Source organism: Paenibacillus sp. sgz302114, assembly GCF_056120345.1.
Window position 1 is genome coordinate 1 of record NZ_JBVYOI010000001.1, and the last position, 230,686, is coordinate 230,686.

The following is a 230,686-nucleotide window of genomic DNA, read 5'->3' on the forward strand; positions in this document are numbered from 1 at the left end:
AAATACAGTCCCTGCGGTATCCTTTACGTTCTCTGAGACATTTTGGGAATTTCGTTTGTTGTTTGGTTAGACATTTTTTTCACCTCCTAAACATCTTTAAGTTGTGTAAAAAAAATATGTTATTCAGATAAATTAGACGAAGTTAATTAAGGGTTTTGTTTTTATTAATTCTTCACACCCTAAGTGATTCAATTTTTTTGAAAAAGTTTTGCCTTCATTTCACAGGTACAATAGTTAAAAACAAGAAGGCAACCGACCAGAAGCGAGGTTGCCTTTGTTCAGCTAACGGGCACCTTAGTTTAAAACAACAAGCCTGGCTTGTTGTTGAAGTAGTGGGCAGGAGTTTAAACATATTTAAATTCGAATTACATGACAATGAGCATGGAGGAACTTCGCCTGCGTTGAAACGGTGCGTCGTGGCCTCTCCATGCTCGTTTTTTTGTTAAGTGTTGCTCGAAAACTCCGGCTTCAGGGTATCTATCCTTCCCCACATCTGCCGACGTAGTACAATTCCAACGAAACCGATTATCCCAACCGCGAGTCCGACGATTAAGAAAGTGCGGCTTGCTCCCAATAGACCAATCATCGCGCCGCCGCTGAGCGGAGCGATGACGAAGATGACGCTGCTTAAGGATTCAAATATGCCACTGACGCGGCCTACGGCTTCGGGCGGCGTTTCTTTCTGCAGAATATAGTTCATGCCGGAGGAGGTAAAGCCGGTACCGATCCCTCCAATGAAAAATACCAGCAGCATGAGCCCAAGTGGGCTTTCTTGCTGGAAAGTACCGGCTGTCGCGAACATCAGGCCGATCAACGCCACGCCTCCTCCGAGCAGCCTTCCGTACGCCGTAATCTCTTGGTACCGGCGAAGCCAAGTTACACTGGCGAGTCCGCCAGCACCGATTGCGGTCACGAGCCAGCCCATCAAATCGGGTTGTTCCGGCGCAATCTCGCGGAAGAGAACGGCGAATTGGGCATCAATCATTTGGATACCGGCCAGCCCGATCAAACTGAAGAGAAGACTCATGCGCAAGATGCGGCTGTGCCAGAGAAAGCGCCATCCTTCTCGCCATTCGCCCCGCAGCCCCCTCTTCTCCTCGGTTGCGGCGGCCGGTACGCGCCCATCGACGGCGGGGACTAGAAGGAGCAAGAAGGCGGATATGACGAAGCAGCCCGCGTTGACCGCCATGCTGACGGAGGGGGAGAATGCAGATGCCGCGGAGGCGCCAAGCAGGGGGCCGAGTATTTTGGACAATTGGAAGACGGCTCCGTTAAGGGAGGTTGCCTGCAAGAGCTGATCCGGTGCAACAATGGCTCGAGTCATCGATTGTTGTGCAGGAAAGTGAAAGACGCGAGCGGTCGATCGAATTGCGATCAAGCCGAGAAGAACACCCGCGTTAGGAGCGAAGATAAGCATGACGGTTAATCCCGAGCGCAGGAGATCGGTAACGATCATCAGGTTCCGTTTGTTCCAGCGATCAGCCAAAATTCCTGCCAGCTGGCTGAATGCAATTCCGGGCACGGCAAAACATAGAGGCAGCAGAGCGATCGTCATCGCGTCTGCCTTCCAAATGAAGCCGAGAAGAATCGTAACTGCCATAAAGTCAAAATAGTCGCCGAAAGCCGAGATGCCGTAAGCGGCGAACATTTTTGTGAACGAGCGGTTTTTTCTTAACATCGGAAAGACAACCCCCTGAATAAAATCGTTATGATTCAATCGTATCAGGGGATTGTCAGAGAATGATCAGAGATGAATTCTAAACAACGCCTCTGTACGAGGCAGCAGCCATTCAAAACGGTAACGCACAGCAAGCTGGTCCCACTGTCGTTGATATGCCAGCCGATAAGTTTCGTCGCACTCGTGGATGGAGAGAAATCGCAGCATTGTATTTAAGCTAGATAGCAGATGGGGGAAGAACTCCGTATGGCGAAGCGTCTCCACCCCTTCATCCAGAGCAAGCCTCGCGGCGGGAATGTCTCCTTGCCGGTATAGGAGCATAGCCAGTGCCACAAGATAAGCTCCCCGCTCGCGTTTGATCGGATGATGTATCAGGAGCTTATCGCATTCGCGGAGCTTGGCGTCTGCAGTCTCGAGGTTACCCGTCCATATCGCCAGATACGTCTCCTTAAGCAGGAAGACCGCCTTGAAGCTAGGGGAGTTGAGCGCTTCAATCTCCTGCCGGATCGCTTCGAGATCGTTTCGTGCATTAACCGGCTTGCCGGCTTCCGTATAGAGGAGAATGAGGCTTAGCTGCAAGTCATGCCGCCATTCCAGTGTGTTGATGTTGTCTTTGCCAAGAAGCTTTACGATGTAAGGGAGTGTAGCTGCAGGCTCCGGTTGAATGATGGAGTGGATATATACGGCATAAGTCAACTTCTGCCAGAGGGAAATGCTGTCAGTTGTTAGGAGCCATTCGAAATCGCCGCGAATAAAACGCAGATAGGCGTCATTATAAGGGTCTCCGGGCAAGCTTAGAACCTCACGGTTCTCTGCCAGCAGCTGCATGGCCGCTCCCATGCCAAGGCCGTGATACCTGGAGAATAAACGCTTTACGTCCACCGCGAACTGTTCGTCGAAGCTTAGAGGATTAACTTTCGATTCGGGAGTGCAGCGCATGAGCTTGTAGCCCTGGCCGCGGACGGTCTCAACGCGGAGCAGGTGGTTCCAGCAGGCCAATTTTCTCCGAACACGGTAGATGTGGTCATCTACGGTCCGGTCGGTCGGTGCTTCCATTGGCCATACGGCATCAAGCAAGGCCTCCCGGGTGAACAAGCGTCCAGCATGCTCGTAGAGAAATCGGAAGAGCGCGAACTCCTTGGGCAGGAGATGCACGTGTTCTCCCGCATATGCGACTTGATAAGTATCCGAATTGAATTGAATCATGTGAGACTCCCTGCCCTTTCACCGTACGCTTGCCAATACTTCTTTTCTTGATGATGGCATGGAGGGTCTGAGAAAGCAAGCGAATGTCTTCCAGCTTTTGCAAATGGTATGTTGCGACAGCAGCTAGTCCAGAGAGGTAACTCAGGTGTCCAAAGAAAAATAAAGTATTGAATCGGAATAAAGTGTTGGAATCGAAAAATAAAGTTGTAGACTGATGAAACAAAGTTTAAAAACTGGCGCCGCTTCATTGAGCTAAGGGACAATCGCAGACGATGAGTACACTCATTTTGTTGAATGGGATGACTGTATTTTAATCAGCAGTTTTGCTCATGACCATCCGATGAGATTGGATAAGACAAGCTATTTTGACAGGACTGACTGTGAAGTGTCAATAAATCACTTACACTTGGAAAATCTCTCGATTGCACTTGATATCATTTACGAATGGAAAAAATTATTTCAGAGTAACTATCCAGAGAAATCATTTATCATTGTAGTGAGTTGTGACGTTAATGGTAAGGAAGCTGTAATTCGCAACAGCCTGCAGAAGACTGCCGTTTCTCAACTAAAGGGCAGGAGAGTTACATGTGAAACGAGAACAAAGATTGGTGAAGAATAATGCAATTTGCATACGATCTACGATCAATCGGCTGGGCAAACGTATTACTCGAAATAAACGACCAAAAACTCTACATTGACCCAAGTTATGGAGGCGATCGCAAAATGGAGTCGAGCTGCGTCTTCTGTGAAATTGTCGACAGAAAACTTCCGGCAAAAGTAGAATATGAGGATGACCAAGTTATCGTATTTCACTGTAAAGACCCTTCTGCCCCTGTTCATTTGTTGGCTGTTCCGAAAAAGCACATTCCAACCTTGATGAACGTAGAAGAAGCGGAATTACCTGTCATCTCTCATATTCATAAGATTGCACAGCAAATGTACCGTCAGTTTAATCTCGAAGGAATGAGTATGAATAATAACTGCGGGGAAAAAAGCGGGCAGGATGTGTTTCACATCCATTACCATATCAAGGGATGGCAATAGTGGAAATCAAATAGCACAAAAACAGGCTGCCAAGATTGGCGGTCTGTTCCGTTAACGGGAGGTATATAGAACAGACTTTAAATTAAAATAAAAAGATCAATTAACAACAACAAAGTAATAATAAACGATACTAATTTATTGTAAAACAATAAAAAATATGTTAGAATCATTTCATAATTAGTTTAGCGAGGTGCTCTTTATGAAACGAGGAACAACACTCTTTTTGAAGATGGCTGATATTCTTATGGGGATCCCAGTTCTTGCATTCTGCATATTTTTGGTGCCAAGGATCGGGACTTTTGCTGGGGAATCGTATCCAGATATTGCATATATGAAATCACTCGTATTAATCGATATGTACGCGGCAGCGATACCTTTTTACTTCGCTTTGTATCAAGCTTTTAAGGTTTTAAACTACATTGATAAGAACCAAGCATTCTCGGAATTATCCGTAAAGGCTTTAAAAAATATAAAATACTGTGCCGTCACAATCAGTATCGTGTACCTGTTAGGCATGCCGCTTTACTACCTCATGGCGCAGAAAGTTGACCCTCCAAGCTTCATGCCAATGGGATCGGTCATTATTTTCGCCTCTATGGTAATCGCCGTATTCGCTGCTGTTCTCCAAAGACTTTTACAAGAAGCTATTCTTATAAAATCAGAATCTGATTTGACGATCTGAGGTGAATATCATGGCGATTATTATCAATATTGATGTGATGCTGGCAAAGAAGAAAATGAGCGTAACCGAGCTTTCGGAGAGGGTTGGAATTACGATGGCGAATCTCTCTATTCTGAAGAATGGGAAAGCAAAAGCGGTTCGTTTTTCAACTTTAGAAGCGATATGTAAGACGCTGGATTGTCAGCCTGGTGATATTTTGGAGTATAAAAGCAACGAAGAAACTCAATAAAAAAGACAACAAACAAGCCATGCACCCGTAAGGGCACATGGCTTGTTTGTTAATTAGCCAGAAGTCGTCGCGAGCTTCTTCGCATTCTCCCGGAGTTCCTCGACCAGCTGCGGCCACCATTCCTTGTGCTCTGACCATGCCTCCGTCTTTTTTGCCGCCTCCGACCATACTTTCATGGCTTGATCCGCAATTTCCGTCGTCGCCGTCAAGCTGCCGTAATCCGGTACGAGCCACTTGCGACCGATCTGGGCATGCAATACCTCGTCTGCCCAATCATAATCCTGGATCAGCTTGGCGATGGGGTTGCCCGTATCCTTGGCGATTTCCCATTCCTTCTGCTTGCCGGTCTGTTTCGGCATGAGGCTTTGCTCGATCCGCCACAGAATAAGATGTGCCTCTGTAGGGCTGAGATCCGTGTTCAGAATCATGGACGCTCCCATCGGAATCGGATATTTATAGAACGGAACGCCGCCGTAATAGAGGCCAATTTCTCCGAGCATCGCATGCCGTGTTTCATCCCACAGCTGTCGGCTTAGATCGGTATAGTACTCCCAAGGTTTGCCTTCGATTTTGTATAAAATAGGCCCCATCCATTCTGGCACGTCCATTTCCCGGAGCCGTTTGTAGACGAGAGAATACGCGCGCTCTTCCGGAGAGCAGCTGTCGTCCCAGAAATACGCATCAATTTGCGCGGATGTATTGTAAGGGTCAATAAACCGTTCATCTCTTCTCGGCGCAGGGTCCATCTCGTACTTCTGCCCGTCGGAGCGCGGCGTCAGCGCACACGCTACTAGCGTGTCATCGCCGAACATGCCCCCGGCTTCATTAAGGAATGTTTGGAGATGCTGCTCCCACTGCTCTGCATGACGCTCCTTCTCAGGAGAATCGACCAGTGCGGCCAGCGCCTGCTCACCCCATGCCAGCATTTCCTCTTGATCCTGCAGCATTCCTCGCAGCAGACGGTAGGTAGGATGCTCTGCAATCCGGTTCATCTCATCAAGATAACGGTTAATCGCCTTGATGATCTCCGCGCGAATGACGCGATAAAATCCGACGAGCAGCTCGATCGTATCATCGCCGCGGATCGCTTCGTCAAGCCAGACGCGAAGCTTCTCATCAGGCACTTGGTCAAGACCGAGAGGCGGCTCGCGCATCTCGGACACTCGTTTGCGGATGGCGGCGCTGTGTTCGGCGTCGAGCCACAGATGATAGCCGAAGGCGCATTTCACTTCCCACTCGGGCACGCGTGCCAGATGGGCGGCCAGCATTTGATTGAGTCCTTTAGAAATATAGTTAAACCGTTTCAGTAGATCGACGCTTCGGTCAACGGTGAATCCGGGCTTGCATGCATCTTCGTACGTACAAATGCCAGCAAGAGGAGGTATTCCTTTATTGTCAATAACCGTTCTCTTCAATGCATGCCACTCCCTTATGGATACAATAATAACTTTATTATAGTAGCCTCTTTGGAGTTATTCTTGGTCTAAACGAGCTTATTTCTTTGTCAAAAACAGTTATAGATACAAAAAAACGCCGGTAACCTTTAACCAGGTAACCAGCGTTTCCGTATTAGCGTTTCGGCATCTTGCTCGTATCCATGTACAGCAGGTTCCAGCGGTGACCGTCCAAGTCGGCAAATCCTGCACCGTACATCCAGCCTTCAATTTCACTAGGCTTGCCAAAGATGCTTCCTCCGGCAAGCTCTACTTTTTGAATAAAGGCATCTACTGCTTCTCTGCTATCAGCGCCGATGGAAAATATGACTTCCGCGCTATTGGAAGTATCTGCGGTTTTTGCACCCGTATATTTCTCAAAGGCCGCATTCGGGAACAGCAGAATCGTGGTTTGACCAATAGCAAGCTTGGCTCTCTCGTTACCAAAGCTCACCGCATCGAGTCCAATCTCATTGAAAAAGGCAGTTGACCTCTCGACATTGTTGACCGGCAGGTTAATCCAAATCTCCTGTGACATCGTGTGCCCTCCTGGAATATATTTTCAATTACTCCTACTATACTCTAGTTTGGGCAGCGGAAGCGAATCTAACTCTAACTTAGACCCGCAGCCCTTTTTGGGGTTTGCAGGAACGGTCAACATGTACAATAATGAACAAGAGATCACTAGTAGAGGATGAGGAAATATGGACTTTACGCCATTGTCCCAGTTTATCGATCGCATCACCTCCTGGCGCATTCCGTGGGCGGAAGTGCTTGTAATGCACCACAATGAGACGGTCTTCCGCTACCGTGCAGGCTATGCCGACCTGGAAGCGAAGACACCAATTGATGAGGACAGAATTATCTATCTCTATTCGCTGACGAAAATACTGACGTGCACGGCCGCGCTTCAGTTGGTAGAAAAGGGAGCGATGCTGCTCGGCGACTCTATCTCTACCTATCTGCCAGAGTTTGCCGAGGTAGTTGTGGGCAAGAAGCAGACGGAGGGTGGCGTTATAACGGAGTTGGCGGATCGTCCGATAACGGTTCGTGATCTGTTCACGATGACGGCCGGCTTCTCCTACGACCTCGCTTCACCTTCTATTCGGGAGGCAATGGAACGCACGAATGGGAGGATGCCGACCCGCGAGTTTGCTAAAGCGCTCGCCAAAGAGCCGCTGCTGTTCGAGCCGGGGACCCGGTGGAACTACAGCCTGTGCCATGACGTACTTGCAGCGCTCGTTGAGGAGGTCAGCGGAAGGCGGTTCAGCACATACGTGCGTGAAGAAATTACTGAGCCGCTAGGTATGCTGGACACTGGCTTCCATCTATCGGAAGCGCAGCTTAGCCGTCTTGCGCCGCAATATGAATTCAATGATGCGCTTGGCAAGGCCGTGCGGATGGACGGCAACTGGTATCGCATCGGCACGGAGTTCGACAGCGGCGGAGCAGGCCTGCTGTCAACCGTAAGCGATTATTCGCTTTTCCTGAACGCGCTGACCAATCGCGGCACAAGCCCGGAGGGCATGCGGATCTTGTCACCTGCCAGCGTCGATCTGATGAGGACAGACCATCTAACCGAGCACACGCGGAGCGACTACAACTGGGAGCATCACGCCGGTTACGGTTATGGGCTTGGTGTAAGAACCCATGTCTCTAAAGCGGGTAGCGGTTCATTGTCCCCGCTAGGCGAATTCGGCTGGAGTGGCGCGGCCGGGAGCTTCGCGATCATCGATCCCGAGTCGCAGTTGACCGTCATGTATGCGCAGCATTTGATAAACAATCAGGAGCCTTACGTACATCCTCGATTAAAAAATATCGTGTACTCCTGCCTGTCATGAGGCAGCCGGACAGAGCTGCCGATTTCGGTGGCTTCTTCGTGCATGGAGTTCGAATCAGGAGCGATTGTTATGAACGATTCCAAGCTCAATGAATACCGGATGCTGAACCAGCACGCCAAAAAAGGGCAAATCTTATTTGTAGGATCTTCGCTAATGGAAGGATTTCCAATCTATGAAATGCAGCTGACGTTGAATCTTGGTCTTGATCTTGTCATCTATAATCGTGGAATTGGCGGTACGACGACCGCGGATCTGCTGCAATCGATGGATGCCTGTATTTTTGATTTGGAGCCAAGCAAGCTCTTTATTAATATCGGCTCGAATGATATCGGAGCCTCTGGGAATGACGGGTACAGCAAGGATACGCTGCTTGCGAATTACACTAACATTTTGGATCAGATTAGAGAGCGATTGCCACAGTGCGAAGTGTTCGTGATGGCCTACTATCCGATCAATGCGGAAGCGGACTTCGGAATTGATGAAATCGATAAGATACCGATGTTTGCCACCCGAACAAACGCCAACATTCTAGAGGCGAACGAAGCGATCGAACGATTAGCCAAGCAGCATGGATTTTCATTCATAAACGTGAACGATGGCTTAACAGATGAGACAGGAAATTTGAAGCCGGAATTCACCGTGGAAGGCATTCATTTATGGCCGAATGCCTATACGGTCATTCTGAATAATTTGAGAAGGTATTTATAAATTCAGACCTAAGTTATATTTCACTTACTCATACTCGAAGGAGACTCCAAATTCATGCCCGAAAAGAACTTCCTATCATCTCTCTTAAACGGCCAGTCGTTTCAACCAACCGGATCGAAGCTGGTCATTGCAGATTGGAAAGCCGAAGGGACGCCGGAGGGCTGTGAACCGATGCCAATTGCGCCGCTGCACCGGCATCTTGTTGATGATGAAGCGTGGTATGTACTCGAGGGACGGCTAGCTTTCCAAATTGATGATGAAATTATCGAAGCTAGCAGCGGACAAGCGGTCATCGTACCGAGCGGCAAGGCGCATACGTATTGGAACCCGGCGCCAGAAGAAGCACGGTACCTGCTTATTATGACGGGTACGATTAGCACGCTTATCGAAGAGATCCATAGGTCGACCGACCGCAGCTGGGATCGCATGAAGGCGTTGTTCAGCGAATGCGAATCGGAGCTGCTGTAAGCTTCGGCTCGAAGCGTCTAACTCGGTTCCTCAGATCCTCACTTATCACCGCACCAGCCTGTACTAAACGAAAGAGCAGCTTGGAGGAGCTGCTCTTTCATCTGTTAGCGGTAGCGCTTCAGCAAGAGGATACCGCTGATGTCGGATGTTTTTTTGCGGTAGACGATTTTGAAGCCGATGTCGTTATCAAGCAAGCAATTTAAGGCGTTAATGAGCAGGCCTCCTGCAAATAGGCTATTCCCGCAAGGATAAGCGCTGCCGATGACGCGGACTTCTGCGAGCAGAACCGGAGATCAGAGGGTTGCGTGACCAAGTAATAAGAACGAGATCAGGCTGTTGAACTGCTTTTGTACGAGCCATTATAGGGTCCCCCTTTCGAGTATGATCCCTATAGTAAATGCTAGATTCATAGAAAAGGTGCAATGCTTGCGAATGCGAAAGGAACGAGGGAACCGTAAATGCCACGAGGAATTGGAATTGACGGCTGCCGATCAGGGTGGGCGGCGGTAATCATAGAGGACTCACCAGCATCAGCCGAACTGCTGCTAGCCTCTAATATAACGGAGCTATGGGCACTGCTGCAGCCCGAACGCTGCGCAGACATGCTCGTCTTCATCGACATGCCGATCGGTCTTCCGGAGGGGGAGCAAGGCAGCAATAACACACATTCGCTGCGCATAAGCGACGCCGGTTGCCGGAAGCTGCTGCCGGTGAAGCGCAAGAGCAGCGTGTTTAACACGCCGACCAGGCAGGCGACGTATTCGGAGACGCCATCGGAGACGAATTTTGCAATCGTGCAGAAGAAGCTGTCCAATCAATCGGAGAACATTATCCCGAAGATAAGAGAAGTGGATCTGTTCATGAAGGCGAATCTCCCATATGGAATTCAGCATCTCATGGAGGAATCGCACCCCGAGCTGAATTTTCAGCGGTTCAATGGGAATATAGAACTCGGGCATAACAAGAAGGCAAAGGAAGGGATTGCCGAACGCGCCTTTATTTTGCAAAACGCCGGCATTCCCGCAGCAGTAATAGAGTCCATGCTCAGCCATGCGAGGTCGAATGCAGTCGCGAAGGACGATATTCTGGACGCAGCCGTGCTTGCGTTAGCGGCTTTCAGCATCAGCTCCGGTATCCGGACCAAACTGAAAGTGTCTCCGAGCGAGCAGTACGATTATGCCGGTGAACTCGAAATGAACATTAGCTACTGTTAAAGGTGGTGGCGAATATATATAAAAGGAGCCCGACGACCAAGCCGTCAGGCTCCTTTTTGCATTATTTCAACGTACTAGCGATACCTTCAATATGCGAGAATGTCGAATTAAGTTCTTCAAGTCCAGCGCTGTGCTGGGCAGTGATGGCGGCGATTTGCTGCATCGCATTATTCAATTCTTCATAAGCTTTCAGAATGATTTCAAGCTGATCTTTGCTCGTCTGTGCAGCTTCCTTGCTCTTATCGGACATTTTACGAATCTCGGTAGCGACGATATTGAAGCCTCTGCCATGCTCCCCCGCACGCGCCGCTTCGATAGCAGCGTTGAGGCCAAGCAGGTTCGATTGGGAAGCGACTTCCTCGACGAACAGGAGTGTCTCTTGAATTTGCTGAATGTCTTTCTTCACGACCTGCGTCGATTCCGATACTCCTTGCAGTCGCTGCGTAATTTCGTGCGAGCCGAGCGAGATCTGGTTCGTCGTATCCGACATCCCGGACAGCAGCTCGATCAGCTTCGTCGATGCATCCCGTAGCGAATACATCTGTACCGCCGATGAAATAACTGCAACGATCCCGATCATTTCTTCGTTCTCATCGAAGATGGGAATGCCGACCGATTTGACCGGTACGGGCAGCTTGCCAGCAGGTGCATCTTCCGTCTGGCGAACCTTCGTGTTCATGACTTTCTCTGGGATAAGTCCTTTGAAAGCGCTAATCGGCATGCCAAGCTGCAAGCCAAGATTAACCGTAGTGCCAGGCAAGCTATGGATGAGCTTCTCCGAATCGAAGATAGCGATGTGGGCATCGTCCGGGTACAAAGCTTGAATGCCCTTGGCTAGCGAAATATATTGTTCGAGAATCGTGTGCATCTGGAAGTCCTCCGAAGGTTGAGTTTTTCGTATTTAATAGTTTAATAGATACAGCATATGTTACTAGAATGCGTATTAACCAGTGACCATAGCACTAAAAACTGACATGCTTCGTCAAATTTATGCAGGTGGAGTTCGCTGTACATTTTTCTATCCCTCTGTCACAAAATCCCCCTCTCATTCGCCTTATTTCATGAAGACCACACACGGAGGGTGATTGAGATGCAGATGGAACACTATGATACAGCCGTAATTGGCGGAGGATTGGCAGGATTGCTTGCAGCGCTTGAATTAGCGAAGATGGGACGCTCGGTTATCGTCATTGAGAAGTCGAGCCGGCTCGGCGGGCGGGCGATGACGAATACAGAGCACGGCATTCAATTGAATATGGGCGGTCATGCGCTGTACAAGACGGGGCGCGCCTTTCAGATTTTGCAGGAGCATGGCATTAGTCTTGAGGGTGGGCCACCTTCGACGAAGACGAATGTCATCTGGAACAAGGAGCTGTATTCGTTATCGCCAGATCCAATTAGTATGCTGACCTCGAAGCTGCTGACCTTGTCTGGTAAAATAAACCTGATGCGTCTTATGCTGAAGCTCAGCAAGCTGGACGCGCAGCGGCTGCCTGCGACAATGAGTGTGCGCGAATGGGCAGAGGCGGAAGTGGCTGACCCGAAGGTGAGACATGTTTTCTACGCGCTGTGCAGAACGGCAACCTATACGCTTGATCCCGATTATCAGCTTGCTGCACCTGCGCTTGCGCAAGTGCAGCGCTCGTTGAAGGGCGGCGTGCTCTACATTAATGGAGGCTGGCAGACCATTATTGAGCAGCTGCGGCAGAAGGCGCGGCAAGCAGGGGCGCACATCGTCAGTGGCAGGTCCATTCGTGAGATACAGCATGCTAATGGCCGCGTGCAGAGGCTGGTTTTTGCAGATGGCGAAGAGCTTGCCGTCTCGAACGTGATAAGCACCGCATCGCCATCGGAGAGCGCGAAGCTCGTGCAAGGCGCAGAAGCGACGGCGCTGCAGCGCTGGAAGACGGAAGCGAGGCCGGTAACGGCGGCATGTATGGACCTTGGCTTACGCAAGCTTCCGACCAAAGGGCGGCATCTTGCGCTGGGCCTTGATCAGCCGGTATTCTTCTCCGAGCATTCAGTAGGTGCGAAACTGAGCGATAACGGCGAAGTCGTCGTTCATTTGATTAAATATAATAGTCCCGGAACGTCTGATCCGAAGGCGGATGAGAAGCTGCTGCAGGGGACGATGACGATGCTCCATCCGGGATGGGAGCAGGAGGTCATTGCCAAGCAGTTTCTGCCCCACATCACCGTCGTGCATGATTACCCGCACCGCGGGAAGATGAATACGGCAGTAGGCCCGGAAGTGCCGGAGATTCACGGGTTGTACGTGGCAGGTGACTGGGTGAGTCATGGCGAGCTGCTGGCGGACGCTTCAGCGGCAAGCGCCAGAAGAGCGGCCGAAGCGATTGTTAGTAACCACGATTAATGGTTGGAGGAGGTGCATCCTATGGAACAGACAGAAGGAGCTGGAGCGGCTGCTAAGGCTTATGCTGCCTATAAACCGTTATTGTTTGCGCTAGCCTACCGCATGCTCGGCAGTGTAATGGATGCGGAAGATATCGTGCAAGAAGCTTTTCTCGCGATGAGTGAGATGAAGGTGGAGGACGTCCGGCATCCGAAAGCGTACTTGTGCAAAATCGTCACGAACCGCTGCATCGACCGCCTCCGATCAGCGAGCAAGCAGCGCGAGGTGTATGTTGGTCCTTGGCTGCCAGAGCCGCTAGTGGAGACCAGTCATTCCGCCGATGATGAGCCGTTCAGCTCTTATATGCAGAAGGAGTCGCTGTCGACCGCCTACTTGCTGCTGCTTCAGCAGCTCTCCTGGGTGGAGCGGGCAGTCTTCCTGCTCCGTGAAGTGCTGCAATATGAATACGAGGAGATCGCAGAGATCGTTGGCAAGACCAGCACGAATTGCCGTCAAATCTTCCGCCGGGCGAAGCTTGCGATCAGCGGAATTCCGGAGCAGGAGCGGGAGCTGGCTGGCGTGAATGTAGAGCCGAAGGAGACGACTCTCGTCGAACAGTTCGTGCAGGCGCTATCCTCCGGCAACATGCCGCAGCTGCTAAGCATTGTGAAGGAAGGAGCCGTTCTCTACTCGGATGGCGGCGGCAAAGTAAGGGCAGCGGTTCGACCGATTGTTGGAGCGGATCGCATTGCGGCATTCTTCTTCGGACTGCAGGAGAAGCAGCTTCCGGAAGGGAACAGCTTTGCTTTTGCTCCTGTGAACGGAGCTACCGGAGTTATTGGCTATGCGTACGGACAGCCTTATTTTGTACTGACGGTCGATATCAGGGAGGCGCAGATCGCTTCGTTGTTCCTGGTGGTCAATCCGGATAAGCTGAAGCACTTGGCATCTATTAATGAGTAATTCGAAATAGATTAGTCAATATTGGAGGTGCTTCCTGCTCAAAAGTTGAATTACCAGTTATATTGACTTACGAGAGGGAGAATTTATTTTTACGGGGGTTAACGAAACCAAATGCAGGGGATCGAACTAAGTAGAAGGTTTTATCATGAAATCGTAGAACCGCTGATGCGCGAGTATGTGGCATCGGACGATTATGCCGCAGCATTGATTGGACCAGGCAGTGAAGTGCTTGGCTTCGATACCGAAATGTCGCAGGATCACGACTGGGGACCGCGTGTATGCTTGTTCCTTGGAGATAGCTTTCCAGCTGAGGCGGTGGATGAGCTGCGTGCGCTGCTTGAGAAGCGTGCGCCTGAGCACTTCTATGGCTTTCCGGTGGATGCTTGCATGACGCGCATTACGACTGTAGAGAGCTTTTTGAATAATAGGCTTGGAATAGATTGGAATGCGGCGATCGCGCTGCTCGACTGGCTCACCTTCCCGTCGCAGACGCTGCTTGAGCTAACAAGCGGTGGAGTGTTTAAGGACGGAGCCGGTCAGTTGGAGGAGCTGCGTGAACGGTTCGCCTATTATCCAGATGACATCTGGCTCTATCTGATCACCTGCACCTGGCAGCGGATCGGGCAGGAGGAGCATCTTATGAACCGGGCCGGCTATGTAGGCGACGAGCTTGGCTCCGCCGTCATGGGCTCCCGCATCGTTCGCGATGTGATGAATCTGTGCTTCCTGATGGAGCGGAAGTATGCGCCGTATCCGAAATGGTTCGGGACTGCGTTTAAGCAGCTGAACTGCGCGGAGCAATTGTCACCTCTCCTGTGGGAAGCGCAGACGGCCATGAACTGGAAAGCTCGGGAAGGCGCATTTAATCGCGTGTACCGCATATTGGCCCGGATGCATAACGATTTGGGGCTGACGGAAACGCCGCTCGGGGAGGAAGCGATGCCTTTCTTCACTCGTCCATTCAACGTCATGAATGGCGGCGACATTGCGGTTTCGCTCAGAGAGCGCATCCAGGACAGCGATATCCGCTGGCTGGCGGAGCACCGTCCAATCGGCAGCATCGACCAGATCACGGACAATACCGATGTCCGTAACATGCCGCAATCGCCTTCAAGCCGGGAGCGATTGAAGGCACTTTATAACCGCGCTGAATAACATAAACCCGCCGTCATGCTGCATGACGGCGGGTTTCAGCGTCTGATTGAAGCTGAGGCTGAAATCCTGATACTGATTCGCCGCTGTACACTGCTGCCGCGCGATGTCCGCTTGCACGACGCTCGTACCCGATGTAGCATCGTAGACGTCTATTTTCACAACATTCGCATTGTTTACGGAGTTGTTGTCAACTTTGAGCCGAAACGATACCTTGCGATTACCGACCAATGACAGTTCTTCATTTGAACAAGATTCTGCATTTGGGCATAGAAGGATATCCCGCATCAGCTGCGAATTACTACATGATTCCGTTAATTAATCAACGCTACTAAGCAAAGGGGTTAATTGAATGCAGAAGCAAATGGATTCGAAGTCTAAAATGAAAGCGTATCCGCAAGACGTTCTGTTCGCTAGAGGAGAGCAGCGTGAGTTCAAGCATGATGCAAGAGAAGCCGCTTTTCTGCTTGGCGGTATCGGTACTGGCAATATTTCGCTCGGGGCACGCGGCGAGCTTAGAGATTTTGAAATTTTTAACCGTCCGGGCAAAGGCAATCAGCTCTACTATAGCTTTTTCGCGATTTGGGCGAAGGCGCATGGAGGCGGCGAGCCAATCGCCAAGGTGTTGGAAGCTGAGCTTCAGCCCCCTTATGGGCTGAACGGCAAAGGGTATCATGCCGGCACGATGGCGGGACTGCCGCGGTTGAAAGCATCGAAGCTGCGCGGAGAATATCCGCTGGCAGAGGTGGAGTTCGAGGATGCGTCGCTGCCTGTTAACGTAAAGTTGGAAGCGTTTACGCCATTTATTCCGCTCCATGCGGACGACTCCGGCATTCCTGCGGCTGTGCTCCGCTACAAGGTGAGCAATCCGTCATCGCTGCCGGTCGATGTGTCCATTGTAGGCAGCTTGTCCAATCCGGTTGGTTGGCAGGGACTTGATCGGTTCGACAATACGCTCGTCGCCGAAGTCGGCGTGAACGAGCTGCGTGAGGAAGGGCAAGTGACAGGCGTTCATTTCACCTCGCCGAAGCTGCCTGCTGATCACCTGCGAAATGGCAGCATGAGCCTCATGACAACGGCGGATGATGTGACTATGAAGCCGACTTGGCAGATCGGCAGCTGGTGGGATGGTGCGCACGAGTTTTGGGATGATTTTGCCGAGGATGGAAGGCTCGAGCAAATTCCGGTTGTCGGGAACGGGCAAGTGGCGATTGCGCCGCAATCACGGCTGCGAGTAGGCTCCATTGGCAGCTATGCGACATTGCTCCCTGGCGAAGAGAAGACGTTCGAGTTCGTGCTGGCGTGGCATTTTCCGAACCGGCCTAAGCATTGGGATGAAGATTATCAGATTCAGCCGGGGGAGATCATCCGCAACCATTATGCGACCAAGTTTGCAGATGCTTGGGACGCTGGACGCTACCTAATTGACGAGCTGGATCGTCTGGAGAAGGGCACGCGCTCGTTCCATCAAGCGCTGTTCAGCAGCACATTGCCTGCATATGTTATCGATGCGCTGTCTGCGAACATGACGGTGCTGCGCAGTCCAACCTGCTTCCGTGTCGAAGGGGGCACTTTCTACGCGTTCGAAGGAAGCCATTCGCAGCATGGCAGCTGCCACGGAACCTGTACACATGTATGGAATTATGCGCAGACAGCGGCATTCGTGTTCCCTGAGCTGGAACGAAGCGCGAGAAATGTTGAGTTTCTCATTGAAACAGACGAGACCGGCAATATGGCATTCCGCACGCAGCAGACGTTCGGCATGGGGCGTCAGAACATGCCGCCAGCCGTCGATGGTCAGATGGGCACGATTGTCCGGCTGTATCGCGAGTGGAAGCTAAGCGGCGATCATGATTTCCTGCACGGCTTATGGGAGAAGGCGGGGCTGGCGCTAGATTTTGCATTCGGCCACTGGGATTCGGACGGAGATGGCGTGCTGGACAGCGAGCAGCATAATACGTACGATATTGAGTTCTTTGGACCGAACTCGCTGGCGAACTCGCTCTTCCTCGCAGCGCTGAAGGCTGGTGCCGAGATGGCAGCGTTCGTAGGTGATACGGAGCGAGCAGAGCGATATACAGCGGCGTTCGAGCGCGGGCAGAAGCGGGTCGACGAGCTGCTCTGGAACGGCGAGTACTACGTGCAGCGCATAGACGATGTGAATTCGCATCTGTATCAGTACGGAATCGGCTGCCTGTCGGACCAAGTGTTCGGCCAGTTCCTCGCTCATGTGGCGGGACTTGGTTATATATTGCCGGAAGCGCACGTGAAAGAAGCGGTCGCTTCGATCTTCCGCTACAACTTCCGCACCGACTTCTATGAACATGCCAATGTGCAGCGCACGTATACGCTTAATGATGAACAGGGGCTGCTGCTCTGCTCGTGGCCGCATGGCGGACGTCCGAAGGTTCCATTCGTTTACGCGGACGAAGTGTGGACGGGCATCGAGTACCATGTTGCCGCTCATCTTATCTACGAGGGCATGATTGAGGAAGGGCTAACGCTTGTCAAAGCGGTCCGCGACCGTCATGATGGCTACCGTCGCAATCCGTGGGCGGAGGAAGAGTGCGGCTACCACTATGCGCGTTCACTTGCGAGCTGGGCTGTGCTGCTATCGCTCAGCGGTTTCACCTACGATATGCGTGAAGGGACAATCAGCTTCGCGCCAGTCATTGAACAGGATGATTTCAGCTGCTTCTGGAGCATCGGCACTGCTTGGGGCACGTACCGCCAGCAGAGAAACGCCGAGACAGGGCAACTGGAGAAGTCGCTCGATGTGCTATACGGGGATGCGGGAAGTGTTCGGTTGAAAGGGTAGAAGCAGCATAGATACGAGGGGATTGAACATAGTGGATTTTCGAGAAGCACTGCTTAACTCATTTGAAGACAGCGAGAACGTTATTCTTTGCAACTCCATTCTTGGCATGTCAGACGCCGATCAAATTGTGTCAGACATGAACAACTTCTGTAGAAGTCGATTGAGCAGCCCGATACGCGCCTGTCTACACATTAGCTTTAGCGTCGGCGCATCGTTTGGCTTTGAGCTAGAGAACGGCAATCAAATCTTTGTCAAAGTGCACAGGCCTACATCAGAGGATACGATAACAGCCATTAGCAAACCGTATCTAAGCGCTGTTTCAGGTGTGCAGAGATCCCTTGCGGAGAGCGGATTTCCTTGTCCTCGCGTACTATTAGAGCCTGCGGAGTTAGGTAATGGAATTGCAACCGTTGATGAATTCGCCGCTCCTGGCGAGCTGCGGGATGCCCATGAACCGGCAATTCGGGAAGCAATCGCCTTTACGTTGGCTCGATTGATTAAGAGCACCGAGCCGTATAAGGATACGGAAGGATTTGCTACAGGGAGATTCTGTGCGAGTGAAACGCTGTATCCGATCCCTCACAATGTCTTATTCAACTTTGAGCGAACAGCAGGTGGCGCCGAATGGATCGATGCAATCGCTGACAGGGCTAAAAGAACCGTCAATCGCATCAACGGCAAAGTTGTGCTCGGCCACCTTGATTGGTCGCTGAAGCATTTTCGTTTCAAGGGTAACGATGTTGCGATGGTTTATGATTGGGATAGCTTAAAGCTGGAGGATGAGCTGAACGTGCTCGGAATTGCGGCAGCTACTTTTATGACCACATGGGATATACCTGTAAAGATTACACCGTCTCAAGAAGAGTCGCATGCGTTCGTAAAGGAGTATGAGCAAGCGCGCGGTTCGAAGTTTACTAGCGAAGAGTGGGCTAAAATATCTTCTGCCTCTACCTATGTCATGGCATATGTTTCGCGCTGCGAGCATGCGCTTGACTCAGAGGGCAATAATTACGAGGGTAGCTTCCGGCAGGCGTTAGCATCGATGCGCGGAGATTATTATTTGGATGTATAGCTGTTTAGGGAAGGGAGCTGCTTACCTTGAGAGGGTGGCAGCTCTTTTCTATTTGTACTATTGTTCTAATGTTTGTACCATGCTGGAATGACGCTGTTGAAATTCTGGTGATCGTCTAGTAGGGTACGAATGCGATCCATCATGGAATCAATGTCCTTCGGCACGACCTTCAGCGTCCATGTGATCGTTCCGAATATCGTCATAGCCGCATAGAGCGCGTATAGGTTCCAGAAATCGCCTTGAACTTGGTTGCCGTCAAAATATCCATCGATTTGCCCGATTGAGAATGGAACGCTGACCTCTCGGCTGAAGTAGGCGACCTTAAAGAAATCATGATACGGGTCGCCCCAATCATACCGATTGAAATCGATAGCCGCCGCGTAAGCGCCGTGATGAATGAGCAGATTAGCCGGATGGAAGTCGTCATGTTGAAACCGATTCGTACGATCTTCAAGCAGCGTCAGATGTTTATCGATAAAAGCAATAACGGCAGCTTGCTCGGGAAGCTTCACTCCGCAGCGGAAATACTCCTCCATCTGGCGGTTGTGCTTCGCAATCCGGCGAGTTGACCACGGTTCCATGTGCCCTGGCGCTTCCACATTGTGCATCAAGCGCAGTTCCCGCCCGGCTGCAACTCCCACTTCGTACTGTTCGTTTTCCGACATGGACGGCAGCTTCTCTAAAGCGTCTTCCCCTTCTACATAACGCAGCACCATGTAACATAACTCAAGCTCTTCGAGTGTGCCAAAGGCAATAGGCTCAGAGGTTCTAACGCCAAACGAATGCACGCGTCCAATCGTTTCAAACTCCAGGCGTTTCTTTTCACTCTCATTAATAGAAGCTGTGCGGAGCACATAGGTCGGATTGTCGCTGTTCTCGTAGATGAGATATTTGCCGTCATAGGAGAACCCTTTATGGATCCGTGAAATAGCCGTCGCTGTGCGTAGCTGCGGGATGAAAGCTTGAACATCGGTGAGTTGCATGGGTAGTTGTGCTCCTTTCGACATAGGCGTGTATTTGTAAGTTCAACGCAGTCGGTGGGAAACCCTTCCATGTGAAGTGGTGAGTGGTATGAGTGGAGGCTTATAGGCGGATTATCGGAAGAATGAGGGGAAGAGGGGGACGTGCTACCCTACATAGGCGGAAAATCGGTGAAATGGTAGAAAGAGGGGTACGTGGTACTCTACATTGGTGGAAATCCGGCGTAATGAGGGAAAGAGAGTACTGTAGGTATCTACATTGGCGGAAAACCAGCGGATCGAGTGAAAGAAGCTGGTTAGTTGGACTACATTGGCGGAAAAGCTGCGGATAAAGAGAAAGAACCTCCCGTACATTCCAATACAAAAAACGGCGAGAGCCACCCCGTAGAGTAGACTCCCACCGCATTTCTAACTTACCCGATTCGAACCTCATCAATTTCCAGCTCGTAGCCTTCCGGCTGCTCATACGCCAGCTCAACTCGAGAAGGCGCAACGACGCGAAGCTTCATGACGTTCGCCGCCGTATCCAGCGACCAAGAGACGTCGATACGGCCGCTGCCTGGCAGAGGAACGCTGCCGCGCGCCCATGTTAGGCCGACCGGCTTCGGCGCAATGGACACCTTCGTCCAGCCCGGGCTTGCGCCGCGTACGCCGAGCACCTCGGCGCCGAGGAAGAACGCCGGTCCTGCGGACCAGGCGTGGCAATGGCTGCGCGTCAGCATCTTCGGATTATGCGTAATGCCGCTCGTCGGATACACTTCCCATACGCTTGTCGCGCCATTGTCGACCATTGCACCATATTGGTGCAGAATATCTGCCGTCATCGTGTCCTGATGCCCAAGCTTCGCGAGCGCTTCGTAATAGAAGAAGGACATGAATGGGCTGCCGATTTGGACAAAATGAGCCGGCGGCTCAACAACATAACGATCCAGCACCTCAGCGCGTTCACCTTCCGCAATGTCGCATAGCATAGCGATTACTTGCGTTTGCATGCTCACCGTTGTGGATGGACGGCCATCAATGTGGATGCAATCCAGATAAGCAGCGCGGTCTGCATCCCACAGCTGCGCATTGATCGCACTGCGAAGCAGTGACGCTTGTTCCATAAACACAATACCGCCAGCCTCATCGCCTGCAGCCGATGCAAGAGCAGCGGCATCGCGGAGCGACTTGACGAGGAACATATTTTGCGGTGAGACGACGCCATCGCCCGGCTGCTCGAAGTTCGCCCAGTCGAGCAGGTTCCAGCCCCGCTTGCAGAACAATCCGCGCTCGTCGATGTGCTTCAAGTAATGCTCCAGCGTAAACCGGACATGCGGCCACATATCCCGCGCGAACTGTTCATTGCCGGTATATTGATAATGCTCCAGGCAAGCGGTGATCCAGAAGAACGTCCAGTTCGGTATGACGCTGCTCCAGCCGCTCGGCACCTGATCGCCATAGAGCGGCGATTGGAATGTAGAGCCGGGTACAAGCCGCAAGCAGCGTTCAACGATATCCGCATCGCCAAAAGCGTAATAGTTGATCAGTGAAGCATTGCGCGCATCGCCGACCCAGTACGTCTGCTCGAAAGCAGGGCAGTCCACGAACGTATCTTCCATACAGAGCCGCGTCGAATCACGGCTAATTCGCCAAATCTCATTCAGCATTGCATTGCTGGATTGGAACACACCAACATTTGCGACAGGGAAATTGCTTTGCAGCAGCTTCACTTCTACCAGCTTCACGGGACGCGAAGCACCGCGCACCGTAATCGCCAAATACCGCAGACCGCGGCGCACGATCGACACGTACGATTGTCTGCCTTCACGGCATGTGTAGCGGAATGTGTTGTCCAGCTCGTACGTATGCTGGCGCCAGCCATCGCGCATGAATTCGAAGCCATAACCGTCGATGACCGTACCTTCAGCCGCATCGACCTCGAAGGCAATATAACCGGACAGCTCCCGGCCAAAATCAATGACGAGCTCAGTGTCCAGCTCCGCATGTACAGGCACGACGCCGGTATTGCCGCTAGCGAGCACGACTTGCTGCAATTGAACGGGCACAGGCTGCGGCTGCTCTACGACATGCCATACGGACTCGCCGTACACATCGGTACGTGTGAACAGCTCCTCCGGTACTTCGCGCACCCATTCCGAGAAATCGCTTAGCAGCTGCTCCGCTGATCCGACCCCCAGCATGCGGTCATACTCGGGTTGCTCCTTGCGTATAGAAGATTCCTCTTGATGGTCGATGTGCTCGGCCCAGTCGAACGCTCCGATCGCGGCGAACGGAACGGAGCTCGAAGCACCTGCTACACCGCTCTTGTCTCCCGCAAGCGGAGAGCGCACCTCGAACGGCACATCCGCGTGGAGTCCGAGGTGATAGCCATGACCGTGCGAGCCACGGCTTAGATCGAACAGTAGAAAATGCTCGCCTGCAGGAAGCTCCGCCGATACGAACTGCTGAGGATTTTCGCCATAATAGTCTGCACGATCAAGCCATTTGCCGTTGATGCCGACCCGAAGTGGAATTCGCCCATTGTCGACGCTGCCGATCGTGAACGTTGCCGCCTCGGACAGTGTCACTACCGTCGCCATAAAACCAATAAATGAAGTCGGATTCGCATGATTGACGCTATCTGGAATGAGCAGCGTGCGAACATCGAACACTCCATTCCAAGCGGCTGGCTTCACGAAGTTCAGCTCTTCCACGCGGGCAGGGTAGACAGGCTCCTCTGTCAGATACGGAATGGAACGAGGCACAAGGCTCGTCCACGGCGCCATGCCGGCATTGCCGATGACGACAGCCGATTCCCATGCAGAATCGTCGAACGCCGCTTCCGTCCATGTATCGTTTACGTTTCTGGCATCATATCGCTCGGCAAAAGCAAGCTGGCACGAAATACGCGACGAACGCGCATCGTAACCGTCATGTACCGTAGTCGTCCAACTCGAGTCCGTTGCAGCGATGATGCGCTCGGTACCGTCCTCCACAGCCTTCGAAGCTACTTGCAGCAGCAAGCCGCCTCTGCCGCGCAAATATTGGAACGTCGCGACGCCATAATGCAAGACAAGCACGGCAATCGTATTGCTGCCTGCTTTCAATAGATGCCCGATCTCATATTCATCATAGGCAAGCTCGAACGGCCAAGACCGAACTGGTCCGCGTCCAACCTGCACTCCATTCACATAAAGCACATAGCGAGAGTCTGCCGTCAGCTTCACAGTTGTATTGCTGCTGCCCTCCGCCTCGTATAGAAAGCTATTGCGGAAACAACGCCACGCATTGCGCGGGCTTTCTTCGCCAGAACCCCAAATCCATGATGCATGCCACATTGATAAGCGGCCTCCTTCAATTGTAGATATATCGTTACCTCCCTCATTGTAATAGAGAATGTCCGCGCTTACAGGGTTTGATTCGGACATTTATAGGGGTCATTTCAGACATGCAAGCATCCAACCTTGCGCCAAAATTTCAGTCAAGTGAAGCATAAGAGCCCGAATCGACTGTATCCCTGCAAAAAGACCGATTTTGCCGCTGAATTGGGACGTAGGCCAAGCAGATCCATTATTTTCGAACGAGAAGGGGAAATAAAGCGCTTACCACAATCAGTCGCTATGATACAATGTCAGCAATTGGATGAGCAGATAGCTGCAATCTTGCTTGAGGAGGACCTATCGCACATGAAGGCAAGTCTCGGAATTCGATGGAACAACCCGTTTAGAAGCGCTCCTGTACCGAAGGAACGCCAGCTCGGCAGAGAGGCGATCATTGCGCTTATCATTCATGGGTGCTTTCAATTCGGCGCTTCGATGTCCAGCCTGTTTCTGAATTTGTATCTATGGCGCCTCACGCAGGATTTGTCGGTTAACGGATTCTACAACATGATCGTTTTCTTATTCACGCCTGTAGCCTTTGCGCTCGGCGGATGGATTACGAAACGGAAGGACCGGATGGTCACCTATCGACTAGGCATCCTGACAATTGCGGTATTTTACCTGCTCGTCATTATTGCACAGGAGAAGGTAGCGGAATGGTACATGCTATTCGCGATCTTCCACGGAATGGCCAGCGGGTTTTATTGGACCGGTTATCTCGTGCTGCAATATGATGTGTCCACGGAGACGAACCGGATACGTTTTCTCGCCATTAATATGATAGTCTTCAACTCTGCGGGGCTTGTAGGGCCGGCTCTGGCGGGGTTTGTAATCCGTATGAATGAGGGACTTCAAGGCTACATCATCACGTTCCTTCTTGCATTCGTCATGTTCGTGCTCGCCTCCATCATAAGTTTTCGAATACCGACTGTTCCGATGCATCATCGCGCATACCATCTGAATTTAATGGGCATCGTCATGCGCAAGAACGCAGTGTGGCTCAAGGGGCTGGCCTCTTTCTTCGTGCTCGGCTTATTTCAAGGCATTATGCTGTTTTTGCCGAATATATTACTCTATCAAACGGTTGGACGAGAGGATTGGGTTGGCTACTTCGGCGTATTCTTCGCCGCGCTGACCGTTGGAACAGGCTACGCCATCTCGCGAAAAGCGAAGAAGGAGCAGGTACGGAAGTATGTGCTGTTCTCGACGACCGGTATTCTGTGCGGGGCGGTGTTCCTGCTCTACGACGTGACGACATGGACGGTGGTCATGTTTATGATTATGTTCTCGATTTGTAACCCGCTAGCGGTCAACACATTGACCTCTTACTATTACAGACTGATCGAAACACTTCCGTTAAAAGGACAGCTGAAGGTAGAGTCGGTCGTCATGCGCGAGGTGTTTCTGAATGCGGGACGGATACTGTCGATCACGCTGCTGCTGTGCTTCTCCAAGAATCTCGACTCCATCTGGCTGCCGGTAGTGCTGACAGGCTCAGCTGCAATGCAATATGTTTTGTTCTGGCTAATACGAGACTAAGATTGGAGGAGATGGATGGATGAGTACGAAGACAGATTGGATTCAAGCCGGCAACGTCGCAGAATTGCGGGAAAAGGGTGCTACCGTCGTTCGAGGCGGCATTGCGGTGTTCTCCCATGAGAATCAAATCTTCGCCGTCGATAACCGCTGTCCGCATCTCGGTTTTCCGCTTCATATGGGCAGCCTGTGCGATGGAATCTTAACCTGCCACTGGCATCACGCGCGGTTCGACGTATGCAGCGGCGGGACGCTTGATCCTTGGGCGGACGATGTGCCGTCTTATGAGGTGAAGATTGAAGACGAGCAAGTCTATGTGAATCCGAGACCGAGATCGGCGAATCATATTGAGAAGTACAAAGAGCGGTTAATGGAAGGGCTGCAGCAAAATATTAGCATCGTCATCGCAAAAGCCGTCGTCGGCCTCGTTGAAGCGAATGTGCCGGATGCAGAAATCGCGCGGATTGGCATCCAGTTCGGCACCGAGAACGGCAATGGGTGGAACTCGGGTCTCACCATACTGACGGCGATGGTCCGGATTATTCCGAAGCTCGATAAGCAAGGACGAATATTGGCGCTCTATCAGGGGCTTGTTCACGTTGCGCGGAACAGTTCTGGCCGAAGCAGCCGCCATCTGCTAGGGGCGCTTCCATCAGCGGACGTATCCTTCGATAGACTGGCTGGTTGGTACCGCAATTGCATCGAAGTGCGGGATACGCAAGGGGCGGAGAAGCTGGTTATAACCGCGATTGAAAAAGGGATGAGTGTGGAGCGGATCGCGGATATGATGCTTATAGCTGCAACGGACCATTTCTATCTCGACGGCGGGCATGTGTTTGATTTCCATAACAAAGCGTTCGAAGCATTGGAGCTTGCTGGGGACGGACAAGAGAAGCGAATATTGACATCCCTTCTGCATATGATGGGCAACCCGACTCGAAGCGAGGAGCAGCACCATTGGCAGGCGCCGATTAACCTGGTCGAGCCGATTCAAGAGGCGGTGCGGCAGCTGGCGGAGCGAGGTGCTGGTGCAGGCGCAGGTGAGAACAAAGGCGAAAACGTGAATGTGAATCAGGATGAGGGTTTCATCCTGGAACAGCTGCTAAGCGAGCAGCCGCTCCAAACGATTGAGCTTGTGAAGAACCTGCTGCTCTCCGGTATGCCGCCGGCGCAGCTGGCCCAGCTCGTGACGCTTGCCGCAGCGGAGCGGGTTGTGCGTTTCCATACGCAGAACGACTTCCGCGATTGGGTCGCGGTGCTGCATACGTTCACGTACGCGCATGCCGTACATGAGCGGCTGCTGCGCTCGGAAGAACCGCTGGTGCAGCGGGCAATCTTCCACGGGGCGATCAGCGTCTATCTCGATCGCTTCTTGAATATTCCGGCGGCGAAGCGTCCGAAGGTGGCGGCTGACAGCGGTGAAACAGCGGCTGTACCGAGTACAGAGGAGCTGCTGCAGCTGCTCGATCAGCGTCAGCAGGTCGATCGCGCGGCGCAATGGACGGCGGATTATTTAGCGCGTGGCGGGGAAGCGGCGGCGCTGCTGAACACGCTAGGCGCTGCGCTTCTTCGAGAGGATGCGGAGTTCCATACGTTTCAAATGTACGAGGCGGCTATAGCGGAATATGAGCGCTGGTCAGTAAGGCAGGATGCTTTTGCGCTTCGCGCGCAGGAGACGATGCTGCTCGCATGTACGCGCTACTTGGCGGCACATGCGCCGACTGCCCGCGAGCTCCCGCATACGGCGCAGATTGCGTGGAGACTGCACCGAGGCGAGCGATTGTTCGAGGAGTAAAAAAGAAGAAGGCGGCTTTTCACTTTTTATAAAGTGGAAGGCCGCCTTTTGCAATCATTCAGCATGAACTTGTTCACCTCGCTCGCATTCTGAACGATCGGGTTTTGTGTCGGTTTTGGCTAGCAGCCATTTGCTTAGATAGCTGGGCAGTTTGAATCTGGCTGCTGGTTGCGAAGCATTAGCTGCTGGCACTGCTTTTTGTACTTGCCGTTTTACTTTTGCCTGGCGGATGTGCTCAACGCTTTGTATATTCCGCTCAAGCTCCTCTTGCCGATACTGCAGCAGTTTTTCCGTTACGTAGGTGCTGTTGTGCTGTAACATGTTCATTTCCCCCTCTGCCATTTATAGCTTTATTATGCGCTCGCTAAAAGGGGATAAAAAGAGTAGAATCTTCATAACAGACTTCCCCTTTTATGGCGATTAGGAGGTAATGCGAGATGCACAGCGGAACGGCAGAACGATATTTGGACTTACATCATCGGTTTGCAGAGGAATCTATTTCAATTGGCACGCCTGTTGAAGTCTCGCTCGAAGAGCTTGCGGAGGTGCTCTATTGCACGACGCGCAACGTGAAGCTTGTGCTGCGCAAGATGGAAGATGAGGGACTTATCCAGTGGCAGCCGGGGCGGGGACGCGGCAATCGGTCAAGGCTTGTTTTTTTGGTAGAGCGGGATGTAATGCTGCTTGATCTGGCGCGGCAAATGGCGCAGCGGGGCGATTATAAGCTCGCTTTCGAGCTCATTCATAAGCATGGGGTTGGCTCACAGGTGAAGGAGCGTTTCACGGAGTGGCTTAATCACCATTTTGGCTATCGTGCGGAAGTAGCCGATGGCAAGAGGCTTGTTGATACGCTGCGGATGCCCGTCCATTATCCTATCGTTACGCTCGATCCGGGCGATGTCTATTTTTCGTTCGATGCGCATATTATCCGGCAAGTATTTGACGGTTTGGTTGAATTGGATCCGGCAACCGGCAGGGTTGTACCAGCGCTCGCGCATGCATGGGAATGTAATAATGATGCGACGGTATGGCAATTTCATCTGCGTAAAGGCGTTCATTTCCATAATGGACATCCGCTGACGGTAGAGGATGTATTGTTTACGCTTGAGCGACTGCGGTTGGATATGGCGCATAGTTGGGTGCTGCGTTCGGTTGTGACAATAGAAGCGGTAGGGCCGCGCACAATCCGAATGGAGCTTGCGAAGCCGAATCGAATTTTTCATCGTTTCATGTGCTCGACGACAGCTTCGATTGTACCGAAAGAAGCGGTGTTAAAGGAGGGAGAGGCGTTCTGGCGCAGCCCGATCGGAACGGGGCCTTTCATGATTACCGAATGGAATGAGGATCGGCTTATGCTTGCGGCCAATCCAAGCTACTACCGTGAGAGAGCGCATTTGGATGGCGTTGAGATTGCTTTTATGCCTCCGGAGCACGGTGTTTCTTCGCGCAAATGCTGGGAGAAGCTGCTCGTGGATCATAACAGTCAAGAGCAGCAACCGGATATGGATTTGGATTCGGTCGAGGTTCTCAGCCAAGGCTGCACGCTTATTACTTGGAACATGGGGCGGCAAGGACCTCAGCAGTCGCCGCTCTTTCGCAAAGCGATCGATCTGCTGATTGACCGGAAGCGGATGATTGAGGAGCTTGGCGAAGAACGGATGTATCCGGCTCACGGATTCCGTCCGGATGAGCATACGCCGTACCGGAGCGTGCGGTATGATCCTGCTGAAGCGGATATGCTGCTGCGCGCATCAGGGTACGATGGAACACCGATAACGTTGTTCGCGGGCAGCAGCTATCGAGAGGATACAGCATGGATTCAGGCTCGCTGTGCTGAGCACGGTATCCCGGTCAACATTCAAATCCAGGATGGCATCGACTATAAAAAGCGTAGAAATGTCAAAGATGCGGATTGCGTGCTGTACAGCATTGTGCTGGATCAGGACGAGGTGTGCGAGGTTGAATCCTATGAGCAGCAAGGCAGCTTCTTGAAAGAGCATCTTCACCCCGAATTCCGTGAATGGTCCAAGCGCCAAATCGACCTCGCGCTCGCCGCTAAGTCGACGGATGAGCGGCGCATCCTTCTCGGGCAGATCGAGGAGCGGCTTCGCGAGGAGACCTATGTATTGTTCCTCATTCACAGGAAGAATAATGCGGCATACCAGCCTGGGCTGAAAGGCATTACGGTGTCGCCGCTCGGCTGGATCGATTTCAAAGACGTTTGGGTGCAAAGTATGGGGCAATCGGCTGTCGGCGGGACGGGGTGAGAGGACATATATGATCTCTCGGCGTCCAAAATGCGCCGAAAGTCGGCTGAGAGAACGTATATGATCTCTCGTCGCACGTTCAGTAACTTGCTTGCCGCAAGAGTTCCGACCTCAGCAGCGTGCTGCAATACTAGCGTAAGTTACTGGACTGAAATCGGAAAAAGCCTCTCTCGGCGCGCGAAAGTGGGGGTTAACCGAAGTGAGAGCGGGAAAAGCCGCTCTCAGTGAGCGAAAAGGTGAGCTAGCGCAGGAGTTACTGGTCTGAAAGCGGAAAAAGCCTCTCTCGAAGCGAGAAAGTATGGGTTAGCTGAGGTGAGAGAGGCAAAAGCCTCTCTCGGCACGGGAAAGTGGGGCTAACCGATTTGAGAGCGGGAAAAGCCGCTCTCATTCTCCTAAATTGCAAGGTGGATCATCCACCGCACCGTCTCAAACCGGCCGAAGCCCCTCCAGCTCAGGCAGCAGCGTCACGCTCTCCTGCTGGTTCGGATCGGTGCGGGCGATAACGGCTGAGCATGGCTCGGTATCGGAGACGTTATAAGTCAAATGCGGGACACCAGCTGGAATGTATAGGAATTGCCCTGCCTCCACCTCGATATACTGCTCGAGCTGCTCCCCGTGCCACATGGCTGCTTTTCCACGGAGTACATAAATTGCTGTCTCGTGTTCTTGATGCAGATGTGCTTTGCTGCGTCCGCCTGGCGGTATGGTCAGCAGATGCATGCAGATTCCCCTCGAGCCTGTGCTCTCTGCCGAGATAGCCTCCATATAATCAAACCCTTGCTTCCCCTGACTCTCACTCGTCGTTCGAATGACTTTGCATCCCGGTCCCGGAACATTGCTCATACAGCACGCCTCCCCGCATAATAACAATACTTCTCCTAGCATATTCCACATTTCTGTGAACTCGACCTTCAACCACCTCACCTGAAAATTCCCTAAAATTCCCCAACGAACACTGGATTTTCACCTTTACAAGAGAATAGAAATAGCAGCCATCCCGTACCTGTGAACGGAGCTGTGGTTGACTTCGATCTCCCAGATCATATCCTCCAGCAGCGAGTGGCGAACAGCGCGCCAGCAAGAAGATTTTCCGGTCTGCCTCATCATTCGAGCAGGTTCTCCGAAAGCAGCAAGCGGACCCGCACAAAGTCGCGATGAATAAGCCAACAGCTGAAGAGGCTGACTTCATGTACACCATACGATCCACTGACGACGTGCAATCCGTCATCCAGCAGATCATTCATTAAGCGTACGACGAGAAGCTTACCCACGAACAAACAACCAAATCCTAGATAGACAACTCTAGCAAAAGCCAGTATGATGAAACGATGAATTGAATATCGGATCCGTAAAGGTGCAGTCTTGCAACAGCAAAGATTGCTTAAAAGGGAAGTTCGGTACTAATCCGACGCGGTCCCGCCACTGTAATTGAGGAGCGACTCTAGTAGAACGCCACTGGTTCGTAAGCTGAACTGGGAAGGTTAGAGAAGCGATGATTCATGAGCCAGGAGACCTGCCTTTGCGTGAGTGTTTACCAATTCTTCGGGAGGTGAGAATTGGAAGCGGAAGCTTGACACATTGCTGTCAGCTTTATTTTGTTTGCGCTGCGTTCGATTAGCGCTTCTTACCCGCCTGCATGTAAAGCCGCCCACTGGGGCGGCTTTTTTGTGTTCTCCGATCGTTTCTGACGTCTCGGGATCCGCGCTATATCAATTCGACTATTATGTTCAGGGAGAGTGAAGGTATGCAGGCATCAATATCCGAGCAGGCAATTCGCAGGAAAGGGAGCAGGAAGCAGCTGCTCGCGCTGCTGCTGGCGCTAGCAATGGTCGCAGCTTGCTTCGTGCAGCCGCTGTCAGCTTTTGCAGAGGATGAACCGTCTCAAACGACTACAACAGATTCACTGCTGCAGGAGGTTGAAGCAGCGATCGAAACAGCGGCTCTGACGATTCAGAGCCGTACAACAATTGACGATTGGCAAGCGGTTGGATTGTCCAAATCCAATAAACCGCTTCCGAGCAGCTACATCCCGGCACTTTACAAGAAGCTGATTGCGGCCAATGGGACGTTCACTCTCGTAACCGATTATGAGCGGACGGTTATTGGACTTACAGCTGCTCATCAGGATGCTGCGAAGTTCGCGGGCTACAATCTGATCGAGGGTATCTATAACAGCTCAAGAATGTTGAATCAGGGGCTGAACGGACCGCTCTACGCGCTCATTGCGCTGGACAGCGGAAGCTACCAAGTGCCAGCGGATGCACTATGGACGCGAGATATGCTCGTCTCAGCAATCATAGCGAAACAGAAGACTGACGGAGGCTTCGCGCTTGGCAATGGCCCCAGCGATCCGGATATAACAGGGATGACGCTCATTGCGCTGGCGCCTTATGCCGAGCAAGAAGCGGTAGCACCGGCTGTTGACGGAGCGGTCAATTGGCTGAATGAGCATCAACAGGCGAATGGCGGCTACTTGTCCTATGGACAGGATGCGAGCGAAAGCGTCTCGCAAGCGATCATCGGACTTACGTCTAACGGTATTGATCCGACTGAGAGCCGGTTTACGAAGAATGGCGTCAATCTGATTCAGAAGCTGCTCTCCTTCCGAAAAACAGACGGCAGCTTCTCGCATACGCCAACAGGCTCGGCGAACGGAATGGCGACAGAACAAGCATTGCAGGCACTCATTGCCTATGATTCTTTTGCAAAAGCCGGGGATCGTCTCTATGACTTCGGCGTTCGGCAGCCGTATGGCTGGCCGTCCGACTGGATTCTTGGCGAGGGAAACTGGTGGGACCGAGAATGGCAGGCGATTGCTGTTATCCGTGCCGGGCATGAAGTACCGTCCACCTACTTGAGCGCAGTTGATAGTTTCTTAGATTTCATGAAGCAATATCCTCAGGATTCACTTGTTACGGACGATGAGCGGATCGTTATGGCATTGTCTGCCTTGCACGTGGATGCAACAGATTACGCGGGTATGAATTTGGTCGAACAGATCTATAACAGCAGCGCCATGGAGGCGCAAGGTCTGAACGGCCCGATATTCGCGCTGCTTGCGCTCGATAGCGGCGAGTACAGCACGCCGTCCGATGCGGCGTGGAATCGGGATAAGCTGCTTGCTGCCATACTCGCTAAGCAACATGCCGACGGCGGCTTCGCTCTGACAGGCGATGTCAGTGACCCGGATATTACAGCGATGGCACTGACGGCGCTTGCTCCATATCGCGGACAGTCGGCTGCCCAGACCGCTGGTCAAAAGGCCGTTAACTGGCTGTCGGCGAACCAGCAGGCGAACGGAGGTTATTTGTCCTCTGGCGTTGATTCAAGCGAAGGGGTCGCGCAAGCCATCATTGCACTTGCTTCGAACGGAATCGACCCGACGAGCGCAGCTTTTACTAAGAATGGCATTACGCTGTTGGACAAGCTGTTTACTTATCTGCAGGCTGATGGTGGTTTCTCGCATGTTATTGATCCGCAAGCGGCTGCAGATTTCATGGCAACTGAGCAAGCATCGCAAGCGCTTAGCGCTTATGAAATGTTCATCCACGGCGAAGGGAAGCTGTATCAGTTCGGCAAGCCGCAGCCCTTCGTTCAAGTTCAGGTTGAAGGGCCGGAAGGATGGATTGCTTCAGGCAGGCTAAGCGGAACGAGTGCTCTTGCTGCTCTAGAGGATCTCATGCAAGTCATTCAATATCCGATCACGGTGACGGACTCTCAGTATGGGAAGTATGTCTCCTCGATCAATGGGATAGATGCTGGCAAATATGGCGGCTACGACGGATGGATGTATGACGTGCTCCGTGATGGGAAGTGGAGCTTCCCTGCTGTCGGCATGGATGATTTTGAACTGCAAAAGTCCGATAAACTCGTCGTCTACTACGGCGGCGATGACACGCAGCTCGTCGATTCCGTGAAGGTCACACCTACTGTGCCAAAAGCGGGCGAAACGTTCCGAGTCACTGTTAAGAAAACCAAGCTCAACTGGAGTGATGGCGGCAGCGAAGCAGTGACTTCAGCAGCGGCTGGAGTTCAAGTGAAGATTGGCAGTGTTCAAGCGGAAACGGACTTGAATGGCGTAGCCGTGTTCAGCAGCGGCATTCATTCCGCAGGTACTTATTCGATGGAAATTACGGGCTACCAAGCGAATAAAGCACCAAGCATCGTTCGTACGGTTCAATCGCTCTCCATTGACGAGCAGCCGGTTGTACAACCGCCGACGGCTAAGTATGTCACCTTGTCGGTAACAGGCGATGATCAGAAAGGGACTATACTCGCGTCTAAACAAGTTGAGCTGCAAACAGGCGATACGGCATATTCGGTGCTCGCGCGCGAGCTGCCGGAAAAGGTGCGTTCAATTGGCTCGGGAGCGACGCTCTATGTGCAAGGAATCGACGGGTTGAGCGAATTCGACCGCGGCTCGGGCAGCGGCTGGATGTACTCGGTTAACGGCACCTTTCCGAATTACAGTGCAGGCTTGTACAAGCTGAAGCAAAGCGACGTTGTGGCTTGGCGTTATACGCTAGACCTCGGTTGTGATTTAGGCCAAAACCCGTGTGACGGTAGTCCGCCGAGCGGAGGAACAGGCGGTACCGGAGGTGCTGGAGGAAACGGCGATAGCGGGGCTGTCAAAGACAATGTCATCGACGTGCCAGGTGGCGAGCAGCAGAGCTATGTCGTCAAATTAACCCATGCACAGCAAGAGACGGATCAGTTCACGCTCAACATTCCGGCGAATCAGCAGAAAGTTGTTCTCGATATCGCAGCGGCGCAAGACGGTCTTCCGCAGGTCACTGCTAACAAGGGCAAGCTTTCACTGGCGATTGAGAAAGGAACGAAGCTGCTCGAAGGCGGCAGCTCGATTGAGCTGTTTACTAGCCTCGATGTGCAGGATGCGAAGCTGAACAGTCAAATTCAGCAGCAGCTCCAAGCAGGCGAGTCGCTTGGTTCAATTGAGCAAGCTTTCATCATGGGGGCTGCAGATCAGTCGCATCGGTTCAGTTCGCCACTGACGCTTACGATAAAAGGTGGAAAAGGGCAGCTCGTCGGCTACATCGAAGGAGATGTGTTCACGCCGATTCATATCTATGATACCAATGAGCAGGGAGCGCAAGCGACGAAAGACGATGAGAAGGTCACGTATGCCTACGTTGTTGGCGATGATTTGATCATCAAGACGAATCATTTTACGTCTTATGTGATGTACTCGACTCGAAACGATGACGGGACAACTGCTCCAGATCTGGTTCTATCCACGCTATTCAAAGACACGGATCAAATCGCAGCATGGGCTTATGAGGCGATTCAAACCTCTGTAACTAAAGGCTTCGTTCAGGGCAGCGGAGATAAGCTTGCGCCGAAGTCTTCCGTCACGAGAGCAGAGTTCACGAAGCTGATGGTGAATGCTCTCGGCTTGAAACCTTCGGAGGCAAAATCGAGCAGCTTCATGGATGTTCCGAAGCAAGCATGGTTCGCGCCCTATGTGAATGCTGCCTATGAGGCGAGCATCATTACCGGGTTTAACGATCAATTTAAGCCAAATGAGACGATTACTCGCGAACAAATGGCGGTTATGATTGCTCGTGCGCTAGGCATCGCGCCTGCTAAGCAGTCAACTGCGCTGAAGGACATCGCTAAGGTGTCGATATGGGCGCAAGCAGATGTGAAGACGATCGCGACGCTGCAACTAATGACGGGAAGCGGGGGCTTCTTTAACCCGAGACAGCCGGTTACGCGAGAAATGTCGTTCGTCGTTGCGATGCGTGCTTTTGATTATAAGAATAAGCACCCGGAAGAGGCAGAAACTGGCAACAAGGTCAAACGTCAGCTTGCTTTAACAGCGGCTTATGTCCAGCAGACGGTAACAGATCCGATTGTTTCGACGCTTGGCGGTGAATGGTCGGTTATTGGGCTTGCTCGTTCAGGCATTCAAGTGCCGCAGGCTTACTATGCGAAGTACTACAGCAATTTGGAGAAGACGCTGCAAGAAAAATCAGGCGTTCTGCACAATGTGAAATATACGGAGTATGATCGTGCCATTCTGGCATTGACGGCAATCGGACGAAGCGTCGATAACGTCGCTGGCTATAACTTGCTCGAGCGGCTTGCCGACTTCGATACGGTTGTGAAGCAGGGCATCAATGGACCTATATTTTCTCTTATCGCTTTGGACAGTAAAGCGTATAGCATTCCCGCAGCAGCAAGCGGGAAGACTCAAACGACGAGAGAGCTGCTCGTCGACTATATTTTGAAGCGCCAACTCGCAGATGGCGGTTGGGCGCTTGGGGAAAACGCCGCAGAAGCGGATGCAGATGTGACCGCGATGGCTCTGCAAAGCTTGGCGCCGTATGTGCAGCCGAATCCGGCTGTGCGGACGGCTGTTGATCAAGCGGTTGCTTGGCTGTCCGGCTACCAGCAGGCAGATGGTGGCTTCATCAGCAATAAAGCGGCGAATTTGGAGAGCAACGCACAGGTGATCGTCGCGCTGACGAGTCTAGCAATCGATCCGGACAAAGATACAAGGTTCATGAAGAATGGGCATTCCGCTCTGGATGCACTGCTCAGCTATGCTGCTCCCAGCGGCGGATTCTATCATGTCAAATCCGGTGGCGTAGGCAATGGCGGCGCAACTCCGGGCGAGGTCGACCCGATGGCGACCGATCAAGCGCTGTACGCGCTCGTTGCATATGACCGATACGCGCATGGTCAATCAAGGTTATACGATATGACGGACGCGAGAATCGCTTCATGAGTATGAGGCAGCGCAAATGGCTCGTAGCGCTCGGCATAATCGCAGTCCTTGCGGCTGCGTTCTATTGGGGAGGAAGCGATCAACCGCTGAAGGGCAGCGAAACGAATTCGGCCGCGTCTGCCGGGGCGCTCTTACAAACACCGGCTGCGGATGCAGGCTCGCCGAAGCTGCAGCCAGCTGTGCAGGCTCCAGCTGCTGATCAATCGGCAGCTGGAGGTGCGCAGAAGCACGATCCGCCGGATAAAGCGGCGGACGCACCGGCGCAGCCATGGGAGCAGAAGCAGCCGACAAAGCCAGCCGCTGTCGCCGATTCGCAGACAAAAGAGGTGGCGAAGGAGGGTTCTTCTTCGACGAGCTCGCCATCGACGGACAAGCTTGAGTCGAGCAAGCCATCGTCAAACAAACCTGCGTCAGACGAGCCCTCGACGTCTTCGCCAGCCGTTGTCTCGAAGCCGCCGGCCAAACCCGTCGATAAGAGCGCGAGTACTGGCCAGAAAGATCCCTATCTCACAGATAAAGTGCCTGCTGGCAAGCCGGCTCCCGTTGAGTGGCAGGACGCCAAGGTGGACAAGAAGCAGCCTCTTACAGTGACATTGTCCGTCAGCTGCAAGACGATACTTGATCAGTTAGACAAGTTCGATTCGGATAAGCTGGAGGTGCTGCCTGAGGACGGCGTTATTTTTGCAGAGCAGAAGGTGTCCTTCTATGAGGGAGAATCGGTATTCGACGTGTTGCTGCGAGAAATGAAGAAACATAAAATCCATATGGAGTTCGAGATGACTCCGCTCTACAACAGCAACTATGTTGAGGGCATCCATAATATTTATGAATTCGATTGCGGCGAGCTCAGCGGCTGGATGTATCGTGTGAACGGATGGTTCCCGAATTATGGCGCGAGTCGGTACAAGCTTAAGGATGGCGATGTCATCGAGTGGCTGTACACCTGTGACCTCGGTAGAGACATAGGCGGCGAACAGACCACGGCAGGAGGGGACCGATGAGTAGAGATGCTTTTGCCTCATGCCATCCGGTTGTAAATGCGGCGTATTTTACTGCTGTGCTTGGCTTCAGCATGATCTTCCTGCATCCCTTGCTCCAGCTGTTCGCGCTTGCCGCTGCTGTGACATACTCGCTATTGTTAAGAGGCGCGAGAGCTGCGAAGTTCAATCTGCTTTATATGCTGCCGCTGCTAATGATAATGGCTGCTGCCAATCCTGTCTTTAATCACGCTGGCGTTACGATACTGTTCTACTTGAAGAACGGTAATCCGATTACGCTCGAATCGGTGTTATACGGCATCGCGTCCGCATTCATGTACATCACGGTTATTATCTGGTTCTCTTGCTTTAATGCGGTTATGACCTCGGACAAGCTTATGTTTCTGCTCGGGAGAGCAGCTCCGGCGCTGTCGCTCGTGCTAGCTATGACGCTTCGCTTCGTGCCGCGGTACCTGCACCAGATTAAAGTTATTTCGCAGGCGCAGCGCAGCATCGGCAGAGACGTGACGCAGGGCAATATGATCCAGCGCGCGCGCAGCGGGCTTCGGATCTTATCCATCATCACGTCGTGGGCGATGGAGTCTGCGATCGATACATGCGATTCGATGAAGTCGCGCGGCTACGGGCTGCCGAACCGAACCAGCTTCACACTCGTGCGGTTTGACCGCAGAGATCGGCTGCTGCTTGCGGTTATGCTGCTGTTAATCGGGCTTGTATTCGCAGGGGCAGCGACGGGAGCAAATTCGGTTCGCTACTTCCCCTCGATACATGCAGGCGCAGTGTCGGCGCTTGGCATTGTGGGTTACATCGCATGCTTCCTGTTGTATATGCTGCCTATTATTCTAGCGATTGTGGAGGATGTCAGATGGAACTCTATCGTATCCAGGATGTAAGCTTCGTTTTCCCGGAGCAGAGCCAAGAAGCGCTGTCGCAGCTCAACCTGTCGGTAAAAAGCGGAGAGTTCATCATTATTGCTGGGAAGTCTGGCTGTGGGAAGAGCACACTGCTTCGCCATCTGAAGACGGCGCTCACACCGCACGGCACAAGAAGCGGTCATATTAGCTATAAAGGCCGGGCAATCGCAGAAGCTGGCGAGCATGAGCAAGCTTCGGAGATCGGCTTCGTGCAGCAAAATCCAGACCATCAAATCGTAACCGACGAAGTGTGGCATGAGCTGGCGTTCGGCTTGGAGAGTCTTGGCTTTGATCAGCAGACGATCCGGCTTCGTGTCGCCGAGATGGCGAGCTTCTTCGGCATCCAGACTTGGTTTCACCGTCCGGTGACAGAGCTGTCAGGCGGGCAGAAGCAGCTGCTTAACCTCGCCTCTGTTATGGCGATGCATCCGTCAGTTCTCATTCTTGATGAGCCAACTTCGCAGCTCGATCCAATTGCGTCAATTGAATTGCTCGACACGATTCGCCGCATCAATCAAGAGCTGGGCGTAACGATCATCATGACGGAGCATCGGTTGGAGGAAGCGCTGCCTGCCGCAGATCGTCTCATAGTTATGGATGCAGGGCGAATAATTGCGGACGACACGCCGCGTGCCGTCGGCAAGCTGCTTCATGCGCTCACGCATCCGATGTTTGCCGCGATGCCTGCTGCAACGCAGATCTATGCAGCTGCGGCTTGTTATTCCAATACAGAAGAGATACCGCCGCTTACTGTAAAAGAAGGACGGCAATGGCTGGATAACTATATCAGCCATGGAGCAGCCGCAGCTGTGAAATCTGACGATGGCGAGGCTAACACGCGATTAGGGAAGCGGTCCGAAGAGTCATTCGCCGTACAATTCAAGGATGTCTGGTTCAAATACGAGAAGAACGGACCGGATATCATCAAGGATTTGTCCTTCTCTGTGAGAAAAGGGCAGTTCTATTGCTTGGTCGGCGGTAACGGTACAGGCAAGTCAACGACGATGTCTATGATCAGCGGCATCCATAAGCCTTATCGGGGCAAAGTGCTGATAGAAGGGCGCTCCATATCCGCGATGAACGCGCGCGAGCTGTTCACGAAACGACTAGGCGTACTCCCCCAGAACCCGCATGCGTTGTTCGTGAAGAAGACGGTCGAGCTAGATCTCTACGAGATGCTGACTGACTCGAAGCTTTCAAAGGAAGAGAAGAAGGAAGCAGTCGACGCAGTAGTCGCGTGGGCGGAGCTTACGGAGCTTCTGTCTAAGCATCCGTATGATTTAAGCGGAGGGGAGCAGCAGCGTGCGGCGCTTGCGAAGGTCATGCTGCTTGAGCCGACGATTCTTATACTGGATGAGCCGACGAAGGGCTTGGATGGATTTTTTAAAGCCAAGCTTGGCATGTTCTTGAAGGAGCTGCAGGCGAGAGGCATTACTATTATAATGGTCTCGCATGATATTGAGTTCTGTGCGCAGTATGGGGAAGTGTGCGCGATGTTCTTCGATGGCGGAGTAATCGCGTCAAGCGAGGCGTTTGCTTTCTTCTCAGGCAACAGCTTCTATACGACGGCGGCGAATCGGATCTCGAGGCAGCACTGGCGGGATGCCATTACGATTGAAAGTGTGGTGCAGCGATGTCTGAGCATCAAGTAATGGAAAGAAGCCAGGAGAGTGAACGTCGTCTTAGCCGGCGGACGTGGATGGCGACATTCCTCATACTAGCTGTGATTCCTGCGACTATGCTCCTTGGCATACTCGTCTTTGATGACCGCAAATATTATTTTATAAGCCTGTTAATCATTCTGTACACGCTAATTCCGTTTGCGATGGTGTTCGAGCGCCGCAAGCCGCAGTCGAGAGAGCTGATCGTTATCGCCGTGCTGGCAGCTATTGCGGTTGCCGGCCGCTCGGCATTCTTCATGCTGCCGCAGTTCAAGCCGGTCGCCGCAATCGTCATCATCGCGGGGGTCACCTTCGGTGCGGAGGCGGGCTTCCTCGTTGGGGCAACAGCAGGGTTCGTCTCGAACTTCATGTTCGGACAAGGACCGTGGACGCCTTGGCAAATGTTCAGCTTCGGCATTATCGGTTTCCTGGCGGGCATCTTGTTCCAGAAAGGCTGGCTGCGACGAAGCAGACTGTCGCTGTGTGTGTTCGGCGGGCTGGTTACGCTCGTTATTTACGGCGGCATTATGAATCTCGCCTCCGTCATGATGTTTATGCCGCAGCTTACGAAGGGAGCGGTGTTTGCTTCGTATGCATCCGGGTTCTGGTTCGACCTTGTACACGCAGCTGCAACGGTATTCTTTCTCTTCGTCCTGTCGCGTCCGATGATCGAGAAGCTGGATCGGGTGAAGCGCAAGTACGGGCTTATCGAGTCGTAGATTCACACTTTGTTCTGGTCCAACAAGGCTAACGAATCGTAAACGACTTCGAGCCTACCTTATCAGCTGCTTTAGCCAACGAGAGATCATATTCGGCACTCTCAGCAGCCGTTTCGCGCATTTCGCATTTCCGACTGCGAGAGATCGGATTTGGAATTCTCAGCACCGTACTCTTCCGAAAGTGGCACTTGGAGCGGCTCGCAAGCACAGTGCTTCAGCGCCCCCTACGGACTTCTCCCAGACACCAAGAAGCCCCTCCAACAGAAGGGGCTTTTTTGTATATTCACCTGCGAATAAGCTAGATAACGCCTTGCGCAATCATCGCATCGGCAACCTTCGTAAAGCCGGCAATATTAGCGCCGATTACGAGGTTCCCCGGATGGCCATACTCCTCAGCCGCTTGCATGCTGCGTACGTAAATATTCGTCATAATCGCATGCAGCTTCGCATCGACTTCTTCAAAGCTCCATGAGCTTCTCATGGAATTTTGCGACATTTCGAGCGCGGATACGGCGACGCCGCCGGCATTGGCTGCTTTAGCAGGTCCGAACAAGACGTTGCCTTTCAAGAACAGTTCGATGGCTTCAAGCGTAGATGGCATGTTCGCGCCTTCTCCGATTGCGATGACGCCATTCTCGACCAGCAGCGCAGCCGATTTCTCGTCGATCTCATTCTGCGTCGCGCAAGGCAGCGCGATGTCGCAAGGCAGTGACCAGATTCCGCTGCAGTCTTCCACGTAAATCGCATTGCGATGCTCTTTCACATACTCGCTGATACGTTTGCGTTCAACTTCCTTCAACCGCTTGACCGTTCTTAGATCAATGCCGTCTTCGTCATAGATATAGCCGTTCGAATCGCTGCATGCGACAACCTTAGCTCCTAATTGCTGCGCCTTCTCAATCGCGTAGATCGAGACGTTGCCGCTGCCTGATACGACGACGGTACGGCCTTCGAAGCTTTGACCTTTCCACTTCAGCATTTCATTCACGAAGTAAACGCAGCCGTAGCCAGTCGCTTCCGTACGTGTGAGGCTACCGCCATAGAGCAGGCCTTTTCCCGTCAAGACGCCAGCTTCATTGCCGCCTCTGATCCGTTTGTACTGGCCGAACATATAGCCGATTTCTCTTCCTCCAACGCCGATATCTCCAGCTGGAACATCGATATCTGGGCCGATATGGCGGTACAATTCCGTCATGAAGCTCTGCGTGAAGCGCATAATTTCCATATCGGATTTGCCTTTCGGGTCAAAATCAGATCCACCCTTGCCTCCGCCGATCGGTTGGCCGGTCAAGGAGTTCTTGAAGATCTGCTCGAAGCCGAGAAACTTAATAATGCTCGCATCTACGGACGGATGGAAGCGAAGACCGCCCTTATATGGTCCGATGGCGCTGTTGAATTGGATGCGGAAGCCGCGGTTCACTTGAACCTTGCCATTGTCATCGACCCAAGGAACCCGGAAAATAACGGCGCGTTCAGGCTCAACAAGCCGCTCCAGGATATTATGTTTGATGTACTTCGGATGCTTTGAGATAACAGGGACTAGGGAGTCCAAAATTTCTTTTACAGCTTGATGGAAGAGGTGTTCATTCGGGTTGCGGCGCAGCACAGTTTCATAGACGGAATCAACGTAAGCCTTTGCTTCTTGGTTGATTTTTTCAGGTGTTGTGGTCAGCATGAATTGAATCTCCCTTCGAGGTTTGTACTTTTTGATTGATTGTTTGCACTTTGTAACCTATCTTAATGGAAATATTGCCATTTATGTTAACAATATAATTTGTCGGTGCGATAAAAAACCTTTATTGTGTTAAAGCGGCAATTTAGTATAGAATTGGAACTGATGTCCGATATCTAACATGACGTGTTATACTGTGAACAAGCTTTCTCATTCATTCAAATACGAGTACTAAGGAGATCAGACGCAATTATGGCAATTAAAGTTGGCATTGTAGGATACGGAAACCTAGGTAAAGGCGTTCAACAAGCAATCGCGCAAAATCCGGATTTTGAACTCGTTGCAATCTTTACACGCAGAGAGCCGGAGCAAATGACTTCTCTTCTAGGCGAAGTGAAGTTTGAGCATATTTCCGCTGCAGACGCTTATATCGGCGTTATTGACGTCATGATTATGTGTGGCGGTTCGGCTACTGATCTTCCGGAGCAAACGCCTGTTATGGCGCGTATGTTCAACACGGTGGACAGCTTCGATACCCATGCGAATATTCCGGCATTTTTCGATGTCGTAGATGCTGCTGCAAAAGAGAATGGCAAGGTGAGCGTTATCTCAACCGGCTGGGATCCGGGTTTGTTCTCCTTGAACCGTCTTCTAGCACAGTCGATCCTTCCTGAAGGAACGGACTACACGTTCTGGGGCAAAGGCGTCAGCCAAGGGCATTCCGACGCGATCCGCCGTGTGCCTGGTGTGAAAGGCGGCGTGCAATATACAATTCCGGTAGCCGACGTTATCGAACGTATTCGTTCTGGCGAGACGCCGGAACTGTCTACTCGTGAGAAGCATCTGCGTGAGTGCTACATCGTTGCAGAAGAGAACGCCAATCGAGAAGAGATTCGCAGCGCCATCGTATCGATGCCGAACTATTTCTCCGATTACGACACTACGGTAAACTTCATTACGGAAGAGCAATTGCGCGAGGAGCATGGTGAAATGCCGCATGGCGGCTTCGTTATCCGAAGCGGAATTACAGGTCAAGGCAAACGCCAAATCATCGAATTCGGCTTGAAGCTGGACAGCAATCCGGAATTTACAGCGAGCGTGCTTGTCGCTTATGCAAGAGCGGTCGTACGTATGAGCCGCGAAGGACTCAAGGGCGCGAAGACGGTATTCGATGTACCATTCTCGTACTTGTCGCCGAAGTCGGCTGAAGAACTGAGACGCGATCTCCTCTAAAATCAAACTCGAAGACCCGTAAGGAGAGCACTTTTAGCAGAGTGTTCCGCCCTACGGGTCTTATTTGATTTTGTCGTTCACGGATCTGCATCGTATGTTATGATGGGTTGAAAAGTAAGCAAGAACGGAATATCGACAGGAAGCAAGGGAGATACGATGAATTCGATCACGATTGGCTTGTTCGCGCATGTGGACGCTGGCAAAACGACGTTCGCCGAACAGCTGCTTTATCATACGAACAGCATCCGGGAGCGGGGCAGAGTCGACCACAAGGACACCTACCTCGACAGTCATGATATCGAGCGTGCGCGAGGGATTACGGTGTTCGCAGATCAAGCGGTAATGACCTATAAAGGGACGACATATTATCTAATCGATACGCCGGGTCACGTCGATTTCTCGCCGGAGATGGAGCGGGCTCTTCAGATTATGGATTACGCGATTCTTGTTGTAAGCGCAGTCGAAGGCGTGCAGGGTCATACGGAGACGGTGTGGCAGCTGCTGCATAAGCACCGCATACCAACGTTCTTCTTCGTGAACAAAATCGACCGGACCGGTGCAGATGTGAACCGGGTGCTCGAGGAGATTCATATGCATTTGACCCCGGATGCGTGTCTCATTACGGATCGCTTGGCGGACGGTTGCCTTGACGAGTCGTTAATCGAGATGATCGCGGAGCGGGATGATCAGCTGCTGGAGACTTTTCTAGCGAGAGGAACGGATGAGCAGGATCATGCCTTCTGGCTGGGGGAGCTGCAAGCGATGATTCGCGGACATCGGCTGTTTCCGTGCGCGAGCGGGTCTGCGCTGCAGGACGTTGGCGTTATGCCTTTTCTCGAGCAGCTGCACGAATTGACTAACTCGGCTTACAACGACACGGAAGCCCCATTCGGTGGACGCGTCTATAAAATTCGCCATGACCAGAGCGGGATGCGGCTGACTTATATCAAAGCATTAAGCGGCACGCTGAAGGTGCGCGATGAGCTATGTTATGGGAGCGGGGACGAGCAGGTTTGTGAGAAAATCACGCGTCTGCTTCTTGTGAATGGGACGAAGACGCAGGCAGTTGACCAGGTTCGCGCAGGCGATTTGTTTGCGGCTATTGGGCTGTCCTCCGCTGATGCGGGGCAAGGCTTGGGCAGCTTAACGGATCGGCTTGTATACGATATGGTGCCGACGCTGACGTCGAAGGTTGATTTTGCGGCTGATAAGCTTAATGTGAAGGATGTGCTGAGGGCATTCCGAATGCTTGGTGCGGAGGATCCGTCGCTGAACGTCATCTGGGAGGAGAGCCTTCAGGAAATTCATATTCACGTCATGGGTCTCATACAGCTTGAAGTGCTGCAGCAGCTCGTGAAAGAGCGGTTCCAGATCGATGTGACCTTCGGCAGTCCGGAAATTTTGTACAAAGAAACGATCGCGGAGGCCATTCGCGGGTACGGACATTTCGAGCCTTTGCGGCATTATGCGGAGGTTCATCTGCTGCTTGAGCCGGCAGAACGGGGAAGCGGCGTCGCATTCGATACCGTGTGCCATCCGAATGTGCTGAGCGTGGGCAATCAGAACCTGATTAAGACGCATCTCTTCGAGCGGGAGCATCACGGCTTGCTGACGGGAATGCCGCTGACTGATGTAAAGGTGACTCTTCTAGTCGGAGCCGCGCACAATGAGCATACGCATGGCGGCGATTTCCGCGAGGCGACCTTCCGCGCGCTGAGGCAGGGGCTGGAGAAGGCAGAGAACGTATTGCTGGAACCCATTTACGAGTACAAAATTAAAGTGGAAATGGATTACCTCGGCAAAGTGCTCTCGGATATCCAGCGGGCCTCCGGGCATTTCGAGCCGCCGCACACGACTACGACTCATGCTGTCATTACGGGTAAAGTTCCGGTAGCAACCTTCATGGACTACAGCACGGAGCTGGCTTCGTATACGCATGGCAGAGGCATTCTTCATCTCGCCTTCGCTGGCTACGACCGATGCCACAACGAGCAGGAAGTCATTGAACGCAAGGCATATCGGAAGGACGCAGATCCGCTCTATACATCGTCTTCGATCTTCTGCGCGAAGGGAGCCGGTTATTCGGTTCCTTGGGAGGAAGCGGAAGCAAAGATGCATTTATTATAGAAATCGACTGGCATAAAGGGGGAATCAACGTGGCAAAAGCATTAGCGAAAGCAGCCGTTCCAATTGGAGCAGCGACCGTATTTCCAATTCTATTCGCAATTAGTATCGTCCATTTGCTCAATGACACGATGCAGTCGACTGTCTCGGCGCTCTTCCCGATTCTAAGGGATTCGATGCATCTCAGCTACAAACAGATCGGGTTCATTGCTTTCGCGATGAACGTTACGGCAGCCGTTATTCAGCCTCTTGTCGGCTCGCTTGCTGACCGTCGCCCGAGGCCGTACATATTGCCGGTTGGGGTTGCTTTTACACTCGTAGGTGTCATCGCGCTCGCGCTAGCTCCTGCGTATGCATATCTCGTTATGGCGGTTATGTTGATCGGAATCGGCTCTGCGATTTTCCATCCGGAATCGTCTCGTGTCGCTTATATGGCTGCAGGTGGCAAAAGAGGGCTGGCGCAGTCGATCTTCCAAGTCGGCGGCAATATCGGCGGTGCGCTTGGACCGATTATGAGTGCCGCGATCTTCGTGCCGCTCGGGCAGATCAGCGTGCTCTGGTTCACGATCGCTGCCATCGCTGCGATGATTATTCAGTTCTATGTCGCGCGCTGGTACAGTGAGAACAAGCTGCAGCCTCGTCCTGCTTCGGCAAAGTCGAAAGCTGCTGCAGGCACGAAGAAAGCGTCGTCGTTATCGCGCAATCAAATCATTGGAGCGATCTCGGTACTCGTGTTTCTCGTGTTTACGAAGCATATTTATATGTCGAGCATCTCGAGCTATTATAGCTTCTACTTAATTGATTATTACGGGGTCAGCGTTCAGCATGCACAGCTGTTTCTGTTCGCTTTCCTCGCGGCATCGGCGGCAGGCACGTTCTTCGGTGGACCGCTGGCAGACCGTTACGGACGCAGGAACATTATTTGGTTCTCGATTCTTGGTACGGCGCCATTCTCCATTATGCTGCCATATGGCGGCTTGGCATGGTCGGCCTTGATGTGCGTCTGCGCGGGGTTCGTCCTATCGTCTGCATTCTCGATTATCGTCGTCTTCGCGCAAGAGCTGCTGCCGGGCAAAGTCGGCCTCGTATCCGGCTTGTTCTTCGGCCTTGCGTTCGGCATCGGCGGTCTCGGCTCAGCGGTTCTTGGCTGGATCGCGGATTCGACGAGCATTGAGCATATGATGAAGCTGACCGCATACTTACCGCTGCTAGGGATATTAGCGATATTGCTGCCGAAGGATGAGCGGGTCCGGGCGGCTTAATGTGGTGGCTGGATGATGGACGCTAACGGACCTCAGAAGGTTTGTATGTTCCGTTAGGTACTGAGGCGTATGAAGAAGGCACCCCAAGAAGGGGTGCCTTCTTTGTTATTCGCCTAGCGATACTTAACGACAGGCCATTTCTCTTTCCTAAGCGCATTCATAAGCTCCGGCCCGACATGCAAGTTCTCCTGCACGAGCTGCTTCGGAGTTAACGCCATCCACTGATTAAGCGACACATCCTCGAAGCGGCTGCTCTTAAACATTTCCAGAAACCAGAGGCTCGTATTGCCGGTGTTCTGAATATAGTGTCCGAATGCAAAAGGAACGTAGCCGACATCGCCGGCGCGGTAATCGAACGTGCGAGCTGTACCTTCGCCGCCGAATACGGTCATCCGGCCCGTGCCCGAAATGTAATATTGCCACTCGTCGTTGTTCGGATGCCAGTGCATCTCCCGCATGCTGCCAGGCTTAATCTCGACGAGCGCTGCGGCAATATTGATCGCTGCCGGGAAGCTCGTGGAATCGACAATGCGCACGGTGCCGCCCGGCGTAACGATCGGCTTCTGGGCCAGCAGCCGGTAGGTGAGCGCATTCGGTACCGTGCCATTCGGATCCGGCACCTGCTGACTCTCGATAGAGCCGGGCATGCTGCCTTGGAAGATGTACACCTGATCATTCGGGATGTGCGAGAAGGCAGTCATTGGCACGCCGAAATTGCAGGACAACACATCCTTCGGCGTATGCGCGAACCAGTCAGAGATGGATAGCGTGTTCAGGTCCGAGAAGCTTCCGTCGTCGAACACGAGCAGAAACTCGCAGCCCCCCTCAAGCCCTTGTATGGAATGTGGAATGCCTGGCGGGAAAAACCACAAGTCGCCAACGCCAATATCAGCTATGTAGTTCCGCCCATTCTGGTCCACCGCGGTTACGCGGGCACTGCCGACCAGCATAATGGCCCACTCTGCCTGTTGGTGCCAGTGCAATTCACGGACGCCGCCTGGCGTGAGCGCCATGTTGACCCCAGCCAATGTGGTTGCAATCGGCAGCTCCCGTACCGTTATCTCACGGGACCATCCGCCGCGATTGAGCTGCATATGCGTATCGGAGAACGAGAATTTAAATTCGGCATCGTACCGGAATCGGTAGGAGGCGGCACGAGCATGTCGGGATTCTCCAGGTCCCGCATGACATCGCGCGGACCAAGATCCCACCAGCCGCTGCCATCACCCCGAATCGGCTGCGGAATGTGCGTATGCCCCGATTGATTGCGCAAGTATTGCAAATATTGCGGATCGTATACCATCAGATGATCCTCTTCCTCTCTTGAAAGAATCATCTTAAATGTATTCGTGAGAAAGGAATGTATGTCTCATCGAACAAGCCCTCCCGCCGATTTGGCAGTTGGGCTTGTAAGAGGTGCGGCTTTGATAAACTGGCGCATGTATATTCATAAAAGTCCGGGGAACCATTAAAGGGACAACTGACAGGTTGTTGTAGAGCGAGAAAGGAGAGGTTCAAATGACAACTAGCCGTGGCCATCAAGGCGCGCATGGAATCGGTCAAGTGGAGAAGCAATTGAATCGTCAAGCTGAGGCTGCAACAGCTATTCAAGGTCAGAACCATACCGATCAAGAAGTTCTGGCGGCAAGTCAGGTGCATTCACTCGAGCTAGCGGCTATTATCGACGTTCACAATGAATAAGAGCGAATCCGCGGATTTTCCGCGGATTTTTACTTTTTATCAAGCTTCTGCCCTGTTTACCATTTGAACGCTAGGATGGAGCAGCTGCTTATCGGAGAAACCATAAGAGTACTTCCGCAATCATCACATCCTATGGAGGTTGACGATTTGAAGAAGAAAACAATCGCAAGTGCTGTTGTGGGGTTATCCTTGTCGACAATGCTCGTTATTCCAGCAATGGCTGATACCGCAATGAACGGTACCGGCAGCGGCGTTAACGGCCAGCCAACCGTGACTAATAACAGTACGTATGGCAGCACGACAACGTATAACAGAGCGAATACTTTCGGTACACCTGGAGCAACTGGCACACCTGATGTTTATGGCATTCCTGGCACCACTAAACAGTATAGCGATATGAACGGCCGAATTGGCTCTTATGGAACGAATGCCTATTATCGATATGGAAATGGGAACATGAACTCTTACTCGTACGGAACGCCGGCACACGGGAATTTGAACCCTTATTCGTATAATCCCGCTGTGAACCGATACAACACTGGCACCACAAATTTAACCCGGGCCAACAGCCTTCGGGCAACCTCTGTAGATACGGACAATAAAGGCACGAATTGGGGCTGGCTTGGCTTGCTTGGTCTGATCGGTTTGGCTGGCATGCGAAGCCGGAGTCGCGATAACGACCGCGAACGAACCTAATCGTTAGCAAGATAATGGTCCTTTGGTGCATGGTAACGTCATTTGAGCAGATGATGTTACTCTTGCCCCAAAGGGCTTTTTTATACAATTCAACCCTCATTCTCCGACAGCTCATCTAGCGTCTTGCTGAAGCTGTCCGCCATATGGGTCAGAAACCAGTCGACCTCCGGCATTTGGAGGCTCTCAAGCTTCTGCTCGATCTGCCCTTTGGCGACGGCGAATTCGCGGTTGCCCGAGGACAGCTCGGACAAGCATTTCATATACGCGTCGAGCAGGTCCGCCGCTTTGACCATCGCGAGCAAGTCCGCCTGCTCGCTGCCTGCCGCTGGCGATCCCATCACAAGCGGCGCATACGCAGCTTGCAGCGGCTCCGGCACCATGCTCAGCAGCCGCTCGGCTGCCAGCGTCTCGATCTCGCGGAAATTCGCGAGCATCTTCGGGTTGTGATGCTTGACCGGCGTCGGAATGTCGCCGGTGAACACCTCGGTGGCGTCGTGGAACAACGACATCGTTACAGCACGATCGGCGTTCAGCGACCGGCCGAACACGGCGTTGCCAATCTCGCAAAGCATATGGGCGAGCAGGCCGACATGATATGAGTGCTCAGCTACATTTTCGCGTGTCGTATTGCGCATGAGGCTCCAGCGTTCGATGTAGCGAAGCCGGTACATATAAGCGATGAAAGGACTGTCCATAATCTGCTCTTGCTCCTTTGCACTTCTAGCAATTGTAGGATGCGATGCCTTCCGAAAGCGGGATGCCCGCCGGGAAAGGATATGGTATGATAGAAACTATAATTGTAATCATTATAAATCGAAAGACGAAAAGCGACTAGAGAGAGGAGCCAATAAGGCGTTATGCAACATTTTGAACAAAGCGTTTATAACCTCATCGTTGAGACATCTACGAATCTACCAGGTGATGTCCGCAAAATCATTCAAGCGGCGCAGGAAGCAGAGGACCGCGCAACACGCGCTGGCCTATCACTGTCGACGATTGCTACCAATATTGAGATGGCGGAATGTAATGTATCGCCAATCTGCCAAGATACAGGGATGCCTACATTCGTCGTTCACACGCCGGTTGGCGCCAACCAAATTATCATGAAGCAGCAGATCCGTGCTGCCATTGCACGTGCGACAAAGGACGGCAAGCTGCGGACGAATTCCGTTGACTCGCTGACAGGCGCTAATACGGGAGATAACCTGGGTCCAGGGACGCCGGTTATTCACTTCGAGCAATGGGAGAAGGAAGAGATTGACGTTCGTCTGATTCTGAAAGGCGGCGGCTGCGAGAACAAGAACATTCAATACAGCCTCCCGATGGAAGTATCGGGGCTTGGCAAAGCAGGCCGTGATCTTGACGGCATCCGCAAATGCATTATGCACGCGATTTACCAAGCGCAAGGCCAAGGCTGCAGCGCAGGCTTTATTGGCGTTGGCATCGGCGGCGACCGCACGACAGGCTATGAGCTTGCGAAGCAGCAGCTGTTCCGTCATACGGACGACACGAATGACATTGCTGAGCTTGCGCAGCTCGAAGAGTATGTGATGGAGAATGCGAATAAGCTCGGCATCGGAACGATGGGCTTTGGCGGACAAGTTACGCTGCTCGGCTGCAAAGTCGGCGTCATGAACCGTTTGCCTGCAAGCTTCTTCGTATCCGTAGCTTATAACTGCTGGGCGTATCGCCGCCAAGGCGTCCTGCTCTCCGCAGATACAGGCGAGATCCAATCGTGGATCTACCCAAGCGGCTCGGACACTCCAATGAAGTCGCAAGCGGCAGACGAAGCGGCTCAGGCAGTAACGGATAACGCTGAACGCCGTGAAGTTGTGCTGAATACACCGCTCACAGAAGAGCAAGTACGCAGCTTGAAGGTTGGCGATATTGTCATCATTAACGGCGAAATTCATACAGGCCGCGATGCGATTCACCATCACCTGATGGATCATGACGCTCCGGTCGACTTGAACGGCGCTGTTATTTATCACTGCGGTCCGGTTATGCTGAAGGACGAGAACGGCTGGAAGGTCAAAGCAGCCGGCCCGACGACAAGCGCTCGCGAGGAGCCTTACCAAGGCGACATCATGAAGAAATTCGGTATTCGCGCGGTCATCGGCAAAGGCGGTATGGGTCCGAAGACGCTTGCTGCACTGCAGGAGCATGGCGGCGTTTATCTGAACGCAATCGGCGGCGCAGCGCAGTACTACGCGGAATGCTTCAAGAACGTCAACAGCGTTGACTTCATGGAATTCGGTATTCCGGAAGCCATGTGGCATTTGCAGACAGAAGGCTTCGCAGCGGTCGTAACGATGGATTCCCATGGCAACAGCTTGCACGCGGACGTTGATAAAGACTCCTTCGCTAAGCTTGCCCAGTTTAAGGAGCCTGTATTTAAATAAAAAAGGGTGTGTAAGTCTTTATGTAAATGAAATTGTGTAGAACATAAGCGGAGCGTGCAATCGTTGTGTAGAAGCGTCAGCGTTCGCCTTTGTACTCAGAATTCAACGTAACAATGATTAGCACGAGCAGCGTTGTTCTCCAGCAATTCAATTTTCTTTAAAGCTTACACAACAAAAAGAGGGATGCGTTATACGCAGCTTCGGACTCGCCTTCAATCGAAGGTTTGAACAATGGATGTTTCTTATTATCCCTGGATGCCTTGTCCTGGGATTCTTTTTTTCTGGGCAGCTGGGACGGTTCGTTCCAGCAGTGCCTTACTGTTTCGCATTCGTGACACTCACGATGGCGATCGGCTGCGGTCTGCAGCAGCTGAAGTCGGTACTGAGGCGTCCTGGCGTCATGCTGTGGACGTTCGCGCTCGCGCATATCGTATCGCCGCTGCTTGCTTATGGGCTTGGCGGGCTGCTCTTTGGCTTCGACTCCCCGTATGTCGTAGGGCTGGTGCTGTTCACCATCATACCGCTTGGCGTATCAACGGTGCTGTGGGTCGGCATGTCCGAAGGCAGTGTGCCACTTATGCTGGCGATGGTCGTCGTTGATTCGGCACTTAGTCCGATCGTCGTGCCGTCGGGCATTCAGCTGTTATTCCATACTTCTGTGGAAGCCAATACGACAGCTATGATGGGCGATCTGCTCCTTATCATCGTTGCGCCAACAATTGTTGGCGTCCTTCTTCATGAATTGTCAAAAGGTCGCATTCAGAAAGCGGTGCAGCCGTATGCCGCGCCGATGTCGAAGCTCTGCTTCACCGCGGTAGTTATGTTGAACGCGGCTGCTATTGCACCGTCGACTGAAGCGCTGCGTGGCGATCTGCTCCGTGTCGTACCGTCGGCACTCGTGCTTGTTGGCATCTGTTATGCGGTTGGCTATTTTGGCACATCGCACTATCGCAATCGCGAAGTACAGGTGACAGTCTCATATGCGACAGGCATGCGCAATATCTCGCTTGGCGTCGTGCTGGCGATGAGCTATTTCAGCCCGCTTGCCGCCGTTCCCGTCGTCTTGTCGATCTTAATTCAACAGCCGCTCGCTACATTACTTCACTATGTTTTGCAAAAACGTAGAAAAGTTACGGAAAACCCTTTATAGCTAAGGGTTTTTCTTTTATCTGCGATCCAATATCCAAGCAACTTCTTGATGATCTCGTTTGATAGAGGTGGTACATTACTACTCGGAACAACCAAGCACGAGTGACGGCTCCAGTTTCACCGCTGGTTCAAATCCTTGTAGAGAAATCCTTGTAGAGAACATTGCTGATAATAGTAAACCAACGAAGTCTATTTCACTTGCCGAGTTCAAGAAAATCATGAAGCCCAACAAGCCTTTCGAAATAGAAATTAAAAACGGTAAACTTGTGGAAATCACTGAAATCATCGGCGGTTAATGAATTTCAAAGAAGCACTCCTAATTGGGGGGGCTTTTTTTGATGCTTATGAAGTCGATCGTTTGCCTACTGTTCTTTTCATCATATCCCAAGTATGATATAGGCTTAGTTAGTGTATGGAACGGTTTTACAAAAACTTAACAATAAGGCGACTGGCGCAGGAAGCTAAGGACAGGTACGATGTTAATTGAACGATTCGGCTTGGAGGTAGGAAGATGAACAGCTTTCGCATGCGGCTCACGCTTATTCTGATCGTTATGATCGGACTGGCAGTATTAGCAGCCGGATTATTCATGGGCAAGACGTACCGGGATAACCATCTCGACGCATTGCAAGATAATATGACGCGCGAGATGAAGATCATCCTGGACCAGATGGAGTGGCGCACAGGTGAACCTGACTCGCTGTACATGTACTACACAGGGAAAGCGCAGCGTCTGAAAACCATTACGGATACGCGCATCACCTTCATTCGAAGCGATGGTGTCGTGCTTGGCGATTCCGACCACGATCCGAAGACGATGGACAATCATCTCACGCGCGAAGAAGTCATTGAAGCGAAGCGGAGCGGCGTTGGATGGACGACCCGCCACAGCGAAACGATTAATGAAAATTTACTGTATGTGGCGATGCTGGTGAATCCGAACAATCCGGAGCATTCCGATATTATACGGATGGCCCTTAGCTTGCAGAAGGTTGACGAGAGCATCAGGCAAGTATGGGCAGCACTCATTGTTGGCCTTGTCATTCTGTTCGTTGCCGCTGCGCTCATCAGCTTCCGTGTCGCGCAAGGCTTGACGCGGCCGCTTGAGCAGATTACGCGCGTATCCAAGCGGATTAAAAATCTTGATTACCGCGCGCGCGTCGAAGTGACTCGGCATGATGAGATCGGCGAACTCGGGCTCGCCATTAATGCGATGGCGGACAGCTTGCAAGAGCAGATGTCGCGCATTCATACGAACGAGAGCCAGCTCGCAAGCGTGCTTGATAACATGATCAACGGTGTTGTGAGCATTAACAGCAGCGGCAAAATTCTGCTGCTCAATCGCCGGGCTGAAGAATTCCTTGGCTTCTCTGCCAAAGAACTGGTCGGACATCACTTCGCTTCCGCAAAACAGCAGTACGAGCTGTCGCAGATTATTGAGGAAGCACTGGAGCGCAGAGAGCATCTGCGGGATGAGATTACATTCTATTTTCCAGAGGAGCGGTTGCTTGACTTGAACCTTGTGCCGATCTTCGACGAGGATGAGGACAACAAGTTCGAAGGCGTGCTTCTCGTTCTGCAGGACGTGACCGCCATTCGCAGACTGGAGCGGATGCGCAGTGAGTTCGTTGCGAATGTTTCCCATGAGCTGAAGACGCCGGTTACAGCGGTCAAAGGGTTCGCGGAGACGCTGATGGGCGGTGCTGTGAACGATCCGGAGACGGCACGTTCCTTCCTCCAAATCATCTATGATGAGAGCGACCGGCTGAACCGATTGATCGGCGACATTCTGGAGCTGTCGAAGATCGAATCACGCCGTGTTCCGCTGCTCTACTCGCCTGTTGAGCTGTCCTCGTTCATGGAGAAGACGATGGAGCTGATGAGCGCGGAAGCGGTGCGCAAAAACATTCGCTTGTCAACGAAGGTGGACCCTGGTGTCTATGTTGAAGTTGATGAGGATCGTTTGCGGCAGATTATCATGAATTTGTTAGCCAACGGTATAAACTATACGTCAGATGGCGGCTCTGTCTCGATTACAGTGGAACCGGTTCTCGGACCTGGGCAGACGCTGGAAGACAATTATGAGCATATTCGCATTCATATTTCGGATACGGGCATGGGCATTCCGAAGAAAGATTTGCCTCGTATCTTTGAGCGATTTTACCGGGTGGATAAGGCAAGGTCGCGCAGCTCAGGCGGTACCGGGCTTGGCTTATCTATCGTCAAGCATCTCGTGGAGCTTCATAAAGGAACGATTACCGTCGAAAGCAAAGTCGGAATCGGCTCAACCTTTACGATTGAACTGCCAGTCATTCAATAAAAGGGATGACGGGTAGTTCTGCAGAAGGGGTTTACCCCTCAATGGAAACAGTGCTATGATAAAATGGAATTGTAGAACGTGAAGCCATAGCCAGGTCATGTTGCGGGCATGGTAGTTTGGGGGTCAACATGACACAGAAAGTGTTGGTCATCGAAGACGAGCCGACATTGGCGAGGTTGTTATCGTACAACCTGTCGCAGGAAGGTTATGATACGACGGTTATTGATCATGGGGCTGAGGGTTTGCAGGTTGCATTGCAACGGTCTTTTGATCTTATTATTCTCGATATTATGCTGCCTGGAATGAATGGATTTGAAATTTTGTCACGGCTGCGCCAAAGCGGCAACCGGACGCCCGTTATCGTGCTAACTGCACGCAATGCCGAAGAGGAAGTTGTACAAGGCCTGAAGCGAGGCGCAGATGATTACATGACGAAGCCGTTCGGCGTTGCTGAGCTGCTGGCGCGCGTAGCGGCTGTACTTCGCAGAACCGGACAGGATGAAGCGCAGCTGACGGAGTCGAATGATAAAGTCATCACTGCAGGCGACTTGTCCATTTACCCGGAGCGCTATGAAGTCATTCTGAATGGCGAGACAGTACCGCTTCGTCCGAAAGAATTCGAGGTGCTGCTCTATCTGGTGCAGCGTCCCGGAGTTGTCGTCACTCGCGATGATCTCATGAATGTCGTCTGGGGGTTTGATTATATCGGCGGACAGCGAACCGTTGACGTCCATGTCAGCTCGCTGCGCAAGAAGCTGGAGCTCGGGCAGCAGTCCGTTGAGATTGAATCTATCCGCGGCGTCGGCTACAAGCTTGTGATGCCAAGAAAGCTCGGATCACCGAAATAAGGTGATCGGGCTTTCTTTTTTTTTTTGTACACCTAATCTGCTGAAAATAATGGTAATATGACCTTAACTACGGTATGGAGGTGCAAGAGAGTGGTCGCTTTCGGTTGGTGCAGAGGAATTGAGGATGCAGAGCTGCTCGGACAATATGGATTCGATTACATCGAGTGTGGGCTGCAGCAGCTGCAGTTAGAGAATGAGGCGTTGTTTCGTGAGACGCTGCCTGCTTATTTGAACAGTCCGCTGCCTGTACGGACGTTCAATCTGTTCTTTCCAGGTGATATGCGTATCGTAGGTGCGGAGCTGGACCCGGATCGGGTACGTCGGTACATCCACCGAGGGGCGGAGGCGATGAATCGAATCGGTGCGAGCATTGCGGTGCTTGGCAGCGGGAGGTCCCGCCACATTCCGGAGGGCTATGAGCGGGCAAGAGCAGAGGATCAGATGTTGAATGTGCTAAGCTGGATCGCCGAGGAATTCGACGGCACCGGCGTGACTCTAGCGATTGAACCGCTTAACAAGAAAGAGACGAATCTCATTAACAGTGTTGCTGAAGGCGTCAGCTTCGCCAAGCAGATCAATCATCCTTCGGTAAGGGTGCTGGCTGATTTCTATCATATGGATGAAGAAAGCGAACCGCTAGAAACGATATCGCTGCACAAAGATTGGCTCGCGCACATCCATATCGCGGATACAGGCAGATTGTCTCCGGGCACAGGGCAATATCCGTACGCGGCGTTCGCACAGCAGTTGAAGGAAGCCGGCTACAACGGCATGATCTCCGCGGAGTGTACGGTCCATAAGCCGGAGGAAGAGCTGCCTGCGAGCCTTGCTTTCATGAAGCAGATGTTCTTGTAATGAGCCGAGCCAGCCAGCTAGTCAGTCAGGAAGCTACGCTCGGTTCCACTCCAGCATGCGCTTCTGGAACTGCTTAGGCGAGCAATCATTATACTTCTTGAACATCTTATAGAAGTGCGCCATATTCGGCATCCCGATACAGTCGCCAACTTCCGAGACGCTAAGATCCTTCGTCAGCAGAATACGCTCCGCCCACTTGATCTTGCGATAGTTCACATATTCAGTGAACGACAGGCCAATCGCCTTCTTGAAGAACTTTACGAAGTAATAGTAGCTCATATTGGCGAGCTTGGACACTTCATCGACTTGAATGCGGCCTTCCAGATGCTCCTCTACATAATCAATGACGCCGCGCAGCCTTGCCCGGTCGAAGTCTACATGATCGGCAAGCACCTTGCGTGAATCGCCTCGAATAAGGATCAGAAGCAGCTTCTTGATCAGCATGCTGACGGCGAGCTCGTAGCCGTTCTGCTTCGACGTCACTTCATGCAGCACGGTACGGACACAATCGGCAGCTTCTGCTCGGGCAGCGTCATTTTCTTGGAAAATGTAATTTGCGCGGCTGAGCGGATTTTTGGTTTCTGAGAAAAATCGCATATATGGCATCGAGCTCTGGTCAATGAATTGCTCCAGGTCGAATTGCAGCACGATATAGTTGAGCGGGCCGGCTAAGCTTCGGTCGCGGTGAAGCTGTCTGGCTCCGATGAGAGCGATGTCGCCACTTTGAAGTTTTACGCACTCATCCTCGATATTGACATCGAGCTCGCCGTTCAATATCAGCAGCAACTCAATCTCGCGATGATAGTGCCAATCTATGAACAAATCGTTGTCACGGCTGGACTGATACACCTTTATAGACAATAGAGGGTTTTCATAAACAACCTTCTCATTATAGAATTCCACGGTTACCACCTTTCCGATAGCAAAATCGCATAAAAGCAAACCTATTTTCGCAACTATACTTTTGATGAAATATTGAACTATACTATTCCTAATGTGTGCCACTCTATCTGTGTGGACATGCATACACAAATTATATCATTTCATGGCTCATGGAGGTAGAAAATTAATGGCAAAGGCACGTATTGGTATTATTGGCTGCGGCGGTATCGCTAACGGCAAACATCTCCCAAGCTTGGCTCAAGTTAAAGAAGCTGAAATCGTAGCTTTCTGCGATATCATCGTAGAGAAAGCTGAGCAAGCGAAAGCGAAATACGGAACTGAAGAAGCAAAAGTATACACAGACTATAAAGAACTTCTGAAAGACGGCTCAATCGACGTTATCCACGTTTGTACGCCAAACGATTCCCACGCGGTCATCTCCATCGACGCTTTGGAAGCTGGCAAGCACGTGCTTTGCGAGAAGCCAATGGCTAAGACAGCAGCTGACGCTCGTCGTATGCTTGAAGTTGCAAAACGCACTGGCAAGAAGCTTAGCATCGGTTACAACAACCGTTACCGCGCTGACAGCCGTTACCTGAAAACGCTTTGCGCTGATGGCGAGCTTGGTGAAATCTACTTCGCGAAAGCACACGCGATTCGTCGCCGTGCCGTTCCAACTTGGGGCGTATTCCTCGACGAAGAGAAACAAGGCGGCGGACCGCTTATCGATATCGGTACTCACGCGCTTGACCTTGTGCTGTGGATGATGGACAACTACAAGCCGAAAGTCGTTCTTGGCCGCGCTTACCACAAGCTGTCGCAAACTGAGAATGCTGCTAACGCTTGGGGCCCTTGGGATCCAGCGAAATTCACTGTTGAAGATTCCGCTTTCGCGATGATCACAATGGAGAACGGTGCAACAGTTATCCTTGAGTCCAGCTGGGCACTGAACACTCTTGAAGTGGACGAAGCTAAAGTATCCCTCAGCGGTACTAAAGCAGGCGCTGACATGAAAGACGGTCTTCGCATCAACGGCGAGAAAAACAGCCGTCTCTATGTTAACAATGTAGAACTGAACAGTGGCGGTGTAGCTTTCTACGAAGGCGCATCCGAAGCTCCAGAGGTGCTTGAAGCATCCATGTGGATCGACGCTGTTCTGAACGATAAAGAAACTTTCGTGAAACCAGAGCAAGCGCTCGTCGTTTCCGAGATTCTTGAAGCGATCTACGAGTCTTCCCGCACTGGTAAGGCTGTATACTTCGAATAGTAGATTTATGTTAAGAAGCCGAGGATGGTTCGCCATCCTCGGCTTCTTTTTGCATTTGTTCATTCAGCCGGGTGCTGTCGACGTTTCATAGAGCTCGGCAAACAAACGACCTTACTTCCTTGAACGGAATAAGGTCGTTTGTTGTTAGGAGAGGGTCGAATTCGACAAAATGAGCTTATATTATACTTCTTTCGCTATATACAACAAATTTTAAAAAAGAATATAATCAAATTGAAGATATTGGAAGCGCTAGCAGACCAATTAAAACCTAATGCTCTTGACAAAGGCAAACTGCTGGAAACAGTAGGACGCAAAGCCGTGGCCTAAGGCATCATACGATGCTAAGGTAGACAAGGCTGCCAGGGTAATGGAATCCATCCATTATTCGGGGTGGATTTTTTTATTGTCTTTTTTCCATGTTCATAATGTCACTGGCTCTGGAGGAACTATGGCCTCTCTTGTACTCGTCATTATCGCGTTCTTTCTCGTGTTTGCCTCCACTTTAATTGTGACGCATCTCTATCAGCGGATGCACACGGAAAACCGAGTTCAGCTATTTTGGCTCACCAGTGCAGCGTTCGTATTCGGCATCGGCGTATGGTCGATGCACTTTGTTGCCCTGCTGGCGTATCGCTTCCCGGTGAAGGTGATATACCATTTTGGTTATGTGTACTTATCCATGGCAGCTATGATTATGATGACTTTCGTGGCCTTATGCCTGTTCCGCTATGCGGCCAATGGCAGGAGGCTGTTCTGGTATATCATCGCAAGCTTCGTGCAAACGGCCGGTGTTGTGGTTATGCATTTCATCGGGATGCGAGCGATAAAGGCTGATGCGAGCCAGCATTACCATTCACCATTCTCATTACTCTCCGTACTCGTACTTGCTGCGATGTTTGTGTTTATTTTCTACCAAATGCGTTATTTTCGTGAAAATTGGCAACGTCAGCTTCTATGTGCACTCCTAATCTCCTCGTCAATCGAATTTCTACACTACTGCAACATGCCCGTCATGCACAACTTCTCAATCACGCCTCACAGCGCAGGGCTAGAACCGACACAGAATCAATTCTTTCTGGCAATTAGCATTAGCACGGTCGTGTTGATTATATTCCTCTATTCTATTGTCGTTCTTCTGATCGATAACCGGCTCAAGCAGAGCGAAGAGCAGCTCCGCCGGATGAATATCACGTACTCGCTTATTCTCGATTCCGTAGCGGAAGGTATCTTTAGGCTTGATGAAGATAGCCATATTATATTCTGGAACGTTGCCGCTGAGCAGCTAACTGGCTATAAGTCGATTGAAGTGCTCGGCACGCCGATCCGCAAACGATTCGCACAAGGCGACACCTCCGAGAGCCAGATTGAGCAGTCGATTCGTAAAGGAGAATATACCTATGTAGCGGAGGAGCTGTTTCTGAAAAAGGATGGAACGGCGTTTCCGGTTGAGTATCATGTTACTCCGATGTACGAGAAGGGACATACGTCGGGAGCCGTCATTAACTTTACGGATATTTCGCAGCGTAAGAAGAATGAACGGTTTATTTTGGAATCTGAGAAGCTGTCACTCGCCGGCCAGCTTGCTGCTGGTATTGCACATGAGATTCGAAATCCGCTAACGGCGATTAAAGGATTTATGAAGCTGTTTCAGAACGGCGTCCATAAGACGGAATACATCTCTATCATTACTTTGGAGATAAATCGGATGGAGGCAATCATTAATGAGCTTCTGCTGCTGGCGAAGCCGCAAGTAAACCGCAACCAGAGCATTAATTTATGTCAGCTTCTGAACGAAGTCTACACGTTGCTCGAATCTCAGGCCATTCTGAGCAACGTTCGCATGGAGTGTAAACTGAGGGACGAGCCCTTATATATTGAATGCGATGGTAGTGAAATTAAGCAAGTGTTCATTAATTTGATTAAAAATGCGATCGAAGCGAGTAATAAAGGTGGGGAGATTGTTATTCGTGCCGAGCAGAGCGGCAATAACACAGTGACCACCATTAGTGATAATGGCTGCGGCATACCGAAGGAATTGCTCGATCAGATCGGCAGACCTTTCTTCTCGACAAAAGTACAAGGTACGGGGCTAGGGCTGATGATTAGCAACAAAATCATAACAAATCACGGCGGAAAGATCAGTATAGAAAGCAGTGAGGGCGAGGGTACAACATTCCAGGTTATTCTTCCGGGAGGGAATGCTAGTGCATAATCACATTCATGGCAGCTACAACTGGTTCTTGGTCTGTTTGTCTTTCATTATCGCGTTGTTTGCTTCGTATACAGCGCTCAATCTGGCAAGGCGCGTGGTGTTATCCGAAGGCTGGAAGCGCAGAGGATGGCTCGCAAGCGGCGCTTTCATTATGGGCGTCGGCATCTGGTCGATGCATTTCATTGCGATGCTGGCGTTCAAGCTGCCTGTCGGTGTGACCTACGAGCTGATTACCGTGCTCGTCTCCATCGGCGTTTCTTTTATCGGTTCGTTAGTTGGCTTCGGCTTTGCCAGCCAGGGTAGGCAGAAACCGGCGATGCTCATCGCAGGCGGCGTCTTCATGGGGCTCGCGATTAGCGGGATGCACTATATCGGCATGTATGCGCTCACTGGTGTTGCGATTACATATAATCCGCTGCTGTTCTCGCTCTCGATCATCATTGCGGTGCTAACGTCGATTACAGCGCTCTTGTTCGCTTTTCGCAACAATACCCGTTATTGGATGAGCGGCTTCATCATGGGCATCGCCATTACCGGAATGCACTACACGGGCATGTCTGCGGCGCATATGTCGATGCCGATGGATATGATGGATATGAGCTCCGATCTCCAAGCGGTTAATTTTCTTGAAATTGCCATTTATGTGGCGTTTGGAACGATTGTCATCTTCGCGGTTAGCTTGATCGGTTCGATGAACGCGGATAAGAAGCTGTCCGAGCAAATGATGCTGAAGGGCTCGATACTGGAGTCGGCGATCGACTGCCTCATTATGTTCGATCATAAGGGGCTGATCTTCGAGTTCAATCCTGCAGCTGAACGGATGTTTGAGGTCGAGCGCGGTAGTGTCATCGGTAAGCCAATCAGCCAGTTTCTGCTGCCGGCGCATAACGAAGTGCATAAGCCTTTGAATCGAATGCTCGCGAATGGCGATAAGTCGGTGCTTGGCGCGCGGATAGAGACGATGCTCTCGCGTTGTGACCGAAGCGAGTTTCCGGTGGAAATTACTGTGACTCGGATTAAGAAGGACAAGCTGCCGGTCTACACGATGTATCTGCGTGATCTGACCGCTCGCAAGATGGTGGAGGAGGCGCTGCGCGAGAGCGAGGAGCGCTACCGTAAGCTGATCGACTTCTCGCCGGAGCCGATTATCGTTCATAAGGACGGGCTTATTACGTTCATTAATGATGCGGGGCTGCAGACGTTAGGCATCGCAGATCAACAGTCGATGATCGGCAAGCCAATGATCGATCTGATTCAAGCCGATTATAAACAGGTCGTGCGTCAGTGGATGGAAGAGATTGAGGCTGGTGTAGCGCGAATGGAATCCATGGAGCTCAAAATGGTTCAGTCGGACGGGAATCCGATAGATGTTGAAGCGAAATCCATTCTGGTGCAGTATGGCGGACAAACGTTGATCCAGACGATTGCCCGGGACGTTACGGACAAGAAGCGTAACGAGAATACGATTAAGAAGCTCGCTTATTACGATATGCTGACGGGGCTGCCGAATCGGAACTGGTTCAATTTGTTTTTCCCGGAGATTCTGCATGAAGCGAAGGAGAATGGGCACTCGGTCGCGGTCATGTTCCTTGATCTGGACCGCTTCAAGCTCATTAATGATACGATGGGGCATTTGATGGGCGATCGGCTGCTGCAGCATTTCTCGAAGCTGCTCACCGCATGTGGAGGCGGCGAGAACCGGCTTGTGTCGCGGCTAAGCGGAGATGAATTCGTTATTATTATGCCAAGCAGCTGCCGCAGTGAAGTGGTGAAGATTGCGGAGACGATCATCGGCCAGGCAGCAGCTCCGATCGATCTGGATGGTCAAACGATCTTCATTACGACAAGCATCGGTATCGCGCAGTATCCAGACGACGGAGAGACGCCCGAAGTGCTGCTGCAGCATGCGGACTCGGCTATGTATGCGGCGAAGGAGAACGGGAAGAATCAGTTCCAGTTCTTCGAATGGAAGATGACTCAAGCGAAGAGCCGCCGCCTGGCGATTGAGCAGGCGCTGCATGCTGCGCTTGAGGAGCGGCAGTTCCATCTTGTGTACCAGCCGATATATAAGGCGAGTTCCAAACAGATGATTGGTCTCGAGGCGCTGGTGCGCTGGGTGCATCCGGCGATGGGCTTAATTGGACCGGATGAGTTTATTCCGATTGCGGAGAACACGGGCCATATTATTCCGCTTGGCGAATGGATCTTGGAGAGGGCCTGCAGCCAGCTTCGGCAGTGGCACCGGGAGGGGATGTTTCATGTGCCCGTTGCGGTCAACTTGTCTGCGGTGCAATTCAATCAAGAATGCATCGTCGAGATGATTCGCCAGACGCTGGAGCAGACGAACCTCGCACCGGAATATCTGATCATTGAAATTACCGAGAGCATGGCAATAAACAACAATTACTCGATTATTGATAAGCTTCAGCGTCTGAAAGCGCTCGGTATCGGCATCTCCATTGATGATTTCGGAACTGGATATTCATCGCTAAGCTACTTGCGGCGCTTCCCGGTCGATACGCTGAAGATCGACAAGTCATTCGTGCAGGACTTGTGCGTATCCAGCAATGATACAGCGATTGTGGAAGCGATCATCGCGCTCGCACAGAGCTTGAAGCTGCATGTGCTTGCCGAAGGCGTCGAAACGGAGCAGCAGCTGCAGATTCTATCGCAGAAGGGTTGTACGGACATGCAGGGCTACTGGCTGTCGCATCCGTTGACGGCGGAGCAGGTTGAGTCCATCTATATGGGGGAGATGAACCGGATCGGCTGAAGTTGGGGCAAGACCGCTGCGAGTTCGGTATCGTTGCTTCGATCGCTGTTGTCCCCGTATTTCTTGATCAACCACCTTAGCGGTGGAAATTCGGGGACAAAGGCGCAAATGATATGCGTAATTTTGACAACACATATTATTTCGCCTAGGCGAACGCTGACGCTTCTCCACAATCGATATCGTCCTCTCCGCTTTTTGCCCTTCGGTTAAAGCAAAGACCCAGACCGCATGCAGTTCAAAGGAGCAGAAAAACGACCATGCGCTTCGCGGTGCATGGTCGTTTTTGTTTGGAACAAGATTGACTGATTACGGCTAACGGTTGTCACAATGCTTATTGGCACAACAGTAACCCTTCTCAAAATCTAACGGTTCCCAGAGAGGTTATTTGGTAATTTCGATGCATTCCTCGCCCGAAAATGTCTAATAACACTCTTTGCAACCTTTAGCATATGCGAGGGAAACGAAAAAGACCTTGCACCCACAGGTGCAAGGTCCCTTCCGTTCGAATAGCGATTCGCTGCCTAAGCTACCACTGCTCCGGCTTACTATAGCCGGTCGAGCTCTGGCCGCCTTCCTGATCAAGCTCGGCGAGCGACTTTACTTCGCCATGCGGCTTCTGGTTCTGCTTGCGGCTTTTCCAGGCGTTCTCACGGCGATTCTTCGAGGATGTCATCGGTAATTCTCCTTTGCTAACAGGTCATAGTCGTATTGCTCGGGACTGCCTGGTTAGCGTGTGCGATTATGCCGATTGTTATGACTTTTTCCGAGGTGTCTTCGCGCCCCACCAGAATAGGAAGCCAAGGGATAAAGCGACCACGAGCAGCGGTGCGACGAAGATCAGAAAATTTTCCATAAAGCATGCCTCCCTGGCGGATTATTTGCCCCGTTTGCCCTGCACGTACTTCGTATCGAAGAGGAAGAGTCGGAGCAGCAGATAAAGCGACGGAATAAGCAACAGCAAGCCGAGGATGAAGACCGACACAAGCGCGATTGCCATCGGCTGGCTAGTGAAATTATCATGAATTGTTAGATATGGGTACAGAATATAGGGTAAGTGGGCTGAGCCGTAACCGAAGAACGCGAAGCCGAACTGCAGAATGACAAAAATAAACGATAAGCCAAGCCGTTTGCGCGTCCATACATGGTAGACAGCGACCAAGAAGCAAGCGAACGAGACAACGAACATCGGTGCGTGCTCGGTCATTCGGTCAAAATGCTCCGCGTTATGGCCGCGGATCGCGAAGAAGACGAGCAGGCTGCTTAGTATCGTCGGGCCGCTCCAAGCAAGCGCATATTTGCGCACGACCTCGAAGGCGCCGCGGTCATTCGCGCGATCCGCATAGTAGCTGAGAAACATCGCGGAGATGTATAGCACGCTGACGAGCGCGAGCAGAACGACGGACCACGAGTACGTGCTCGCGAACAATTTTCGCACGAGGAACGTCACTTTGCCCGAATCGCTAACTTCAATGTAGCCGCCTTCGGAAATCGTCATAACCGTCGAGAGCGCTGCCGGGATGAGCAATCCGCTGGCGCCGTAGAGCAGCATGTAGAACCGGTTATTTTTGTTCACGCCATACGTATTGAACGCATAGTAAGAGCCCCGGATCGCTAGCAGAATGACAGCGATACTGCCCGGTACGAGCAGGGCGGTGCCATAATAGTAGGCGGTGTCCGGGAAGAAGCCGACTATGCCGACGAAGAAGAACACCAGGAAGACGTTCGTTACTTCCCATACCGGCGACAAGTAGCGTTCAATGATGTTGTTGATCAGATGGCGTTTGCCCGTAATGGTGCTGTAATAGCTGAAGAATCCGGCGCCAAAATCAATTGAAGCGATAATTAAATAACCAAACAGGAAGATCCATAATACGGTGATCCCAAGCACTTCATAGCTCATAGCTCGCTGCCTCCTTCGATTCCTTTGGCGGCAATTTCATCCTCGGCACGATTGCTGCGGAACATCCGGATCAGCACCGTTACGGAAGAGAAGGCAAGCACAACGTAGAGCGCTGCGAATACATAGAGCATCGTATCCACATGTTCCGAGACCGTCGCGCCATCTTCGGTCCGCATAATGCCGCGGAGCAGCCAAGGCTGGCGGCCGACCTCCGAGAAGATCCAGCCATGCTCGATGGTCATCATCGCGAGCGGAGCTGCAAGGATAATGCCGCGCAGAAGCCACTTGTTCTCGTAGACCCGTTCGCGCTTCCGCCATAGCAGCACCATGAATGCACCTGCGATGAGGACCATGAGCGAGACGAAGCCCATCTTGAGATCGAACAGATAGTGAATATAAAGCGGCGGCTGTTCGTCAGCCGGAATATCGTTCAGTCCAGTCACTTCCGCATTCGGCACGCCGTGAGCCAGGATGCTGAGGGCAAAAGGGATTTTGAGCCCATACTTGATCTCGTTGTTGTCCGTCAATATACCGCCAAGGACGAGCGGCGCTTGCTTCGTCGTATCGAAATGCCATTCCATCGCAGCGAGCTTCTCCGGCTGATATTTCGCCAGATACTTGCCTGACAAGTCGCCGATAACAGCGCTTGAGATCAAGAAGACGAACGCTGCAACCATCGTCAGCTTGAGCGCTTTCTTATAGTACACATGATTCCGGCCCATCAAGAGCGACCAAGCGGCGATGGCAGCAAGAACGAACGCGCAAGTTAAGTATGCGGTGACGAGAACATGCGATACTTTCGTCGGCATTGCAGGGCTGAGCATAGCGCCGAACGGCGAAATATCGGTGATTTTGCCATCCTTGACGGAAACGCCAGCCGGCGCATTCATGAACGCATTCACGACAGTAATGAAGAAAGCCGAGGCGGAGGAGCCGATGACGACGGGAATGAGCAGCCAGAAGTGCGTAAGCTTGCTCTTGAACCGATCCCACGTGTACAGGTAGATCCCGAGGAAGATCGCTTCAAAGAAGAATGCAAAGGTTTCCATAAACAGCGGCAACGCGATCGATTGACCCGCGACGCGCATGAAGCTTGGCCAGAGCAAGCTGAGCTGAAGCCCAATCGCCGTTCCCGTCACGACGCCGACTGCAACCGTAATGACGAAGCCTCGCGCCCAACGTCTTGCCATCAGCAAGTAATGCTCATCATTGCGCCGAATGCCGATCCACTCTGCAAGTGCGATCATAAGCGGCACCCCAACGCCAATTGTTGCAAAAATAATGTGGAAAGCGAGCGTAAGCCCCGTCAATACGCGGCTGTACATAACTGGATCGTAGCTGCTTAACAGTGCGTGCATGTGCTATCCCTCCCAGGATATTGGTGATGAGCTATTGTGATGTGTGAAAATCTATTCAAATACGTAACGGGACAGCGACAGCAGCATAATAACGGAGACGCAGATACAAAGCAGGATGAGTCTTTTCTCTTGTTTGGCAATGCGTTTGCGGCTTTGACTTTGGTCTATCGGATCGTGCAGGTCTCGATTACTGCTGCTCATTCGCGCATCCCTACCTTCGGTTCAATTGGTTATGCTTTCATTATAATCAATGTTTGTGATTATTTTCACAATAGTTGTGTCGAAGGTTTGAATTGTTTATTTCTGAGTTGTGACAGCTACTTAAATTAATTAAACGAAACCGAAAACGAAAACGAAACGAGCGAGGATATAAAGTAGACAGATCTGCCTTGCCGACTCTAAAATGTTGGAATAGGCGCAATTCCAAAAAGGGAGATATTATGAATAAACGAGAACGAATAGAAACAATCATTTTATATGGAGTTTTCATCTGTTACTTAGTTTTGCTTATTAAAATATTGTTCTTATCGAGAGTTTCGATTATGGAGTTATTCAATAGCCAAAGGACTGGAGTTAGGTCAGTCAATCTCATCCCTTTCTTTAGCATAAGTGAATTCATATCTGGCAGCTCTGCTAATTTGAAGAAATTCGCTTTTGGCAATGTGGCTGGCAATGTCTTTATTTTTATTCCCGTTGGCGTATATTTGGCATTATTCAAGCACAATAAAAGAATCGTATCCAATCTGATCGTTATCGGTATTGCGAGTGGATTTGTTGAAATCATTCAGGGGCTATTAGGCATTGGATCAGCAGATATCGATGATGTCCTTTTAAATGGTTTAGGAGGATGGATTGGCATATTAGCATATAAGTTTTTACTCTTTATACTACGAGATAAGAAGAGAGTGAAAACTGCAATTACAGTACTATCTGTGATCGTAGGATTACCAGTTATCTACTATTATTTATTTATGATCAAAATGAGATTTTAAGCTTGCCATACCGTATCGGCTTTTTTAGCTATATTTTCGATGGCTAAATCCATAAAACTTGCTTTCTCTTCATGCAAGATGTGGATTAGGTATTCCTCTCCTTGTCTATATGCTTTGAATATGGCGTGCTTTGCATCTATCAATATCACGTCATGTCCGCATTCTTTTAGACATTTTTCATAATCATTTAAAGTTGGTATTTGGTTTTCCTCCAAGAAAATAAGGCCTCTTAACGATGATGTTTTGTTGCGATAAATAACTCTAAAGTGAACGATCATTTCTTTTTTCAAGGCAATAATCAGCTCCTATTGTTTTTTAGAACCTCATAGCTCCATCTTATCCCGCAGCCCGCTGCTTTGTTTATCGGGAAACTTCCTGATCTTTCCGGCGGGAACTTCCTTACCCCCCGATAAGAACATCGATATGGAATTCTCCGAATTTCCTTAGACCAAAGATCAGGAAATCAGCCTTGACAAATCAGTAGTTATCCCGATAACAAACAGCTTCCAGCGCCGTTATGATGAAGACAAATAGAACATGAGGAGCTGGTTGGAATGATTATGAATTGGCTTAGAGGGAACCGCTACGCAGCCGTTTTGCTTACCTTGCTTAGGCTTTATGTTGGTTGGGAGTGGATAACGGCCGGCTGGCATAAACTGACGGGAGATAAGGCATTCGATGCAGCAGGCTTCATTCAGGGAGCGATTAACAAGCCTGTAGTCGATATGGGGACCCATGAGAGCATCTATCCCAACTTCGTCTGGTTTCTCTCCCATATTGCGCTGCCGCATGTTGGACTGTTTAACTTCCTTGTGCCGTGGGGTGAATTTCTGATTGGCTTGGGGCTAATTGTCGGCGGATTGACAACAGCGGCTGCATTCTTCGCTCTGATGATGAATTTCATGTTTATGTTCGCAGGAACAGTTTCGATGAATCCTTGGCTCGTGCTGCTTGGCGCCATTATTCTCGTTGCGGGAGCGAACGCGGGACGGTTCGGGGCGGATTTGTATATACTGCCGTTTATCCGGCAAACCGTTAATCGACTCCATCAAGCGAACGGCAAGACGAAGTATAAAAAAATGCCTATGCAATGAAGCGGAGAAAGGGGACGTGAAGCATGTGGAGTCGGAGAAACAGGTGTCAGGTCAGGTCCAATCGTCGGCACTGCTCCAGCTGCTCGAAACTTTTCAATCCGAGCACTTCGCGCTGGCGCAGCAATTCAACCAGTTCTATATAGAGGTATCCAGTGAGGACGGCAACGGCGGCTTCAAGGATGAGGATCGGAGGGAGATGATTCAAGCGCTGCGGGAGCGCGTCCGTGAATTCGTCAAGAAGATGGAGCGGCATGTCGCAAGCGAAGATGAGCAACTGTTCCCATGCTTGGCTTCAAGCTTCACGGAGGAAGAAGCCGTTCCGTCGTTTCGTTTCTCTTCCCTGCTGATGGAGCAATATTTTTGCTCGGCACGATCCTATCTGAAGATGTTTATTGATATGTCGGAAGCTGGATGCGAGCAAATGACCAAGAAAGAGCTGAATCGAACGATATCGTACTTGCGGGAAGGGTTGATTTTGTTAACCGAGTATTTCAAGGTCGAGCAACTGCTCATTCTTCAACAGGCAGTAGATAAGCTGGAGACAAAAGACGATAGCGGCTCAATCGCGAAGAAGGCATGATGAGGCGATGGACGAAGGCTCTGAATAAATAAGGTCGAAATGAATGAGGAGCGCCAGCGAACAGCTGGCGCTCCTTAAGGTCTAGAACGATTTGGGACAAATCAGGACGACTCGTGTGCCCTGACCCAGTACGGAATCAATCGTTAGCTCTCCGCCGACGCTTCTGGCACGTTCCTCCATGCTGAACAAGCCGACTCCCTTCTTGTCATGATTGCGGATAAACCCTTTCCCGGAATCGATAATTTGAACTTCAACTTGGTTATCGGATTCAATGATCAGGACCTCTGCGGCAGAGACATCCGCATATTTGCTAATATTCGTCAACGCTTCCTGAATGACGCGGTAGATGGTCGTTTCGCTCAGGGCGTTCAGACGTTGGCGCAAATTGGATTCGAAATTGACCTGTATGGCAAAATGCTGGATAAAATTCTCGATATACGTACGGATGGCGGGGACGACGCCCAAATCGTCAAGCACTGACGGGCGCAGCTCCCAGGACAGGCTGCGAACCTCCTCCATAATCGAGGAAACGGTACGGCGAAGCCGTTCCAGCTCGGGACTGCCTTTCTCCGCAATGATACGGTCCAACTGAATAAGGAGGGAGAACATGTTCTGGCCTATGCCGTCGTGCAGCTCGCGGGAAATGCGCTTTCGTTCTTCTTCCTGTATGTGTATGACCTGCATCATCAGAAGCTTCAGCTCTTCCTCGATTCGTTTAAGTTCCGTTACTTCGTTGCGAATAGCTAAGTATTGATAGGGCTTTCCAGATTCATTCAAGAAAGGGACGATGGTGGTGTTCACCCAGTAATAGGTGCCGTCCTTTGCTTTGTTTCGAATGTCGCCTCTCCACACTTGACCGGAAGAAATTGTGCTCCAGAGATCGCGGAAGAAAGCTTTGTCATGGTTTCCCGAATTGATGATTCGATGATCCTTTCCCAGCAGCTCCTCGCGGGCATATTTGGAGATCTCGCAAAATTTGTCGTTCACGTAGAGAATGATACCACTCGCATCTGTCACGGCGACGATTGAGGATTCATCCAACGCGAACCGGAGATCGTTCAGCTGTTTGAGCGATTGCTGGAGATGATAGCGGAACGGGGCTTCTTCCAGCTGGGCGCCGATTTGCTCGAGGAGCTCACCCACATTCTGGCCGATTACCGAGGAGAAAAATCTGTTTACTTCTTTATTCAAAGTTCAACAGCCCTTTCTTCATCGCGAATTTGACCAATTCCGGTCTTGTTTTCAAGCTGAGCTTCTCCATCAGATTGCTCTTATGCGATTCTACCGTCTTTACGCTAATGATCAAGTGTTCAGCGATTTCCTTATTGGAGTAGCCTTTGGCAATCCAGCCTAAAATCTCTTTTTCACGATCTGATAAGGAATCGAACGAGTTCGAAGTTTCGCCACGCTTAGCTTTGTCCAAGTATTCGCTCATGAGCCGTTTGGTTGCGGTCGGATAGAGGTAAGCATCCCCTTGAGCGACCGTTTGAATCGCGCAAATCAATTCCTCGTGAGGCGCATTCTTCAAAATATATCCGGATGCGCCGGCATGAATCGCTCGGAACAAGTATTCATCGTCATCATGCATGGTCAGCACAAGGATGGCACATGATGGAAGAAGCTTCTTCAACTCGGCGGTCGCTGTCAGGCCGTCTTTGCCGTAAGGCATGCTTAAATCCATGAGCACGACATCCGGTGCAAGGCTAAGCGCCTTGGCAATGCCTTCATCGCCATCCGCGGCTTCCTCGATGACCTCCATGCTGCCGTTCGCGTTTAATAGCGTCATCAATCCCGATCGAACGATTGCGTGATCGTCTACGATTACTATTTTTATCATGATATTCCTCCTGTTTTTCTCAATGATATGAAGGAATTCTGCCTAACTATTTTCTAAGCTCCTCGCCGTTCATTCGAGCGAGCAGCGAAGCAATCCGCTCCGCGGCAAGCATGACTAAGGCTAAATCGTTCTTGTTATATAGTCGATCGCTTCGTTCCCCAATCAAGAGCGCCCCGTGAGCTTCGCCGTATCTTGTGATGGGCACGGCCAGGGCGGTCTGCAATTGCTCCACGAGCATGATGGTATATTCGAGCTGTAGCCGTTTTCTCTCCGCGGCCAGCATCGTTACATCGACGATGACGGGGCGTCCGAGCTTCATGACCAGACCCGATATGTCGCGGCCGGGTCGAATGAGCAGATCCTTATACCGCTCGCTTTGATTTCCCGAGGCAAAGGCCCATCGGATACGGTTTGGCTCTTCCTCTTTCACGGCCAATCCCAAATAATCGCTCTTCGCGGCCATACGCACCTTATATAATTCAGCTATGATTTGTTCTTGTAAAGGGCCCATTTCGTGTACTCACCTCTCTTCGCAAAAGCTTAGGGCGTGTAATTTGGCTACTATAGTATATCGATTTCTAACGGATTTGTAAGTCAGGGAATCCCCTGAATCTAGGATCGGTTAAGATTTCCTCATCGTAAGGGAAGCAAGTGCGAAGAGCGTTTTTTTCCTGAAGCTTTATTCAGGATTTCATACGCTAATAAACCGTGTTTCTCCCGATAACAAGAAGAGAGCTCCGGCGGTATGATGAGATCAGCAAATGAAGAGGAGCTGGTCGGGATGATGAAGTGGCTAAGAGGAAATCGGTACGCGGCGGTCTTGTTAACCTTGGTTCGGTTCTATGTCGGTTGGGAATGGCTGTCGGCAGGCTGGCATAAGATTAGCGGCAGTAAAGCATTTGATGCGGGAGGCTATATCCGAGGGGCAATCGCGAAGCCGGTCTTGGACAGCCAGTCTCATGAGGCGGTTTATCCTCGCTTTATAGCTTTTCTAGAGCACATTGCATTACCGAATCTCAAATTGTTCAATATCCTCGTCCCATGGGGTGAACTGCTGGTAGGAGCGGGACTGTTGCTCGGCGCGTTAACGGCCACCGCAATGCTCTTCGGCTTGATGATGAACTTTGTTTATCTGTTTGCAGGCACTGTATCGATGAATCCATGGCTCATCTTGCTTGGTTTCTTCATCGTCGCAGCGGGCAGCAATGCAGGCAAATTCGGTCTGGATCATTATATCCTTCCATTGGTTCATAAAGGATTCACTCCTATATTCCGTAGAGCAGCAGGCCATTTTACGAAGAAAGGCCATGTGCAGGTGCCTCATCATAACGATTAATCGTTTGTCTCTTAATCTCCATGCAAAAACCCCCTACGGTCACTGTCAACCATGAGGGGGAGAATACCACGATTGGTATATACTTTCTAATACATCTTATTGTGATCCATAACCCATATGGAACCGTAGATGACCACAATGACGATGATCAACCCGAGAATGAGCGTTACGAGGTTATAACGCGGCCCTTTCTCTTCTCTCAAGTGCATGAAGAATAGCAGCTGCACCGCAAATTGCAAAACCGCCGTGGCCAGCAGTAAGATGATCGTCGCTGTCCTCCCCATCCAATCATCCACGACAGCAAGTATCGGGATAACAGTCAGGATTATGGACAGTAGAAATCCTATAACATATTCCCTCAGTGAGCCATGGTGCTCAGCATGGCCTCCGTGATTTCCGTGTCCTCCGATTGTATGATTTTGCGCCATGTCACATCACCCCCATTAAATAAACGAACGTGAAGACGAAGATCCAGACAGCGTCAAGAAAGTGCCAATACAAGCTTGTAATATGTACTTTTCGCTGTGTGACCGGTGTAATGCCATGACGGGTTAGCTGGATGATCAGCGCGGTGATCCAGCAGATGCCTAGTGAGACATGCAGCCCATGCGTACCAACAAGCGTGAAGAAGCCGGACAGAAACGCACTGGAATGAATCGTATGCCCTTCGTGTACAAGCTTCAGAAACTCAGTCACTTCCATGCCGATAAAGCAGGCACCGAGCAGGATCGTTACAACAAGCCAGCCTAACAGTCCCTTTCGGCTGCCCGCATTCATGGCGAGCACAGCTAGACCGCTTGTGAAGCTGCTCGTCAGAAGGATGAACGTTTCGACGATGACGCCTGGCAATTCGAAGATTTCTTTGGCCCCTGGCCCGCCTGCCGTATTCTCGTGAATGACGAGAAAGGTTGCAAACAGAGTAGCGAACAAGATACAGTCGGTGATCAGGAATATCCAGAAGCCGAATTTTCTAAGCTCCTCCAGATCATGATGACCATCATGGCCGCCCTCGTGCGTCAAACTATGATTGTGAGCGTGCGCCATCAGACAACCCTCCCTGCCTTTGCTTCCGTGCGCTTGATTTCATCTACAGGTATATAGTAATCGGTATCGTAGTTGAACGAATGTGCGAGCATCGTTAGCGCAATGCCGATGAAGCCGGGAATCGCGATCCAGAGCCAGTGAAACACAAGACCGAAGCCGACTGTAAACCAACAGATAGATTGGATAAAAGGAATCGGCGAATTTTTCGGCATATGAATAGGCTCGAGCTTCGGCTTCTCCTTGGGCATTGTCCCTGCGGCGATGCGTTCCTTCTCTTCCCACCAATCGTCTCGGTCTGTAACGAGAGGGGTAGTCGCGAAGTTATAGAGCGGCGCTGGTGATGGAATCGACCATTCCAATGTGCGGGCTCCCCACGGATCGCCAGTCGTGTCCTTCTCCATAAACTTGATGCTATGCGCGATCTGCCACACCTGGAACAAGAAGCCGATGCCCATGAGGAAGCCGCCGATGGTTGACGTGAAGTTGTATGCCCACCAGCCTGTGTCCCAGCCGTATGAATTGAGCCGTCGAGTCATGCCGTCGAGGCCGATAACATACTGCGGCATAAAGCAGACATAGAAGCCGATGTTCCATATCCAGAACGCCCATTTGCCGATCGTTTCATTCAGCTTGAAGCCGAACATCTTAGGCCACCAATAATACAAGCCTGCAAAGTAGCCGAAAGCGACCCCGCCGATAAGTACCTGATGGAAGTGAGCAATTAGGAAATAGCTGTTATGGAACTGGAAATCCGCAGGTGCTACCGAGAGCATCACGCCGGTCATGCCGCCGACGACGAAGCACGGAATGAATCCGATCGTCCATAGCATCGGTGTTTGGAGCGAAATCCGGCCGCGGAACATCGTGAACAGCCAGTTGAATATTTTTACGCCAGTCGGAATCGCAATGATCATCGTTGAGATCGCGAAGAAAATATTGACGTTGGCGCCTGAACCCATCGTGAAGAAGTGATGGAGCCATGTGAAGTACGCCATGAGACTGATGCTCAACATCGCAAACACCATGGATCCGTAGCCAAACAAGCGCTTCTTCGAGAAGGTCGCAACAACCTCCGAGAAAATGCCGAAGGCTGGCAGAACGACGATATACACCTCCGGATGGCCCCACATCCATATCAAGTTGACGTACATCATGGCGTTGCCGCCGCCGTCCATCGTGAAGAAATGCGCTCCCAGAAAACGGTCCAGGAACAGCAGCGCCAGCGTGACCGTCAGGACAGGGAACGCGACTATAATCGCGATGCAGCTGGAGAGTACCGACCACGTAAAGATCGGCACCCTCGACCAGGTCATTCCGGGAGCGCGCATTTTGACAATGGTAACGATAAAGTTAATTCCGGTCATCAACGATCCAATACCGGAAATTTGAACGCCCCAGATGTAGAAGTCTTCGCCTACGCCCGGGCTGCCCGTCATCTCCGAGAGCGGCGGATAAGACAGCCAACCGGCATTCGCCGAGCCGCCGATGACGAATGACATATTGAATAGCATCGCGCCGAAGAAGAACAGCCAGAAGCTAAGCGAGTTCAAGAACGGGAAAGCGACGTCGCGCGCGCCTAGCTGCAGCGGTACCGCGATGTTGAATAAGCCGAACATAAGCGGCATCGCCATGAACAGAATCATGATGACGCCATGCGTAGTGAATACCTCGTTGTAGTGCTCAGGCGATAGAAATTTCATATCGGGAAAAGCGAGCTGCGTTCGCATCAAGAGCGCATCGACGCCGCCGCGGAACATCATTAGCAGCGCAGCGATGATGTACATAATCCCGACGCGTTTATGATCGACAGTCGTCAGCCATTCCCGCCACAGCCAGCCCCATTTGCCAAAATAGCTGAGCACGAAGACGATCGCCGCGGTCGTCAGCGCAATCGCCACATCCGCACCGTAAATCAACGGATCACCCGTGACAAAGAACCACGAGACGAAATCTGTTATTTGGTCAATCACGGAAGCCTCTCCTCTCATTTGCCATGATACATATGCTTGTTGTCCAATTTATGATAGGAATGCCCGGAGCCGAAGCTGCCTACGTCGGGGGAATCCTTCTGTGCGTTATTGCCAGGCGGCAGCTGACCGCCTTCTGATTTTTCGGTTGCTTTTTCTCCACTGAGTGTCTGTGCTTTCTGGGTGTATCCCGGTGGTGCGCCGCGGCTCATGGAGTAGACATGGACAATTCTCTCGAACAAGCCTGACGGGATAGAAGCAAACGTCATCCGGTCAGAAGTCCCGGGCTTTGCAAGATTCTGATACCCATCTTCGGATAGCGCGTTCCCGCTTGCCTTCGTTTCAGACACCCATTTATCGAAATCCGTCTGCGAGGTTGTTTTCGCGGTAAAGCCCATTTTGGCGAAATCACGCCCCGTGAAGTTAGCTCCTGTGCCCATATAATTACCGGTCTCATCGGCTTGCAGATACATCGTAGTCGCCATGCCGGACATCGTGTAGATCATCCCTCCAAGCTGCGGCACCCAGAACGAGTTCATCGGTCCGTCCGAGGTTAGCTCGAACTTAATCGGCGTCTTCTCCGGAATGACCAAATAGTTGACGGTTGCGATGCCTTGCTCCGGATACTGGAACAGCCACTTCCAGTCCAGTGACGTTGCCTGGATCGTAATCGCCTTCTTGTCGGATTTGATCGGTTTTGCCGGATCCACCGCATACGTGTATCGTGCAGTCACAATGGCCAAGATCAAGATGACAATGATCGGGATACTCCACCAGATGATCTCTAGTTTGGTATTGTGTGACCATACCGGCTGGTAAGGCGCTTTGTTGCCCTTCTTGTCGCGGAAGCGCACGATGATCCAGGCTGTAATGATCAGCACCGGAACCAGTATAATTAAGCAAAGCAGCATCGTGATATAAATCAGGTCACGCAGCTGGGAACCGATTGGCCCCTTCGGATCGAAAACAATCATCGACTTGCAGCCCGATGTAAGCATGATGGTGCTTGCTATGACGCCGATTGTGGCGTGCAGCCGCATGATCTTTGAGTTATTCATAAGTTCCTCATCTCCTAAACATCACCTCGGATTAACTTAATTTTCCCCGGAAATCTGTTCTGTATTACAGCGGATTTTGCGGTAGGTCATTTCCATAAAAGAAGGACTGCTCCCATAATGTTGGAAACAGCCCTTATTCAAATTCAATCCATATGGAGTTGTTCATTCGGATTCAGTTTTACGTTTGTGCACGAGGTTGATCGCCGTACCAATTGTATAGATGAACACACTGCCGACCAAAAAGCCGATGCCAGCCATTAATGATCTGTTATTGTCGCTGAAATCATCATAATTGACCAGACACAACGCCACGCCGATTATAAGCGATAACCATGCGGCAATTTTCATGGTTAGGAATAGAGAGTTGCCTTCTCGTTCTGTTTTTTGATCAGCTGCTGATTTTGTCGTCATTGAACGCTTCACTTCCTCATAACAAGTATGTTGTTTATTGCATGTACGTCTTGAATTTATGTATTGAGAAGTAGCCAGTTCCAGAAAATGCAATGGAACATAAAGCAACTATATGGGGATTTCGTTGGTGAATCAGTGACTCATATCGTACAAGCCAGAGCTATGCTCATTCGGCATATCCGGAAGCTGGGGAACCGCATCATGGTTCTCATTTCGCCAAACTGGCTGCCTAACGCTTCTTGCAGTACTTTAGCCGCTGCCGGATCTGGTTGGTCCGGTTCGATGATATTGATTAATTCTTCCTTGTAGTAGTACATGCTGAGCTTCACTCCTCGTAGTTGAACTACTGATACAATCTCCTTTTGTTAGTAATAATATCCAGCTCCATCCTTTCGATCACATAAGTTTGAACTTAATGGATAACCTTATTATTGCCATGAGCAAGGAAGTCAGTCCCCAAAATATGAAGGAGGGATATAGTGTTCTTCTTTAGTAATATGTCAGGTAAAGGATGTTTATATAGCTTGATTATTACTATTATATGTAGTGGCTTGTCCCTAGTGATTAGTAGAATGTTCGGTTTTTCCTTTTTTTTCTTCGTTCCATTTATCTTACTGCCCTTTATGTTTAGAAGAAGATAGCAGTAAATTTGTTATGGAACGGAACAGTTCGATGGAGTAAAGATGTCACATTGAGGACAAACTTGTACGGCAGTATAATCAAACTCAAAGGTGTGATGCTGAATGAGAAAAATGCTCTATACATTTGTGGTTGTAAGTTGCTTTGCTTTGATGTTGGGAATGGGCATTGTGAGTGCAACCGGAAGCACAACAGATGGAAGCGGAACTGGGGTTCGTACAAATAGCACCGATATGGCAAGGAACAATTATAACGCGACATCACTAAATAACAGTGGGAACTACAGAGCCACAGCTTTAGCAGATAACGACAATGACATGGACTGGGGATGGCTAGGTCTTCTTGGATTAATTGGCCTAGCGGGAATGAGAAGCCGCAATCGTGAACGCGATGGATCACGTTAAGAACTGAAGAACTATCGTTCTTAATAGAATATATGACCGCGAAAGGCCGCTCTTAGTTGAGCGGCCAATTTCATTCCATACATAATCCATGTCTTATACAACGCTTCATGTAAACGGGTAGCTGGTAAGTTTATAGAAATAAGATGTTATTTTGAAGAGGACTTTCATCCCCATAATACTGGAGATGAAAGTCCATTTTTTTGCCAACGGATTAGTTGTTGGTATATCCAAGATGGCTTATGACAGGCTGCATAGATTGATACGACGCTTGCTGAGGGTATCCGCTGTACTGCGCATTATTAGCTTGATAGCCGCCAAAATGGGAAATAACCGGCTGCTGAGCGTTGGTTTGCGAGTATGCATGCTGAGATTGCTGAGGCTGTCCGCTATATTGAGTATTGTTAGCTTGATAGCCGCCAAAATGAGAAATAACCGGCTGAGCGTTAGTTTGCGCGTATGCATGCATGTGGGATTGCTGGGGCTGTCCACTGTACTGAGCATTTTGTGCTTGGTAGCCGCCAAAATGAGAAATAACCGGTTGAGTGTTAGTTTGCGCGTATGCATGCATGTGGGATTGCTGGGGCTGTCCGCTGTACTGAGCATTTTGTGCTTGGTAGCCGCCAAAATGAGAAATAACCGGCTGAGAATTATTTTGCGCGAATTGATTAAAATGGGATTGTTGTGGCTGCCCGCTATACTGTGCATTGTGTGCCTGATAACCGCCAAAATGGGAGATGGCCGGCTGTTCCGATCCGCCTAAGCTGCTGGAGGTACTTTGTGAGTAAGCTTGCTGAGGCTGTCCGCCGTACTGCTGAGCCTGATAACCGCCAAAATAGGAAATGACCGGTTGCTGGGAAGCATTTGAATTAGAGTAGCCGTTTGTGAAGGACGATTGAGATGCGTTGTTGTAATTCTGCTGCTCAAATTGATTCATGTTAGTTTGTACCTCCTAAAATTATCTACCTTAGCCAAGGAACTCACCTTAAGGCCTCGATTATTATTAGTAGCGTGGTCGGATTTATTCCGTGAATTGCTGGATAATCTTGGTTCAGCTGTAAACTTCTCATAAACAAAATATGTACATACAAGTTAAGGTGATGCTATACTATTCAGAGCAGACAAGTGAGCAAGGGGACGAGCGGATGAAAGAGAGACAGCTGCCTAAGTATGTACAGCTTAAGAGTGAGATTACGAATTGGATCGAGAAAGGCAAGCTTCAGCCTGACGATCAGATGCCGTCCGAGAATGAGATCGCTGAGCAGTTCGGGATGAGCCGGCAGACGGTGCGGCAGGCGCTCGGCGAGCTGGAGCAGGAAGGCCGATTGTACAGGATGCAAGGGAAGGGGACGTTTGTTGCTAAACCGAAGGACGAGCACTATGCAGAAGCACGGACGGTTGGTTTAGTAACGACTTACATTTCCGATTATATATTCCCGCATATCGTACGCGGAGCTGAAGCGGCTGTGCGGGCCAGAGGCTACAGCTTGCTGCTCTCCAGCACGGACAATGACAAGGTCAGGGAGCGGGAGAGTCTCGCGATGTTGACTAGTCAGCCGCTCAGCGGATTGATCATTGAGCCGACCAAGAGTGCGGAGGGAAATCCGAATCTTGCCTATTTCCTAGCCCTTAACAACCGGCGCATTCCCTATGTAATGATTAACGCCAGATATCCAGAGATCAGCTGCCCAACGCTTGTCATTGACGATGAAGAAGGCGGATTTACGGCGGCGGAGCATTTGCTTCATCTGGGGCATCGTCATATCGCGGGCTTTTTTAAAACAGATGATTTGCAAGGAGTTCTCCGTTTGAAAGGATTTATGCGAGCGCATCAGGAAGAAAGCGCGGAGCTTCATCCTGACCTTGTTGTCTCTTATCGTACAGAGGAGAAGGCCGGGCGGGTTATTGAAATCGCGGAAGAGCTGCTTGGGCGTCCTGAAGGAAAGCGTCCGACGGCGTTCGTCTGTTATAACGATGAGCTTGCTCTTCGGCTGCTTGAGGTGATTAGAAAGGCAGGCTTAACTGTTCCGCAAGATGTATCCATTGTTGGATTCGATGATTCCTGGCTGGCTACGGCAACGGAGGTGAAGCTGACGACACTCACTCATCCGAAGCTGGCGATGGGGGAAGATGCTGCGAACATGCTGTTTGAGCTTATCGAGAGCGGCGGAGCGTCCATTCCAGCTTCCCGAATCTATAAACCAGAGCTGGTCATTAGGGAGTCTACCCAGAGGATATAATGACAAGTTCAACAGTTACGGAAATAGTTCTGGAATATTTGTACGTACAAGTTTATACTTTGAATAAGGAAGAAAGTTAGACGAGAGGATGAACCTTGTGCTGGAACGGTTAAAGCAAGAAGTGCTGGAGGCCAATCTGGATTTGCCGAAGTACAATCTCGTTACATTTACTTGGGGCAATGTTAGCGGTATCGACAGAGAGAGAGGCTTGGTCGTCATAAAGCCAAGCGGAGTGCCTTACGAGAAGCTGAAGCTTAGCGATCTCGTCGTCGTCGATCTGGAGGGGAACAAGGTGGAAGGGGAGCTGAAGCCGTCCTCGGATACGCCGACACATCTTGTCCTCTATAAAGCATTCGCACAGATTGGCGGTATCGTACATACCCACTCGCCATGGGCGACAAGCTGGGCGCAAGCGGGAAGGCCGATTCCGCCGCTCGGTACGACACATGCCGATTATTTCTATGGCGAGGTTCCGGTGACTCGTCCGATGACGCGCGAGGAAATCGAGAACGGCTATGAGCTGGAGACCGGCAACGTCATCGTCGAGACGTTCAAGGATCGTGATCCGTCGCAGGTGCCAAGCGTGCTTGTGAACAGCCATGCGCCGTTCAATTGGGGCAAAGATCCACATGAGGCGGTACATAATGCGGTTGTGCTCGAGGAAGTTGCCAAGATGGCGCTGCACACCTTTGCGCTCAATCCGGGAATCGGTCCGATGGATCAGGCTCTGCTGGACAAACACTTTTTACGGAAGCATGGTGCAGGGGCTTATTACGGTCAGACGAAGTAGGCAGAAGGATGTTCATCATCATACAATCATACGCTGTGGAGGTATTCTAATGAGTCTCGGAGTGAAAGAAGCGATCATTAACGGCAAAACCGTACTCGGCATTGAGTTTGGCTCAACCCGGATTAAAGCGGTGCTAATCGGCAACGATCACGAAACGATAGCATCCGGCAGCCATGATTGGGAGAATAGCTACGTCAATCAGATCTGGACATATAGCTTAGAAGATATTTGGAAGGGCTTACAAGACAGCTATGCCAAAATGGCAAACGATGTGAAGGAGAAATACGGTGTAACGCTGCAGACAATTGGAGCTATCGGGTTCAGCGGCATGATGCATGGCTATATGGCTTTTGACGAAGCCGGCGAACTGCTTACACCGTTCCGTACTTGGCGGAACAATATTACGCAGCAGGCTTCGGAAGTGCTGAGTGAGACGTTTAAGTTCAGTATTCCGCAGCGCTGGAGCATTGCCCATCTCTATCAATCCGTTCTGAATCAGGAGGAGCATGTAGCGGGCATTCATTCCCTGACCACATTGGCAGGATACATCCACTGGAAGCTGACCGGTCAGAAGGTGCTCGGCGTTGGTGAAGCATCCGGTGTGTTCCCGATCGACATTCAGACGAAGAGCTATCATGCAACGATGGTGGAGCAGTTTAACGACTTAGTTGCTTCTGAGAAGCTTCCATGGAAGCTTGAAAATATTCTTCCGACCGTACTCGCAGCTGGTGATGGCGCAGGTGTCCTCACAGTAGAAGGGGCGAAGCTTCTTGATGTAAGCGGCGAGCTGCAAGCAGGCATCCCGCTTTGTCCGCCTGAGGGCGATGCGGGAACTGGAATGGTCGCAACGAATAGCGTTGAACAGCGCACAGGCAATGTGTCTGCTGGCACGTCTGTTTTTGCAATGATCGTGCTTGAGAAAGAATTGTCCAAAGCCTATAGCGAGATTGACCTTGTTACGACACCTTCGGGAAGCCTTGTCGCGATGGCGCATTCCAACAACTGCTCGTCGGACTTGAATGAATGGGTAGGCTTGTTCGGCCAATTTGCGCGAGCGATGGGGATGGACGTTCAGTCAGATAAGCTGTACGGCACCTTGTACAACCTGGCATTAGAAGGGGATGCGGATTGCGGCGGATTACTCGCATACGGCTATCTCTCCGGAGAGCATATGACTCATTTTGAAGAAGGACGCCCTTTATTCGTGCGCTCGTCGGATAGCAACTTCAACTTGGCGAATTTCATGCGTGTTCATTTGTTTACGGCACTAGGCGCGCTCAAGATCGGCATGGATATATTGCTCAAGCAGGAAGATGTGAAGCTGGATGAGATTCTAGGTCACGGTGGCTTGTTCAAAACCGAGGGCGTTGGTCAGAAGATCATGGCGGGTGCACTTAATGTTCCGGTATCCGTTATGGAAACGGCGGGAGAAGGCGGGGCGTGGGGGATTGCTCTACTCGCAGCTTACATGATCGGCAAGTCGGATGGAGAAACGCTGGAAGAGTATTTGAGCAAGCGTGTGTTTGCCGGAAAAGCAGGTGCGACGATTTCGCCTGATCCGAAGGATGTAGCAGGCTTCGAGGCGTTTATGGAGCGTTACACCAAAGGACTTGCGATCGAAAGAGCTGCCGTGGAAAATTTTAAGTAAGGGACATGTATGTACAAGTTGGGTTATGTGAGTGTGAGCACTTATCAATAGATCATTAGAAGCCGAAAGGGGTATGTACGATGTTAAACGTAAAGCCTTATGAGTTTTGGTTTTTGACGGGGAGCCAGCATCTATATGGTGTTGAAACGCTGCAAGAAGTAGAAGCCCACTCGAAAGAAATGGTAGAAGGACTGAATTTGGATGCAGCCCTCTCCTATAAGATTGTGTTCAAGGCGCTTCTAACTACCCCGGAAGATATTCGAGCAACGTTGATTCAGGCGAATAGCGATGAGCATTGTGCGGGCGTCATCACGTGGATGCATACGTTCTCGCCATCGAAAATGTGGATCGGCGGATTGTCGCAGCTGAACAAGCCGCATTTGCATTTCGCGACGCAATATAACCGGGAAATCCCGTGGAGCACGATCGACATGGATTTCATGAACACGAATCAGGCAGCTCATGGCGATCGGGAGCACGGCTTTATTGGCACGCGTATGGGACGTTCCCGTAAAGTGGTGTTCGGACATTGGGAAGATGCATCGGTTCGCGCGCAGATCGGCAGCTGGCAGCGGACATCCGTTGCATTCTGCGAGAGCAAGACGCTTAAAGTCGCTCGTTTCGGCGACAATATGCGGCAGGTTGCTGTAACGGAAGGCGATAAAGTAGAGGCGGAAATTCGTTTTGGCTGGTCGGTCAACACGTATGGCGTTGGCGATCTGGTGCAGCGTGTAAACGAGGTATCGCAAGAAACGGTTGATCAGCTCGTTGCCGAGTACAAGGAGCTGTACACCTTGGTGGCGGATACCGAGGAGAAACAGAATTCGATTGCGTATCAGGCGCGGCTTGAGCTTGGCATGCGGAGCTTCCTGGAAGAGGGCGGCTTCACGGCGTTCACGACTACTTTCGAGGACTTGCATGGCTTGGATCAGCTGCCGGGTCTTGCGGTACAGCGATTGATGGCTGACGGCTACGGGTTTGGCGGTGAAGGTGATTGGAAAACTTCTGCTCTCGTTCGGCTGATGAAAATTATGTCTGATGGCAAAGGCACTTCATTCATGGAAGATTATACGTATCATCTGGAGCCGGGCAATGAACTGGTTCTTGGCGCGCATATGCTGGAGATCTGCCCGACAATTGCTGACGGGAAGCCGCGTGTTGAAGTCCATCCGCTTGGCATCGGCGGCAAGGCAGATCCAGCGCGTATGGTATTCAACGGCCGAAGCGGCGCGGCGATCAACGCAAGCATCGTCGATCTTGGGCATCGTTTCCGCTTGCTGGTTAATAAAGTGAATGCGGTCGAGGTAGCGCAAGAGATGCCGAAGCTGCCTGTAGCGCGTGTACTGTGGCAGGTGCTGCCGAATCTGAAGGACGGCGTCGAGGCGTGGATATTGGCCGGCGGCGCACATCATACCGGATTCTCGTATGAGGTTTCCTTGGAGCAAATGATTGATTTTGCTGAGATGTTCGGCATTGAAGCGGTTGTTATTGACGAGCGAACGGACCGGTTCAGCTTCCCGAATCAGCTCCGTTTGAGCCAGTCGGCTTGGAGAGTGTAGAGGTTTTGTAAGCTTGTTGAGTATAATCGGAAAAATAGGCAGGCTCTACAACAGAGGGGGACTTCGTGTCCCCCTCTGTTTTTTATCGCAGGTAGTTCACCAAAGAAGGGTACCTGGTGCCCTTCTTTGGTTAAACCTACGCGATTTCTTCCGATGAAGGGTACTCAGTACTCCACTTTGGCTCAACTTTCGTTATTTCTTCCAATGAAGGGTACCTGGTACACTTCCTTTGCTCAAACTCCCTGATTTTCTCCAATGCAGACTACTCAGTACCCTTCTTTGGATTAGACGTTAAGAGTTCCTTGCAAGGAGTTGCTAGTTAGTAACTTCATTAGCCAATGAAGTCCAGCAAACCAGCTACATTCGCACAATCCGCCGGATTTCCACCAATGTAGATCACTGGAGTACTCTCTTTCTCTCATCCCGTCGAAATTCCACCAATGTAGATCCCTGTAGTACTCTCTTTTGCCGTATCCCCTCCGATTTTCCGCTCTCTTCACCTCACCTTCGCTCTTTGCATATGAAGGCCAAAGCTTGCCTGCTTCTTCATTTTATCTTCATCCGATCTGAATATGTTCTTGATCTGCTTGCCGTATAATGAGAATGTTTGGATAGACTAATTACGACATCCGTGAAACGGGAGCAGCAGAATGAAAACGATATTGATTGTCGAAGACGAGGCTATATTGCGTGAGATAAGTAAGGATTATTTTTTGAGTGAAGGCTATAAGGTGCTGGAGGCGGCGGACGGGAAGGCTGCGCTGGATCTGTTTCAAGCGCATGAAGTCGATCTGATCGTGCTGGATATTATGCTGCCTGAATTGGACGGGTGGTCGGTATGCCGCCGTATTCGCAAATCCTCTGACGTTCCGATCATCATGCTCACTGCCCGCGTCGATGAGGATGACACTCTGCTTGGGTTTGAGCTGGGAGCGGACGACTATGTGACGAAACCGTATAGCCCGCCTGTTCTGCTCGCAAGGGCGAAGCGTCTGCTTGAAAGCCGCAGCAAGAATGGCAAGCCGGCTAAGCCGGAGGATTCCATAGAAGTGAGTGGCATCAAGGTTCATTATCCGTCGCGGACTGTTGCGATTGACGGGACTATCGTAAACTTCACGCATACCGAATTCGAGATTCTAACTTATTTTATGGAGAATCAAGGGATTGTCATTACGCGCGAACAGCTGATTACCAAGATTTGGGGCTACGAATATGCGGGTGATGACCGTACGGTGAATACGCATATCCGCAACCTGCGCACGAAGCTTGGAGATAGAGCAACCTCAATAGTCACAATCGTGCGGACTGGCTACAAGTTCGAGGCGCAAGCATGAGAAGCTCCATTGTGTTCAAACTGTTCATATTGACGACTGCGTTGTGCATGCTCATCTTAGCAGTCATTTATATCGGCCAAACTTATTTTTTCAAAGACTATTATGCGAATCGCAAAGTGAGCGACTTGCAAGCGAAGATGGAGGAATTCAAGACGGCCTATATGGATGCTAAGGGGAATTCGCTTGCCATCCAATCGCTTGAGCAAGCTTTCTATAGGAATAACAATGTCACGATTACAGGCCTGGATCACGACGGCAATCTTAAGGATGTCAATGACTTCTACCTGGAGATCCGCATGCTCAAGGCTTTGACGAAAGAAGAAGAGAAGGAGCGCACGAAAGTCCCTCTCTATCAGCTCATGAACATGGAGGAGGCCGCCTCGGGACAAGCGTTAATTGCAATTGGTGACCAAATCATGGTTACTGGGGTAAAAAGTAATTCTATACTCACTCCCATTGTGGTGCAGCATCCGTCTGGGGAATTGTTGTATGCCAATGAGTTATTCAAGCGTAAAGTTTCCAAGGGCATTGAGAGAGCTGGTTTTATAGAAAAAAGAAAACCAATCCCCTTAGATCCATCGTCATTGGTGAATTTATTTGGAGCTGTCACGGACATCCGGCTTCCAAATGGCGGTGGGTCATCAGACTTTATCTATTCCAATAAACTCTTCCTGGAACAAATCAATGCCTTTCAAGAGCAGCTGTTATTCGAGGAACGTAAGCTTAAGGATACGCTTGTCATCCAAGATTATGAGCAAAATAACGTGAAATACAAGCTGTTCATCCAGCCCGTTCATTACGATAATGGTACGACCAATTATATCTTCGCCATGGCATCGCTGCAGCCGGTCGACGAAGCTGTGCAGATGGTAAAGGACTATTATGTGTACATCGTTCTGTTCGTTATTTTGCTTGTGCTGATTGCCTCGCTGTACTATTCCTTGCAGATTGCAAGGCCGCTGCTGCGCATCAACCAAACGACGAAGAAAATCGCGAATCTCGATTTCTCGGAGACGATTGCTATTCGTTCCAAGGATGAGATCGGAGATCTGTCGCGCAATATTAACCAGTTATCCGCTACGCTGCATTCTTACATCGGCAAGCTGCAGGAAGATATCGAGAGAGAGAAGCAGCTTGAAACGACGAGGAAAGAGTTTATATCGGGCGTATCCCATGAGTTGAAGACTCCGCTGAGCGTGATGAAGAGCTGCATATCGATCCTCAAGGACGGTGTAGCCGCGCATAAGAAGGACCATTACTTCGAAGCGATGGAGAAAGAAGTCGATAAGATGGACCATCTCATTGTCGACATGCTGGAGCTTGCAAAATACGAATCCGGTACGTACAGGATGAAGATGGATGCGTTCTTCATTGATAAGCTGATCGAGTCCGTCTGTGAGCAGCTGTCGCATGAAATCGCAGCGAAGCAGCTGCGGTTAACGATACAGCTCGTTCCTGCTCTAGTCGTTGCTAATCAACCTCGGATTGAGCAAGTCATCACGAATTTCATGACGAATGCGATCCGCTATACGCCAGACAAGCAAGAAATCGTTGTTTCCACGACAGATGGAATAAATCAAATTGTCGTCTGTATCGAGAACAAAGGTGCTTGGATCGCTGAGGAGCAGCTTGATAAAGTGTGGGATCGCTTCTATCGCGGCGATACGGCGAGGCAACGATCCGATGGCGGAACAGGTCTCGGACTTGCCATCTCCAGGAATATTCTGGAGCTGCATGGAGCAAAGTACGGTGCAGCCAATAAGAAGGATGGCGTTGCTTTCTACTTCAGCTTGAATAAACAAAGTTAATAGGATGCTGCCTCGTAGCCGCATGTCTTGAAGGTGAATTTTGCCTACTCGACATGCGGTTTTTATTCGATTGAAATCTTTATTTCATCTTCATTTCGGCTCCATTTCGTCTTAATTGGCTGTCTATATGATGGTTCTATGAAAACAACGACTAAGTATATAGCAATAGCCATTGTCGGAGTCCTATTGTCAGCAGGCCTATTCCAAATTCAAACCGAAGGAGCAACGAAAGCGAAATCAAGTGTTAACGAGTCAAAGACTACAAAGGCGAGTAATGAGAGAAGCTTGCCTCTGAAAGGCAAAACAATTGTTCTCGATCCTGGACATGGCGGCAAGGATGTCGGTTCCACCGGCGGCAATGGAACGTACGAGAAAGACGTTACGCTGCTTACAGCGCTAAATGTGAGAGAAAAGCTGGTCCGGCAAGGTGCGACTGTTGTAATGACGCGCGATGCCGATTCGACAATTTCGCTGAAAGAAAGAACGGCTGTAGCGCAAACAGATAATGCAGATTTATTCATCAGCATCCACTTCGATGCGTTTCAGACGAGCGATGTGTACGGGATGACGACGTTCTACAATAAGCCGCAGGATCAGAAGGTTGCCCAGAAAATACATGACCAATTATTCAAACAGGATATGAATACGAAGGATCGAGGCGTAAGGTTCGGCGACTATCATGTGATCCGTGAGAACGCGAAGCCGTCTGTTCTGCTGGAGCTTGGATACATTTCGAATAAGAACGAAGAAACGAGAATGCAGACGCAGTCATTTCAGAATCAAGTATCAACGGCAATCGCAGATGGCGTTGTCAACAGCCTTCGTTAACAGGTGGAGGGAGAGGACAAGCCATGCAAGCCATGCAAGCCATGCTTCGTGTAATCATGCGGCGACACGGCGTCGTAGCTATCTGGTTTCTAGCTCCCAGCACGATTGGATTTTTGGTCTTCTACTTAATTCCTTTTGCGATGGGCGTCTGGTACTCCTTTCTGGATCGGCCGAATGACGGTTCATTCGTCGGGCTTGCTAATTATAAGGAGCTGCTGGCAAGTGATTCCTTCCGAAAAGCAGCCCAAAATACGTTCCTGTTCACTTCAGTGAGCGTTCCGATCACGATCGCAATATCGTTATTGCTTGCCTTGCTGCTTAATCAGAACATCTACTTCCGCAATTGGCTAAGAACCGCTTACGTATTGCCGCTTGTCGTACCTGTCGCTTCAGTCGTTCTCATCTGGCAAGTGCTGTTCGACTGGAACGGAGCTGTGAACAGCTGGCTGCACGGATTCGGCCTGTCGCGAATCGATTGGATGAAGTCGGAATGGGCGAGAGGTGTACTATCTGTCGTCTACGCCTGGAAGAACATGGGGTATAACATCATCCTGTTCCTAGCCGGCTTACAGAATATTCCCAAGGACTATTATGAGACGGCAGATCTTGAAGGTGCAGGTGCATTTCATAAGCTAACCCGCATTACGCTCGTTTATTTGACGCCAACGATGTTTTTCGTTGTCCTGATGGGACTCATCAGCTCGTTTCGGATATTTAGGGAAACGTATTTGATCGCGGGCGATTATCCCCATGACAGCATTTATATGCTGCAGCATTATATGAACAATATGTTCTTGTCGCTTGATATTCAGAAGCTTACTTCGGCTGCCGCAGTGATGGTCGTTTGCCTGCTCATGCTAGTGTCTGGAATGTTTGCGCTAGAACGGCGATTTACGAAAGATTTGGATTGAGGGGAGGTGCTTTGTGATTGAGAGCTGCCCTTACGAAAGGGGCGATCACGTTCGTTCTTGCCCTACTTGCGACGCTGATGCTGCTGCCGATTATTATATCCTTCACCAATTCGCTCATGATGGAACAGGAGATCGGATCGAACTATGATTTGATCGGGCAAATGACGAATACGGCAATGGGCGGGAAGGATGCATTCGTCAATTTGAAGCTTATACCTGATTGGGTGTCGTTAGAGCAGTACTACAAAGTGTTAATCGCGACTCCAATCTATTTGAATCTATTCTGGAATTCGGTTTATATGGTTATGCTCATCATCGCGGGGCAAGTCATCGTCGGCGCGCTTGCGGCTTATGCTTTTGCCAAGCTCCGCTTTCGGGGGCGAGACCGGATGTTCTTCGTTTACTTGATCGCCATGTTAATGCCGTTTCAAGTGACGCTCGTGCCGAACTATATCATTGCGGATAAGCTGGGACTGCTTAACAGTGCGAGTGCCATCATTCTTCCTGGTATCTTCGGCGCATTCGGCGTGTTCATGCTAAGGCAATTCATGCTTTCGATTCCGACCGCTTACGTTGAAGCAGCTTATATGGACGGAGCCGGACATTTTCGCATTTTTCATCAAATCATCATTCCGCTTATCAAACCAGGCTTGGCGGCTCTCGTCGTTCTCTTGTTCGTCGATTATTGGAATATGGTGGAGCAGCCGCTTATTTTTCTCGAGGACGACTTCAAACAGCCGCTATCTGTCTATCTTTCTGTCGTCCAGCAAGAGGCAAGAGGCATAGGCTTTGCAGCGTCCGTCTTCTACATGCTTCCGATGGTGCTGTTATTTATATATGCAGAGTCTTATTTTATCGAGGGCGTTCAAATGTCCGGCATCAAAGGGTAGGAGGTTCAAGCAGGTGGAAATGCAGGATATGGAGCACGCAGTCACTGGCAGGAAGAAGAAGCTTCGACTGATTGCTGCTTTGTTTGTTAGTGGATTAGTGCTGCTTACTTTGTTCAGTAACACGCTGCAATCGCTGACTTTAACGAAGGTGTGGACAATGGTCGGGAGGCAGGAAGAACTTGTTCAGAGCTATACCGGAAGCGGTGTACTGGAGCCGGTTACAGAAGCGGCGTTATCGAACAAGGCAGGTTGGACCATTCAAGGTGTCAAAGTCAAAGCGGGAGATGTCGTTCATAAGGGGCAAACGCTTGTCGTTTACGAAAGTCATGAAGCCGAGAATCGATATTTGGATGCAAAAGCTCAGCTGGAGCAGCAGCGATTAGCCATTCAAGGGTTACAAGACCGATATGTTGAAGCCGCATCTAGCGGTGACGATATTCAATTGCGAGGTGCGAAGCGGGATCTTAAGAGTGCGCGTCTGACGATGGAGATGCAGCAGCGCAATCTGGATAGCATGAAAGCCGATATAGTCAGCAATCACGGGCTGAAAGCGCCGTTTGATGGCGTTTTGACGATGGTAGGTGCCGTTGTTGGGATGGCTTCAGGCAGCGCTGGTCCCGATGTTCAAATGACTTCCTCATCTAACGGCTATCGCTTGGCATTGCAGGTGCCAGCTGCAGTTAGCGAGCATTTGACAATCGGACAGAAGCTGGACGTACAGGTTGGTCAAGCGGGCGGCGCGAATTCGCTGGAGGGGATCATTTCGGGAATGGAGAACAAGGAATCCCAAATAAACATCTTCATTAAAGTGAACGATGAAGCCCTCCGTGGAGGCGAACAAGCGCAGCTCGACCTCAGGTTTGATTCAACGAGTAAAGGTGGAGTGCTAATTCCGAGCAGTGCGATTCATAAGGAGGGCACACAAACGTACGTTTACGTCGTCGAGGAGCGTAAAGGTCCACTTGGGAATACAAGCCATGTTCGCAAGACGCCTATCGAAATTGGTGAATCGAATGAGTTCGAAACCGTCGTATTGCAGGGGATTTTTCCAGACGCGCCGATAATCCTGACAAGCAGTGAACCGGGGTTGATGGACGGTGAGCGTGTTCGGGTTATGACTCCTTGATCGTTATCAAAATTGGAAAGTGGGAATGGATATGAATCGAGTTCTAATGGTACTAATGAGCTTTATCGTGATATTTTCGTTATCGGCATGCAAGGGTGGTAACAGCAATAACGGCAATAACAACGCTTCAAAGCCAACATCTTCAACGGAGGCAAAAGAGCAGCCCAACAATACGAGCAATCAATCAAGCTCGGAAGAAAGCAAGAGTGGGGATTCAACTACGGTCCCGGGGCTGGAACCGCTAGATGACAAACCAAAAACGATTGTCGTATCCATTCTTGGTATTACGCCTTTCTACAAGCTTGCAAAAGAAAAATATGAAGCGCTGCATCCGAATACGACGATTCAATTCAAAGAATTTACTTCAGGCGCTATGCTGAGTGCTTCCGAAGTCGAGAAATATATTAAATCGACGACTACCGAGGTGTTATCAGGTAAAGGAGCGGATTTATTCGCGTTTACGACTGTCGAATTACCCATCGATAAGTACGTTAATCACGGTGCGTTCGAGAACGTGTACGATTGGATGAAACGGGATGCCGAATTCAATCAACAGCAGTACCAGATGAACATTATGGATGGCTCGAAGATGAACGGCGGCCTCTACATTATGCCAGTAGAATTCTACTTGGAAGCTTTGTACGGTGATATGGATGGACTTAAGGAAGCGGGCGTTACGATTGACGACAAGAACTGGACGTGGAGCCAATTCACCGAGATCAGTAATCAGTTGGCAGCTAAGCACGGAAGTACCTACTCCATGAGCTTTTTGCCGCCCGAGGCGATGATCAACAATCTCGTGTCGGACAACTATAACCGATTGATTGATGGGGCTAGTGGCAAGGCTTCGTTCGACACGCCATTCTTTACCGGATTATTGGCGGAAGTGAAGAAAATGTACGATGAGAAGGAGCTCAGAGGTGACAACGCCCAATTCAGGAAAAGTCTCATATCCTATTCCTTAATGACTTCCCCGAGCGATTATCTCGTAAGACTTGCGTCTTACTTCAAGAACGGTAAGGTCTATCAGAAGCCGCATCCTTCAGATCAAAAGTCAGGCATTTCTTTCCTCGTGACGAATCAAATCGCTATGAATGCTCATTCGGAGGTCAAGAGGGATGCGTGGGAGTTTATGAAGTTTCTTCTGTCTGAGGAGATGCAAGATTATCCTCATCAAACGGGGTTCTCGATGAATAAAGCGGTGAATGAAAAGGCAATCGAGAATGTAAAGAAGAATGGCGTTGATAAGAACGTAGGTGCTAAAGGCGGAGATGCAGTTGTCACAGTAACAGATGAGAAACTTGATGTTCTCCGGGACATGCTGTCCGTAGCGAGCTTAAGAAATATGGGCTACGAAACGACTGTTCAGAAAATCATTGCAGAAGAAGTTAAAGCGTTCTTCGCTGGGCAGAAATCGGCTGGTGACGTAGCTAAGCTGATACAGAATCGGGTCACGACTTATTTAAATGAATAGATGGTGAGCGGGATAAAGCATATGAATAAGCGCTGAAAGTGTGCTTGAGCATGCGGATGCTGATGCTGAGAGATCATATATGTGCTCTCAGTGCCGAAATGAGGCGAAAAAGGAGCCGAGAGAACACATGTGTTCTCTCGGCTTTAGAGCTTTGGTTAGTTGTTCGGATTCGGCGCGAGAGAGCGGCCGTTCAAGCTCTCGGATGGTGGTTCTCCGCGAAGCACGGCATTTTAAGTTGCGAGAGAGGCTTTTTCCTCTCTCGGTATGGTTTTTCTGTGATTTCAGCGCTGAGAGCGGCTTTTCCCGCTCTCGTTGGCCGTTTCGCCAGCGAAGTATGTTTTTCTCAGCTGGGAGCGAGACGTTTCCCGGATTGCTGGCATGCTTTAACGTTTGCTACGGAGGCTATTTAGCATAAAATCGCACTTTTGAAGTTGTAACGGTTGTCAGTAGCGCTATTTGGCGATTGGGGGGCGAATTGTTGCGATTTGGGCCAAATAAAACCTCGGGCAACCGTTAGATTTCGATCAAGGTGAATATTGTGTTATTAGGCACTATGGCAACCGTTGCGCGACCAAAACACTAGGCGAGCGAGCTAAAAGCCCTCGTGGTGCGAGCAGGCTCAAAAGCTCATGGAAAAATGCTGAGAGATCAAATACGAGCTCTCAGCCCAAAAATCAGCCGATTGAAGCTCTGAGAGTGCAGATTCAACACTCTCAGATAAAGAATCTGCCGATAGCGGCCGCTCAGCAAGGAAAATCGGCAGTTCGTGCCTTCGCGAAGAAAGAGAGAGCCAATAAGCTCTCTCTTTCTTCGCGAATACTTCGTCTCTTACTCATTAAGAAAATCGATAAGTGCTAAACCTAATCGCATTGTGCACGCTAGTCCAAACATCGTTACTCTCTCCGCCCATATACCAATAACCGTAGCCTGCAACGCCTTGCATCTCGCCGAGGTTTATTTTTTGGGATAGTGAACGTCCATCCTCAAGCCACATTCGGTTTGGACCGCCTGAATCATAATATCCGCCGTAATATTGGCTCAGCTGATCGTCCCATAGCAGCATGATGTTCTTCGACAAGACAAGCTGGTTCTGCTGAACGAGGCTAATATCATGTGATTTAGCCGTACCATCGCTATTGGTAGCCCAGCTGCGCGTATACAGCGGCAGAGCGAGAATCACTTTATTCGCAGGAGCTTTTATCAGCAGTGATTCGAGCCCTTTGCGCACCCAAGGCAGCGAAGAGACTGATCCTCCCTCAGGATGACCGCCCCAATGCTCGTCATAGCCCATCAGAACGATATAATCGGATTGCTTAGCCAGAGCAGCATAATCGAACACGTCTGTCCAATCCGTGCCGCTATCAGGCGAGACGTTGACGGACAGCACGGCTGGAATAGCCTTCAATTCATCATGCAGTGCTTTAATAAAAGCAGTGAAGGAATCTCGATCCTCCGGAAGCATGTTCTCAAAATCAATATTCAAACCATCAATGCCGTTGGTCCGCACACGGGTTGCCAGCTGGCTTACGAATGCAAGGCGCTGAGCCTGACTCGATAACATCGTATGAGTGGCGACTTGATCCGAGTGATTGCCGACCATCGCCCACACGGATTTTCCTTGTTGATGGGACCAGGTCAAGAGAGAAGCGTCCATATGATCCTCGATGCTGCCTGCCTTACTTAAATAGAACCAAAGCGGGGATAATTTATTTACTCCCGACTGGGCAACCTGCTGTTCAAATTGCTTGGTCGTTTGACCATATTGCCAGCCTAGCTGAATGCGTGACGGCTGCGAAGCCTGCAATTGCGCTGTCCATCCGCTATGCGTCCATGCTCGGTTCAGCAGCACGGCTGCTTCCTGTCTTGTAATGAGGTCCTGCGGCAAAAAGCGACCTTCATTGCCCGCAATCAGTCCAATTTGAGACAGGCGATAGACGGAGGACTTCGCCCAAGCACTGATCTGATCCTGATCCAGAAACAGCTTATCCGGCATGCTCTGGGAGGGGTCTGTAGACTGCTTCAAGGCTCGCGTCATGATGACGGCAGCTTCCTCGCGAGTCACGGATCGGCCTGGTTCGAACTGTACTGCGGTAGTTCCTTTCGCGATGTTCAATTGTACAGCAGGCTGTATCCACTCGTAGTACCATGCCTTCTTCGGCACATCTGCAAAGGCAGGAAGAGGGCTGGCAACAGGCTTTACACCGAGCAGCCGATCAATCATTGTGATGAATTCCGCTCTTGTAATCGGTTTGAGCGGTGCGAATTGGCGGCTCCCCATTCCGTTCATGATGCGGTTCTTCGTCATGTTTATAATGGCAGCTTGCGCATAATTAGGGCGAATATCGTCATACGGAAGCGCGCTGACAGCTCCCGCAGATGTAGTATGAGGATAAGTCGTTAACGCGATACTAAGCAAGATAATGAAGGGAATGACCGGTAATCGGTTCCATTTGTTAATGTGCAGCATAGCTCAAGAACTCACCTTTCTAAGACTAGCATGTAGGTTCTAAGGTTCTAAGCTTCTAATAGTAATCAAATGTCTCGCGTTAGCCTAGTCTAAATTATTGGTATTGCTCTGATCTGTTACTTTTGATAAGATGATCTGGACTTATTAAACGATTTTAAAAAGTAGATGCATATGGATATAGAGGGGGCTTGACCGTGATGACGAATGAGCTTAAGACGCCAAAAGAAGCAAAAGAACGTTTGATTTACCGGATACGCGCAGGACTCATCATGTTGGGAAGCGCCACGAAAGCAGAGCTTAGTCAGCGGCTTGGAATCAGCTTCCCGACCATTAGCAAGTTCATCGCGCAGATGGAGAAGGACGGAGAAATCCGTTATTCAGGAGACGATGATTCCAGCGGAGGCAGAAGAGCCAGACGGTATTCCTATGATACCGAGTATATGCTTGGGTTAGCGGTCTTCGTCGAGAAGGATGAGACCAAGTATTCGATATTCAACTGTGTTGGAGACATTATCGAACAAGGAACGAATCCAAGCGTGCTGCAGGAGGATATGGAGCTGCTCGCTAGCCTGATTGAAGATTTGATCGAGAAATACCCAAGGCTGCGATCGGTCGCGATCGGTGTGCCCGGCGCTGTAGACAATGGCAGAATCATCTATATCCCGCCGTATAAACAGTATCAGGACTATGACTTGAAAGAAGAATTCGAAGCCAGATTCCAAATCCCGTTCGTCGTCGAGAACGATATGAATGCTTCGGTACTTGGTTATGCATCGAACTTCGAGCTTGAGAATGAATCGCTTGTGTATTTGTATTTCGGTCAATACGGACCGGGTTCTGGAATCATGATTAATGGCGATGTCGTGCGTGGGAGCACGTTCTTCTCCGGTGAGATCTCGCTCGTCCCTCAGTACGATAGCCATAATTTCCTGCAAGCGCTGCAGGGGGATGAGCCGCATCGCCGAATCGTACTTTCCGGGGACAACCAGATTGATGCGGTCGCACGCTTAATCGCCACAATGGGAGCTATCCTCAACCCTCGGGCCGTTATTTTCAACGATGATGAGGTAGATGAAGAGCTGCTGGCGAGAATCGCGGAACGAAGCGTTGCATATATTCCACAGAAGCATTTGCCAACGCTTCTGATGAGCAACTGGAGGCAGGATTACTTGTCGGGCTTGCAGCATTTGGCGCTTAATCTCATGATTACGGAATGTTGCTAAGGAGGGGAGCTTGACGATGGCAACTATTTTTCTCGTTTTGATCTATTTAGCGTTTATTAGCCTTGGCATTCCGGACTCTTTGCTTGGGTCGGCATGGCCTGTCATGCGGCCTGACCTTGGCTCAACATTTGGTTTTGCGGGAGTCTTGTCGATGGTTGTCGCTGGTGGGACGATCGTATCCAGTCTCGCATGCGGGAGCTTGGTTCAGCGTATGGGGACGGGTAGACTTACGCTTGTCAGCTGCTGCCTGACTGCAGGAGCGCTGCTTGGTTACTCCGTAGCACCTTCGCAAATCTGGCTCATCTTGCTGGCCATTCCACTTGGACTTGGCGCTGGCGCGATTGATGCGGCGCTGAATCATTATGTAGCGGAGAATTATAAGGCCCATCACATGTCCTGGCTGCACTGCTTCTGGGGCGTAGGAGCAACGATGGGACCGATTATTATGAGCTATTACATCGCTGAGCATAACTCCTGGAGAAATGGCTATACAGCGGTATCGATCATCCAGTTCTCGCTTGCCATCCTGTTGCTTGTGACGCTCCCGTTATGGAAACGAGTCGCGACGATTAGGGAAGCGGAACGCCTAAGCAGCAAGGGCTCGCAGCTAGGCGGCGACGGTGGTGAGGATTCCTTGGAATCCGCTCACGATCTGCCGGCGGAAGGCAGCTCCAAAGCAGGTGTGCTTCGGATAAAAGGCGTCAAACAGACGTTGATCGCCTTCTTCTTCTATTGTGGCGTTGAAGCTACGGTAGGTTTATGGGGCGCCAGCTATCTTGTCGGTGCGAGGGATATGACCGCCGAGTCAGCTGCTGGCTGGATCTCGATCTATTTTGGCGGAATTACAGTAGGCAGGTTAATTACCGGTTTCATTACGATGAAGATTCACAATCGGTTGCTGATCCGGTGCGGACAGATAGTTGCCATTGCGGGCGGTCTGATGCTGTTTCTTCCGCTGCCGCAGCTTTTCTTGGTGGGGCTCGTTCTAATTGGGCTTGGGCTTGCTCCGATCTACCCCGGCTTGATTCATGAAACGCCGGCGCGTTTCGGACGAGAGAGCGCGGCCAAGCTAATCGGTTACCAGATGGCCACCGCTTATACGGGAATCACGTTGCTCCCTCCGCTATTCGGATTTATTGCTTCACGGACGAGCATCACGGTTTTCCCATTCATAGTAGTTGCATTCCTTGTCATCATGCTGCTGAGCGCTGAGAAAGTGAACAGCTTATTGAAACGAACACCGAACTTATCGACCTCATCTAAATAAAATAAATCGTTTTGAAAAAGCTAAAGGCGGATCTCCCTGCGTGAAGGGGATCCGCCTTTATTTGTTGTTAGCCAAGCTGCACATAGAACGTGGTCTTCTCGCCCTGCGTGCTTTTCGCATAAATTTTGCCCCGATGCTGCTCGACGATGGACTTTGCGATGGCGAGGCCAAGGCCGTAGCCGCCATTCTTGCGGGTGCGCGAGGCGTCGCCGCGGTAGAAACGGTCGAAGATTTTGTCGATTTGATCGGCAGGAATGCCGGGACCGGTGTTGGTCATGGACAGCTGGATATGACCTTGATGTCGTTTGAGTGCAAGCTGAAAGGAGCAGTTCGGGTTTGAATATTTTATCGCGTTATCAAGCAGAATCATAACGACTTGTTTCATCTGTTCACAATTGCCTGTGACGGACAGGTTCGGCTCGATGTCGTATTCCAATTTAAGCTCCTTCTCGAATATGACCGCTTCCATCGTGAGAATGACGCTTTCCACTGCTTCGCTGAAGTCGACATGCTCGATCAAGTAGCGGTCCGCCAATCCATATAGGACTGAACCGACAATCGTTAAGGATAGGGTCAAGCCGACAATGAGCTTTCGCCGTGATTTTCTTTTCTTTGGATTTTTCATCTGTAAGTCACTCCTCATAAGCAATAAGCTTTTGCGATACCTTTACAATAGGCGGCGTAACTTAAATGCAGCTTAAATGAAATTCCAAACCTCAAAAAGCCCGTCCACTAGCATTAGCTGACCGGGATTTTGTATAATGAACAAGAGATGGACAATACTAGCAGATGGCAAACAAGGTCCTTAGTCTCGAAATGGCGTAATTGAAAATAGTTATCAGTTAGAGGCGAAAAAGGCTTGACAAAAAGCCGTCTGAGAATTAATATCAGTTTAGAATTATTTTAAATAAACACTCTCTAGGAGGAACTATCAATGTCTCTAATCGGAAAAGAAGTACTACCATTTAAAGCTCAAGCTTTCCAAGGCGGAAAATTCATCGAAGTAACAGAACAAAACCTTAAAGGCCAATGGAGCGTTGTTTGCTTCTACCCAGCTGACTTCACATTCGTTTGCCCGACTGAGCTTGGCGACCTGCAAGATCAGTATGCAACTTTGAAATCTCTTGGTGTTGAAGTGTACTCCGTATCGACAGATACTCACTTCACGCACAAAGCATGGCACGACAACTCCGACACAATCGGCAAAATCGAATACATTATGATCGGCGATCCTACGCACACAATCTCCCGCAACTTCGACGTATTGATCGAAGAAGCTGGTCTGGCTGACCGTGGTACGTTCATCATCGATCCAGATGGCGTTATCCAAACAGTTGAAATCAGCGCTGGCGGCATCGGCCGTGATGCAAGCACGCTCGTGAACAAAATCAAAGCAGCTCAATACGTTCGTAACAATCCAGGTGAAGTTTGCCCAGCGAAATGGCAAGAAGGCGGCGCTACACTTAAGCCGGGCCTTGACCTCGTAGGTAAAATCTAAGGAGCGATCCTAATGGTGTTAGATCCCGAGATTAAAGCACAATTACAACAGTACCTTGCTTTGATGGAAGGCGACGTGCTTATCAAAGTTCAAACAGGCGATGATCAAGTATCGAAAGATGTTCTTGAGCTGATGGATGAACTGATGAGCATGACTTCCCGCGTCAAGGTCGAGAAAGGTGATCTACCGAGAACGCCAAGCTTTAGTGTGAACCGTCCAGGTGAAGACACAGGCATTGCGTTCGCCGGTATACCGCTCGGCCATGAGTTTACTTCTTTCGTGCTCGCGCTGCTGCAAGTCAGCGGCCGGGCTCCGAAAGTGGAGCAGGAAGTTATCGATCAGATTAAGCGCATCAAAGGTGAATTCCAGTTTGAATCGTTCATCAGCTTAAGCTGCCATAACTGCCCGGATGTCGTGCAGGCGCTGAACTTGATGAGTGTTCTCAATCCAGGGATTTCGCACACGATGATCGACGGCGCTGTATTTAAAGACGAAGCCGAGAGCAGAGACGTGATGGCTGTGCCATCCGTGTACTTGAACGGCGAATTCTTCGGCGGCGGCCGTATGACGATCGAAGAGATCTTGGCGAAGATCGACACGAACCGTGACGATTCGGAGCTGTTCAACAAAGAACCGTACGACGTGCTCGTTGTCGGCGGCGGTCCTGCTGGCGCAAGCGCAGCGATCTATGCAGCCCGTAAAGGGATTCGCACAGGAATCGTCGCTGAGCGCTTCGGCGGTCAGGTGATGGACACTGTAGGCATCGAGAACTTCATTAGCTTGAAGTACACCGAGGGTCCGAAGCTTGCAGCAAGTCTTGAAGAGCATGTGAAGGAATACAACGTTGATGTGATGAAGCTACAGAAGGCGAAACGTCTCGAGAAGAAGGAACTCATCGAGGTTGAGCTTGAGAACGGCGCTGTCCTGCGCAGCAAGACGGTTATCCTGTCCACGGGTGCCCGTTGGCGCAATGTTGGCGTTCCGGGTGAAGCGGAGTTCAAGAACAAGGGCGTAGCCTATTGCCCGCATTGCGACGGCCCATTGTTTATCGGCAAACGCGTAGCGGTCATCGGCGGCGGAAACTCCGGTATCGAGGCGGCAATCGACCTCGCGGGTATCGTTGGCCATGTTACTGTTCTTGAATTTCTTCCGGAGCTTAAGGCGGATGCTGTGCTTCAAGAGCGTCTGTACAGCTTGCCTAACGTAACGGTGCATAAGAACGTTCAGACGAAGGAAATTACGGGTACGGACAAAGTAAACGGAATTACCTACATCGAACGCGATACCGGCGACGAGCAGCATGTCGAGCTCGAAGGCGTATTCGTCCAAATCGGTCTTGTTCCGAACACGGATTGGCTTGGCGAAGACATCGAGCGTACGCGCATGGGAGAGATCGTGGTGAACAGCCACGGCTCATCAAGCGTTCCTGGCGTATTCGCGGCAGGCGACTGCACGAATAGCCCGTTCAAGCAAATTATTATTTCGATGGGATCGGGCGCTACAGCAGCACTTGGCGCATTCGATTATCTAATCCGGAATTAATAGCTGACTTATATCGTTATTTAAGGCCGTCCCAGCACTTTGGTGTGGGGCGGCTTTTTTTTTTTTTTAGGGATGCTCTTATTTCAATTCCACGATCCGATTGAGATCTGTGCCTTCCGTATTTTTGCCTAACAGTCTATTGAATAAGAACTTAGCCATCTTAAATTTATTGCCTGTATCCCAATACTCGGCTGTTTCGGCCTTTACTTTAATGAGAACGAGGTTTGGATCGTCATAGGTAGTCTCTAGCAGCTGTTCATAAGCAGGACTCCAAAATTGTTTAAGCTTCTCAATGCTCTCTACGAGCTCGGCTTCTCCTCGAATGGAGACGAATGCTTTACCCGCATATGCAACATTGACCTGCCGATTGTGAAGCAATTCATGGAATTTACCGGTATCCTTCTTGGTGAGGAACCAGAGGTTTCCGTCAAACTCGACCTCTTGCGTTTTCATAGGGCGTGAAACGAGCCCCTCATCGGAAACGGTTGTCAGCATAGCGGTGCCGATGTCTTTAATCAGATCTCGAACCGTTTCGATATCCTTCGTATTCGAATTGGAATCCATCTATTTGATCTCCTTTTCTTAATTATTAACCGAAGGTTATTATTTCCATGCAGCTAATCCAGTATTCATGCAAGGAACTGCCGCAGACGCCGAAGCGCTTCGGCTGCCGATGTTTCGTTATACTTCGCAGAATAAGGGTCGCCGAATCCATGCTGTCCATCGAGCTTATGTACCTCGACGTTGGGCTTACAACTCAGAGCAACAATTAAATCATCTATTTGGAAGGACGCTTCCTCTTGTGGGAAGAACAGTAGTGCCGGGGAAGCGGGCGACACTTCCATATAGCTTCGGATACGAGATCCATAATATCCGACGATGCCTCCAACAGACGGTTCTTCGCTGCAAGCCCAAGCGATCGTTGCTCCGATGCTGAAGCCGACCAGAATAACGCGGTGGTAGGCTCCCCCAATCTCCGATAACAGCCGTCGAACCGAAGCGGCAGCTCCTGTAAATCCAACCTCCTGCATGAAGTGGGCATAAGCTTCCTCCTCCTCTGAGTAGGCGAATGGCGCTGCCCGATTTAATAGATTCGGGCAGCACACATCAAGACCGAAGCCTGCTAACTCGTTGCAAATGAACGCCATATGGGCGTTGATTCCGTATATTTCATGCAAGACGATAATCGCGGTATCTGAGCCGTTTCGTATATGCAGCATAGCGTGGCCTCCTGTAGCTGAACAATTTTTATCCTCTAAGATAGCAGGATCGGCTAGTCATTGTCCACTTCGTTATGCTAATGTGAAATCGTCGGCAATTTCTTCCATGCCGCGAATCGTCTTGCCAACAGAGGGAGGAATAATGATAATGTCCAAAGCCATTTGGTCCGAACAAGCGCCACAATTCCCATTGCCGTTCTCACACGCAGTGATCGCAGGTGACTTCGTGTATGTAGCTGGGCAGGTTGGTGTATTCCCGGATACCCGTGAAATCGCAGGGAACACCATTGAGGAACAGACGAAACAAACGATTGCGAACATCGAAATAATACTGAAGACAGTGGGGCTAACGCTCGATCACATTGTGAAAATGGATGTCCATTTGAGCAAGTCTGAGGATTTGCCAGCTTACAATAAAACATATGCAGAGCTGTTTAATCAACCCTATCCCGCTCGAACGACTGTTGTGAGCGGAATTGGCGATTATCTGATTGAAGTCGATTGCGTCGCATATGCGCCGCAGACGCGCAGTAGAGGATAAGTTTAAGATTAAGCGGTGGGGCCCTTTTTTGCGCGGAACGGTTGAAGACAGTGGGCCATATACTATTGGAGCTGTAAGAAACGCACGTGCTTTTTTCGTGGGAAAGAGGGAGAACGCTATACATCCTTATTATGGTTACGGGTACCCGCAGCCTGAGCAGAATGCCAATGGGTTTCGCCCCTATTGGCTTACTCCATACCGGGCACCGACAACGCCGGACCCGTCTGACGTCACACGGTTTAAACATTCCGCGAATCAATTCATGGTGCCAACGCTTGAGATGTATCATCTGCTGACACAACTGTCGCAAAGCGCTGATTTAGCGAGGAACATTAAGGAAGCTGCGTCAAAGAGCGAGCATAGCAAGGTTGTAAGCTTGATCCAGTCGGCTGGTGTGAAGACTCCGTTCGGCCTCGCTTATTCGCCGGAAGGGTTGATCATGACGTTCAATCCCGCGGACCAATCTGCTTGTTTTTCCATCCGCATGTCCTTGTGCTGGTGAGTGTTTGGACATAAGAAGAAGCGTGCGAATCTCGCACGCTTCTTTCTATTTACCAGTTCAGCTTGGAGAAATACTAGAAAGTATCGCAGCTGAAGGATTTCCGCGTGACGGTGCCTCCTTATGAAAACGTAGAAAATCTGTATGTATGATATATAAAGCATGCGCGAATAAGAGGATTATTTTTCATAGATTTGAAGCTATATTACATGTCGGTTTATGTATTATACAGGAGCATGCCTCGTTACTATAATGAGAACAACAAAGGGGGAGCAAAATGAATTTGATATCCAACTCGCCGCCATTCCTTAGCCTCAATCCAGCGCATATCCTCTTAGTCGAAGATAATGAAATCATTCAAGAGGTCATGAAGACTATACTTACGGACATGGGGATGGAAGTTGACATTGCGAATCATGGCGAGGAAGCGGTTCATAAGGCTGCTTCCAAGCGGTATGATGCTATATTGATGGACCTGCAAATGCCAATAATGGATGGCTATGAAGCAGCAAGATTCATTCGTGCGAATGAGAGCGGACGGGAAACGCTGATTATAGCAGTAACAGCCGAGGCGATTGAAGAAGTCAAGGAACAGGTGCGGGAGGCAGGCATGAATGCTTGCATGTCCAAGTCGTTCGCTCCAAGAGAGCTATATAACGTGCTTCAGAAGGTAATCCGGCGCTCTGAACAGTAAGAGTTTCGTTCCCAATAAGGGGCTGTTTAACGGAAACGCCAAATGCGTTCTTGAAGCCAACCAACAAAAAAAGCGTGCGGCTGCACGCTTTTTTGCTTTGCTATCAAACCTTATGATTATTCTCCGAAACCTCATCCTTCGTGTCGGAGACGAGCTCCTTAGCGGAGGTTTTGAACTCATGCAGCGTGCGACCGACCGCACGGCCTAGCTCAGGGAGCTTGGAAGGTCCGAATATGATAAGAACGACAACTAGAATCATCATTAGTCCTGGCAAACCAATATTTTGCAGCATGCGGATCATCTCCTTTAGAAATTAGTCTTGGTTATGCTGGCTTGGGTAAGCGGCAACGGCTTCGATCTCGATCAGCCAATCTGGACTTACAAGACCTGCTACGCCGACAGTAGAGCGGGCGGTCTTCGTCGGATTGGTCTTCGTGTTGAAGTACTTGGCATACGCCTTGAACCAGCCGTCATAGTCGAACTTGCCTTCCTTCGCTGCGTCCGGGGCAATGTAGACACGAAGGTAGATGACATCCTTCATGGTGAGCCCTTGCTCCTTCAGCTGCTTCTCAATGTTCTGCAAAATGCTGGTTCCCTGCGCTTCGGTGTCTCCGTAGCGTTCATAGATGGTTTTGCCATCTTTATTAATGACGGAAGGCGTCGTACCGCTCGTCGAGAAAGTAGCTGCACTCGCGGGCAGAGCAACCGCGCTTGCGATTGAAGATGACGGACTGCCATAGAATTCCGGTTCATAAATGGGAGTAAGCGGCAATTTATTCGGCGTGATAGCGGCATACACAGTAGCGGTAGCGGCTAGAGAAGAGATAACGACTGCTCCGATGGTGATTTTAATTTTACGAGATAGTTTCATGTTCATTCTTCTCCCTCCTATTCTTTCATGACGCGCTCGTGGATGTCGGTAACGACCTCACGCGCGGATTCGATTGCGCCTGCCATCCAGGCCGTAATGTAGCTAATATGCTCGCCGGCGAGGTAGACGCGGCGGTCAGGCTTGCAGAGCACCGGATAATTCGTCTTCCGGTCGTCAGCAGAGTACGAAACCCAGCTGCCCATGTTGTATTTGATTGTTTTCCAGTTGACGGAGAAGGACGACTCGAATTCGTTGTAATATTGCGGATGAATTTTGGAGCCTTGAGCAAGGGCGAGCGCTTCGCGATCCTTGAAGGATAGCGCGCCGAGTTTGTCCGCCTTGGAGCCAAAGGCATAGTAGCCGAGCAGCAAGCCTTTCTTGGCAAAATAGTTGGTCGGCGGGTAGTAGATGGACGAGATATCCATATTCGTAAGCGTGTTGCCGCCGAAGATGAGGTCGTCCTCCTCCCAGAACCGGCGCTTGAACTGCAGGCCAATCTTGCCGGCGTTCGCGTAGTTCGTATTGTTGATCGCCTTCGTCATCTCCTGCGACAGGTCGTGCTTGATCGTCTTCAGCACGGACAGCGGAATGGTGCAGATGCAGAAGTCGCCTTCGATCTGCTTCGCTTCCCCGCTCAGCAGATCAGTGTAGGAAACTTGCACCTTATCGTTGACATGCTTGATCTCGGTCACTTCCATGTTGTGCTTAATGCGGTTGCCGAGCCGTTTCTCGAACGCCTTCGGAATCGCGTCGATGCCGCCGACGGGGTGGAACATCATCATTTGCTGGTCGTACTCGTATTCACTGCTGAAGTAGTTCGCGAAGCCGGAGTTAATGATCGCCTTCATGTCGAACGGATCTCGAATGACGCCTGCGTCGAGGCGCGAGCCCGGTTCGTCTTTGTAGCCGCCTCGCGAGGAGCCTTTGTAGAACAAGTCGGCGTCCAGATTGCCTTCGGAACGGAGGTAGGCGACAATCTTCTCCTTCTCCTCTGGCGTAACTGGCAGATCAAGTCCCGGCTGGTTAATCGCCTTTGCCAGCAACTCGCTAATATAGCCTTTCGCATCGGCCTTCGCCGCTCGTTTACGGACAGGTGTGTTCGAGAGCGTGCTTGGCACGTTGTCGTTGTAGTAGTAGGCGCTCTCGTTCAAGTTATTGAACGGCTCCATCTGAATGCCGAATTCACGGCAATATTCCATCGTGACATGGAACTGAGGAATGCGCATACAGCCGGCATTCAAATAATGGCCGTCATCGAAGCGGGCAACCTGCTTCTGCCCGCCGACCTCGGTAACGGTCGTGCCGCGTCGTACCGACCAGTTCCGTCCGCCAGTGCGGGCACGGGCTTCGAGAATCGTGCAATCGTAGCCGGCTTTGCCGAGCTCGTAGGCGGCGGTCAGACCGGCGAGACCAGCGCCGAGAATGACGATCTTCTTGCCGGAACGGCTCGTGCCTTTAAGGTCCCAGCTAGAAGGCGGCGTATATTCCGCGGCCTTCATCGTTTGCGGCGTGAACAGCCCCATCGTGCCCATAACACTGAATAAGGCAGCGGTCCCGCCGACTCTGCCGACTGTCGTCAGAAATTGGCGGCGTGATACTTCATTTGGTGTTTCTTTCGTCTCCATGCTTCTTCAGCTCCTTTGGTGGACCAGGTGTCCGTCTCTGTGGAGAAATGTAACATGGAATTTTTGAACAAATCTAATATTTTGTCAGAAAGTCTAACATCAATAAATTTTATATATGCGATAAATAATGTGAATTGAGTGAAACTGAAATAGCTGAAATCGCGCGCCACTACAACGGTTTTTGACTGGATTTCATTAGAAGAAAGAGGTATAAATTACCATATTAGCTACGGTTCTGGGTGTTCAGTCCCATTGAAAAATCTGTGACATGCTGATATCATTTCGAATCAAGAAGAGTTTGTGTTAGGTTTCATGACATAAAACTCGTCTCTCGACTACGATACGCACGAGGGGAGGCCGTTTAAACGATGCATGCCAAGGTGATGAGCATTGGAACTGTATGCGACTTGACAGGTTTATCGGAAAGGCAAATTCGGTACTACGAGGAGAAGCAATTGGTTTTTCCGGTACGATCGAAAGGCGGCGCGCGTAAGTATTCGTTTGATGATGTAGAGAAAGTGAAAGAGATTCACGGGAAGCTGCGAGATGGATTTCATACCTTCGAGCTTCGCAAGGGCGGATGGGTGTGCTGCGAATGAGCCGAGTGGAAGAGACGATGACGCTCATCTCCCATTTGACGGATTTGCGACGGAGGATTTGGCGAAGCCTTGCGGTGCTGCTGCTGTCGCTTGGCGCTGGGTTGTACCTGTCACCCAAGGTGCTGCATTATTTGAAAAGCGTCCCGCCAGCCGCAGATATGACCTGGAATGTCTTCTCTCCGTGGGACGGCATTCGAATGTACATGACGATTGCGTTTGTATTCGCGCTAGCGATCTCATTGCCTTTCATCCTCTATCAATTATGGGGCTTCGTACGTGTCGGGCTGCATCCCGAAGAACGTGCTGCGGCGTTGCGTTACGTTCCGTACAGCGTGATATGCTTTCTACTAGGCCTCGCGTTCGGATATTTTATCGTATACCCGATGAGCTTTGCCTTTACAACAAAGATTACCAAGAGCTTGCAGCTGGTGGAGACTTACGGGGTTGCGCAATATTTCGGCTTCATGTTCAGTATTATTATTCCGCTTGCCATTGCCTTTGAGCTACCTGTTGTTGTGATGTTTCTGACAAAGATCGGCGTGCTGACTCCTCAGGTGCTTCATAAAATGCGGCGTTATGCGTATCTGGTGCTCGTGATCGTGGCAAGTCTGATCTCCCCGCCAGAGCTGATCTCTCATATGATGGTGTTTATTCCGCTCGTTGTGCTTTACGAGGTGAGCGTATTGCTGTCCCGCATCGTGTATGGACGGAGAAGAGGAGCAGCTATGGTCGAAGCTTCAGGCGCGTAGCAGGCAATAGAGTTACAGAAGAACTGGGCTCCGATTGGAGTTCGGTTCTTTTTGTGTGCGGATAATGAAGATCAAATCCGAGAAACCAACAAAAACCAAATGAAAACAATTAAATGCAATTTCTTTACGTGGAATCGATGCTGGTGTTACATTTTGAATATACACTGAGGATAACATCATCGAGACAGCGTTTATGAAGAAGGGGAACATCAAGTCAGCGGCGAAGGTTGCTCGATGGCGATATCCGCAGCGGATAAGGGAGAGATCATGGATGATAAAAGCAGTTATGCTCGACTGGGCAGGCACGATGGTGGATTATGGTTGTTTTGCGCCACTGCATGTATTTGTGGACGTATTTGCCCGCCGTGGTATTGAAGTTACTGTAGAAGAAGCTCGCGGTCCGATGGGGATGCTGAAGCGCGATCATATTCAAGCTATGTGCCGTATGGAGCGGATTGCTGCGCTTTGGGAAAGCAAGTTCGGCAACATGCCTACGGAGGCTGATATTGATGCGCTCTATGCAGACTTCGAGCCGATGCTGTTCAGCACTCTGGACGAATATGCAACTCCTGTGCCAGGCGCGGTCGACCTCACAGCTAGACTGCGTGAGCAAGGTATTGTCATCGGCTCGACGACGGGCTACACTCGCCCGATGATGGATATTGTGAGTAAGAGCGCAGCGGCTCAAGGCTATGCGCCAGATTCGCTCGTCACGCCGGATGAGGCGGCTGCTGGCCGTCCGTATCCGTGGATGATTTACCGTAATGCAGAGCTGCTAGGCGTTTATCCGATGCACCATATTGTGAAAGCTGGCGATACCATCAGCGATATGCAAGAAGGAGTTCATGCAGGGTGCTGGACGGTTGGCGTGATTCTCGGCAGCAGCGAGCTCGGCATGTCGGAGGCAGAGGTGGAAGCTTGCGAGCCGGGGGAATTAGATAGCCGCAAAAAAGCAGTCGCAGTGCGGCTGACTGCAGCGGGCGCGCATTATATCGCGGAGTCTATAGGTGAGCTGGATCAGATCATCACTCGTATTAATGTGCGATTAGAACAGGGAGAGCGTCCATGATGAACAGCACAGATGCGCTTGGCGACGCAGACCGCGAGCAAGCAGCGCGCACAAACACAAACGCGAATAACTCAAAGCGTCCGTACTTGTTACTTACACCGGGCCCGCTCACAACCTCAGAGACGGTCAAAGAAGCAATGCTTCGCGACTGGTGCACGTGGGATAACGATTACAACGGGCTTGTACAAAGCATCCGCAGCCGGCTCGTTCACTTGGCGACGAATACGCCGGAGCGATACACAGCTGTTCTGATGCAGGGCAGCGGCACCTTCTGCGTGGAGTCGGTGATCGGCACGGTCATCCCGCGTGACGGCAAGCTGCTCGTGCTCACTAATGGCGCTTACGGAAACCGAATTGCCCAGATGGCGAGCGTCTATGGCATCGCGTCCTCGGTACTCGAATTCGGCGAGACCGAGCAGGCTCGAGCGGCCGATGTAGAGCAGCGCCTGCAAGAAGAAGCAGACATTACGCATGTGGCAATCGTTCACTGCGAGACGACGACGGGCATGCTGAACCCGGTCGCGGTTGTCGCTGCTATTGCGAAAGCACATGGCAAGACGATCATTGTCGATGCGATGAGCAGCTTCGGCGGCATCCCGTTCGACGTGCATGAGCTGCAGATTGATTACTTAATCAGCAGCGCCAACAAGTGCATTCAAGGCGTGCCGGGCTTCGGCTTCATCATTGCCCGCACCGAGGCGCTTGCCTGCTGCGCTGGGCAAGCACGTTCGCTTTCGCTCGACCTGTTCGGCCAATGGTCGGCGATGGAGAAGGGGAACGGCAAGTGGCGGTTCACTTCGCCGACGCATGTCGTTCGCGCATTCGATCAAGCTCTGCGCGAGTTGGAGCGAGAAGGCGGCGTCGCTGCACGCCACCAGCGATATACAGCGAACCAGGAGCTGCTCGTAAACGGCATGAGGCAGCTAGGCTTTTGTCCGCTGCTGCAGAGCAAGGTGCAGTCGCCATTCATCACCGCGTTCTACTATCCGCAGAGCGAACGGTTCAGCTTCGAGGAGCTGTACACTCGGCTGAAAGCAGCGGGCTTCGTCATCTACCCGGGCAAGATCAGCGCTGCTGATACGTTCCGCATAGGCAACATCGGTGAGGTGTATCGGGAAGACATCGCGAAGTTGCTGCAAGTTATCGAGGATGAATGCTTTTGGTGAACGGATCATTGAGAGAGGATAAAGCCTCTCTCGAGGATCGAAACCGGCTTACCAGAGATGAGAGAGTGAAAAACCGTTCCCGGACAGCTGGTCATATGCGATGGAGAAGCAGCGATTGAACTGGATGGTTGCGGAGTAACGACTATGTATGACCCCCAAAAAAAGAGCGATCCCCCCTGACCCCAGGTCAGTATAGGTGATCGCTCTTCTCTTTTAGCCTATTTTAGCCCATCTTAGCCGATGATTCCCGTGCTCCGAATATGGATGTGAATATCCGGCTTCACAGTCGTTTCCTTATACGTTTCCTTCCAATTCATCTTCTTCCACAGCCCAGGGTAGCGTACGCTCACCTTTCTTCCGATGCCAAGGGCGTCGCAGTTCGCTTGCAGCATTTTGCGGATGGTTGACGCTGCTTGTGCGTTAGCCGCTGCAGATAACTTCTTTCTTAGCTGCTCCGTGTCGTGTGCTCTTCCGAGCATGCTTGGATCACTTTGAATGGAGCCATACAGATCGAGCTTTACTTTACATTCGACGGCAGAGGTAAGCTTGTTTACACGGACGTCCAGCTTCTGTTTTATTTTGCGTACTTGGAATGTGATGACATTCTGCCCTTCGGGAAAGTTGAGATGGGCAAACTTGCCGAACATACCGCTCATTAGCAGCAGCATCGTCGCATCTTCACCCGTCAACGAGACACCGCTGTAGCGGCTGCCTTGCATGAGTGCGATCCCGTCAACCACTAACGCAGAACCGTTTATTTCGTGGACCACGGGAACGATCAAATCGTCTCCGGGATCATATACGTTGTTCCAAACCGAATAGAGTGTTTGGTCCTTTGCTAATGTTGCGCGCTCGGCTCCGTCGAGAATTTGTTTTATGCCGAAAGCAACAGGGTTATTCTCGATTTTTTTGAAGCCCAAAATCTTAGAAGCCTTTCCTGTACTAATGAGAAGATGCGACATCAAGTAGCCTTTAGGGTTGCGGAAAAAGGGCTCGAGCGGAAGGAGGATGCCTTTCTTCGCCAGCTTGTCGCTAATAATAATGATGTGAGTTTTGCTGAATTCAATAGTACCGGGGAGCATGTTGTCAATTTTCGTGGCAACGATGGAAGCTGAAGGGCCTACCGCTTGCCTGAACTCATCTTTTACATCAAACTGCCCGCCGCCTTTGCTCTCTAGAATGACGGTTCTAACGGAACCTAGCAATTGCCCGTTGTCCGCCGCATCGAAGCTGATTCCGTTTACAATCTTCTTGTTCGTTAACAGCTGGCTGTCCCAGCAGGCGCTTAAGGATAAGCAGATGAACAGCGTGCAGACGATGCTCGCGATCCGGCGGCTCATGTGGATTCAACCTTTACGTTCGTTTTAACGAGAAAAGACGTTAGCCATAGCAGCAGCGGCACCGCAGCAATCATGATCAGATAGCCATATTCCAGCCACTTGCTGAATTCATCCAGGTTCTCCATCGTCGACAAATACCAGCCCCATACAAACGCGCTCACCCCGCTGAATACGACAAGCTTGCGGTAAGCAGACTGCTTTAACGTCAAGCTTTTTCCAGATATAGCAAGATAGGAGACAAGCGTAGCGGTCATCGGAATGATCCAAATCGTCAAGAAGATGAGGTCAATCCGGTCGAAGAGCTGGTACGACAGTCCTTTCAATATAAACAATACCGGCTCATTCACTTGCGTTAATGCGCCAGGGCTTATTCCGATTTGGCAAATAAAGACGAAATACGTGTAGAAAATCGTTACAAACAGATTGCTGAGCGACATCACTGCGATTCCGCCATTATGGTCTTTTTGGACATGTGCTACGAAGTAGAGGCTCACTTCAAATCCGAGCATCGAGAAGAACGTTCGCTCGCTGCCTTCCAGAATCGGTATGAAGCCGGACTGTCCGATGGGCAATACATATGACAGATGCAGTTCATTTGTAAGGGTTAAAAAACTGATAAAAATGAGCACCGCGAACAGCACGGATGCGAATACAAAAAATCTGCCGATGACGCGCAAGTTATCATAAGCCAAATAGAGACTCGTCCCAATAATGAGCGCAAGCAGTATCCATCCCGGAGTGAGTGCGAGCATCCACTCTTGAACGAGCCGCACATACAAGTTGCTGGCATAAGCAATTATCGCTACGAAAAATACATAGTAGATCAGGTTCAGCGCTTTCCCCGCGTAACGTCCTAGTAAGTGCGTAATAATTTGACTCAAGTTGGCGCCGTGAAACTTCTTAAGCAGCCGCCAATAGACGAGCAGCAGAAGCTGAATGACAGCGCCTGCGAGCAGTACGGAGACCCAGGAATCCCCTTGGGCGGAATGTTGAATTTCTGATGGAAGAGATAACAGGCCGATGCCAATCTGAGTTTTGACAATGAGAAAGAACAGCTGGGTGCTCGTAATCGTCGAGTTCGCGTTCAAGGGCGTTTCCACCTTCCGAACAAAGTCTGCTTAACGAGCCCGTACTTTGAATTTCGCGAATTCTTATTCGTCATCCAGAGCGGCAATCTTAAGAATACATCCTTGAAATTCTCTTTCCCCTGAAAGGGGCCGAATGGCGCGAAATAGGGGACGCCTAATGTTTCGAGCTTGCACAGGTGAATAAAGATCAGCATGAGCATGATGGCGATGCCGAAGAAGCCGAACAACGAGGCGGCCAGCATCATTGGAAAGCCTAATATACGCAAGCTGGTGCCGAATTCATTAATTGGCGTGACGAAAGAGGCGATCGCTGTAAGTCCGATAACGACGATCATCGTATGGGACACTAATTTTGCTTCAACGACAGCTGTACCAATGACGAGGCCGCCGACAATGCCGATCGTCTGAGCGATCGGTGAAGGCAGCCGAATGGCCGCCTCCTTGAGCAGCTCCAGAATGGTCTGCATCAAAATCGCTTCTAATATTGGTTGCAGCGGAACATAGGTCAGCGATACTTTGACGGAATAAAGAATGCCGATCGGGAGCACTTCGGAATGATACGAGACCGTCGCGATATAGATCGCCGGTAGGCAGATAGCGAGAATAAAACTGATTAAGCGGATAAACCGGAAGAACGAACCGGTAATCCAGCGGCTGTTGTAATCGTCCGGCGACTGGTAGAACGAGAAGAATGTACTAGGCAGAATGAGCGCGTTTGGCGTGCCGTCTGCTATTAATGTTATTTTGCCTTCGAGCAAATAGGATACCGCCCGGTCCGGCCTTTCCGTCTGCAGTGTTTGCGGAAATGGTGAGAAAGGATGCTCCTCCAGCATTTCGTCCAGGTTGCTCACCGAATTCAAGTACTCAAGTGAGATGGAGCTCAATCGCTTCTCGCATTCTGCCACGAGCTTAGGTTCGGCGAGTTTCTCCATGTAGACCATTGCAACCTTCGTATTGGTCATGCTGCCGAAAGTAAAGTATTTGACCCTTAAGCGCGGACTTCTCAGACGTGTACGAAGCAGGTAAAGGTTCGTATTTAATTCTTCGATGAAGCCGTCATGCGAGCCTTTGATGACTTGCTCGTCCTTGGGCTCTTGAATCGACCTGGCATGGGACTGTACTGCCGGCAGCAGGACTGCCATGGAGTCCATTTCCTTGATGATTACGCAGTAGCCCTCCAGCAGAAATTGACCGATGTGCAGCAGATTGGATGACTTCTTGGCATCGGCTGAATGGAATAGCTGCGAGTCCAAAACACCTTCAGGTGCTGTAACGAGAGGTTCGATTACACTTGTTTGAATAGTCGAAAGCTTCGTGAGCGCTTCAATGTACAAGACGGCATAGGGATGCCCGAATAAGGACAGCTTCTGGATCTTGAGATCCTCGGTATCCGACATATACTGCTGAATTTGTGCGAGCTGCTGATCGAGAGCGGCAGAATTCAGCTCCGCTGCGGGAGACGCATCTTGCTTCGGCTTCTGGCTTCTATGCTTGATCTTGAACACGTTTGCTTCACCGCCGATAGTCAATCATTTCCTTTATTGTAACCAAGCGGTGTCGGAATTATGTTTGGGATCGTGGTATACTAGACCCATATGTTTATTGGATGGAGGCAGCTTGCAATATGAGCAAACGTTACCGGATTACAAGAGAGTATCGAGAGCATGAGAGTGATCGTCAGCCGATTACGCTGGAAACATGCTTGGTTTATTTTGAGACACAGTCTGATTTTACATATGCGCCTGAGTTAAAGGTGTCGGGAGCAGATGGTACGACAATGACCATTCCGGGGGATTTCTTCATGTGGCACTACGAGAACGTGCAGATTCCGTTCCGTCATTATGAGAGAGACATCTACGTGTCGGGCAGCAATGATGCAGTCATCTCGCGGATGATGGAGGTCGCAGGCGATCTCGGGGCAGATATCGAGGAAGGCTAGTGTATGAGGCGAAAGGCTGACGGGGCGAGGATCCGGCAGCCTTTTTTCCATTTTACGGCAGGAAAATGCATGTGAATGGGGAACTAATCTAGAGAATCATTGAGTCACCCACTTGTCATCGTCAGAAAATCAAACTTTACGGTGCAGCCCGTCCCTTGAGGAGATTGAGCAACGACACCCGCGCGGCATTCGTCTTGCAGCTTCATGCCGAAATAGCGAATCTGCTCCCATGCTTCGCCATCGACAGAGTAAGAGAAGGTTATACAATTTGCTTGTCGCACAATTCGCAAGAATGGTTTCTCCACATCCACACGCTCCGAATTGCAATCATCTGATACGCCATCAATGGTCACGACTGACACAATAGCCGGATAGCGCCCGTTGTACTCGAAGCATAGCTTCGCCCAATTGCGGTCATCCGCCATCACCATGAGACAGCCCGAATCGTATTTATGCTTCATCTGAACACTTACTTGCGTTGTGAGCTCGAAGCTGTTGCTGGCTGTTAGCTGCAGGAACGGGGCTGAGCTAACAATATGTTTGCCAGCAGGGTCTTGATAGTAATCGGCATTTGGCGGAGCCTCCACGAGAAGGCCTTCTTGTTCGGTGCAGGTCCAATGGGCTGGCTCGTTAATCCAGCTTAATGCATGCGCGTTCGCGCGGCTGAATACATTCATCGTTCACGCTCTCCTCGTATTCAAGTGTACGTCATAGTAGTAGACATTCTCTTTGCTCGCGGTTACTCCTTCTTTAGTGTGGGAGGGCTTTACGAAAATCAAACCGAAAGGATGTTTGAGGCATGAGACTTGGCGGACCTATCCTGCATGGCGGCAAGCTTGACCCGGAGCAATGGGTTCGGGCACACGCAGAACGGCGGTACTCGGCGGCCTATTTACCGGATTTCGATGATGCCGCGCTCATTCAAGATTATGTGAGAGAAGCAAGTAAGGCCAACCTCTTAATTGCGGAGGTAGGCGCATGGAGCAATCCGCTCAGCTCCGATCCAGAGACAAGGGAGCGGGCGATCCGCTTCTGCAAGAACAAACTGGAGGCTGCGGAGCTGGCAGGAGCGCGCTGCTGCGTCAATATTGCAGGCTCGCGCGGCGAACAGTGGGACGGGCATGACCCCGCGAATTTAACGGATGACACCTTCGCGCTCATCGTTGATACGGTGCGAGCGATCATCGATCATGTGCAGCCAGAGCGGACGTATTACACGCTCGAGATGATGTCATGGATGTACCCCGACTCGGTAGAGAGCTATGTGAGGCTGATTGAAGCGATCGACCGGCGGGCATTCGCCGTTCACCTTGATCCTGTCAACTTGATTGCGAGCCCACAGCTTTATTATGGGAACGGCGCGCTGATCGAGCACTGCTTCACGAAGCTTGGCCCGCATATTCGCAGCTGTCATGCGAAGGACATCACGATGAGCCAGCAGATGACCGTTCATCTCGATGAGGCTAGGCCAGGTCTTGGCAAGCTTGATTACGCGCAGTATGTGCGTCAGTTAGGGAAGCTGCATCCGGATATGCCGCTCATGCTTGAGCACCTGGAGAGCGAAGCCGATTATCAGCTCGCGGCGAGCTATATCCGTAGTGTGGCGGGGGAGGTTGGGGTTCGGATTCAGTGAGCGAACGAATCGTATAGCGCTTATTTAGCCGATTTCGGCTGGTTAAATCGGTTAATGAACGGGGGTCACGTTATTGCCTCGATTTTGCCGCCAGAATGGCTCGAATGCGCGGAATAACGTTACCTGAGTTCGTTAAACTATCAAACCCGCAAAATTTGCTCGAATAACGCCTCCTGAGTTTGTTGAGGGGAGGGGAGGGGAGGGGCTGAGCGGGCTGGGGAGAACTCTGTATAGCGCGCTCTGCCCAACTGCTCTGACCTAAGTAGTAACGATTTTCCACTATAATGATGAGCTTTATCGCACGAAAAACACCTGCAGCAAATAATGCTGCAGGTGTTTTGCTATATTGATCAGAGCACCAGAATACGAGCTGCGTATTCCAAGTGCTCAACAATCCGCCGCTTCGCCTCATCGGCATCTCCGCTAAGAATGAGCTCGAAGATTTCGAGGTGATCGCGGTACGAGTTTTGAATTCGGTTATTGTCTTTGCGCAGCACCTTGAGTGCCAGCTGGAACAGCCGATCCTGCAAATTGTTCATCATTTGTACCATTTCCTCGTTCTCATAGACGAGCGCGAGCCTCCGGTGAAATTCGGAATCTGCGTGCGTGAACGCCAGATAATCATGCTGCGCGGCTGTTTGCTCCTGAATGCGAAGGTTCTCCCTGAACCAAGCGATCTCATTCGGAGACAGCTTGCGGCTCGCCAGCTTATGCACGATATGGCCCTCGATCGCGATGCGAAAGTCGAAGAAATCAGCGACTCGCTGCAGCGACAGCCCAGGCAGGCTAAGCCCTTTGTTCGGCGCGATGTTCAGCAGCCCCTCGGCAGCAAGCTTCTCCAGCGCAGACCTAATCGGCGTACGGCTCATCTGCAGCAGCTCGACGAGATATTTCTCGGTCAGCTGATCGTTGTTGCTGATCGTTCCTTCCATAAGGAGTGCGCGAAGCTGCTCATACGCTTTCTCTTTCAGCGTTACTGGTGCCATAATGATTAACCCCATCTTCTCTAAAATAACCGCTATTCGTAAGGCAGGCGATACTCTCATCCATCCATCGCTGCTCTAGCGCAATCGAGTCTGCGACTGATGCGGTATAAGGTGTCCATAACTCAAGTATTGCGCTTGCCGCGCCTTTCCCGTGCTGAGCGATTCGGTCCATCAAGTAACCGATATTCAGCTTGCCGGCGCCTGCAGGTGTTCCGAGAATGGTATAACCCATCTGATGATCGACCCGCTGAATGTCAAAATCTTTAATATGCAAATTGACGAGATATGGCACGAGACGATCAATAACCGTCTCTGGATTCTCTAATGCACCGAAGGAATTGACCGTATCGAGGCAGCAGCCGACATAAGTCGAGGCGATACTTTCAAATAATTGTACCAGCTGCCTAGTCGTATGCATACCATGATTTTCGATCGCAAGCGTTACGCCTGCGCCTTCATAGGCGGGCAGTACTTCGCGCAGCTGAAGCTCAGCCGCGGGCAGATCTGGTGTCGTAATAATCGTTCGGACGATAGGAGAGCCAAAGGTGCGGGCGATGGCAAGGTAGGCGAGCAGATTACTGGGCTCGGTGCCTCTTGTGCCGACCTCGATTGTTACCTCATAGGCTTCAGCTGTTTGCTTGATATGTGCGAGCTCGGCTTCTGTCTTCGTGTGAAGCGGCAGGTTATCGGCGATTTGCAGCAGCCGAAGGCCGTGGCTATGAGTGAGTTGAATCAATTCCTCTGCCGTGAGCGGCTCGCATGGCATCTCATAACCGGGAACCCCTACTGACCATGTTAATGTAAACGAGCTAAGTCCGAGTTTCATCGTAACTTTCCTCCTTGGCATGGCGCTTTGTGATGCTAGAATAGCAGCATTTTCGTGGAAGAGCAATAAATATATATGAAATGTATACAATTTGTATTGATAGCTTTAACCTGATCCGTTATGCTTTAATTATCATCCGAATATTCGAGAAGGAGCGGGTATCATGAGTGGTCCAACAGAGCAAGCGACAATCGCGCTTATAGGAGCAGGCGGGAAAATGGGCTGCCGAATTACCGATAACTTGAAGACGGCTGACTACCGGCTGCTGCTATGTGAACTATCGGAAACTGGCAAAGCTCGTATTGCTGAGCGAGGACTCGACATAACGCCGAATGAGCAAGCATTAGCGGAAGCGGACTTCGTGATTTTGGCGGTGCCGGACGCCGTCATTGGGCCGCTCTCGGAGCTTATTGTGCCGAAGCTGCGCCCGAATACGACGGTTATCGTGCTAGACCCGGCAGCGGCTTACGCGAATCAAGTGGCGCTGCGTAACGACTGCACCTTCGTCGTTACCCATCCTTGCCATCCTGCCTTATTCGAGGAGCAGGATACGCCGGAGGCGCGCAAAGATATGTTCGGCGGCATAGCGGCGAAGCAGGATATCGTCATAGCGCTGCATCAAGGACGGCAAGACCTCTACGATCAGGCGGAGCAGATCTGTATTCGGATGTTTGCGCCGGTAACAAGCTGTCACCGAATTACAGTAGAGCAGATGGCGCTGCTGGAGCCGGCCGCTGCGGAGGTTGTTGCCGCAGCCGCGGCATGTATTATGAAAGAAGCGATGGACGAGGTCATCCGAATGGGCGTTCCTGAAGCAGCCGCTCGTGCCTTCATGCTCGGGCATATCCAGATTCCGCTTGCGATTGCGTTCAACAACGTCAATCCGTTCTCGGATGCGGCGAAGGTTGCGATTGAATACGGCTACGAGAAGATATTCAAGCCGGATTGGAAGCAAGTATTTACGAAGGAATCGCTCGATGAGGTGCTGCGGCTAATGCTCCATCTAGACGAGAAGCCTGCCGTACAGCTCTAGCGTAAGGGGACCGGATATTTCCGGGGAAATGAAAATAATGAGAAAGCGGCTGGACGGGGAGGAGCATCGCATGATGCTTTTTTCCAGAATCCAGCCGCTTTTTTAGTTTCAAAAAATTGATAAGTTTCACATCTATAAATTAATTTGGTCATATCTGGAATGAAACGCGCAAAGCTGTCAATGGACGGCTTCGCGCGTTCCACCTTGGCTGGCGCTAAGCTCATCAGGCATTGTCCGTCTGCCTGCCCGGTATTGCCTCGGCGATTCTCCGGTCTCGCGCTTGAACAGCTTGCAGAACTGGGCGTCTGTCGAGAAGCCGGAGCGGCCTGAGATATCGAGCACAGAGAGATCTGTCTTCACAAGCAGCTCGCAGCTATTTGCTATCCGTTTCATAAGCACGTATTGCTGTGGCGAAACGCCGAATTCCTCTTTGAATAGATGACGGAATCGGTCATAGCTGTAGCCGAAGTTTTCCGCCATGACACTAAGGTTAAGCTTCTCATGGAAGTGGTTATCAATGTATCGCTGGAAAGTGACCAGCTTCTTCCCTCCGGTGCGCATCGACCACAGCTCATGCTTCTGCCTCGATAATTCCACCGCAAGTCTGCCAATCATATAGTCGAGCATAATCGAGTAATGCGTCTTCTTGCTCGTGTATTCGTCATAGAGCGCTTCAAGCAGCGACAGGATCGTAGAATCCTTGTCCTGGAATATGCCTTCCTGCAGCTCGAGCGAATCTTCTTCGCAGGTGAAGCCGACAAAGATGACGTCAGTATCTTGAATTCGGCGTTCATCGTGCAGCGTTCCCGGACGAATGAGGCAGAAGCTTCCCGCGCCGAAGTGATGCTTCGTATCGCCGATCTCCGTACTCCCATTGCCGTTTATATAGTAGACGATCTCATAACAATGATGAGTATGATGGGAGATATAGGTCTGTTTAGCCCGAAGTGAGCGGTACAGAAATTCGAACTTCAATCGCATGGGTACAATTCCCCTTTGCATAAAAAATGCACTTCGTATAACATTGTAACCAGATCGTTATAAAACGCTTTCTTTTCCAATAATATGCGAAAGGTCCGTTTAAAGCAATGATCGTCTAGTCATGATGATTCCAGTTGACATAGCAACTTTCCGTCGCTTACTATGTACCTATCAGATAGGTAGCAAGGCGAAGGGATGAGGCCGGATTCATGGGGAAAATTCAGAAGATATTGGTGCATGAGCAAGTATCGCAAGAGATTCAAAACTTCATCCAGGAGCATGAACTTTCTGAAGGGGACAAACTGCCATCTGTTGAAGAAATGACGAATATGTTCGGTGTAGGACGTTCGTCGCTGCGCGAGGCGCTTCGCTACTTGGAAGCGATGGACATTATTGAAGTCCATAATGGGAAGGGCATCTTCGTGAAGGATGTGAACACATTCCGCTTCACTGGCAAAGTGAAGATCGAGCGTGAACGTCATTTCCTGCTGAACATTCTTGAGGTGCGCAGAGCGCTGGAGGGACAAGCTGTAGCGCTTGCTTCCGAGCGGATTACAAGCAAGCAGATCAAGGAGGTTGAGGAGTGCCTGGAGGAATACCGCATTCTGAAGGAAGCGAATAAAGATACGTCCAAAGTCGATTTGACGTTCCACCGTCATATTATTAAAGCGGCTAAGAACCCGATATTGGAGACGGTATTGGACTCGATTTCCGGCCTCTATGAGAAGTTCTTCAATGATCCGCTTGGCGACAAGGCGCTGTTTGATGAGACATACCCGTTCCATCGTACGATGTTTGCCGGCATTGCCGCACATGATACAACAGTCGCGATGGAAGAGTTCAATAAGCTGATGGACTGCATCGAGGCGATAATAAAGAGCGCAAAATAATACACATTTTTTCTTGTTGACACTGTAAAGCGCTTTCAACTATAATCAACCTATCAGACAGGATGACTGTGTGATACATGTACGAGATGCAGGGGTTCATTTTTTAGAAAGAGTTGTACAAATATTCAGAATCGAAAGACGAATTACGTTTCATTCCATGATCGGCGCGTAAGCGATTACGCAAAGATCGCCAAAGATTGCCCAGTTCATCGATCAAAATTGAAAGTGGAGGGTTTCTCATGGGGGTAACTAAAAAGTCGAAGTATTTGTATCTCGGTCTCGCGACCACAGTGTTGGCAGGCATGCTTTCTGCGTGCGGAAGCAACAACAGCAATGATTCTTCTAATACTGCAAGTACGAACAATGCAGCACAAACCAACAACGCAGGTGGTAAGCAAGAAGCGGTTAAGCTTCGCATGATTGAGAGCTTGACGAGTCCTGCTCGTACGGATCTTCTGAAACAATCGATTAAACGTTTCGAAGATGCGAACCCTGGTATTACAGTTGAGCTTATCTCGCCGCCATTCGATCAAGCGGACAATAAGATCCGTACAATGCTAAGCACAGGCGAGAACCTTGACGTCCTTGAAGTGCGTGACCAGACAATTAATGAAGATGTTACAAACGGATATGTTGAAAACCTTGAGCCATATGCAGCTAAATGGGCGGATTATGCTACCGTTTCTCAAGCTGCTAAGACAGTAGCTTCGATCGCTGATAAGCCGTATTTTATCGCAAACGGTATGTACGAGCGTCAAATGTTCTACCGCAAAGACTGGTTCGATGCAGCTGGCCTTGCAGCACCGAAAACATGGGAAGACGTTTACACTGCAGGTAAGAAGCTGACTGATCCAAGCAAGAACCATTACGGCTTCTCGTTCCGTGGCGGCGCTGGCGGCTCAGGCTATATCGATGCCATTGCACAAAGCTACAACGGCGCGAATTTGGATGAAGCTGATGGCCGCTTCCTGAAAGACGGCAAAACAACAATGTTCGGTTCGCCTGAAGCGGTGGCAGGATTCGAGCTTTACAAGAAAATCTTCAAAGAAACAGCGCCTGCTGACTCCATCAACTGGGGCTTCGCTGAGCAAGTACAAGCGTTTACTTCCGGCGTAACGGCAATGTTGATGCAAGATCCGGACGTTATCGGCGTTCTGAATGAGAAGATGGAAAAAGGAACTTGGGCTTCTACATTCTTGCCTGTAGGTCCTACTGGTAAAACGTTCTATGGCATTGGTGCGGCTGGTTGGGGCATGACTTCCTTCTCCGAACATAAAGAAGAAGCTTGGAAGCTGATCTCGTTCCTGTCGAGCCCTGCAGAAAACACTGCTTTCTGTAAAGCATTCGGCTTGCTGCCGATCCACTCTTCCGCAGCTGAAGATCCGTTCTTCCAAGAAGGTCCATATGCAACATTGCTTGAAATGAACACGAAGCCGGAAGATTATATTCCGCTTAAACCGAACTACACCTACCAATCCGGAGACTACGGCGATGTTGTCATGAAGAACACGCAAGCTTGGCTCCTTGATCAAGCATCGACTGAAGATACGCTTAAAATCTTGGATAAATACTGGCAAGACCAAAAAGCTAAATTCGCGAAGTAATGCTTTTGGTGATGGGTGGCTCCCGCTGTCCATCACCTTTTTTTAATAAGGAGGGTTAATTAATGGAAACGAAAGTCTCATCTGGTTCGACGGAGAATAAGGGAAAGAAAACCAGATTCTCATCACAACTGTGGTTTATTTGGCTCTGTTTGCTCCCTGTAATTATTCTAGTTCTAACCTTTACTTATTATCCCGTTGTTCGCGGTATAACTCTTGCGTTCCAAGATTACAATTTGATGAATGTGAAGAACGTCAAGTTTATCGGTTTAGATAACTTTAGAACGATATTCCATGATAACCAATTCATTACAGCTTTGAAAAACAGCTTGAAATGGGTGTTTTACTCCTTAGTCGCACAATTTATTCTTGGATTTATTCTTGCTCTCGTATTGAATAAGCCTTTCAAAGGCAGAGGCATCTATCAAGGTCTTGTATTCTATTCCTGGGCGCTTTCCGGCTTTCTTATCGGTTTGATTTTCAAATGGCTTTACAATTCCCAAATCGGTGTCGTAAACGATCTATTGATTCGCTCTGGACTTATTAAGGAACGTATCGGATTCTTGTCCGATCCGCACTGGGCGATGTTCTCCGTAATCAGCGCAAATGTATGGTACGGTATAGCATTTTTCGCAATTATGCTGCTCGCAGCATTGCAATCGATACCTGGCGAACTGTTCGAAGCTGCCGATATCGACGGAGCAGGCTGGCTGCGTAAATTGTTTAACGTTATCATTCCCTATATCATGCCTACGATCATAACGACTACTTTGCTCAGGGTCATTTGGATTTTCAGCGATCCTACACTGATTTACTCGATGACGAACGGTGGACCTGCAGGCATGACACATATCGTCTCCTCATTCATGCTCTCCAAAGTGTTTGGTAACGGCGAATATGGTCTTGGTTCGGCAGTAGGTATCGTTATGATGCTCATGCTGATGCTCTACACGATCTTCTATCTGTTTGCGACAAAATCCGAGAAAGCGGGGGACTTCTAAGATGCAGAAGAAGCTGTTATTAAGTGCTAAAGTCTTATACTTGACGCTTCATGCTGTCATAATGTTGTTTCCACTTTATTGGATCATCATTACTTCCTTGAAGCCGCAGAAACAAATTTTCAGCTTTCCGCTTCATTACTGGCCGGAAACATTGACACTAGCGAACTATAAGAAGCTGTTTGAGTTCTCTAACTTTGGCGTATACATCTTCAACAGCTTGATCGTATCCATCGGCGCGGCGGCTCTCGTTATTCTGATCTCGATCTTAAGCGGCTATGTACTTGCACGGTTTAAGTTCAAAGGTCACAAGCAAATTATGTTCGGGTTCTTCCTGACTCAAATGCTTCCAGGTATTGGAGCACTTATCGTGCTTTATAAAATGATGTCAGGTATGCATTTAACGAATCATTTATCATCACTCGTGCTTATTTATACAGTAGGAAGCATCCCATTCTCAACGATCATGCTTAGAGGGTTCTTCCAGCGCATTCCTTCGAGCTTGGAGGAAGCGGCAATGATTGACGGATGTTCCCGAATTACTGCATTGTTCCGTGTCATTATTCCGGTCATGCTGCCTGGTATTGCTGCAACGTTCATCTTTGCCTTCGTAAACAACTGGAACGAGCTTATTATGGCCGTTATGTTCATTGACAGCGAATCGAGCCAGACGCTACCGGTTGCGATGAACGGGTTCGTTATGAAGTTTGACATCGACTGGGGCGCAATGTCGGCAGGTACCGTTATGTCCGTTATTCCTACAATTATCGTGTTTGCAATCGCGCAGCGCTTTATCGTAGAAGGACTGACGCAAGGTGCAGAAAAAGGTTAACGTAAGGATACATTCGATCGAGGATAGCAAGGAGAGCTACAATTATGACGAAACTAACTTTGGAGCAGATGTACACGGCGATATCGCATGATGAGTTTGATGGCCGCCACCATGGCGCGATTCAAATTCCCGTGTACCAGAACAGTCTGTTCGCTTTCGATACGTATCAGCAGTTTGAGCACGCATTCGAAGAAATGCTAGGCAATCATATCTATTCGCGCGGCAACAACCCGACGGTAGAGTTTCTTGAAGGAAAGCTAGCCATGTTGGAAGGCGCTGAAGCCGCACGCTGCTTCGCTTCGGGGATGGCTGCCATCAGCGCAGCGATCTTCTCATCGGTGAATGCAGGAGATCATATCGTTTGCGTCAGCAATGCATACGGTCCGGCGAAACAAGTGATTGGTCAGTATTTGAAGCGCTTCGGCGTGGAAGCTTCATTCGTTGAGGGCAGCCGTTTCGAAGCCGTTCAAGAAGCGGTTCAGCCAAATACGAAGCTCATTTATTTGGAAAGCCCAAGCTCCCAAATGTTCGAGCTGATCGATTTGAAGCAGTGCGCGAATCTCGCTAAGGCGATCGGAGCGCGTACGATTATCGATAATACGTGGGCGACACCAATCTTTCAGAATCCGCTGGAGTATGGCATCGATCTCGTCGTCCATTCTATTACGAAGTATATTGCGGGTCATAGCGATGCGCTAGGCGGGGTCGTTATGGGCTCAAGCGAGCTGATGAATCCGATCAGCTACGATGAATATATGCTCTTTGGCGGCATAATGACGGCGCACACCGCTTCGTTGGTGCTTCGCGGCTTGCGTACGCTGCCTGTACGTATGGAGCGCTGCCAAGCGAGTGGGCTGAAGGTTGCTAACTGGCTTGAAACAAGCCCCTTCGTGGAGCGTGTGTATCATCCTGGGTTGCCATCACACCCGCAGCATGAGCTGGCGAAGAAGCAGCTTAAAGGATACAGCAGCTTATTCTCCTTCGAGAGCAAACAGCCAATCGAACGGCTTAAAGCGTGGGCATCCAAGCTTAAGCTCTTCAAAATTGCAGTCAGCTGGGGCGGCTACGAGAGCCTTGTGACTGTGGGGCGCAACACCGACGTTAACGGCGAAGTCAGAACGATCGTCCGCATGTATGTTGGACTTGAAAGTCCGGATGATTTGATTCGAGATATGCAGGAAACATGGCAGGAAGTGGCGGCAAGCGCTTCGCTGGATCGTGTTTAACGAACGATAGACTAAAGGCTTTTATTATGGATAATTCGGAAAACTTGTGCGGGTTCAAGCAGCTTAAGCTGCACCCGCGCTCGTTTGTCCGTTTTTTTTATGGGCAGCTATAGACTAAAACTCTGGCAGAGAGTGGCATATATCCCGCTTGGCTGCTTTTTTTATGCGATTTTAGCCCTAGTAGAGGCTTCTAGCAATTTAGTAATTGAAGTATATTCGCGTTTTACATATAATGGCGGTAGGAAGTCGAAATCCCACATAAAGTGGGGAAAAATGGTGAAGGAAGCGGGTCTATTAGCCCGTCGTGCAGCAGCTTATTAAAGGGAGTCGCAGGTGCTATGGATTACATACTGTTTGTTATTGGATCGACTTTTGAGTATATTGGCATGTTTTTGTTTTTGTTTGCATTGTTCAGATTTAGTTTGTATACCCGCCTAAATATAAATGTTGTCATTGTGTCTGTGCTTATGAGTCAAGTTTCCTATTTCACACGTCTTGATCCTGCTGTAGGAGATTTATCTTCTTACATACAATTCTTCTTGTTTGTTGTCGTCCTATGGTTGCTGTTTCAGGTACCGCTTTTTCATTCGATCGTCATGAACTTCGCAGGATTAGCAGCAACATTCGGCGTGAATGGCATTATTATTCTGATTGCTATTTATTTTGCCGACATTTCGCTGGATACGATTCAAAGCACGCAATCGATTTTAACATCCTTTCAATTTGTTACGTTTCTAGCTGAGATCGGGATAGCCCGTGCGATCTATATCATGAATTGGGGTTTCGATTTCGTTCCAACATCCCGCAGGTCTTACGTCAAAATTAAAGGAACGAATGCGATCCTCTTGGCAATCATTTCAACCAGCATCGTCATTGCTACCGCGCTCGCATTTGTGTTCCGGAACGATTACAACGACTATGTGTTCTATGCAAGCTTTGTTTTTCTGTGCACTTTACCTATATTTCTATATTTCTCGCTTCGCAAAGATGTAGAAGATGCGACATAAACGTAAGCCGTCTATCTCTTACTAAAGTGAAAGGAGGTGAACAACGTGAAAAAGTTCGCGTATCGCGGGATTGCTGCAATTATTGTAAGCCTTGCTTCGTTATTCGTGCTCACAGGTTCCTATGCTTTCTTTCACAAGCCAGAAATTCCTGAAGAAATGAGAAAATAAGTCATTGCATATACAACTTATCAATCTATTGATAAGCAAGCTTTAAGAAACTGTACCTCTCAGCGAGGTGCAGTTTTTGCATTTTGACCTGATACAAATGAATTGACGAGCTAATATGTAAGCGATACCATGAGTGGTATAGGTAGTCATCCGTCAACCAGAAACGGCAAAAGACGTGCAATTGCTCCATTTTACCGTAGAAGGGATGCGTATCATGTTGACTCAATCTTCATCGCAAGCACCGCTCACGTCACAAGAACCGCTTCAAACGAGCTTGAAGGCTGTCCGCCGCTCTGCTCCGCCGAGCTGGGCAACGAAGCAGCGGCAGTTAATGGATCTGCTGAATGCGTCAGCCAAGCAGTTTATTGCCCGTTATACGAGGCCTGACGGGACGCTGATCTGGCGAAAAGATTGGCCGGGGATGGATGGCTCAGACGACCCGTACGAAGGGTTTATGAACCTTGCGCTGCTCTATGCGCTTGGCGGTGATGACTCGCTGCACGAATCCTCTCGCCGTGTCTGGGAGGGCATTACGTGGCAGTGGACGGAGTACGGACAAATTCACCGTGAATTCGATGCGTATTACGACTGGATGCACCATGGAGAAGGATATTTGTACTTCTATTTCCTCGGTCTTGCCGGACCGTCAACGCTCAAGGATCGGCAGCGGGCAGTGCGGTTCGCCCGCATGTATACGGGGGATGATCCGGAGGCGCTCAACTACGATGCCGAAAAGAAGCTGATTCGTTCGCCGCTGAATGGCAGCAGAGGTCCTCGGTTCGTAAGCACAGGCGAGGACTGGTCGACGCATCGCGGCATTCTGGACAACTATCTGGCTCCGTTCGAGGATGTGCCGGGCGTTGACTTCGAATCGCGCAAATGCAAGTGGAGCGACGACACGATCTACAGTCATCTGCTAGCGATGATGAATGAGCGGATGAACCGCGGCGACGTGCCGCTGAACTTGAATGCGACAGGCCTAGTCGCCAATGCCTATATGCATACGGCGGACGAGAAGTACAGCCAGTGGGTGCTAGAGTATTTGGCTGCGTGGTGCGAGCGCGCGGAACGTAACGGCGGCATAATTCCTGATAATGTCGGCCTTAACGGGGAGATTGGCGAGTACAATGACGGCAAATGGTGGGGCGGCTATTACGGCTACCGTTGGCCTCACGGCTTCGCAACGATCATCGAACCGATTACGAATGCAGCGATGAATGCCGTGCTGCTTACGGGCGATGTGAATCATCTGAAGCTTGCTCGGCAGCAGCTCGATTTGAACTGGTCCTTGCGCAAGGAAGTGGACGGCGAATGGAAGGTGCCGCAGAAGCATTTCGACGCGGGCTGGACCGATTACCGCGATGCCTCGGCGAAATATCCGATCTATCTTTGGATAGCCTCGATGGCGGAAGAGGATCTGGAGCGTATTCATCGCGTACCGAAGAACTACGATTGGAATGAGATCCATGTCCCGAGTGTCTCAGGCGGCGGCTCCAAGCACTACATCATGAATACGGAGCCGTGGTTCCAATACATTACGGGCGAGCTCCCGGACTATCCGGATCATATTCTGGATGCGAATTTCGAGCTTATCCATAACCAGCTGCAGCGCATGGATTCCGACATGGGCAATCCGGAGCTGTGGTCGGATAATTACAATGATGATGACTTCTCCAGCATCCATATCTGGCAGGAGCTGTGCCCTGTCTATATGGAGAGCCTCGTGCAGCTGACGTTCGGCGCTCCGATGCACATCTCGCACGGCGGCTTCCAGCACGGCCGCTTCCGCTACTTCGACGCTGATCGCAGACGTGTCGGCTTGCCGCAAGATACAGCGGCTCTCGTCGAGCAGCTGGGCGATCAATCAGCCGTGCTTCAGCTAGTGAATACCTCGCCGTTTGTGACGCGTACAATCGTCGTGCAAGGCGGCACGTTCGGCGAGCATCGGATCGACAAGGTGATCGTGCTTGACGAGGAAGTGTCCCGCGAGGTGCAGGTAGGCAGCAAGTGGCTGCAGATCGAGCTGTTCCCAGCTGCAGCGATCCGGCTCGAAGTCGTAATGTCGCGCTATGTAAACAAGCCGACCTATGACAGCCCTTGGTCGCAGCGATCCGGGGATGTTCTGCTTCGCGGCAGGACGGAGTAGGAGTAAGAGTTGTCTCAAACTCCTGAATACCGCCCTCGAGTTCACGATGAAGCAGTGGATAGGAGTGTCTGTACTTGTTCATTGTTATGGTATAATTAGCTATTCGCAATTCGACATAAGCTGGAGGTTACTAACAATGAACGTTACAATTATTCACGCCGAAATGACGCAAGATCCAGAAAAAGGGTACAAAGGCAGCGTGCAATTCGAAGTAGAAGGCCATAAACAGCCGTACGAAATTGTACTGCAATTAACGAGCATCCGCGGTACAACATGGGATTACAGCTTGCACTTCGCGAAGGAATCGGGCTCGGAAGAAGAGATCAATGCGGTGGAAAAGGCAATCGAGGAAGACGATGATTTATTCGACGATTTGATTGATGCCGCTGCCGCTGCTTTGCCAGAAGACGAGGAGGCGTAGCAGATGATTGGATTGAATTTAAGCGGTCGGACGGCACTGGTTACCGGTGCCACGGGCGAGCTTGGAAGAGTGATGGTGCGGACGCTTGCTGCATGCGGTGCAGACGTCGTGATTCAATACAATAGCAACGAAGCGAAGGCGCAGGAGCTGAAGGCAGAGATCGAAGCAACAGGCAGACGAGCGCTGATCGTACAAGCCGATATTACCAATGAACAATCGATCAATGCCATGAGAGATAAGGTTACAGCACAACTGGGCCATGTCGATATCGTTGTGGCAAATGCTGTCATTCAATATAAGTGGACGTCCGTGCTTGAGCAAGCGGCAGAGGATTATGTCAGCCAGTTCGAATCATGCGTGCTGCAGAGCGTCTTCCTTGCGAAGGCGTTCATTCCGGCGATGATCGAGAAAGGCGCGGGCCGGATGATCGGCATCAATACGGAATGCGCGATGCAGAACTTCCCTTCTCAATCGGCCTATGTTGCCGGTAAGCGCGGCATGGACGGCGTATACCGCATTCTCGCCAAAGAAGTCGGCGAGCATCAGATTACGGTGAACCAAATTGCTCCAGGGTGGACTATCTCCGAGCGCGATCGTACGAACGGGACGGAGAAGAGCGAGAGCTACGAGGCAAGTGTCGCTCTGAAACGGCGCGGAACAGACCAGGAAATTGCGAACGCTGTCGCTTTCCTTGCATCCGATCTGTCGAGCTTCATCACAGGAGCATACATACCGGTTTGCGGCGGTAATGTGATGCCGACCATCTAACAGCCATCTTAGCTATTCATTGATACGAGAAGAGGGCCTATCGTTGGAGGCGCTCTTCTTTTTTATCTTTTCGCGGATCAATCCTGCATTAGTGAAATGCCCAGTGAACAGCCTCTTTTTGCTCGTGCATTCGTCAATGCTCACGATTACGCGCGTTTGCTTCATTTGCAAAACAATCTGATTTTGAAGTACGATAACGCATTAGTATGGTACCCTTGCAGCTCTTGTCAGCTGTGGGTGTGGAGGAGCAACTATTGACTATGGATCATGCCTTTGTCATGTCTATGCTGCTTGTCATCGCATCTGGCTTAATCAATGCGATTACCGGCTTCTTCACGAAGCGAAGTATGGATAAAGCGGTCTTCCTTGGCTCGATGATCGGGCTTGCGGGAATTGTACTGCTGCCGCACTTCGTGATGGAAATGCGGGGAGCTAATTTGCCGCCAATTGCATATGTTCTGTTCATACTCTCCATGCTAATTGAGGGGCTAAACGGCTACTTGCTGTCAAAGGCCTACATTTTCGGAGATTTGTCGCAGGTCTATCCGATCATGCGCGGAACAGGGGTGATCTTCACCCCGATCATTGGCGTTCTGTTCCTTGGCGAGTCGCTCGCAGGATGGGGCTGGCTCGGCATCGCAGGCATCATAGCAGGTATCTTTCTTCTAAGTGGCTGGCAGTCTGGCGCCGCGACGAAAAAGGATAAGCAGCTAGCGATGCGTCCGGTTCTCTTCGCCGTATCCGTCGGACTATGCATTACCGGCTATACGGTTGTGGACAAGATGGCGCTGGACTATATCAGTCCGCTGTCACTTCTGGAAGTCGGCAATTTCGGGTTTGTCCTCGTCTTTCTGCCGAAGCTGTTGAAGCGGGAGCTCGTACGACAAGAGTTCGCCCTTAACGGCAAATTTATTGTGCTCGCAGCCGTTTGCGCCCCATCCTCCTATCTGTTGTTTCTCGTTGCTATGCAGATGGCACCTGTTTCGCATCTGGCGCCTGTGCGCGAGATCGGTACAGTGTTTGCCGCCATGCTCGGCGTGTGGCTGCTGAAGGAGAGGCAAGGCTGGAAACGGATTGTTAGTGCCGCGATGATCGTATTGGGCATTAGCCTGATCGGGATTGGCGGATAATAGATCTAGAACAAGGAATGGAGAGAGTGTGAAACGATGAGAATCAAACTGACCGAGCAAGAGCTAGCAACGGGCGTCCTGAGCCCAGAGATGCTGGAAACCGCAGCAGAGCAAGTGCGTGTTAATGGTTACATCCTGTTCGAGAAAGTACTGAGCGATGAGAAGATCAAAGGCATCCGCGATGCGTTCGATCCGATCTTTGACGAGTTTATTGAGAAGCGGGGCTACAACACAGGTACGAATCGTGCCCAGATGTTCCTGCCGTTCATGCAGCCATTCATCGACGAAGAAGTCATTGCGCATCCAATCGTGATGAGCGTCATCGAGAGAGTGCTTGGCAAAGGCTTCAACTGTTCGTACTTCGCATCCGACACACCGATGCCGGGCTCTGACTACCAAGCGGTACACTGCGACATTATGCCGTTGTTCCCGGAATTGACAGTTCCACTGCCGCCGTTTAGCCTTGTTGTGAACATTCCGCTTGTTGATGTTACCGAAGCGAACGGACCGCTTGAAATATGGCCAGGCGGCACGCACTTGAACCCGGACAATGCGAACCACGATACGCTTGACGGCAGTGTAAACCCGAACCTGCACATTGTACGCGCTGCGGAAGGTATGCACTCCGAGAAAGTATTCATGCCAGCAGGCTCGATCGTTATCCGCGATATCCGCATGTGGCACCGCGGCACGCCGAACCTTTCGGATGACCGCCGCACGAACCTTGCGATGATCTTCAACCGTCACTGGTACAACTCCAGCTGTCATACGCAAATTCCGCGTGAAACTTACGATACGCTGTCCAAAAAAGCGCAAGAGGTTGTGCGTAACTTCCGTATCGGCCAGCCGGCTCAGATGCCTTGGGAGCTGTAATTTCAATATCGACTATTTTTAACTTTATTAATTAATTATGTTTCCAAATGTAAGTTCAAATACATGAGTAGAGGTGAATGTTATGCGTTTTTACTTAGTCGGTGCAGGTGTTATTAACCGCACACACGCAGAAGCCATTTATAAGCTGGAAGATCAATCGTCCATCGAGATTAAAGTCGCAGACCCGAATCCGGCTGCGCTTGCAAGTTTCGCAGAGCAATTCCCGCAAACCGTAACGTTTACAGATGCAAAAGAAATGCTGAGCGAAGATCCCCAAGCAGATGACATTGTAATCATCGGCACGCCACCGTTCACTCACTTCCCGTTGTCCAAGATGGCGCTGGAATCGGGCCGTCACACGCTTTGCGAGAAGCCGCTTGTGATGAACCGCGAAGAAGCGGAAGGCTTGCTTGAGATTGCAAAGGCAAACAACCGTATGCTTGGCTGCTGCTCCGTTCGTTTCCTGCAAGTGCCGAAGACAGAGCAAGTGAAGAACATTTTGAATTCCGGCGAGCTTGGCGATGTGTACAAAATCTCGTTCGTATTCCGCGGACAACGCGGTCGTCCGGGCGTGGAGTGGCAGCCGCAGAGCCGTTGGTTCCTGGATAAATCCAAGGCAGCAGGCGGTATCGTTATGGACTGGGGTCCTTACGACTTCACGATTCTGAATGACCTATTGCAACCGGAGAGCATTGAAGTTGCTGCTGCTTGGGTAGCGAAGCCAGAGACGGAAGCTGATCCGACGGATGTTGTGTATGACATCGAAGGCGCTGTCGGCGCAATGCTGAAATTCCAGCAAGCAAACGGCAAATCGGTATGGGTGCAATATGAGCGTGCTTCCTGTACGCATGGCGAGCCGTACTTCACGGTTGAAATCGAAGGTACTCGCGGTGCGGTGAAATGGTCCCCTTACTTCGAAACGGATCAAGTGTTGGTGAAATCCGATAAAAACGGGGAAGTTATAACGAAAGAGGATACTATTGCTTACCCAGGCCCAATCGGATACATGGATCACCCGGTTCACTTCTTTGCGCAGAAGGTAAAAGGCCAGCAATCGCCAGCAATCGTGAACGAGCAAGCGATCTTCAACTTCCTATGCCTGCAATCCATCTATGACAGCGCAAATGACCAGAAGCCAGTTGTGTTGAAGAAGTAGTAACGGTTAAGCGACGAGAGGGAAAGGGGAACAACAAATGATTACAAGCAGAGGGTTTTCCACCGGTCTGTACGGTTACCAGGTTGAATACTGGAGAGACGGCAAAGATCCGTCGATGGAAGAGATATTCCGCACATGTGCGAATGCAGGCATGAACGCTCTTGAAATTGACCCAACTCCCGAGCTGCTCAGCTTGGCGAAGCAATTCGGCCTAGCGGTATCCGGCAGTTATGTTGGCCTACAGCTTCACGAGCCGTTCGAGTCGCTGAACATCGAAGAGACGGTACTGCCAGTGGCGAAGCGTCTGGCTGAAGCGGGCGCTACGGATCTGGTAATCAACGCAGATCCTAAGGGCGGCTGGGATGCGCCAGAACTGAAGACCGAAGAGGAGTTCAAGCAGCAAGGCGTGAACTTGTCTCGCATTGCCGAAGCCGTGCGCGGGCACGGTTTGAAAGTAAGCATGCATAACCACGCATCGGACAAGCATAATGCCGAGGGCGATCTCCGTTCAGTTATCGATTATGCAAGCCAAGAGGTTGGTCTGTGCGTCGATACAGGCTGGGCGCACGTAGCAGGCATGAATCCGGTGGATATGCTGAAGGCTTATCCAGATCGTATCTATGCCTTCCACTTCCGCAACCAATTCGGGCGTGTACCGAGCGAGAATCTGTCTGTCGGTGAAGTCGATATGAAGGAGCTGCTTGCTGTGGCATCCGAAATCAACTATAACGGCTGGCTAACGTTCGAGCTGCTGCATGAAGAAGCGACGAATGCGAAGCAGACGCTGGAGGAAGCAACAGCATCTTCGATCGGATACTTGAACGCATGCATCAAGGAGCTTGGCTAATGGCGGCGGATAACAATCCATTGAAAACACCGTTCCTCTCGGATGCCGAGACAGAAGCTGCAATTGATGCACTGCTTGGCGTTATGACGCTGCAGGAGAAGATCGGCCAGCTGACGCAGCTCGGCACATTCGACGAAGAAACCGATGGCGAGCTGATCGAAGAAGGCATGGTCGGATCCTTGCTGGGCATTCGCGGCGCGGACAATGCTAACTCCATTCAACGTGTTGCGGTGGAAGAATCGCGTCTTGGCATTCCGCTGCTATTCGCCGACGATGTCATTCATGGCTATCGCTCGACGTTCCCGATTCCGCTTGCTGAAGCGAGCAGCTGGAATCCAGAATTGCTGGAGAAGACGGCAGCAATCGCGGCACGCGAAGCGTCGTCCGACGGAATCAACTGGATTCTTGCGCCGATGGTCGACATCGCGCGCGATGCAAGATGGGGCCGGATCGCGGAAGGCGCCGGCGAAGATCCGTACCTCGGATCAGTCGTTGCAGCCGCACGGGTAAGAGGCATTCAGCGCAATGATTGGACGGACCGTCCGCATATTATGGCGTGTCCGAAGCATTTTGCCGCATATGGCCTTGCTGAAGGTGGACGAGACTATAATACAGTCGACATCTCGGAGACGCGGATGCGCGAGACGTACTTCCCGCCGTTCCAAGCAGCGCTTGACGCTGGAGCTGGAACGATTATGGCAGCGTTCAACGAAGTGAACGGCGTTCCGGCTTCTGGAAACCGCTGGCTGCTGAAGGATGTCCTCCAGGGCGAATGGAATTTCCAAGGTTTCGTCGTGAGCGACTGGGAATCGGTCGATGAACTCGTACAGCACGGCTATTCGGCTGACCGGGAGCAAGCAGGCAGTGCAGCTATGAATGCGGGCATGCATATGGATATGCACTCATTGATCTATCATGAGCATCTCGCGAATCTCATCGATAAAGGCGAGGTATCGCTCGAAGTGATTGATGATGCGGTTCGCCGTATTTTGCGAGTGAAATACCGTCTCGGCTTGTTCACGCATCCGTACACGGACAATACGCTCGCAAGCACATATATGCTGAACTCGGATCATCTTGCGACTGCGCGCGAAATGGCTCGCCAATCCATCGTGCTGCTGAAGAACGAAGGTCAGCAGCTGCCAATCGCGCCGTCCGTTCGCAAGCTTGCCGTCATCGGTCCGTTAGCGGAAGATGTGGAAGCGCAGCTTGGGTGCTGGCGCGGACAAGGCAGACCGGAGGATGTCGTCTCTGTTCTGGCAGGCATTCGCACGCTAGCAGAAGCGCGGCAGACCGAAGTGGTCTATGCGGCAGGAAGCGGAGTGAATTCGGCAGACGAAGCAGAGCTTGCAAGAGCGATTCGTCTGGCTGGTGAGAGCGAGCTCGCGATCGTTGTGCTGGGCGAATCTGCCGATATGAGCGGCGAGAACAACAGCCGCGTGTCGCTGGACATTCCGGCACCACAAAATGAGCTTCTTCAAGCGATTCATGGGACAGGCGTGCCGGTTGTGCTCGTGCTCGCGAATGGTCGTCCGCTCACAATCGAATGGGCTGACGCTCATATCCCGGCAATTGTTAACGGCTGGCACCTTGGCGTGCAAGCAGGTCCAGCTATTGCAGACGTACTCTTCGGCGCGGTGAATCCGAGCGGCAAGCTGCCGGTCACTTTCCCAAGACACAGCGGCCAAGTGCCGATTTATTACAATGCGAAGAAGACAGGCCGTCCGCAGATGAAACGTTATGCGGATGCTGACGTGACACCGTTGTATCCGTTCGGTCATGGTCTTAGCTACACGAGCTTCAGTTACGAGGAGCTGCAAGTGGAGCAGGCTGCTGTTAAGCTAGGCGAGTCCGTTACTGTTTCGGCACGGATCGGCAATACCGGCGACCGCGATGGCGTCGAGATCGTCCAGCTGTACATTTGCGATGTTGCAGCAAGCGTAACAAGACCTGTGAAGGAGCTGAAGGGCTTCAACCGTCTGGAGCTGAAAGCCGGAGAAAGCCGTACCGTGACGTTCACTCTTGGCGCGAAGGAGCTTGGTTTCGTTAACGGGAAGCACGAGTTTGTCGTGGAACCGGGTAAATTCATTGTGTGGATCGGCCCAAGCAGTGCAGAAGGCTTGGAAGGATCGTTTGAAATTACGGTGTAAAGAGCTCTCGCCCAGCGCTGCTCCCCCTCTAAGGAACTCAGGAGGCGTTATTCGAGCAAATTTGGCGGGTTTGAAATGCTAAGGAACTCCGTTGGCCTTATTCCGCACATTTGAGCCATTGTGAGGGCAAAATCGGGGTTATAGAGTGCCATCAGTTCCTTAGCAGATTAATCCAGCCGAAAATAGCTGAATAAGCACTATACGATTCCTTAACCGGGCGAGGTCATGATAGCAGCGGAATCGGCTGAGTAAGCGCAATACGATTCGTTAGCCGGAAGCGGGGCTGGTCTCCTTGTTAGACCTTTCGGCTGGAATCATTCATTTTCATCGAAGTGAAACCTATGTCTCTTTTCAATCTGAGGAAAGTCCCTTATTCACAGGGCTTTCCTCATTTTTATTTGAATCGTTTCACCAGTATGTGATTTTCATACGTGCTGTGAACCAAAATTACATAATTTTTCGTCATAATCCGACTTAATTTAACTCTTTTAAAAGCGATTACATTGTGATATTATTGCTGAGGTGAAACGTTTCTACAACGTTCGACATACGTAGAGCGATGAGGAACTGCCATTATTTGTTTACTGGAGCACACTTGACTCGGTTTTGAAAGCGTTTCAGAGCCATTTTTTTGAATCAAGTTGAAACGTTTCAACAACCTGATGAAAGTGAGGGAGCTTAATACATGGTCGCAACGATAAAAGACGTTGCCAGGATAGCTGGAGTCGCCGTTTCGACAGTCTCTTATGCACTCAATAACTCGCCTAAGATCAGTGAAGAAACACGAAAGAAGGTTGTCCGCGCTGCTGAATCGCTCAACTATCGTCCGAGCAATGCAGCGCGAAACTTAAAGAAGCAGAAGAGCGAGACGATCGGGCTATTCTTGTACAGCCTTGGAGGTCCATTTTACAGTCAGTTGATTGAAGGTATTCAAGAGGTCGTCGCCTCCTACAACTACAACTTGATTGTGTGCAGTACATTCGGCGGCGAGAACAGTTCTGCTCACCGATTCCTGAGAGAGAAGTTTGTAGATGGCGCCATCATCATGGGCACGCCTATCTCGGATAGGCTGATTCTTCAAGTAGCAGGCAAAGATTTTCCCATCGTCGTGCTCGATCGGGAGCTCAACTCGGACTATGTTCGAAGCGTTCTCATTGATGATGAGCAAGGCGCATACGATGCGGTTAGCCACCTGATCAAGCTTGGAAGACGCAAGATAGAGTTCCTCAGCGGGCCGTTGTTCACGATTGATAATATCAATCGGTACGAAGGCTACAAGCGGGCGATGGACGAGCATAACCTTCCATACTCGCCTGAGATCCTTATGCAAGGAAACTGCACCGAGACTTCGGGCTATCAAGCGATGAAGCTGATGCTTGCCGGAAGTCAATTGCCGGACGCGGTCTTCGCCGCGAATGACGAGATGGCCATCGGTGCCATAAGAGCTTTGAACGAAGCGAACCTCTCTGTGCCTGAGCAAGTGGCCGTCGTTGGTTTCGATAACATTCATCAAAGTTCTTATGTCAGACCTTCGCTTACGACAGTCGGTCATTCCAGATACGAGCTTGGTGCTATTGCGACACAATGTTTATTCAACTCTTCTCCCAAGGACAACTCCATTGTTCTTCCTACAGAGCTTGTCATCCGGCAATCCTGCGGCGGCCTGGGAGTGGGCTAATCTATAATATGGCATCAACGTGAGGCCAAGAGTAACATCATGGCTCGCGTGCATACTTGAAAGAGGAGGAATCACTAAACTAATGGCTACAATCACCGACAAAACGAATGTCACCGCAAAAAAGAAGAAGCGGAGCATCGAACTGAAAAATGTATCTGTGCTGTATCTCTTTTTGGCCCCTGCAATCATTCTGACGCTCATCTTCGCGTACTTGCCAATGTTCTCGAACTATATCGCATTTCTCGACTATGACTTTAATAAAGGCTGGTTTGGCTTCGGCAGTAAGTTCGTCGGCTTCGACAATTTCGCGAAGTTCCTCACTGACCACAAGTTTTACAAGCTGATCGGTCGTACGCTGCTCTACAGTGTCACGATGATGGTTGCGACGTTCCCGGCCCCGCTAATTCTAGCGCTTCTGCTTAACGAGCTGCGCGGCGATCGGTTCAAGAAGATTGTACAAACGACGTCCTATATTCCTCACTTCGTATCGTGGGTAACGGTTGCTGGTTTGTTCTACATGTTCTTGACGGTTGATGCGACGGGTATTATCAACAACCTTCGCCAATTGATTGACCCTGCCGCTGAGCGTATATCCTACATGCAGGATGCGCACAATTTCCTGCCGGTACTCGTTATTTCTGAAATTTGGAAAGAAACAGGCTGGGGTACGATTCTTTACCTCGCAGCGCTGACGACAATTGACCCGCAGCAATACGAAGCGGCGCAGGTGGACGGCGCAAGCCGCTGGCAACGTCTATGGTACATCACATTGCCGGGCCTTATTCCTACGATGAGCATCCTGCTGATCTTCTCCTTGAGCGGATTGCTCGCAACGAACTTCGACCAAGTGTTCAACTTGCAAAATAAGATGATTCGTCTAGATACCGATACGATCGGCGTTTACACGTACTACCAAGGTTTGGTCAGCGGTCAATATTCGTACTCCGCTGCGGTCGGCCTATTTCAAGGCATCATATCCTTTATTCTTATTATGCTTACGAATGCAACGACGAAGAAACTTAGCAATGTAGGTATTGTCTAAGGAAAGGAGCGACTTACGTGTCAAATGCAACTTTGAAAGCAAATCGCATCAAGCGAACAACAGGTGAACGCACCTTTGATACCGTTAACATATTGATTATGCTCGTATGGGCAGTTACTGCGATCTATCCGTTCTGGTACATCCTAGTCATGTCATTCAATACGGGAGCGGATGCCGCAGCAGGACCGATCTGGTTCTTCCCGCGTGTGTTCACGCTTGAGAATTACGCGTTCGTCTTCCAGTATGAACGTCTGCAAACGGCGTTTGTCGTCACTGCGCTGCGCTGTGTTATCGGCCCGGTGCTGTCGGTTATCGTGACGATGATGGCGGCGTTCGCGCTCTCGAAGCGCTTCCTGCCAGGCCGCAAGACGCTGTTATTCTTCTTCATGATCCCAATGTTTATCGCAGGTACGATTATTTCGAACTATGTTGTTATTTCGAAGCTTCACTTGATTAACAACTTCCTTGTATACGTGCTCCCAGGCGCCTTCGCATTCTTCAGCATGGTCATCATGCGGACGCATATCGAAGAATTGCCTGCTGAGCTGCAAGAATCCGCAATGATAGATGGAGCTGGCTATGGCCGAATTTTCTTCCAAATTATTTTGCCGCTGTCCATGCCGATAATTGCTGCATTCGCTTTCTTCGCAGTCGTAGGCAACTGGCTTGACTACTACACGAACTTGATCTACGTGACCGACCGAGGACTGAGTACGCTGCAGTACGTGCTGTACGAAATCATTAACCGTGCAGAAGCGAACACGTTGATCGATTTTACAAAGACAAGTGGCGCACAAGCACGCCGCCTCATGGCGCAGCAGAACAATTCGGTTCCAACGCCTGAGGTTATCAAGATGACAGTTATGGTTGTCGTGACATTCCCGCTGCTGTTCATCTACCCGTTCTTCCAGAAGTACTTTGTCAAAGGGATGTTGACTGGTGCGGTTAAGGCATAACGCCTTGATCCATCTAAGTTAATAGATATTCATTCAGGGGAGGATTTTATTTATGAAAAAGGTTATGGCACTTATGCTAGCTACCGCTCTTTCCATTTCGCTTGTCGGCTGCGGCAGTTCGAATAACTCGGCTGACAACAATGGCTCATCCGCTGGTGGAAACACTGCTACGAACAATGGTGCGCCTGTTGATCCGGCAAGCTTTAAAGAAATGCATCTTGAAGTTCTAGGCAATCTGCCTACGAGCCCGCGTAAGCCGGTCGAAGACAAGTTGACGCCAATCTGGCGCGACAAGACGAAGGTCATTCCTGACTTCATCGAAATCCCGCCGAACACAGACATTAAGAGCTGGCTGCAAATGCAGATCCTTGCGGACACAGTCCCGGCTGTTATCGCGAACCAGAACGGCATTGCTGATGACGCTGCCAATATGGAAATGCTGAAAAAAGCAGGCATGGCTCGTGAAATTACACTTGATGAAATTAAAAAATATATGCCTTTGACAGCTGCACGCCTTGCTGACCTTGGCGTTACTGTAGACCAATGGTACCAAGCAAGTGTTGACCCTACAGACGGCAAAATGTGGTCGATCCCGTCCATGCCAAGCCCGCTGCTTAAAGAAGAATACCGCAAGACGCCTTACGGCGATGCTAGTCTTGGTAATGGCGGTTATGGAGTGTGGATGCGTGACGACATTCTGAAGAAAGTCTATCCGAATGTGATGAGCGCTGCTGACCTGAAGAAACTTGCAATCGCAAACAAAGGTCAATTGTCGCTTGAGCAAATCGATGATGTACCGATCAAGAACCTGGACGACCTGTACGGTTACCTGGAGAAAGTGAAAGCGCTCAACCTGTCTGAGAACGGTAAGACAATTACACCGGCACACTTGCAATTCGAGAACTCCCGCGGCGCGCTTTACTGGTCCTTGTTCTCGGCTACAGGTCTAAGCATGAGCAATGCTTATCCGCTTGTCATTAATGAATCGCAAAATCTTTACTCGGATTTCGAGCTTACCCCTGAATGGAAAAACTATATTTCCTTCATGAACAAAGGCTTCAAAGACAACTTGTTCGGTAAAGAATTCTACATTCAGAAGAATGAGCAGCGCGATGCAAAAATCATCAATGGTGAATATGCAGTCGTCAACATGTGGGCGCCAGTTGCTGCTAACCGTGATAAAGTAAAAGGCAAGTATGACTGGAGATTCGTTCCGATCTTCGCGAACGATCTGAATACGAACGTACAAGATGCGGCGAACCAATACTTCCCGCTGACAACGAAATGGAATTCCAAAGTGATCAACCCTAAGAAAGTGTCCGAAGATCAAATTCCGCAAATCCTGAACTGGATCGATTGGAACAACTCGCTTGAAGCTGCAGAGCTTCGCGCATGGGGTACACCTGACATGTACACAGGCGATGGCATGAATCGCCGCTATAAGCCGGAATACAAGAAAGTTGAAGAGTACATGCTGCTCGGTAAGGCAGATGAGTCCGGCGATGGCTGGTACTATGGTATCGTTGGTCAAGACAACCAAATGACGAACCCTGAAGTATATGGTCTTGCTCAAGCAGGCGAAATGGGTTATGTCTACAAACCGCAAGTTGTATATCCGTTCAGCGAAGCGAACTACGATCAGAATACGCTTGTAAATGCAGCATGGCAGAAGCACAACCTGAAGAGCATGACGCTTTATGCAGAACTTCCGGTAGACGATGCAACTCGCCAAGCGAAAGCGGAATGGGAAACGATCAACACGGATTTCAATAATAACCTTGTTGCCCCTCATAACGATGAGCTGGACAACCTGATGGTTAAAGCCATCACAGGCCCTGTTGAGAAGTTTGACGCGAACTTCAAAGATTATACAGATGTTCTGTCGAGCAGCGACGTTGCTGACGGCTTGACGAAGATGAAGGATGCTTGGATGAAGTACTACAAGCTGCGTCAAGGTTTCTTGAAGAAGCTTAACTAATACGGACCGAATATTCGGTAGGAACAGGCTCTAGCCTCACGGTTAGAGCCTGCCTGTCAAATTTGCATGGGATATAATGGGGAGGAAGTTTGAGATGACGAAGAAATTGAAGGTTGGCGTGATCGGTGCAGGAGGTATTTTTCAATGGGCGCACTCGGAGCCGCTGAAGAACCATCCTGAGCTGGAAATCGTAGCGATCTGTGATATTGATCTAGAGAAGGCGAAGGCAGCTGCTGAGCAGCACGGCATTCCGCAAGCGTTCAGCGACTACCGCGATGTAATCGCTCTTGCAGATGTTGATATTATTGATATTTGCACACCGAACCTGTTCCACTCCGAAATCGCGGTTGCTGCGCTTGAAGCGGGCAAGCACGTATTCTGCGAGAAACCGGATGCGGTAAGCGTAGAAGAAGCGCTTCGCATGAAGGATGCTATGGAGAAGAGCGGCAAGAAGCTGATGGTTATGCGAAACAACCGTTTCCGTCCGGCATCCCAATATGTGAAACGTTGGATCGACCAAGGCAACCTTGGCGAAGCTTATGCAGGACGCTGCGGCTGGACTCGTCGCCGCGGTATTCCAGGCAAAGGCGGCTGGTTCACGACGAAGGAATTGTCCGGTGGCGGACCGCTTATCGACCTTGGCGTTCACTTCATTGACCTTGCCATGTGGTTCATGGGCAATCCGAAGCCGGTATCGGTTACTGGTGCGACTTACACGAAATTTGCAGATGCTGAGGATATCGCTGGCTCCGAGCATAGCAAATTTGGTTCCAAGTCCGAAGGCGAAGGCACTTTCGACGTAGAAGATTTGGCAATTGGCTTTATTCGTTTCGACAATGGCGCTTCGCTGCAAATCGAATTCAGCTGGGCATCGAACATCGAAGAAGAAGAGAACTTCGTTGAGCTTCGCGGTACGAAAGCTGGCATCAAGTTCAGCAATGGCAAGCTTGGCATCTTCGGCGAGGACCAAGGCATTGTAACGGATACATTCCCGCACACAGGTCAAGATTCCGGCGGCCATGGCGAGCATCTTGCTCACTTTGTCGATGTTGTACAAGGCCGTGCGAACCCAATCAACACGATTGATCAAGGCGTTGACATGATCAAAATTCTATCTGCAATCTATGAGTCCGCTCGTACAGGTTCCGAAGTTAAACTGTAAGAGATGGGTATGACCTTGAACCGGCCCCGTGGGCCGGTTTTTTATATGAGGGAGGCGGCATAATGCGCAAGCTGGTATGTGTTTATGATTTGGAGCCGCAGCACCGGGAGCGAATTGCGGAAGCGGCACTTGGATTTGAGATCGTGTATGCTGATAGGGATCAGGATGAGAGTTCGCTCGCGATTCACCTCGCGGAAGCGGAGGTTGTGGCAGGCTGGAGCGAGCAGGCAGAGGCTCATGCACTAAAGGCTGGAGGCGCGCTGCGCTGGGTGCAGGCTTGGGGCGCTGGTGTTGAGCAGATGCCTTTTGATGCTTTTGCAGCCTGTGAAGTGATGTTGACGAATGCGAGCGGCGTTCATGCGAATGCGATATCGGAGACAGTGCTAGGCATGATGCTCGCTTTTACAAGGAAGCTGCACCTGACGATGCGCAATCAGATGGAGAAGAAGTGGGACTGGATTGGCGGCTTAGGCGAAATCCATGGCAAAACGCTCGGCATTGTCGGTGTTGGCGCGATTGGCGAGGAGCTGGCTAGGCTGGCGCAAGCGTTTCAGATGCGCGTCCTTGGCGTGCGTAATTCTGCGAAAGCCTCGCCGTTCGTAGATGCGATGTTTGGCACTGGTGGTCTGAATCGGTTGCTGCAGGAGAGCGATTACGTCGTCGTGACGCTGCCGATTACGAAGGAGACGCAAGGGCTGTTCGACCGTGCCAGGTTTGCGCAGATGAAGCCAAGTGCGTTCTTCGTGAACATCGGTCGCGGCCAGACGGTCGTCACCGATGATCTTGTTGACGCGCTGGAGCGAGGAGTCATCGCCGGAGCGGGGCTCGACGTGTTCGACCCAGAGCCGTTGCCGGAATCGCATCCGCTGTGGGCGATGGAGAACGTCATCCTGACTCCGCATAACTCCGGCAATTCGATCTATTACACAGACCGAGCTGTCGATATTCTCGTCGACAACCTACGGAGCTACATCGTTAGCGGCGAGCCGCATCGCAATAAGGTAAGCTTGAAGAATCGTTATTAGTGATCCCAAACCCGGCTGCAAGCAGCCGGGTTTTATTGTGGAGATTCGGGGCGGTGGGGTCGCGCTCCGCGCATCGCGTGAGCCCGATGCTCTCTTTGCGTTTAACAAACTTCACGCACTCTCGCACCACGGACACCACGCACTCCGCGCGCTCCATGCATTCAACAAACTTTACGTACTCTCGCACCTCGCACTCCTAACGCGCTCAGCTCACTCTTGCCATCCCGCTAACGAACCGTAAACGCCTTATTGGACCCAATAACACCCTCTAGAAATTGTAACGAACCTAACAATCGTTATTGACCTCTTTTGCTGGCGAAAGGGGCTGTTTTACACGAAATAACGTCGCTGTGATTCGTTAGAATCTGAAAACGCACGTTTTTAGCCGAATAGCGACACTGTGGTTCGTTAGAGCTAGTTCTGCGAGAAAGAATGACTGCAAGTGGCTCTTATTAGCATAGGCGTGCAGTCGGGTAGGCGGGATGCAGTAGGTTAGTGGTATGGCGAGTAGGTGAGCGAGCTGGTGAGTGAGGTGTCCAGCAAAGAGGCAAGTAGGCAGAGTGTATGTGAATCCAAATGGCTTATATTAGCGAAGGTAGGCAGGAGGAATGCGGTAGGCGAGAGGGGTGGTAGGCAAGTAGTAGGTTAGCGAGAAGCGGTTAGGCGAGCGAGTGAGTGAGGTGTCCAACAAGTAGGTAGGTAGCAAGCAGTTGGAGGAATGAGGTGGGCGAGTGGATAGAAGATCCCTTTCGACCCAATTTTCCTCGCTGTATAAGGCAAATATAGCAAATCTATCGAATCGTTTCGAATTCCTTCTTTTTCGCGAAAAATATTTTAGATTATTTTTAACAAAAATGGCCCGATTTCTTTGCTGTAAGCCTTTTCATTTCCAAAAGAGTATGCTAGTATGTGTTTGTGAAACGTTTCTATTAACAAGTTTCGACAATGCTAGAATAGCTAATAAATCAGAGCGAAATTATCAGAATTGAAGCGTTATGCAGTTATGTATACGCTTTATATGGGGTAATTTTACATCTATTGTACTGAAACGTTTCAATTATCGGATAGGAAGTGGATGGTTCTTTATGGCTGCTACGATAAAAGATGTTGCTAAACTCGCCGGCGTTGCCGTATCGACTGTCTCATATGCGATGAATAACTCGCCGAAGATCAGCGAGGAGACGCGGAGCAAAGTGTTTCGGGCAGCGAAGGAATTGAACTTCAGGCCAAGCGGTGCCGCCCGCAACTTGAAGAAAAGGAAGACGCAGACGATCGGATTATTCCTGTACGATCTCGGCGGACCATTTTACAGCCAAGTCATCGAAGGAGTGCAAGAGGTCGTTGCCTCGCACGGATTCAATTTGGTTGTTTGCAGTACATATGGCGGAGAGAGCAGCTCCGCGCACCGATTTATGGTGGAGCAGTTCGTAGATGGAGCAATCATCATGGGCTCATCGATCAGCGACAGCTTGATTCTCCAGGTTGCATCGGAGTCATTCCCGATTGTTGTGCTGGACCGGGAGCTGAAAGGCGAGTATGTGCACAACGTACTTATTACGTATGAGCAGGGCGCCTATGACGCTGTCACCCATCTTATAAAGCTAGGCCGGCGCAATATCGAGTTTCTGAGCGGGCCACTCACTTCTTTCGACAATTCGCTTCGATACAACGGCTATAAGAGAGCGCTTGAAGAGCATGGCTTGCCCGTTCCGAAGAAGATTAGCATGTTCGGTCGATGCCTCGAAGTCGGCGGCTATCAAGCGGCGAAAGTGATGCTGGCCGGCAGTCAGCTGCCTGACGCGATTTTCTCAGCGAATGATGAGATGGCGATCGGTTCGATTCGCGCGATGTCCGAGAATGGCGTTCGGGTACCGGATGACATTGCAGTCGTCGGCTTCGACAACATTAACATCGGGCCGTACGTCAACCCGCCGCTCACTACAATTGGACATTCGAAATACGAAGTCGGCGCTATCGCAACGCAATTAATGTTCAGCGCACAGCGCGAAGGAAACTCGATTCTGCTGCCGACGCAGCTTATCGTCCGCGACTCTTGCGGGTATAAAGAAAGCCTTAACGGTTAACGCTTCGCGAATTCTGTATGGTCTTATTCCATGAAGGGAGGCGATGCTCGGGGAATGTAGTGGTTCTGTTGAAATGTACAAGTCGAGCTATAAGGATTCACGTGTGCGAAATATTTTCAGACTATGATCTGGGGGAGAACTGAGATGAAAAAGTCACTTTTAATGGTTTTGGCTTTGTCGTTTACACTCGCGGGTTGCGGTGGTGGCAACTCGAATTCAAACACAACTAATACAAGCACAGATAATGCTGCAACAAATTCAACTAATACGAATACAAATGCAAGCACCAACGCGAACACGAGCACAGATACAACTACGAACGCGAATACAGCAGACGATACGGCGGCGAATCAGCCTGCTGCAACGGATGAAGTAGTAACGATCAAGTATGCGACATGGGGCGATAAAGCTGAGAACGGCGCTGAGATGAAGCGGATTAAAGCGTTCGAAGCAACTCACCCGAATATTAAAGTTGAAATTGATAAATCGATGGACTGGCCATGGGATGAGAAGCTGGCGGCTGCGGCGGCTGCGGACAAGCTTCCTGACGTAACCTGGCTGTTCAACGTACCGCTTGCAGTAGGCAGCGGCTGGCTTGAAGATTTGACCCCTTACCTTGCACAAGATCCTGATTTTAGCCCGGACAAGATTTACGGCAGTCTGGCAAAAACAGGCGAATATAACGGCAAACAATACGCATTGCCTCACGGCCTCTACTCATGGGCGGTTTACATCAACAAAGATTTGCTCGCGAAAGCGAATATCCCAGAGCCGCAAGCTAACTGGACTTTGTCCGATCTGGAAGATATCTCGAAGAAGCTGACGAACTACAATGAGCACCAATTCGGCATCGACGGCGCAGCGGGCATGGGCGATGTATTGATCCCGAACTTCAATACAGCACTTGGAGCGTCCACATGGGATGGCACGCAGTATAACTACACGGACCCGGCTTGGGCGGAAGCGACAAACTGGGCAATCAACTTTGGCTACAAAGACAAATCTTCGCTGCAGAGCTACAAGAAAGAAGAAAGAGACAAGTGGTACGGCAAAGACATCAGCGGCTTTAACATCGGTAAAGTCGGCATGGTGTTCGACGCAACGTGGAGCCTGACTTGGTATAAGCAGAACCTGAAATTCAACTGGGACATCCTTCCTGTGCCGGGCGTGAACGGTCAAAAAGCAGGCCTTGTTACGGATTATGCCGGTGTTACGAAGAGCTCGAAGCATAAGAAGGAAGCGGTTGAGTTCCTGAAGTGGATGACTTACTCCAAAGACGGTTGGCTCGCTCGTATCAAAGACGAAACTCCGCTTGCGACAATGCCGCTTGTTAACGATCCAGACGTATGGAACGCTTGGCTCAACCAAGATTTCGTAACGCCAGGTATCAAAGAGATCGTGAAGGCAATCCCGACTGGCGTACTCGAAACATTCAAGTATCAACCGGGCTTTGCAGACTTCACGTCCAAAGTAAAAGACAAATACAACGAGAAGTTCCAGAAGGGCGAAGCAAGACCGGAAGACGTTGCTGCCGAGCTCCAAGAGAAATCGATGGAGTACTACAACAACGCAATGAAAAAGATCGACGAGGCTACAAAATAAAGAACGTAATCACAATTTTTCCTCCTCTGCGAAGAGGAGGAAAAATTGTTCTACTGGGGTGAAATCATGAAATTCAAACCATTGTTCGCCATACTGACGCTTCTCTCTCTGCTGATAGCAGCTGTAACGCCTGTATCACTGGAAGGTCGTTCGGTTGCAGCCGCTGCCGAGGGAGCATCGCCTGATAACAAGAAGAACGATAATGACGACGTGCTCGGCAACCTGTTCGGAGATGGCGGCGACAAGAGCAGCAATATTTCGTCAGGTGGAGACACTGCGACAGATGCCGCTAATGATAATGCTGACGACGAGGAAGAGGATACTCCAGTTAAGAAGGTAACGGAAGATTCTTACCGGGATGTCTTGAAAGGTTGGAATGACAAAGGGATCAAGGACGCTCAGTCCGGCGATATCGTCATTCACCCGAACCAATTCACCGCAGTAGGCGGCAAAGCGAATCTGCATTCGGATGCGAAAGGATATGACGAGCCTGTATTTGAATGGAACGACGACGTGCAAGCCATTGAGCTGAAGGTCAACGTACCACAGGACGCTTTGTACCAAATCAAGTTCGATTACTATTCGACATCGGATAAGATCATTTCGATCGAGCGCGCAATAGAAGTGAACGGCATTTATCCTTTTTTTGAAGCTAGACGCTTCGTACTTTCAAAGCTATGGGCTGACGAGAATGCTCAGTTTGATCGAGATGGGCTAGGCAATGATTTGCCTGCAAGCCAGAAGCAAATCAGACAGTGGCAGACGGCCCCGATTACGGACGCAAGTTATTTTAATGCGGAACCGCTGCGGTTTCATCTAAAGCAAGGAATGAACACAATTAAGATTAACAATCTGCGGGAAGCTGCCCTTATCGGCCGCATCGTCATCGCAGCCCCTGAAGTACTGCCGAAGTATGAGCAGTACAAGCAGGAGCACAACTTGCCGAAGGTGGGCAAGACGCTGATTACGGTGGAAGCCGAGCATCCGCAAACGAAGTCTCAGCCATCAATTCGCTCTATTGCTAGCGGCGATGCGACGGTAGTGCCTCATCGAAACGGGAAAGTAACGCTCAATACGCTCGGTGGAGAAACGATTGCAACGAGCGGGAACCCGGATGAGAATGAGCAGGCATGGCAAGTGGGTGGTCAACGCGCGACGTGGAAAGTGAAAGTCGATAAAGCAGGCTCCTACCAATTGGCATTTAAGTATTTGCAAACAGGAAAGACGAGCATGCCTGTTTATCGGTCTTTGATGATAGATGGTCAAGTGCCATTCAAGGAAGTGAATGAATACGCGTTTCCGTATACGGAGGACTGGAGCAACGAGGTGTTGTCGGACAAGTCCGGTAAGCCGTACCAGTTCGAGCTTACGGAGGGCGAGCACGAAATCTCGCTCACAGCCGATGCCGCACCTTATGGACCGGTTGTCGAAGAGATTCGCAAGGTGATGTGGGACATCAATACGCTCGCGCTGGAGATCAAGATGGCGACGGGCAACACGATGGACACGAACCGCGACTGGGATATTACGAAGCAAATGCCGGATCTGGCGACCAATTTGCAAGGATTCGCCGCTACGCTGCGCAAGCAGTATGATGCGTTGAAGAAGCTAGCTGGCGGGAACCCGGACCAAGCGAGCAATTTGCTCGTTGCAGCGGAGACGCTGGACCGGCTCGCAGCTAATCCGGATAAGATTCCATACCAATTTAACCGGCTATCGGAAGGCTCCGGCTCTGTTCTGCAGACCCTTGGCGTCATTAATACGAAGCTGCCGAATCAGCCGCTTCAGCTGGATCGCTTCTATATTTACGAAGACAGCAAGCTGCCAAATGAGAAAGTCGGCTTCTTCAAATCGCTGTGGAACAGCATCGCCGCTTTCTTCAAATCGTTCACAACCGATTACTCGCAAGTGTCGGCTGATGACAAAGGTTCCTTGCAAATTTGGGTGAACCGTTCGCGGCAAAATGTGATGCAGATGCAGCAGCTCGTCAACCAGGAATTTACGAAGAAGACGGGCATCAAGGTTACGCTGTCCATTATGCCGGATGAAGGGAAGCTCGTTCTGGCAAGCGCTGCGGGCAATGCCCCTGATGCTGCGCTTGGCGTCAGCAACTATATCCCGTTCCGTCTAGCGGCGCGCGGAGCGCTGGCGGATATGAACCAATTCCAAGGCTTCGACGAAGTGAAGAAGCGGTTCTCGCAAGGCGCGCTCGTGCCTGTGACATTCAACAACAAGCTGTATGCTTTGCCGGAAACACAGAGCTTCTGGGTGCTGTTCTACCGCAAAGATATTCTCGATGCGTTGAACATTCCAGTACCCGATACGATGGAAGAGGTCAAGCAGATATTGCCGGAGCTGCAGCGCTTCGGGATGAATTTCTACCTCCCGCTCTCGCAAACCGGCGGTTTCAAGCCATACAACAACACCGTTCCGTTCATCTATCAGACGGGCGGCAAGCTCTACACGGACGATGGCATGCATACGGCGATCGACCAAGACGCAGCGCTCGAGGGCTTGAAGGAAATGACCGACATGTTTACGGTCTACAGCGTTCCGCTGCAGGTGCCGAGCTTCTATAACCAGTTCCGCGACGGCAGTCTGCCGATCGGTATCGCGGATGCAACGACTTATATCCAATTGACCGCCGCTGCGCCGGAAATCGCAGGCTGGTGGAAGATCGCGCCATATCCGGGCGTGAAGGGTAAGGATGGCGTCGTGAACCGGACCGCTCCGGGAACAGGCGCAACCGCAATTATGTTCAACAGCAGCAAGAAGAAGGATCAAACTTGGCAGTTCCTGCAATGGTGGACATCCCAAGAGACGCAGGTGCGTTTCGGCAACGATCTTGAAGCCATTTACGGTCCGACTTACAAGTGGAATACCGCCAATGTCGAGGCGTTCAGCCAGCTGTCCTGGCCGAAGGAAGATATTGAAGTTATTCAAGAGCAATGGAAGTGGCTATATGATATTCCGCGTTACTTCGGCGACTACATGGTTGAGCGGGAGATCAGCGACGCGTGGAACAAAGTCGTCTTCAACGGCTTCAATGCAAGGCGGGCTATGGAAGACGCCGTCATTAACGGCAATCGCGAAATTAAGAAGCAGCTGACCGACTTCGGATATTTGAAGAACGGGAAGTTTGTGAAGCCGCTGCAGGTTCCGATCATGCCGAACATGGAAGAAATGGCCAAAGAAGGTGAGCAGAAATGAAACCGGCAACGGTAAAAGCGATCAAAAATGAGCTAAGCGCATATGCGTTTATAAGCCCTTTCCTTATTATCTTTACACTGCTTGTCGTCGTTCCGGTTGTATCGGCAATTTACTTGTCCTTTACCGATTTCAACTCGATTCAGACGCCGAAGTTTATTGGGCTAACCAACTTCGTCAACCTCATCACGCAAGATAACGCGTTTATGATGTACGTGCTCCCGAATACGCTGAAGTTCGCGCTGCTCGTCGGCCCGGGAGGATACTTGCTATCCTTCTGGCTCGCGTGGCTGCTGGCGCAAATTCCGCGCAAGTCGCGTACTGTAATCGCGCTGGCGATCTACTCGCCGTCGCTTACTGCGGCGATAGCGATGGCGGTCGTCTGGCTCGTTATTTTCAGCGGTAACGCATCGGGATATTTGAATCATTTTCTCATGAGCCTTGCCATCATTAATGAGCCGATTCAATGGACGCAGTCACCGCATTATCTCATGCCGATCATGGTCATCGTATCGCTCTGGAACAGTATGGGCGTTGGCTTCCTCGCCATGCTCGCCGGTATTCTGAATATCAACGGCGAGATGTACGAAGCTGGCTACATCGACGGTATTCGCACGCGTCTGCAAGAGGTGTGGTATATCACCATTCCGAGCATGAAGCCGCAGATGCTGTTCGGCGCCGTAATGGCTGTCGTCGGCACCTTCCAAGCCGGTGCGATTGGCGTGCAGCTGTCAGGGGCGAACCCGACACCGCAAAATGCCGGCCAGCTGATGATCAATCACATCGAGGATTACGGCTTCCTGCGTTACGATATGGGATACGCTTCGGCGGTTTCCGTCGTTCTGCTCATTATTGTTTACGGGTTTTCCAAGCTGTGCTGGCGATTGTTCGGCGAGTCCGACTAGGGGCCGGCAGGAGAAACGATGAATTGGGAGAAGGTGACCTGCACGAATGGCTTCATTTCATGGCAATAAAATCAATCCGGATCGCTTCAGCTTCGGACAGTGGAAGTTTTTCGTATTCTTAATATCGCTTTCGGTATTTATGATTTTGCCGATTATATTTATTTTCTCGCAGGCGCTCAAGCCGGTGGACGAGCTATTCCTCTACCCGCCGAAGCTGTTCGTACATCACCCGACTTGGGGGAACTTTGCTCAGCTGTTCAGCGTCAGCAACGTGGCGGCTGTGCCGAAGACAAAGTATCTGTTCAACAGTATTCTTGTGACGGCTGCGGTTGTTTTCTTGTCGATTATGCTCTGTTCCATGACAGGCTTTGCATTATCGAAAAAAGAGTTCAAGCTCAAAAAAGTCGTGTTCGAAGTGAACATTATTGCGCTTATGTTCGTTCCGGCGGCGGTAACGATTCCGCGGTACTTGATCATTGAGAAGCTCGGGCTGACCGACAACTTCTTCGGGCATATTCTGCCGATGCTTTCACTTCCGGTAGGTGTATTCCTGGTCAAGCAGTTCGTCGACCAGATTCCGAATGCGCTCATTGAGGCGGCAAAACTAGACGGTGCCAACGATTACTACGTATTCCGCAAGCTTGTCATTCCGATGATCATGCCGGCGCTCGCGACGGTATCTATACTGGCTTTCCAGCTCGCGTGGAACAACGCGGAGACGTCGACCTTGTTCATGAGCAAGGAGACGCTGAAGACATTCGCTTTCTACATGAGTACGTTAACGACGACGACCGCGATGGAGAATAACATCGCCGGTCAAGGGATGGCTGCTGCGGCAGCGCTTCTGATGTTTATACCGAACTTGCTCATCTTCATCTTCATGCAAAGCAAAGTGATGGATACGATGGCGCATTCCGGATTGAAGTGAGGGGGAGAACGATGTTTAGGTTCAAGCGAATCATCATACTTCTCGCCGCGATTGCGCTGCTCCTTAGCTGCTCCACTGCTTATGCGGACGTTCCGTACAGTACGTTCACAATTGATGACGGCAAAGGCATCATGATGCAGAACGCCTACACGCCTGTAGGCGCAATCGATGGGTACAGCATCTTTGGCGAGAATGAAGCGGCAAGCAATGGGAAGGTCGAGCTTAAAAACCCGCAAGATATTTTTGTGGATAACGAAGACAACGTCTATATCGCGGATACGGATAATGGACGTATTGTGGAGCTGGATTCCTGGGGGAATTTCATCCGCATCATCGGTGACGGCCAGCTGAAGCAGCCGAGAGGCGTATTCGTCACCGAAACGCATGACATCTACGTTGCAGATTACGGCAAGCAAAGCATCGTCGTCTTCGGTCAAGATGGCAAATTAAAGTCGACGATTGGCAAACCCAAATCGAAGCTGTACGGCAAAGATACGCCGTTTAAGCCGCAGAAGGTCATTGTCGATAAACGCGGCAGCATCTACATTATCGGCGAAGGTCTCATTCAAGGTCTTGTCCGGCTCAGTCCGGAAGGCAAGTTTCTTGGCTACTTCGGCGGTAACCGCGCGGGCTTTAACCTGCTCAAGACGCTGCAGCGTATCTTCTATACGAAGCAGCAGCTGAGCAAGATGACACGCGAAATGCCAATCTCGCCGACGAACATTGCGGTCGACGATGAAGGACTCATCTATACAAGCACGACCGGCATTAACGGCGGCGCGATCAAGAAGCTGAACGTTGCCGGCAAAGACTTGCTTGGCGGCACATGGTCGCTCAATCAAATCTCGGATGTTACAGTCGACCGTATGGGCAATATTTACGCGGTTGATTCCGTGGAAGGTCTCATCCTGGAGTACAACCGGGACGGCAAGCTGATGTTCCTCTTCAGCGGCAGCGATACTGGCGCACAGCGTCTTGGCTTGCTGCGATCTCCGACCGGCATCGCGGCTACATCCGACGGCAGGCTGCTTGTATTGAGCGGCGAGCGCGGCAACTTGCAAGTGTTCAAGCCGACGGGGTTCACGGCGCTTGTGCATGAAGCGCTTGGACTTTACTTAGACGGCAAATATGTACAGAGCCGTGAACCGTGGAATGAAGTGCTGCGTCAGAACAGCTTGTTCTCGCTCGCGCATACCGGTATCGGCCTCGCGTATTTCAAGGAAGGCAAGTACGAGGAAGCCTTCGCCGAATTTGAATTCTCGAAGAACAAAGCGGAATACTCCAATGCATATTGGGAGCTGCGCCGCATTTGGATCATGGATCATGCGGTCGATGTCGCGACTGCGTTCGCTGGCTTCATCGTGTTGTATGCAGCGGTGCGTTTCTCCTATCGCCGCTTCAGCTTCGGCGCGCCGGCTGTTCGTGGCTGGACTGCTGTGAAGGAGCAGCGCTTCATTGCTCAGCTGCTTCATCCATTCCGTATGCTGCGGCATCCAATCGAGGGCTATTACGAATTGGAGCATAACGGCAAAGCTTCGGTCGCATCTGCAACCGTGCTGCTTGCCCTCATGTTCGTCGTGCGGTTGATCGGGCTATACACGACAAACTTCCTGTTCGCAACGATGGAGCCGCTGCAGATCAATTTCGTCACAGAACTGCTGAAGCTGACGCTTCCATTGCTCGCTTGGGTCATCTCCAACTACTTGGTCAGCGTTATTAACGATGGCGAAGGCAGCTTCAAGAACATTTACAAAGGGACTGTCTACGCGTTGTCCCCTTATATCATCTTCGCGATTCCGCTGGCCATTCTGTCACGGGGACTGACGCTGATGGAAGGCGTCATTTATAACTACTCGTACGATTTCATCATTGTGTGGTGCGTCATTCTCGTATTCATCATGGTGAAAGAGATACATGGCTACGAAATCAAGGAGACTGTTCGAAACATCGTTCTCACACTAGTCGGCATGGCTGTTATGGCGTTCGTTGCATTCATCCTGTTCGGCTTGTCCAATCAAGTTTGGGAATTTGTTTACTCGTTATTCCAAGAGGTGAATTTGCGTGTCCACTAACAAGAAACCGATTATACTGGTCGCAGCTTGTGCTCTGACGGCGCTGGGAATTTATCAATTCGCTTATGGAGCGACAGTTGAGCCGCAGGCTACTCTTGGTCAGAACAAAATCGTTCTCAATAAGCAAGAAGGCTCGTTCCCTTATCGTTCTAATAATTACACGATGCCTGAACAGGCTGATGGCACGATTGCGAGCCGAACAATACCTTCGAATTTCAAGAAGATTGGCGAAACGGATTCGCTTGAGCTTTATATGTCGGATGCGACGCTAGCCATTATGGTGAAAAACAAAGCAACGGGTTATGTCTGGTCGTCTATGCCGGCCGACTCAGATTTGGCGAATGCGAATCTGAATGACGAGTGGCAAACGGCGATTAAGTCGCCGGTGCTGCTGGAGTACTATACCGCGGATGAAATGCTGAGCAACGGCAGCTATATGTCGCTTGGCGGCAAAGTAGACAAAGTTGAGCCAATCGAGCAAGGGATGCGCGTCGACATTACGCTTGGAGCGATTAAAGCGGGGCTGTCACTCGAGGTCAAGCTGGACGGCGATTCGCTCGTTGTGAATATTCCGCAACAATCGATATGGGAGAAGGGGGCTGAGAAGCTGGCTTCCCTCCAGCCTTATCCGTTCATAGGTGCGGTCCATAAGGCGGATGTTCCAGGATACATCTTCCTCCCGGACCGGAGCGGAGCGCTTATGCGTTTCACGAAATCCCATATGCAGTTCGATCAGCCGTATGTCGGCCGGATTTACAACACGGATTATGCGTCTGACAGCCTTGACACGTTTACGGGAAGAACGTCGGTTCCTGTCTTCGGAATCGTGCATGGCACAGGGCAGAACGGGATGCTCGGCATCGTGGAATCCGGCAAATACAATGCGTGGATCGTTGCTTATCCGAGCGGACTGAGCACAGACTTCTACTGGGTATCGCCGAAGTTTGACGTTCGATACGGTTACTATCAGCCTACGAGTAAATCGATGGGCGGCTATAATACGTTCCAGAAGGATGCGATTGCGACGGATCGCCAGGTTCGCTACAAGTTTCTTGGCGGCAAAGAGGCTGATTACGTCGGAATGGCGAAGACGTTCAGAACGTATTTGCAAGACAATGGCGAGCTGGTCAAACAGAAGACGCTCAAGAGCAAAGCGGATATTCCGCTGCAGCTTCGATTGCTGGGCTCCGAGACGGAAGCAACCGCATTAGGCGCTCAGGCTGTCGCAATGACGACGTTTGAGCAGTCGAAGAAGATTGTCGACCGTTTGGAGAAGAATGGGATTACGAACATGAAGGCGGTCCTCGAGGGCTGGAACAAAGGCGGATTGAATGGCAAGCGCCCTGCGCAATTCCCGGTGGAATCCAAGCTTGGAGGAGCCTCCGGTCTGAAGGATTTGCAGAAGTATTTGAAGGATAAGGGCGTCCCGCTCTACTTGAGCAATAATTACAATGCGGCATTTGAGAATACGGACTTGCTTAATTTCCGTTCGGATGCCGTTCGGACGCTCAGCAACCAAATAAGCGAGTTTCCATTCTTCGGCTTCGGCTCGGACAGTTACTTCGGCGATATTATGGCAAGGAACATAAGCCCAGGCAAAGCGCTTGAGCTAGCCAAGGACGATGCCGCGAAGATGAAGAAGCTGGGTGTAGATGGATTCTCGCTCGAAGGCAGCGGCAATATTCTATTATCGGATTACAACAAGAAGCATCCGCTAACCCGTGAACAATCGTCGAAGAAGATTCGTGAGCTTGCGGAGAACTTCAAACAGAATGTAAGCGAGCTTGCGATTTACCAATCGAACGACTACTTGTGGAAATACGCGGATTCGCTATTCGGCGTAGAGGCAGGATCGTCGCAGTTTATGTACGAAACGGATACCGTTCCATTCCTGCAAACGGTTCTCCACGGATACATCGATTACTACAGCTGGCCGTCTAATTCGAATTCCAGCCCGCGCGAGGATACGCTGCGCATGATCGACTACGGGCAATATCCGTCGTATCTGCTCACGTACGAGCCGTACTGGAAGCTGAGAGACACGCCTTCGGTAGATTTGCTGACGACACAATATACCGATCTGGAGCAGCCAATGGCTGAGCAGTACAAAGCGTTGAATCAAGCGCTGCGGCAAGTGCAGGATACAACGGTTGAAGCGCGTGAAGTGCCGGACTACGGCATCTCGGCGGTTAAATATTCGAACGGCGTGGAGATCGTTGTGAACTACACATCAATTGATTACAACTACAACGGAGTCAACGTCAAGGCGAAGAGCTTCGTCATCATCGGAGGTGAGTAAGTTGAAAATGACCAAAAAGATGAGAGAAGCGCTCACTGGTTACGCGCTGGTGTCGCCTTGGATAATCGGCTTCATCTTATTCATGGCTTATCCGATTTACTACTCGACCTATCTCAGCTTCCATAAGGTTACGATAAGTGCGGATGGCATTGTGACGGAGTACATCAAGGGTGACAACTACAAGTACGCCTTCTTGTCTGATCCGGAATTTGTGGAGAAGCTGCTGCTCTTCATTAAGACGGCGGTTGGCATGATTCCGATCATTATCGTCTTCTCGATGCTTGTCGCACTGCTTATTAATCAACCGATTCGGATGAAGGGCCTCTTCCGCTCCATCTTCTTTCTTCCGGTCGTCATTACGAGCGGCGAAGTTATCAACGAGCTGTTCAGCCAAGGAGCGACAGCAATGCCGCTCGTCGAGAAGTACGGCATCATTGAAATTATTAAAGACAATTTAAGCCCGGCGTGGTCGTCGCCGATCATTAGCCTGATCCAGCAGCTCATTCTTATTCTATGGTTCTCCGGCGTACAGATCCTGATCTTCCTCGCAGGGCTGCAGAAGGTAAACCGTCAAGTGTACGAAGCGGCTTCCATCGACGGTGCTTCGCCGTGGGTCAGCTTCTGGAAAGTGACGCTGCCGGCGATCAAGCCGTTCATCGCGGTCAACATGATTTATACGACGGTGGATCTGTTCACCAACTCGTTCAGCGATGTCATTACGATGATTAAAGACAACATGTTCAATCTGACAACAGGCTTCGGTTATGCAACAGCGCTCGCTTGGATTTACTTCGGCGTCATCTTCGTCTTCCTGCTGCTTATCTTGCTGTTGTTCCGCAACAACGACGACGTTAATGTGAGACCGAGAAGGAGGAGGGCGTAATGGAACCAACCGCTAAGCTGAACAAGGTGAAGCTTCAACAGGCAAGACTGCAGAAGACGGCGCTGCTTGCGATCTACAACCGCATCAAGCGGATTGCGTTCGGCAGACAGGGCAATGACGGCCTCGTATTCAAGCTTTTCGTATACGCGCTGCTTATCAGTGTCGGCTTCGTCTATTTATATCCGATTCTTTATCTCGTATCCCAGAGCTTCAAAAGCTTGAACGATTTGCTCGATCCGACAGTACTATGGATTCCTCAGAAGCTGTACTTCGAGAATTTCGTCCAAGCCTGGCACGTATTGAACTATATGGATACGTTCTGGAACTCGGTGCTCAACTCCGTCGTGCCGGCAATCGGACAGACGGTATCTTGCGCGGTTGTCGGATACGGGCTGGCGAAGTTCCGCTTCCCGGGCAAATCGATCATATTCGGTCTGATGATGATTACGTTCATCGTGCCCTCGCAAGTCGTTATGATTCCGCTCTATCTGATGTTCAACGACTACCATATGCTAGGCTCGTCGTTGCCTTTTATCATTCCGACGATCTTCGGCCAAGGCATCAAAGGGGTGCTGTTCATCCTCATCTACATGCAGTTCTTCCGGACGATTCCGACATCGCTGGAGGAAGCGGCACAGATGGATGGCGCGGGCTTTATCCGTACTTTCTTCACAGTCATTCTGCCGATCTCGACGCCGGCGATCGTCGTCGTGATGCTCTTCTCGACGGTATGGCACTGGAATGAGACGTACCTGACCTCTCTGTACTTGGGAGACAGCATGACGACCCTTCCGCTCATGCTCAAAACGTTCAACGATTCGTTCTCGAAGCTGTATGGCGGAGGAGCGGCGGTTGGCGGCAAGCATCAGAACATTAACGAGTCGATCCGCATGGCAGGTACACTCCTGATCGTGCTGCCGTTATTAGTTCTCTATTTGTTCGCTCAGAAGCGATTCGTAGAGGTCGTGGACAAGACCGGTATTACTGGGGAATAAGGCATTCTGGTTGAAAAAATAAAGCGTGGATATGACCCGCATCGTAAGCTATCCAAGAATCCATGCAGCTGCGCTGGCGTTTTGGAGTTGTCCCCTCTTGGGGGCAATTCCGACTCTGGCATGATGCTTCAAGGGTTCTTTTTTATTTGAAGGAGGCATACAAGTATGACGTTAACGGATGAACAGCTGCTAGACTTAGAGAGCAAGCGAAGCTTTTATTTCTTCTGGGAAGAGGCCAACACGGACAAGGATAGTCCCGGCTATGGACTCATTGTGGACAGGGCTCCGGGCGATTCTGAAATGTGCAGCGTCGCTTCTGTCGGCTTCGGCTTGACAGCGCTCATGATTGGCGTAGAAAGAAGCTGGATTTCGCGCGCCGAAGGCTACGAACGGGCGCTTGGCACGCTGAACACGCTGCTTGAGCATGCGGAGCAGGTGAACGGATTCTTCTATCATTTTCTGAACATGAAGACAGCGCGTCGCCACGATAATTGTGAGGTATCTGTCATCGACACCGCAATTGCGGTATGCGGCGCAATCGCGGCAGGCGAGTATTTCGGCTGCAATGTTCGCGAATATGCGCAGCGGCTCTATGAACGCGTTGACTGGAACTGGTACCGCAACCCGGAGTACAACCAGTTCTACATGGGATATGCACCAGAGCGAGGCTTCTTCGCCCGCTGGGATCTGTATGCCGAACAGTTCATGATGTACTTCCTAGCGGCTGCTTCGCCGACACATCCGGTTGATCCGAGCATGTTCTATGATTTCGGCCGTCAGTATGGCACATTTGGAGACAACCCTCCATTCATCTATACCTGGCTCGGCTCGCTATTCACGTTCCAATTCTCCCATGCCTGGTTCGATCTGCGCGGGAAAGTGGACCGCGACAATGTGGACTGGTGGCATAATTCGGTCATCGCAACGAAAGTGAATCGGGATTACTGCATTGCACATTCGTCGGTGTTCGGAACGTTTGGCCCGGATGCATGGGGCTTGACGGCATGCGACGGTCCGAATGGATATAGCGGCAGATATGGCACTGCGCCTTCGGGGCTGAATAGCAGCAATGACATGCATTTGCCGGATGGCACGGTTCCGCCGGCGGGCGCGGCAGGTTCAATTGTATTTATGCCAAAGGAAGTAATTAGCGCTCTGCGCAATTACTATGAGAACTACCCGCAGTTGTGGGGGCGTTACGGCTTCAAGGACAGCTACAATCTCGATGTGTCTCCGCCGTATTTTGCCGAGGACGTCATTGGGATCGATAAGGGCATAACGCTGCTCATGATCGAGAATTATCGCAGCGGGCTTGTTTGGAATTATTTTATGAGAAATCCATATGTTCAGCGCGGCATGGTGTTATGCGAGATTCAGGACAAGAAGCAATCATAAAACGATAATCGGGGGCCATGTACATGAAATATTCCATTCCATCTTATTCGTTTCACGGTTTGCACAGCGAAGGCAAGATCGATCTGTTTGGCTATTTCGAAACCGTCAAGTACCGGTATCATCTGGATTCGGCAGATATTTGGAACATGATGTTTAAGAGCTTTGACGACGATTACTTACGCAAGCTTCGGGAAGCGCTGGATGAGAGGGAAATGTACGTTGCCAACCTGTGCGTGGATGCTGCAGAAGTGTGGGATGTTGACCCAGAGCAGCGTGAGCAGTTTTACCGGAACGGGCTGGACAACCTTCGTGCCGCAGCCATTCTTGGCGCGCAGACGGTTCGTATCGATATGGGCGGCCGCACGCTGGACATGTCGGAGGAGCAGTTCGAGTACACGGTGAAGCGTTACAAGGAATATTGCGCTTTTGCAGCGGAGCATGGATTCATGGTGGGGCCGGAGAATCACTGGGGCACATCACGGGATCCAGAGAATATAAAGAAGCTGGTGGAAGCGGTCGATCATCCGAATTTCGGTATCCTGCTGCACTTCGAGAATTGGGATTCGGACAAGGAGAACGGCGACCGTCTCTGTGCGAAGTATGCGTTCCATACGCATCTGGCGGCATGGGTCATTCCGAATTGCGAGGAGAAGATTGCGCTATTGGAGGAAGTCGGCTACCAAGGCCATCTTGGCATAGAGCACCACTCGTCGAAGAACGAATATTCGCAAGTGGCATGGCAATACGCGACTGCACGCAACACATATAACCTGATGCAAGCCAAAAAGTTAGGGGTGTAATCGAAGATGGAGACGCGGAAAATCAGAATCGGTATTATCGGTGCGGGAATCATCAGCAAGGAGCATTTGGAGAAATATGGGCAAATCGAAGGCGCGGAAGTCGTTGCCCTCTGTGACACCAATGAAACGCAGCTGAAGAGGATGGCGGAGCAATTCGGCGTACCGCATACCTATACTGATTTTCGCGAGCTGCTGCTGCGTGACGATCTTGACGCCGTTGACGTCTGCGTTCATAACAATCTGCACGCGCCGATAACGATTGCGGCACTGGAAGCGGGCAAGCATGTATATTGCGAGAAGCCGATTGCCGGCTCCTATGCAGACGGGAAGGCGATGCTTGATGCGGCGGAGCGTTACGGAAAAAAGCTGCATGTGCAGCTGGCCTTCATCTATCAGATTGAAACAATGGCTGCGAAAATGTTGATTGAGGAGGGCAAGCTCGGCAAGCTGTATCATGCTCGGTCGACGGGCCATCGCAGACGCGGCCGTCCTTTTGTCGATGGCTATGCAACGAAGGAATTTAACCGCAAAGCTACCGCTTCCGGCGGCGCTTTGTTCGATATGGGCGTCTATCGCATCTCGCAGCTGCTCTACTTGATGGACTTGCCGAAGGTGAAGACGATTACCGGCAAGACGTATCAAGAGGTGGAGATGGATGAGAAGCGCAGAGAAATCAGCGGCTTCGACGTCGAAGAGCTCGGCGTCGGCTTCGTTCGTTTCGAAGGGGGGCTGACGCTGGATATTATCGAGGCGTGGGCGATTCATTTGAACGGCTTCGAAGGCAGCAGCCTCGTTGGGAATGTTGGCGGTGTAAGGCTCCCGGGGCATACAAGCCAGGGCGAGACGCCGTTTAGCTATCATACGCAGATAGCGGACATGGATATGGATGCGACTTTCGATCTCGGCTATGCGAAATATCGCTGGCATCAGCTGCGTGACAATACCGATGCGTACGATTCGTCGCAAAAGCATTGGATCGCGGCGCTTCAAGGCCGCGTCGAGCTGCTGCCGACTGCAGAGATTGCGCTGCAGACGATTCTTGTTAGCGAAGGGATCTATCTCTCTGATCGGTTGGAGCGGGAAGTGACAGCAAAAGAAGTTATTGAAGCTTCTGTGTCGACAGCGATCAAACTATAAATTATAAAACAGCTTGAGCTACAGTCAGGAGAATATAAACGGATGATTGAAATTCGAGATAAGCAAATCATGATTGACGGAAAGGCTACGCTCATTATGTGCGGCGAGGTTCATTACTACCGGCTGCAGCGCAGCGAGTGGCAGGATCGCATTGACAAGCTGAAGGATGCTGGCTGCAACGCGGTTGCTTCCTATGTGCCGTGGTTGTGTCATGAGCCTGTGGAAGGGCAGTTCGATCTAGACGGACATTCGCGGCCGGAGCTAGATCTTGGCGGATTTATTGATCTATGCCGCGATAATGGACTGTATTTCTTCGTTCGTCCGGGTCCGTTCATTATGGCGGAGATGAAGAACGAGGGTATCCCGTTCTGGGTGTACGATAAGCATCCGGAAGTGATTCCGTATGGCTGGGATGGAGCGGCGGCAACGACGCGCACGCTCGATTATTTGGCACCGGGCTTCTTAACAGCTACGCGCAATTGGTATGCTGCGGTGATGGCGGTGGTAGCTCCGCGGTTATATGGCGATGGAGGGAACATTATCGGCGTACAGCTCGATAATGAGATCGGCATGCTCTCGTGGGTCAGCAATTGCCCCGACCTGACGGAGCATGTTGCTGCGGACTTCGCGGAATGGCTCGGCCGCAAGTATGATGACGTTACGCTGAAGCAGCGTTATCCGTTTGAGCTGGGCGATGCTGAGGTGCGACTTGGTGCTTTGCGCTCGCCGCAGGAGAGCTATTCGGCTGAGCTGCTGCATGATCTGGGCTATTATATGCGGGATCGATTCGCTCGCTATGTCGCTGTGCTTCGCGGCTATGCGGAGGAATTCGGCGTTCGCGATGTGCCGTTCTTCGTGAACATTCATGGCACAGGCGGCGGACGCGGATTCACGTATCCGATTGGTATCAGCCAGCTATATGAAGCGTATACGCAGGCACCTGGCTATGTGTCCGGCTCCGATATTTATTTTGGCGACTTGACTGTGGGGAACTTCCAGGATCTTTATTTAATTAACGGCTTCATGGATGCCGTTCATTTGCCGGATCAACCGCTCACATCGCTGGAATTCGAATGCGGCGACGGCAATTACGGCAACAACTTCGGCGGTCGCTACGATGTGTCGGCAGCTGATTTCAAGACTCGGATATGCATTGCGCAGGGCAACCGGATGATCAACTACTACTTGCTGACTGGCGGCATCAATTACCGGATGGATCAGAAGCTTGGCGACGGCAATGACCGAGTCGCTTTTACAGGCGAGCGTCATGGCTTCGCAGCACCGATCAGTCCGGAGGGCGAGCTCAATTATACGTATCCGCGCATGAAGCGCGCAATTCATACGATGATGGCAGTGAAGGATAAGCTTGCGGTCATGCGGGAAGAGCGGGATGCTGTCTCGTTCGCGTTCATACCGGACTATTACATGACCGAATATCGCTACCCGCAGAGCGAGCGGATGGCGGATATTGTTAGGAATATCGAAGCGAATCGGAGCAGCGGCGGCTGGGAGATCATGGCGCGTTCCATGCTGCTTGCCGGCTACAGGTTCAGCTCCGTCGATATCCAGAACAAGACGCTATGGCCGTTGGAAACGCCTGCGTTGGCATTGCCGTGCGCTCGGTATCTGAGCGCGGACATTCAGCGGAAGCTTGCCGACTATGTGACGGCAGGCGGCGGTTTGCTGCTGTACGGCGAGGTGCCTCAATATGACATGGAAGGCAAGCCGTGCACCATCTTGAGCGATGCGCTTGGCATCCGCGTACTTGGGGCAACCCAGAATGGACCCCATTCGTGGCCGTCCATTATGGCATGCGGCTGGGCAGCGGGTCGCCCGGAGGTGCATACGCATTTCGCGCAGCAGCTAGATCCGGGAACGCATGAAGTTATCATGCGTTTGTACGATACCGATGTGGTATGCGGCGTAGACGTTCGTGTAGGCAAAGGGCGCGCAATTGTTGTTGCGGCGGCGTATAACAGCTGCGATGTGCAGCTGTTCCAGACAGCGCTTGAACGATTGGGAGCAACGGCTGGCTTGACGCATGATAATCCGCATCTCGGCGTGTTCACGACAACAACCGTGAACGCTGAAGGCGAGCGATTCCTGCATGTGCTCAACCTGGACGGCTTCGACAAGGAGTTTCACTTGTACGAGCATGGCGAGAAGCTGCTTGGCGGGCAACGATTGCATATCGCGAGCAAAGACGGCGTCATGCTTCCGCTGAATGTGAGCTTCGGAGACGCGAGAATTGCGTATGCAACTGCGGAGATTGCGGAAGTAGCGGCGGATTCGATCCGCTTCCGGCTCACGCAGCGGCAGGACGTCATTGCATTCGTGACGGCGCGAGAGATCGCTGCAAGCGATGATTATTCGGTGGAGGAGCAAGGCGGTGTGAAGCTCGTCCGATCATCTAAGCACGCGAAGGTGGACGACTCTCTAGTCGTCCGATTCACGGCGGCGAAGTAAGAACGAAATAGGAACGAAGAGAAACCGGCCCTTGTGGTCGGTTTCTTTCGTTCTCTACTTTTCATCTGAAGAAGGGTACTCAGTACCCTTCTTGCGTGAACTTTTGGTCAATGTGTATCCCTGGAGTACACTCTTTGCCGCAATCTGCTGATTTTCAGTTTATATTCCGCCAAAGAAAGAAAGACCCCCAAGGATACATTGGTGGGAATCGATGGAGTAAGGCAAAGTAACTGGTCTGCTGGACTACATTGGTGGAATTCATAATAGTCCTTTCAAAACTCTAACGGTTGCCCGAGAGGTAAGTGCGATTTTAGGAGGAATAGCCTTCGTAGCAACCGTTAGCGAATTTGGCAATTCGGTCTCATGAGTCCCACTTTCTGAAATTACTTCTTGTCAAACTCACGCTAGTAGGTGTACAAGTAAGGAGATTGTAAAAAATGGAAGGTGGTTTGCGATGCAATTCCAAGCTCAAGTGGAGCATTTGAGAACGCCTCACAAATGGGGACGCCCGGTGCTGCAGGCTTCCGGAACGCCGGGACAATTCGATTCCTTGGCGGTCGATTGCCCATTCGTCTTCTACCATCACGGTCAATTTCATATGATGTACATCGGATTTGACGGCTCCGGCTATCAGACGGGACTTGCAGTTAGCGATAATCTGCTCGACTGGACGCCGAAGGGCATTATGCTCGAACGTCTCCAGGGCAGCTCGCGCTGGGACCACGTCGGAGCTGCTGGCTCGTGGCTATTGCTTGAGTCAGACCAGCTCTACGAGATTCCGCGACTGAAGAAGCTGAACAACAAGTACTGGATGATCTATCATTCGTACCCGGAAGTCGGCTATGAAGCTGGCGGAGCGGTCATGGGGCTCGCTTGGTGCGAGGATGAGGAACTGCTGCAATGGCATCGGCAAGACGCGCCAATCTTCACTTACGAGAGCGGGGAGCCTTGGGAGCTAGGCGGCCTGTACAAATGCTGCGTGATCGAACATAACCAGCAATACTACATGTTCTACAATGCAAAATGCACCGGTGAGCCGTGGACGGAGGAGACCGGCATTGCAACCTCGACCGATCTGATCCATTGGACGCGCCACACAAGCAACCCGGTAATTGCAGTTAAACAAAGTACTCATTACAGCCAATTTTTCAGCGATCCTTGTGTGAAGTTCGACGATACGCAAGGCAAATGGGTGAACTTCGGATTCGGCTTTGACAGCCACCACGCGCAAGGGGCGCTTGCCGTATCAGACGACGACGATCTGCTGCACTGGTCCATCTACCCAGAACCTTGGATCAGCTATGGCTCGCAAGGCGAACTCGACGAGACTCATGCGCACAAATCCTCCGTCATCTACTGGAGAGATACGCTGTATCACTTCTACTGTGCCTGCAGACCGGCTCAAGAAGGCGACCGCGCCGTTATCCGGTATGGCGAGTATAACCGCGAATTCAGATGCATTACCGTCGCAACGAGCAAGCCACTTTAGAAGAGATACTCCCGAACTCATATACAAAGTGCCAGCGATGGCAATTTATTAATGGTTTGCAAATAACACAAAAGGTCCGGTCACACCCGCCTGACATAGGCAGCGTGATCGGACCTTTTCCATTAGCCGCCGCAAACAACGAAAGCAGCGCCTGCCCATTCATAATCCGGGTCTTCCTTCGTGCCATCCTTGTACGTCGTAATGAGCGCCCATCTTTCTTTGCCGCTCACATTCGGATAAGAAGCGTGGAACGTCAGGTCATGGAAGATGACTGCGTCACCTCGGCGCGCCTCGAAATCGACGATCCTTTCCTCTGCGATATGCTGCATATCAATCCGATTGTCGAAACTGAGATTATCCGCCACTTTACCGTCATGCGATACGCTACCTTGTTGATGGCTGCCAGGAACGAGCCGCAGACAGCCATTGTCCTTGAGCGCATCGTCAAGCGCGATCCAGACAGAGAATTTGTGGCTGCCGTCCCAATAGGGATGATCCTGATGCCATGGAGAGCCGAAGTCGGTCGCTGCATTTTTCAATACAACTTTGTCGCTCAAGAAGATAATATGCTCGCCAATAATTTCTCTCAGCGCCTCGACAAGCTCATGCTTAACCGTCGCCTGTTTGAACAGTGGGCTTCGTAGCGTCATTCCGACGAGCACACCGGAAGGCCCTGCGTCATTGTCTCCCACTATGTTCACGCACTCCGCTTTGAACGCAGCAACTTCATCCTCCGTATACAACTGCCTCATGATGTAATAGCCCTCCTGCTCGAACTGCTCCTGAACCGTACGTTTCACGCTCATCTGGGCTCACTCCTCTACATGGAATGGATAAATGGCAAATAAAAAAAGCAGATCCGTATCGGCTCTGCTTTCTCTAAGATGCTTACATATTAGCTCGCTGCGGCATTGGCTTTGCTCTGCGGAAGAGTCCCACACGATCTGCACGCGACACGAGGCGGTAGAAGATATCTGCAAGCAAGATGCCGCCGATCGCATCGAACAGGACATGCTGCTTCACGAAGAACGTAGATAGAATAATCGTGGTCGACATGCCATAAATCAGGACTTGATTCAAGCGACCACGGAACTTGCTCGTGTACAGAGCCTTCATCACAAGATAACTGGAGAAGCAGTGAATGCTCGGGAAGCAGTTAAACGGCAAATCTCTGCCATAGACGTAGCTGAGCAATCGCGTGACTGGGTCCGTTCCTGATATTGCAGGGCGCGGCACTGTCGTCTGGAACACCATATAGATGCCATAGCAGATCAAGGCGCAGAGCACATACGTAATGAGCGTGCGGCGATAGACCGCGGGTTCTTTAATAAAGAAATAGATAAGACAAAGATAAATATAAAAAATCCATACGGAATACGGCAGCACGAATATTTTGACGAGTGGTATGGCTCGATCGAGATCGGTAACTAAGCTATATACTTGGGTGGTTGGCTTATTGGTCATTGCATACAGCCAGCCCATCACCGGGAAAATAAGCATACTGATTAAAGGCACAAAGCGTTTCATTGGCCCCTCCCTCACCTTATTCATGATGTTCATACTAGCAAGTCATCTAGCAATCTTGTAATAATAAGATATTGTGATAGAGGTTGCAAGTATAAAAAACAGACAAAATGCGAAGAGGGCGTAAAAAATGGCAAAAATTGCGGTTGTTGATGATGAAGCGCATATTAGAGAGCTTGTTAAGCTTTATTTGAACGATGAAGGCTTCGATATTGCTGAGTTTGCAAATGGTGAAGCAGCTTGGAATTATCTCTCCACCCACCAGATTGATATGGTTATTCTCGACATAATGATGCCGCAGATGGATGGCTGGGAGCTGTGCCGCCGGATTCGCGCTTCAAGCGACATGCCCATTCTCATGATTACGGCAAAAGGCGAGTCCGAGGAAAAAATCAAAGGGTTTCAGCTAGGCACCGACGATTATATGACGAAGCCGTTCGATCCGATGGAGCTCGTCGTACGGGTGAAAGCGCTGCTGCGGCGCTTCCGGATTACGGCGTCGCAATCGGTGCCGATTGGCAGGCTCGTGCTTGATCGCGCGAGCTATCAGGTCGTATATAAGCAATCCGGCGCTGCCGTGACGATTCCGCTGAAGGAATTCGAGCTGCTCTACAAACTTGCGAGCCATCCCGGTCAGCTGTATACACGGGCGACGCTCATAGAGCAAATTTGGGGCTACGAATATGAGGGGGATGAGCGGACGGTTGACGTACATATTAAACGGCTTCGAGAACGATTCTCGGAGGAAGAGGCTGCTTTCCGCATCGTAACGCTGCGCGGCCTCGGTTATCGGCTTGAGGTGCTGCATGATTAAGTCGCTATATGTGCGGACGGTTTTTATTTTTATATTAGCCGTCATTGTAAGCTTGTTTCTGTCGTTCATGGTGGCATCAAAGCTGTATAGCAGCCAAGTGCAGGATCTCAGCGATAAGCAGATGATTGCGAGCGGCAAGCAGATTATTACGATTATCGAGAAGCTACCTCCTGGCAGCATTGAAGTGTTCAAGGCTGCCGTCAGGATGCCAGGTTACCGGGTCCAAATCGTCGATGCGAAAGGTACAACGCTTGCTTATGACGACGACGGCGGGAGCAGCAAGAAGATGCCGATTTCGGCCAAACAAGTGCAGCAGGTCATTAGCGGAGGTGTTTATCATGGCACGGTATCTGCTGACGGCAAGCAGCATGGCCCCGTACATTTGCTAACCGGACTGCCGTTTCAGTATCGTGATGCACCTTATGCCCTCTTCATCTCTCCAGAGTTCGACAAGTTGCTGGATTTGTTTCGAAGAGTCATGTTTACGATCTTGTTGAGCGTTCTTGCATTCGGCAGCATAATGATCGTCCTTGCATCCAGTTATATCGTTAAGCCGGTACAACGGTTGACGATAGCCACGAAGCGGATGGCGCAAGGCGACTTCCGAGTGGGGCTGCTGTCTAAGCGCAAGGACGAGATCGGCGTGCTGACAGCAAGCTTCAATGAGATGGCGGGATCGCTGCGGATGATTGATAAGCTGCGCTCGGACTTCGTCAACAACGTCGCTCATGAGTTCCAGTCGCCGCTCACGTCGATAACCGGGTTCACGAAAGCGCTGCGAACGAAGAAGATGGAGGAGGAGCAGCGCCAGCATTACCTCCAGATTATTGAAGAAGAGAGCCAGCGCTTATCCCGGCTCAGCGCCAATCTGCTCCGTCTGTCCGTGCTTGAACATGATAAAAAGCCCGCGCATCCTTCGAATTTCCGGTTGGATGAGCAGATTCGGCGAATCATCATTGCAAGCGAGCCGCAGTGGCATGCAAATGGGCTTACGCCTGATCTGACGCTTGACGATGTGACGATATTTGGAGACGAGGATAGTCTCAATCAGGTGTGGCATAATTTGATTAACAACAGCATCAAATTTGCGAAGAACAGCGTGCTTGCCATATCGCTTGCTGTGCATGACGGTATGGCTGTTGTTACGGTTTGCGACCATGGCAAAGGCATTCCGCAAGAGGAGCTTGCGCATATTTTTACCCCTTTCTACAAGGTCGACAAGTCGCGTGATTATGCGGTAAAAGGAAACGGGCTGGGACTATCCATCGTGAAACGGATCGTTGAGCTCCACGAAGGAACGATTGAAGTGAGCAGCAAACCGAATGTAGAGACCATTTTTACGGTGCGATTGCCGTTGAATAGAGCTTTTGTGAACACGGATTCCTAAGGACAGTCAAAAATTTGTAACGCCCAGTACATATTCAGTTCAAAAATGTACTGTATAGTTGCCGTATAAAAACCATATAGAGGAGAGACATCACACCATGGCGTGGCTTAGTCGATTTAGTTTAAAAAACAGTGTAGCAGTCATCATATTGTGTTTGCTCGTTCTAGGACTTGGCTTCTATTCGGCAACAAAAATTCAGCAGCAGACGTTCCCGGACGTTGATTTCCCGGCGATTGTCATTTCGGCAGTCAGTCCCGGAGCTTCTACGGAGGAGATTGAAACCGAGATTACGAAGCCAGTCGAGGAGAGCCTGCAAGGACTTAAAGGCTATGACTCGCTGACAAGTACAACCTCCGAGAACTCGGCGAGCGTTATTTTGCAATATCCGTTTGGAACGAATATGGAGGATAAAGTAAAGGATGTCGAGACGGCAATCGCTAAGGCCCAGAAGTCCGACAAAGTGAAGCTGACTGTTCAGCGACTCTCCTTCGGCGCAGCTCCAATCTATGAGGCTGCAGTATTCTCGTCCAAGAACGATCCCGAAGCTCTTCAGAAAGAGCTTGAGACTGGGGTCGTACCGAAGCTTGAGAAAGTTGTTGGCGTAAGCTCGGTTACGCTGAAAGGCGCGATCTCGCAAGAGCTGCGCATTGAAGTGGACAAAGAGAAAGCAAGCAAGCTTGGCATTTCGCTCAGCACCATTCAACAAGCGATTCAACAGCTCGACTTTGCATTGCCGCTTGGCTCTGTGACGGAGGACGATACGTCGATTCCGATTCGTCTGGTCGGCAAGCTGTCTAACTTGCAGCAGATTAAAGATCTTGAGTTGTCAGCTGGCGGCGGAGCGGGAGCGGGTGCGGGTGCAGCATTTGGCGGCGGCGCAGGTGCAGGTGCAGGTGCAGGTGCAGGACAAGCTGGTTCTGGCGGCGGCGCAGCAGCGGCGAAAGTGAAGCTGTCGGACATCGCGAATGTAACGACGATCTCGAAGCAAGACGAGATTACACGCTTTGACGGTCAAGAAAGCTTCGTCATTCAAGTCGCGAAGACACAGGATGCGAATACAGCTGATGTATCGGATGACGTTAAAGACGTGCTCGAAACCTACAAATCGAAAGCGAACCTTGATATTCACTTGATCCAGGACCAAGGCGCGGAGATTAAGAAATCAGTTTCATCGCTTATCCATGAAGGACTTTACGGATCGCTCTTTTGTGTCATCATTATATTCCTGTTTTTGCGTAATATACGAGCGACATTAATCTCCATTATTTCATTGCCGATCTCGGTATTCGCAACGATCGCGCTTATGAACCAGATGGGTTACACACTTAACATTATGACGCTTGGCGGTATCGCCGTTTCGATCGGCCGTATCGTGGATGACAGTATCGTCGTAATCGAGAATATTTTCAGATGGCGTCAGGAAAAAGGCCAGGAGATGAACGGCAAAGAGCTTGCCTATAAAGCGACGAAGGAAGTAATCGGCGCTGTCGGCTCCTCAACGATTGCAACGGTTGTTGTATTCTTGCCGTTGGCATTCGTTACAGGCATCATCGGCGAGTTTTTCCGTCCATTCGCCATTTCGGTCGTTATCTCGATCGTTACATCGCTTCTCGTTGCGATGATGTTGATTCCGGTCTTGGGCGCCAAATTCTTCAATCGGATTAAGCCGCACAAGGAAGGCGGCCGCTTCATTAACTTCTACGAGAAAGTGATTCGCGGCGCTCTTCGCCGCAAGGCTTGGGTGCTCTCGCTGTCTGTTGTCATCCTGATCGCTTCATTCGGCACGATTCCGCTGCTTGGCGTAACGTTCCTGGATGCAGGCAGCGTGCCTTCAATCGGTATTGATTTGACGATGCCGTCGCAAAGCACGCTTGATCAGACGAACAAAACCAGTGAGAAAGTGGAAGGCTATCTGAAGGATCTGAATGGCGTCGATAACTATACAGCAAGCATCGGCGGCGCAGACAATCCGTTCGTGAAGATTGGCAATACGTCGAATAAAGCGAAGTTCACGGTGCAATTCAAAGAAGGCACAGTCATGGACAACATGATTGATAACGTTAGTAAAGATTTGCAAGCGATGTTGAAGAAAGATTCGCCAGAAGCGGTTGTGAACGTCACAGAAGGCGAGCAGGCTGGTCCTCCATCAGGTAACGGCGTGGATGTAAGCTTGTACTCCGATGATCTGACGGCACTGTCCAAAGCAGCGGTTCAAGTAGAGAACTTAATGAAAGCTAACAGCGACATGAAGGATATCTCCAACAACTTGAAGGATGTTACTCCGAAATGGGAGATGGCATTGAATAAAGAGGGCAAGGCGCTGAACGTTTCGTCCATGCAGGTCATGGCGGCTGTAAACGAACAGCTTCGCCCGGTCGATGTCGGCACCTTCACGCTGGATAACAAAGCACGCGACATTACGATGTCGTACATGCAGCAAATTACGAACAAAGAACAGCTGGAGAGCATTGTCATTCCTACAATGGGTGGCATGAAGCAGCTGAAAGAAATCGTGGATATTACAGAAGCGAAAGCGCCTGTTGCGATCAACCACGAGGATTTGAAGATGTATGCACAAGTAAAAGGCAACGTGAAGGATGCGAGCAAGACTTCAGCGGTGACCAAGACGATTACAGACGATATTAACAGCCTATCGCTGCCAAGCAACGTTGAAGTGAAAATCGGCGGCGGTCAGGAAATGATCAACAGCGGCTTCCAAAGCATCGGTATTGCGATGGTTGCGGCAATCGGTCTCGTATTCCTAGTTATGAGCATGACATTCGGCGGATTGCTGACTCCACTCATTATCCTGTCTTCGCTGCTCTTCGTACCTGTCGGTTCCCTTGGTGCGCTTCTCATTACAGGCAATGCGCTGTCCATGAGTTCAATGATCGGTATGCTAATGCTTGTCGGTATCGTTGTTACGAATGCAGTCGTTCTTCTGGACCGTGTCGAGAAGAACCGCAAGGATGGCATGCCGGTGCACGAAGCGCTGGTCGAAGCGTCCAAAACACGACTAAGACCGATTCTAATGACAGCCTGCGCAACCATTCTAGCGCTGCTGCCACTAGCGTTCTCGGAATCGTCGACAAGTTTGATCTCTGGCGGACTCGCGATTACTGTAATTGGCGGTTTGACTACATCCACACTGCTTACGCTCATTGTCGTGCCAGTTATTTATGAACTGACAGGCAAGCGCCGCAAAGTGGTGAAGGAAGTTCAATTCTAATTCATTGAAACAACGAGTATAAAGCCGAAAGCAACCGCCGTAATGGCGAGTCGCTTTCAAGTTTATTGTGCATAGAATGGAGTTCAATGCTGCAAACTCTGTAAAGTAGAGAAGGACATTCAAATCTTATTGTTGAAATAGGAAGCGACCGCTGTAATTGCGAGTCGCTTTCTTTATGAGAAGCTTGTCATGTGGAGGGAAAATAATGAGTAAACAAGTTCAGAACTATCAGAATCATCGCAGGTTTCACCCGCCGTTCCATTTTGTGCTCACATTATTGAATGTAGCGTTACTAATCAGTGCGATTTGGGAGCTTGTCCGCACGGTTAATAACGAGGGGCCGCTATTGCCGTCTTTTATGTTTGTCCTGCTTGCACTGATCTCCTTGTTTATCTTCTTGATCATTCGCTCTTATCCGCTCAAAGCACAGGATCGCGCAATTCGCGCGGAAGAAAACTTGCGCCATTACGTACTGACAGGCAAGCTCCTTGATTCGAGTCTCACTCTGAACCAAACGCTTGCGCTGCGCTTTGCTTCTGACGCGGAGTTTCCATCTCTTTGCAAGAGAGCGGCAGCAGAGCAGCTATCAACGGATATGATCAAACGCTCCATAAAGAGCTGGAGAAGCGATAACGATCGAATCTAATCCGGCTGCAGAGTGGAAATTCGTTGTCACTCTTTATTGGATGTACTAGAATGAACCTAATATTCGTAAGTGAGATCATCCCAATTGACATCGAAGGTGGAGTTACGTACAAATGCGTGCAACGATCAAGGATGTCGCCAAGATGGCGGGAGTTGCTGTATCGACAGTCTCGTATGCCATGAATAACTCACCGAAAATTAGTGAGGAGACGCGCCGCAAAGTCATTCGTGTTGCGCAGGAGCTTAATTTCAGACCGAGCGGAGCTGCACGGAATTTAAAGAAACGCAAAACGAACACGATTGGACTGTTCCTGTACGATCTAGGCGGGCCTTTCTACAGCCAAGTCATTGAAGGGATACAAGAGGTCGTCACCTCGCACGGGTTCAATTTGGTCGTCTGCAGCACATTCGGCGGCGAGAACAGCTCTGCGCATAGGTTTATTAAGGAGCAGTTCGTCGACGGTGCTATCATTATGGGCTCGCAAATTAGCGACAGCCTCATTCTACAGTCGGCCTCGGAATCATTCCCGATTGTCGTGCTCGACCGGGAGCTCAAAGGCGACTATGTGCATAATGTACTTATTACATATGAGCAAGGCGCTTACGATGCGGTTTCCCATCTCATCAAACTCGGGCGCCGTAAGATCGAGTTTCTTAGCGGACCTGTCACGTCCTTCGACAACTCTCTTCGTTATAACGGCTACAAGCGGGCGCTTCAGGAGCACGGCTTGGAAGTGCCGAGCCGAATCAGCTTGTTCGGACGCTGCATGGAAGTAGGCGGCTATCAAGCGGTAAAGGTGATGCTGGCTGGCGGGCAGCCGCCGGATGCTCTCTTCGCGGCGAATGATGAGATGGCAATTGGCGCCATTCGCGCCCTTACTGAGGGTGGCGTTCGTGTGCCAGATGACATTGCGGTTGTCGGCTTCGATAATATTATTCTGGGGCCTTATATTAATCCGCCGCTTACGACGGTTGGTCATTCCAAATACGAACTGGGTGCGATTGCGACGCAGCTCATCTTCAGTGCGCAGAAGGAAGGGAATTCGATTCTGCTTCCGACGCAGCTCATTGTCCGGGGATCATGCGGGGGTTAGCGGTCATGCGATAACAAAAAAGCAGCAGTCTCGTACGGTTCAGCACCGCACGCGAGACTGCTGCTTTTTTTCTGTTAACTGTTAATGGGTCTCCATGCTAGCTGCCGCTTCCTTGCCAGCATCCCCACGCAGCGGCTGCTGTGCGAGTCGCGCTGGATGGTTCAGGAACGCATGCACGCTGAACGATATCGCAGATACAGCCGCTGTTATGACGGCGAGCCAGGCGACTGGCGTCAGCTGTCCGATGTCGTACAAGTGGCCCATCAAATACGGGCCAATGACACGGCCGACAGAGCCAATGCCGCCTGCAAGTCCGAGATAGAACGGCGCATGCTTGCCGCCGCGTTCGCTTAGGAAGGCTGGAATCGCTGGAGCAATCAGCATCTCGCCGAGCGTCGTCAGCACCATGCCGACGATCATGCCCGTGAAGCTGTGCATCCAGAGGATAACGACATAGCCGCTCAAGTAGAACAAGCTGCTGGCTGTCAGCTGAGCCGTAATCGTACGTGCGGCGAGCCGCTTGATAAAGTTCGTGACCGACTGGGCGACGAAGATCATAATGCCGTTCAGCGTCCACAGGTAGCCGAACATCTGCTTCGGCAGCCCTTCGCTAATTATGAAGGGAGAGACACCCGTATTCCATATGCTGTTGCCGAGGTTGATGAGCATGCCTCCGAGCGCCATGAACAGATAGAGCCGCACGTCGAGCAGAAGCGACCAGCCGCTGGCGTTCTCGGGGGACAGCTTCTTCAGCTTGACGCCGCCTGCAGATGAGCTGGTAGTACCCACGCGCTGCAGATAGATCAGGAAGAAGAAAGCGAATAGTCCAGAGCTGACGCCGTTCATCGTGAAGCTGAGCGAGTACGAAATATCGGCGAGGAAGCCGCTGAGCGCCGTACCGATTGCGACCCCGATATTGTTCGCGACATAGATGACGTTGAACAGCTCTCCGCGCCGGTCGGCAAACCGGAAGCCGATGAACGCTTGAATCGCTGGCATTGACGATGAATTGAATAGGCCAATGAGACCCATTGCAGCGATAAAGATCGGCCAGGATTCGCTTAACATCGGAAGCAGAAGCAAGCATACTGCATTCAGCGCCAATGCGCCGATAATGAGGCGTTTCACGCCGACCTTGTGGTAGAGCGATCCGCCAAGCAGCTGTCCTGCGATGCCGCCGAGCGATTGGACCAGAATGACGAGCCCTGCATCGGACATGCTTCTGCCGAGCTGGTCGAAGACAAACATCGTCACGAGCGGCCACATCAACGCGCTGCCGATTGCATTAATGAGGCTCGCGAGCAGGAACACTTGAATTTCTTTCGGGTAATGGCTAAAGATGCGCATAGCTAGTGTTCTCCTGTTGCCTTTGTGAAATGTGAGATGCAAGGATCAAAAAGTTAAATATTTAAACATATTGGACTATTATACCTGATATGCGCAAGTCGTGCTTAAGTCGTTTTCTTCCATTGCGACGGTGATACCCCGATATATTTCTTGAACACTGTGGCAAAATGCTGGCTCGTCTTGTAGCCGAGATCCATCGCAACGTCCGTCACATTCGATCTCGGCTCGCGAAGAAGCTCGCAAGCGCGGTTCATGCGCAGCCGGTCAATGTAGTTCGCAGGCGATTGCCCGTGCAGCGCATGGAAGAGCCTGTAGAAATGCGACTCGCTGACGCCGGCAATGTCAGCGAGCTCCTTGTTCGCCCAGCGGCGCTCAGGCTCCGCCTCGATGCGGCCCGTTAACGCGAGCATCGCATCGCGCAGCTCGCTCTGGATCTGGCGTTCCGCGCGCGGGTAAAGAAGCTGCAACACAATATCGGCAAGATGATGGCGCACGCGGAACAAAGGAGCGGGCAGCTCATCTGATAGCAAGCTGCGAAGCGCTTCGAACTGATCCCGCATCCGGCTGTCGACGTTGATGATGCGCGGCAACTGACGCAGGCTTGCCGCAAGCTGCTGGCGCTCATCATCGCTGAATGACAGCCAGCCCGGCTGCTCTGCGGGATCCACGATGATTACCCACCAGATGCTGCACGGCTCGATATAGTTCAGCCGCGCCCGGTGCCACTCACCGGGGCGGGTATGAAAGCATTGTCCAGTAGAGGAAGGGTGAATGTGCTCATCGACTTCCCAGGTCACTTTGCCTTTTTCGACGAAGACGAATTCATAGCATCGTTCGTGGTTATGGTCATAGAGAGGGGAGGCCTCATGAAAGCGGTCATAGCCTAGCGTGACCAGCTCAGGCAGACTGCTGTAAGCTCCTTTCCCTTCGGCATTCCAGTTATACTCCCAACGATCAGCATGGATTTTGCTTTTGGCCATGAAGGACAGCTCTCCATTCGTGTCTATTCGTCTCTTTATGTTTCTAATCCTATTTGATAGATATTCGGAAGTCAACGCTTACACTGCTGGACTACAATGGGATTGAAGCAGTATCCATATGATTTTTTCGGAAGAGGTGTCCACTACATTATGGCAGTCATTTCGTATCAAGTAACCGAAGAAGATAAGAAGCAGTTCAATGAGACAGGCTATTGGATCAGCCCGAAGCTGATCGATGATGATACAATTGAGCGTCTACGTCACGCGCATGAACGTGTATGGAGCAAGAAGTACGACGGTTTCGGACTTCCGATGCACCACTTGCATCTGTCCGACAATCCGCTCGCGATTCGTAAATTCGATAACGGCTGGTGGATTAACGATGAAGTTCGGGAAGTGGTAACCGACCGCAATCTCGGCCATATGGCTGCCGATCTGCTTGACGAAGATGAGATTCGTCTCTGGCATGACCAAGTGATCTATAAGCCGGGCACGAACGGCCAAGAGACATCGGCAGGCAATGTCGGCTGGCATCAGGACTATGGCTATTGGCGCTGCAGCAGCACGCCGAACATGGTGACGGTCTGGATCGCGCTGCAGGATACCGATCTCAATAACGGCGGGATGATGACGATTCTCGGTTCGCATAAATGGGGAGCCGTAGAAGGCAGCGATACCTTCTTCGAGCAGGATATGAGCAAGTTGAAAGCCAAATTCGCAACACGAGATTGGGTAGAGGAGCCGTGCATTCTGAAAGCGGGTCAAGCAAGCTTCCATCACGCGCTCACTTTCCACGGTTCGGGTCCGAACCTTACTAACGAAGCGCGCCTCTCTGTTGTTGCGCATCTAATGCCGGGCCACACGCATTACCGCGAAGGCAGACAACGTCACGATAACTTGCGTTTCCTTGGTGCTCGACCTGAGCCAGGCATGCCTTTCAATAACGATGCTTATTTCCCGAAGCTTTATTCAAGAACGTAATTTACCTTTACTACAATCATATGAAGAGCCGAGGCGCCCTTAACCAGGGTGCTTCGGCTCTTTGTTATTCTGGGGCAAAGAAGAGGGATTGAACCACGAAAGGAAAGATATCTTGTATACATAGGTCGGCCTCTCTCCGGCGGTATATTCCTATTTGCTGATCGCTCGAACGAAGAAGAAAAATTATTATCTATACTTTTTTTCTAAGTTGGGTTAATATTCCGTTCATATTTCCCCGATATTATGATTAGAGCAAAGGAGGCTGCATCATTGAAAAAGCAGAATAACAAAACATTAATTTTGATCGGACTTATGATCGGCGTTATTTTCTCAGAGCTGGATGAGACGGTTGTGTCCACAGCAATGCCGACGATTCTCCGCGACTTAGGCGGTCTTGCCCTATACGGCTGGGTCGGCGGCGTCTACATGCTTGCGATGACGTCTTTCATGGCGGTACTTGGCAAGCTGGCGGATTTGTATGGAAGGAAGAAAATTTACCTCGTCAGCATGGCGCTGTTTATTGGCGGCTCCATCATTAGCGGGCTTGCTCCGTCGATGGAAGTGCTGCTTGTCGGGCGTGGTATACAAGGGATAGGAGCGGGCGGATTGATGCCGCTTGCGATGGTCATCTTCGGAGATACGTTCCCAGTAGAACAGAGGGCGAAGATACAAGGGCTCTTCGGTGCAGTTATGTTCATCCCGCAGCTGCTAGGACCGCTCATTGGCGGCTTCTTCGTAGAGCATATCTCGTGGCACTGGATCTTCCTCGTGAACATTCCGGTCGGCGTCATCGCCGCGATTATTCTATCGCTTGGCTTGCAAGAGACGAAGGTGGAGCGGAAGATCACCATCGACTGGGCAGGAGCGATCTTGCTCGTTGCCGCGCTTATTAGCTTGCTGCTAACACCGGTGCTGCATCAGACAGAAGGCTACGGCTGGACTGACCCGGTTATTATTGCCTTGATGGCAGTCGGCGCTGCTCTGCTTGCCGTGTTCATCTTCGTGGAATCGCGTGCGAAGGAGCCGATTCTGCCGCTGCATTTGTTTAAGAACCGCAATTTCGTCGTGCTCTCGGCACTTATGTTTGTATTCATACTTGGCCTAATGGGCGCTTTCGCATCGTTCCCGTTCTTCGCGCAGAACGTGCTTGGTCTCTCGCCTACAGTTGCCGGCTACTTATCGCTGCCGCTTATGATCGGCGCAATCGGAGCCAGCGTCGTGGCAGGTCGTTTCATGACGAAGGTGCCGTACCGCAATATCTACATCGTGTCGTTCATCCTGCCGATCATTGCGTTTTACCTGCTGACGACAACGAATGCACACACGCCAATCATTACGTTTGTGATGTATTTCATCATTCTCGGTCTTGGCTTCGGAACGATGTTCAGCAACCAGCTTATCGTGCAGGAATCGGTTGAGAAGGAGCATAACGGTATCGCTCAATCGTCGATAACGCTGTTCCAATCCATCGGGATGACGATCGGCTTCAGCGTGTTCGGTTCCGTGCTGGCCGCGCATATTACATCAGGCCTGACGAAACTAGCTGCTAAAGTGCCGGATCAGGCTGCGGCGATCGCAGGCATGGCGACAGGCACGATTCCGAAGAAGACAGATCCATCGCTCGTTGAACAAGTGAAGGATGTTTTCGCAGGCGCTTTCCATAATTTGTACTGGATTGCGTTCGTCTTGGTTGTATTGGCATTCTTCATCTGCTTTGGACTGAAGAAAGAAGTGCTCACAGCGACATCGGCTGAAAAGGCGGATGAGGACGGCGAAGGTTCGGTAAAAGCGGTATGATAGCTGCAATCGATTTGGACGATGAGCGGCAAGTGAGAGAGCTGCTGAATGTGCAGCTTCTCTCCTACAATGTGGAAGCGCGGTTGATTGGGTTCTTCGGTATTCCCGGCCTGCATGATACTGTGGACACTCTGCAAGCTTGCGGGGAGCAGTTCTTCGGCTGCTGGCAGGGAGACACGCTCACAGGAGCGGTATCCTTCAAGGAGGAGAACGGCGTCATCGACATCCACCGGCTTGTCGTGCATCCCGACTTCTTCCGCAGAGGGATCGGCGAACGGCTAGTGAGCCATGTGCTGGATACATTCCAGCATCGCGCCGCGAGGTTCATCGTCGCCACAGGAGCTGCTAACTTGCCGGCGATACGGCTGTATACGAAGCTAGGCTTCGTGGAGCAGCGCGAGGTGGAGGCTGCTCCGGGGTTCTTTATTGCGGAGTTTGAGAAAGTGGTACAATAAGCAAGCTATAGACCAACAAAAGGCAAGCTCACTTGGTGAGCTTGCCTTTAATGTTAATGGCTGCATTTCAATATGCCGAACTTACAGCGAAAGCTTCGAAGGCTGGCTCCCGTTTTTGTACCAGCTCATGATTTCTCCTGAAACAGTCGGCTCAATGCCTCTAATGACATATTCCCTTGCTCTAGAAGGTTCATCAATCTCTATTTCTAGCGTTCGCAAGCCTAATTGACGTTGCAGGCGATTCTCTGTAACAACCAAAGCTTCTATCGCTTTGCGAAGCACGAATATCGTTGTTGTGGTCAAGCCGGCTTTGACGATAACCAACTGATTATTCACAATTCCCCACTTGCTTCTGCTCGTAATAAAAGCTCTATAGAGCATGATAGCCGCAACAAGGAGAACGATGAACCATAGTTCCGGAACGTACATGGAGGCTGCTGCCATTCCAAGCAGCAGATATCCTAACGGATAAAGCATGCTATACATAATTGCGCGCCTCTTCGGATTTTCACCTTTTGGCTCGGCGATTTGAAACTCAGGAAGCAATCGATGAAGGAGGGGACGTAATTCATTTTTTTGTAACGATGGAATTAGAATCTTTGTTTTAAAATCTCCGCCATATCCCACACAATCGATCCAAATCGAGGCGTAACCAAACCAGCGGCTGAGCGGCTGCTCTTTGATCCGAACAGACTGGATTTTCGTAACGAGAATTTGAATGTTTCGTTTCTCGAAAAGTCCATAGCTTATTGCTATCGTATTGTCGTGCCGGCTTACAGTCCAACCGTGGTATCTGACCATAATGAGTGCGACAGAGAGTAACCAGGATAATAGCGCGCAACCGCCAATGACAGTAATCAAATCCAGTAAAAACTGTCCGATGTTGCTGGAAAATAAGTGCAGCAATTAATCGAATGTTCCTTCTATCGTTGAATCCAATTCGTCTGATGCCTGCCACGTGAATTTATTGATATACTGAAGAGCTGTCAAGACGAAAGGGATACCGAGCCAGAACAAATTTGAACTAATGGACAGCATGAAAATGCCTTTTATCGAGATGGTGGTTGTGTTTCCTGTTAGCTCCTCTTCGCGGATTAGGTTTCCTTTTCGATGAATATACGACGTAAACGCCTCATATTTCTTTCTGGAAATAACGAGCCTTGCATCGGCATCCTCATTCGAGTCTGAGGTTTGAATACTTACTTTCATAATGCCCAGCAACCGATACAGCCAGTTTTGGCGCGCATCCAGAGTTGTGATGTTACTAATTGGAATCGATCTCTGTAAGGTGCGATACACGCCGCCCTTTAAGAGAAGTGTGCCGTTAAGCAAAACATAGGTTTCCTTATACCAAGAAATATACGACCAAACGATAACCGTAATCGTCACGATTGCTGCGATCAGGTAAACGAAGTTCGATTGAGAGCCGGTCTTTCCTTTGATTTCGTTAATGATGAAGAGCGAGGTTGGAATAACGAGGTTTCTTGCAAACCGGTATAGCTTGAGAAGAAGCGCAATGGGATGATGACGGTTAATCCGCGTATACATTGGAATCACCTATTTTAGCTTTTTGGATGATGAAGTTCCTTATTTTTTCTGCTCGATCATTAGCTAAACCATAGATGCTGTGTGCTCCTCCAGCTGTAGTGATGACCAATTCAACCAACCCGTAATGCCGCATGATCAGATTCTCTTCGATATCGACATGCTGAATGCGGTTCATAGGAATAAGACTGCTCCTTCTGCCGAGAAAACTCCCTTTTCTGATGAGGATTTCGTCTTCGGTTACCGTATAAGAGTATAGGCGATATTTGCGCTGCGCTCCCACCGTTTGAAACCAAATAAACACGAGGATCAGCACGAGCATGATTAAAGCAACGACAAGGGTGATTTCCCAAAATTTTGGGACGAGCACGGCAACAATGATAATTAGCGCGATGCCTATCAGCTCATAGAACCCACAGCGCAATTGCATTCTCAACTTCCAATATTGAATGAGCATTGGATTTAACTGCTGCTCTTTATCCATTTACAAATTTCTCCTTTTTCTTTTAGTATAGCTGATCGGGGCAACTTTGTAAGTGAAAGGTTGTTCTCTTGCAGCCATTAGAGGTAGAATGAATAACGACATCAGGAGCACTTACGCTAACACCAAGTTAAGCTGTAATGAAAGCGGTCTTATTCGGCCCGTTCATCTCCTTGTCCGCAGAGCACATGCTTTGCTGGCAAGGAGTTTTTTAGTACGCGCTAATACGGAAAGGTTGGGCCACAGTGAAGAAGACTCAACGCAAAACACGCAATATCGACGTCCTGCCCTATCAGCTGAAGCATCGGTTGTTCGCCATGCTGGCATTGTCGGTACTCATCCCTCTGTCGCTAATCGGCGCCATCTCTTATTACGGGATTTACAACGTGCTGCAGAACAAGGTTGAGAAAGGTGTCGTCAAAAGCTTGGAGCAGGAGCGCAAAGGGATGGAGTCGGTGCTGAGCAACCTCGACTACTCCTCACGCCAGCTCGCCTTCGAAGGGAAGGTCGGCAAAGACTTGAAGTCTTACCTCGCGACAAGCGATCCGCTTGACAAGAAGCTGCTCGGCACGGAAATCGAGAATTACATTTCCCTCATCAACTACACCAATCCGCTGCTCGGTTTGACCGCCTATTACTTGCCGGACTCGAAGCCTATCCGCTGCTGCAGCGCTATTTTATTACGGGGATTACGCTTGGCTCGGTGAAGGAGTAAAGTTATACTAGTTCAAGGGTATAACAAATGATGGGGGAGCGTTCGAAATGGCTGTTATTCATATGACTTTCTTTTCAAGCGTACTTGGCATGACGTCGCCGCTGACGGTTATTATGCCGCAAGATGTGCAGCCTGGCGAGAAGCTGCCAGTGCTCTACATGCTGCACGGATTGAGCGACGATGATACAACTTGGCTTCGCCAGACGACGATTGAGTACCAGCTGGCGAGTCGCCGCATGGCTGTTGTGATGCCGAACGTGCACCGCAGCTTCTATTCCGATATGGCGTATGGCCGTAAGTATTGGACGTATGTAAGCGAAGAGCTGCCGAAGATCGTGAAGGCGATGTTCCCGATCTCGGACCGGCGCGAAGATACGTTCGTGGCGGGCTTGTCGATGGGCGGCTACGGCGCCTTCAAGCTGGCGCTTGCGCATCCTGACCGTTATGCGGCGGCTGCAAGCTTCTCCGGAGCGCTCGATATCCGCGCATTGCCTCATTTGTTTGAAGGCAATGAGTTTACGGAGATTTTCGGTGACCTGGAGGGGACGAAGGAGCACAAGGACGATCTGTTCCATATTGCAGAGCGTGCGGTGCAGTCGGGGGCGAAGCTGCCTGCGCTGTATCAGTGCTGCGGGACGGCGGACTTCCTGTACGAGGACAACATTCGCTTCTTGAACTATACGAAGGAGCTCGGCGTTGAGCTGACGTACGAGGAGGAGCCAAACCACCAGCATGAGTGGGGCTATTGGAATATGAAGCTGCCTCGCGTGCTGGATTGGATCGCGGAAGTGACGAAGTAGAGCTGGACCGAAGTGGAACCTGTAGCGGGAACCGAGAGCCAAGGCGAAGAGCCGGTGAAGGAACCGAAGCAGAGGATGCTTCGGTTTTTTTGTTTTTGAGCGGCGCGAAGGGGCTGCCGAAGGAGGTCGTTGATCGCGCACATAGGCGGCTGGCGGATTGGCGGCGCTGAGAGAGCATATACGTGCTCTCAGCATGAAAATCGGCCGCTGATGGTCTGAGAGTGCAGATTTGGTACTCTCAGATAAGAAACCAACTAGTCAGGAAAGCTTCAATGAGTGCGAAAGCAGTGCTTATGTGGTAGCTGGTCTGCTGGACTACATTGGTGTGAAAGCGGCAGGTACATGACAAGTAGCTGGTCTGCTGGAGTACATTGGTGTGAAAGTGGCAGGTACGAGGACAAGTAGCTGATCTGCTGGACTACATTGGTGTGAAAGTGGGGTGTATGAGGACAAGTAGCAGGTCTGCTGGACTACATCGAATAGTAGCAGACAGCTACAACACAAAAATCCCCACCAACACACTTAACGTGTGTGTAGTGGGGACGATCCAAACATCCAGCTAGAATATCAGCTCAACAAGCACGTCTGTACCTGTCGCAGGTCCGCAATCCACTGAGTAGAAGCCAGCCTCCGCTTTCGCTTCCACCTGATGCCCGTTCACATACGCGCGAACGTTTGCAGACGCGGACGCAGACGCGAAACCGAGCGTGCCGCCTTCGTGCAGCGTCACAACGGCGCGGCTAGCGCTCGCATGGACCGACTTTATTGCGGCAGTCGATACGTACTTATCGATTAGCCCGAAGCAGGCGAAGCCATTCTTAAACGGAACAGCGGCGAAGAACTTCGGCTTATGCCGTTCAACCGTGAAGCGGTGCGAGCTAGCGCTTGCATCTGCACTTGCATCAGCACTTGCCTCGGCACTTGACCCAGTACCAACCGCCGCCGAGCCGCCCATGACGAACGCGCTCCGGTCAAAGTGGTCATAAACCACATATGCCGCAGCAGCATCCAATCCCGGCAAATCCGCTAGCCGGAACCCGCCTTCCACGGCATCAGCATCCTGATGGATGTGGAAGGCAGCCAACAAGCCAGCATCGCCCGAGCGGCTCCAGATCTTCAAAGGAACTGCTGTTTCCACAGGATTCACAAACAGCACATCCGCTGTCGGTACGCCTGGCTGATCGGCACGCAGCAGGCGACCGTCCGACATGACGAGCGGCAGCAGAGCATCCGCGTCGGTCTCGCCGACCTTGTCGCTAACATAGACAGGTCCGCCGCTGATTGCGCGCAGCACCGCGTGGTCGATGCTGTCCTCGTGCGTCGTCCACCAAATATCCCAATCGCCCCAGTACAGCGTGCTATGATAGAACGAATTGTACGCGTTCTGCAAGGCGTGCTCGCGGAACCATTCCGGTTTAGCCGGATAGAAGTCGTCGCTATTGCGGGAGATCGCCGAGTTCGTGCGATTCCAAACATTTTCGCCAGCCATGCCCATACAGTTGATTAAGCGTCCGTCAAAATACAAAGAAGCCGAACCTTCAAGCGCTTCATGCAAGCCTGCAGCAGCTTGTCCTAGCGGCAGCTGACCTTTCACGAACTCGATCAGCGAGCTCTGGCTGTCCACCTTCAGCATGTCAATGCCTTGCGCAGAGAGCCAGCTGTGCCACGCTTTCCAGAAGCCGAAACCAAGCTTCGCATCCGTACTTGGCAGCAGACGGCCTGCTTGATCGTACTGCAGCACATCGCGCAGCTGCTGAGCGATTTCGCCTTCAGGATCAATCCCATGCCAATAGCCGGTGAACGCATGCCAGACGCCGACCCACTCCACGCCGTACTGTTCTTTTAACTTCCGCACCGTGCCTGCCAGTCCGCCTGGGAACTTCTCGCGGTCCTCCCGCAGGGAGACGAGCATTTTGTCCCGAACCTGCGACCATCCGTCGTCGATCATGACCCATTTGACCGGGACCTGCTTATCCCGCAATTCGACTGCTTTCGCTTCAATTCCCTGCTCAGTCACATCGTGATAGAACGCATCCCATGTGCACCAGCCCAAATAATTGAACGCATCCGGGTATCGCTTCGATTCCCTTAGCCGCGCACGCTCTCCTCGCGCAATGAACATCAGTTCAGCCGCTCCCCGAACTACGACATAGGGATCGCTGCCTTCGTGAAGCACGAACAACAGCTCACGCCCGCTGCGGAAGCCATGCACGAGCGGAGACACAACGAATTCAAGCCCTTCGCCATTGCCCTGAAGCGCCGTCTTGAACACATTCGTGCATGCCGGGAACAGCTGGGTGAAGCTCGATCCGTCCGCTGCTCGCCACATCAGCGATTGCGTCTTCTCAGGTAAGCCCGCCGTAGCCGCTGCAATATGAGATCTTGTCCACCACCATTTGTAACCGTTGTAATGTGCCAGTACGCCGTCAATTCCCGGAGGCTCGCCAACAAACAGACGAATGCCTGCATCTGGCGCAAGTCCATGCGTAATGCCGAAAATATCCTGCTTCAGCAGGACAGAAATATGGGCAATAACCGACTGCGCGTAGCAAGTCAGCTCAAGCGTGATGGTGCTCGTTTCGTCCTTATCCTGGAAAGGCAGACGATAGATCTCGTAACTACCATGCTCATCCTGACCGATCTCGCCTTGCTCCCAGCCTACTGCTATAAACTCAGGGGTCTCGCCGGTATCATAGGTGACGCCAAGCCGCCACTCTGCGAATAGTTGTTGTGGTTTCATGTTCAATCGTTCTCCTTTGGCAGCCGCTTTCCTTGCTATCATAACGAAAATCCCTCCTGGGGCAGGAGGGAACAAGGTTTGGTTCGGGTATGAAAATTGTTCATTCTCTGATTAATTGCCACTGTGCAAGTGGTTGAAAGCATAATCGATGTCTGCGATTGATGTAGAACCGATGGTTTGCTGCTTAGGATAACGATCCGGTCCTAGCGATTTCAACGTTGCTCCAGATTCATAGTTGACCCCTTGTCTTTGTATATAGTGCGAAGCCCGTCTATTATACCGCGATTGCTCAGATGTTGGAGGTGAAAAATTGGGAATCCCCATAAAAACATGTACGTAATGAATCTGTATTTGTTTTTGTTTGAATTTCTGTATTCAAAAATAAACAAACATGATAAACTGGAATCAACACGCAATTATCAAACTTATTCGGAGGTAAACAGATGGTACAATCGTTGTGGGATCATGCAAAAGCAGCCGAGCTGCAGGAGGGACTTGCGCAGCTCGTCTACCGTTCAAATATTATCGGGACAGATCGCAGCGTTTGCAATTGGGGCGGCGGCAATACTTCGAGCAAAACGACAGTGACCGATTTCCGCGGTCGTGTTGTCGAAGTGATGTACGTGAAGGGCAGCGGCTCAGACCTTGCGACGATGAAAGCAGGTAATTTCACTGGTCTTCGCATGGACGATATTCGCCCGCTGTTCGAGCGCGATGAAATGTCCGATGAGGATATGGTCGGCTACCTCGCTAACTGCATGATCGACAGCAAGCATCCGCGCGCGTCGATCGAGACGCTATTGCATGCTTTTCTCCCGTTCAAGCACGTTGACCATACGCATCCGGATTCCATCATAAGCCTGTGCTGCGCGGATAACGGCAAACAGCTGGCGGAAGAGATTTTCGGCGACCGTTTCGTGTGGGTTCCTTATGTACGTCCCGGCTTTACGCTTTCCAAAATGATCGCGCAAGGCGTTCTGTCGAATCCGAAGGCTGAGCTTGTCCTGATGGAGAAGCACGGCCTGGTTACATGGGGCGAGACAAGCGAAGAGGCTTATGCGCAGACGATCAAGATCATCACGGAAGCGGAAAGCTTCATCGAAGCACGCGTTAATCAAGAGAAGCTGTTCGGCGGCGTGAAGCATGAGGCGCTCCCAGCTGATGCTCGCAGAAGCATCGCAGCAGCTGTTATGCCAACGATCCGCGGTGCGGTAAGCGACGTGAAGAAAATGCTCCTGACATTCGACGATGCGGACGATGTGCTTGCTTTTGTAGGCGGCGCGAATTCTCCTCAGCTATCCCAAGTCGGCGCAGCATGCCCAGATCATCTCGTGCATACGAAGGTCGTTCCGCTCTTCATCGACTGGACGCCGAACGTGGAAGATATCGAAGGCCTTCAAGCGATTTTGAAAGAAAGCATCGAGGCATATAAGAAACAATACCAAGCGTACTTCGAGCGCAACAAGAATGAAGGCGACGTGATGTTCGAAGCGGCGCCGCGCGTTATCTTAATCCCGGGTATCGGCATGATCAATACAGGCAAGAGCTGGTCGAACTCCAAAGTAAGCGGCGCTCTCTACCACCGTGCAATTGCGGTCATGCGCGGCGCAACAGCGCTTGGCGAGTTCGTATCGCTCTCCGAGAACGAATCGTACAACGTCGAGTACTGGCCGCTTGAGCTGTACAAATTATCGCTTGCTCCTGCTGAAGCTGAATTCTCCCGCAAAGTTGCGTTCATCACTGGCGGCGCAGGCGGCATCGGCAGCGAGACGGCACGCAGACTCGTGACTGAAGGCGCGCATGTCGTGTTAGCCGACCTGAATTTGGAAGGTGCGGAGCGCGTCGCTAGCGAAATTATTGAGAAGTACGGTGAAGGCCGCGCAATTGCGGTGAAGATGGACGTAACAAGCGAAGAAGCGGTTATCGGCGCAATGAGCGAAACGGCGCTCGCTTATGGCGGACTTGATATTATCGTGAACAACGCGGGTCTTGCAACGTCGAGTCCGTTCGACCAAACCTCGCTCAAAGAATGGAACCTCAACATGAGCGTGCTTGGCACAGGCTACTTCCTCGTTGCCCGCGAAGCGTTCAAGATGATGAAGCAGCAAGCAATCGGCGGCAACATGGTCTTCATCGGCTCCAAGAACTCGGTCTATGCAGGCAAGAGTGCATCGGCGTACAGTGCAGCGAAAGCGTTGGAAGCTCACTTGGCACGCTGTATTGCCGCAGAGGGCGGAGAGTTCGGTATTCGCGTCAATACGATTCTTCCAGATGCAATCTTGCAAGGCTCGACGATTTGGAATGGCAGCTGGCGTAACGAGCGGGCAGCCGCTTACGGCATTGAGCCGGATCAGCTGGAAGAGTACTACCGTAAACGGACGACGCTGCTTGTTAACATCTACCCGCGCGATATCGCGGAAGGCGTTGCGTTCTTCGCATCGTCCAAAGCGGACAAAACGACGGGCTGCATGCTCACGATTGACGGCGGCGTACCGGCAGCATTTACACGATAAGAGAAGAGGATGGTGCGGAAGATGTTTGAAGCAAGAGGCGAGAAGCATTGGATTATACCAGACGGCTACATTCCGCCGACTAGCGCAGCAGGTGCTTATGAAAGTCATGAGTCGGTATGTGTGCTCAACTGCTCCTCCGAGGAGGCGCAAATTACGTTTACGATCTTCTTCGAGGATCGTGAGCCGCTCGAGAACATTCACGTCACCGTGCCAGGCAGAAGAACGAAGCATATCCGCACGTCCACTCTTGAGGCAGATGGAGCGACGATTCCGCTCGGCGTTCCTTATGCCATTGAGGTGCTAAGCAGCATTCCAATCATTGTCCAGTACAGCCGATTGGATGCTACGCAAGCCGAGAACGCCCTTATGTCAGTCATCGCTCATCCTATAAAATAGTTCAAAGGAGCATGTGTGAGATGGAGCAAAAAATTGTAGCGAATTATGAAGCAGCTAAGGAGCTGTATGCCCGTCACGGCATCGACGTTGACGCAGTGCTTACGAAGCTGGCAGAAGTAAAAATTTCGATGCACTGCTGGCAAGGCGACGACGTTCGCGGTTTCTTGAATAAAGATCAAGCGCTTACCGGAGGCATCTCCGTAACAGGCAACTACCCAGGGGCGGCAAGCACGCCGGAGGAGCTTCGCTCCGATCTTGAGAAAGCGTTCTCCCTTATTCCGGGCAAACATAAGTTGAACCTGCATGCCATCTATGCCGATACGGACGAGAAGGTAGAGCTGGACAAAATCGAGCCGAAGCATTTTCAGAAGTGGGTAGACTGGGCGAAAGCACAGGGCCTCGGTCTTGACTTCAATCCGACTTGCTTCTCGCATGAGAAGTCGAAGGACGGCTTCACGCTGAGCCATCCAGACCCGGCGATTCGCGAGTTCTGGATCGATCACTGCAAGGCGTCCCGCCGCATCGGCGCTTACTTCGGCGAGCAGCTTGGACAAACTTGCGTGACGAACGTTTGGATTCCAGACGGCTTCAAGGATGTACCAGCAGACCGACTTGCACCGCGCAAACGGTTGAAGGATGCACTCGATCAAGTATTCGAGGAAGAACTCAACCCGGCGCATAACCTCGATGCAGTCGAGAGCAAGCTGTTCGGACTTGGCTCCGAAGCTTATGTTGTCGGTTCCCACGAGTTCTATATGGGCTACGGCATGCAGAATAATAAGCTGATCTGTCTCGATGCAGGCCACTTCCATCCAACGGAAGTCATCTCGAATAAGCTTTCCGCGATTTCGCTCTTCACCGACGGCATTCTGCTGCATGTCAGCCGCCCTATGCGCTGGGACAGCGACCATGTCGTGACGATGGATGATGAGCTTATCGACATCGGACGCGAGCTTGTCCGCGGCGATCTGCTTGGCATTACGCACATCGGCCTCGATTTCTTCGATGCCAGCATCAACCGTGTTGCCGCATGGGTCATCGGTACGCGCAACACGATCAAAGCGCTTATGCGCGCAATGCTTGATCCGATTGAAGCGCTGCGCCAAGCGGAGCTTGAAGGCGACTACACAACTCGCCTTGCACTGACAGAAGAGTTCAAGTCGTATCCTTTCGGAGCGGTATGGGATTACTACTGCGCGAAGAATGGCGTTCCGGTACGTGAGGAATGGCTTGCTGAAGTGAAGTCCTATGAGAATGACGTGCTTCTGAAGCGCGGTCAAGTGCAAATAGGAGCGAACTAATACATGCCGAGCATATTAGCGTATGACCTCGGGGCTAGCAGTGGTCGGGCATTGCTAGGCCGACTTAAGAATCGCAAGATTGAAGTCGAAGAACTGCACCGTTTCAACAATGACCCTGTTGGGGTTGGTGATCGGCTGCAATGGGATATATTGCGGCTGTTCCATGAGATTAAGCAGGGACTGCTGAAGGCGAAGCATGCCGGCGAGACGCCGGTAAGTCTCGCAATCGACTCGTGGGCGGTTGACTTCGGCTTGATCGGCAGAAACGGAGAGCTGCTTGGCAATCCGTATCATTATCGGGACCATCATACAGATGGTGTAATGGAACGGACGATGGAGCGGTTGACGGCGAGCAAGATTTTCGGAAGAACGGGCATTCAGTTTCTGCCCTTCAATACGATCTACCAGCTTGCAGCTCTGAAGGAAGCGGACTCTCCGTTTCTACAAGGGGCGGAGCGCTTTCTGATGATTCCGGATTTGCTTCGCTATTTCCTAACCGGCGAGATGCACAATGAGTTCACGAATGCGACGACAACGCAGCTGTATAATCCGCTTGAAGGGCGCTGGGCTACTGAGCTGCTAGCGGATATCGGCATCTCATCATCGTTATTCGGTGATGTGGTCCAGCCGGGAACACGCGTTGGTTCGCTGCGGGCTTCCGTATGCGAGGAGCTCGGCATCGGTTCTGTGCCGGTGCTTGCGACAGCAGAGCATGATACGGGCTCGGCGGTAGCTGCCGTACCGGCGTTGGAGCGGGATTTTGCCTACCTGAGCTGTGGCACTTGGTCCTTGATGGGCACTGAAGTGGTTCGTCCAATCATTAGTGAACTAGCGCAGGAGCTGAATTTCACGAATGAAGGCGGCGTGTACGGTACATACCGGCTGCTCAAGAACATTATGGGGCTCTGGATTCTTCAAGAATGCCGCCGTGCTTGGGAACGGGCAGGTCAATATTACAGCTTCCCTGAGTTGGTGAGCTTGGCGGAGCAGGCTGACGCGTTCAAGTCGCTCATTGATCCGGACGCTCCAATGTTCATCCACCCGGGCGATATGCCTTCGCGTGTTCGCCAGTACTGCGCAGCAAGTGGTCAGCCGGTTCCGGAATCACCGGGCGCAATCGTCCGCTGCATCCTGGAGAGCCTTGCGCTCAAATACCGTTATGTGCTTGAATTAACAGAGCGGTTATCGGGCAAGTCGTTCAGCGGGCTGCACATGGTTGGCGGCGGTATTCAAAACGTGCTGCTATGCCAATGGTCGGCGAATGCGATCGGCAAGCCAGTATGGGCAGGACCAGTTGAAGGCAGTGCGCTAGGCAATCTTGTTGTCCAATGGATTGCACAGGGCGAGCTGTCTGATATTTGGGAGGCGCGCCAGGTCATTCGGGATTCGTTCCCGGTTACGGTGTATGAGCCGAAGGATAAGGCGCGGTGGGAAGAAGCGTACGGGAAGTTCTGCGGACTGGCAGGACTCGCATAGATTATGGATTGAAAGTAGAGGATGACAATGCTGGTTGCAGAGCGCTATGAGAAGATAGTCGGACTTGTCAATGAACGCGGAAGCATACGTGTAACAGAGCTGAGCGAGCTATGCCAGGTGACGGAGGAGACGATTCGCCGTGATTTGGATAAGCTTGAGCAGGCTGGCCGCTTGCGCCGTTCCCACGGGGGAGCGGTCAGTGTGAAGGATCAGCCGCTGCAGCCGGAAATTCCGTTTACGGAGCGGGAAATTACACATGCCGAAGAGAAGCGGCGCATTGCGCAGGAAGCGGTGAAGCTGATCAAGCCGAAGGATCGGATTCTGCTCGATGCGAGCACGACGGCTTGGTATATGGCTTCGAATTTGCCGGATTTTCCGCTGACGGTGTTGACCAACTCCATTAAAGTGGCTACGGAGCTGAGCAATAAGGAGAAGATCGAGGTCATCTCGACCGGCGGTCTGCTCGCGCAGCGTTCGCTGTCCTTCGTTGGCCCGCTCGCGGAGCGTTCGCTTGACCTGTACCATGTCGACAAAGTGTTCTTCTCCTGCAAAGGGGTCCATCTGGACCGCGGCATTAGTGAGTCCAACGAGCTGCAAGCGCGCATCAAGCAGAAAATGATCGGCATGGCCGACAGTGTCATCCTGCTCGCCGACGCCAGCAAATTCGGCATCCAAGCGTTCACGCATGTGGCCGAGCTAAGCGAGATCGGCACGATCATCACCGATCGGCGCATCACGCAGGAAACACTGCAGGCGCTGTCCGAGCGGACATCGATTGAGGTGTTTACGGTTTAAAGTAGAAAGGCAGTTTAAGACGGGTACAGTACACGTCGTGGACTGCTTTTTTTTATCCGAGCTAGGCTATTTTCTTATTGTCAACATGTCTGACAACCTGATAAAATGATAACTATAAAACGAGTTCAAGCGAGGTGCTCTGTGGGCGTGAAAGTGTCATTATTTATTACTTGTCTAAGTGATGCCTTATATCCGCGAGTCGGTGAAGCGATGGTACGGCTATTGGCTAGGTACGGCGTGCAGGTTGAGTTTCCGAAGGTTCAAACCTGCTGCGGGCAGCCGGCTTTCAACAGCGGCTATTGGAAGGAAGCAAGGGAGACGGCGAGTACGATTCTGGAAGCGTTTGAAGATTGCGACTTTGTCATCTCCCCATCGGGTTCTTGCACGGGCATGATTCATCATTATCCAAAGCTGTTTGAACACGATCCGGTTATGCTCGAGAAGGCGATCAAGCTGCAGCAGAAGTCTTACGAATTCACGCAATTCCTTGTGCAGGTGCTCGGGATAACGGACGTTGGCGCTGCGTTCCCGCATAAGGTGACGTACCATCCATCCTGCCACGGCAGCCGTCTGCTTGGCGTGAAGGAGGAACCTCTCCTGTTGATGGAGCAGGTGAAGGGGATGGAGCTAGTGCCGCTTCCTTTTGCCAATGATTGCTGTGGGTTCGGAGGGACGTTCGCGGTGAAAATGTCTGAGATTTCCGGCGCGATGGTAACGGAGAAAGCCGACCATGTTCTGGAGACTGAGGCAGAGGTGTTAGTGGGTCTCGACTTGGCGTGCCTTATGAACATTGCGGGCAACCTGCGTTACCGCGATAAACCTGTGCGGGTTATGCACCTGGCAGAGCTGCTATATGAAGGAGTGAAGGGCGCATGAGCGGAGGTGCGACGGCGAACTTAGGAACGGTGAAGGAACGGGCGGATTTGGCGCTCAACAACGATTTTCTGCGCAAAGCGGTGAAGTTCACGACGGAGCGGCTGCGTTCGGGCAAGGAGAAGGCGGCATCGGATCATGGCAATTGGGACGATTGGCGTGAGCGTGGGCGTCAAATTCGGCTGCATACGATAGCTCATCTCGATTACTATTTGAACTTATTTGTGGAAAATGCTCGGGCCAACGGTGTCCATGTTCATTTTGCAGAGACGGCTGCTGAGGCAGTGGAGATATCGCTCGCTATAGCGAAGCAGGTCGAGGCGCGCACGGTCGTTAAATCGAAGTCGATGGTTACGGAGGAGCTGCATCTCAACCACGCGCTAGATTCCATCGGAGTCGAGGCGATTGAGACTGACCTCGGCGAATATATTATTCAATTGGCGGGTGAGACGCCGTCGCACATTATCATTCCGGCTATTCATAAGAACCGCTATCAAATTGCGGAGCTGCTGTCTGCCGATGCAGGCGAGACGCTCGCGCCGGATACGCAGATTCTTGCCGGGTTCGTTCGTCGCAAGCTGCGCGAGAAGTTCCTGGAAGCGGATATCGGCATGACAGGGTGCAACTTTGCAATTGCGGAGACGGGTTCGATGGTGCTGTTCGAGAACGAAGGCAATGCCCGCATGGTCACGACGGTGCCGAAGACTCAAATTACGTTGATGGGGATGGAGCGGATCATTCCTTCTTTTGAAGATTTGGAGGTTATGGCGACGCTGCTTCCGCGTTCTGCGACAGGGCAGAAGCTGACCGTTTATATGTCCGGGATTAGCGGTCCACGGCGCGAGGTGGATGCAGATGGCCCGGATGAGATGCACATTATTATCGTGGATAACGGGCGCTCGCTGCAGCTTGGCGATCCGGAGTTTCAAGAGCTGCTGAACTGCATTCGTTGCGGTGCATGTTTGAACGCTTGCCCGGTGTACCGTCATATCGGCGGCCATGCATATGGTGGCACGTACAGCGGTCCAATCGGTGCAGTGCTAACGCCTGCATTGAAGAAGAACGTAGCTGAATGGGACGATATCGCCAATGCATCAAGTCTGTGCGGAGCTTGCTATGAGGCGTGTCCGGTGAAGATTCCGCTGCATGAGATGCTCGTTTATCTGCGTCGGCGGAAGCTGGAGGCGGGGCGCGGCGATAAGCTGGAAGCGCTCGGGATGAAAGGATTCGCGGCGGTGATGAAGAACTCGAAGCGTTTTGGCGCGGTGCTGAAGATTGGCAAACTGGGTCAGAAGCTTGTTGTGAGGGACGGCGGTATCCGTACGAAGCTCGGTCCATTGAAGGGCTGGAATTCGTATCGGGTCACTCCGAGCTTGCCAAGCGAGTCGTTCCGGGAGAAGTGGTCGACGATGGAACAGGAGATTCGCCATGGCCTAACGGAGATCGATCCGGAGATGAAGAATCGGATGGAAGCTATCGTTCGTGAGCGTCAGTCTGGCGGCAGCGGTAAAGGAAACGGGGGGCACGGGCATCATGGCTAATAAGGAAGCGCATCAGCAGTGGCTTGCGGAACAGACGGCAAAGTCGAAGGAGAAGCAGGTCAGCTTCATTAACGGGATCTCAAGCAAGCTTGGGCGAGCGAGGTCGGTGGGAGCACCAGCGCATCCTTTTCGCGGGGCGCCTGAATTCTGGCGGGAGTTCGAGTGGCCGATCGATGAACGGGCAGAGAAGTTTATGGAGAACTTCCGCGCGGTCGGCGGGCATTCACTGCGGCTTGGCAGCATGGAGGAAGCGAAGCAGTTCGTAGTGGATAAGGCTGCGGAACTGAGCGCCAAGTATATCATTCGGCAAAATCAACCTGAGCTCGCGGAGATGGACCTCGAGTCAGCGCTTCCAGAAGCGAAAGTGTCGGTGTGGAACACTGATCCAGAGGAGCAATGGAAGGCGCGTGCGGCAGAGGCGGACATCGGTGTCGTCGTTGTCGATTACGCTGCGGCTTACACAGGCTCGATGACCGTGTTATCATCGAAGGATAAAGGCCGTTCGGTCAGCTTGCTGCCGACGGTGCTCATGGCGATTATTCCAATTGAGCGGCTGCGCACACGGCTGGGCGAAGTGCTGGTGGAATTTGACCAGGCTGGGCGCGAGCAGCTGCCAGCTGGCATTCATTTTATATCGGGACCGAGCCGTTCGGCAGATATTGAGAACGATCTGACAATCGGCGTGCACGGGCCAGGCGTCGTGTATGCGATTATTGTGGGGTAAAGGCCAAGCTTTGGGGGGACTGACCTCGGTAGAGCCTATGATTGGCGCACATTCCCCCTTTTCCGCGCGGCAGGGCACGAGAAGGTAACAGAAGGGATATTATACGATGGAAATCACGAAGCTATCGAAACGGAATCATTACGAAGAGATTGCGGAGCAGATCAAGCGGCTCATCGTGGATGGCAAGCTGAAGGTCGGCGACAAGCTGCCCTCGACGAAGGAGATGAGCGAGCAATTCGGAGTCGGGCGTTCGACGATGCGCGAAGCGTTGAGCGCTTTGAAGGCGATGGGCTACATTGAGATTCGCCAGGGCGGAGGCTGCACGGTCATTAACAGCGCGCCTGTGGAAGTGGAGCTGCCTGAGCTTGTATCGCTGCGAATGAATCGCGAAACGCTGCTGGAGCTGCTCGAGGCTAGGCAATCGTTGGAGGTTTCGAATGCTTCAATCGCAGCGGTGAAGGCGTCGGAAGCGGATATTGGCGCGCTGCGGGCCATCGTCACAGAGATGGAAGCGTCAACCGGCGACGATGCGGAAGGGGAGCGGACCGATCTGCTCTTCCATAAGACGCTCGCAGAGGCGACGCGAAATTCGATCATGCTGCGGCTGTTCGAATCCATCGTGAGCCAGCTCGAGCTCGCAATCCGCGAGATTCGCCGCGTTGAGATTTATGCGAATCGCTCCGTGGCTGAGCGGCTATATCGCGAGCATCTCGCCATCTTCGAGGCGATCGAGCAGCGCGACGCCGCCCTCGCCGGCGAGCGGATGAAGGTGCACCTCGAGCATGTGGTGAGCAATCTGCTCAAGGTGTTGTAGGAGGTGGCGAGGTGAGAGGTAGGGGAGGAAGTAGGAGGTATGGCAGGAACACGAATGTTCTCATTTTATTTTTGAGCTCATTTGCAGTAATCCACGCCCCGCGTCAACTCGTGCACCCCACATCACCTCACGCGTTAACTCGTCCACCACACGCGCTACTAGTCAAGGCTGCCCTGGTTCGGCAATTTTGCTGGCGATGAGCAGCCTCTTTTCTATAACTTCGGTCCGAAGCGCTTAATGTTTCTGGCACGGGCACGGACGATTTCGACCTCGCGATTGCGCGGTTCGGCGTTCGTCACAAGGGAGTCGAGCAGCTTTTTGGCGACGGCGGTCACGTCTTCGATGGCTGCTTGGAAAGCAGCTTCGTTCGCCTTCGAAGGCGTATTGAAGCCGGACAGCTTGCGCACGAATTGCAGCGCTGCAGCGTGAACCTCCTCAACCGTAGCAGGCGGGTCGAAATTATACAACGTCTTAATATTGCGGCACATACGGAGTAATCCCCTTTGCAAAATGAATTTGATTTTATCTTACTATATGGGAGGGGGACAAGCCAGATAGGGAGGGATAACAAACTGCGGTTCACATCCTGGTTCTTGCAACCCTGGCACCTCCGCAGTTTCCGCATTTTATACAACCCGGCACCCCTGTAATCCCTTTTCCTCCGCAATCCACGTTCTCCTCTCCCCCACAACTGCCGCAACTGCCCGAACTGCAGCCACAACTGCCCGGTACCTACCTCTTTGCATCTGCTTCAAACTAACTAATACTAGCTCGTTCGCCGAATCTTCGGTTATAATAATCGCAGTATCGCGTTTTACCAACTAACTAATTAGTCCTGAAGCACAGGCTGTTTGTCCGGATCATCCGGGCAGGCAGCCTTATTTTATTTTCTTGGGGTATGAAGATGGATAATGGGTTTGAGCTTGCATATGCGCAGATGATGGAATCCGCTGTGAAAAGCAGCAGTGAAGAACGCAAACGACGACTGACGGAACACGATCTAGCAGAGAAACTTTTCCTCAAGAACGTCTGGTGTCCGGCGGTGGGGAGCTTAGATTTCTTACATCCTGAGTACGAGTTGCAGCATTTGAAAGGCGGGGCACTCTTTGCTGATTTTGCATATTTGCCCCACTGCCATATCGGCTGCTGATCGAAATCGACGGCTTCGGCCCTCACTGGCGTGATGTCAGCAGGTGGCGCTTCGCGGATGACCTCCAACGCCAAAATCATCTTCTCATCGACGGATGGCACCTCCTCCGCTTCGCTTACGACGAAGTTTCAGAAAAGCCTCGTCGTTGTCAGCAGACGCTGCTCATGGCACTCGCCAAATGGGGCGGCATCACAAGGGGCATTGAAACTAATCTGGATGTCTATGAACGTGCAATTCTGCACCTGATGCAGCAGCATTGGGGAGAGATTACACCGACTGCTGCTGCGGAGAAGCTTGGGATTGCAAGAAAGACAGCTGCTCTGAAACTGCAACTACTTAGCTCGAAGAGGATATTGCAAACGAAGAAGTCTGTCACCGGCAGAGCTATGAGGTACTCTCTCGTGTTGAATAATATGTAAATAAAGCTGAAGGGTAGCAGATACCCTACATTAGCGGTAGTGCGTCGAAATTAGTGCAAGAAGGGTAGCAGATACCCCAGATTGGCGGAAATGCAGTGAAAATAGTGAAAGAAGGGTAGTGGATACCCTACATTGGAGGAAATGCTGCGAAATTAGTGAAAGAAGGGTAGCAGATAGCGTACATTGGAGGAAATACGTCGAAAATAGTGAAAGAAGGGTAGCAGATACCCTACTTTAGCTGTAATGCGTCGAAAATAGTTTAAGAAGGGTAGCAAGTACCCTACATTGGAGGAAATACGGCGAAATTAGTGAAAGAAGGGTAGCGGATACCCTACATTGGCGGAAATGCAGTGAAATTAGTGAAAGAAGGGTAGCAGATACCCTACATAGGTGGAGAAAGCGACAAATAGCTAAAGAGCCGCATCAAACCAACTACACTGGAACCCAATTCCCCCCCCAACTTTGAACCCTATCCCCCAAATGGTTTATACTGGAGTGAAACGCACCATTGGCGTCATGGGGGAGCAATATGGCTATTTATCAGAACTTTATTACGATATTGACGATTGTGAATATACCGCTGGCAATTGTGGTCATGTTTATGGAGCGGCGGAATGTTGGGGTCACCTGGGCCTGGCTGATGGTACTCTTGTTTCTGCCGGTGGTGGGGTTCGTCGTGTATCTGGTGTTCGGTCAGAACCTGAGCAAGAAGAAGCTGTACAAGCTGAACAAGCGCACACGCGAGACGATGGCATCGCTCATCGAGAACCAGCGGCGCGAGTTCCGCGACCATCGCGTTGTATTCCATGACGAAGCCGCAGCTAATCACGCGGACCTGATCTACATGAACCTCACCAGTGGCTTCGCGCTGTATACGCAGAACAACAAGGTGGATATCTTCACCGACGGCAACGCGAAATTCGAGTCACTCTTCGACGATATCGAACGCGCGACGAATCACATCCATCTGATGTATTACATCGTGTCGAACGACTCGCTCGGAAACAGGCTGCTAGACGTGCTTACCAGCAAAGTCAAACAAGGCGTCAAAGTGCGCTTCCTCGTCGACGATATCGGAAGCTCGCATCTGCCGCGCCATTTCTTCCGCCGCTTGAAGGACGCGGGAGGTGAAGTCGCTTACTTCTTCCCGTCGAAGATTCCGTATCTTAACATTCGCGTGAATTACCGCAACCATCGGAAGCTAGTGATCATCGACGGTCAAATCGGCTACATCGGCGGCATCAATGTTGGCGACGAGTACCTCGGCCTTAACGAGCGCTACGGGTTCTGGCGCGATTCCCATCTTCGCATTACCGGCTATGCGGTGTCCCAGATGCAGGCGCATTTCATGATGGATTGGAATCTCGCATCCGTGGATCAAATCGGCAGAGATGTGCTCGCGCTGTTCCCGCCCGCAGGAGATACCGGCAAGGCCGGCGTGCAGATCGTCTCCAGCGGACCGAATCAATCGCTCGAACAGATCAAGAACGCCTATATTAAGATGATCAATTCCGCGAAGGAAACGGTCTATATTCAGACGCCTTATTTTATCCCGGATGAAAGCTTGCTGACCGCCTTGAAGATGGCAGTACTGTCTGGCAAAGACGTGCGCATCATGCTTCCGAGCAAGCCCGATCACAAAATGGTCTATCTCGCGTCCTACTCCTATCTCGGCGAGCTGCTCGAAGAAGGGATGAAATGCTACCTTTATGAGAAAGGCTTCCTCCACGCCAAAATGATCGTCGTCGACGGTCAGATCGCCTCCGTCGGCACGGCTAATGTCGACATTCGCAGCTTCAAGCTGAATTTCGAAGTGAATGCGATTCTGTACGATACGGAAACCGCAGGCAAGCTGCAACGTATATTCGAAGATGACATGCAAGTGAGCCGAGAGCTCACCTACGAAGCCTATCAGCAGCGGTCGACGTATCAGCGATTCAAGGAATCCTGCGTACGGCTGCTCTCACCAATACTATAAGTTAAACCAGGCAGGAGTGAACGAATATGATGGACAAACAAATGGTGATGGAATGGGCCAAAATGTTAATGAGCTACAAATTCGCGCTCGATGAGATTAACACGAAGCTAACGATTCTGAACGAAGAGCTTCAATTTGTACATAACTATAATCCGATCGAGCATGTGAAAACACGGATCAAGTCGCCGGAGAGCATTGTGGAGAAACTGCAGCGCAAAGGGGTAGACGTCTCCAAAGAGAATGCGGCTCGCCATATTCGCGATATCGCCGGCGTGCGCGTCATATGCTCTTTCACGACAGACGTATACCGTGTTTACGACATGATCCAAAGACAGAGCGACGTTAAGGTCATCGAGGTGAAGGACTATATCAAGGATCCGAAGCCGAATGGCTATCAGAGCCTTCATATGATTATCGAGATTCCCATCTTCCTCTCCGAAGGAATCGAGCATGTAAGCGTAGAAATCCAGCTTCGTACGATCGCGATGGATTTCTGGGCGAGTCTTGAGCACAAGATCTATTATCAGTTTCATGATGATATGCCAGAATCTATTCGTGAGCAGCTGAAAGAAACTGCGGATATGATTGGCGTGCTTGACCGCCGCATGCTGGGACTGAAGGAAGAAGTGCAGCGATTCACGGAGCAAGTCGATGCTCAGCAAGCATCGTCGCTCGCGATGGGACCTCCATCTCCGTCTCCGTCTCTGCCACCGGCACCGCTACCCGCTCCGAGTCTGAAATAACGCCATAAACGCAGCTATTCTGCAGAGTGATAATTACGAAAGCCGTACCAGTCTAGGCATAGCGAGGATATCAAATCTTCGTTTCCGCGACTGAGGCGGCTTTTTTCATGTTTGTAAAATCACTAATTTTGACATGAAATTTCTTGAAATTACCGCATGTTCAGTATACACTCATTGAATTACAATGAAGCATAGGCGTCTGAAGCACCGGAATTGAAAACGCTTCCAAAATCTGGTCGTTATATCGCATCATTTCAATAATGAGGAAGGGAACGTGAGGCCTTGTTCCAATTCGTAATACGCAGCATGAATGATTTGAAGCTCCGGACGAAGCTCATTCTGTCCTGTATCGTCGTCGTGTTCGTACCGGTCATGATTGTCGGTGTTTTCTTGACTAGCGAGCTGCGGCATATGGCGCTTCAGAACGCACAAGAGCAGACCGTGACGAACGTGGACCGAGTGAAGAAACGTACAAGCGAGGTCATTAACGTCTCAACAGATATTGCGTACCGGATGACATTTGATACGAGGCTCGAAGGACTTGCCAATAATCAATATGAAACCGTTTACGATGTTGTAAAAGCCTATAGAGACTATCCGGATATTAAGGATTACATAAGGCTGTACAAAGAGATTTCCAACATTCGACTCTATGTTCACAATAAGACGCTGCTTAACAACTGGGAGCTTATCCAGCCTACTGGAGCCATTACCCAATCGAGCTGGTACCAGAAGGCGCTGACGAGCAGCGGGTTGATCGGTTGGTATTATATTGAAGATGAGCGGGATAATCACAACTATTTGAGCCTTGTACGCAAAATCGATTTCATTAATCGCCATACGAGTGGCGTGCTCGTCATCAATGTGAACGGCCGAATGCTGGATTCGATTCTCGGTCAAGAATCGTTCGATACGATGCTCGTCGACAATGACAATCATATCGTGTCCGCGAATCGTCCCGGACGAGTCGGGAAGACGCTCGCCGACATTCATTTCGATCCTCAAGTCATTAACAAGCAATTCGGCAGCTACCAAGCGGTTGTGGGTGGACGCTCATCGCAAATTCAGATCGAGCCGCTCTTCCCGACATCAAGCTTGAACGGACTTCGGATTATATCGGTATTCTCGATTGAGAGCATCGTGAAGGATGCGAATCAAATCATTATTCTTGCACTCACCGTTATTTCGATCAGTCTTATCGTAGCCATCGGACTCATCTACGGCTTTGCGACGATGCTGTCCAAGCGTATGTTCCGGCTGAGCAAGTATATCTCGAAGGTTGCCACAGGCAATCTGGACGTCACGCTCGAAATTGACGGCAAGGATGAGATCGGGCAGCTGTCCAGGCAGTTCAATGCGATGGTAGCCAGTATTAATGGACTCATCGTCGAGGTGCAGGATTCGCATGAGCAGAACGCGCAGATTCAGTCGAAGCAGAATGAAATCAAGTTCAAGATGATGGCAAGCCAAATTAACCCGCACTTCCTGTTTAACGCACTGGAGTCGATTCGGATGAAGGCGCATCTGAAGGGAGAAAAGGAGATTTCCAATGTCGTCAGGCTGCTTGGCAAAATGATGCGGAAAAACCTCGAGGCAGGCAATCGAACTGTTATTCTTCGCCAAGAGATCGAGATGGTCCGTTGCTATCTGGACATTCAGAAATTCCGCTACGAAGATCGGCTGCGCTACGAGCTTCTGATTGATGAAGCAGCTGAACAGGTGCCGATTCTGCCGCTCATTATTCAGCCGATTGTCGAGAATGCCGTTATCCACGGGCTTGAGAACCGGGAGGAAGGCGGCATCGTCCGCGTCATCGCGGAGCTGATAGGCGACATGCTTCATGTTGAAGTAATTGATAACGGCGAAGGGATGACGCGGGAGAAGTTGCAAGCGTTGAATCAGACTTTTGACGATCAGGATGACGGTGAAGGGAACCGAATTGGACTACGCAATGTGCATATGCGGTTGAAGCTGTTGTATGGCAATGAATCCGGTCTCGTTATTTGGAGCGAGCCAGGTATTGGAACACGAGTGCAATTTACCATTCCGAAGGGAGAGCATGCTCATGTATAAGGTACTCATTACGGATGACGAACCGATGATTCGCGAAGGACTGCGCACGCTAATTGACTGGGAGGAGCATGGCTTTCAGGTAGCGGATACGGCGGCGAATGGCAAGGAAGCTCTCCAGAAGTATGAGCGATATTCGCCGCACTTAATGATCGTAGACATTCGTATGCCGGGCATGAGCGGCCTCGAAGTCATCGAGAAGTTAAGACAAACCGACCCATCCGTCCACGTACTCATTCTTAGCGGCTATGCCGACTTCGACTATGCGAAGAAAGCAATTGCACTGAGTATTGACGGCTATCTGTTGAAGCCGATCGATGAGGATGAGCTGATCGAGTATTTGCATAAATTAAAGGCTTCCTTGGAGCGGGAGACGGACTTGCGGCAGCGGCAGAACGAACGAGTGGAATGGGATATGGAGCGCGCCATTCAGACGATATTGACGAGCTCGGAGGAACAGCTCCCGCTGCAGGACTATGAGCTGGCGGACGCGGGGCTGCTGTGGGAGGGCTATAACGTTGCGCTTATTAGGCTGCAGCACGAAGGGAAAGAAGCGGAGCCAAGCGATCGGGCTGCGTTTAAGAAGCGGCTCTGCCAATCGTTCGATGAGAAGGGCAGAGGGACGATCTTTATAAGCGGGCTGCACATCGGCTTGCTTGTGAAGGAAAATTTGCAATTCGAGCAGGTTCGTAAATCCGTATACAAAGAAATTGAGGCGCTGGCGGCCGAGCTGCAGCTGGAAGCGATCGTTACCGCAGGCGAGCGGGTGAAGCAGTTCTCAGACATTAATCGATCCTATGAAGGGGCACTGAAGCTTCTAAATCAGCAATTCTTCTATGAGGGTAATCAGCTAATTACGCAGGCGACAGCGCCAATCTGCAAAGTGGATGCAGCTGTCCCTACCCCCGTGGATCAAGAGGTCTGCGCGGAAATCATTGATAAATTATACTTTGCGCTTGATATCGGCAATGAGGCAGCGATTGACCAGCTTGTAACAGGCACAGGCCATCTCTTCATCGCGCGCGGCTGTTCGGAACAGGTCATCAAGTCGTTGTTCGTGCAAATTCTGACAGTCGTATTAGGCAAAATGTCGCAGCATGACGCAGACGTGTACGCAAGAAGCGGTCAGCTCTCGGTTGCGATTATGGAGGTCTATCAGCTCACTCGCTATCCAGCATTAGAGCAGCACGTTATTCAGCTGCTCAGAGGGCTCAGGGCTTCTGCCTCGCAAGGAGACAGCGCCGACAAGCTGATGCGCAAGATGATTGATCTCATTCAGCGCAACTACGATGAGAACTTAAAGCTGGAATCGCTCGCCGAGGTGTTCAACTATAACAGCGCTTATCTTGGGAAGCTGTTCAAGAACACGACGGGCGAATATTTCAACACTTACCTCGACAAGGTGCGGATTGAGAAGGCGAAAGAGTTTCTAGTGCAAGGGATGAAGGTGTATCAAGTGGCGGAGAAGGTCGGCTATGCCAATGTGGACTACTTTCATGCTAAATTCCGCAAATATGTAGGCAGCTCGCCGTCTGGTTTTCGAAAAAAGTAATCATTTCGCTGTAATCGGTCACCGCATAATGTTCAATTTTCACATGATTTTGGTCTGAATTGTGATGGTATTGAAAACGCTTTATTTCCTTTATCATGGGTACATACAGCAAGGAGGTAGTACGAATGAAAGCGGTAACAGCGGAAGCGGGAAAGATAGAACGACCTGCAAAGAAGAAGACTTCGCGGTTCTTTAGCACGATGCTACAGCAGCGGTACTTGTACTTAATGAGCATACCTTTTATCGCATGGGTGTTCGTGTTCAGTTACTTGCCGCTATGGGGCTGGACGATGGCCTTCCAGAAGTTTAAGCCAGCCAAATCGTTCTTCGAGCAAGATTGGGTAGGGTTTGATTATTTCAAAGAATTGTTCCATGATGATTCGTTCTTCCAAGCGCTGCGCAACACGCTTGCGATGAGCGTAATGGGATTGATCGCCGGCTTCACGATTCCGATCATCCTCGCCATTCTTCTTAACGAAGTCAGGCAGCAAATGTTCAAGCGCGTTGTTCAAACGATCTCTTACCTGCCACACTTTGTATCTTGGGTTGTAGCAGCAGGCATCATTTCAAAGATGCTGTCCACCGATAACGGCGTCGTGAACGAGGTGCTCGTCGGATTACATCTGATACACGAACCGATTCAGTTCATGGCGAAGGGTAATCTGTTCTGGTCGATCGTAACGGCATCCGATGTTTGGAAGGAAACCGGCTGGAACACGATCATCTATCTAGCAGCAATCGCAGGCATCGGCCCTGAATTGTACGAGGCGGCCCGCGTCGACGGTGCAAGCCGGCTGCAGCAGGTATGGCACATTACTTTGCCGGGTATCCGCTCCACCATTATCATTCTCATCATTATCTCGATCGGCCACTTGATCAGCATCGGCTTCGAGAAGCAGTTCCTGCTTGGCAACAATCTCGTACGGGATTACTCACAGACTCTTGACTTGTATGCGCTTAACTACGGTTTAGGCATGGGACGATATTCCTTCGGTACGGCGATCAACATATTCAACTCCGTTGTCAGTGTCATCTTGCTCTTCACCGCTAACGGCATATTCAAGAAAATTACGAAAGAAAGCATCATATAGGAGGCGACAAGGTGGCTACGAAGAGACTAACAAGCGGCACGCCTTGGTCGGACCGCGTCTTTGATATCGTTGTGTACGTAACCATTGCGATAGTAACAATCGTTACACTCTATCCGTTCCTGAACGTGCTCGCGATCTCTCTGAACGATTCGACGGATAGTGTAAAAGGCGGCATCACGATCTTCCCAAGACAGTTCACATTGAAAAATTACGATACGATCTTCGCTTTCTCCGGCCTGCTCCAAGGGCTCAAAATATCTGTTCTGCGTACAGTCATTGGTACTGTGCTTGGATTAATCAGCTCCTCGATGCTTGCTTTTACACTAAGCAGAGTGGACTTCCAAGGACGCAAATTCGTCTCGACCTTCCTGGCTCTGACGATGTATGTATCCGGTGGCTTGATTCCGTTCTACATTCTGATCAAGGATCTGCATATGATGGGCACGTTTGCCGTCTATGTTCTTCCAGGCCTTGTCAGCGCGTTCAACGTGTTCATCATCCGCTCTTTCATTGACGGTATCCCGTATGCACTGCAAGAATCAGCCAAGCTCGATGGCGCCAACGATTTCACGATTTACTGGCGTGTCATTCTGCCGCTTACGAAGCCGGCGCTTGCGACGATCGCACTCTTCCTGGCGGTCGGGCAGTGGAACTCCTGGTTCGATACGTTCCTCTATAATGCATCGAATGATAACCTGACGACGCTGCAATATGAGCTGATGAAGGTCATCCAGAGCACGCAGACGAACGTCGATAACTTCCGCGGTCGCAACATGGTCGAGGTAATGGCGTCGATTTCGCCTGAATCGGTTAAGATGGCGGTTACGATTATCGTTACGGTTCCGATTCTCATGGTGTACCCGTTCCTGCAGCGTTACTTCGTCAAAGGGATGACGCTTGGTGCAGTAAAGAGTTAGTGAGCAAGTGAGCAAGAGCTTCAACTATTCTCGGTGTTCGCAGGGCAACCTGTTTATACAATATTCATTCATACATAATTAGGAGGGTTTGCAACATGCAAAGAAAGAAAACAACCGCTTCGGTTCTGATGTCGGTAACACTGCTTGCAGGTCTGCTCGCAGGATGCGGCAGCAACAACAACGATACTTCGAACAGTGAAGCAAACAAAGGCAACAATTCGACAACTGCGAATTCGGGCGATACAAATGCAACGAATGATGCGAATGCAAACAAGGACGCAGCAGCTGCGGAAGATACTTCTCCGATCTCGTTCTCGTTCTTTGCGGAAGACCCGAATCCGAACTGGAATAACATGCAAGACGATGTAAGTAAAGAACTGACGAAGAAGACCGGCGTTACGCTGGACGCAGAATTCGCAGTAGGCGACCCTGCCCAGAAGGTAGCTCTCATGGCAACAAGCGGCGAGTATCCGGACCTGATTTCCGCGAAAGGCGATATCGGCAAGCTTGTTGATGCAGGCGCAGTTATCGACTTGACTGACCTGATTAACAAATATGCACCGAATATTAAGCGCGTGCTTGGCGACAACCTTGCTCGCGGTAAATATACGAATGCGGATCAATCCATCTATGCCATCCCAACTTGGGCAGCAGTAAACGAGCAGCGCTTCGTAGCAGGCGGCGGCTTCGAGCTTCAACACCGTGTCGTGAAGGAAGCAGGTTACCCTGAAGTTCGTACGGTTGAAGATTACGAGAAAGTAATCAAATCGTACCTCGAGAAGCACCCAACGGATGAGAACGGCAACAAAAACATCGGCGTATCGTTGAACGCAGACGACTGGCATATGTACATCTCCGTTACGAACCCTGCGGTATCGACAACAGGCGGCTCCGATGACGGCGAATATTTCGTGAATCAAGACACGAACGAAGCCATCTACCACTTCCGTCGTCCGGAAGAGAAAGAATACTTCCGTTGGTTGAACCATATGAACGATATCGGCCTTCTTGACAAAGAAAGCTTCGTTCAAAAGTATGACCAATACAAATCGAAAGTCGCAACAGGCCGCGTGCTTGGTCTGATCGACCAAGACTGGGATTACAACGATGCACAGCAAGCTCTGAAAACAGCAGGCAAGTTCGATCAAACTTACGGTCACTACCCAGTAACAATGTCCAAAGACATCAAACAAGCCGATTTCTGGCCAACAGGCTTCATGGGCGGCTATGGTATCTCCATCTCCAGCACATGTAAAGATCCGGTTCGCGCGATCAAGTTCTTGGATTACCTTGCTTCCGATGAGTTCCAAGTTCTCAACAACTGGGGTATTGAAGGCAAGCACTACAAGATCGAGAACGGCAAGCGCGTAGTACCTAAAGAAGTTCAAGACCGCATCAACAATGATAACACTGCATTCACGAAAGAATCCGGTATCGGCTTCTACTGGAACATGATGGTTCACTACGGCGACGGCGCGAAGGATGAGTCCGGCAACTACTACACGAAGAACTTCCCTGAGCAGCTCGTAAACGGCTACAGCGATGTAGAGAAAGAAACTTTGGCGGCTTACAAAGCGACAACGTGGAAAGATCTGTTCCCGAAAGAAGATGAGTTCAAAATCAAGGCATACGGCGCAGCATGGAACATCCAAATTCCAGGCGAAGACGAAGTATCTATCCTTGGCACGAAGATGAAAGACATCACATGGAAACGCATCCCGCAAGCGATTTTGGCGAAACCAGCTGACTTCGATAAAATTTGGGATGAGTACATGGCTGAGCTTGATAAAGCAGGCGTGAAGAAAATGGAAGCAGGATACACGAAGTACGTTCAAGATCGTGTAGCACTCTGGACTTCGAAATAATAGAAAAAAGCGGTGCAGAGAAATCTGCATCGCTTTTTTTTTGTTTGGTTATCGCCGCCGCTTCAAGTCTGATAATTAGCTTATCTCATATGATCATCCATCCTTAGCTGTAATCTCGTCATTAATCTTGCTTGCTCCGGTACTCCCGAGGTGTCACGCCCGTATGCTTGCGGAACATCCTGTTGAAGAAGCTGATGTCGCCGAAGCCGACTTCCAGCGCGATTTCGAGCACCTTCTTATCGGTCGTCTGCAACAGATTCGCGGCGTGGCGGACTTGAACCGTATGCTTATAATCGACGAGGCTGAGGCCAGTCGCTTCTTTGAATTTGGCGGTGAACGAGGAGACACTCATACCGCATAGCTGACTGAGCTGCTGAAGCGTGAACGGCTGATAATAGTGAAGCTCCACATAGTTGACGATCGATTCCATCCATGCTTGATCACTGATGGCGGTAGGTTTTTGCGATTTGCGATTCTCCTGATGATAGCGGCTCAGCCAGACAAGGCACTCAATCCAGCGAGTCTTAATCATAAGCTGATAGCCTTCGCGCTGCTGTCGGAATTCATCTTCAATCGTCTGCAGATGGGACTGGATTTGCAGTCTCTGCGCAGGATGGAGCGGATGGTACGGGATGAATGATTGGCTTTTGCGCAGAAAAGGAACGAGATAAAAGAAGCCCACGAAGGACGGCATCTGCTGCAGCACTTCCATCTCCTGCTGAAGGAAAGAGGCATCGAAGAGCACGTTGTACACAATCGTCTCCTTGTCCGGCGAGCAGGTGTAGCTGTGATATACATTCGGCTCCACGACGAAGACATCTCCGGCAGCGAGCTGATACGTATGACCGGACATCTCATGGATGGCGCTCCCTTCGACGACGAACACAAGCTCGACGAACTCATGGGTGTGCGTTGGGATATGCTCCCCTCTTGCAATCGTATACCGATGGATATGGAATGGAAAATCATCCTGCTGAAAAAACATTTCCCCTCTATAAACGGTCATTCACTCAGCATCCTTTATCTATTTTCACATGACAGCCGTTTGCACTCTATTTGATGTTGATTATACGCAGTTCTGCGCTATAATGAAACGCAAACAACGATAAAGGAGCGTCACATGAAGATGGAGCAACAGCAACAGCCACAAGCACGACCGGAAGTTAAAGCTTATTTGGACCGAATTGGCTACTCAGGACCAATCGATGGAAGCGCAGCTGTGCTAGCGAGGCTGCAATATTGCCATCTCCATGCGGTTCCCTATGAGAACTTGGATATTTTGAGAAGTATCCCGTTGTCGCTGAACATCACTAGCCTTTATGACAAAATCGTCACGCGTCAAAGAGGCGGCTACTGCTTCGAGCTGAATGCGCTGTTCGGCTGGCTGCTGCGCGAGCTAGGCTATGATGTTACCGATCTGGTCGCGAGGTTCTGGCGTGATTCCACGGATTCGCCGCCGAAGCGCCGCCATCAGGTGCTGAAGGTTATCGTGGATGGCCAGCCGTATCTGTGCGATGTCGGGGTGGGCGGAATTGTGCCGAGAGAGCCGATTGAGATGACTGCTTATAAGGAGCAAACGCAGGGAGAAGAGATCTACCGGCTGGAGCCGGATGCGGAGTTTGGTTGGTTTCTAACCGAGCTGAAGCGAGACGAGTGGCACCGGATCTATTCGTTTACGGAGGAACCGCAGCTTGCGGGAGATTATGAGTTTGCGACTTTTTGGTGTGAGAACGCGCCGGATTCGATCTTTAGACAGACTCCGATTCTAGCGATCCGGACAAGCGAAGGGCGCGTAACGGTGTTCGGCAACGAGGTGCGTATTTTCAAAGACTCAGAAGTAGAAGTGCTTACGCCGGGGAACGATGCGGAGTTCGACGCAGCGCTGCTGAAGTATTTTGGCATCCAGCGTTAGGCTTTCACTTTCTTCATAGAGAGCAGCAGCTTCAAGCTGATGAGAGCAAGCGCGGCAATCGCACCGTACAGGATGAACGCGGAGCCGTAATGGTGGACGTAGTGCTTAACGGTAAGCCACTGTTCTCCGAGCATGTAGCCGACATAGATGAAGACCGTGCTCCAGATAAACGCTCCCGCGTAGGCATACAGCATGAACGTGCGCAGCTTTAGCCGCGACATCCCTGCCATGTAGGCAGTCAAATGACGGAGCCCTGGAACGAAGAAGCCTGCGAATAGCAGCAAATTGCCGTATTTGTTCATCCAGCCTTGCGCGCGTTCGATCTTGGCGGGGGACATGTGCAGCTTCGGGCCATACTTGAGCAGGAAGGGCAGGCCGAAACGGATGCCGATGCCGTAGCTTGCCGTAATGCCGAATGCAGCTCCAAGAAAAGCGCAGAGCATGACCCATATCATATGCAATGTTCCATTGTTTACGAGAAATCCGGAATAGGTGAGCAATGCTTCATCCGGGACAGGAATTCCAACGATTCCAAGGGCAAGCGCGAGCATAAGTCCTACATAACCATAGCGAAAAATGAGCAGCTCCAAGAGGTGTTCCAATCGAATTCCTACTTTCGTTGAGACGTGATTGTTATATGAAAATGTAGTTGTTTTATATTTCTTCCCACATCAATATGGACTATACTAGGGACGAATCCAATTTCTGAAAAAGGTGGCAATCACATTGACTCGTAAATTGCGTTGGGGCGTTATCGGCTGTGCCAGTATCGCCGTGAATTCCGTTATTCCAGGTACGAAACTTTCTGAAACGGGCGAAGTGAAAGCGATTGCAAGCAGAGATCTTGCAAAAGCTGAAGAAACTGCTGCGAAGCTTGGCATTCCAAAAGCATACGGCAGCTACGAAGAGATATTGGCTGATTCGGAGATCGATGCGATCTATATCCCGCTCCCGAATCACTTACATATGGAATGGTCCATTCGCGCAATGGAAGCTGGCAAGCATGTGCTATGCGAGAAGCCAATCGCGATGAATGCGCAGCAAGCACAGCGTATGGCGGATGCTGCTAAGAAGAATGGCGTGCATCTGGCAGAAGCGTTCATGTATCGCCAACACCCGCGCTATAAGGCGATCGCTGAGATCATCGCATCTGGCGAGATCGGCGAGCTGCGTGGCCTTCATGGCACATTCACGTTCAACAATGCCGGCGATTCGAAGAATGTACGTTACCGCAGAGACTGGGGCGGCGGCTCGATCTATGATGTAGGTTGTTACCCGCTCAGCGCTGCAAGACTCATTCTTGGTTCGGAGCCAGAAGCGGCAACCGTCCATGCGCTGCTCTCGCCTGAGCACGACAACGTCGATATGATGGCGTCAGGCATTGTTGAATTCCCGAACAAGGTCGCACTGACATTCGACTGCGGCATGTGGGCGGCATTCCGGAATTCGCTCGAAATTCTTGGCACAGAAGGACGTATTGAAGTGCCGGAAGCGTTCGTCGGCAACTTCGATTTCATCGTTCATTCGAAGGGCGGCAAGCGCGTGGTCGAGCAGCCTGTCTTCAATCAATATGCGCTCCAAGCCGATACGTTCGCGAGAATCGTATGGGGCGAGCAAGAGGCGGACTTTGCCGGTGACGATGCAGTTGCCAATATGAAGGTTATTGACGCTTGTCTCGAGTCTGCTTATTCGCGTAAGCGTGTAAGCATCTAGTCGAACTAATCTATCTTATACGAGAATATAGAATAGGAGCAACTTATAATGAAACAGATTCAATTGCCAGGCGTGAAGCAAGGGATTTCTCAACTGATCATGGGCTCGGATTATTTCAGCCCAGCTATTATTGAGACTGTAAGCGAGGTCTTGGATAATTATGTAGCAATCGGCGGCAACACGATCGATAGCGCTTATATCTATAGTGGCGGCGAGAGCGAGAAGGCGCTCGGCATTTGGATGGAGCAGCGCCAAAACCGCGAACAGATTAACGTCTGGACAAAAGGAGGCCATCCGAACCAGAATGGCCCGCAAGTGAATAAGAACGCGATTTATAATGAACTTATGACGAGTCTGGAGCGTCTGCGCACGGATTATATTGATCTGTACGCGCTGCACCGCGACGATACGAACGTGCCGGTTGGCGAGATCGTGGACATCTTGAACGAGCATATCGAAGCAGGACGTATCCGCACATTCGGCGGCTCGAACTGGACGACAGCTCGTCTGCAGGAAGCGAATGAATATGCGGCGAAGAACGGTCTGCGCGGCTTCGAATTCAGCAGCCCGAACCTGAGCCTTGCCAAAGCGAAAGAACCATACTGGGCGGATTGCATCAGCGTTGACGATGAAATTCTAGCTTGGCATGAGCAATCGAACCTGCCGCTGCTGTCGTGGTCATCCCAAGCGCGCGGTTTCTTTACTGGCCGCTTCACGCCAGAAGATCGGACAGATGCAGATTTGGTCCGCGTGTTCTATAATGACGATAACTGGGAACGTTATCACCGTGCTGAGAAGCTGGGTAAAGAAAAGGGCGTATCGACCATTCAAATCGCGCTTGCTTACGTTCTGAACCAGTCGTTCCCGACAGGGGCGATCATCGGTGCACGTAACGAAGCGGAGATGAAATCGTGCCTGGAAGCAACAAATCTTGAGTTGTCTGTGGAGGAAATCAAATGGCTGGATCTGCGCAGCAACTAGTCGAGCTATGGCCTGAAGGCGCGCCGCTTGCAGCAGGAGTGACGGATGAAGATCGCCCTGCGCTGACGCCATACTTGGTGGGAGGCGATGGCAGCGGTAGTAGTGGCGCTGTCATCGTCTGCCCGGGCGGCGGCTACGGCATGCGTGCTGATCATGAAGGAGAGCCGATTGCGCTGTGGTTGAACAGCATCGGCATCTCCGCCTTCGTGCTGCGCTACCGCGTCGCGCCGTACCAATACCCGGCAGCGCTGCTGGATGTGCAGCGGGCGATCCGCTATGTGCGCCTGCATGCGGCTGAATGGGGCATCGCCGAGAACAAGATCGGCGTGCTCGGCTTCTCCGCAGGCGGCCATCTTGTGTCGACGGCAGGGACGCACTATGATGCCGGGAAGCCGGAGGCGGTTGATCCGATCGAGCGCATGTCGTGCCGACCGGATCAGCTTATCCTCTGCTACCCGGTCATTACGCTGCAATCGCCGTATACGCATGAAGGCTCGCGGATCAATCTGCTAGGCGAGCAGCCGGACCCGGCGATGATCGTGCAGCTGAGCGGAGAGCTTCAAGTGACGACGGACACGCCGCCGACCTTCCTCTGGCACACGTCGGATGACGGAGCCGTGCCGGTGGAGAATAGCCTGAACTTTGCGCTGGCGCTGCGCCGCGCAGGTGTTCCATTCGACCTGCATGTGTATGAGCAAGGTCAGCATGGCCTCGGACTTGCCGAGAGCGATCCGCATGTTGCGAACTGGACGACGGTTTGTGGGCTATGGCTGAAGCGGTACCAGTATTAATTGCTTGGCGTTACAGTATCCGTGACGTAGCAAAAGGAGAGTAAAACTAACGATGAGCGATAATCAAGCGTTTCAAGGCACGTATCAAGGCGAGCCTGCCGTATGGCTGAAGTTCGGCCGCTACGAAGCAGCGATGCTGCCGGAGGTTGGCGGCAACTTGATCGCATTCCGCGATACATCGAAGGGCTGGCAGCTGCTGCATGAGCCGACGATGGACGAGATGGAATCGTTCAAGGCGCGTCCATTCATTCATGGCATTCCGGTGCTCATTCCACCGAATCGGTTCGAGGACGGCAAGTTCCCATGGAACGGCCGCACGTACCAGTTCCCGGTCAACGAGCCAGCTACGGGCAACCATCTGCATGGCTTTGTACATAGCGAGACGTGGACGGTGGATGATTTCGGCACGACGGCAACCGAAAGCTATGTTGTTGTTTCGCTGAAAGTGGACGAGCAAAGTGCAGTATACACGTATTTGCCGCATAAATTCACGGTTAAACTGCGCTATGCGATCAGTGAAGACGGCTTGCATCAGCATGTGCTGGTCCGCAATGACGGCGATGATGTGATGCCATGCCTATTCGCGTTCCATACGTCCGTGAACGCACCGTTCGTACCGGGCAGCTCGGCGAAGGATTACCGGCTGAAGCTGACGATAGGCGACCGCTGGGAAATGAGTGAGCGTATGCTGCCAACGGGCGAGTATCAGTCGCTGACGGCAAACGAAGAGTTGATGAAGGGCGAAGGCGTCTATCCGTTCTTCGAGTCACTCGACAACCACTATACGGCAGTCGCTCAGAACGGCCGCAACCGGATGGAGCTGACCGATACGCAGCATGGTGCAACGCTTGTGTATGATGTTGGAACATCGTACAAGCAGTGGATGATCTGGAACAACGGCGCGACAGAAGGCTTCTTCTGCCCAGAGCCGCAAGTGAACCTGGTCAATGCGCCATTCAGTGATCTGCCAGCAGATCAGATCGGCTTATTCAGCTTGGCACCAGGCGAGATTTGGGAAGAGACAGGTCGCCTGTACGTGAAATAATTCGATTCCATAAGAGAAGCCCGCATGATGCGGGCTCAAAGCGAGTGCCGAGAACACCAGTCCAACTGGCTTCTCGGCATTTTTTTGTTGGATTTACGAGTCTGAGAGATCCAATATGATCTCTCAGCACCACAGCCCAAGTAACATAGCGGTTTGAGAGAGCTGAGAGAGCGCAACGCGCACTCTCAGCATCAGAATCGGCCGATTAGCGCCAAGTAGCAGCTGAGAGATCAGTTACGATCTCTCAGTGGCGGGAATGCGCAAAAAAGGAGCTGAGAGATCAAATACCATCTCTCAGCAGCAGCGAGTACACATTCGCACTATACGAACGTCCGCCCTGCACCATATAGTCGCGCAGCACGCCTTCATGTTGGAAGCCAAGCTTCTTCATCAGAGTGTTCGAGGCTTCATTCTCTGGGAAGACGACCGCGCCAATGCGGGCGAGTTCAAGTGTGTCGAAGCCGTACGATACCACGCAGCGGATCGCTTCGGATGCATAGCCGCTCCGCCAATGCTCAGGGTGAATCTCATAGCCGATCTCGGCTCTGCGATGGGGGAGCACGAGTGCATTGAACCCGATGGTACAGATTAAACCCGGTTCATCCCTGCGTTCTATGCCCCATCTTATCCCGCGTTTTTTCTCATAGTTCGTCGCGAATAAACCAATCAGCTTCACAGCTTGTTCGATCGATTCGAACGGCTCTTGGCCGTAATATCGAGCTACTTCTCGATTCGAGAAACATGCGAATACACTCTCCATATCAGCTTCTGTAATTTCTCTCAGTCGTAATCGCTCTGTTTCAAGTATCGGAAACATATGCTTCTCCACCTCCAATTTTAGTACAACAGCTGCTGCCCCTTGCGAATCTCCGTCGGTGCCTGGCTGCGCATTTTTTTGAATACACGACCGAAGTATGTCATGTTGGAGAACCCAACGAGCTCGGCTATCTCAGTGACCGGGTAGTTCGTATCGAGCAGCAGCCGCTCGGCTTCCTGCACGCGCAGCAGGTGGATATATTCGATAAGCGTCTTGCCGGTGACCTGCTTGAATACTTTGCAGAAATGCGCTTTGCTGAGGTTCACCATGCGAGCCGCCTCATCGACGCTGATCGGTTCCTGAAACCGATCGCGCAGCGTATGGAGCAATTGCGTGAAGTCATACGTTCTCTGCTTGGGAATGCGAGACATAGCCAGAGCTTGATCCGCGCTCCGCTCGGCATAACGGAAGTAGAGGCCGAAGATACGCAGCAGCTCTGCCTTCACCAGCAGCTCATAGCCAGGCATTTTGCTTTGAAATTCGGCGACGAGCCGAGTGAAGGAGGCGTTCATTTCTTCGATGAATGGATCGGCTTCCAGCATCCAGCTCGGCCACTTCAGCTGCTGCTGCAAGTATGGCACAAAATAATGATGCTCCGTAATATCGAGCCCGCTGCCCCGAACGAGCGCTTCATTGAAGACGATGGAGATCATCTCTGTTCCCTGCTCCACTGCGACGGCGCTGTGCAGCTGCTTCGTATTGACGAAGGCAAGCTCTCCTTTCTGCAATAGCTGGAACGATGCATCAATTTGCACGCGTGCACGGCCTTCCTTCACATAGATCCATTCGATATGATCATGCCAATGCAGATGAATGCTGGAGACGAGAAATACATTGATCGGAAACGTACGATCAGGCATTCGCGTGTTTTCTTTCAACGGACTGACGGTCATCGGTACTCAGGCTCCTCTGCGCATCCATACGATTTTATTGGAAATGGTGAGTATTTCGGTCGTGGTACCGCTTTATTTTACCAAACTATCAGAAGATTGTACGAATAGTTCGCAATTTCGTTTCTAGTCTAGCAGCATGACTTTCTGTACGATTAAGTTAGTTTGCAATTTGCATATACAGGGAGAGAATTAACGATGGCGAAGCATCGAATCGTAGTTGCCGGCTGCGGCGGAATGTCGAATACGTGGATTGACTATGCAATGCAACGAGAAAATGCTGAAATTGTGGGCTTGGTCGATATTTTTGAGGAAAGTGCGAAGACGATGGCAGCGAAAAAAGGGCTTGATGTGCCGACGTTCACCGATCTGGCTACAGCTCTCGAAGCGACTGGCGCGAATCTTGTCTTCGATGTAACGATTCCAGCGAGCCATAAGCAGATCGCAATAACAGCGATGCGCGCTGGCTGTAATGTGTTCGGCGAGAAGCCGATGGCGGAGTCGTATGAGGATGCGAAGGAAATTGTGGTTATCAGCAATGAAACCGGCAAGCGCTACTCGGTGATGCAGAATCGCCGTTATCTGCCGCAAATCCGCTCCTTCCGCGATTTGCTTCGCGCAGATACGATTGGCACCGTCGGCTCCATTCATGCGGACTTCTTCCTAGGTGCGCATTTTGGCGGCTTCCGTGACGCGATGGATAACCCTCTTATTATCGACATGGCGATCCATACGTTTGATCAGGCGCGGTTCATCATTGACGCGGATCCGGTGTCCGTCTACTGTCATGAGTTCAACCCTCCGGGTTCATGGTACAAAGGCAATGCTTCGGCCATCTGTATCTTCGAGATGAGCGACGGCTCGGTATTCAGCTATCGAGGCTCTTGGTGCGCCGATGGCTTCAACACCTCATGGGAAGCAGATTGGCGCGTAACCGGCAGCAAGGGCGGCGCTCGTTGGGACGGAGCGGGGATGCCGCATTGCGAATATGTCGATACATCGAAGCCGGAGAGTTTCATTCGTGAAATGATCAGCGTTGAAGGCAAGCAAGTGTGGAACGGGCAGCAAGGCCACTTCGGCTGCTTCGATGAGATGTTTGCGGCACTTGAGGAAGGACGCCCAGCAGAGACGGATTGCCTCGATAATATTAAAAGTGTAGCGATGGTGTTCGGTGCCGTGGAGAGCGCACGCACGGGCAAGAAAGTCATGCTGTAACGAACCATACGGTAAAGTCAAAAGTCATTGTTTATAAAACAACGAAAGCCGGTTGCTCCGCTAAGGAACAACCGGCTTTCTATATGAACCGCAGACTATGAAGCCTTCTGTTGCACAATCTTATCTTCCTGCGGCTTCGTCTTCTTGATGAAGAAAGCAAGGAGGAGCGCTGCGGCTGTTAACCATGTTGCAATCGTGAAGGAGTGGTTAATGCCCGTTACGGTTGCATGCTGAATGACATCGGCCATCTTCACTTGATCCTTCGGATCAATCTTGCCGGCAATTGCAAGCTCTTTAGCTACGGAAGCTGCTTTGTTGGACATAATCGTTACGAGCAGCGCTGTACCTAATGCGCCGGCTACGTTACGAAGCGTTTGCGACATCGCGGAACCATGTGCGTTCAGTCGCTGCGGCAGCTGGTTGAGGCCTGCAGTTTGAATCGGCATCATGAGCATGGACATCCCGAACATACGAAGCGTGTAGGTAACAATCAGGTGCGCATAGGTTGTATCGACCGTGAGCGTGCTGAATTCGTAAGTTGTCAGCGCCGAAATGGTCAAGCCTGCAACAGCAAGCCAGCGTGCGCCGATCTTATCGAATATCATGCCCGTTACCGGCGACATAATACCCATCAAGATTGCGCCAGGAAGCAGCAGCAAGCCGGAATCGACAGGCGAGAAGCCGCGGATATTCTGCAGGTAGATCGGAAGCAGAACCATACCGGAATACATGGACATTGTAATGATGATGTTAATGATCGTTGTCAGCGAGAACATGCCGTATTTGAAGACGTTCAGCTCAAGGAGCGGCTTCTCGGCAGTCAGTTCACGCCATACGAAGAGCACAAGGGCGACCGCGCCTACGATAAGGCAGGCAATTACCGTTGAGCTATCCCAGCCGTCTGCGCCGGCATCGCTGAAGCCATACAGTATTCCGCCGAAACCGATAGTGGACAAGATGACGCCAAGCGTATCGAGCTTCGGAGTGGAGGTCTTCACAACGTTCTTCATGGAATATGCGCCATAAACAAATGCAAACAGCGAGAGTGGCAATATAATGTAGAAAAGAACATGCCACGAGTAGTGCTCAACAACATAACCGGATAGTGTAGGACCGATTGCTGGTGCACAGATCATTGCGATCCCCATCATGCCCATCGCTTTGCCGCGTTCGGCAACCGGGAAGATGGTTAGGAAGACGATGGTCATAAGCGGCATTAGAATGCCGGCTCCAGCGGCCTGAATGAGACGGCCGGAGAGCAAGAATGTAAAGTTCGGCGAGAAGGCACATATGATCGTACCGACTGCGAACAAGCCTGCTGCAGTAAGAAACAGCTTGCGTGTCGTAAACCGGGAAATTAGAAATGCGCTAATTGGTACAAGCACGCCGTTAACGAGCATGTAACCATTGATAAGCCACTGAATGGTGTTTTCATTGACGTTTAAATCCTTCATCATGCTCGGCAGCGCGACGTTAAGCAGTGTCTGGGCGAGCAGCGCGACGAACGCGGCTATGAGCAGCGACGCAACGATAGGGCCTCTTCGTAGAGCGTTTGAAGTAGCAGTTGTCACAATTAATCTTCCTTTCGAGTTTTCTCTAAGATGTGTACGATTTGTTTGTGGATGCGGAGCAAAGCGATTTGATCTTCAGCTGAAATTTGCATAAACGGCGTAACCCAATCCATCTTGCTATCCACTAATTTGTTCCAGATGTGCTCGCCTTTCTCTGCAAGCCTCAGCGTAACCGAACGCCGATCCGTAAGCGAACGTTCACGGCAGATGAGCTCTGCTTCTACCATGCGGTCAACAATCCCGCTTGTCGTACTGTTGCCAAGGTGCAGCTCATCGGATAAATCAGCCAGCTTCATCTCGGGATTGCAAGCCAGCGATCTCAGCACGAGAAATTGCTGTGGCGTAATACCGTGCTGCTGGGCGATCTTGAGGAGCATCTGATAATGGATTTGATGAATTTCGCGGAATGAATGCAAGATCTGCACGGTTCTCTCATAGTGCTGATCATCCATAAACATCAACCATCCTTGCCATAATCGTTCTTATCCAAATAGTTCGCATGCGAAGTATTATAAAACGATCCAACGACATATGTCAATATCGACATATATATTAATTTCATTTGACTAAAATGAAAGTTATCTTAGCTTTAGCCTGTCCAACATGGTGAATGAACTTTGCGATTTCTCTAAAATTGCGACAAAAGACCAATTTCCTGTCAGATTATTGTATAATCTCCGAAATGGATAATTTTCTCATGTAAGGGGTTCCAAGGTTTGAAGTACACTACTACTACGTGGTTCGAATAAGGAGTGAACGTTGTTGATAAAGCTCATGGTCATCGATGATGAACACTGGATTCGAGAAGGTTTAAAACAAACCATCGACTGGGAATCGTATGGCGTTCGATTTATGTGTGATGCCGAAGACGGAATAGAAGCGCTGAAGCTGATTGAAGAGAATCCGCCTGACATCATCATTTCTGATATAAGAATGCCTACAATGGATGGCATGGAATTGTTCAACGAGCTGAAGAATCGCGATATAGATGTAAAGGTAATCTTTATTAGCGGCTTCGACGATTTCGCCTATGCTCAGAAAGCCATCAAGCTGGGGGCAAGCGATTATATTCTCAAACCCATTGAAGAGGACGACCTTATTGCGGTCGTCGAGCGCTGCGTGGGCGAAATAAAGCAAAAGAATGAGATGAACTGCAAGATGGCGGAGCTGTCAGGCCGCATGAGGGAAAGTCTGCCCCTTGCTAAACAGAAGCATCTGGAAATGTGTTTGTCCCGTCCGATACCGGAGCAAGAATTGCTTTCCAAATGGGAGATGCTCCAAATTGATTTAAATCCGAACAAGCTGATTGTGTTATCGGCTGTTGTGCACGAGTGGGGAGACAGGCATCTCGATGAAACCGGCTGCTCGCTCTTGCGATATGCGATTGGCAATCTCATAGAGGAGATATTCAAGGAAGCTGAGATAAAGGCTTTGGCCTGTCCTTTGCATGATAACGAGTATTCAGATGTGGCGCTTATCGTCTCCTCTTGTAAACAGGATGTGAACGATCAATATTATGAAGTACTCGGCTGCGCGAATCGCGCCATAGAAGAAGCGTTCGAAGTTCTAGGCGTTCGGATAAGCATTGGAGCGAGCCAAATCGGAAATGGAAGATCGCTATTATTCACATTTAGGGAAGCGCTTACAAATAGCGTGGAATATTTGGCGCAAGGGACTGGTCAAATCTTCGGACCAACGGCAAATGACAACGAACCTCAGAACGTATTTGCTGTCAATGCTGTGGACGAGCCTTACAATGGCATGAAAGTCGAAGCGCTCGATACGGCTTGGCTCAATCGTATTTTCCACGCGATCAAGCTAAAGGATGAGGGCAAGCTGTCCGATCTTCTCGATCAACAGATCACACTGCTTCAGGATATGGTTCAGCAGACTTCTGCGCTGGCCGTTCGCCGTGAGATGAACACGCATATCGGTATGCTGCTGTCCAGATGGCAGGACATGTGCCAAGCGCGGAACGGCTCAGATTCGTGCGTGCTCATGTATCATCAGAAGCTCCAGCTATACCGCAGTCCGTTAAATAATTGGAAGCATGCCGTGATGAGCGCATTTCTTATGAAAGACACCAGTGCTTCTGGATATGGACAGAAATACACGATCGATTCGGCCCTTCAATTCATCCAAGATAATTATCATCTGGGGATCGGACTTAATCATGTCGCCAAACAGATCTATTTGAATCCCTCGTATCTTAGCCGAGTATTTCATGCCGAAGTGGGGGAAACGCTTAGCCGCTATTTGATACGCGTTCGGATCGCCAAAGCGAAGGAGCTGCTAGAACAAACCTCGCTCAAAATATATGAAGTGGCAGAACAGGTAGGCTACAGAGACTTCCGTTATTTTGTGAAAAATTTCAAAGAATTAGAAGGGATTACTCCTTCTCAATATCGTAATTACGGCGCATAGAAGGGAGAACTCATCCATGTGGTGGTTAAGCAGAAGCTCGAAGCTCCCTGCGGTTGGCGTGAAGGTGTTCTTAATTTACGTCGCCAGCATGTTGATTATCATTACGGTGATGGGCAGCTTATTTTATTATAAATCGACCAAGATGATAGAGAACAAATTTGGCGGTATGGCGCTTCAGAATGCGCAGCAAGTGGGCAAGAGGCTCGACAATCTATTGCAAGACTATGAGGACCGTTCACTGCTGATCGTTGGCAACAAGGAGATTCAGAAGCAGCTAAGCGGAAACTATAAATCCGAGCTTGAACGAATTCAGATCAATGACGCGAACACAGCCTTCTTATCGAATTGGGTCAATTCAAGAAATGACGTTTCCAATATTTATTTATTAGGCGAGAAAGGCTCTTCCTTCCGCTATTCGCCTAAGGACTCTTTTCCCGTCTATAATACCTTTTCCAACGAATATCAGGATAAAGACTGGTATAAGCAAATTCGGGAGGCGAACGGCCAGGTGGTTTACTTTGGCATTCGTCCTTCATTCGTTAATTGGAGCTCCAAGCTCGTATTCTGCTTCGGCAGAGTTGAGAAAAACTTCAGCAAGCGCGGTGAAGTTCTCGGCGTGCTGATCTACGAAATAGATCCGGCTGAGATCAAGGGGATGCTGTCGGAGATTGATTACAATGGGTCGGGCTCGAATGTCATCATCGACGGCAAGGGACAAATCGTAGGTGACCAAGACGGAATGCGGTTATCTAGCAGCCTTGACTTCACGCCTGCGGAAACAGATCAAGGGATTATTAGAAAAACGATGAACGGGGAACCAATGCTCCTCGTCTATAATCGGCTGGAAACGAACAATTGGACGCTCATTGGCATGCTTCGGCGTCAGGATCTCATGAAGGAGACCGCGGATATCAAGTGGTTCATGCTATCGCTTGTCGTGCTGTTCTCATTCATCGGTATTTTGTTTGCCGTTATTATGGCTACAACTGTACATAGGCCGCTCAAGAAGATGATCCAAGCTATGAACAAAGCAAAAACCGGTAATTTCGACGTGCAAATTGAAGACAAGCGCAAGGATGAATTCGGCTACATGTATAATCATTTCAACGAGATGGTTTCCCGTATTAAGGAACTTATCAATCAGCTTTATGTGCAAAAATTGCTAGAGCAAGGGCTTCAGCTTAAAATATTAGGTTCGCAAATTAACGCCCATTTTCTGTACAACACCCTCGATTCCATTCATTGGCTTGCGCGGATCCACAAGGTTAACGATATCAGCACGATGATATTCGGCCTGTCCAAGTATTTCCGGCTTAGCTTGAGCGAGGGCAGGGATGAGGTGAATGTCAGCCAGATCGTTCAACTGCTGGACAGCTATATGACGATTCAGAAGGTTCGTTACAAGGATAAGTTTGAGCTTCATATGCATGTTGATCCGTCGCTTGAGGAGTACAAAGTGCTCAAATATATTTTTCAGCCGCTTGTTGAGAATGCGATTTATCACGGGCTCGAGAAGAAACGGGGCAAAGGGAGGCTTGATGTCGCCTTTACCCGGGAGGGCGAATGTCTCAAGTTTATCGTTACAGACGATGGAGCAGGGATTGGACCGGATAAGCTCTCAGAACTGCGGCTTCTGTTGTGCGGCGAGGGGGCGAAGGAGCAGCATCGTCATTTTGGCCTGCGAAATATTCATTCCCAAATTCAGATCGCTTACGGGATGAAGTACGGCCTTGAGATTAAGAGCCATTTAGGGCAAGGGACCGAGGTTGCGATGACAATCCCGCTTATGGCGTGATATGAGTATGAGTTAAGGGGATGTATTTGATGAAAATGCTTGTGCATCGAGGTAAGGCTTCTATTGTGTACCTAGTCGTTCTCATGTGTTTCATCTTCGTATTCATGTATGCTTGTTCCGACAGCGGATCGATTACGAGCCCGTCGGCAGCCACAGGGCAGGCTGCTATAGATCCGGACATGGCGAGCGATGTGCCGAGAAGCGGCAATCCAGTAACCATCAGCTTCTGGTTTCCTTGGGGCGGCGGGTTTCAAAATGAATTCTATGAGACAGTTGTGAGGCCATTCGAGGAGGCTAATCCGGATATTCGCGTCAAAATGACCTTTGTCGAGAACTCCGACAATTCGCAAGTATCGGACAAGTTATTAACGGCTATCGCAGGCGGTCAGGCGCCGGACGTCGCGATGTTTGACCGGTTCGCAGTTGGCGAATGGGCGGCTATGGGCGCTTTAGAGGACTTGTCTAATCAAGTGAACCGAGATGGAATGGCTTCGATTTATTACCCGAACGTGTGGGAAGAAACGCAATTTGGCGGCAGAACTTACGCCCTTCCTTGGAATGTAGACAGCCGGGCAATGTACTATAACAAATCGCTCATGGAGGAAGCGGGCCTCGATCCGAATAAGCCTCCCCATACGATTGCCGAGTTAGATGCAATGGCGGAGAAAATGTACAAGCTGAATAAACAAGGCTTTTATGATCAAGTAGGCTTTATCCCTTGGCAGGCTCAAGGATTCTTATATACACATGGTTGGAATTTCGGCGGCGAGTGGGAGAAGGAAGGACAGCTCACGCCTAACGATCCCCATATTGTGCAAGCGCTGGAATGGATGCAAGGTTACGCCAGAAAGTATGGAGTGAAGCAGCTAGCCGGCTTTACGGATTCGATGAGAGAAACGGGCCGAAATCCGTTTGTAAGCGGCAGAATCGGGTTTATGTATGAGGGAAACTGGCTGCTAAACGATATGGACGATGCGAGATTCGATTGGGGTATTGCCCCGATGCCTACGTCGGATGGAAACGGAAATGTTACATGGTCGGGCGGATGGTCGTTTGTCATGCCAAAAGGAGCGAAGCACCAGGAGCAAGCTTGGCGATTTATTAAATTCGTCGCGGGCAAAGAAGGCTCGATGCTCTGGACGGGGCGTTCAGGCGGTACAAACGATTTGGCGAGCATTCCAGAAGTGAACGAGCGGCTTGGTCAGAATAAGAAGGAGCATTTGGACGTATTCGTCCAGCTGCTTGAGCATGCCCATATTCGTCCGGTTTCGCCAATTGGCGGGTATATGTGGCAAGAAATGTATAAAGTGCAGAATCTCGCGGTCAAGTTGCAGGGCAGTCCAAAAGCACTGCTGGAAGAGATGAAGAAGCACATTGATACCGAACTAAAGGAAGAAAACTTGGATGGACAAATCAAGTCGGAAAGCTCGCCTATCAGTTTATAACCCTTGCTTATGTGTGATTTCTTTACTAGCAGCCTGATGAAGTAAAAAGACTACACAAAACGCAAACTTAGTCACATTAACCTTTCTTATAAAAGCGTTTACAATTGAATGGATAAGTTGAAACGTTTGGCTAAATCGAATGCTGGGAGGCTTGCTAATGGAGTAAACCTATTGGAGTGTTCGTAATATAAGGCTTCTTGAAGAAGGGAAGATTGACTCCAAAGATAGAGAGGTGATGTCTCTTGAAACGGCAATGGTTATTTGCATTGAAACGGAAGAAGGTCATGCTTGTAACGATCACGCTATTCGTCCTATCAGCCACCATCGCAGGTAATCCGCAATCTTATGCCAGCGAACGGCTGCGGGACCGTAACCAGAATCAAGGCATTGCTGGGGCGGATATGTCATTGCTCTCGAACGATGAGATTTTGCAGCCAACCTACGGGAAGACGCTCGCTGAATATGTGCAGAAGGGCTACAAACCCGCCAAGGGAACCGAGCTTATCATTAATGCGAACGATTACTCGGCATTCGAAGGCGCCAAGCCTGGGATGAAAACGGTCGATGGCCATGCGGATGCTCTCGTCTGGGAGAAGGATACTACATCGCTTCAATGGACCTTCAATGTTCCGTCCGACGGTCTATACAATCTGAATGTCAATTATTACCCGCTGGAAGGCAAAAGGATGCCGATCCAGCGCGAGCTGCTCATTGACGGGAAGAGTCCCTTCCGCGAGGCGCAGCGTATTTATTTCATGCGAAGCTGGAAAGATTTCGGCGACCCGGCTCAGAACAATCAAGGCGACGACGTCCGGCCGAAGCAGGTCGAGAAGCCTGTGTGGATGGAGCTTCCGATATCGGACGGCAACGGACAGTATGCAGAGCCTTTTCAATATTATCTGACCGCAGGCAAGCACGTTGTGCGTTTCAACTATTTGGACGAGCCGGTTGCACTCGGAGATATTAGCGTCACAGCGCCGGAACAAGTGCCGTCCTATAAAAACGTAGAAAAGACCTATCAGAAGAATGGCTATAAGCAAGTTGATGAGGTCAACGTGAAAGTGCAAGCGGAGGACAACCCGATCAAATCCGATCCGACCATCCGCAGGGAATCGAACGGCGATCCGTTAATGGAACCGGCGGGGAACGGAAGAATCAAGCTGAACGCATTCGGCGACTGGCGCTGGAGAAAAGGCGGCCAGAAAGCAGCTTGGACATTCACGGTTCCGAAGGACGGATTATATAAGATCGGTCTCAAATTCGGACAATGGTGGGGCGATGGGCTTCCATCCTATCGTCAAATTCTCATAGACGGTAAAGTGCCTTTCAAAGAGCTGGAAGAGTATCCGTTCACTTACTCCCGCAACTGGAGAATCGAAACACTCCATGATCAGAGCGGCAATAAGGATCCATTGCTCTTCTACTTGCCCGCAGGCGAGCACACGATCACAATGGTAGCCGAGACTGGCCCTTATCGTGGCATTATCGAAGGGTTGACGGCGGATACGCAGAAGCTCTCTGACTTGTACAGACGAATCATTATGATAACAGGCCCTACGCCAGACCCGAACTTTGAATACGAGCTCGGGAAGAAAGCGCCGGAGCTGATTGACAATTTGAAGGTAATCGCGGATGACATTGGGGTACAGATGGATGCGCTGAGCGCCATATCCGAGGATGAACCGAGTACGGTTAACAGCTTGCGGATGATCAAGTCGACATTCGAGAAAATGGTCCGCAATCCCGATTCGATTCCAAGGCAATTGTCGGAGCTCGCAAACAGCCAGACCAATCTCAGCACGCTCTTGATGGGGCTGCAGAATGTGCCGCTCATCATGGACTATCTGTTGATTAGCGCTCCGGATACCCATTATCCGAACGTGAAGTCGAACTTCTTCCAGAAGTCGGTCAGCACGATCAAGAACTTCTTTGCCTCCTTTACGAAGGACTATACGGGAGTAGGCAGCGTTTACACCGATGGCGGAAACGTAAAGGAAGATGCACCGGTTCTTAATGTATGGGTGGCGAGAGGTAAAGAGTGGGCGGAGATTATGAAGGAGATGGCGGAGGAAGAATTCACGCCGGAAACCGGTATTCGCATCAATGTGAACACGCTGCCAGCCGGCCAGCTGAATTCAGGCGCGGTCAATACGCTGCTCTTATCTGCGAGCTCGGGGCATGCACCGGACGTCGCAACTGGCGTCGAAGCGCATTTGCCGGTTGAATTCGCCATCCGGGACGCTTCGGTCGATCTGTCTCAATTCCCGGATTATAAGGAAGTCAGCAAACGATTCCTTCCGGGCTCATTGATTCCTTTTCAATATAGTGGCGGCAGCTACGCGCTTCCGGAGAACCAGGATTTCAACGTGCTTGTGTATCGGAAGGATATTTTGAAGGAGCTTGGCCTCAGCGTGCCGCAGACGTGGGATGACGTGTACGCCATGCTGCCTGTCCTGCAGCAGAACGGGATGCAGATGTATTATCCGATCACATCGCTAGGCTTCATGCCATTCCTGTATCAGAACGGCGGGGAATACTACCGCGACAACGGCAAGAAGTCTGCGCTGGATACGCCGGAAGCATTCCAAGCCTTTACCGAGTGGACGGAGCTCTACACCAATTACAAGTTCCCGGTTCAGGCGAACTTCTTCAACCGCTTCCGCACAGGCGAAATGCCAATCGGCATATGCGATTACCAGACCTATGTCCTGCTCTCAACGGCTGCGCCAGAGCTTGTCGGCCGCTGGGGGATCGCGCCTTCTCCGGGACATAAGAAGGAAGACGGATCTATCGACCGCACGAGCGGCGGCGCCGCGCAATCGGTAGCAATCTTCAAGCAATCTACGCATCAGAAGGAAGCATGGGAGTTTCTGAAATGGTGGACGAGCAAGGACAGCCAAGTCCAGTTCGGCCAGGAGCTGGAGGCGCTGCTAGGCGTCGAGGCTCGCTGGAATACCGCCAACGTAGAGGCCTTCACCGATCTTCCTTGGCCGGATGATGACTTGAAAGCACTAACGGATCAATGGAAGTTCTATAAGGAACAGCCATACGTGCTCGGTGGCTACTTCACGGGACGTAATATCGACAACGCATGGAACCGGGTCGTTCTCGGCGGCGAGAACACGCGGGAGTCGTTCGAGAAAGGCATCAAAGATATTAATAAAGAACTGGCAGCCAAGCAGAAAGAGTTCGGCGTGGGACCGGAGTAGAGGAGGAGTGCTATGGAAAGCAGTTTGGAAGTGAACAATCCGATTCAGCTGACGGCACAGAAAGCGAGCCGGTTCAAATTAACGAATGCGATGAAGAAGAACGCGCTGAGCTATTTATTCTTAAGTCCGTTCCTCATTCTGTTTATTGTCTTCACGGTTATTCCTGTCGTCCAATCCATTTATTTGAGTTTCACCTATTACAACATGCTGCAACCGGCGAAATGGATCGGACTGTCGAATTACAGCGTCTTGTTCCTGGAAGATGATATATTCATCAAGTCGCTCAAGAACACGTTTGTCTTCGCGGTCATCGCGGGTCCTCTCAGCTATTGTTTATCGTTTATGCTTGCATGGGTTATTAACTCGCTGCGTGCCAGGATGCTCTTCTCTCTGGCATTCTACGTGCCGTCCATTACGAGCGGCATCGCGTTATCGATCGTCTGGCTATATATCTTCTCCGGCGACAGATACGGCCTATTAAACAACCTGATGCTTAGCTGGGGGATGATCTCCGAGCCGATTCTATGGACGACGGATCCGGATACGATCATGCCGGTCATTATCATCGTATCCCTCTGGATGAGTATGGGAACCGGCTTCCTCGTCTTCCTCGCCGGCTTGCAGAATGTCTCGCCGGAGCTGTATGAAGCGGGATCGATTGACGGCATATCAGGCAAGTTCCAGGAATTATGGTATATTACGCTGCCTCTGATGAAGCCGCAGCTGCTGTTCGGCGCCGTCAACTCCATTGTGGCCGCTTTCGGCGTGTTCGATATTGCAGTGGCCATGGCCGGGATGCCGAGTCCGAACTATGCGGGGCATACGATTATCTCACATCTCTTTGACTATGCATTCATTCGCTTCGAGCTAGGATATGCGTCTGCCATTGCGGTATTCCTGTTCTTCGTCACGTTGGGCTTGGGACGTATCGTTATGAGATTGTTATCATCTAAAGATCAATAGGGGGCCAAAGGACGTGACGATGAGCTATACGAAATTTGCAGCCCGCTTCAGCAGGGGATTGCTATACCTGTTTATGATTGCCTTAGTCGGCTTTACGGCTCTGCCTATCATTTATATGATCTCTACGGCGTTTAAGCCGCTTGATGAGCTCTTCTTATACCCACCGAGATTTTTCGTGCAAAAGCCGACCATGCGCAATTTTTTCGATTTGCTCACGGCGACTGACAGCTCGGTTGTTCCGTTCTCCCGTTATATCTTCAACAGCGTATTCGTTTCATGCGCGATCGTGGGGCTGAGCCTCGTCGTCTGCAGTCTAGGCGCGTACGTGCTGTCTAAGCACAAACCGCCGGGCGCGAAATTCATCTTTGCCGTCATTCTGTCAGCGCTCATGTTCGCGCCACAAGTTACGCAAATTCCGACTTATCTGATTGTGTCGGGCCTTGGACTTGTAAACTCGTACTGGGCGTTGATATTGCCTAAGGTCGCTGTTGCTTTCAACATCTTCCTGATGAAGCAGTTCTTCGACCAGATTCCGGATGCCTTGATCGAAGCAGCACATATCGACGGCGCATCGGAATGGAGAATTTTCTGGAGAGTCATTATGGCGGTCAGTAAGCCGGCTTGGGCGACGCTAATCATTTTCTCGTTCATTGCCAACTGGAATGACTACTTCTCGGCGCTTGTATTCACGACGAGCGAGTCGATGAAGACACTACCGCTGGCGATCCAGACGCTAGCTGGGGGACCGGGTGTCGTTGCGCGGTCCGGCGCTCTTGCAGCCGGCACCTTCTTGATTACTCTTCCGCCAATCTTGATCTTTCTTCTGTTCCAAAAGCTGGTCATGAATACGATGGTGTATTCAGGGATCAAATCATAGGGAGGCGGTTGCAATGTTAAAACGGATTGCGGTGGGCATCATCGGCTGCCTGCTGCTTCTGGCCGGCGCTTTGCCCGCCTATGCAGCTCCGCAGTTGTCGTATACCTTTGATCCGATGCATGGATACAAAATTCCGATACCGCTTACGTATACGGTGAACAAGGTCATCCTGGACGTGGGCAAGGTTGGCTTAAACAAGCCGAACGACTTATTCATTGATGACAAGGGGATTCTCTATGTAGCCGATACCGGCAATAACCGTATCGTGAAACTGAGTGCGGACGGGAAGGTTCTTGGAATCTTCGGCAAAGAGCAAGGTGTCGTACTGAACGAGCCGAACGGGATCTACGTCGATCAATTCGGCGATATGTTCGTGGCGGATACCGGCAGCAAGAAAGTTATCCATCTTTCGCCGGAAGGAAAGTTCGTCGAGGATTTCGGCAAGCCGGAGTCGAGCCTGCTCCGCGCTGACCTTGAGTTCGCGCCGGATAAAGTCATTATGGACCGACGCGGTTACTTATACGTGTTGAACAAGAACGATTACGCCGGATTTATGATGATTGACGCGCTGGACCGGTTTCGGGGCTATATCGGGGCTAACCGCGTTCCGTTCGATTGGAAGAGGCTGCTGGTCCGATTGCTTGCTACG

199 protein-coding genes, 2 pseudogenes and 2 riboswitches (1 of these 203 cut by a window edge) are annotated in these 230,686 nt (G+C 50.9%); of the genes and pseudogenes, 140 read left to right on the forward strand and 61 right to left on the reverse strand.

Features of this window, described 5'->3' with window-relative positions; translation table 11 throughout:
• Positions 1-442: 442 nt before the first annotated feature.
• Entirely contained in the window at positions 443-1,678 is a 1,236-nt protein-coding gene (locus AC0LWF_RS00005; RefSeq protein WP_474649530.1) for an MFS transporter, read from the reverse strand.
• Between the two features lie 66 nt (positions 1,679-1,744).
• Positions 1,745-2,884 (reverse strand): winged helix-turn-helix domain-containing protein, encoded by a 1,140-nt coding sequence (locus AC0LWF_RS00010; RefSeq protein WP_474649531.1) that lies wholly within the window; start codon positions 2,882-2,884, stop codon positions 1,745-1,747.
• Between the two features lie 618 nt (positions 2,885-3,502).
• Here AC0LWF_RS00010 and AC0LWF_RS00015 point away from each other — a divergent pair.
• From AC0LWF_RS00015 to AC0LWF_RS00025, 3 genes are all read left to right on the forward strand, one after another.
• Entirely contained in the window at positions 3,503-3,928 is a 426-nt protein-coding gene (locus AC0LWF_RS00015) for an HIT domain-containing protein (RefSeq protein ID WP_474649532.1), read from the forward strand.
• Between the two features lie 199 nt (positions 3,929-4,127).
• Entirely contained in the window at positions 4,128-4,610 is a 483-nt protein-coding gene (locus AC0LWF_RS00020) for a DUF2975 domain-containing protein (RefSeq protein WP_474649533.1), read from the forward strand.
• A gap of 10 nt (positions 4,611-4,620) precedes the next feature.
• Complete coding sequence (locus AC0LWF_RS00025; protein ID WP_474649534.1) at positions 4,621-4,839, forward strand: helix-turn-helix domain-containing protein; 219 nt, start codon at positions 4,621-4,623, stop codon at positions 4,837-4,839.
• Positions 4,840-4,892: 53 nt separating this feature from the next.
• Here the strand turns inward: AC0LWF_RS00025 and AC0LWF_RS00030 are convergent, their stop codons facing one another.
• Together AC0LWF_RS00030 and AC0LWF_RS00035 are read right to left on the reverse strand one after the other, a co-directional pair.
• The gene (locus tag AC0LWF_RS00030; RefSeq protein WP_474649535.1) at positions 4,893-6,254 is read right to left on the reverse strand and encodes a hypothetical protein; all 1,362 of its coding nucleotides are present in this window, start codon (positions 6,252-6,254) and stop codon (positions 4,893-4,895) included.
• 154 nt (positions 6,255-6,408) lie between these two features.
• Positions 6,409-6,810, reverse strand: a complete 402-nt coding sequence (locus tag AC0LWF_RS00035) for a VOC family protein (protein WP_474649536.1) — start codon at positions 6,808-6,810, stop codon at positions 6,409-6,411.
• Positions 6,811-6,976: 166 nt separating this feature from the next.
• Here AC0LWF_RS00035 and AC0LWF_RS00040 point away from each other — a divergent pair, with 166 nt between their 5' ends.
• The 4 genes from AC0LWF_RS00040 to AC0LWF_RS00055 all read left to right on the forward strand — a co-directional run bounded on the left by AC0LWF_RS00040 (position 6,977) and on the right by AC0LWF_RS00055 (position 9,492).
• Positions 6,977-8,113: a serine hydrolase domain-containing protein gene (locus AC0LWF_RS00040; RefSeq protein WP_474649537.1), complete on the forward strand. Its 1,137-nt coding sequence runs from the start codon at positions 6,977-6,979 to the stop codon at positions 8,111-8,113.
• A gap of 69 nt (positions 8,114-8,182) precedes the next feature.
• On the forward strand, positions 8,183-8,821 hold the full coding sequence (locus tag AC0LWF_RS00045) for a GDSL-type esterase/lipase family protein (RefSeq protein WP_474649538.1): 639 nt from the start codon (positions 8,183-8,185) through the stop codon (positions 8,819-8,821).
• A 54-nt stretch (positions 8,822-8,875) separates the two neighbouring features.
• Positions 8,876-9,289 carry a cupin domain-containing protein gene (locus AC0LWF_RS00050; protein ID WP_474649539.1) on the forward strand — a complete coding sequence of 138 codons (414 nt, stop codon included), beginning with the start codon at positions 8,876-8,878 and terminating at the stop codon, positions 9,287-9,289.
• Positions 9,268-9,492: a hypothetical protein gene (locus AC0LWF_RS00055; RefSeq protein WP_474649540.1), complete on the forward strand. Its 225-nt coding sequence runs from the start codon at positions 9,268-9,270 to the stop codon at positions 9,490-9,492. The genes AC0LWF_RS00050 and AC0LWF_RS00055 overlap by 22 nt, the downstream gene beginning before the upstream one ends.
• A gap of 31 nt (positions 9,493-9,523) precedes the next feature.
• On the opposite strand, the gene AC0LWF_RS00060 is transcribed toward AC0LWF_RS00055, so the two are convergent.
• Positions 9,524-9,649 carry a hypothetical protein gene (locus AC0LWF_RS00060; protein WP_474649541.1) on the reverse strand — a complete coding sequence of 42 codons (126 nt, stop codon included), beginning with the start codon at positions 9,647-9,649 and terminating at the stop codon, positions 9,524-9,526.
• 98 nt (positions 9,650-9,747) lie between these two features.
• Here AC0LWF_RS00060 and AC0LWF_RS00065 point away from each other — a divergent pair, with 98 nt between their 5' ends.
• Positions 9,748-10,503: a DUF429 domain-containing protein gene (locus AC0LWF_RS00065; RefSeq protein ID WP_474649542.1), complete on the forward strand. Its 756-nt coding sequence runs from the start codon at positions 9,748-9,750 to the stop codon at positions 10,501-10,503.
• A 61-nt stretch (positions 10,504-10,564) separates the two neighbouring features.
• Here AC0LWF_RS00065 and AC0LWF_RS00070 read toward each other — a convergent pair whose 3' ends face one another.
• Entirely contained in the window at positions 10,565-11,371 is an 807-nt protein-coding gene (locus AC0LWF_RS00070) for a methyl-accepting chemotaxis protein (RefSeq protein WP_474649543.1), read from the reverse strand.
• A gap of 222 nt (positions 11,372-11,593) precedes the next feature.
• Between AC0LWF_RS00070 and AC0LWF_RS00075 the strand changes: the two genes are divergently transcribed.
• The 3 genes from AC0LWF_RS00075 (at position 11,594) to AC0LWF_RS00085 (ending at position 14,974) form a co-directional block, all read left to right on the forward strand.
• Positions 11,594-12,877: a phytoene desaturase family protein gene (locus AC0LWF_RS00075; protein ID WP_474649544.1), complete on the forward strand. Its 1,284-nt coding sequence runs from the start codon at positions 11,594-11,596 to the stop codon at positions 12,875-12,877.
• A 21-nt stretch (positions 12,878-12,898) separates the two neighbouring features.
• Positions 12,899-13,819: an RNA polymerase sigma-70 factor gene (locus tag AC0LWF_RS00080; protein ID WP_474649545.1), complete on the forward strand. Its 921-nt coding sequence runs from the start codon at positions 12,899-12,901 to the stop codon at positions 13,817-13,819.
• A gap of 111 nt (positions 13,820-13,930) precedes the next feature.
• Positions 13,931-14,974, forward strand: coding sequence for a DUF4037 domain-containing protein (locus tag AC0LWF_RS00085; RefSeq protein WP_474649546.1), 1,044 nt, complete (start codon positions 13,931-13,933; stop codon positions 14,972-14,974).
• Here the strand turns inward: AC0LWF_RS00085 and AC0LWF_RS00090 are convergent.
• A complete protein-coding gene (locus AC0LWF_RS00090; protein WP_474649547.1) occupies positions 14,930-15,202 on the reverse strand; it encodes a hypothetical protein in 273 nt (90 codons plus the stop codon). The two genes, AC0LWF_RS00085 and AC0LWF_RS00090, sit on opposite strands and share 45 nt — an antisense overlap.
• Before the next feature lie 121 nt (positions 15,203-15,323).
• Between AC0LWF_RS00090 and AC0LWF_RS00095 the strand changes: the two genes are divergently transcribed.
• Both AC0LWF_RS00095 and AC0LWF_RS00100 read left to right on the forward strand, forming a co-directional pair.
• Positions 15,324-17,789, forward strand: a complete 2,466-nt coding sequence (locus AC0LWF_RS00095) for a GH116 family glycosyl-hydrolase (protein WP_474649548.1) — start codon at positions 15,324-15,326, stop codon at positions 17,787-17,789.
• A 31-nt stretch (positions 17,790-17,820) separates the two neighbouring features.
• Positions 17,821-18,861, forward strand: a complete 1,041-nt coding sequence (locus AC0LWF_RS00100) for an aminoglycoside phosphotransferase/kinase family protein (RefSeq protein ID WP_474649549.1) — start codon at positions 17,821-17,823, stop codon at positions 18,859-18,861.
• A gap of 65 nt (positions 18,862-18,926) precedes the next feature.
• Here the strand turns inward: AC0LWF_RS00100 and AC0LWF_RS00105 are convergent, their stop codons facing one another.
• Positions 18,927-19,844, reverse strand: a complete 918-nt coding sequence (locus AC0LWF_RS00105) for an aminoglycoside phosphotransferase family protein (protein ID WP_474649550.1) — start codon at positions 19,842-19,844, stop codon at positions 18,927-18,929.
• Positions 19,845-20,254: 410 nt separating this feature from the next.
• Positions 20,255-23,161 carry a family 78 glycoside hydrolase catalytic domain gene (locus AC0LWF_RS00110; RefSeq protein ID WP_474649551.1) on the reverse strand — a complete coding sequence of 969 codons (2,907 nt, stop codon included), beginning with the start codon at positions 23,159-23,161 and terminating at the stop codon, positions 20,255-20,257.
• Between the two features lie 348 nt (positions 23,162-23,509).
• On the opposite strand from AC0LWF_RS00110, the gene AC0LWF_RS00115 reads away from it, so the two are divergent.
• On the forward strand, positions 23,510-24,742 hold the full coding sequence (locus AC0LWF_RS00115) for an MFS transporter (protein ID WP_474649552.1): 1,233 nt from the start codon (positions 23,510-23,512) through the stop codon (positions 24,740-24,742).
• A 19-nt stretch (positions 24,743-24,761) separates the two neighbouring features.
• A complete protein-coding gene (locus AC0LWF_RS00120; RefSeq protein WP_474649553.1) occupies positions 24,762-26,534 on the forward strand; it encodes a Rieske (2Fe-2S) protein in 1,773 nt (590 codons plus the stop codon).
• Positions 26,535-26,588: 54 nt separating this feature from the next.
• Here AC0LWF_RS00120 and AC0LWF_RS00125 read toward each other — a convergent pair whose 3' ends face one another.
• A complete protein-coding gene (locus tag AC0LWF_RS00125; RefSeq protein ID WP_474649554.1) occupies positions 26,589-26,855 on the reverse strand; it encodes a hypothetical protein in 267 nt (88 codons plus the stop codon).
• Positions 26,856-26,971: 116 nt separating this feature from the next.
• Between AC0LWF_RS00125 and AC0LWF_RS00130 the strand changes: the two genes are divergently transcribed.
• A complete protein-coding gene (locus tag AC0LWF_RS00130) occupies positions 26,972-28,801 on the forward strand; it encodes an ABC transporter substrate-binding protein (RefSeq protein WP_474649555.1) in 1,830 nt (609 codons plus the stop codon).
• A gap of 426 nt (positions 28,802-29,227) precedes the next feature.
• On the opposite strand, the gene AC0LWF_RS00135 is transcribed toward AC0LWF_RS00130, so the two are convergent.
• Positions 29,228-29,644, reverse strand: a complete 417-nt coding sequence (locus AC0LWF_RS00135; RefSeq protein ID WP_474649556.1) for a cupin domain-containing protein — start codon at positions 29,642-29,644, stop codon at positions 29,228-29,230.
• Between the two features lie 260 nt (positions 29,645-29,904).
• Positions 29,905-30,078 (reverse strand): hypothetical protein, encoded by a 174-nt coding sequence (locus tag AC0LWF_RS00140; protein WP_474649557.1) that lies wholly within the window; start codon positions 30,076-30,078, stop codon positions 29,905-29,907.
• Positions 30,079-30,136: 58 nt separating this feature from the next.
• Positions 30,137-30,336: riboswitch (cobalamin riboswitch) on the forward strand.
• A 209-nt stretch (positions 30,337-30,545) separates the two neighbouring features.
• Here AC0LWF_RS00140 and AC0LWF_RS00145 point away from each other — a divergent pair.
• Genes AC0LWF_RS00145 through AC0LWF_RS00165 form a run of 5 tightly spaced genes read left to right on the forward strand, consistent with a single transcriptional unit; the run spans position 30,546 to position 39,844 of the window.
• Positions 30,546-35,552 carry an S-layer homology domain-containing protein gene (locus tag AC0LWF_RS00145; RefSeq protein WP_474649558.1) on the forward strand — a complete coding sequence of 1,669 codons (5,007 nt, stop codon included), beginning with the start codon at positions 30,546-30,548 and terminating at the stop codon, positions 35,550-35,552.
• Positions 35,549-36,553: a DUF4430 domain-containing protein gene (locus tag AC0LWF_RS00150; RefSeq protein ID WP_474649559.1), complete on the forward strand. Its 1,005-nt coding sequence runs from the start codon at positions 35,549-35,551 to the stop codon at positions 36,551-36,553. Before AC0LWF_RS00145 ends, AC0LWF_RS00150 begins: the two co-directional genes overlap by 4 nt.
• Entirely contained in the window at positions 36,550-37,443 is an 894-nt protein-coding gene (locus tag AC0LWF_RS00155) for an energy-coupling factor transporter transmembrane component T (RefSeq protein WP_474649560.1), read from the forward strand. The genes AC0LWF_RS00150 and AC0LWF_RS00155 overlap by 4 nt, the downstream gene beginning before the upstream one ends.
• Entirely contained in the window at positions 37,416-39,116 is a 1,701-nt protein-coding gene (locus AC0LWF_RS00160; protein WP_474649561.1) for an ABC transporter ATP-binding protein, read from the forward strand. The genes AC0LWF_RS00155 and AC0LWF_RS00160 overlap by 28 nt, the downstream gene beginning before the upstream one ends.
• Positions 39,098-39,844, forward strand: a complete 747-nt coding sequence (locus AC0LWF_RS00165) for an ECF transporter S component (protein WP_474649562.1) — start codon at positions 39,098-39,100, stop codon at positions 39,842-39,844. Before AC0LWF_RS00160 ends, AC0LWF_RS00165 begins: the two co-directional genes overlap by 19 nt.
• Before the next feature lie 298 nt (positions 39,845-40,142).
• On the opposite strand, the gene gdhA is transcribed toward AC0LWF_RS00165, so the two are convergent.
• Positions 40,143-41,519, reverse strand: coding sequence for an NADP-specific glutamate dehydrogenase (gdhA, locus tag AC0LWF_RS00170; RefSeq protein WP_474649563.1), 1,377 nt, complete (start codon positions 41,517-41,519; stop codon positions 40,143-40,145).
• 249 nt (positions 41,520-41,768) lie between these two features.
• Between gdhA and AC0LWF_RS00175 the strand changes: the two genes are divergently transcribed.
• The 3 genes from AC0LWF_RS00175 to AC0LWF_RS00185 all read left to right on the forward strand — a co-directional run bounded on the left by AC0LWF_RS00175 (position 41,769) and on the right by AC0LWF_RS00185 (position 46,135).
• Positions 41,769-42,749 (forward strand): diaminopimelate dehydrogenase, encoded by a 981-nt coding sequence (locus AC0LWF_RS00175; protein WP_474649564.1) that lies wholly within the window; start codon positions 41,769-41,771, stop codon positions 42,747-42,749.
• 156 nt (positions 42,750-42,905) lie between these two features.
• The gene (locus AC0LWF_RS00180; protein ID WP_474649565.1) at positions 42,906-44,876 is read left to right on the forward strand and encodes a GTP-binding protein; all 1,971 of its coding nucleotides are present in this window, start codon (positions 42,906-42,908) and stop codon (positions 44,874-44,876) included.
• A 29-nt stretch (positions 44,877-44,905) separates the two neighbouring features.
• A complete protein-coding gene (locus AC0LWF_RS00185) occupies positions 44,906-46,135 on the forward strand; it encodes an MFS transporter (RefSeq protein ID WP_474649566.1) in 1,230 nt (409 codons plus the stop codon).
• Between the two features lie 113 nt (positions 46,136-46,248).
• On the opposite strand, the pseudogene AC0LWF_RS00190 reads toward AC0LWF_RS00185, so the two are convergent.
• Positions 46,249-47,438, reverse strand: a pseudogene (locus AC0LWF_RS00190) (oxalate decarboxylase family bicupin).
• Between the two features lie 215 nt (positions 47,439-47,653).
• Here AC0LWF_RS00190 and AC0LWF_RS00195 point away from each other — a divergent pair.
• Positions 47,654-47,836 carry a hypothetical protein gene (locus AC0LWF_RS00195; RefSeq protein ID WP_474649567.1) on the forward strand — a complete coding sequence of 61 codons (183 nt, stop codon included), beginning with the start codon at positions 47,654-47,656 and terminating at the stop codon, positions 47,834-47,836.
• Between the two features lie 147 nt (positions 47,837-47,983).
• Positions 47,984-48,532, forward strand: coding sequence for a WGxxGxxG family protein (locus tag AC0LWF_RS00200; protein WP_474649568.1), 549 nt, complete (start codon positions 47,984-47,986; stop codon positions 48,530-48,532).
• Positions 48,533-48,621: 89 nt separating this feature from the next.
• Here AC0LWF_RS00200 and yfbR read toward each other — a convergent pair whose 3' ends face one another.
• Complete coding sequence (gene yfbR, locus AC0LWF_RS00205) at positions 48,622-49,227, reverse strand: 5'-deoxynucleotidase (RefSeq protein ID WP_474649569.1); 606 nt, start codon at positions 49,225-49,227, stop codon at positions 48,622-48,624.
• A 162-nt stretch (positions 49,228-49,389) separates the two neighbouring features.
• Here yfbR and AC0LWF_RS00210 point away from each other — a divergent pair, with 162 nt between their 5' ends.
• The 5 genes from AC0LWF_RS00210 (at position 49,390) to AC0LWF_RS00230 (ending at position 56,106) form a co-directional block, all read left to right on the forward strand.
• Entirely contained in the window at positions 49,390-50,934 is a 1,545-nt protein-coding gene (locus AC0LWF_RS00210) for a fumarate hydratase (protein WP_474649570.1), read from the forward strand.
• A 310-nt stretch (positions 50,935-51,244) separates the two neighbouring features.
• Positions 51,245-52,084 (forward strand): bile acid:sodium symporter family protein, encoded by an 840-nt coding sequence (locus tag AC0LWF_RS00215; protein WP_474649571.1) that lies wholly within the window; start codon positions 51,245-51,247, stop codon positions 52,082-52,084.
• A 510-nt stretch (positions 52,085-52,594) separates the two neighbouring features.
• Complete coding sequence (gene pnpS / locus AC0LWF_RS00220) at positions 52,595-54,403, forward strand: two-component system histidine kinase PnpS (RefSeq protein WP_474649572.1); 1,809 nt, start codon at positions 52,595-52,597, stop codon at positions 54,401-54,403.
• A gap of 128 nt (positions 54,404-54,531) precedes the next feature.
• Entirely contained in the window at positions 54,532-55,251 is a 720-nt protein-coding gene (locus AC0LWF_RS00225; protein ID WP_474649573.1) for a response regulator transcription factor, read from the forward strand.
• Between the two features lie 90 nt (positions 55,252-55,341).
• Entirely contained in the window at positions 55,342-56,106 is a 765-nt protein-coding gene (locus tag AC0LWF_RS00230; RefSeq protein ID WP_474649574.1) for a sugar phosphate isomerase/epimerase family protein, read from the forward strand.
• 33 nt (positions 56,107-56,139) lie between these two features.
• On the opposite strand, the gene AC0LWF_RS00235 is transcribed toward AC0LWF_RS00230, so the two are convergent.
• Positions 56,140-57,009, reverse strand: coding sequence for a helix-turn-helix domain-containing protein (locus tag AC0LWF_RS00235; RefSeq protein ID WP_474649575.1), 870 nt, complete (start codon positions 57,007-57,009; stop codon positions 56,140-56,142).
• A 166-nt stretch (positions 57,010-57,175) separates the two neighbouring features.
• On the opposite strand from AC0LWF_RS00235, the gene AC0LWF_RS00240 reads away from it, so the two are divergent.
• From AC0LWF_RS00240 to AC0LWF_RS00250, 3 genes are all read left to right on the forward strand, one after another.
• Positions 57,176-58,255, forward strand: a complete 1,080-nt coding sequence (locus tag AC0LWF_RS00240) for a Gfo/Idh/MocA family protein (RefSeq protein ID WP_474649576.1) — start codon at positions 57,176-57,178, stop codon at positions 58,253-58,255.
• A 275-nt stretch (positions 58,256-58,530) separates the two neighbouring features.
• A riboswitch (cyclic di-GMP riboswitch) is annotated at positions 58,531-58,619 on the forward strand.
• Positions 58,620-58,703: 84 nt separating this feature from the next.
• Positions 58,704-60,467, forward strand: coding sequence for an ATP-binding protein (locus AC0LWF_RS00245; protein ID WP_474649577.1), 1,764 nt, complete (start codon positions 58,704-58,706; stop codon positions 60,465-60,467).
• Entirely contained in the window at positions 60,460-63,240 is a 2,781-nt protein-coding gene (locus AC0LWF_RS00250) for a bifunctional diguanylate cyclase/phosphodiesterase (protein WP_474649578.1), read from the forward strand. Before AC0LWF_RS00245 ends, AC0LWF_RS00250 begins: the two co-directional genes overlap by 8 nt.
• A gap of 526 nt (positions 63,241-63,766) precedes the next feature.
• On the opposite strand, the gene AC0LWF_RS00255 is transcribed toward AC0LWF_RS00250, so the two are convergent.
• The 5 genes from AC0LWF_RS00255 to AC0LWF_RS00275 all read right to left on the reverse strand — a co-directional run bounded on the left by AC0LWF_RS00255 (position 63,767) and on the right by AC0LWF_RS00275 (position 66,699).
• The gene (locus tag AC0LWF_RS00255) at positions 63,767-63,913 is read right to left on the reverse strand and encodes a DUF6254 family protein (protein ID WP_177182424.1); all 147 of its coding nucleotides are present in this window, start codon (positions 63,911-63,913) and stop codon (positions 63,767-63,769) included.
• Positions 63,914-63,991: 78 nt separating this feature from the next.
• Positions 63,992-64,093 (reverse strand): cytochrome bd oxidase small subunit CydS family protein, encoded by a 102-nt coding sequence (cydS, locus tag AC0LWF_RS00260; protein ID WP_474649579.1) that lies wholly within the window; start codon positions 64,091-64,093, stop codon positions 63,992-63,994.
• A 21-nt stretch (positions 64,094-64,114) separates the two neighbouring features.
• Positions 64,115-65,140 (reverse strand): cytochrome d ubiquinol oxidase subunit II, encoded by a 1,026-nt coding sequence (locus tag AC0LWF_RS00265; RefSeq protein WP_474649580.1) that lies wholly within the window; start codon positions 65,138-65,140, stop codon positions 64,115-64,117.
• Entirely contained in the window at positions 65,137-66,498 is a 1,362-nt protein-coding gene (locus AC0LWF_RS00270) for a cytochrome ubiquinol oxidase subunit I (RefSeq protein WP_474649581.1), read from the reverse strand. The genes AC0LWF_RS00265 and AC0LWF_RS00270 overlap by 4 nt, the downstream gene beginning before the upstream one ends.
• Positions 66,499-66,549: 51 nt before the next feature.
• Positions 66,550-66,699, reverse strand: a complete 150-nt coding sequence (locus tag AC0LWF_RS00275; RefSeq protein WP_474649582.1) for a hypothetical protein — start codon at positions 66,697-66,699, stop codon at positions 66,550-66,552.
• 239 nt (positions 66,700-66,938) lie between these two features.
• Here AC0LWF_RS00275 and AC0LWF_RS00280 point away from each other — a divergent pair, with 239 nt between their 5' ends.
• A complete protein-coding gene (locus AC0LWF_RS00280; protein WP_474649583.1) occupies positions 66,939-67,490 on the forward strand; it encodes a VanZ family protein in 552 nt (183 codons plus the stop codon).
• On the opposite strand, the gene AC0LWF_RS00285 is transcribed toward AC0LWF_RS00280, so the two are convergent.
• Positions 67,487-67,780 (reverse strand): hypothetical protein, encoded by a 294-nt coding sequence (locus AC0LWF_RS00285; RefSeq protein WP_474649584.1) that lies wholly within the window; start codon positions 67,778-67,780, stop codon positions 67,487-67,489. The genes AC0LWF_RS00280 and AC0LWF_RS00285 overlap by 4 nt on opposite strands.
• A 264-nt stretch (positions 67,781-68,044) precedes the next feature.
• On the opposite strand from AC0LWF_RS00285, the gene AC0LWF_RS00290 reads away from it, so the two are divergent.
• Positions 68,045-68,584, forward strand: coding sequence for a DoxX family protein (locus tag AC0LWF_RS00290; protein WP_474649585.1), 540 nt, complete (start codon positions 68,045-68,047; stop codon positions 68,582-68,584).
• A 16-nt stretch (positions 68,585-68,600) separates the two neighbouring features.
• Entirely contained in the window at positions 68,601-69,164 is a 564-nt protein-coding gene (locus AC0LWF_RS00295; RefSeq protein WP_474649586.1) for a hemerythrin domain-containing protein, read from the forward strand.
• 81 nt (positions 69,165-69,245) lie between these two features.
• Here the strand turns inward: AC0LWF_RS00295 and AC0LWF_RS00300 are convergent, their stop codons facing one another.
• The 3 genes from AC0LWF_RS00300 to AC0LWF_RS00310 are packed head-to-tail and all read right to left on the reverse strand — an operon-like array spanning position 69,246 to position 71,512.
• A complete protein-coding gene (locus AC0LWF_RS00300) occupies positions 69,246-70,355 on the reverse strand; it encodes a PAS domain-containing sensor histidine kinase (protein ID WP_474649587.1) in 1,110 nt (369 codons plus the stop codon).
• Complete coding sequence (locus AC0LWF_RS00305) at positions 70,348-71,001, reverse strand: response regulator transcription factor (protein ID WP_474649588.1); 654 nt, start codon at positions 70,999-71,001, stop codon at positions 70,348-70,350. Before AC0LWF_RS00305 ends, AC0LWF_RS00300 begins: the two co-directional genes overlap by 8 nt.
• A 46-nt stretch (positions 71,002-71,047) precedes the next feature.
• Positions 71,048-71,512 carry a GAF domain-containing protein gene (locus tag AC0LWF_RS00310; RefSeq protein ID WP_474649589.1) on the reverse strand — a complete coding sequence of 155 codons (465 nt, stop codon included), beginning with the start codon at positions 71,510-71,512 and terminating at the stop codon, positions 71,048-71,050.
• A 270-nt stretch (positions 71,513-71,782) separates the two neighbouring features.
• On the opposite strand from AC0LWF_RS00310, the gene AC0LWF_RS00315 reads away from it, so the two are divergent.
• Complete coding sequence (locus tag AC0LWF_RS00315) at positions 71,783-72,337, forward strand: DoxX family membrane protein (RefSeq protein ID WP_474650437.1); 555 nt, start codon at positions 71,783-71,785, stop codon at positions 72,335-72,337.
• Between the two features lie 86 nt (positions 72,338-72,423).
• Here the strand turns inward: AC0LWF_RS00315 and cyoD are convergent, their stop codons facing one another.
• The 6 genes and pseudogenes from cyoD to AC0LWF_RS00345 all read right to left on the reverse strand — a co-directional run.
• Positions 72,424-72,765: a cytochrome o ubiquinol oxidase subunit IV gene (gene cyoD, locus AC0LWF_RS00320; RefSeq protein WP_474649590.1), complete on the reverse strand. Its 342-nt coding sequence runs from the start codon at positions 72,763-72,765 to the stop codon at positions 72,424-72,426.
• Position 72,766: 1 nt separating this feature from the next.
• The gene (gene cyoC, locus AC0LWF_RS00325) at positions 72,767-73,381 is read right to left on the reverse strand and encodes a cytochrome o ubiquinol oxidase subunit III (RefSeq protein WP_474649591.1); all 615 of its coding nucleotides are present in this window, start codon (positions 73,379-73,381) and stop codon (positions 72,767-72,769) included.
• Entirely contained in the window at positions 73,381-75,351 is a 1,971-nt protein-coding gene (locus tag AC0LWF_RS00330) for a cbb3-type cytochrome c oxidase subunit I (protein WP_474649592.1), read from the reverse strand. Before AC0LWF_RS00330 ends, cyoC begins: the two co-directional genes overlap by 1 nt.
• Positions 75,352-75,365: 14 nt before the next feature.
• The gene (locus AC0LWF_RS00335; protein ID WP_474649593.1) at positions 75,366-76,406 is read right to left on the reverse strand and encodes a ubiquinol oxidase subunit II; all 1,041 of its coding nucleotides are present in this window, start codon (positions 76,404-76,406) and stop codon (positions 75,366-75,368) included.
• Positions 76,407-76,568: 162 nt separating this feature from the next.
• Positions 76,569-76,817 carry a hypothetical protein gene (locus tag AC0LWF_RS00340; protein ID WP_474649594.1) on the reverse strand — a complete coding sequence of 83 codons (249 nt, stop codon included), beginning with the start codon at positions 76,815-76,817 and terminating at the stop codon, positions 76,569-76,571.
• Between the two features lie 191 nt (positions 76,818-77,008).
• A pseudogene (locus AC0LWF_RS00345) lies at positions 77,009-77,134 on the reverse strand (manganese catalase family protein); the annotation flags it as partial.
• A gap of 426 nt (positions 77,135-77,560) precedes the next feature.
• On the opposite strand from AC0LWF_RS00345, the gene AC0LWF_RS00350 reads away from it, so the two are divergent.
• Positions 77,561-77,860 carry a WGxxGxxG family protein gene (locus AC0LWF_RS00350; RefSeq protein ID WP_474649595.1) on the forward strand — a complete coding sequence of 100 codons (300 nt, stop codon included), beginning with the start codon at positions 77,561-77,563 and terminating at the stop codon, positions 77,858-77,860.
• 211 nt (positions 77,861-78,071) lie between these two features.
• On the opposite strand, the gene AC0LWF_RS00355 is transcribed toward AC0LWF_RS00350, so the two are convergent.
• Entirely contained in the window at positions 78,072-78,794 is a 723-nt protein-coding gene (locus AC0LWF_RS00355) for a hypothetical protein (RefSeq protein WP_474649596.1), read from the reverse strand.
• Positions 78,795-79,002: 208 nt separating this feature from the next.
• On the opposite strand from AC0LWF_RS00355, the gene AC0LWF_RS00360 reads away from it, so the two are divergent.
• From AC0LWF_RS00360 to AC0LWF_RS00410, 11 genes are all read left to right on the forward strand, one after another.
• Entirely contained in the window at positions 79,003-80,097 is a 1,095-nt protein-coding gene (locus tag AC0LWF_RS00360) for a GntR family transcriptional regulator (protein ID WP_474649597.1), read from the forward strand.
• Positions 80,098-80,194: 97 nt separating this feature from the next.
• On the forward strand, positions 80,195-80,887 hold the full coding sequence (gene araD / locus AC0LWF_RS00365; RefSeq protein WP_474649598.1) for an L-ribulose-5-phosphate 4-epimerase: 693 nt from the start codon (positions 80,195-80,197) through the stop codon (positions 80,885-80,887).
• A 49-nt stretch (positions 80,888-80,936) separates the two neighbouring features.
• A complete protein-coding gene (locus tag AC0LWF_RS00370; protein WP_474649599.1) occupies positions 80,937-82,535 on the forward strand; it encodes a xylulokinase in 1,599 nt (532 codons plus the stop codon).
• A gap of 80 nt (positions 82,536-82,615) precedes the next feature.
• Positions 82,616-84,094, forward strand: a complete 1,479-nt coding sequence (gene araA, locus AC0LWF_RS00375) for an L-arabinose isomerase (protein ID WP_474649600.1) — start codon at positions 82,616-82,618, stop codon at positions 84,092-84,094.
• Positions 84,095-84,744: 650 nt separating this feature from the next.
• Positions 84,745-85,428 (forward strand): response regulator transcription factor, encoded by a 684-nt coding sequence (locus AC0LWF_RS00380; protein ID WP_474649601.1) that lies wholly within the window; start codon positions 84,745-84,747, stop codon positions 85,426-85,428.
• Positions 85,425-87,236: a sensor histidine kinase gene (locus AC0LWF_RS00385; protein WP_474649602.1), complete on the forward strand. Its 1,812-nt coding sequence runs from the start codon at positions 85,425-85,427 to the stop codon at positions 87,234-87,236. The genes AC0LWF_RS00380 and AC0LWF_RS00385 overlap by 4 nt, the downstream gene beginning before the upstream one ends.
• 138 nt (positions 87,237-87,374) lie before the next feature.
• Entirely contained in the window at positions 87,375-88,064 is a 690-nt protein-coding gene (locus AC0LWF_RS00390) for an N-acetylmuramoyl-L-alanine amidase family protein (protein ID WP_474649603.1), read from the forward strand.
• Positions 88,065-88,087: 23 nt separating this feature from the next.
• Positions 88,088-88,975, forward strand: coding sequence for a carbohydrate ABC transporter permease (locus tag AC0LWF_RS00395; RefSeq protein WP_474649604.1), 888 nt, complete (start codon positions 88,088-88,090; stop codon positions 88,973-88,975).
• Between the two features lie 77 nt (positions 88,976-89,052).
• The gene (locus AC0LWF_RS00400; protein WP_474650438.1) at positions 89,053-89,865 is read left to right on the forward strand and encodes a carbohydrate ABC transporter permease; all 813 of its coding nucleotides are present in this window, start codon (positions 89,053-89,055) and stop codon (positions 89,863-89,865) included.
• Positions 89,866-89,884: 19 nt separating this feature from the next.
• Entirely contained in the window at positions 89,885-90,991 is a 1,107-nt protein-coding gene (locus AC0LWF_RS00405) for an efflux RND transporter periplasmic adaptor subunit (RefSeq protein ID WP_474650439.1), read from the forward strand.
• A 31-nt stretch (positions 90,992-91,022) separates the two neighbouring features.
• A complete protein-coding gene (locus AC0LWF_RS00410) occupies positions 91,023-92,465 on the forward strand; it encodes an ABC transporter substrate-binding protein (protein WP_474649605.1) in 1,443 nt (480 codons plus the stop codon).
• Between the two features lie 835 nt (positions 92,466-93,300).
• On the opposite strand, the gene AC0LWF_RS00415 is transcribed toward AC0LWF_RS00410, so the two are convergent.
• On the reverse strand, positions 93,301-94,932 hold the full coding sequence (locus AC0LWF_RS00415; RefSeq protein WP_474649606.1) for an S-layer homology domain-containing protein: 1,632 nt from the start codon (positions 94,930-94,932) through the stop codon (positions 93,301-93,303).
• Between the two features lie 197 nt (positions 94,933-95,129).
• On the opposite strand from AC0LWF_RS00415, the gene AC0LWF_RS00420 reads away from it, so the two are divergent.
• Entirely contained in the window at positions 95,130-96,155 is a 1,026-nt protein-coding gene (locus tag AC0LWF_RS00420; RefSeq protein WP_474649607.1) for an ROK family transcriptional regulator, read from the forward strand.
• A gap of 16 nt (positions 96,156-96,171) precedes the next feature.
• Positions 96,172-97,422: an MFS transporter gene (locus AC0LWF_RS00425; RefSeq protein ID WP_474649608.1), complete on the forward strand. Its 1,251-nt coding sequence runs from the start codon at positions 96,172-96,174 to the stop codon at positions 97,420-97,422.
• A gap of 67 nt (positions 97,423-97,489) precedes the next feature.
• On the opposite strand, the gene AC0LWF_RS00430 is transcribed toward AC0LWF_RS00425, so the two are convergent.
• Positions 97,490-98,047, reverse strand: a complete 558-nt coding sequence (locus AC0LWF_RS00430; RefSeq protein WP_474649609.1) for a sensor histidine kinase — start codon at positions 98,045-98,047, stop codon at positions 97,490-97,492.
• Between the two features lie 309 nt (positions 98,048-98,356).
• Between AC0LWF_RS00430 and ahpC the strand changes: the two genes are divergently transcribed.
• The gene (ahpC, locus tag AC0LWF_RS00435) at positions 98,357-98,920 is read left to right on the forward strand and encodes an alkyl hydroperoxide reductase subunit C (protein ID WP_474649610.1); all 564 of its coding nucleotides are present in this window, start codon (positions 98,357-98,359) and stop codon (positions 98,918-98,920) included.
• A gap of 12 nt (positions 98,921-98,932) precedes the next feature.
• Positions 98,933-100,462 carry an alkyl hydroperoxide reductase subunit F gene (gene ahpF, locus AC0LWF_RS00440; protein WP_474649611.1) on the forward strand — a complete coding sequence of 510 codons (1,530 nt, stop codon included), beginning with the start codon at positions 98,933-98,935 and terminating at the stop codon, positions 100,460-100,462.
• A gap of 78 nt (positions 100,463-100,540) precedes the next feature.
• Here the strand turns inward: ahpF and AC0LWF_RS00445 are convergent, their stop codons facing one another.
• Together AC0LWF_RS00445 and AC0LWF_RS00450 are read right to left on the reverse strand one after the other, a co-directional pair.
• Complete coding sequence (locus AC0LWF_RS00445; RefSeq protein WP_474649612.1) at positions 100,541-101,026, reverse strand: pyridoxamine 5'-phosphate oxidase family protein; 486 nt, start codon at positions 101,024-101,026, stop codon at positions 100,541-100,543.
• 65 nt (positions 101,027-101,091) lie between these two features.
• The gene (locus tag AC0LWF_RS00450) at positions 101,092-101,682 is read right to left on the reverse strand and encodes a dienelactone hydrolase family protein (RefSeq protein ID WP_474649613.1); all 591 of its coding nucleotides are present in this window, start codon (positions 101,680-101,682) and stop codon (positions 101,092-101,094) included.
• A gap of 148 nt (positions 101,683-101,830) precedes the next feature.
• On the opposite strand from AC0LWF_RS00450, the gene AC0LWF_RS00455 reads away from it, so the two are divergent.
• From AC0LWF_RS00455 to AC0LWF_RS00465, 3 genes are all read left to right on the forward strand, one after another.
• The gene (locus tag AC0LWF_RS00455) at positions 101,831-102,223 is read left to right on the forward strand and encodes a RidA family protein (RefSeq protein ID WP_474649614.1); all 393 of its coding nucleotides are present in this window, start codon (positions 101,831-101,833) and stop codon (positions 102,221-102,223) included.
• Positions 102,224-102,320: 97 nt separating this feature from the next.
• Positions 102,321-102,725, forward strand: a complete 405-nt coding sequence (locus tag AC0LWF_RS00460) for a YuzC family spore coat inner layer protein (RefSeq protein WP_474649615.1) — start codon at positions 102,321-102,323, stop codon at positions 102,723-102,725.
• Between the two features lie 274 nt (positions 102,726-102,999).
• Positions 103,000-103,416: a response regulator gene (locus AC0LWF_RS00465; RefSeq protein WP_474649616.1), complete on the forward strand. Its 417-nt coding sequence runs from the start codon at positions 103,000-103,002 to the stop codon at positions 103,414-103,416.
• 103 nt (positions 103,417-103,519) lie between these two features.
• Here AC0LWF_RS00465 and AC0LWF_RS00470 read toward each other — a convergent pair whose 3' ends face one another.
• The 3 genes from AC0LWF_RS00470 to AC0LWF_RS00480 are packed head-to-tail and all read right to left on the reverse strand — an operon-like array spanning position 103,520 to position 105,912.
• Complete coding sequence (locus tag AC0LWF_RS00470; protein WP_474649617.1) at positions 103,520-103,708, reverse strand: twin-arginine translocase TatA/TatE family subunit; 189 nt, start codon at positions 103,706-103,708, stop codon at positions 103,520-103,522.
• A gap of 21 nt (positions 103,709-103,729) precedes the next feature.
• Positions 103,730-104,293, reverse strand: coding sequence for a RidA family protein (locus AC0LWF_RS00475; RefSeq protein WP_474649618.1), 564 nt, complete (start codon positions 104,291-104,293; stop codon positions 103,730-103,732).
• 11 nt (positions 104,294-104,304) lie between these two features.
• Positions 104,305-105,912 carry a flavin monoamine oxidase family protein gene (locus tag AC0LWF_RS00480; protein WP_474649619.1) on the reverse strand — a complete coding sequence of 536 codons (1,608 nt, stop codon included), beginning with the start codon at positions 105,910-105,912 and terminating at the stop codon, positions 104,305-104,307.
• Positions 105,913-106,280: 368 nt separating this feature from the next.
• Between AC0LWF_RS00480 and AC0LWF_RS00485 the strand changes: the two genes are divergently transcribed.
• From AC0LWF_RS00485 to phnW, 4 genes are all read left to right on the forward strand, one after another.
• The gene (locus tag AC0LWF_RS00485) at positions 106,281-106,511 is read left to right on the forward strand and encodes a MerR family transcriptional regulator (protein WP_474649620.1); all 231 of its coding nucleotides are present in this window, start codon (positions 106,281-106,283) and stop codon (positions 106,509-106,511) included.
• Entirely contained in the window at positions 106,508-107,260 is a 753-nt protein-coding gene (gene tatC, locus AC0LWF_RS00490; RefSeq protein ID WP_474649621.1) for a twin-arginine translocase subunit TatC, read from the forward strand. The genes AC0LWF_RS00485 and tatC overlap by 4 nt, the downstream gene beginning before the upstream one ends.
• A gap of 271 nt (positions 107,261-107,531) precedes the next feature.
• The gene (gene phnX, locus AC0LWF_RS00495; protein WP_474649622.1) at positions 107,532-108,329 is read left to right on the forward strand and encodes a phosphonoacetaldehyde hydrolase; all 798 of its coding nucleotides are present in this window, start codon (positions 107,532-107,534) and stop codon (positions 108,327-108,329) included.
• Positions 108,329-109,495, forward strand: coding sequence for a 2-aminoethylphosphonate--pyruvate transaminase (gene phnW, locus AC0LWF_RS00500; protein WP_474650440.1), 1,167 nt, complete (start codon positions 108,329-108,331; stop codon positions 109,493-109,495). Before phnX ends, phnW begins: the two co-directional genes overlap by 1 nt.
• A 233-nt stretch (positions 109,496-109,728) precedes the next feature.
• Here the strand turns inward: phnW and AC0LWF_RS00505 are convergent, their stop codons facing one another.
• From AC0LWF_RS00505 to AC0LWF_RS00515, 3 genes are read right to left on the reverse strand one after another with little or no spacing between them, the layout of a single operon-like run.
• A complete protein-coding gene (locus AC0LWF_RS00505) occupies positions 109,729-110,835 on the reverse strand; it encodes a Ger(x)C family spore germination protein (RefSeq protein ID WP_474649623.1) in 1,107 nt (368 codons plus the stop codon).
• Entirely contained in the window at positions 110,832-111,923 is a 1,092-nt protein-coding gene (locus AC0LWF_RS00510) for a GerAB/ArcD/ProY family transporter (protein WP_474649624.1), read from the reverse strand. Before AC0LWF_RS00510 ends, AC0LWF_RS00505 begins: the two co-directional genes overlap by 4 nt.
• Entirely contained in the window at positions 111,920-113,428 is a 1,509-nt protein-coding gene (locus AC0LWF_RS00515) for a spore germination protein (RefSeq protein WP_474649625.1), read from the reverse strand. Before AC0LWF_RS00515 ends, AC0LWF_RS00510 begins: the two co-directional genes overlap by 4 nt.
• A gap of 119 nt (positions 113,429-113,547) precedes the next feature.
• Between AC0LWF_RS00515 and AC0LWF_RS00520 the strand changes: the two genes are divergently transcribed.
• Positions 113,548-113,862 carry a hypothetical protein gene (locus AC0LWF_RS00520; RefSeq protein ID WP_474649626.1) on the forward strand — a complete coding sequence of 105 codons (315 nt, stop codon included), beginning with the start codon at positions 113,548-113,550 and terminating at the stop codon, positions 113,860-113,862.
• Positions 113,863-113,966: 104 nt separating this feature from the next.
• Here AC0LWF_RS00520 and AC0LWF_RS00525 read toward each other — a convergent pair whose 3' ends face one another.
• Positions 113,967-114,539: a DUF1349 domain-containing protein gene (locus AC0LWF_RS00525; protein ID WP_474649627.1), complete on the reverse strand. Its 573-nt coding sequence runs from the start codon at positions 114,537-114,539 to the stop codon at positions 113,967-113,969.
• Between the two features lie 122 nt (positions 114,540-114,661).
• Here AC0LWF_RS00525 and AC0LWF_RS00530 point away from each other — a divergent pair, with 122 nt between their 5' ends.
• Positions 114,662-115,495 carry a sugar phosphate isomerase/epimerase family protein gene (locus AC0LWF_RS00530; RefSeq protein ID WP_474649628.1) on the forward strand — a complete coding sequence of 278 codons (834 nt, stop codon included), beginning with the start codon at positions 114,662-114,664 and terminating at the stop codon, positions 115,493-115,495.
• Positions 115,496-115,845: 350 nt separating this feature from the next.
• Here the strand turns inward: AC0LWF_RS00530 and AC0LWF_RS00535 are convergent, their stop codons facing one another.
• Together AC0LWF_RS00535 and AC0LWF_RS00540 are read right to left on the reverse strand one after the other, a co-directional pair.
• Positions 115,846-116,481 (reverse strand): GntR family transcriptional regulator, encoded by a 636-nt coding sequence (locus tag AC0LWF_RS00535; protein ID WP_474649629.1) that lies wholly within the window; start codon positions 116,479-116,481, stop codon positions 115,846-115,848.
• Positions 116,447-117,307 (reverse strand): sugar phosphate isomerase/epimerase family protein, encoded by an 861-nt coding sequence (locus AC0LWF_RS00540; RefSeq protein ID WP_474649630.1) that lies wholly within the window; start codon positions 117,305-117,307, stop codon positions 116,447-116,449. Before AC0LWF_RS00540 ends, AC0LWF_RS00535 begins: the two co-directional genes overlap by 35 nt.
• Before the next feature lie 163 nt (positions 117,308-117,470).
• Between AC0LWF_RS00540 and AC0LWF_RS00545 the strand changes: the two genes are divergently transcribed.
• Positions 117,471-118,340, forward strand: coding sequence for a phosphogluconate dehydrogenase C-terminal domain-containing protein (locus AC0LWF_RS00545; protein WP_474649631.1), 870 nt, complete (start codon positions 117,471-117,473; stop codon positions 118,338-118,340).
• Between the two features lie 177 nt (positions 118,341-118,517).
• On the opposite strand, the gene AC0LWF_RS00550 is transcribed toward AC0LWF_RS00545, so the two are convergent.
• Complete coding sequence (locus AC0LWF_RS00550) at positions 118,518-119,321, reverse strand: AraC family transcriptional regulator (RefSeq protein WP_474649632.1); 804 nt, start codon at positions 119,319-119,321, stop codon at positions 118,518-118,520.
• Positions 119,322-119,530: 209 nt separating this feature from the next.
• On the opposite strand from AC0LWF_RS00550, the gene AC0LWF_RS00555 reads away from it, so the two are divergent.
• From AC0LWF_RS00555 to AC0LWF_RS00725, 35 genes are all read left to right on the forward strand, one after another.
• Positions 119,531-120,211 carry a FadR/GntR family transcriptional regulator gene (locus AC0LWF_RS00555; RefSeq protein ID WP_474649633.1) on the forward strand — a complete coding sequence of 227 codons (681 nt, stop codon included), beginning with the start codon at positions 119,531-119,533 and terminating at the stop codon, positions 120,209-120,211.
• Between the two features lie 239 nt (positions 120,212-120,450).
• On the forward strand, positions 120,451-121,815 hold the full coding sequence (locus tag AC0LWF_RS00560; RefSeq protein WP_474649634.1) for an ABC transporter substrate-binding protein: 1,365 nt from the start codon (positions 120,451-120,453) through the stop codon (positions 121,813-121,815).
• A gap of 62 nt (positions 121,816-121,877) precedes the next feature.
• Complete coding sequence (locus AC0LWF_RS00565) at positions 121,878-122,813, forward strand: carbohydrate ABC transporter permease (protein ID WP_474649635.1); 936 nt, start codon at positions 121,878-121,880, stop codon at positions 122,811-122,813.
• Position 122,814: 1 nt separating this feature from the next.
• The gene (locus tag AC0LWF_RS00570) at positions 122,815-123,642 is read left to right on the forward strand and encodes a carbohydrate ABC transporter permease (RefSeq protein WP_474649636.1); all 828 of its coding nucleotides are present in this window, start codon (positions 122,815-122,817) and stop codon (positions 123,640-123,642) included.
• Positions 123,643-123,686: 44 nt separating this feature from the next.
• Entirely contained in the window at positions 123,687-124,868 is a 1,182-nt protein-coding gene (locus tag AC0LWF_RS00575) for a trans-sulfuration enzyme family protein (RefSeq protein WP_474649637.1), read from the forward strand.
• Between the two features lie 467 nt (positions 124,869-125,335).
• Positions 125,336-125,875 (forward strand): hypothetical protein, encoded by a 540-nt coding sequence (locus AC0LWF_RS00580; protein ID WP_474649638.1) that lies wholly within the window; start codon positions 125,336-125,338, stop codon positions 125,873-125,875.
• Positions 125,876-125,920: 45 nt separating this feature from the next.
• The gene (locus tag AC0LWF_RS00585; protein ID WP_474649639.1) at positions 125,921-126,043 is read left to right on the forward strand and encodes an AgrD family cyclic lactone autoinducer peptide; all 123 of its coding nucleotides are present in this window, start codon (positions 125,921-125,923) and stop codon (positions 126,041-126,043) included.
• A gap of 214 nt (positions 126,044-126,257) precedes the next feature.
• Positions 126,258-128,189, forward strand: coding sequence for a DUF8034 domain-containing protein (locus AC0LWF_RS00590; protein WP_474649640.1), 1,932 nt, complete (start codon positions 126,258-126,260; stop codon positions 128,187-128,189).
• 136 nt (positions 128,190-128,325) lie between these two features.
• The gene (locus tag AC0LWF_RS00595) at positions 128,326-128,610 is read left to right on the forward strand and encodes a hypothetical protein (protein WP_474649641.1); all 285 of its coding nucleotides are present in this window, start codon (positions 128,326-128,328) and stop codon (positions 128,608-128,610) included.
• Between the two features lie 3 nt (positions 128,611-128,613).
• Positions 128,614-129,378: an SDR family NAD(P)-dependent oxidoreductase gene (locus AC0LWF_RS00600; protein WP_474649642.1), complete on the forward strand. Its 765-nt coding sequence runs from the start codon at positions 128,614-128,616 to the stop codon at positions 129,376-129,378.
• Positions 129,379-129,638: 260 nt separating this feature from the next.
• Positions 129,639-130,508, forward strand: coding sequence for a DMT family transporter (locus tag AC0LWF_RS00605; RefSeq protein ID WP_474649643.1), 870 nt, complete (start codon positions 129,639-129,641; stop codon positions 130,506-130,508).
• A gap of 36 nt (positions 130,509-130,544) precedes the next feature.
• Positions 130,545-131,381 (forward strand): phytanoyl-CoA dioxygenase family protein, encoded by an 837-nt coding sequence (locus AC0LWF_RS00610; protein ID WP_474649644.1) that lies wholly within the window; start codon positions 130,545-130,547, stop codon positions 131,379-131,381.
• Between the two features lie 82 nt (positions 131,382-131,463).
• Positions 131,464-132,537, forward strand: a complete 1,074-nt coding sequence (locus AC0LWF_RS00615; protein WP_474649645.1) for a Gfo/Idh/MocA family protein — start codon at positions 131,464-131,466, stop codon at positions 132,535-132,537.
• 37 nt (positions 132,538-132,574) lie between these two features.
• Positions 132,575-133,384: a sugar phosphate isomerase/epimerase family protein gene (locus AC0LWF_RS00620; protein WP_474649646.1), complete on the forward strand. Its 810-nt coding sequence runs from the start codon at positions 132,575-132,577 to the stop codon at positions 133,382-133,384.
• Entirely contained in the window at positions 133,384-135,534 is a 2,151-nt protein-coding gene (gene bglX / locus AC0LWF_RS00625) for a beta-glucosidase BglX (RefSeq protein ID WP_474649647.1), read from the forward strand. The genes AC0LWF_RS00620 and bglX overlap by 1 nt, the downstream gene beginning before the upstream one ends.
• Positions 135,535-136,219: 685 nt before the next feature.
• Positions 136,220-137,212 carry a LacI family DNA-binding transcriptional regulator gene (locus AC0LWF_RS00630; protein WP_474649648.1) on the forward strand — a complete coding sequence of 331 codons (993 nt, stop codon included), beginning with the start codon at positions 136,220-136,222 and terminating at the stop codon, positions 137,210-137,212.
• Between the two features lie 82 nt (positions 137,213-137,294).
• Positions 137,295-138,254 carry an ABC transporter permease gene (locus AC0LWF_RS00635; protein ID WP_474649649.1) on the forward strand — a complete coding sequence of 320 codons (960 nt, stop codon included), beginning with the start codon at positions 137,295-137,297 and terminating at the stop codon, positions 138,252-138,254.
• Positions 138,255-138,271: 17 nt separating this feature from the next.
• The gene (locus AC0LWF_RS00640; RefSeq protein WP_474649650.1) at positions 138,272-139,210 is read left to right on the forward strand and encodes a carbohydrate ABC transporter permease; all 939 of its coding nucleotides are present in this window, start codon (positions 138,272-138,274) and stop codon (positions 139,208-139,210) included.
• A 52-nt stretch (positions 139,211-139,262) separates the two neighbouring features.
• Positions 139,263-141,188, forward strand: a complete 1,926-nt coding sequence (locus AC0LWF_RS00645; protein ID WP_474649651.1) for a type 2 periplasmic-binding domain-containing protein — start codon at positions 139,263-139,265, stop codon at positions 141,186-141,188.
• A gap of 94 nt (positions 141,189-141,282) precedes the next feature.
• The gene (locus AC0LWF_RS00650; protein ID WP_090572602.1) at positions 141,283-142,350 is read left to right on the forward strand and encodes a Gfo/Idh/MocA family protein; all 1,068 of its coding nucleotides are present in this window, start codon (positions 141,283-141,285) and stop codon (positions 142,348-142,350) included.
• 62 nt (positions 142,351-142,412) lie between these two features.
• The gene (locus tag AC0LWF_RS00655; protein WP_474649652.1) at positions 142,413-143,375 is read left to right on the forward strand and encodes a D-2-hydroxyacid dehydrogenase; all 963 of its coding nucleotides are present in this window, start codon (positions 142,413-142,415) and stop codon (positions 143,373-143,375) included.
• A 1,085-nt stretch (positions 143,376-144,460) separates the two neighbouring features.
• A complete protein-coding gene (locus AC0LWF_RS00660; protein ID WP_474649653.1) occupies positions 144,461-145,459 on the forward strand; it encodes a LacI family DNA-binding transcriptional regulator in 999 nt (332 codons plus the stop codon).
• 144 nt (positions 145,460-145,603) lie between these two features.
• A complete protein-coding gene (locus AC0LWF_RS00665; RefSeq protein WP_474649654.1) occupies positions 145,604-147,061 on the forward strand; it encodes an extracellular solute-binding protein in 1,458 nt (485 codons plus the stop codon).
• A 66-nt stretch (positions 147,062-147,127) separates the two neighbouring features.
• A complete protein-coding gene (locus AC0LWF_RS00670) occupies positions 147,128-150,271 on the forward strand; it encodes an extracellular solute-binding protein (protein WP_474649655.1) in 3,144 nt (1,047 codons plus the stop codon).
• Entirely contained in the window at positions 150,268-151,173 is a 906-nt protein-coding gene (locus tag AC0LWF_RS00675; RefSeq protein WP_090572607.1) for a carbohydrate ABC transporter permease, read from the forward strand. Before AC0LWF_RS00670 ends, AC0LWF_RS00675 begins: the two co-directional genes overlap by 4 nt.
• A gap of 46 nt (positions 151,174-151,219) precedes the next feature.
• Positions 151,220-152,101: a carbohydrate ABC transporter permease gene (locus AC0LWF_RS00680; protein WP_474649656.1), complete on the forward strand. Its 882-nt coding sequence runs from the start codon at positions 151,220-151,222 to the stop codon at positions 152,099-152,101.
• Positions 152,102-152,112: 11 nt separating this feature from the next.
• Positions 152,113-154,173: a YIP1 family protein gene (locus tag AC0LWF_RS00685; RefSeq protein WP_474649657.1), complete on the forward strand. Its 2,061-nt coding sequence runs from the start codon at positions 152,113-152,115 to the stop codon at positions 154,171-154,173.
• On the forward strand, positions 154,163-156,472 hold the full coding sequence (locus AC0LWF_RS00690; RefSeq protein ID WP_474649658.1) for a DUF5696 domain-containing protein: 2,310 nt from the start codon (positions 154,163-154,165) through the stop codon (positions 156,470-156,472). The genes AC0LWF_RS00685 and AC0LWF_RS00690 overlap by 11 nt, the downstream gene beginning before the upstream one ends.
• Positions 156,473-156,479: 7 nt before the next feature.
• On the forward strand, positions 156,480-157,355 hold the full coding sequence (locus AC0LWF_RS00695; protein WP_474650441.1) for a carbohydrate ABC transporter permease: 876 nt from the start codon (positions 156,480-156,482) through the stop codon (positions 157,353-157,355).
• A complete protein-coding gene (locus AC0LWF_RS00700; RefSeq protein ID WP_474649659.1) occupies positions 157,355-158,350 on the forward strand; it encodes a carbohydrate ABC transporter permease in 996 nt (331 codons plus the stop codon). The genes AC0LWF_RS00695 and AC0LWF_RS00700 overlap by 1 nt, the downstream gene beginning before the upstream one ends.
• Before the next feature lie 165 nt (positions 158,351-158,515).
• Positions 158,516-159,745, forward strand: a complete 1,230-nt coding sequence (locus AC0LWF_RS00705) for a glucoamylase family protein (RefSeq protein WP_474649660.1) — start codon at positions 158,516-158,518, stop codon at positions 159,743-159,745.
• A gap of 23 nt (positions 159,746-159,768) precedes the next feature.
• Complete coding sequence (locus tag AC0LWF_RS00710; RefSeq protein ID WP_474649661.1) at positions 159,769-160,545, forward strand: sugar phosphate isomerase/epimerase family protein; 777 nt, start codon at positions 159,769-159,771, stop codon at positions 160,543-160,545.
• 6 nt (positions 160,546-160,551) lie between these two features.
• The gene (locus AC0LWF_RS00715; RefSeq protein WP_474649662.1) at positions 160,552-161,682 is read left to right on the forward strand and encodes a Gfo/Idh/MocA family oxidoreductase; all 1,131 of its coding nucleotides are present in this window, start codon (positions 160,552-160,554) and stop codon (positions 161,680-161,682) included.
• A 42-nt stretch (positions 161,683-161,724) separates the two neighbouring features.
• Positions 161,725-164,148, forward strand: a complete 2,424-nt coding sequence (locus tag AC0LWF_RS00720; RefSeq protein WP_474649663.1) for a beta-galactosidase — start codon at positions 161,725-161,727, stop codon at positions 164,146-164,148.
• A gap of 454 nt (positions 164,149-164,602) precedes the next feature.
• A complete protein-coding gene (locus tag AC0LWF_RS00725; RefSeq protein ID WP_474649664.1) occupies positions 164,603-165,637 on the forward strand; it encodes a hypothetical protein in 1,035 nt (344 codons plus the stop codon).
• 122 nt (positions 165,638-165,759) lie between these two features.
• On the opposite strand, the gene AC0LWF_RS00730 is transcribed toward AC0LWF_RS00725, so the two are convergent.
• Both AC0LWF_RS00730 and AC0LWF_RS00735 read right to left on the reverse strand, forming a co-directional pair.
• Positions 165,760-166,443: a phytanoyl-CoA dioxygenase family protein gene (locus AC0LWF_RS00730; RefSeq protein ID WP_474649665.1), complete on the reverse strand. Its 684-nt coding sequence runs from the start codon at positions 166,441-166,443 to the stop codon at positions 165,760-165,762.
• Positions 166,444-166,525: 82 nt separating this feature from the next.
• Positions 166,526-167,164, reverse strand: coding sequence for a phosphatase PAP2 family protein (locus tag AC0LWF_RS00735; RefSeq protein WP_474649666.1), 639 nt, complete (start codon positions 167,162-167,164; stop codon positions 166,526-166,528).
• A gap of 127 nt (positions 167,165-167,291) precedes the next feature.
• Between AC0LWF_RS00735 and AC0LWF_RS00740 the strand changes: the two genes are divergently transcribed.
• The 5 genes from AC0LWF_RS00740 (at position 167,292) to AC0LWF_RS00760 (ending at position 174,330) form a co-directional block, all read left to right on the forward strand.
• Positions 167,292-167,975, forward strand: a complete 684-nt coding sequence (locus AC0LWF_RS00740) for a response regulator transcription factor (protein WP_474649667.1) — start codon at positions 167,292-167,294, stop codon at positions 167,973-167,975.
• The gene (locus tag AC0LWF_RS00745) at positions 167,968-169,362 is read left to right on the forward strand and encodes a sensor histidine kinase (protein WP_474649668.1); all 1,395 of its coding nucleotides are present in this window, start codon (positions 167,968-167,970) and stop codon (positions 169,360-169,362) included. The genes AC0LWF_RS00740 and AC0LWF_RS00745 overlap by 8 nt, the downstream gene beginning before the upstream one ends.
• A gap of 97 nt (positions 169,363-169,459) precedes the next feature.
• Positions 169,460-172,591 carry an efflux RND transporter permease subunit gene (locus AC0LWF_RS00750; protein ID WP_474649669.1) on the forward strand — a complete coding sequence of 1,044 codons (3,132 nt, stop codon included), beginning with the start codon at positions 169,460-169,462 and terminating at the stop codon, positions 172,589-172,591.
• A gap of 205 nt (positions 172,592-172,796) precedes the next feature.
• Positions 172,797-173,237: a DUF6526 family protein gene (locus AC0LWF_RS00755; RefSeq protein WP_474649670.1), complete on the forward strand. Its 441-nt coding sequence runs from the start codon at positions 172,797-172,799 to the stop codon at positions 173,235-173,237.
• 112 nt (positions 173,238-173,349) lie between these two features.
• A complete protein-coding gene (locus tag AC0LWF_RS00760; protein ID WP_474649671.1) occupies positions 173,350-174,330 on the forward strand; it encodes a LacI family DNA-binding transcriptional regulator in 981 nt (326 codons plus the stop codon).
• Between the two features lie 81 nt (positions 174,331-174,411).
• Here AC0LWF_RS00760 and AC0LWF_RS00765 read toward each other — a convergent pair whose 3' ends face one another.
• Entirely contained in the window at positions 174,412-175,677 is a 1,266-nt protein-coding gene (locus tag AC0LWF_RS00765) for an MFS transporter (RefSeq protein WP_474649672.1), read from the reverse strand.
• A 104-nt stretch (positions 175,678-175,781) separates the two neighbouring features.
• Positions 175,782-176,657 (reverse strand): helix-turn-helix domain-containing protein, encoded by an 876-nt coding sequence (locus AC0LWF_RS00770; protein ID WP_474649673.1) that lies wholly within the window; start codon positions 176,655-176,657, stop codon positions 175,782-175,784.
• A gap of 150 nt (positions 176,658-176,807) precedes the next feature.
• Here AC0LWF_RS00770 and AC0LWF_RS00775 point away from each other — a divergent pair, with 150 nt between their 5' ends.
• The 3 genes from AC0LWF_RS00775 to AC0LWF_RS00785 all read left to right on the forward strand — a co-directional run bounded on the left by AC0LWF_RS00775 (position 176,808) and on the right by AC0LWF_RS00785 (position 179,890).
• Positions 176,808-177,638, forward strand: coding sequence for a phytanoyl-CoA dioxygenase family protein (locus tag AC0LWF_RS00775; RefSeq protein WP_474649674.1), 831 nt, complete (start codon positions 176,808-176,810; stop codon positions 177,636-177,638).
• Between the two features lie 270 nt (positions 177,639-177,908).
• Positions 177,909-179,435, forward strand: a complete 1,527-nt coding sequence (locus tag AC0LWF_RS00780) for an MDR family MFS transporter (RefSeq protein WP_474649675.1) — start codon at positions 177,909-177,911, stop codon at positions 179,433-179,435.
• On the forward strand, positions 179,432-179,890 hold the full coding sequence (locus AC0LWF_RS00785) for a GNAT family N-acetyltransferase (protein WP_474649676.1): 459 nt from the start codon (positions 179,432-179,434) through the stop codon (positions 179,888-179,890). The genes AC0LWF_RS00780 and AC0LWF_RS00785 overlap by 4 nt, the downstream gene beginning before the upstream one ends.
• A gap of 81 nt (positions 179,891-179,971) precedes the next feature.
• On the opposite strand, the gene AC0LWF_RS00790 is transcribed toward AC0LWF_RS00785, so the two are convergent.
• From AC0LWF_RS00790 to AC0LWF_RS00800, 3 genes are read right to left on the reverse strand one after another with little or no spacing between them, the layout of a single operon-like run.
• A complete protein-coding gene (locus AC0LWF_RS00790) occupies positions 179,972-180,796 on the reverse strand; it encodes a PH domain-containing protein (protein ID WP_474649677.1) in 825 nt (274 codons plus the stop codon).
• Complete coding sequence (locus tag AC0LWF_RS00795) at positions 180,797-181,438, reverse strand: PH domain-containing protein (RefSeq protein WP_474649678.1); 642 nt, start codon at positions 181,436-181,438, stop codon at positions 180,797-180,799.
• Complete coding sequence (locus AC0LWF_RS00800) at positions 181,422-181,919, reverse strand: PH domain-containing protein (RefSeq protein WP_474649679.1); 498 nt, start codon at positions 181,917-181,919, stop codon at positions 181,422-181,424. Before AC0LWF_RS00800 ends, AC0LWF_RS00795 begins: the two co-directional genes overlap by 17 nt.
• A 242-nt stretch (positions 181,920-182,161) precedes the next feature.
• On the opposite strand from AC0LWF_RS00800, the gene AC0LWF_RS00805 reads away from it, so the two are divergent.
• The gene (locus AC0LWF_RS00805; RefSeq protein ID WP_474649680.1) at positions 182,162-182,623 is read left to right on the forward strand and encodes a hypothetical protein; all 462 of its coding nucleotides are present in this window, start codon (positions 182,162-182,164) and stop codon (positions 182,621-182,623) included.
• 55 nt (positions 182,624-182,678) lie between these two features.
• Positions 182,679-183,431: an alpha/beta hydrolase gene (locus tag AC0LWF_RS00810; RefSeq protein WP_474649681.1), complete on the forward strand. Its 753-nt coding sequence runs from the start codon at positions 182,679-182,681 to the stop codon at positions 183,429-183,431.
• Positions 183,432-183,990: 559 nt separating this feature from the next.
• Here AC0LWF_RS00810 and AC0LWF_RS00815 read toward each other — a convergent pair.
• Complete coding sequence (locus tag AC0LWF_RS00815) at positions 183,991-186,213, reverse strand: Sip1-related alpha-galactosidase (protein ID WP_474649682.1); 2,223 nt, start codon at positions 186,211-186,213, stop codon at positions 183,991-183,993.
• Positions 186,214-186,614: 401 nt separating this feature from the next.
• On the opposite strand from AC0LWF_RS00815, the gene AC0LWF_RS00820 reads away from it, so the two are divergent.
• The 9 genes from AC0LWF_RS00820 (at position 186,615) to AC0LWF_RS00860 (ending at position 196,604) form a co-directional block, all read left to right on the forward strand.
• Positions 186,615-188,684, forward strand: coding sequence for a bifunctional aldolase/short-chain dehydrogenase (locus AC0LWF_RS00820; protein WP_474649683.1), 2,070 nt, complete (start codon positions 186,615-186,617; stop codon positions 188,682-188,684).
• Between the two features lie 21 nt (positions 188,685-188,705).
• On the forward strand, positions 188,706-189,080 hold the full coding sequence (locus AC0LWF_RS00825; protein ID WP_474649684.1) for a sensory rhodopsin transducer: 375 nt from the start codon (positions 188,706-188,708) through the stop codon (positions 189,078-189,080).
• A 20-nt stretch (positions 189,081-189,100) separates the two neighbouring features.
• Positions 189,101-190,381, forward strand: coding sequence for an L-rhamnose isomerase (gene rhaA / locus AC0LWF_RS00830; protein WP_474649685.1), 1,281 nt, complete (start codon positions 189,101-189,103; stop codon positions 190,379-190,381).
• A gap of 3 nt (positions 190,382-190,384) precedes the next feature.
• Positions 190,385-191,857 (forward strand): rhamnulokinase, encoded by a 1,473-nt coding sequence (locus tag AC0LWF_RS00835; protein ID WP_474649686.1) that lies wholly within the window; start codon positions 190,385-190,387, stop codon positions 191,855-191,857.
• Positions 191,858-191,884: 27 nt separating this feature from the next.
• Positions 191,885-192,652 (forward strand): DeoR/GlpR family DNA-binding transcription regulator, encoded by a 768-nt coding sequence (locus tag AC0LWF_RS00840; RefSeq protein ID WP_474650442.1) that lies wholly within the window; start codon positions 191,885-191,887, stop codon positions 192,650-192,652.
• 147 nt (positions 192,653-192,799) lie between these two features.
• Positions 192,800-193,528 carry a (Fe-S)-binding protein gene (locus tag AC0LWF_RS00845; RefSeq protein WP_474649687.1) on the forward strand — a complete coding sequence of 243 codons (729 nt, stop codon included), beginning with the start codon at positions 192,800-192,802 and terminating at the stop codon, positions 193,526-193,528.
• Positions 193,525-195,066 carry a LutB/LldF family L-lactate oxidation iron-sulfur protein gene (locus AC0LWF_RS00850; protein WP_474649688.1) on the forward strand — a complete coding sequence of 514 codons (1,542 nt, stop codon included), beginning with the start codon at positions 193,525-193,527 and terminating at the stop codon, positions 195,064-195,066. Before AC0LWF_RS00845 ends, AC0LWF_RS00850 begins: the two co-directional genes overlap by 4 nt.
• Positions 195,059-195,790 carry a LutC/YkgG family protein gene (locus AC0LWF_RS00855; protein ID WP_474649689.1) on the forward strand — a complete coding sequence of 244 codons (732 nt, stop codon included), beginning with the start codon at positions 195,059-195,061 and terminating at the stop codon, positions 195,788-195,790. The genes AC0LWF_RS00850 and AC0LWF_RS00855 overlap by 8 nt, the downstream gene beginning before the upstream one ends.
• A 106-nt stretch (positions 195,791-195,896) precedes the next feature.
• Complete coding sequence (locus AC0LWF_RS00860) at positions 195,897-196,604, forward strand: FadR/GntR family transcriptional regulator (RefSeq protein ID WP_474649690.1); 708 nt, start codon at positions 195,897-195,899, stop codon at positions 196,602-196,604.
• Between the two features lie 212 nt (positions 196,605-196,816).
• Here the strand turns inward: AC0LWF_RS00860 and AC0LWF_RS00865 are convergent, their stop codons facing one another.
• Positions 196,817-197,092, reverse strand: a complete 276-nt coding sequence (locus tag AC0LWF_RS00865) for a DUF2277 domain-containing protein (RefSeq protein ID WP_474649691.1) — start codon at positions 197,090-197,092, stop codon at positions 196,817-196,819.
• Between the two features lie 416 nt (positions 197,093-197,508).
• Here AC0LWF_RS00865 and AC0LWF_RS00870 point away from each other — a divergent pair, with 416 nt between their 5' ends.
• The 9 genes from AC0LWF_RS00870 (at position 197,509) to AC0LWF_RS00910 (ending at position 208,389) form a co-directional block, all read left to right on the forward strand.
• Complete coding sequence (locus AC0LWF_RS00870; protein ID WP_474649692.1) at positions 197,509-197,754, forward strand: hypothetical protein; 246 nt, start codon at positions 197,509-197,511, stop codon at positions 197,752-197,754.
• A 164-nt stretch (positions 197,755-197,918) separates the two neighbouring features.
• Positions 197,919-198,173, forward strand: a complete 255-nt coding sequence (locus tag AC0LWF_RS00875; protein ID WP_474649693.1) for a hypothetical protein — start codon at positions 197,919-197,921, stop codon at positions 198,171-198,173.
• 529 nt (positions 198,174-198,702) lie between these two features.
• Positions 198,703-200,151 (forward strand): cardiolipin synthase, encoded by a 1,449-nt coding sequence (gene cls, locus AC0LWF_RS00880; protein ID WP_474649694.1) that lies wholly within the window; start codon positions 198,703-198,705, stop codon positions 200,149-200,151.
• A 26-nt stretch (positions 200,152-200,177) separates the two neighbouring features.
• Entirely contained in the window at positions 200,178-200,894 is a 717-nt protein-coding gene (locus AC0LWF_RS00885) for a GTP pyrophosphokinase (protein WP_474649695.1), read from the forward strand.
• Positions 200,895-201,176: 282 nt separating this feature from the next.
• Positions 201,177-202,967: a sensor histidine kinase gene (locus AC0LWF_RS00890; RefSeq protein ID WP_474649696.1), complete on the forward strand. Its 1,791-nt coding sequence runs from the start codon at positions 201,177-201,179 to the stop codon at positions 202,965-202,967.
• Entirely contained in the window at positions 202,960-204,516 is a 1,557-nt protein-coding gene (locus AC0LWF_RS00895) for a response regulator (RefSeq protein WP_474649697.1), read from the forward strand. The genes AC0LWF_RS00890 and AC0LWF_RS00895 overlap by 8 nt, the downstream gene beginning before the upstream one ends.
• 125 nt (positions 204,517-204,641) lie before the next feature.
• Entirely contained in the window at positions 204,642-205,607 is a 966-nt protein-coding gene (locus tag AC0LWF_RS00900) for an ABC transporter permease (protein WP_474649698.1), read from the forward strand.
• Positions 205,608-205,618: 11 nt separating this feature from the next.
• Positions 205,619-206,524 carry a carbohydrate ABC transporter permease gene (locus AC0LWF_RS00905; RefSeq protein WP_474649699.1) on the forward strand — a complete coding sequence of 302 codons (906 nt, stop codon included), beginning with the start codon at positions 205,619-205,621 and terminating at the stop codon, positions 206,522-206,524.
• Positions 206,525-206,619: 95 nt separating this feature from the next.
• Positions 206,620-208,389 carry an ABC transporter substrate-binding protein gene (locus AC0LWF_RS00910; RefSeq protein ID WP_474649700.1) on the forward strand — a complete coding sequence of 590 codons (1,770 nt, stop codon included), beginning with the start codon at positions 206,620-206,622 and terminating at the stop codon, positions 208,387-208,389.
• Between the two features lie 121 nt (positions 208,390-208,510).
• Here AC0LWF_RS00910 and AC0LWF_RS00915 read toward each other — a convergent pair whose 3' ends face one another.
• A complete protein-coding gene (locus tag AC0LWF_RS00915; protein WP_474649701.1) occupies positions 208,511-209,395 on the reverse strand; it encodes an AraC family transcriptional regulator in 885 nt (294 codons plus the stop codon).
• A 120-nt stretch (positions 209,396-209,515) separates the two neighbouring features.
• Here AC0LWF_RS00915 and AC0LWF_RS00920 point away from each other — a divergent pair, with 120 nt between their 5' ends.
• Positions 209,516-210,301: an arylamine N-acetyltransferase family protein gene (locus tag AC0LWF_RS00920; protein WP_474649702.1), complete on the forward strand. Its 786-nt coding sequence runs from the start codon at positions 209,516-209,518 to the stop codon at positions 210,299-210,301.
• Here the strand turns inward: AC0LWF_RS00920 and AC0LWF_RS00925 are convergent.
• On the reverse strand, positions 210,298-210,903 hold the full coding sequence (locus tag AC0LWF_RS00925; RefSeq protein WP_474649703.1) for a DedA family protein: 606 nt from the start codon (positions 210,901-210,903) through the stop codon (positions 210,298-210,300). The genes AC0LWF_RS00920 and AC0LWF_RS00925 overlap by 4 nt on opposite strands.
• 124 nt (positions 210,904-211,027) lie before the next feature.
• Between AC0LWF_RS00925 and AC0LWF_RS00930 the strand changes: the two genes are divergently transcribed.
• The 4 genes from AC0LWF_RS00930 to AC0LWF_RS00945 are packed head-to-tail and all read left to right on the forward strand — an operon-like array spanning position 211,028 to position 214,831.
• Entirely contained in the window at positions 211,028-212,014 is a 987-nt protein-coding gene (locus tag AC0LWF_RS00930; protein ID WP_474649704.1) for a Gfo/Idh/MocA family protein, read from the forward strand.
• Positions 212,015-212,062: 48 nt separating this feature from the next.
• The gene (locus tag AC0LWF_RS00935) at positions 212,063-212,995 is read left to right on the forward strand and encodes an aldo/keto reductase (protein WP_474649705.1); all 933 of its coding nucleotides are present in this window, start codon (positions 212,063-212,065) and stop codon (positions 212,993-212,995) included.
• Entirely contained in the window at positions 212,971-213,786 is an 816-nt protein-coding gene (locus AC0LWF_RS00940; RefSeq protein ID WP_474649706.1) for an alpha/beta hydrolase, read from the forward strand. The genes AC0LWF_RS00935 and AC0LWF_RS00940 overlap by 25 nt, the downstream gene beginning before the upstream one ends.
• A 52-nt stretch (positions 213,787-213,838) precedes the next feature.
• Complete coding sequence (locus AC0LWF_RS00945; RefSeq protein WP_474649707.1) at positions 213,839-214,831, forward strand: aldose 1-epimerase; 993 nt, start codon at positions 213,839-213,841, stop codon at positions 214,829-214,831.
• A gap of 280 nt (positions 214,832-215,111) precedes the next feature.
• Here AC0LWF_RS00945 and AC0LWF_RS00950 read toward each other — a convergent pair whose 3' ends face one another.
• Complete coding sequence (locus AC0LWF_RS00950; RefSeq protein WP_474649708.1) at positions 215,112-215,648, reverse strand: GNAT family N-acetyltransferase; 537 nt, start codon at positions 215,646-215,648, stop codon at positions 215,112-215,114.
• 20 nt (positions 215,649-215,668) lie between these two features.
• Positions 215,669-216,541: a helix-turn-helix domain-containing protein gene (locus tag AC0LWF_RS00955; protein ID WP_474649709.1), complete on the reverse strand. Its 873-nt coding sequence runs from the start codon at positions 216,539-216,541 to the stop codon at positions 215,669-215,671.
• Between the two features lie 195 nt (positions 216,542-216,736).
• Between AC0LWF_RS00955 and AC0LWF_RS00960 the strand changes: the two genes are divergently transcribed.
• On the forward strand, positions 216,737-217,753 hold the full coding sequence (locus tag AC0LWF_RS00960; RefSeq protein WP_474649710.1) for a Gfo/Idh/MocA family protein: 1,017 nt from the start codon (positions 216,737-216,739) through the stop codon (positions 217,751-217,753).
• Between the two features lie 95 nt (positions 217,754-217,848).
• Here the strand turns inward: AC0LWF_RS00960 and AC0LWF_RS00965 are convergent, their stop codons facing one another.
• Positions 217,849-219,324: a DHA2 family efflux MFS transporter permease subunit gene (locus AC0LWF_RS00965; protein WP_474649711.1), complete on the reverse strand. Its 1,476-nt coding sequence runs from the start codon at positions 219,322-219,324 to the stop codon at positions 217,849-217,851.
• Between the two features lie 2 nt (positions 219,325-219,326).
• The gene (locus AC0LWF_RS00970) at positions 219,327-219,776 is read right to left on the reverse strand and encodes a MarR family winged helix-turn-helix transcriptional regulator (protein WP_474649712.1); all 450 of its coding nucleotides are present in this window, start codon (positions 219,774-219,776) and stop codon (positions 219,327-219,329) included.
• Positions 219,777-220,086: 310 nt separating this feature from the next.
• Here AC0LWF_RS00970 and AC0LWF_RS00975 point away from each other — a divergent pair, with 310 nt between their 5' ends.
• The 7 genes from AC0LWF_RS00975 to AC0LWF_RS01005 form a co-directional block, all read left to right on the forward strand.
• Positions 220,087-221,748, forward strand: coding sequence for a response regulator transcription factor (locus AC0LWF_RS00975; RefSeq protein ID WP_474649713.1), 1,662 nt, complete (start codon positions 220,087-220,089; stop codon positions 221,746-221,748).
• 16 nt (positions 221,749-221,764) lie between these two features.
• Positions 221,765-223,543: a sensor histidine kinase gene (locus AC0LWF_RS00980; RefSeq protein WP_474649714.1), complete on the forward strand. Its 1,779-nt coding sequence runs from the start codon at positions 221,765-221,767 to the stop codon at positions 223,541-223,543.
• Between the two features lie 29 nt (positions 223,544-223,572).
• Positions 223,573-224,988, forward strand: a complete 1,416-nt coding sequence (locus AC0LWF_RS00985; protein WP_474649715.1) for an ABC transporter substrate-binding protein — start codon at positions 223,573-223,575, stop codon at positions 224,986-224,988.
• A gap of 242 nt (positions 224,989-225,230) precedes the next feature.
• Positions 225,231-228,197, forward strand: coding sequence for an extracellular solute-binding protein (locus AC0LWF_RS00990; protein ID WP_474649716.1), 2,967 nt, complete (start codon positions 225,231-225,233; stop codon positions 228,195-228,197).
• 12 nt (positions 228,198-228,209) lie between these two features.
• Positions 228,210-229,160 carry a carbohydrate ABC transporter permease gene (locus AC0LWF_RS00995; protein WP_474649717.1) on the forward strand — a complete coding sequence of 317 codons (951 nt, stop codon included), beginning with the start codon at positions 228,210-228,212 and terminating at the stop codon, positions 229,158-229,160.
• Between the two features lie 19 nt (positions 229,161-229,179).
• Entirely contained in the window at positions 229,180-230,037 is an 858-nt protein-coding gene (locus AC0LWF_RS01000) for a carbohydrate ABC transporter permease (protein WP_474650443.1), read from the forward strand.
• A 13-nt stretch (positions 230,038-230,050) separates the two neighbouring features.
• Positions 230,051-230,686 carry the 5' end (the start) of a hypothetical protein gene (locus tag AC0LWF_RS01005; protein ID WP_474649718.1) on the forward strand. 786 nt of this gene lie beyond the right edge of the window, so 636 of the gene's 1,422 nt are visible here — the first part of the coding sequence; its start codon is at positions 230,051-230,053; the stop codon falls past the right edge of the window.

Bases quoted from the DNA above. Each gene is read 5' to 3' on its own strand.
- AC0LWF_RS00955 (WP_474649709.1), bottom strand. From the start codon at position 216,541: ATGACCGTCAGTCCGTTGAAAGAAAACACGCGAATGCCTGATCGTACG.
- AC0LWF_RS00775 (WP_474649674.1), top strand. From the start codon at position 176,808: ATGGCAGTCATTTCGTATCAAGTAACCGAAGAAGATAAGAAGCAGTTC.
- AC0LWF_RS00370 (WP_474649599.1), top strand. From the start codon at position 80,937: ATGAGTCTCGGAGTGAAAGAAGCGATCATTAACGGCAAAACCGTACTC.
- cls (WP_474649694.1), top strand. From the start codon at position 198,703: ATGGCTATTTATCAGAACTTTATTACGATATTGACGATTGTGAATATA.
- AC0LWF_RS00035 (WP_474649536.1), bottom strand. From the start codon at position 6,810: ATGTCACAGGAGATTTGGATTAACCTGCCGGTCAACAATGTCGAGAGG.
- AC0LWF_RS00525 (WP_474649627.1), bottom strand. From the start codon at position 114,539: ATGAATGTATTCAGCCGCGCGAACGCGCATGCATTAAGCTGGATTAAC.
- AC0LWF_RS00270 (WP_474649581.1), bottom strand. From the start codon at position 66,498: ATGCACGCACTGTTAAGCAGCTACGATCCAGTTATGTACAGCCGCGTA.
- AC0LWF_RS00550 (WP_474649632.1), bottom strand. From the start codon at position 119,321: ATGCGATTGAAGTTCGAATTTCTGTACCGCTCACTTCGGGCTAAACAG.
- AC0LWF_RS00275 (WP_474649582.1), bottom strand. From the start codon at position 66,699: ATGAGCAGCAGTAATCGAGACCTGCACGATCCGATAGACCAAAGTCAA.
- AC0LWF_RS00705 (WP_474649660.1), top strand. From the start codon at position 158,516: ATGACGTTAACGGATGAACAGCTGCTAGACTTAGAGAGCAAGCGAAGC.
- AC0LWF_RS00080 (WP_474649545.1), top strand. From the start codon at position 12,899: ATGGAACAGACAGAAGGAGCTGGAGCGGCTGCTAAGGCTTATGCTGCC.
- AC0LWF_RS00620 (WP_474649646.1), top strand. From the start codon at position 132,575: ATGATTACAAGCAGAGGGTTTTCCACCGGTCTGTACGGTTACCAGGTT.
- AC0LWF_RS00450 (WP_474649613.1), bottom strand. From the start codon at position 101,682: ATGCTGCATATACGAAACGGCTCAGATACCGCGATTATCGTCTTGCAT.
- AC0LWF_RS00605 (WP_474649643.1), top strand. From the start codon at position 129,639: ATGGATCATGCCTTTGTCATGTCTATGCTGCTTGTCATCGCATCTGGC.
- AC0LWF_RS00380 (WP_474649601.1), top strand. From the start codon at position 84,745: ATGAAAACGATATTGATTGTCGAAGACGAGGCTATATTGCGTGAGATA.
- AC0LWF_RS00855 (WP_474649689.1), top strand. From the start codon at position 195,059: ATGGCTAATAAGGAAGCGCATCAGCAGTGGCTTGCGGAACAGACGGCA.
- AC0LWF_RS00860 (WP_474649690.1), top strand. From the start codon at position 195,897: ATGGAAATCACGAAGCTATCGAAACGGAATCATTACGAAGAGATTGCG.
- AC0LWF_RS00875 (WP_474649693.1), top strand. From the start codon at position 197,919: ATGGCACTCGCCAAATGGGGCGGCATCACAAGGGGCATTGAAACTAAT.
- AC0LWF_RS00120 (WP_474649553.1), top strand. From the start codon at position 24,762: ATGAGTACGAAGACAGATTGGATTCAAGCCGGCAACGTCGCAGAATTG.
- AC0LWF_RS00135 (WP_474649556.1), bottom strand. From the start codon at position 29,644: ATGAGCAATGTTCCGGGACCGGGATGCAAAGTCATTCGAACGACGAGT.
- AC0LWF_RS00740 (WP_474649667.1), top strand. From the start codon at position 167,292: ATGGCAAAAATTGCGGTTGTTGATGATGAAGCGCATATTAGAGAGCTT.
- AC0LWF_RS00915 (WP_474649701.1), bottom strand. From the start codon at position 209,395: ATGACCGTTTATAGAGGGGAAATGTTTTTTCAGCAGGATGATTTTCCA.
- AC0LWF_RS00810 (WP_474649681.1), top strand. From the start codon at position 182,679: ATGGCTGTTATTCATATGACTTTCTTTTCAAGCGTACTTGGCATGACG.
- AC0LWF_RS00240 (WP_474649576.1), top strand. From the start codon at position 57,176: ATGGCAAAGGCACGTATTGGTATTATTGGCTGCGGCGGTATCGCTAAC.
- AC0LWF_RS00310 (WP_474649589.1), bottom strand. From the start codon at position 71,512: ATGGGCCCTTTACAAGAACAAATCATAGCTGAATTATATAAGGTGCGT.
- AC0LWF_RS00745 (WP_474649668.1), top strand. From the start codon at position 167,968: ATGATTAAGTCGCTATATGTGCGGACGGTTTTTATTTTTATATTAGCC.
- rhaA (WP_474649685.1), top strand. From the start codon at position 189,101: ATGGAGCAAAAAATTGTAGCGAATTATGAAGCAGCTAAGGAGCTGTAT.
- AC0LWF_RS00145 (WP_474649558.1), top strand. From the start codon at position 30,546: ATGCAGGCATCAATATCCGAGCAGGCAATTCGCAGGAAAGGGAGCAGG.
- AC0LWF_RS00665 (WP_474649654.1), top strand. From the start codon at position 145,604: ATGAAAAAGTCACTTTTAATGGTTTTGGCTTTGTCGTTTACACTCGCG.
- AC0LWF_RS00815 (WP_474649682.1), bottom strand. From the start codon at position 186,213: ATGATAGCAAGGAAAGCGGCTGCCAAAGGAGAACGATTGAACATGAAA.
- AC0LWF_RS00800 (WP_474649679.1), bottom strand. From the start codon at position 181,919: ATGGATAAAGAGCAGCAGTTAAATCCAATGCTCATTCAATATTGGAAG.
- AC0LWF_RS00940 (WP_474649706.1), top strand. From the start codon at position 212,971: ATGGCTGGATCTGCGCAGCAACTAGTCGAGCTATGGCCTGAAGGCGCG.
- cyoC (WP_474649591.1), bottom strand. From the start codon at position 73,381: ATGGCGCACGCTCACAATCATAGTTTGACGCACGAGGGCGGCCATGAT.
- AC0LWF_RS00565 (WP_474649635.1), top strand. From the start codon at position 121,878: ATGGAAACGAAAGTCTCATCTGGTTCGACGGAGAATAAGGGAAAGAAA.
- AC0LWF_RS00530 (WP_474649628.1), top strand. From the start codon at position 114,662: ATGAGACTTGGCGGACCTATCCTGCATGGCGGCAAGCTTGACCCGGAG.
- AC0LWF_RS00110 (WP_474649551.1), bottom strand. From the start codon at position 23,161: ATGTGGCATGCATCATGGATTTGGGGTTCTGGCGAAGAAAGCCCGCGC.
- AC0LWF_RS00770 (WP_474649673.1), bottom strand. From the start codon at position 176,657: ATGGCCAAAAGCAAAATCCATGCTGATCGTTGGGAGTATAACTGGAAT.
- AC0LWF_RS00400 (WP_474650438.1), top strand. From the start codon at position 89,053: ATGCTGCTGCCGATTATTATATCCTTCACCAATTCGCTCATGATGGAA.
- phnW (WP_474650440.1), top strand. From the start codon at position 108,329: ATGAACAGCACAGATGCGCTTGGCGACGCAGACCGCGAGCAAGCAGCG.
- AC0LWF_RS00150 (WP_474649559.1), top strand. From the start codon at position 35,549: ATGAGTATGAGGCAGCGCAAATGGCTCGTAGCGCTCGGCATAATCGCA.
- AC0LWF_RS00280 (WP_474649583.1), top strand. From the start codon at position 66,939: ATGAATAAACGAGAACGAATAGAAACAATCATTTTATATGGAGTTTTC.
- AC0LWF_RS00425 (WP_474649608.1), top strand. From the start codon at position 96,172: ATGGCAACTATTTTTCTCGTTTTGATCTATTTAGCGTTTATTAGCCTT.
- AC0LWF_RS00755 (WP_474649670.1), top strand. From the start codon at position 172,797: ATGAGTAAACAAGTTCAGAACTATCAGAATCATCGCAGGTTTCACCCG.
- AC0LWF_RS00455 (WP_474649614.1), top strand. From the start codon at position 101,831: ATGTCCAAAGCCATTTGGTCCGAACAAGCGCCACAATTCCCATTGCCG.
- AC0LWF_RS00445 (WP_474649612.1), bottom strand. From the start codon at position 101,026: ATGGATTCCAATTCGAATACGAAGGATATCGAAACGGTTCGAGATCTG.
- AC0LWF_RS00730 (WP_474649665.1), bottom strand. From the start codon at position 166,443: ATGAGCGTGAAACGTACGGTTCAGGAGCAGTTCGAGCAGGAGGGCTAT.
- AC0LWF_RS00685 (WP_474649657.1), top strand. From the start codon at position 152,113: ATGTTTAGGTTCAAGCGAATCATCATACTTCTCGCCGCGATTGCGCTG.
- AC0LWF_RS00555 (WP_474649633.1), top strand. From the start codon at position 119,531: ATGGGGAAAATTCAGAAGATATTGGTGCATGAGCAAGTATCGCAAGAG.
- AC0LWF_RS00900 (WP_474649698.1), top strand. From the start codon at position 204,642: ATGAAAGCGGTAACAGCGGAAGCGGGAAAGATAGAACGACCTGCAAAG.
- AC0LWF_RS00945 (WP_474649707.1), top strand. From the start codon at position 213,839: ATGAGCGATAATCAAGCGTTTCAAGGCACGTATCAAGGCGAGCCTGCC.
- AC0LWF_RS00315 (WP_474650437.1), top strand. From the start codon at position 71,783: ATGATGAAGTGGCTAAGAGGAAATCGGTACGCGGCGGTCTTGTTAACC.
- AC0LWF_RS00180 (WP_474649565.1), top strand. From the start codon at position 42,906: ATGAATTCGATCACGATTGGCTTGTTCGCGCATGTGGACGCTGGCAAA.
- AC0LWF_RS00655 (WP_474649652.1), top strand. From the start codon at position 142,413: ATGCGCAAGCTGGTATGTGTTTATGATTTGGAGCCGCAGCACCGGGAG.
- AC0LWF_RS00820 (WP_474649683.1), top strand. From the start codon at position 186,615: ATGGTACAATCGTTGTGGGATCATGCAAAAGCAGCCGAGCTGCAGGAG.
- yfbR (WP_474649569.1), bottom strand. From the start codon at position 49,227: ATGGACAGTCCTTTCATCGCTTATATGTACCGGCTTCGCTACATCGAA.
- AC0LWF_RS00545 (WP_474649631.1), top strand. From the start codon at position 117,471: ATGAGTGGTCCAACAGAGCAAGCGACAATCGCGCTTATAGGAGCAGGC.
- gdhA (WP_474649563.1), bottom strand. From the start codon at position 41,519: ATGCTGACCACAACACCTGAAAAAATCAACCAAGAAGCAAAGGCTTAC.
- AC0LWF_RS00095 (WP_474649548.1), top strand. From the start codon at position 15,324: ATGCAGAAGCAAATGGATTCGAAGTCTAAAATGAAAGCGTATCCGCAA.
- AC0LWF_RS00540 (WP_474649630.1), bottom strand. From the start codon at position 117,307: ATGAAACTCGGACTTAGCTCGTTTACATTAACATGGTCAGTAGGGGTT.
- AC0LWF_RS00725 (WP_474649664.1), top strand. From the start codon at position 164,603: ATGCAATTCCAAGCTCAAGTGGAGCATTTGAGAACGCCTCACAAATGG.
- AC0LWF_RS00195 (WP_474649567.1), top strand. From the start codon at position 47,654: ATGACAACTAGCCGTGGCCATCAAGGCGCGCATGGAATCGGTCAAGTG.
- AC0LWF_RS00735 (WP_474649666.1), bottom strand. From the start codon at position 167,164: ATGAAACGCTTTGTGCCTTTAATCAGTATGCTTATTTTCCCGGTGATG.
- AC0LWF_RS00360 (WP_474649597.1), top strand. From the start codon at position 79,003: ATGAAAGAGAGACAGCTGCCTAAGTATGTACAGCTTAAGAGTGAGATT.
- AC0LWF_RS00045 (WP_474649538.1), top strand. From the start codon at position 8,183: ATGAACGATTCCAAGCTCAATGAATACCGGATGCTGAACCAGCACGCC.
- AC0LWF_RS00920 (WP_474649702.1), top strand. From the start codon at position 209,516: ATGGAGCAACAGCAACAGCCACAAGCACGACCGGAAGTTAAAGCTTAT.
- AC0LWF_RS00015 (WP_474649532.1), top strand. From the start codon at position 3,503: ATGCAATTTGCATACGATCTACGATCAATCGGCTGGGCAAACGTATTA.
- AC0LWF_RS00795 (WP_474649678.1), bottom strand. From the start codon at position 181,438: ATGTATACGCGGATTAACCGTCATCATCCCATTGCGCTTCTTCTCAAG.
- AC0LWF_RS00650 (WP_090572602.1), top strand. From the start codon at position 141,283: ATGACGAAGAAATTGAAGGTTGGCGTGATCGGTGCAGGAGGTATTTTT.
- AC0LWF_RS00760 (WP_474649671.1), top strand. From the start codon at position 173,350: ATGCGTGCAACGATCAAGGATGTCGCCAAGATGGCGGGAGTTGCTGTA.
- AC0LWF_RS00410 (WP_474649605.1), top strand. From the start codon at position 91,023: ATGAATCGAGTTCTAATGGTACTAATGAGCTTTATCGTGATATTTTCG.
- AC0LWF_RS00785 (WP_474649676.1), top strand. From the start codon at position 179,432: ATGATAGCTGCAATCGATTTGGACGATGAGCGGCAAGTGAGAGAGCTG.
- phnX (WP_474649622.1), top strand. From the start codon at position 107,532: ATGATAAAAGCAGTTATGCTCGACTGGGCAGGCACGATGGTGGATTAT.
- AC0LWF_RS00580 (WP_474649638.1), top strand. From the start codon at position 125,336: ATGAGTCAAGTTTCCTATTTCACACGTCTTGATCCTGCTGTAGGAGAT.
- cyoD (WP_474649590.1), bottom strand. From the start codon at position 72,765: ATGGCGCAAAATCATACAATCGGAGGACACGGAAATCACGGAGGCCAT.
- AC0LWF_RS00610 (WP_474649644.1), top strand. From the start codon at position 130,545: ATGAGAATCAAACTGACCGAGCAAGAGCTAGCAACGGGCGTCCTGAGC.
- tatC (WP_474649621.1), top strand. From the start codon at position 106,508: ATGAGCCGAGTGGAAGAGACGATGACGCTCATCTCCCATTTGACGGAT.
- AC0LWF_RS00405 (WP_474650439.1), top strand. From the start codon at position 89,885: ATGCAGGATATGGAGCACGCAGTCACTGGCAGGAAGAAGAAGCTTCGA.
- AC0LWF_RS00475 (WP_474649618.1), bottom strand. From the start codon at position 104,293: ATGAACATGAAACTATCTCGTAAAATTAAAATCACCATCGGAGCAGTC.
- AC0LWF_RS00465 (WP_474649616.1), top strand. From the start codon at position 103,000: ATGAATTTGATATCCAACTCGCCGCCATTCCTTAGCCTCAATCCAGCG.
- AC0LWF_RS00125 (WP_474649554.1), bottom strand. From the start codon at position 26,855: ATGTTACAGCACAACAGCACCTACGTAACGGAAAAACTGCTGCAGTAT.
- AC0LWF_RS00885 (WP_474649695.1), top strand. From the start codon at position 200,178: ATGATGGACAAACAAATGGTGATGGAATGGGCCAAAATGTTAATGAGC.
- AC0LWF_RS00355 (WP_474649596.1), bottom strand. From the start codon at position 78,794: ATGAATCAATTTGAGCAGCAGAATTACAACAACGCATCTCAATCGTCC.
- AC0LWF_RS00210 (WP_474649570.1), top strand. From the start codon at position 49,390: ATGCAACATTTTGAACAAAGCGTTTATAACCTCATCGTTGAGACATCT.
- AC0LWF_RS00695 (WP_474650441.1), top strand. From the start codon at position 156,480: ATGACCAAAAAGATGAGAGAAGCGCTCACTGGTTACGCGCTGGTGTCG.
- AC0LWF_RS00025 (WP_474649534.1), top strand. From the start codon at position 4,621: ATGGCGATTATTATCAATATTGATGTGATGCTGGCAAAGAAGAAAATG.
- AC0LWF_RS01000 (WP_474650443.1), top strand. From the start codon at position 229,180: ATGAGCTATACGAAATTTGCAGCCCGCTTCAGCAGGGGATTGCTATAC.
- AC0LWF_RS00255 (WP_177182424.1), bottom strand. From the start codon at position 63,913: ATGACATCCTCGAAGAATCGCCGTGAGAACGCCTGGAAAAGCCGCAAG.
- AC0LWF_RS00535 (WP_474649629.1), bottom strand. From the start codon at position 116,481: ATGGCACCAGTAACGCTGAAAGAGAAAGCGTATGAGCAGCTTCGCGCA.
- AC0LWF_RS00305 (WP_474649588.1), bottom strand. From the start codon at position 71,001: ATGATAAAAATAGTAATCGTAGACGATCACGCAATCGTTCGATCGGGA.
- AC0LWF_RS00870 (WP_474649692.1), top strand. From the start codon at position 197,509: ATGGATAATGGGTTTGAGCTTGCATATGCGCAGATGATGGAATCCGCT.
- AC0LWF_RS00645 (WP_474649651.1), top strand. From the start codon at position 139,263: ATGAAAAAGGTTATGGCACTTATGCTAGCTACCGCTCTTTCCATTTCG.
- AC0LWF_RS00350 (WP_474649595.1), top strand. From the start codon at position 77,561: ATGAGAAAAATGCTCTATACATTTGTGGTTGTAAGTTGCTTTGCTTTG.
- AC0LWF_RS00950 (WP_474649708.1), bottom strand. From the start codon at position 215,648: ATGTTTCCGATACTTGAAACAGAGCGATTACGACTGAGAGAAATTACA.
- AC0LWF_RS00480 (WP_474649619.1), bottom strand. From the start codon at position 105,912: ATGGAGACGAAAGAAACACCAAATGAAGTATCACGCCGCCAATTTCTG.
- AC0LWF_RS00115 (WP_474649552.1), top strand. From the start codon at position 23,510: ATGAAGGCAAGTCTCGGAATTCGATGGAACAACCCGTTTAGAAGCGCT.
- AC0LWF_RS00750 (WP_474649669.1), top strand. From the start codon at position 169,460: ATGGCGTGGCTTAGTCGATTTAGTTTAAAAAACAGTGTAGCAGTCATC.
- AC0LWF_RS00560 (WP_474649634.1), top strand. From the start codon at position 120,451: ATGGGGGTAACTAAAAAGTCGAAGTATTTGTATCTCGGTCTCGCGACC.
- AC0LWF_RS00395 (WP_474649604.1), top strand. From the start codon at position 88,088: ATGCAAGCCATGCAAGCCATGCTTCGTGTAATCATGCGGCGACACGGC.
- AC0LWF_RS00910 (WP_474649700.1), top strand. From the start codon at position 206,620: ATGCAAAGAAAGAAAACAACCGCTTCGGTTCTGATGTCGGTAACACTG.
- bglX (WP_474649647.1), top strand. From the start codon at position 133,384: ATGGCGGCGGATAACAATCCATTGAAAACACCGTTCCTCTCGGATGCC.
- AC0LWF_RS00970 (WP_474649712.1), bottom strand. From the start codon at position 219,776: ATGGATGATCAGCACTATGAGAGAACCGTGCAGATCTTGCATTCATTC.
- AC0LWF_RS00840 (WP_474650442.1), top strand. From the start codon at position 191,885: ATGCTGGTTGCAGAGCGCTATGAGAAGATAGTCGGACTTGTCAATGAA.
- AC0LWF_RS00570 (WP_474649636.1), top strand. From the start codon at position 122,815: ATGCAGAAGAAGCTGTTATTAAGTGCTAAAGTCTTATACTTGACGCTT.
- AC0LWF_RS00390 (WP_474649603.1), top strand. From the start codon at position 87,375: ATGAAAACAACGACTAAGTATATAGCAATAGCCATTGTCGGAGTCCTA.
- AC0LWF_RS00020 (WP_474649533.1), top strand. From the start codon at position 4,128: ATGAAACGAGGAACAACACTCTTTTTGAAGATGGCTGATATTCTTATG.
- AC0LWF_RS00485 (WP_474649620.1), top strand. From the start codon at position 106,281: ATGCATGCCAAGGTGATGAGCATTGGAACTGTATGCGACTTGACAGGT.
- araA (WP_474649600.1), top strand. From the start codon at position 82,616: ATGTTAAACGTAAAGCCTTATGAGTTTTGGTTTTTGACGGGGAGCCAG.
- AC0LWF_RS00980 (WP_474649714.1), top strand. From the start codon at position 221,765: ATGTGGTGGTTAAGCAGAAGCTCGAAGCTCCCTGCGGTTGGCGTGAAG.
- AC0LWF_RS00600 (WP_474649642.1), top strand. From the start codon at position 128,614: ATGATTGGATTGAATTTAAGCGGTCGGACGGCACTGGTTACCGGTGCC.
- AC0LWF_RS00850 (WP_474649688.1), top strand. From the start codon at position 193,525: ATGAGCGGAGGTGCGACGGCGAACTTAGGAACGGTGAAGGAACGGGCG.
- AC0LWF_RS00995 (WP_474649717.1), top strand. From the start codon at position 228,210: ATGGAAAGCAGTTTGGAAGTGAACAATCCGATTCAGCTGACGGCACAG.
- AC0LWF_RS00005 (WP_474649530.1), bottom strand. From the start codon at position 1,678: ATGTTAAGAAAAAACCGCTCGTTCACAAAAATGTTCGCCGCTTACGGC.
- AC0LWF_RS00050 (WP_474649539.1), top strand. From the start codon at position 8,876: ATGCCCGAAAAGAACTTCCTATCATCTCTCTTAAACGGCCAGTCGTTT.
- AC0LWF_RS00175 (WP_474649564.1), top strand. From the start codon at position 41,769: ATGGCAATTAAAGTTGGCATTGTAGGATACGGAAACCTAGGTAAAGGC.
- AC0LWF_RS00710 (WP_474649661.1), top strand. From the start codon at position 159,769: ATGAAATATTCCATTCCATCTTATTCGTTTCACGGTTTGCACAGCGAA.
- AC0LWF_RS00165 (WP_474649562.1), top strand. From the start codon at position 39,098: ATGTCTGAGCATCAAGTAATGGAAAGAAGCCAGGAGAGTGAACGTCGT.
- AC0LWF_RS00720 (WP_474649663.1), top strand. From the start codon at position 161,725: ATGATTGAAATTCGAGATAAGCAAATCATGATTGACGGAAAGGCTACG.
- pnpS (WP_474649572.1), top strand. From the start codon at position 52,595: ATGAACAGCTTTCGCATGCGGCTCACGCTTATTCTGATCGTTATGATC.
- AC0LWF_RS00430 (WP_474649609.1), bottom strand. From the start codon at position 98,047: ATGAAAAATCCAAAGAAAAGAAAATCACGGCGAAAGCTCATTGTCGGC.
- AC0LWF_RS00680 (WP_474649656.1), top strand. From the start codon at position 151,220: ATGGCTTCATTTCATGGCAATAAAATCAATCCGGATCGCTTCAGCTTC.
- AC0LWF_RS00615 (WP_474649645.1), top strand. From the start codon at position 131,464: ATGCGTTTTTACTTAGTCGGTGCAGGTGTTATTAACCGCACACACGCA.
- AC0LWF_RS00520 (WP_474649626.1), top strand. From the start codon at position 113,548: ATGAGCAAACGTTACCGGATTACAAGAGAGTATCGAGAGCATGAGAGT.
- AC0LWF_RS00335 (WP_474649593.1), bottom strand. From the start codon at position 76,406: ATGAATAACTCAAAGATCATGCGGCTGCACGCCACAATCGGCGTCATA.
- AC0LWF_RS00055 (WP_474649540.1), top strand. From the start codon at position 9,268: ATGCGAATCGGAGCTGCTGTAAGCTTCGGCTCGAAGCGTCTAACTCGG.
- AC0LWF_RS00835 (WP_474649686.1), top strand. From the start codon at position 190,385: ATGCCGAGCATATTAGCGTATGACCTCGGGGCTAGCAGTGGTCGGGCA.
- AC0LWF_RS00420 (WP_474649607.1), top strand. From the start codon at position 95,130: ATGACGAATGAGCTTAAGACGCCAAAAGAAGCAAAAGAACGTTTGATT.
- AC0LWF_RS00130 (WP_474649555.1), top strand. From the start codon at position 26,972: ATGCACAGCGGAACGGCAGAACGATATTTGGACTTACATCATCGGTTT.
- AC0LWF_RS00960 (WP_474649710.1), top strand. From the start codon at position 216,737: ATGGCGAAGCATCGAATCGTAGTTGCCGGCTGCGGCGGAATGTCGAAT.
- AC0LWF_RS00575 (WP_474649637.1), top strand. From the start codon at position 123,687: ATGACGAAACTAACTTTGGAGCAGATGTACACGGCGATATCGCATGAT.
- AC0LWF_RS00825 (WP_474649684.1), top strand. From the start codon at position 188,706: ATGTTTGAAGCAAGAGGCGAGAAGCATTGGATTATACCAGACGGCTAC.
- AC0LWF_RS00070 (WP_474649543.1), bottom strand. From the start codon at position 11,371: ATGCACACGATTCTCGAACAATATATTTCGCTAGCCAAGGGCATTCAA.
- AC0LWF_RS00040 (WP_474649537.1), top strand. From the start codon at position 6,977: ATGGACTTTACGCCATTGTCCCAGTTTATCGATCGCATCACCTCCTGG.
- AC0LWF_RS00670 (WP_474649655.1), top strand. From the start codon at position 147,128: ATGAAATTCAAACCATTGTTCGCCATACTGACGCTTCTCTCTCTGCTG.
- AC0LWF_RS00470 (WP_474649617.1), bottom strand. From the start codon at position 103,708: ATGCTGCAAAATATTGGTTTGCCAGGACTAATGATGATTCTAGTTGTC.
- AC0LWF_RS00505 (WP_474649623.1), bottom strand. From the start codon at position 110,835: ATGAGCCGCCGGATCGCGAGCATCGTCTGCACGCTGTTCATCTGCTTA.
- AC0LWF_RS00985 (WP_474649715.1), top strand. From the start codon at position 223,573: ATGAAAATGCTTGTGCATCGAGGTAAGGCTTCTATTGTGTACCTAGTC.
- AC0LWF_RS00010 (WP_474649531.1), bottom strand. From the start codon at position 2,884: ATGATTCAATTCAATTCGGATACTTATCAAGTCGCATATGCGGGAGAA.
- AC0LWF_RS00590 (WP_474649640.1), top strand. From the start codon at position 126,258: ATGTTGACTCAATCTTCATCGCAAGCACCGCTCACGTCACAAGAACCG.
- ahpF (WP_474649611.1), top strand. From the start codon at position 98,933: ATGGTGTTAGATCCCGAGATTAAAGCACAATTACAACAGTACCTTGCT.
- AC0LWF_RS00865 (WP_474649691.1), bottom strand. From the start codon at position 197,092: ATGTGCCGCAATATTAAGACGTTGTATAATTTCGACCCGCCTGCTACG.
- AC0LWF_RS00385 (WP_474649602.1), top strand. From the start codon at position 85,425: ATGAGAAGCTCCATTGTGTTCAAACTGTTCATATTGACGACTGCGTTG.
- AC0LWF_RS00715 (WP_474649662.1), top strand. From the start codon at position 160,552: ATGGAGACGCGGAAAATCAGAATCGGTATTATCGGTGCGGGAATCATC.
- AC0LWF_RS00245 (WP_474649577.1), top strand. From the start codon at position 58,704: ATGGCCTCTCTTGTACTCGTCATTATCGCGTTCTTTCTCGTGTTTGCC.
- AC0LWF_RS00065 (WP_474649542.1), top strand. From the start codon at position 9,748: ATGCCACGAGGAATTGGAATTGACGGCTGCCGATCAGGGTGGGCGGCG.
- AC0LWF_RS00160 (WP_474649561.1), top strand. From the start codon at position 37,416: ATGGAACTCTATCGTATCCAGGATGTAAGCTTCGTTTTCCCGGAGCAG.
- AC0LWF_RS00700 (WP_474649659.1), top strand. From the start codon at position 157,355: ATGGAACCAACCGCTAAGCTGAACAAGGTGAAGCTTCAACAGGCAAGA.
- AC0LWF_RS00105 (WP_474649550.1), bottom strand. From the start codon at position 19,844: ATGCAACTCACCGATGTTCAAGCTTTCATCCCGCAGCTACGCACAGCG.
- AC0LWF_RS00060 (WP_474649541.1), bottom strand. From the start codon at position 9,649: ATGGCTCGTACAAAAGCAGTTCAACAGCCTGATCTCGTTCTTATTACT.
- AC0LWF_RS00595 (WP_474649641.1), top strand. From the start codon at position 128,326: ATGAACGTTACAATTATTCACGCCGAAATGACGCAAGATCCAGAAAAA.
- AC0LWF_RS00935 (WP_474649705.1), top strand. From the start codon at position 212,063: ATGAAACAGATTCAATTGCCAGGCGTGAAGCAAGGGATTTCTCAACTG.
- ahpC (WP_474649610.1), top strand. From the start codon at position 98,357: ATGTCTCTAATCGGAAAAGAAGTACTACCATTTAAAGCTCAAGCTTTC.
- AC0LWF_RS00660 (WP_474649653.1), top strand. From the start codon at position 144,461: ATGGCTGCTACGATAAAAGATGTTGCTAAACTCGCCGGCGTTGCCGTA.
- AC0LWF_RS00415 (WP_474649606.1), bottom strand. From the start codon at position 94,932: ATGCTGCACATTAACAAATGGAACCGATTACCGGTCATTCCCTTCATT.
- AC0LWF_RS00265 (WP_474649580.1), bottom strand. From the start codon at position 65,140: ATGAGCTATGAAGTGCTTGGGATCACCGTATTATGGATCTTCCTGTTT.
- AC0LWF_RS00895 (WP_474649697.1), top strand. From the start codon at position 202,960: ATGTATAAGGTACTCATTACGGATGACGAACCGATGATTCGCGAAGGA.
- AC0LWF_RS00155 (WP_474649560.1), top strand. From the start codon at position 36,550: ATGAGTAGAGATGCTTTTGCCTCATGCCATCCGGTTGTAAATGCGGCG.
- AC0LWF_RS00630 (WP_474649648.1), top strand. From the start codon at position 136,220: ATGGTCGCAACGATAAAAGACGTTGCCAGGATAGCTGGAGTCGCCGTT.
- AC0LWF_RS00635 (WP_474649649.1), top strand. From the start codon at position 137,295: ATGGCTACAATCACCGACAAAACGAATGTCACCGCAAAAAAGAAGAAG.
- AC0LWF_RS00225 (WP_474649573.1), top strand. From the start codon at position 54,532: ATGACACAGAAAGTGTTGGTCATCGAAGACGAGCCGACATTGGCGAGG.
- AC0LWF_RS00675 (WP_090572607.1), top strand. From the start codon at position 150,268: ATGAAACCGGCAACGGTAAAAGCGATCAAAAATGAGCTAAGCGCATAT.
- AC0LWF_RS00765 (WP_474649672.1), bottom strand. From the start codon at position 175,677: ATGCGCATCTTTAGCCATTACCCGAAAGAAATTCAAGTGTTCCTGCTC.
- AC0LWF_RS00290 (WP_474649585.1), top strand. From the start codon at position 68,045: ATGATTATGAATTGGCTTAGAGGGAACCGCTACGCAGCCGTTTTGCTT.
- AC0LWF_RS00085 (WP_474649546.1), top strand. From the start codon at position 13,931: ATGCAGGGGATCGAACTAAGTAGAAGGTTTTATCATGAAATCGTAGAA.
- AC0LWF_RS00340 (WP_474649594.1), bottom strand. From the start codon at position 76,817: ATGACGACAAAATCAGCAGCTGATCAAAAAACAGAACGAGAAGGCAAC.
- AC0LWF_RS00075 (WP_474649544.1), top strand. From the start codon at position 11,594: ATGCAGATGGAACACTATGATACAGCCGTAATTGGCGGAGGATTGGCA.
- cydS (WP_474649579.1), bottom strand. From the start codon at position 64,093: ATGGAAAATTTTCTGATCTTCGTCGCACCGCTGCTCGTGGTCGCTTTA.